The 178,813-nt window shown below is 63.7% G+C and carries 173 protein-coding genes, 1 tRNA gene, 1 other RNA gene and 1 riboswitch; of the genes, 88 read left to right on the plus strand and 87 right to left on the minus strand.

The annotated features are described in order from the left end of the window. Positions 1 to 336: 336 nt before the first annotated feature. Positions 337 to 1,914 (minus strand): RNA-directed DNA polymerase, encoded by a 1,578-nt coding sequence (locus FLQ03_RS14755; RefSeq protein ID WP_144371653.1) that lies wholly within the window; start codon positions 1,912 to 1,914, stop codon positions 337 to 339. Between the two features lie 96 nt (positions 1,915 to 2,010). Here FLQ03_RS14755 and FLQ03_RS19610 point away from each other — a divergent pair, with 96 nt between their 5' ends. After that, the gene (locus FLQ03_RS19610) at positions 2,011 to 2,133 is read left to right on the plus strand and encodes a hypothetical protein (RefSeq protein WP_276607780.1); all 123 of its coding nucleotides are present in this window, start codon (positions 2,011 to 2,013) and stop codon (positions 2,131 to 2,133) included. Between the two features lie 214 nt (positions 2,134 to 2,347). Here the strand turns inward: FLQ03_RS19610 and FLQ03_RS14760 are convergent, their stop codons facing one another. From FLQ03_RS14760 to FLQ03_RS14805, 10 genes are all read right to left on the minus strand, one after another. Beyond that, the gene (locus FLQ03_RS14760; protein WP_144371654.1) at positions 2,348 to 3,814 is read right to left on the minus strand and encodes a cobyric acid synthase; all 1,467 of its coding nucleotides are present in this window, start codon (positions 3,812 to 3,814) and stop codon (positions 2,348 to 2,350) included. Positions 3,815 to 4,079: 265 nt separating this feature from the next. Then, positions 4,080 to 4,913, minus strand: coding sequence for an ABC transporter substrate-binding protein (locus tag FLQ03_RS14765; protein ID WP_144371655.1), 834 nt, complete (start codon positions 4,911 to 4,913; stop codon positions 4,080 to 4,082). Next, entirely contained in the window at positions 4,910 to 5,806 is an 897-nt protein-coding gene (locus tag FLQ03_RS14770) for a cobalamin-binding protein (protein ID WP_144371656.1), read from the minus strand. The genes FLQ03_RS14765 and FLQ03_RS14770 overlap by 4 nt, the downstream gene beginning before the upstream one ends. Continuing rightward, positions 5,803 to 6,813, minus strand: coding sequence for a threonine-phosphate decarboxylase CobD (cobD, locus tag FLQ03_RS14775; RefSeq protein ID WP_144371657.1), 1,011 nt, complete (start codon positions 6,811 to 6,813; stop codon positions 5,803 to 5,805). The genes FLQ03_RS14770 and cobD overlap by 4 nt, the downstream gene beginning before the upstream one ends. Further along, positions 6,810 to 7,286 (minus strand): GNAT family N-acetyltransferase, encoded by a 477-nt coding sequence (locus FLQ03_RS14780; protein ID WP_144371658.1) that lies wholly within the window; start codon positions 7,284 to 7,286, stop codon positions 6,810 to 6,812. The genes cobD and FLQ03_RS14780 overlap by 4 nt, the downstream gene beginning before the upstream one ends. Next, positions 7,283 to 8,182, minus strand: coding sequence for an adenosylcobinamide-phosphate synthase CbiB (gene cbiB, locus FLQ03_RS14785; RefSeq protein WP_144371659.1), 900 nt, complete (start codon positions 8,180 to 8,182; stop codon positions 7,283 to 7,285). Before cbiB ends, FLQ03_RS14780 begins: the two co-directional genes overlap by 4 nt. Further along, the gene (locus FLQ03_RS14790) at positions 8,176 to 9,471 is read right to left on the minus strand and encodes a cobyrinic acid a,c-diamide synthase CobB (protein WP_144371660.1); all 1,296 of its coding nucleotides are present in this window, start codon (positions 9,469 to 9,471) and stop codon (positions 8,176 to 8,178) included. The genes cbiB and FLQ03_RS14790 overlap by 7 nt, the downstream gene beginning before the upstream one ends. Before the next feature lie 285 nt (positions 9,472 to 9,756). Further along, positions 9,757 to 10,374, minus strand: a complete 618-nt coding sequence (gene cobO, locus FLQ03_RS14795) for a cob(I)yrinic acid a,c-diamide adenosyltransferase (RefSeq protein ID WP_144371661.1) — start codon at positions 10,372 to 10,374, stop codon at positions 9,757 to 9,759. Next, complete coding sequence (locus tag FLQ03_RS14800; RefSeq protein WP_144371662.1) at positions 10,371 to 11,123, minus strand: ABC transporter ATP-binding protein; 753 nt, start codon at positions 11,121 to 11,123, stop codon at positions 10,371 to 10,373. Before FLQ03_RS14800 ends, cobO begins: the two co-directional genes overlap by 4 nt. After that, positions 11,120 to 12,139: a FecCD family ABC transporter permease gene (locus FLQ03_RS14805; protein WP_144371663.1), complete on the minus strand. Its 1,020-nt coding sequence runs from the start codon at positions 12,137 to 12,139 to the stop codon at positions 11,120 to 11,122. Before FLQ03_RS14805 ends, FLQ03_RS14800 begins: the two co-directional genes overlap by 4 nt. A 96-nt stretch (positions 12,140 to 12,235) precedes the next feature. After that, positions 12,236 to 12,441, minus strand: a riboswitch (cobalamin riboswitch). Positions 12,442 to 12,567: 126 nt separating this feature from the next. On the opposite strand from FLQ03_RS14805, the gene FLQ03_RS14810 reads away from it, so the two are divergent. The 5 genes from FLQ03_RS14810 (at position 12,568) to FLQ03_RS14830 (ending at position 19,784) form a co-directional block, all read left to right on the plus strand. Then, positions 12,568 to 13,146 (plus strand): RBBP9/YdeN family alpha/beta hydrolase, encoded by a 579-nt coding sequence (locus FLQ03_RS14810; RefSeq protein WP_144371664.1) that lies wholly within the window; start codon positions 12,568 to 12,570, stop codon positions 13,144 to 13,146. A gap of 98 nt (positions 13,147 to 13,244) precedes the next feature. Next, positions 13,245 to 14,624 carry a PepSY-associated TM helix domain-containing protein gene (locus FLQ03_RS14815; protein ID WP_144371665.1) on the plus strand — a complete coding sequence of 460 codons (1,380 nt, stop codon included), beginning with the start codon at positions 13,245 to 13,247 and terminating at the stop codon, positions 14,622 to 14,624. Positions 14,625 to 14,770: 146 nt separating this feature from the next. Then, positions 14,771 to 15,880, plus strand: coding sequence for a Card1-like endonuclease domain-containing protein (locus tag FLQ03_RS14820; protein ID WP_170252432.1), 1,110 nt, complete (start codon positions 14,771 to 14,773; stop codon positions 15,878 to 15,880). 99 nt (positions 15,881 to 15,979) lie between these two features. Further along, positions 15,980 to 16,966: an ABC transporter substrate-binding protein gene (locus FLQ03_RS14825; protein ID WP_144371667.1), complete on the plus strand. Its 987-nt coding sequence runs from the start codon at positions 15,980 to 15,982 to the stop codon at positions 16,964 to 16,966. A gap of 1 nt (position 16,967) precedes the next feature. Next, positions 16,968 to 19,784 carry a GGDEF and EAL domain-containing protein gene (locus tag FLQ03_RS14830; protein ID WP_144371668.1) on the plus strand — a complete coding sequence of 939 codons (2,817 nt, stop codon included), beginning with the start codon at positions 16,968 to 16,970 and terminating at the stop codon, positions 19,782 to 19,784. Positions 19,785 to 19,858: 74 nt separating this feature from the next. On the opposite strand, the gene trpE is transcribed toward FLQ03_RS14830, so the two are convergent. Both trpE and FLQ03_RS14840 read right to left on the minus strand, forming a co-directional pair. Continuing rightward, positions 19,859 to 21,322 carry an anthranilate synthase component I gene (trpE, locus tag FLQ03_RS14835; RefSeq protein ID WP_144371669.1) on the minus strand — a complete coding sequence of 488 codons (1,464 nt, stop codon included), beginning with the start codon at positions 21,320 to 21,322 and terminating at the stop codon, positions 19,859 to 19,861. Positions 21,323 to 21,507: 185 nt separating this feature from the next. Then, a complete protein-coding gene (locus tag FLQ03_RS14840) occupies positions 21,508 to 22,203 on the minus strand; it encodes a phosphoglycolate phosphatase (protein WP_144371670.1) in 696 nt (231 codons plus the stop codon). Positions 22,204 to 22,336: 133 nt separating this feature from the next. On the opposite strand from FLQ03_RS14840, the gene FLQ03_RS14845 reads away from it, so the two are divergent. Further along, a complete protein-coding gene (locus FLQ03_RS14845; RefSeq protein WP_144371671.1) occupies positions 22,337 to 23,467 on the plus strand; it encodes a hypothetical protein in 1,131 nt (376 codons plus the stop codon). A gap of 62 nt (positions 23,468 to 23,529) precedes the next feature. On the opposite strand, the gene FLQ03_RS14850 is transcribed toward FLQ03_RS14845, so the two are convergent. Both FLQ03_RS14850 and rpe read right to left on the minus strand, forming a co-directional pair. Next, entirely contained in the window at positions 23,530 to 24,258 is a 729-nt protein-coding gene (locus FLQ03_RS14850) for an SDR family NAD(P)-dependent oxidoreductase (RefSeq protein WP_144371672.1), read from the minus strand. Further along, positions 24,255 to 24,941 carry a ribulose-phosphate 3-epimerase gene (rpe, locus tag FLQ03_RS14855; protein ID WP_144371673.1) on the minus strand — a complete coding sequence of 229 codons (687 nt, stop codon included), beginning with the start codon at positions 24,939 to 24,941 and terminating at the stop codon, positions 24,255 to 24,257. The genes FLQ03_RS14850 and rpe overlap by 4 nt, the downstream gene beginning before the upstream one ends. 142 nt (positions 24,942 to 25,083) lie before the next feature. Between rpe and apaG the strand changes: the two genes are divergently transcribed. Together apaG and FLQ03_RS14865 are read left to right on the plus strand one after the other, a co-directional pair. Beyond that, positions 25,084 to 25,461 (plus strand): Co2+/Mg2+ efflux protein ApaG, encoded by a 378-nt coding sequence (gene apaG, locus FLQ03_RS14860; protein ID WP_240802283.1) that lies wholly within the window; start codon positions 25,084 to 25,086, stop codon positions 25,459 to 25,461. A gap of 22 nt (positions 25,462 to 25,483) precedes the next feature. Continuing rightward, positions 25,484 to 27,277 carry an ABCB family ABC transporter ATP-binding protein/permease gene (locus FLQ03_RS14865; RefSeq protein WP_144371675.1) on the plus strand — a complete coding sequence of 598 codons (1,794 nt, stop codon included), beginning with the start codon at positions 25,484 to 25,486 and terminating at the stop codon, positions 27,275 to 27,277. Positions 27,278 to 27,430: 153 nt separating this feature from the next. Here FLQ03_RS14865 and FLQ03_RS14870 read toward each other — a convergent pair. Together FLQ03_RS14870 and FLQ03_RS14875 are read right to left on the minus strand one after the other, a co-directional pair. Beyond that, positions 27,431 to 27,506, minus strand: a tRNA-Thr gene (locus FLQ03_RS14870). 20 nt (positions 27,507 to 27,526) lie between these two features. After that, complete coding sequence (locus FLQ03_RS14875; protein ID WP_144371676.1) at positions 27,527 to 28,105, minus strand: hypothetical protein; 579 nt, start codon at positions 28,103 to 28,105, stop codon at positions 27,527 to 27,529. A gap of 128 nt (positions 28,106 to 28,233) precedes the next feature. Between FLQ03_RS14875 and FLQ03_RS14880 the strand changes: the two genes are divergently transcribed. The 12 genes from FLQ03_RS14880 (at position 28,234) to FLQ03_RS14935 (ending at position 40,109) form a co-directional block, all read left to right on the plus strand. After that, positions 28,234 to 29,058 carry a basic amino acid ABC transporter substrate-binding protein gene (locus FLQ03_RS14880; protein WP_144371677.1) on the plus strand — a complete coding sequence of 275 codons (825 nt, stop codon included), beginning with the start codon at positions 28,234 to 28,236 and terminating at the stop codon, positions 29,056 to 29,058. Between the two features lie 66 nt (positions 29,059 to 29,124). Then, positions 29,125 to 29,868 carry an amino acid ABC transporter permease gene (locus FLQ03_RS14885; RefSeq protein ID WP_144371678.1) on the plus strand — a complete coding sequence of 248 codons (744 nt, stop codon included), beginning with the start codon at positions 29,125 to 29,127 and terminating at the stop codon, positions 29,866 to 29,868. A 133-nt stretch (positions 29,869 to 30,001) separates the two neighbouring features. After that, the gene (gene gyrA / locus FLQ03_RS14890; protein WP_144371679.1) at positions 30,002 to 32,677 is read left to right on the plus strand and encodes a DNA gyrase subunit A; all 2,676 of its coding nucleotides are present in this window, start codon (positions 30,002 to 30,004) and stop codon (positions 32,675 to 32,677) included. Then, entirely contained in the window at positions 32,674 to 33,147 is a 474-nt protein-coding gene (locus tag FLQ03_RS14895; protein WP_144371680.1) for a PaaI family thioesterase, read from the plus strand. Before gyrA ends, FLQ03_RS14895 begins: the two co-directional genes overlap by 4 nt. Beyond that, entirely contained in the window at positions 33,144 to 33,590 is a 447-nt protein-coding gene (locus FLQ03_RS14900) for a PaaI family thioesterase (protein ID WP_144371681.1), read from the plus strand. Before FLQ03_RS14895 ends, FLQ03_RS14900 begins: the two co-directional genes overlap by 4 nt. A gap of 65 nt (positions 33,591 to 33,655) precedes the next feature. Next, positions 33,656 to 34,741 (plus strand): 3-phosphoserine/phosphohydroxythreonine transaminase, encoded by a 1,086-nt coding sequence (gene serC / locus FLQ03_RS14905; protein WP_144371682.1) that lies wholly within the window; start codon positions 33,656 to 33,658, stop codon positions 34,739 to 34,741. A 172-nt stretch (positions 34,742 to 34,913) separates the two neighbouring features. Beyond that, complete coding sequence (locus FLQ03_RS14910; RefSeq protein WP_206210995.1) at positions 34,914 to 36,131, plus strand: MFS transporter; 1,218 nt, start codon at positions 34,914 to 34,916, stop codon at positions 36,129 to 36,131. 186 nt (positions 36,132 to 36,317) lie between these two features. Next, positions 36,318 to 36,908 (plus strand): O-methyltransferase, encoded by a 591-nt coding sequence (locus tag FLQ03_RS14915; RefSeq protein ID WP_144371684.1) that lies wholly within the window; start codon positions 36,318 to 36,320, stop codon positions 36,906 to 36,908. 3 nt (positions 36,909 to 36,911) lie between these two features. Beyond that, complete coding sequence (gene pheA, locus FLQ03_RS14920; RefSeq protein WP_144371685.1) at positions 36,912 to 37,985, plus strand: prephenate dehydratase; 1,074 nt, start codon at positions 36,912 to 36,914, stop codon at positions 37,983 to 37,985. A gap of 42 nt (positions 37,986 to 38,027) precedes the next feature. After that, positions 38,028 to 38,615, plus strand: a complete 588-nt coding sequence (locus tag FLQ03_RS14925; RefSeq protein WP_144371686.1) for an LOG family protein — start codon at positions 38,028 to 38,030, stop codon at positions 38,613 to 38,615. Positions 38,616 to 38,627: 12 nt separating this feature from the next. Beyond that, positions 38,628 to 39,644, plus strand: coding sequence for a 3-deoxy-7-phosphoheptulonate synthase (gene aroF / locus FLQ03_RS14930; protein ID WP_144371687.1), 1,017 nt, complete (start codon positions 38,628 to 38,630; stop codon positions 39,642 to 39,644). Positions 39,645 to 39,662: 18 nt separating this feature from the next. Next, positions 39,663 to 40,109, plus strand: coding sequence for an OsmC family protein (locus FLQ03_RS14935; protein ID WP_144371688.1), 447 nt, complete (start codon positions 39,663 to 39,665; stop codon positions 40,107 to 40,109). Positions 40,110 to 40,579: 470 nt separating this feature from the next. Here FLQ03_RS14935 and FLQ03_RS14940 read toward each other — a convergent pair whose 3' ends face one another. From FLQ03_RS14940 to dapF, 3 genes are all read right to left on the minus strand, one after another. Next, positions 40,580 to 41,143 (minus strand): hypothetical protein, encoded by a 564-nt coding sequence (locus FLQ03_RS14940; RefSeq protein ID WP_144371689.1) that lies wholly within the window; start codon positions 41,141 to 41,143, stop codon positions 40,580 to 40,582. Further along, on the minus strand, positions 41,140 to 41,772 hold the full coding sequence (locus tag FLQ03_RS14945) for a DUF484 family protein (RefSeq protein WP_144371690.1): 633 nt from the start codon (positions 41,770 to 41,772) through the stop codon (positions 41,140 to 41,142). Before FLQ03_RS14945 ends, FLQ03_RS14940 begins: the two co-directional genes overlap by 4 nt. A gap of 110 nt (positions 41,773 to 41,882) precedes the next feature. Next, complete coding sequence (gene dapF, locus FLQ03_RS14950; RefSeq protein WP_144371691.1) at positions 41,883 to 42,713, minus strand: diaminopimelate epimerase; 831 nt, start codon at positions 42,711 to 42,713, stop codon at positions 41,883 to 41,885. A gap of 118 nt (positions 42,714 to 42,831) precedes the next feature. Between dapF and FLQ03_RS14955 the strand changes: the two genes are divergently transcribed. From FLQ03_RS14955 to FLQ03_RS14985, 7 genes are all read left to right on the plus strand, one after another. Further along, complete coding sequence (locus FLQ03_RS14955; RefSeq protein ID WP_144371692.1) at positions 42,832 to 43,413, plus strand: TetR/AcrR family transcriptional regulator; 582 nt, start codon at positions 42,832 to 42,834, stop codon at positions 43,411 to 43,413. Positions 43,414 to 43,500: 87 nt separating this feature from the next. After that, entirely contained in the window at positions 43,501 to 43,995 is a 495-nt protein-coding gene (locus FLQ03_RS14960; RefSeq protein ID WP_170252433.1) for a DUF4442 domain-containing protein, read from the plus strand. A gap of 9 nt (positions 43,996 to 44,004) precedes the next feature. Then, positions 44,005 to 44,826, plus strand: coding sequence for a crotonase/enoyl-CoA hydratase family protein (locus FLQ03_RS14965; RefSeq protein ID WP_144371693.1), 822 nt, complete (start codon positions 44,005 to 44,007; stop codon positions 44,824 to 44,826). 245 nt (positions 44,827 to 45,071) lie between these two features. Continuing rightward, complete coding sequence (gene crcB / locus FLQ03_RS14970; protein WP_144371694.1) at positions 45,072 to 45,458, plus strand: fluoride efflux transporter CrcB; 387 nt, start codon at positions 45,072 to 45,074, stop codon at positions 45,456 to 45,458. A gap of 41 nt (positions 45,459 to 45,499) precedes the next feature. After that, positions 45,500 to 46,933: a GGDEF domain-containing protein gene (locus tag FLQ03_RS14975; protein ID WP_144371695.1), complete on the plus strand. Its 1,434-nt coding sequence runs from the start codon at positions 45,500 to 45,502 to the stop codon at positions 46,931 to 46,933. 209 nt (positions 46,934 to 47,142) lie between these two features. Continuing rightward, positions 47,143 to 48,372: a sugar MFS transporter gene (locus FLQ03_RS14980; protein ID WP_144371696.1), complete on the plus strand. Its 1,230-nt coding sequence runs from the start codon at positions 47,143 to 47,145 to the stop codon at positions 48,370 to 48,372. Between the two features lie 359 nt (positions 48,373 to 48,731). Next, positions 48,732 to 50,729, plus strand: a complete 1,998-nt coding sequence (locus FLQ03_RS14985) for a methyl-accepting chemotaxis protein (protein WP_144371697.1) — start codon at positions 48,732 to 48,734, stop codon at positions 50,727 to 50,729. Between the two features lie 7 nt (positions 50,730 to 50,736). Here the strand turns inward: FLQ03_RS14985 and FLQ03_RS14990 are convergent, their stop codons facing one another. From FLQ03_RS14990 to FLQ03_RS15000, 3 genes are all read right to left on the minus strand, one after another. Beyond that, a complete protein-coding gene (locus FLQ03_RS14990) occupies positions 50,737 to 52,407 on the minus strand; it encodes a diguanylate cyclase domain-containing protein (protein ID WP_144371698.1) in 1,671 nt (556 codons plus the stop codon). After that, positions 52,401 to 53,216 (minus strand): alpha/beta fold hydrolase, encoded by an 816-nt coding sequence (locus tag FLQ03_RS14995; protein WP_144371699.1) that lies wholly within the window; start codon positions 53,214 to 53,216, stop codon positions 52,401 to 52,403. The genes FLQ03_RS14990 and FLQ03_RS14995 overlap by 7 nt, the downstream gene beginning before the upstream one ends. 129 nt (positions 53,217 to 53,345) lie before the next feature. Further along, complete coding sequence (locus FLQ03_RS15000) at positions 53,346 to 53,849, minus strand: hypothetical protein (protein ID WP_144371700.1); 504 nt, start codon at positions 53,847 to 53,849, stop codon at positions 53,346 to 53,348. A gap of 104 nt (positions 53,850 to 53,953) precedes the next feature. On the opposite strand from FLQ03_RS15000, the gene FLQ03_RS15005 reads away from it, so the two are divergent. After that, on the plus strand, positions 53,954 to 54,526 hold the full coding sequence (locus FLQ03_RS15005; protein WP_144371701.1) for a GNAT family N-acetyltransferase: 573 nt from the start codon (positions 53,954 to 53,956) through the stop codon (positions 54,524 to 54,526). Positions 54,527 to 54,716: 190 nt separating this feature from the next. Here the strand turns inward: FLQ03_RS15005 and FLQ03_RS19170 are convergent, their stop codons facing one another. After that, positions 54,717 to 54,866 carry a hypothetical protein gene (locus tag FLQ03_RS19170; protein ID WP_170252434.1) on the minus strand — a complete coding sequence of 50 codons (150 nt, stop codon included), beginning with the start codon at positions 54,864 to 54,866 and terminating at the stop codon, positions 54,717 to 54,719. A gap of 15 nt (positions 54,867 to 54,881) precedes the next feature. Continuing rightward, complete coding sequence (locus FLQ03_RS15010) at positions 54,882 to 55,460, minus strand: LexA family protein (protein ID WP_144371702.1); 579 nt, start codon at positions 55,458 to 55,460, stop codon at positions 54,882 to 54,884. A 192-nt stretch (positions 55,461 to 55,652) separates the two neighbouring features. Here FLQ03_RS15010 and FLQ03_RS15015 point away from each other — a divergent pair, with 192 nt between their 5' ends. Continuing rightward, the gene (locus tag FLQ03_RS15015; protein ID WP_144371703.1) at positions 55,653 to 56,396 is read left to right on the plus strand and encodes a substrate-binding periplasmic protein; all 744 of its coding nucleotides are present in this window, start codon (positions 55,653 to 55,655) and stop codon (positions 56,394 to 56,396) included. A 66-nt stretch (positions 56,397 to 56,462) separates the two neighbouring features. On the opposite strand, the gene FLQ03_RS15020 is transcribed toward FLQ03_RS15015, so the two are convergent. Together FLQ03_RS15020 and FLQ03_RS15025 are read right to left on the minus strand one after the other, a co-directional pair. Further along, positions 56,463 to 57,089 (minus strand): SAM-dependent methyltransferase, encoded by a 627-nt coding sequence (locus FLQ03_RS15020; protein ID WP_144371704.1) that lies wholly within the window; start codon positions 57,087 to 57,089, stop codon positions 56,463 to 56,465. After that, positions 57,086 to 57,703, minus strand: a complete 618-nt coding sequence (locus FLQ03_RS15025) for a UPF0149 family protein (protein WP_144371705.1) — start codon at positions 57,701 to 57,703, stop codon at positions 57,086 to 57,088. The genes FLQ03_RS15020 and FLQ03_RS15025 overlap by 4 nt, the downstream gene beginning before the upstream one ends. Positions 57,704 to 57,784: 81 nt before the next feature. On the opposite strand from FLQ03_RS15025, the gene FLQ03_RS15030 reads away from it, so the two are divergent. Together FLQ03_RS15030 and mobA are read left to right on the plus strand one after the other, a co-directional pair. Then, positions 57,785 to 58,699 (plus strand): pseudouridine synthase, encoded by a 915-nt coding sequence (locus FLQ03_RS15030; RefSeq protein ID WP_170252435.1) that lies wholly within the window; start codon positions 57,785 to 57,787, stop codon positions 58,697 to 58,699. Beyond that, positions 58,696 to 59,280, plus strand: a complete 585-nt coding sequence (gene mobA / locus FLQ03_RS15035; protein WP_144371706.1) for a molybdenum cofactor guanylyltransferase MobA — start codon at positions 58,696 to 58,698, stop codon at positions 59,278 to 59,280. Before FLQ03_RS15030 ends, mobA begins: the two co-directional genes overlap by 4 nt. A 281-nt stretch (positions 59,281 to 59,561) precedes the next feature. Here mobA and FLQ03_RS15040 read toward each other — a convergent pair whose 3' ends face one another. From FLQ03_RS15040 to FLQ03_RS15060, 5 genes are all read right to left on the minus strand, one after another. Then, positions 59,562 to 60,083, minus strand: a complete 522-nt coding sequence (locus FLQ03_RS15040; RefSeq protein WP_144371707.1) for an SRPBCC family protein — start codon at positions 60,081 to 60,083, stop codon at positions 59,562 to 59,564. Positions 60,084 to 60,190: 107 nt separating this feature from the next. Beyond that, entirely contained in the window at positions 60,191 to 61,114 is a 924-nt protein-coding gene (locus tag FLQ03_RS15045) for a LysR family transcriptional regulator (RefSeq protein WP_144371708.1), read from the minus strand. 60 nt (positions 61,115 to 61,174) lie between these two features. Further along, positions 61,175 to 62,149 carry a GTP 3',8-cyclase MoaA gene (gene moaA / locus FLQ03_RS15050; RefSeq protein ID WP_144371709.1) on the minus strand — a complete coding sequence of 325 codons (975 nt, stop codon included), beginning with the start codon at positions 62,147 to 62,149 and terminating at the stop codon, positions 61,175 to 61,177. A 264-nt stretch (positions 62,150 to 62,413) separates the two neighbouring features. Beyond that, the gene (locus FLQ03_RS15055) at positions 62,414 to 63,901 is read right to left on the minus strand and encodes an aldehyde dehydrogenase (protein WP_144371710.1); all 1,488 of its coding nucleotides are present in this window, start codon (positions 63,899 to 63,901) and stop codon (positions 62,414 to 62,416) included. Positions 63,902 to 63,949: 48 nt separating this feature from the next. Continuing rightward, complete coding sequence (locus tag FLQ03_RS15060; protein ID WP_144371711.1) at positions 63,950 to 64,495, minus strand: cupin domain-containing protein; 546 nt, start codon at positions 64,493 to 64,495, stop codon at positions 63,950 to 63,952. A gap of 210 nt (positions 64,496 to 64,705) precedes the next feature. Here FLQ03_RS15060 and ald point away from each other — a divergent pair, with 210 nt between their 5' ends. The 10 genes from ald to chrA all read left to right on the plus strand — a co-directional run bounded on the left by ald (position 64,706) and on the right by chrA (position 75,978). Continuing rightward, positions 64,706 to 65,830, plus strand: a complete 1,125-nt coding sequence (gene ald, locus FLQ03_RS15065) for an alanine dehydrogenase (protein WP_144371712.1) — start codon at positions 64,706 to 64,708, stop codon at positions 65,828 to 65,830. Between the two features lie 15 nt (positions 65,831 to 65,845). Then, positions 65,846 to 66,601 carry a gamma-glutamyl-gamma-aminobutyrate hydrolase family protein gene (locus FLQ03_RS15070; RefSeq protein ID WP_144371713.1) on the plus strand — a complete coding sequence of 252 codons (756 nt, stop codon included), beginning with the start codon at positions 65,846 to 65,848 and terminating at the stop codon, positions 66,599 to 66,601. A 54-nt stretch (positions 66,602 to 66,655) separates the two neighbouring features. Then, positions 66,656 to 67,990, plus strand: coding sequence for a glutamine synthetase family protein (locus FLQ03_RS15075; protein ID WP_144371714.1), 1,335 nt, complete (start codon positions 66,656 to 66,658; stop codon positions 67,988 to 67,990). 78 nt (positions 67,991 to 68,068) lie between these two features. Next, on the plus strand, positions 68,069 to 69,448 hold the full coding sequence (locus FLQ03_RS15080) for an aspartate aminotransferase family protein (protein ID WP_144371715.1): 1,380 nt from the start codon (positions 68,069 to 68,071) through the stop codon (positions 69,446 to 69,448). Positions 69,449 to 69,715: 267 nt separating this feature from the next. Then, on the plus strand, positions 69,716 to 70,645 hold the full coding sequence (gene motB / locus FLQ03_RS15085) for a flagellar motor protein MotB (protein ID WP_144371716.1): 930 nt from the start codon (positions 69,716 to 69,718) through the stop codon (positions 70,643 to 70,645). Further along, positions 70,645 to 71,391, plus strand: a complete 747-nt coding sequence (locus tag FLQ03_RS15090) for a class I SAM-dependent methyltransferase (protein WP_144371717.1) — start codon at positions 70,645 to 70,647, stop codon at positions 71,389 to 71,391. The genes motB and FLQ03_RS15090 overlap by 1 nt, the downstream gene beginning before the upstream one ends. Then, the gene (locus tag FLQ03_RS15095; protein WP_144371718.1) at positions 71,378 to 72,706 is read left to right on the plus strand and encodes a histidine kinase; all 1,329 of its coding nucleotides are present in this window, start codon (positions 71,378 to 71,380) and stop codon (positions 72,704 to 72,706) included. The genes FLQ03_RS15090 and FLQ03_RS15095 overlap by 14 nt, the downstream gene beginning before the upstream one ends. A 3-nt stretch (positions 72,707 to 72,709) precedes the next feature. After that, a complete protein-coding gene (locus tag FLQ03_RS15100; protein ID WP_144371719.1) occupies positions 72,710 to 73,501 on the plus strand; it encodes a TrmH family RNA methyltransferase in 792 nt (263 codons plus the stop codon). Between the two features lie 86 nt (positions 73,502 to 73,587). Continuing rightward, entirely contained in the window at positions 73,588 to 74,499 is a 912-nt protein-coding gene (locus FLQ03_RS19295) for a GNAT family N-acetyltransferase (protein ID WP_206210997.1), read from the plus strand. Between the two features lie 129 nt (positions 74,500 to 74,628). Next, complete coding sequence (gene chrA / locus FLQ03_RS15110; protein ID WP_144371720.1) at positions 74,629 to 75,978, plus strand: chromate efflux transporter; 1,350 nt, start codon at positions 74,629 to 74,631, stop codon at positions 75,976 to 75,978. 84 nt (positions 75,979 to 76,062) lie between these two features. On the opposite strand, the gene fdhE is transcribed toward chrA, so the two are convergent. Genes fdhE through fdnG form a run of 5 tightly spaced genes read right to left on the minus strand, consistent with a single transcriptional unit; the run spans position 76,063 to position 82,380 of the window. Beyond that, entirely contained in the window at positions 76,063 to 76,947 is an 885-nt protein-coding gene (fdhE, locus tag FLQ03_RS15115; protein WP_144371721.1) for a formate dehydrogenase accessory protein FdhE domain-containing protein, read from the minus strand. Continuing rightward, positions 76,937 to 77,794, minus strand: coding sequence for a formate dehydrogenase accessory sulfurtransferase FdhD (gene fdhD, locus FLQ03_RS15120; RefSeq protein WP_144371722.1), 858 nt, complete (start codon positions 77,792 to 77,794; stop codon positions 76,937 to 76,939). The genes fdhE and fdhD overlap by 11 nt, the downstream gene beginning before the upstream one ends. Beyond that, a complete protein-coding gene (locus FLQ03_RS15125) occupies positions 77,791 to 78,411 on the minus strand; it encodes a formate dehydrogenase subunit gamma (RefSeq protein WP_144371723.1) in 621 nt (206 codons plus the stop codon). Before FLQ03_RS15125 ends, fdhD begins: the two co-directional genes overlap by 4 nt. Beyond that, positions 78,408 to 79,310 (minus strand): formate dehydrogenase subunit beta, encoded by a 903-nt coding sequence (gene fdxH, locus FLQ03_RS15130; RefSeq protein ID WP_144371724.1) that lies wholly within the window; start codon positions 79,308 to 79,310, stop codon positions 78,408 to 78,410. Before fdxH ends, FLQ03_RS15125 begins: the two co-directional genes overlap by 4 nt. A gap of 13 nt (positions 79,311 to 79,323) precedes the next feature. Next, positions 79,324 to 82,380, minus strand: coding sequence for a formate dehydrogenase-N subunit alpha (fdnG, locus tag FLQ03_RS15135; RefSeq protein ID WP_144371725.1), 3,057 nt, complete (start codon positions 82,378 to 82,380; stop codon positions 79,324 to 79,326). A gap of 217 nt (positions 82,381 to 82,597) precedes the next feature. On the opposite strand from fdnG, the gene FLQ03_RS15140 reads away from it, so the two are divergent. Then, the gene (locus FLQ03_RS15140) at positions 82,598 to 84,004 is read left to right on the plus strand and encodes a sigma-54-dependent transcriptional regulator (protein WP_144371726.1); all 1,407 of its coding nucleotides are present in this window, start codon (positions 82,598 to 82,600) and stop codon (positions 84,002 to 84,004) included. A 20-nt stretch (positions 84,005 to 84,024) separates the two neighbouring features. Further along, a complete protein-coding gene (locus FLQ03_RS19615; RefSeq protein WP_206210998.1) occupies positions 84,025 to 86,046 on the plus strand; it encodes a sensor histidine kinase in 2,022 nt (673 codons plus the stop codon). Between the two features lie 112 nt (positions 86,047 to 86,158). Here the strand turns inward: FLQ03_RS19615 and FLQ03_RS19175 are convergent, their stop codons facing one another. Next, entirely contained in the window at positions 86,159 to 86,326 is a 168-nt protein-coding gene (locus tag FLQ03_RS19175; protein WP_170252436.1) for a hypothetical protein, read from the minus strand. 263 nt (positions 86,327 to 86,589) lie between these two features. On the opposite strand from FLQ03_RS19175, the gene FLQ03_RS15150 reads away from it, so the two are divergent. Beyond that, positions 86,590 to 87,165 carry a lysophospholipid acyltransferase family protein gene (locus FLQ03_RS15150; RefSeq protein WP_170252437.1) on the plus strand — a complete coding sequence of 192 codons (576 nt, stop codon included), beginning with the start codon at positions 86,590 to 86,592 and terminating at the stop codon, positions 87,163 to 87,165. Between the two features lie 100 nt (positions 87,166 to 87,265). Here the strand turns inward: FLQ03_RS15150 and FLQ03_RS15155 are convergent, their stop codons facing one another. Together FLQ03_RS15155 and FLQ03_RS15160 are read right to left on the minus strand one after the other, a co-directional pair. After that, positions 87,266 to 87,826, minus strand: coding sequence for a DUF1415 domain-containing protein (locus FLQ03_RS15155; protein WP_144371728.1), 561 nt, complete (start codon positions 87,824 to 87,826; stop codon positions 87,266 to 87,268). Between the two features lie 82 nt (positions 87,827 to 87,908). Continuing rightward, entirely contained in the window at positions 87,909 to 88,112 is a 204-nt protein-coding gene (locus FLQ03_RS15160) for a cold-shock protein (protein WP_144371729.1), read from the minus strand. Positions 88,113 to 88,429: 317 nt separating this feature from the next. Between FLQ03_RS15160 and FLQ03_RS15165 the strand changes: the two genes are divergently transcribed. Together FLQ03_RS15165 and ppnP are read left to right on the plus strand one after the other, a co-directional pair. Next, the gene (locus tag FLQ03_RS15165) at positions 88,430 to 89,518 is read left to right on the plus strand and encodes an HD domain-containing phosphohydrolase (protein WP_170252438.1); all 1,089 of its coding nucleotides are present in this window, start codon (positions 88,430 to 88,432) and stop codon (positions 89,516 to 89,518) included. 96 nt (positions 89,519 to 89,614) lie between these two features. Next, on the plus strand, positions 89,615 to 89,926 hold the full coding sequence (gene ppnP / locus FLQ03_RS15170) for a pyrimidine/purine nucleoside phosphorylase (protein ID WP_144371731.1): 312 nt from the start codon (positions 89,615 to 89,617) through the stop codon (positions 89,924 to 89,926). Positions 89,927 to 89,996: 70 nt separating this feature from the next. Here ppnP and FLQ03_RS15175 read toward each other — a convergent pair whose 3' ends face one another. Then, positions 89,997 to 91,007: a potassium channel family protein gene (locus FLQ03_RS15175; RefSeq protein ID WP_144371732.1), complete on the minus strand. Its 1,011-nt coding sequence runs from the start codon at positions 91,005 to 91,007 to the stop codon at positions 89,997 to 89,999. Between the two features lie 43 nt (positions 91,008 to 91,050). Beyond that, entirely contained in the window at positions 91,051 to 91,704 is a 654-nt protein-coding gene (locus FLQ03_RS15180) for a Crp/Fnr family transcriptional regulator (RefSeq protein ID WP_170252439.1), read from the minus strand. Positions 91,705 to 91,785: 81 nt separating this feature from the next. Here FLQ03_RS15180 and FLQ03_RS15185 point away from each other — a divergent pair, with 81 nt between their 5' ends. Together FLQ03_RS15185 and FLQ03_RS15190 are read left to right on the plus strand one after the other, a co-directional pair. After that, positions 91,786 to 92,298 (plus strand): Mpo1 family 2-hydroxy fatty acid dioxygenase, encoded by a 513-nt coding sequence (locus FLQ03_RS15185; protein WP_144371734.1) that lies wholly within the window; start codon positions 91,786 to 91,788, stop codon positions 92,296 to 92,298. A 46-nt stretch (positions 92,299 to 92,344) separates the two neighbouring features. Further along, positions 92,345 to 93,598 (plus strand): Hsp70 family protein, encoded by a 1,254-nt coding sequence (locus FLQ03_RS15190; RefSeq protein ID WP_144371735.1) that lies wholly within the window; start codon positions 92,345 to 92,347, stop codon positions 93,596 to 93,598. A 94-nt stretch (positions 93,599 to 93,692) separates the two neighbouring features. On the opposite strand, the gene FLQ03_RS15195 is transcribed toward FLQ03_RS15190, so the two are convergent. The 6 genes from FLQ03_RS15195 to trxB form a co-directional block, all read right to left on the minus strand. Further along, positions 93,693 to 94,625: a DUF808 domain-containing protein gene (locus FLQ03_RS15195; RefSeq protein WP_144371736.1), complete on the minus strand. Its 933-nt coding sequence runs from the start codon at positions 94,623 to 94,625 to the stop codon at positions 93,693 to 93,695. A gap of 98 nt (positions 94,626 to 94,723) precedes the next feature. Next, on the minus strand, positions 94,724 to 95,524 hold the full coding sequence (locus FLQ03_RS15200) for an alpha/beta hydrolase (RefSeq protein ID WP_144371737.1): 801 nt from the start codon (positions 95,522 to 95,524) through the stop codon (positions 94,724 to 94,726). After that, complete coding sequence (locus tag FLQ03_RS15205) at positions 95,521 to 96,924, minus strand: PhoH family protein (protein ID WP_144371738.1); 1,404 nt, start codon at positions 96,922 to 96,924, stop codon at positions 95,521 to 95,523. The genes FLQ03_RS15200 and FLQ03_RS15205 overlap by 4 nt, the downstream gene beginning before the upstream one ends. Before the next feature lie 50 nt (positions 96,925 to 96,974). Then, a complete protein-coding gene (locus tag FLQ03_RS15210) occupies positions 96,975 to 97,418 on the minus strand; it encodes a peroxiredoxin (RefSeq protein WP_144371739.1) in 444 nt (147 codons plus the stop codon). Positions 97,419 to 97,434: 16 nt separating this feature from the next. Then, positions 97,435 to 97,977, minus strand: coding sequence for a Smr/MutS family protein (locus tag FLQ03_RS15215; RefSeq protein ID WP_240802284.1), 543 nt, complete (start codon positions 97,975 to 97,977; stop codon positions 97,435 to 97,437). 73 nt (positions 97,978 to 98,050) lie between these two features. Continuing rightward, on the minus strand, positions 98,051 to 99,004 hold the full coding sequence (gene trxB, locus FLQ03_RS15220; protein WP_144371741.1) for a thioredoxin-disulfide reductase: 954 nt from the start codon (positions 99,002 to 99,004) through the stop codon (positions 98,051 to 98,053). A 113-nt stretch (positions 99,005 to 99,117) separates the two neighbouring features. Here trxB and FLQ03_RS15225 point away from each other — a divergent pair, with 113 nt between their 5' ends. After that, complete coding sequence (locus tag FLQ03_RS15225) at positions 99,118 to 99,300, plus strand: YjfB family protein (protein WP_144371742.1); 183 nt, start codon at positions 99,118 to 99,120, stop codon at positions 99,298 to 99,300. A 68-nt stretch (positions 99,301 to 99,368) separates the two neighbouring features. Here FLQ03_RS15225 and FLQ03_RS15230 read toward each other — a convergent pair whose 3' ends face one another. From FLQ03_RS15230 to glnE, 7 genes are read right to left on the minus strand one after another with little or no spacing between them, the layout of a single operon-like run. Further along, entirely contained in the window at positions 99,369 to 99,971 is a 603-nt protein-coding gene (locus FLQ03_RS15230) for a hypothetical protein (protein WP_144371743.1), read from the minus strand. Further along, positions 99,952 to 100,413 carry a YbaN family protein gene (locus tag FLQ03_RS15235; RefSeq protein ID WP_144371744.1) on the minus strand — a complete coding sequence of 154 codons (462 nt, stop codon included), beginning with the start codon at positions 100,411 to 100,413 and terminating at the stop codon, positions 99,952 to 99,954. Before FLQ03_RS15235 ends, FLQ03_RS15230 begins: the two co-directional genes overlap by 20 nt. Positions 100,414 to 100,466: 53 nt before the next feature. Continuing rightward, complete coding sequence (locus FLQ03_RS15240; protein ID WP_144371745.1) at positions 100,467 to 101,060, minus strand: TetR/AcrR family transcriptional regulator; 594 nt, start codon at positions 101,058 to 101,060, stop codon at positions 100,467 to 100,469. Further along, the gene (gene waaF, locus FLQ03_RS15245) at positions 101,057 to 102,106 is read right to left on the minus strand and encodes a lipopolysaccharide heptosyltransferase II (RefSeq protein ID WP_144371746.1); all 1,050 of its coding nucleotides are present in this window, start codon (positions 102,104 to 102,106) and stop codon (positions 101,057 to 101,059) included. Before waaF ends, FLQ03_RS15240 begins: the two co-directional genes overlap by 4 nt. 60 nt (positions 102,107 to 102,166) lie before the next feature. Next, on the minus strand, positions 102,167 to 102,373 hold the full coding sequence (locus FLQ03_RS15250) for a zinc-finger domain-containing protein (RefSeq protein ID WP_144371747.1): 207 nt from the start codon (positions 102,371 to 102,373) through the stop codon (positions 102,167 to 102,169). A 49-nt stretch (positions 102,374 to 102,422) separates the two neighbouring features. Then, positions 102,423 to 103,346, minus strand: a complete 924-nt coding sequence (locus FLQ03_RS15255; protein ID WP_144371748.1) for a branched-chain amino acid transaminase — start codon at positions 103,344 to 103,346, stop codon at positions 102,423 to 102,425. 53 nt (positions 103,347 to 103,399) lie between these two features. Beyond that, on the minus strand, positions 103,400 to 106,096 hold the full coding sequence (gene glnE / locus FLQ03_RS15260) for a bifunctional [glutamate--ammonia ligase]-adenylyl-L-tyrosine phosphorylase/[glutamate--ammonia-ligase] adenylyltransferase (RefSeq protein ID WP_144371749.1): 2,697 nt from the start codon (positions 106,094 to 106,096) through the stop codon (positions 103,400 to 103,402). 28 nt (positions 106,097 to 106,124) lie between these two features. Here glnE and FLQ03_RS15265 point away from each other — a divergent pair, with 28 nt between their 5' ends. The 3 genes from FLQ03_RS15265 to tldD are packed head-to-tail and all read left to right on the plus strand — an operon-like array spanning position 106,125 to position 112,244. After that, positions 106,125 to 109,973 (plus strand): YhdP family protein, encoded by a 3,849-nt coding sequence (locus tag FLQ03_RS15265; protein ID WP_170252440.1) that lies wholly within the window; start codon positions 106,125 to 106,127, stop codon positions 109,971 to 109,973. Between the two features lie 13 nt (positions 109,974 to 109,986). Then, positions 109,987 to 110,796 (plus strand): carbon-nitrogen hydrolase family protein, encoded by an 810-nt coding sequence (locus FLQ03_RS15270; RefSeq protein ID WP_144371751.1) that lies wholly within the window; start codon positions 109,987 to 109,989, stop codon positions 110,794 to 110,796. A gap of 11 nt (positions 110,797 to 110,807) precedes the next feature. After that, positions 110,808 to 112,244 carry a metalloprotease TldD gene (gene tldD / locus FLQ03_RS15275; protein ID WP_206210999.1) on the plus strand — a complete coding sequence of 479 codons (1,437 nt, stop codon included), beginning with the start codon at positions 110,808 to 110,810 and terminating at the stop codon, positions 112,242 to 112,244. 16 nt (positions 112,245 to 112,260) lie between these two features. On the opposite strand, the gene FLQ03_RS15280 is transcribed toward tldD, so the two are convergent. Then, the gene (locus FLQ03_RS15280) at positions 112,261 to 113,370 is read right to left on the minus strand and encodes a YbdK family carboxylate-amine ligase (RefSeq protein WP_170252441.1); all 1,110 of its coding nucleotides are present in this window, start codon (positions 113,368 to 113,370) and stop codon (positions 112,261 to 112,263) included. Positions 113,371 to 113,425: 55 nt separating this feature from the next. Between FLQ03_RS15280 and FLQ03_RS15285 the strand changes: the two genes are divergently transcribed. Next, a complete protein-coding gene (locus FLQ03_RS15285; RefSeq protein ID WP_170252442.1) occupies positions 113,426 to 113,905 on the plus strand; it encodes a MarR family winged helix-turn-helix transcriptional regulator in 480 nt (159 codons plus the stop codon). Positions 113,906 to 114,048: 143 nt separating this feature from the next. Here the strand turns inward: FLQ03_RS15285 and msrB are convergent, their stop codons facing one another. The 4 genes from msrB to FLQ03_RS15305 all read right to left on the minus strand — a co-directional run bounded on the left by msrB (position 114,049) and on the right by FLQ03_RS15305 (position 117,529). After that, the gene (msrB, locus tag FLQ03_RS15290) at positions 114,049 to 114,450 is read right to left on the minus strand and encodes a peptide-methionine (R)-S-oxide reductase MsrB (protein WP_144371754.1); all 402 of its coding nucleotides are present in this window, start codon (positions 114,448 to 114,450) and stop codon (positions 114,049 to 114,051) included. 33 nt (positions 114,451 to 114,483) lie between these two features. Then, positions 114,484 to 115,128, minus strand: a complete 645-nt coding sequence (locus FLQ03_RS15295; RefSeq protein WP_144371755.1) for a histidine phosphatase family protein — start codon at positions 115,126 to 115,128, stop codon at positions 114,484 to 114,486. Between the two features lie 45 nt (positions 115,129 to 115,173). Beyond that, positions 115,174 to 116,049, minus strand: coding sequence for an AEC family transporter (locus tag FLQ03_RS15300; RefSeq protein ID WP_144371756.1), 876 nt, complete (start codon positions 116,047 to 116,049; stop codon positions 115,174 to 115,176). Positions 116,050 to 116,164: 115 nt separating this feature from the next. Then, positions 116,165 to 117,529 (minus strand): deoxyguanosinetriphosphate triphosphohydrolase, encoded by a 1,365-nt coding sequence (locus FLQ03_RS15305; protein WP_240802285.1) that lies wholly within the window; start codon positions 117,527 to 117,529, stop codon positions 116,165 to 116,167. A gap of 226 nt (positions 117,530 to 117,755) precedes the next feature. On the opposite strand from FLQ03_RS15305, the gene FLQ03_RS15310 reads away from it, so the two are divergent. Together FLQ03_RS15310 and FLQ03_RS15315 are read left to right on the plus strand one after the other, a co-directional pair. After that, a complete protein-coding gene (locus tag FLQ03_RS15310; RefSeq protein ID WP_144371757.1) occupies positions 117,756 to 118,973 on the plus strand; it encodes an MFS transporter in 1,218 nt (405 codons plus the stop codon). Continuing rightward, positions 118,973 to 119,596, plus strand: coding sequence for a helix-turn-helix transcriptional regulator (locus FLQ03_RS15315; protein ID WP_144371758.1), 624 nt, complete (start codon positions 118,973 to 118,975; stop codon positions 119,594 to 119,596). The genes FLQ03_RS15310 and FLQ03_RS15315 overlap by 1 nt, the downstream gene beginning before the upstream one ends. A 617-nt stretch (positions 119,597 to 120,213) precedes the next feature. Here FLQ03_RS15315 and FLQ03_RS15320 read toward each other — a convergent pair. Then, complete coding sequence (locus FLQ03_RS15320; protein WP_144371759.1) at positions 120,214 to 121,020, minus strand: hypothetical protein; 807 nt, start codon at positions 121,018 to 121,020, stop codon at positions 120,214 to 120,216. A 437-nt stretch (positions 121,021 to 121,457) separates the two neighbouring features. Between FLQ03_RS15320 and FLQ03_RS15325 the strand changes: the two genes are divergently transcribed. Both FLQ03_RS15325 and FLQ03_RS15330 read left to right on the plus strand, forming a co-directional pair. Continuing rightward, positions 121,458 to 121,919, plus strand: a complete 462-nt coding sequence (locus FLQ03_RS15325; RefSeq protein ID WP_170252443.1) for an AtaL-like protein — start codon at positions 121,458 to 121,460, stop codon at positions 121,917 to 121,919. 54 nt (positions 121,920 to 121,973) lie between these two features. Beyond that, a complete protein-coding gene (locus FLQ03_RS15330; protein ID WP_144371761.1) occupies positions 121,974 to 122,402 on the plus strand; it encodes a c-type cytochrome in 429 nt (142 codons plus the stop codon). Between the two features lie 199 nt (positions 122,403 to 122,601). On the opposite strand, the gene FLQ03_RS15335 is transcribed toward FLQ03_RS15330, so the two are convergent. Continuing rightward, complete coding sequence (locus tag FLQ03_RS15335) at positions 122,602 to 123,033, minus strand: c-type cytochrome (RefSeq protein WP_144371762.1); 432 nt, start codon at positions 123,031 to 123,033, stop codon at positions 122,602 to 122,604. Between the two features lie 151 nt (positions 123,034 to 123,184). Between FLQ03_RS15335 and FLQ03_RS15340 the strand changes: the two genes are divergently transcribed. Genes FLQ03_RS15340 through FLQ03_RS15365 form a run of 6 tightly spaced genes read left to right on the plus strand, consistent with a single transcriptional unit; the run spans position 123,185 to position 127,268 of the window. Then, a complete protein-coding gene (locus FLQ03_RS15340; RefSeq protein ID WP_144371763.1) occupies positions 123,185 to 123,619 on the plus strand; it encodes a Fur family transcriptional regulator in 435 nt (144 codons plus the stop codon). Further along, positions 123,607 to 124,542 carry a CobW family GTP-binding protein gene (locus FLQ03_RS15345; protein ID WP_206211000.1) on the plus strand — a complete coding sequence of 312 codons (936 nt, stop codon included), beginning with the start codon at positions 123,607 to 123,609 and terminating at the stop codon, positions 124,540 to 124,542. The genes FLQ03_RS15340 and FLQ03_RS15345 overlap by 13 nt, the downstream gene beginning before the upstream one ends. A 14-nt stretch (positions 124,543 to 124,556) precedes the next feature. Further along, positions 124,557 to 124,751: a hypothetical protein gene (locus tag FLQ03_RS15350; protein WP_144371765.1), complete on the plus strand. Its 195-nt coding sequence runs from the start codon at positions 124,557 to 124,559 to the stop codon at positions 124,749 to 124,751. Continuing rightward, the gene (locus tag FLQ03_RS15355) at positions 124,748 to 125,488 is read left to right on the plus strand and encodes a metal ABC transporter ATP-binding protein (RefSeq protein ID WP_144371766.1); all 741 of its coding nucleotides are present in this window, start codon (positions 124,748 to 124,750) and stop codon (positions 125,486 to 125,488) included. Before FLQ03_RS15350 ends, FLQ03_RS15355 begins: the two co-directional genes overlap by 4 nt. Further along, entirely contained in the window at positions 125,485 to 126,360 is an 876-nt protein-coding gene (locus tag FLQ03_RS15360; RefSeq protein WP_144371767.1) for a metal ABC transporter permease, read from the plus strand. Before FLQ03_RS15355 ends, FLQ03_RS15360 begins: the two co-directional genes overlap by 4 nt. An 8-nt stretch (positions 126,361 to 126,368) precedes the next feature. Beyond that, entirely contained in the window at positions 126,369 to 127,268 is a 900-nt protein-coding gene (locus FLQ03_RS15365; protein ID WP_144371768.1) for a metal ABC transporter substrate-binding protein, read from the plus strand. Here the strand turns inward: FLQ03_RS15365 and FLQ03_RS15370 are convergent. Then, complete coding sequence (locus FLQ03_RS15370) at positions 127,240 to 127,920, minus strand: sulfite exporter TauE/SafE family protein (protein WP_144371769.1); 681 nt, start codon at positions 127,918 to 127,920, stop codon at positions 127,240 to 127,242. The two genes, FLQ03_RS15365 and FLQ03_RS15370, sit on opposite strands and share 29 nt — an antisense overlap. Before the next feature lie 298 nt (positions 127,921 to 128,218). Between FLQ03_RS15370 and FLQ03_RS15375 the strand changes: the two genes are divergently transcribed. Then, entirely contained in the window at positions 128,219 to 129,004 is a 786-nt protein-coding gene (locus FLQ03_RS15375) for an enoyl-CoA hydratase (RefSeq protein ID WP_144371770.1), read from the plus strand. A gap of 121 nt (positions 129,005 to 129,125) precedes the next feature. Here FLQ03_RS15375 and FLQ03_RS15380 read toward each other — a convergent pair whose 3' ends face one another. Genes FLQ03_RS15380 through FLQ03_RS15400 form a run of 5 tightly spaced genes read right to left on the minus strand, consistent with a single transcriptional unit; the run spans position 129,126 to position 131,814 of the window. After that, on the minus strand, positions 129,126 to 129,908 hold the full coding sequence (locus tag FLQ03_RS15380; RefSeq protein ID WP_144371771.1) for a peptidylprolyl isomerase: 783 nt from the start codon (positions 129,906 to 129,908) through the stop codon (positions 129,126 to 129,128). A gap of 18 nt (positions 129,909 to 129,926) precedes the next feature. Further along, positions 129,927 to 130,718 carry a peptidylprolyl isomerase gene (locus tag FLQ03_RS15385; RefSeq protein WP_144371772.1) on the minus strand — a complete coding sequence of 264 codons (792 nt, stop codon included), beginning with the start codon at positions 130,716 to 130,718 and terminating at the stop codon, positions 129,927 to 129,929. 3 nt (positions 130,719 to 130,721) lie between these two features. Continuing rightward, positions 130,722 to 130,982: a BolA family protein gene (locus FLQ03_RS15390; protein ID WP_144371773.1), complete on the minus strand. Its 261-nt coding sequence runs from the start codon at positions 130,980 to 130,982 to the stop codon at positions 130,722 to 130,724. Then, complete coding sequence (locus FLQ03_RS15395; RefSeq protein WP_144371774.1) at positions 130,979 to 131,281, minus strand: YciI family protein; 303 nt, start codon at positions 131,279 to 131,281, stop codon at positions 130,979 to 130,981. The genes FLQ03_RS15390 and FLQ03_RS15395 overlap by 4 nt, the downstream gene beginning before the upstream one ends. Next, on the minus strand, positions 131,281 to 131,814 hold the full coding sequence (locus FLQ03_RS15400; protein ID WP_144371775.1) for a septation protein A: 534 nt from the start codon (positions 131,812 to 131,814) through the stop codon (positions 131,281 to 131,283). The genes FLQ03_RS15395 and FLQ03_RS15400 overlap by 1 nt, the downstream gene beginning before the upstream one ends. Before the next feature lie 302 nt (positions 131,815 to 132,116). On the opposite strand from FLQ03_RS15400, the gene FLQ03_RS15405 reads away from it, so the two are divergent. Beyond that, positions 132,117 to 133,052: an exopolyphosphatase gene (locus FLQ03_RS15405; protein WP_240802286.1), complete on the plus strand. Its 936-nt coding sequence runs from the start codon at positions 132,117 to 132,119 to the stop codon at positions 133,050 to 133,052. Here the strand turns inward: FLQ03_RS15405 and FLQ03_RS15410 are convergent. Then, the gene (locus tag FLQ03_RS15410; RefSeq protein ID WP_206211001.1) at positions 133,036 to 133,710 is read right to left on the minus strand and encodes an HAD family hydrolase; all 675 of its coding nucleotides are present in this window, start codon (positions 133,708 to 133,710) and stop codon (positions 133,036 to 133,038) included. The two genes, FLQ03_RS15405 and FLQ03_RS15410, sit on opposite strands and share 17 nt — an antisense overlap. An 87-nt stretch (positions 133,711 to 133,797) precedes the next feature. On the opposite strand from FLQ03_RS15410, the gene FLQ03_RS15415 reads away from it, so the two are divergent. Further along, positions 133,798 to 134,424: a ParA family protein gene (locus FLQ03_RS15415; protein WP_144371777.1), complete on the plus strand. Its 627-nt coding sequence runs from the start codon at positions 133,798 to 133,800 to the stop codon at positions 134,422 to 134,424. Positions 134,425 to 134,535: 111 nt separating this feature from the next. Then, positions 134,536 to 135,588: a GMP reductase gene (locus FLQ03_RS15420; protein ID WP_240802287.1), complete on the plus strand. Its 1,053-nt coding sequence runs from the start codon at positions 134,536 to 134,538 to the stop codon at positions 135,586 to 135,588. 166 nt (positions 135,589 to 135,754) lie between these two features. Here FLQ03_RS15420 and FLQ03_RS15425 read toward each other — a convergent pair whose 3' ends face one another. Beyond that, positions 135,755 to 136,486: an EAL domain-containing protein gene (locus FLQ03_RS15425; protein ID WP_144371778.1), complete on the minus strand. Its 732-nt coding sequence runs from the start codon at positions 136,484 to 136,486 to the stop codon at positions 135,755 to 135,757. Between the two features lie 143 nt (positions 136,487 to 136,629). Here FLQ03_RS15425 and FLQ03_RS15430 point away from each other — a divergent pair, with 143 nt between their 5' ends. After that, positions 136,630 to 138,231 (plus strand): methyl-accepting chemotaxis protein, encoded by a 1,602-nt coding sequence (locus FLQ03_RS15430; protein WP_144371779.1) that lies wholly within the window; start codon positions 136,630 to 136,632, stop codon positions 138,229 to 138,231. Positions 138,232 to 138,297: 66 nt separating this feature from the next. Here FLQ03_RS15430 and FLQ03_RS15435 read toward each other — a convergent pair whose 3' ends face one another. The 3 genes from FLQ03_RS15435 to lptF are packed head-to-tail and all read right to left on the minus strand — an operon-like array spanning position 138,298 to position 143,050. Further along, positions 138,298 to 140,871, minus strand: a complete 2,574-nt coding sequence (locus FLQ03_RS15435) for a [protein-PII] uridylyltransferase (RefSeq protein ID WP_144371780.1) — start codon at positions 140,869 to 140,871, stop codon at positions 138,298 to 138,300. Then, positions 140,868 to 141,944: an LPS export ABC transporter permease LptG gene (gene lptG / locus FLQ03_RS15440; RefSeq protein WP_144371781.1), complete on the minus strand. Its 1,077-nt coding sequence runs from the start codon at positions 141,942 to 141,944 to the stop codon at positions 140,868 to 140,870. The genes FLQ03_RS15435 and lptG overlap by 4 nt, the downstream gene beginning before the upstream one ends. Beyond that, positions 141,941 to 143,050 carry an LPS export ABC transporter permease LptF gene (gene lptF, locus FLQ03_RS15445; RefSeq protein ID WP_144371782.1) on the minus strand — a complete coding sequence of 370 codons (1,110 nt, stop codon included), beginning with the start codon at positions 143,048 to 143,050 and terminating at the stop codon, positions 141,941 to 141,943. Before lptF ends, lptG begins: the two co-directional genes overlap by 4 nt. A gap of 168 nt (positions 143,051 to 143,218) precedes the next feature. Here lptF and FLQ03_RS15450 point away from each other — a divergent pair, with 168 nt between their 5' ends. The 4 genes from FLQ03_RS15450 to FLQ03_RS15465 are packed head-to-tail and all read left to right on the plus strand — an operon-like array spanning position 143,219 to position 147,752. Next, complete coding sequence (locus FLQ03_RS15450) at positions 143,219 to 144,781, plus strand: leucyl aminopeptidase (RefSeq protein ID WP_144371783.1); 1,563 nt, start codon at positions 143,219 to 143,221, stop codon at positions 144,779 to 144,781. Next, on the plus strand, positions 144,768 to 145,193 hold the full coding sequence (locus tag FLQ03_RS15455) for a DNA polymerase III subunit chi (RefSeq protein WP_144371784.1): 426 nt from the start codon (positions 144,768 to 144,770) through the stop codon (positions 145,191 to 145,193). Before FLQ03_RS15450 ends, FLQ03_RS15455 begins: the two co-directional genes overlap by 14 nt. Beyond that, a complete protein-coding gene (locus FLQ03_RS15460) occupies positions 145,190 to 147,199 on the plus strand; it encodes a hypothetical protein (RefSeq protein WP_144371785.1) in 2,010 nt (669 codons plus the stop codon). The genes FLQ03_RS15455 and FLQ03_RS15460 overlap by 4 nt, the downstream gene beginning before the upstream one ends. Beyond that, complete coding sequence (locus tag FLQ03_RS15465) at positions 147,192 to 147,752, plus strand: cob(I)yrinic acid a,c-diamide adenosyltransferase (RefSeq protein ID WP_144371786.1); 561 nt, start codon at positions 147,192 to 147,194, stop codon at positions 147,750 to 147,752. Before FLQ03_RS15460 ends, FLQ03_RS15465 begins: the two co-directional genes overlap by 8 nt. Positions 147,753 to 147,810: 58 nt before the next feature. Here the strand turns inward: FLQ03_RS15465 and FLQ03_RS15470 are convergent, their stop codons facing one another. Next, positions 147,811 to 148,998 (minus strand): EAL domain-containing response regulator, encoded by a 1,188-nt coding sequence (locus FLQ03_RS15470; RefSeq protein ID WP_170252444.1) that lies wholly within the window; start codon positions 148,996 to 148,998, stop codon positions 147,811 to 147,813. A 139-nt stretch (positions 148,999 to 149,137) separates the two neighbouring features. On the opposite strand from FLQ03_RS15470, the gene FLQ03_RS15475 reads away from it, so the two are divergent. Next, on the plus strand, positions 149,138 to 149,680 hold the full coding sequence (locus FLQ03_RS15475; RefSeq protein WP_144371788.1) for a hypothetical protein: 543 nt from the start codon (positions 149,138 to 149,140) through the stop codon (positions 149,678 to 149,680). A gap of 53 nt (positions 149,681 to 149,733) precedes the next feature. Here FLQ03_RS15475 and FLQ03_RS15480 read toward each other — a convergent pair whose 3' ends face one another. Genes FLQ03_RS15480 through trkA form a run of 7 tightly spaced genes read right to left on the minus strand, consistent with a single transcriptional unit; the run spans position 149,734 to position 158,135 of the window. Next, positions 149,734 to 150,867 (minus strand): PrpF domain-containing protein, encoded by a 1,134-nt coding sequence (locus FLQ03_RS15480; protein WP_144371789.1) that lies wholly within the window; start codon positions 150,865 to 150,867, stop codon positions 149,734 to 149,736. Continuing rightward, complete coding sequence (locus FLQ03_RS15485) at positions 150,864 to 152,090, minus strand: multifunctional CCA addition/repair protein (RefSeq protein ID WP_144371790.1); 1,227 nt, start codon at positions 152,088 to 152,090, stop codon at positions 150,864 to 150,866. Before FLQ03_RS15485 ends, FLQ03_RS15480 begins: the two co-directional genes overlap by 4 nt. Beyond that, on the minus strand, positions 152,090 to 153,028 hold the full coding sequence (locus tag FLQ03_RS15490; protein ID WP_144371791.1) for a complex I NDUFA9 subunit family protein: 939 nt from the start codon (positions 153,026 to 153,028) through the stop codon (positions 152,090 to 152,092). The genes FLQ03_RS15485 and FLQ03_RS15490 overlap by 1 nt, the downstream gene beginning before the upstream one ends. A 58-nt stretch (positions 153,029 to 153,086) precedes the next feature. After that, on the minus strand, positions 153,087 to 154,916 hold the full coding sequence (locus tag FLQ03_RS15495; protein WP_240802288.1) for a lytic transglycosylase domain-containing protein: 1,830 nt from the start codon (positions 154,914 to 154,916) through the stop codon (positions 153,087 to 153,089). Between the two features lie 2 nt (positions 154,917 to 154,918). Further along, positions 154,919 to 156,373 carry a TrkH family potassium uptake protein gene (locus FLQ03_RS15500; RefSeq protein WP_144371793.1) on the minus strand — a complete coding sequence of 485 codons (1,455 nt, stop codon included), beginning with the start codon at positions 156,371 to 156,373 and terminating at the stop codon, positions 154,919 to 154,921. Then, the gene (gloA2, locus tag FLQ03_RS15505; RefSeq protein WP_206211002.1) at positions 156,370 to 156,762 is read right to left on the minus strand and encodes an SMU1112c/YaeR family gloxylase I-like metalloprotein; all 393 of its coding nucleotides are present in this window, start codon (positions 156,760 to 156,762) and stop codon (positions 156,370 to 156,372) included. The genes FLQ03_RS15500 and gloA2 overlap by 4 nt, the downstream gene beginning before the upstream one ends. Positions 156,763 to 156,764: 2 nt before the next feature. Next, entirely contained in the window at positions 156,765 to 158,135 is a 1,371-nt protein-coding gene (gene trkA, locus FLQ03_RS15510) for a Trk system potassium transporter TrkA (protein WP_144371795.1), read from the minus strand. Between the two features lie 288 nt (positions 158,136 to 158,423). Here trkA and FLQ03_RS15515 point away from each other — a divergent pair, with 288 nt between their 5' ends. After that, the gene (locus tag FLQ03_RS15515; RefSeq protein ID WP_144371796.1) at positions 158,424 to 159,713 is read left to right on the plus strand and encodes a PAS domain-containing sensor histidine kinase; all 1,290 of its coding nucleotides are present in this window, start codon (positions 158,424 to 158,426) and stop codon (positions 159,711 to 159,713) included. Positions 159,714 to 159,780: 67 nt separating this feature from the next. On the opposite strand, the gene ccoS is transcribed toward FLQ03_RS15515, so the two are convergent. Next, positions 159,781 to 159,945: a cbb3-type cytochrome oxidase assembly protein CcoS gene (gene ccoS, locus FLQ03_RS15520; protein WP_144371797.1), complete on the minus strand. Its 165-nt coding sequence runs from the start codon at positions 159,943 to 159,945 to the stop codon at positions 159,781 to 159,783. Next, a complete protein-coding gene (locus tag FLQ03_RS15525; RefSeq protein WP_144371798.1) occupies positions 159,945 to 162,380 on the minus strand; it encodes a heavy metal translocating P-type ATPase in 2,436 nt (811 codons plus the stop codon). Before FLQ03_RS15525 ends, ccoS begins: the two co-directional genes overlap by 1 nt. A gap of 51 nt (positions 162,381 to 162,431) precedes the next feature. Between FLQ03_RS15525 and FLQ03_RS15530 the strand changes: the two genes are divergently transcribed. Together FLQ03_RS15530 and FLQ03_RS15535 are read left to right on the plus strand one after the other, a co-directional pair. Continuing rightward, complete coding sequence (locus FLQ03_RS15530) at positions 162,432 to 163,421, plus strand: NAD(P)H-quinone oxidoreductase (protein ID WP_144371799.1); 990 nt, start codon at positions 162,432 to 162,434, stop codon at positions 163,419 to 163,421. Between the two features lie 189 nt (positions 163,422 to 163,610). After that, positions 163,611 to 164,231, plus strand: coding sequence for a hypothetical protein (locus FLQ03_RS15535; protein WP_144371800.1), 621 nt, complete (start codon positions 163,611 to 163,613; stop codon positions 164,229 to 164,231). A 137-nt stretch (positions 164,232 to 164,368) separates the two neighbouring features. On the opposite strand, the gene tyrS is transcribed toward FLQ03_RS15535, so the two are convergent. Next, entirely contained in the window at positions 164,369 to 165,643 is a 1,275-nt protein-coding gene (tyrS, locus tag FLQ03_RS15540) for a tyrosine--tRNA ligase (RefSeq protein ID WP_144371801.1), read from the minus strand. Positions 165,644 to 165,844: 201 nt separating this feature from the next. Between tyrS and FLQ03_RS15545 the strand changes: the two genes are divergently transcribed. The 3 genes from FLQ03_RS15545 to FLQ03_RS15555 all read left to right on the plus strand — a co-directional run bounded on the left by FLQ03_RS15545 (position 165,845) and on the right by FLQ03_RS15555 (position 168,651). Continuing rightward, positions 165,845 to 166,495, plus strand: coding sequence for a cytochrome b/b6 domain-containing protein (locus FLQ03_RS15545; RefSeq protein WP_144371802.1), 651 nt, complete (start codon positions 165,845 to 165,847; stop codon positions 166,493 to 166,495). Between the two features lie 239 nt (positions 166,496 to 166,734). Further along, the gene (gene pyk, locus FLQ03_RS15550; RefSeq protein WP_144371803.1) at positions 166,735 to 168,159 is read left to right on the plus strand and encodes a pyruvate kinase; all 1,425 of its coding nucleotides are present in this window, start codon (positions 166,735 to 166,737) and stop codon (positions 168,157 to 168,159) included. Between the two features lie 279 nt (positions 168,160 to 168,438). After that, entirely contained in the window at positions 168,439 to 168,651 is a 213-nt protein-coding gene (locus FLQ03_RS15555; protein ID WP_147674750.1) for a hypothetical protein, read from the plus strand. A 153-nt stretch (positions 168,652 to 168,804) separates the two neighbouring features. Here the strand turns inward: FLQ03_RS15555 and FLQ03_RS15560 are convergent, their stop codons facing one another. After that, on the minus strand, positions 168,805 to 170,112 hold the full coding sequence (locus tag FLQ03_RS15560) for a HipA domain-containing protein (protein WP_144371805.1): 1,308 nt from the start codon (positions 170,110 to 170,112) through the stop codon (positions 168,805 to 168,807). Continuing rightward, a complete protein-coding gene (locus FLQ03_RS15565; RefSeq protein WP_240802289.1) occupies positions 170,109 to 170,378 on the minus strand; it encodes a helix-turn-helix domain-containing protein in 270 nt (89 codons plus the stop codon). Before FLQ03_RS15565 ends, FLQ03_RS15560 begins: the two co-directional genes overlap by 4 nt. A 300-nt stretch (positions 170,379 to 170,678) precedes the next feature. Between FLQ03_RS15565 and ssrA the strand changes: the two genes are divergently transcribed. The 8 genes from ssrA to FLQ03_RS15595 all read left to right on the plus strand — a co-directional run bounded on the left by ssrA (position 170,679) and on the right by FLQ03_RS15595 (position 177,456). Then, positions 170,679 to 171,040, plus strand: a transfer-messenger RNA (tmRNA) gene (ssrA, locus tag FLQ03_RS15570). A gap of 184 nt (positions 171,041 to 171,224) precedes the next feature. Then, positions 171,225 to 172,445 (plus strand): tyrosine-type recombinase/integrase, encoded by a 1,221-nt coding sequence (locus FLQ03_RS15575; RefSeq protein ID WP_144371807.1) that lies wholly within the window; start codon positions 171,225 to 171,227, stop codon positions 172,443 to 172,445. Positions 172,446 to 172,964: 519 nt separating this feature from the next. Then, a complete protein-coding gene (locus FLQ03_RS15580) occupies positions 172,965 to 173,195 on the plus strand; it encodes a helix-turn-helix transcriptional regulator (protein ID WP_144371808.1) in 231 nt (76 codons plus the stop codon). Between the two features lie 9 nt (positions 173,196 to 173,204). After that, positions 173,205 to 173,366 carry a hypothetical protein gene (locus tag FLQ03_RS19180; RefSeq protein ID WP_170252445.1) on the plus strand — a complete coding sequence of 54 codons (162 nt, stop codon included), beginning with the start codon at positions 173,205 to 173,207 and terminating at the stop codon, positions 173,364 to 173,366. Then, on the plus strand, positions 173,363 to 173,530 hold the full coding sequence (locus tag FLQ03_RS19185; protein WP_170252446.1) for a hypothetical protein: 168 nt from the start codon (positions 173,363 to 173,365) through the stop codon (positions 173,528 to 173,530). The genes FLQ03_RS19180 and FLQ03_RS19185 overlap by 4 nt, the downstream gene beginning before the upstream one ends. 4 nt (positions 173,531 to 173,534) lie before the next feature. Beyond that, complete coding sequence (locus tag FLQ03_RS15585) at positions 173,535 to 173,840, plus strand: hypothetical protein (RefSeq protein WP_144371809.1); 306 nt, start codon at positions 173,535 to 173,537, stop codon at positions 173,838 to 173,840. Further along, positions 173,837 to 176,722: a DUF927 domain-containing protein gene (locus FLQ03_RS15590; protein ID WP_144371810.1), complete on the plus strand. Its 2,886-nt coding sequence runs from the start codon at positions 173,837 to 173,839 to the stop codon at positions 176,720 to 176,722. Before FLQ03_RS15585 ends, FLQ03_RS15590 begins: the two co-directional genes overlap by 4 nt. Then, positions 176,719 to 177,456, plus strand: a complete 738-nt coding sequence (locus FLQ03_RS15595; protein ID WP_147674751.1) for a hypothetical protein — start codon at positions 176,719 to 176,721, stop codon at positions 177,454 to 177,456. The genes FLQ03_RS15590 and FLQ03_RS15595 overlap by 4 nt, the downstream gene beginning before the upstream one ends. Positions 177,457 to 177,681: 225 nt before the next feature. Here FLQ03_RS15595 and FLQ03_RS15600 read toward each other — a convergent pair. Next, on the minus strand, positions 177,682 to 178,813 hold a 1,132-nt coding region (locus tag FLQ03_RS15600; protein ID WP_420855664.1), incomplete at its 5' end, for a type I restriction endonuclease subunit R, EcoR124 family.

The raw sequence follows: 178,813 nt of genomic DNA on the forward strand, positions 1-178,813 counted from the left end.
TACTTGGGAGGGAGGGGCTTGCTCATGCGGTCATTCTACCGGACAGGCGCAAGCCCTGATTTGTGCAACAAAGCCTATTGCGGGCAATGATCAAGTGCGGCGTATTTGCCTTGAGTGTGGCGAAGTCAAACGGTAACCGTGGCACGGCGAACAATATTCAGAGTGCGTGGCAGCCGGGACGCGGTAGACGTTGGGCTTCATTTCATTCAGCCCAACCTACGGTCCTGAAATATGTCAAATGGGCAATTTAACATATTGCCGTACATCAATGGCCGCTTTGTGGGTAGTGGCTATCAATCAAAAAAGACTAGAGTTTTCTTTTCTTTTTTGATTAGTCTATTTTTTTGGTTTTTTTGGTTCAAAAGACTCAATAGAGAAGTAGTCTTCGGCTGAATGTACTTTCACATTTTTCAGCCAAGGCCGCTTCTCTTCCTCGGAAAGTGTTGAGTCCACAATTTTAATAATTGCTCTTTTCTCCCAAAGGTCAGCTCTTGGGTAATATTGTCTTATTTCTATAACATCCGTTCTTGTCGTATTGCCAGATAAGGCATCTAATACAGCACGGCCTATGTATGACCCAGAGTTTCTCTTAAGACTTCGGAATGGGTTCATCAATGCGGGTGTGTTTGAAAATCCTTTTGTTCCCAATAGTTTTACTATGGAGATGAGTAGGTACTCGGGGTGATTTTCTCCTTCTGATAAGTTTTGTGAGAAGTAATCTTTTATGGATTCCTTTATTGAGCTGGGTATTAGGTTTTCTTTTTTTATTAGTATGTCAATAAGCAATGGAGTGAATTGAGGGAATTTTTCAATTAGCGATTTGTATATGGATAATTTATTGTATTCGCCGCTGGCGACAACGATCTTTAAGAATCTTTTCACATCATCCGGTTGTAAAATTTGGTTGTTGGAAATTTTTTCTTCCAACTCGGTTGTTGGTGCTTCTTTTAGTTCGAGAATTTCCCGCTTTGATAATTCCCTAAATTTGGTTGGTATTGTGCCCGAATATCCTACGATGATTCTACCTTGTTTTAACTGACTGGCAGCCTCTCTGGCTTCGTTTGATATAGTGCTGGCGGGTTTGGATTTTTTCGAAACATCTTCTATAACAGTTTTTGATGGATTTATAGTCAATCCTTCTAGGTATAGTCTTTCAACTAAAATAGTTAACCAGGAATGAGCAGTCTTGGCATCTGGTGCAAAAAGGCGGTAATCATCTACAAATCTGCAGAATTGAACTTTCAATGATCGTAGATAGTCGTCTACAGATATTAAAGATGCCTCGGCAAGTATTCTGCTAGCATTGCCACCAATTGGCAGGCTGTAAGAGTCACGATTGGCCCAGAATAACAAAAGTTCGTTGGTTAGCTTTACTTGTTTTTGTTCGATTGGCAAGCTAAGTAAGGTAGATTCGAGGCGGTGTAAATTGAGTCTGTCGTAAAAATTAGAAATGTCACATTTTACTAATACTTTTACCGTCCTGCTTTTTTGTTTTTCGGCAACGTGCGCTTGAAAAGATGTGTAGTTGAATTTTGCATCGAATAGATAGCCGTCCTTTGGTTTGAATCTGTAAGAGAATACGACCTTTTTGCTTTTTTCTATTCGAGATTTTTTAATTGCGTCAGCGTAGAGGAGTACTAAGGCCAGATACGTGATGGTATCCATTGGTTGAATTAGTGCGGCACGTCGAAAATTGTATGCATCTTTTTTTGGAAAAAGAATGTGACTTATTGGGTGTACTTTTAATCCGGAAAGGGAGTTTGAGTTTATTCGATTTTTTACTTGGTCGCTTATGGATTGGCGGAAGTGCTGATTTTTTAATAGAGAAACTTCAAATGGTGTGGGGAATATGTCTGTTAGGCCTTCTTTTAATATGTTATCTATTGCTAGCTCTATAGCTTTTTCGATGTTCATAATTAGGCTCTAATTAAGTGAGATGATAGAACTTATTTCAGCTCTTAGCTCGCAGCCCGGATAAGCCAACGGCGCATCCTGGGATGGGGGTAAAACATGGCCGGTTTACACGGGCGCTGGCTGGCAACCCCGGATGCGGCTGTGCCTTATCCGGACTACGAGTTTGCCCACCAAGGTTGGCCGCGCTACGGTGTACGCCAGGGCCGTAGGTTGGGCTGAGCTTGCGAAGCCCAACGTTTACCGCGCAAGCAATATTGCCAAGTCGTATGGTTGTAAATCACGTGGACGGCGTTGGGCTTCACTTCGTTCAGCGCCAACCTACCCAAGACTGGCTGGCTCAGTAGCCTGTAGGGTGGGCTAAGGCCGTTAGGCCGTGCCCATCACATCTCCGTCGCGAGATGCTTGCTGGTGGGCACGCTACGCTTAGCCCACCCTACGCGGTGCGCCAGCGCGGCAGGCGTTGCAGCGCGTCCAGCAGCGGCTGGCTGCTGGCGGCCAGGCGGTTCAGGCTGTTGTCACGCAGTTTCGATAAATTTACCCCATTCGCATGATCCATGCCAGCCCATTGCAGCAGGGCGCCGCCGGCTTGCGGGTGGTCGAACAGGCCGTGCAGGTAGCTGCCCATCACCGCGCCGTCGGGGCTGACGGCGCCGTCCACGCTGCCGTCGTTCAGCTGGAATACCGGCCGTTCGCAGTCCGGCCCGTGGCTGACGCCCATGTGGATTTCGTAGCCGCTTACCGCCGCGTCGGCGTTCACAAAGCGGCCTTCGCGTCGTGTCAGCGTTTTGTCGGCGGCCAGCGTGGTGTCGATGTCGAGATAGCCCAGGCCGGCGCTGCTGCCGGGGGCGCCTTCCACGCCCAGCGGGTCGTGGATATGGCGGCCCAGCATCTGGTAGCCGCCGCAAATGCCCAGCACGCGGCCGCCGTAGCGCAGGTGGCGTTGCAGGTATTGCGGCCAACCTTGTGCCTGCAGGAAGGCGAGGTCGGCGCGGGTGTTCTTGCTGCCGGGCAGGATCACCAGGTCGGCCGGCGGCTTGGGCGTGTCGGGGCCGACAAAGTGCAGGTTCACACCGGGGTGGGCGCGTAGCGCGTCGAAGTCGGTATGGTTGCTGATGCGCGGCAGCACCGGCACCACGATGTTGAAGTCGCCGCGCTGTTGCTGGCTTTGCACCGCGTCTTCGGCGTCCAGCATCAGGCCGTGCAGCATGGGCAGTACCGCCAGCACCGGCTTGCCGGTTTTGGCTTCCAGCCAGTCCAGCCCGTCTTGCAGCAGGCTGATGTCGCCGCGGAACTTGTTGATCACAAAGCCCACCACGCGGGCGCGTTCGCTATCGCTGAGGCAATCCAGCGTGCCCACCAGGTGGGCAAACACACCGCCCTTGTCGATATCGGCTACCAGGATCACCGGGCAGTCTACTGCCTCGGCAAAGCCCATATTGGCGATGTCGCGGTCGCGCAGGTTGATCTCGGCCGGGCTGCCGGCGCCTTCCACCATCACCACGTCGTACTGCGCCTGCAGCCGCTGGTAGGACTGCAGCACGGCGGCCATAGCGGTGGTTTTGTACTGGTGGTAATCGCGCGCGTTCATGTCGGCGCGCACCTTGCCGTGGATGATGACCTGGGCGCCGGTGTCGCTGCTGGGTTTGAGCAGCACCGGGTTCATGTCGGTATGCGGCGCCACGCGGGCGGCGATGGCCTGCAAGGCCTGGGCGCGGCCGATCTCGCCGCCGTTTTCGGTTACGGCGCTGTTCAGCGCCATGTTTTGCGGTTTGAACGGGGCGACGCGGTAGCCGGCGTCGGCCAGCAGGCGGCACAGCGCGGCCACCACCGTGCTTTTGCCGGCGTCCGAGGTGCAGCCTTGCACCATCAGCGTGGGGAAGGGCCAGGGTTGGGCGGGCATGGGTCTCTCTCTGTTTGGCCACTGACGCACACCGAAGGCACGGAAAACAGCGTAAAAGCCTGCTGCGGATGCCGGCGCCGGTAGCGGGGGCGCAGGGTTGGTTGGCGGATGTTGCACGCTCAGCGCGGCCATGCTGTCGTCGGGTGACACGGCATGGCCAGGTACGGTAGCACCAGCCAAACCCGCATGGGGTGAGGCTATCCGGGCCGGGCTTGGTCTGTGCTTTTCGTGTGCTTCCGTGGCTGAGAATGCCTTTAAAGAACGCTTAGCCGGCGCGGTCTTCGTGCCATTGGCGGATCAGCGCCTGCAGCTGCGGCAGGCCGCGGGTGATCAGCGTGGGGCCGGGCGCCAGGATGTCGGCAGACTTGATCTCGATGATATGGCCGCGCTCGGCGTTGCGCACCGCCGGTACATCCTGCCAGCCGTCGCGCTCGGCCACGGTTTCCGGGCGGAAGCGCTTGCCGCACCAGCTGCCTACCATCAGGTCCGGCTGGCGGTCTATCACGGTTTGCGGGTCGGCCACGATGCGCTCCTTGGCGCGGGCGTGGCCGGCCAGCTCGGCAAAGGCGTCACGGCCGCCGGCCAGCGCAATCAGCTCGCCCACCCAGCCGATGCCGCTGATGATGGGGTCGTGCCATTCCTCGAAGTACACCAGTGGCCGTGGCAGGCCGGCGGCGTCGCGGGCGGCGGCTTCCAGGCGGGCGGCGCTGATCTGGCCTTCCAGCTGTTCGCACAGCAGCTCGGCGGCGTGCAGGCGGCCGGTAAGGCTGCCCAGCACCCGCACCATGCGCAGCACGCCGTCTACGCTGTGGTGGTTGAAGTGCAGGATGTCCACGCCGGCTTCGGCCACTTCTTTCAGCATGTCGCTTTGCAGGCTGGAATAACCCACCACCAGGTCGGGTTCTACCGCCAGGATTTTTTCCAGCTTGCCGCTGGAAAAGCCGCTGATCTTGGGCTTTTGCTGGCGCGCCTCGGGCGGGTAGACGGTAAAGCCGGAAATGCCGGCCACCAGCTCTTCGGCGCCCAGCAGGTACAGGGTTTCCACGGCCTCGGTACACAGGCAGGCAATGCGGCGGTAATGCGGTGTGGTATGAATCATGGGCTCACTTTCGCGTACACCGCCCGTGCCGCGTCCAGGCTGCGGCACACGGCGCGGGTGCCTTCCAGAAAGCGCGGGGTGGGGCGGTTGAGGATGTCACTGTCGATCTGGTACTGCTGCTTGTACTGCACGGCGGCAATGGCGTTGATGCCGGCCCAGCGCGCCTGCAGGTCGTCCTGTTTCTTCATGCCGGCGGCCAGCATCACCTGCGGGTTGGCCGCAATCACGGCTTCCTCGCTCACTACCGGCGCCGGTATTGGCAGCTGGGCAAAAATGTTCTGGCCGCCGCACAGCTCGATGGCGTCGTTGACGATGTGCTGGCCGCTCAGCGTGTACAGCGGCTTGTGCCACACCTGGTAGAACACGCGCAGCTTGGGCTTGCCGGCGTACTGGCGGCGCAGCGCGGCCAACTCGCTGTCGAAGCGGCGGGCGCTTTGCTCGGCCACGGCACTGCTGCCCAGCAGCGTGCCCAGCTTGCGCAGGCTGGCGGGGATGTCGGCCAGGTGTTTGGGTTCGCTGTAATACATGGGAATGCCGAGTGCCCGTAGCTGCGCCAGCTGTTTTTCGGCCGGGCCGTGCAGCCACACGATCAGCAGGTCGGGCTTGGCGGCCAGCACGCGTTCGATATCGATGCCGCGAAAACTGCCCACCCGTGGCAGCGCCTGCGCGGCGGCCGGGTAGTTGCTGTTGGCGTCGGCGGCAATCAGCCGGCTGCCGCCGCCGGCGGCGTAGATCAGCTCGGTGACGTGCGGCGCCAGGCTGATCACGCGTTTGGCCGGCGCGGGCAGCGTCAGCGTTTGGCCCTGGTCGTCGGTGACGGTAATGGGCGCGGCGCTGGCGGAGGTGGCAGATAGCGCCAGCGTGCAGGCCAGGGCGAGGGCGATGGGTTTCATAAAGTGTCCGGTGCAAAGCATGCCAGCGAGGCGGCCAGGCGCTGCCAGTGCGCCTCGCTGGCGGGCAGCCCCAGGCGGAAGCGGGGCTGCGGGTCGGTAAACAGGCGGCACCAGATGTGGTGCTGCGCCAGGTGTTGTTGCAAAGCGTCGGCGTGCGGGTAGGCGCCACCGGCAAACAGCAGGCAGCCGTCGGCCGGCAGGCCGTGTGCCTGCAGCAGCGCCGTCAGGCGGGCGTGGCCGGCGGCCAACTGCTGCTGTGCTTCCGCCTGCCAGGCGCGGTCGGCCAGCGCGGCGGTAGCGATGCGCGCCACCGGGGCGGGGATGGTCCACGGCCCCAGCTCGTCGTCCAGCGCCTGCAGGATGTCGCCAGCGGCGGCGACAAAGCCCAGTCGCAAGCCGGCCAGGCCAAAGAACTTGCCGGGGCTGCGCAGCACCACCAGGCCGGGCTGCGTGGCGGCGTGCGCTGTTACCGACTGCGCGGGCGTCACGTCGGCAAACGCTTCGTCCACCACCAGCCAGCCGCCGCGCGCGGCTTGCGCCGCCGCCATCGCCAGTACGGCCTGTTGCGGCCAACGTTGGCCGCTGGGGTTGTCCGGGTTGCACACAATCAGCACGTCCACCTTGCCGGCCTGCGCGGCCAGTTCGGCGTGCGGGTAGCGGGCTACCTGGTGTCCGGCACGCGCCCAGCGCCAGCCGTGTTCGGCGTAGCTGGGGTGGGCTACCGCCACGCTGCCGGGGACGCGCAGCCGTGGCAGCGCCTGGATGGCGGCCTGGCTGCCGGCTACCGGCAGCAGCTTGGCCGCACCGTAGTAGGCGCAGGCGGCAGCGTGCAGCGCGGCGTCCGGCTGCGGTAGCGTGTACCACAGCGCCGGCTCGGTGGCCGGGGCCGGGTAGGGCTGCGGGTTCAGCGCGGCGGACAGGTCCAGCCATTGCTCGGGCGTGCCGCCAAAGCGGGCGACGGCCTGCAGCAGGTTGCCGCCGTGGACGGGGCGCAGGGTGCTGCTCATGGGACGGGCCTTTCCATGCGGGCGTTGGCGAAGGTTTGCCCGCGCAGCAAAACGCTTTGCCGTTGCGTTACCGCAAAACCGTGGCGGCCAAACAGTGCCTCGGCGCCGAGGCTGACGTTGGCGTACAGTCGGGGCAGCGGCGTGCTGGCGGCCTGCGTCAGCACGTGCTGTAGCAAACGGCTGCCGACGCCGTGTCCGGCAAACTGCGGGTGGACGAAGCACAGGTCGATCAGGCCGTCCGGGTGCAGATCGATGAAGCCGGCGAGGGTGTCGCCGACACAGGCCACCCACGGCGGGTTGGTCGCCAGCCGTTGCTGCCAGGCCGCCGCGTCGTATTGCTCGGGCGCCCAGGCAGCACACTGCGCCGCACTGTAATGCCGGCTGCCCAGTTGGTGCACGGCAGCGTGCAATAGCGCGCGCAGGGCGGAAAATTCGTGTGCGTGCGCCACACGCAAGGTGAGCGCGGTACTCATAACGGCAACGCCAGCAGCAGCCACAGCACGATGGCGCGGTCCATCAATTGCGCGGCGCGGCGGATGTCGCCGGCGCGCGGGGCCGGGCCTGCGCCCAGCGCGGGCCGCGCTTCCAGCTGGCCGTGGTAGACGGCGGCGCCGCCCAGTTGCACGCCCAGCGCACCGGCACCGGCGGCCATCACCGGACCGGCGTTGGGGCTGTCCCACTGCGGCGCTTGCTGGCGCCAGCACGCCAGCGCCAGCCGAGTGTTGCCGGCTATGGCGTAGGCCAGTGCGGTCAGGCGCGACGGCACGTAGCCCAGCACGTCGTCGGCGCGGGCGGCGGTTTTGCCAAAGCGCTCGAAGCGCTGGTTGCGGTAGCCCCACATCGCGTCCAGCGTGTTGGCCAGGCGGTAGGCCAGCGCCGCCGGTGCGCCACCCACGGCGAACCAGAACAGCGCGCCGAACACGGCGTCGTGGCCGTTTTCCAGCAGCGACTCGGTGGCGGCGCGGGTAATGGCGCTGTCGTCGGCCTGGCTGAGGTCGCGGCTGACAATGCGTGCGGTCAGCGCCCGCGCCTCGGCTAGCTTGCCTTGCAGCAGCGCGTTGGCGATGGGGCGGGTGTGCTCGATCAGGCTCTGGCGGCCCAGCGTGAAGTACAGCACCGCCACGCTGAGGATGCTGGCGGCCAGCGCGGGCAGCTGCGCCAGCCACCAGGCTAGCAGTAGCGGCAGCGGCAGCACCAGCAGCACCCAGGCCAGGGAGCCACGCAGCAGGCGGCTGCGGCCGGCGTTCAGCCGTTTTTCCAGCCAGTTGGCCGCGCGGCCAAAGCCCACCAGCGGGTGGTAGCGCGCCGGCTCGCCCAGTACGCGGTCGGCTAGCAGGCCGGCGGCCAGCAGCAGGCTGGTACCTAGCATGCGGCCTCCGGCAGGAACAGCGCGGCAGCGGCGGCCGGCTGGCTGGCAAAGTAGGCGTGGAAGTAGCTGGCCTGTACGCTGCCGTGGCGGTACACCGCCTCGCCCGGGCTGCCGCCGGCCTTGCGCTGGCAGGTGGCAGCGGCGGGCAGCGGGGTGTAGAACTGCGAGTAATGGAAGGTGTGGCCGCGCAGCTCGCCGGCCGGGTGCGGCCAACCCTGGCTGCCCAGCCCGGCCAGTTTGGCGGTCATGCGCACGCTACCGGGCAGCACGCCGGCCATGCGGTGTGCTTGGCCCTGGCCATCGTGCAGCTGTTTGGTCAGCGCCATCATGCCGCCGCATTCGGCCCATACCGGTTTACCGGCGGCGGCAAAGGCCTGCACGCTGGCCAGCCAGCGGGTGTTGGCCGCCAGCGTGGCACCGTGCAGCTCGGGGTAGCCGCCCGGCAGCCACAGCGCGTCGGCGTCGGCCGGAATGGCTTCGTCGGCCAGCGGCGAAAAAGTAGCGATGCGCGCGCCCATGCCTTGCAGCGTGCGCAGGTTGGCCGCATAGACAAAGGCAAACGCGGCGTCGTGCGCCACGGCGATGGTTTTGCCGGCCAGCAGTGGCGGCAGGCAGGCCGGTGGCGCGGCCTCGGGCGCAAAGTCGGGCAGCGCGGCCAGCACGGCGTGGTCCAGTTGCAGCGCGTCGGCCAGTGCGTCCAGCCGCGCCGCCAGGTCGGGCAGGTCGCTGGGCAGGTGCAGGCCGAGGTGGCGCTCCGGCAGCGATTCGGCCTGGCGCGGCAGGCAGCCCACCACTGGCAAATCGGGCGTGCCGCAGGCGCGGATCATGTCGGCGTGGCCGTTACTGGCGACGCGGTTGGCCAGCAGGCCGGCCCACGGTAGCTGGCCGTGGTCGCGCAGGCCGCGGGCAATGGCTAGCGCGGTGCCCACCATGGCGCTGCAGTCCAGCACCGCCAGTACCGGCACGCCAAACAGCTTGGCCAGGTCGGCGCTGGACGGCTGGCCGTCGTACAGGCCCATCACGCCTTCGATCAGCACGTAGTCCACCTCGGCGGCGGCTTGCGCCAGCAGGCTGCGGCACTGTGCTTCGGTGCACATCCACAGGTCCAGCACGTCTACGGTGCTACCGCTGGCGGCGGCCAGCAGCAGCGGGTCGATGAAGTCCGGCCCGGTCTTGAACACGCGCACGCGGTAGCCGTCGCGCACCAGGCGGCGCGCCAGCGCGGCGGTGACGGTGGTCTTGCCCTGGCCGGAGGCGATGGCGGATAGCAAAAGGGCTTTGCAGCTCATGGGGTTTTCTTTGTAAGGCGTATCAGGGAAAAAACTTCATTTGCCACGGAATGCACAGAAGGCACGGACTAAAGACGGTTGTCGTCGAAGCCCGGCCTGCTGGTAGGCACTGGTATTCGGTATCGCCCGTGGCGAATCCATTCTTTTTGGCCACCGAATCCACGGAAAACACGTCAAACGCCGCGTTGGTTGGCAGCTGGCGGGTTAGTGGCCGCTGGCTTTTTTCTGTGTTTTCCGTGTATTCCGTGGCGAAAAATGCCGTGGCGGCAATCTGGCAGCCGGAGCCTACCACTCCACACCGGGCTGCGCGGCGATGCCGGCGGCAAAGGCGTGCTTCACCAGCGTCATGTCGGTGACGGTATCGGCGGCTTCCACCACCGCGTCCGGTACGCCACGGCCGGTCACGATCACGTGCTGGTGCAGCGGGCGCGCCAGGATGTCGTCCAGCACCTGGTCCACGTCCAGGTATTTGTATTTCAGCGCGATGTTCAGCTCGTCCAGCAGCACCAGGCCGATAGCCGGGTCTTGCAGCATCTCGCGCGCCTTGGCCCAGGCTTCGGCGGCGCGGGCCATGTCGCGGTCGCGGTCTTGCGTGTTCCAGGTGTAGCCCTCGCCCATGGCGTGGAACTGCACCTGCTCGGGGAAGCGGCGCAGGAAGCGTTCCTCGCCGGTTTCCATCGCGCCCTTGATGAACTGCACCACGCCAACCTGCATGTCGTGGCCCAGCGCGCGCATCACCATGCCCAGGCCGCTGGAGCTTTTGCCTTTGCCGTTGCCGGCGTTGACGATGAACACGCCACGGTGTTCGTCGGCGGCGGCAATGCGGGCGTCCATGATTGCTTTTTTGCGCGCCATGCGGGCGTTATGGCGCTCGCTGCGGCCTTGGTCGTCGGTGTGGCTCATGTGGGGTGTCCGGGTAAAAAGCAGGGGTGGCCTGCGTGGGTGATACGGGTAAGCGGGTAGCCCAGCACGTCGCCCAGCGCGTGGGCGTCCAGCTGGGCAATCGGGTAGCGGGCGGCGTTGCCGGCGCCATCCAGCAACAAGGCATGGCTGGCGACGGCGGGGGAAAATTGCAGGTCGTGGCTGACCAGCAGCACGGCTTTGCCGTCGGCCTGCCAGCGGCGGATCTGCGTTTGCAGCGCGGCCTGGTGGGCCAGGTCCAGCGCGTTGGTGGGTTCGTCCAGCAGCAGTAGCGGGCTGTCTTGCATCATCACGCTGGCCAGGGCCACGCGCTGGCGTTCGCCGCCGGACAGCGCCTGTAGCGGGCGGTGGGCGAGGCGTGCCAGGTCGAAGGCGTCCAGCGCCGCGGCCAGCCGGGCCGGGATGCGGCCGTCGTCCGGCCACGGAAAGCGGGCGGCGGCGACGGCGTCAGCCACCGCGTAGTCGAACGCGTCGTGGCTGGCTTGCGGCAGCAGCGCCAGGCGCTGGGCACGCAGGCGCGGTGCGGTGGTGGTCAAAGGTTGGCCGCACAGCGTGATATGGCCCGCTGCCGGCGCGCGTAGCCCGGCCAGCGTGGCCAGCAGCGTGCTTTTGCCGCAGCCGTTGCGGCCGGCGATCCACCACACTTCGCCGGCGTGTACTTGCCAGTCCAGTTGATGCAGCAGGTGGCGCTGACCTTGCAGAATGCCCAGGTTGTCGGTGTGCAGCATCATGCCAGCCTCCGGCGCGCGCGCGACAGCTGCCAGAACAGCACCGGCACGCCCAGCAGCGCGGTGAGAATGCCCACCGGCAGCTGCATCGGCGCCACGACGGTGCGCGCCAGCATATCGGCCAGCACCAGCAGCGTGGCGCCGGTGAGGATGCTGGCGGGCAGCAGGTGGCGCAGGTGTGGCCCGCACACCAGGCGGCAGGCGTGCGGCACCATCAGGCCAACGAAACCGATGCTGCCGCCCTGGCTGACAGCGGTGGCGGTGAGCGTGGCCGACAGCAGCAACAGCAAGCGGCGCAGGCCGGCCAGCGGCACGCCCAGCGTGGCGGCGTGGTCACCGTGCAGCGCCAGCAGGTTGATGGCGGGCGCCTGCCACCAGGCCAGCAGCATGGCTGGCAGCAGCACCAGCCACGGCCACGGCCGCAGCGGCGTGCCGGACAAGTCCCCCACCAGCCAGAACACCATGCCGCGCAGCTGGTTGTCCTGCGCGATGGTCAGCAACAGCGAGATCACCGCGCCGCAGGCGGTAGACAGCAGCGCGCCGGTCAGCAGCAACAACACGGTGCCGCTGCTGCGGCCAAAGTCGCGCCGCGCCAGCCAGAACAGCACGCCGGACAGCCCCAGCGCGCCGACAACGGCAGCGAGGTCTACCTGCCACACCGCCAGCCCCAGCCACAGCGCGGTGAGCGCACCCACCGAGGCGCCGCCGGACACGCCCATCACGTAGGGGTCGGCCAGCGGGTTGCGCAGTAGCGATTGCATCAGCAGGCCGGCCAGTGCCAGCGCGGCGCCGGTAATCCAGGCGGTGAGGGCGCGCTCCAGCCGCAGCTGCAGCAGGGTGCCGGACAGCGCATCGCCGTGGCCCAGCAGCGCCTGCCACAGCTGGCCGGCACTCAGCGACACGCTGCCGCTGGCACAGGCCAGCAGCACCACGCCGGCACTGATGGCGGCCAACAGCGGCAATAACAAGGCAGGGGGCAGCACCGCGCGGCTGGCCGGTGATGCAACGGTAACGGACATAAGGAAAGCCGGATGGCGGCGAAGGGCAGGCGGGCAGAAGGCTGGCCGCATGCCGCCCTCCGCAGCATGGTTGTTCGGTGCGGCCAACGGGGTGGCCGCGCACAGCTTGCCGTGGCCGGTATCCGGGCTGGTTTCGCCGCAGGCCCGCCTTCCCGTACCGGCTGGTACAGTGGCGCAGGGGCCGGGCAGCTGCGCGGGGCAGCCTGAAAGAAACACACCGTTGCGGGGGCAGCACAGCTGACGCTGTTTCCCGTTTAACCCGCCGGCTATCACCGGCAGGCACCAAGGCAGGCAGCGATTTTAGCAGAAGGCCTGCCGGCTGCCGGGTTTGTTTATATTGCTGTGAGAAATAAAAAAACAATAAAACAGTATTTTTGGAAATAAAGCACGCCTGCTATGGTGACGGCATGACATTGCGGAGCCTCACCATGGCGCACGATCTTTCCGGTTTCGACTTCATCATCCAGCCGGGCTGGAACAACTCCGGCCCCGAGCACTGGCAGAGCCACTGGCAGCAGCTGCTGGGTGCGCAACGCGTGGCCAACCACGAGTGGCACTCGCCGCAGCTGGACGACTGGCTGGCCGCGCTGGACGCAGCGGTCAACGCCGCCCGCCAGCCGGTGGTGGTGATCGCGCACAGCCTGGGCTGCGCCACCGTGGCGCACTATGCGGCACGCTACGGCAACAAGCTGGCCGGCGCGCTGCTGGTAGCCCCGGCCGACGTGGAGCGCGCCAGCGCCCCGGCCCAGCTGCAACCGTTTGCGCCGCTGCCGCAGGCGGCGCTGCCGTTTGCCGCCCGTGTGGTGGCCAGCGACAGCGACCCGTTCAGCCTGCCGCTGCGTAGCGCGCGCATGGCGGCGCTGTGGCAGGCGCCGCTGGTTTGGCTGCGCGGTGCCGGCCATATCAATGTGGCGTCCGGCCATACACAGTGGGAAGACGGCCTGGCCGAGCTGGCCGCCTTGCTGGCCGACATCCGCGCCACGCAGCAGGCGGCACGCAGCGCCTGAGCGCGGCGATTTGCCGCCTGCGGCATAGTGTCGCACCGCCTTGTGGCGGCTGCGGCCAACCTTAACAATGCCGGCCTTCCCTTATTGAAAGTACGACGATGGCCGTCATTGCCGACAAGAAAACCCCCCGTTACTACACGGTGGCCTGGCGCTGGCATTTCTATGCCGGCCTGCTGGTGGCGCCGTTCATGATCATGCTGGCCATCACCGGCATGGTGTACCTGTTCAAGCCGCAGCTGGACCAACTGATGTACGGCAGCTTGCTGACGGTACCGGCCGCCAGCACCCCGGCGCACCCGGCCGACCACCTGGTGGCGGCGGTGAAGGCGCAGTACCCGGGCGCCAGCGTGCTGCGTTATCAGCCCCCGGCCGCAGCCGACGCCAGCGCCAAGGTGATTATCAAAACCGCCGAGGCCAAGCTCGGTGTGTACGTCGATCCATATCAGGGCACCGTGCTGGGCGCGCTGGACGAGAACAACAACCTGCAAGCCATCATGCTGAAACTGCACGGCGAGCTGTTGATCGGCAAACAGGGCGACTTGCTGGTGGAGCTGGCCACCAGCTGGGCGCTGGTGCTGCTGGTGTCCGGTCTGTACCTGTGGTGGCCGCGCGGGCGCGGCAAGCTGGCGGTATTCTGGCCGCGCTTCAGCGCCGGCGGCCGCGCCTTCTGGCGTGACATCCACGCCGTTACCGGTTTCTGGAGCGCCATCTTCCTGCTGTTCATGCTGCTGTCCGGCCTGACCTGGACCGGCTACTGGGGCGAGAAGTTTGCCGCGGTGTGGAGCCAGTTCCCGGCGCAGATGTGGGACGACGTGCCCAAGTCCGACAAAAAGGCCATCAGCCTGAACAGCACCGCCGAAAAAATCGTGCCGTGGGCGGTAGAGCCCAGCCCGCTGCCCAAATCCACCGACCCGCACGCCGCGCACAAAGGCGCCGCACCGCAAGCGGCTACGCCGCAGATTGCGCTGCAGCAGGTGGTGGACACCGCCAACGCCCGTGGCGTGGTGCCCGGCTATAACATCGCGCTGCCGGACGGCGACGAAGGCGTGTTTACCGTGTCGGTATTCCCCGACGACCCGCGCAACGAGGCCACGCTGCACATCGACCAGTACAGCGGCAAGGTGCTGGCCGACATCCGCTTCAAGGACTACGCGCTGGTACCCAAGGTGGTCGAGTTCGGCGTGGTGATCCACGAGGGCAAATTCTTTGGCCTCGCCAACCAGCTGCTGATGGCGGCCATCTGCCTGCTGGTGCTGCTGGGCAGCGTCAGCGGCATCATCATGTGGTGGCAGCGCAAGCCGGCCGGCCGCCTGGGCGCGCCCACCGACGCGCCGGACACGCCGCTGTGGAAAGGCGCGCTGCTGATCATGCTGGCGCTGGGGCTGGCCTTCCCGCTGGTAGGTGCCTCGTTTGTCGCCATCCTGGTGCTGGACTGGCTGCTGCTGCGCCGCCTGCCGGCGCTGGCCTTCCTGCGCTAAGCCTGCCACACCGCCCGAACGGGCTGGCGGCCAACCCCCTCGCCATTGTCGGCAGGGGGGTTTGTTTTACTTGGCCTGATCGTAAGCCATAGTCGAGGGGCTGGCCGCCAGCTAAGATGCAGGCTGGTTTTTTTCGAGGCTTCGCCATGCACCTGCTGGCTTTTGTCGATCACGTCGAGAGCGACATCATCACCCCGGCGCTGGACCGCCGTTTCGGCATTCATCAGGTCAGCCTGCTGTGCCCGCGCAGCGCGCTGGGCCTGGCCACCGACATCGCCGGCGTCTGCCGCAGCCAGCACCTGGCGGTGACGGTGGTGACGCTGCCGCCCGACAGCCAGCCGCTGGCCTTGCGCCAGCAGTTGGCCGCACTGGCGCAGGGCGCGGTGGCGTTCAATATCAGCGCCGCGTCGCCGGTGCAGGCCGCCCTGGCCTACGACCTGGCGCGCGAGCGCCACTTGCCGCTGATGAGCGTGGAAGCGAAAACCGACCGCCTGATCTGGCTGCTGGGCGGCGAGCACACCCGCGTGCACAGCGGTAGCGACATTGCCGACGGCCTGACGCTGGAAGCGTACTTTGCGCTGTACGGCAGCCGCATCGAGCACGTGCATTACCGGCTGAGCCAGCGTCATGCCCGGCTGGAAGCGCTGGCTGCGGGCCTGGCCGAACTGGCGGTGGCGCGGCCGCAGGCGCTGTCGCTGCTGAACCGGCTGTGCAACGAGCTGGACGCGCGCCAGTTCAGCCGCCGGCCGTTGCCGCGTGGCGAGCGGGCACTGCGGGCGTGGCTGGATGGCTGCGGCCTGGTCAGCTTCGACCCGCTGGGCCATATGCGCTGCCAGGACGCGTCGGCGCGCTTTTTTCTGGGCGGCGGCTGGCTGGAAGTGTGGCTGCTGGCCGAGGTGGCCAGCCTGCTGCCGGCGTTGCCGATCAGCGACGCGGCGGTGGGGGTGAAGATCAACCACGACGACGTGGCCAACGAATACGACGTGGCGGTGCTGTGTAACAACCGCCTGTTCCTGGTGGAGTGCAAGACCACGGCGCCTACCTCGCTGCACCATCGTGGCGTCGGCCTCGACAACCTGTTCAAACTGGACAGCGCTGCCAGCCTGGGTGGCCTGCACGCCCGCGCCATGCTGGCCACGCTGTACCCGCCCACCGACAGCGAAATCGCCCGCGCCGAGGCGCAGGGCATTGCATTGCTGTACGGCAGCATGCTGTTGCAAGCACGGCAGACTGTGCGCCAGTGGCTACAATCTTGATGCTGTGGGGGTTTTTTGCCCTAACTTGATTGATGCTGTTATAAAAACTAACGATTGTTTCGCTATCATCAGGTAAATAATGAACGCCGGTTCCGCCTGATGGAAGATTCTTGCCCGTCCGATTCACACTTCAACGTCCAGCGTCGCCGTTGCCTGATGGCCGTGGCAGCTGCCATCGCCGCGACGCTTGCTGGCGGTTGCGTCCCCCAGGAACCCTTGCTGCGTATCGGTAGCAATGGTTGGCCCGGGTATCTGTTCCTGTCCTGGGCTGTCGACAGTGGCGTGTTGCCGCAGCAGCAGGTGCGCCTATTGCGCATCAGTTCGTCCACGCAAGCCATCCGCGCCCTTAGTGCCGGCATGCTCGATGGCGCCTGCCTGACGCTGGACGAGGTGGTGACGGCACTATCGGAGGGTATACCGCTGAAAGTGATTGCCGTGCTGGATGTCTCGCACGGTGCCGACGTTGTGCTGGGGCGGGGTGGCATCACCAGTCTGGCGCAACTGGCAGGCAAGCGGGTGGGGGTGGAAGGCAGTGCGGTGGGTGCAGTCATGCTCGATGCCTTGCTGCAGAAGGCCGGCTTGCGCCGCGAACAGGTACAGCTGGTACCGTTGCTGCTGGACGAACACGAGGCCGCGTTCGATGCCGGCGAGGTTGACGCGCTGGTTACCATGGAGCCGCAAGCCAGCCGGCTGCGCGCCCGTGGTGCCCGCCAGCTGTTCAGCAGTGCCGAGATTCCCGGCCGCATTGTCGATGTGCTGGCCGTGCGTGAGGATGTGCTGTCCCGTTCGCGTCACGGTTTGCAGCAACTGGTGGATAGCCACTTTGCCATGCTGCAGCGCTATGGAGCCCAACCCGCTGAAGGGCGCGACTACATGGCAGCCCAGCTGGGCGTGCCGCATGCCGAACTGGCCCCCATCTTTGCCGGCATGCAATTGCCGGACCGCGAACAAAACCGGCAATGGCTGGCAGGCCGCCTGGACCAGGAGGCGCGCAGCCTGACCGATGTGATGTACCGTGCCGGCTTGCTGCTGCGCCCGGTCAAGCAGGGCCAACTGGCCGTGCCCGATTTTGTGCGGGAGGGCTGACATGCGTTACTCGCTACGAACGCTGTTGCCGTTGACGGTCACCCTGTTTCTGTTGCTGACCATGCTCGGCGCCTACGGTGTGGCCGAACAGGGCCGGCAGCAGCAGGCCATGCGTGACGTCAGCCTTACCGCACAGAAAGACGCCTACCACCTGTTGCAGGAGCTGACCCGCGCTACGCCCGGCCAGATCAGCGATACCATCATGCTGCTGGCAACCGATGCCCGCATGGTGCGTTTGGCGGTGGCCAACCAGCGCGGGCAGATCGCCTACGCCAGCGACCCGCGCTTGCTTGGTCGTGCGCTGGCCAGCCTGGACGATGTGCCCGCCGGTTTGCTGGCCCAGGCCAGCCAGCACAGCCTGGCCGTATTGCAGCCAGACCCGGACGCCTTGCTGTTCCATCTGGCGGTGTCGGTGCCCGATGACGGGGCCACTGGTTTGCGCGGTAGCCCGCGCGGCATGCTGCTGCTGAAGTACGATCTGTCGGCACAGATGGCGATGGAGCGCAGCAAGCTGCGCGGCAGCTTTGTGTTGCCCGGCCTGATGCTGGTGGCCTTGCTGCTGGTGTTGTACCTGCTGATCTGGCTGTACGTGGCCAAGCCACTGGCCAACCTGCAAGCCGCCGCGCTGCAGCTGGCGCGCGACGGCCATGCGCCACAGTTGCCGGTGCAGGGCCTGCGCGAAACCCGCGCCGTATGCGAAGCGTTCAACACCATGCAACAGCAGTTGCAGCAGATGCTGGCCGAACTGGCCGAGCGCGAGCGGCGCGCCACCCGTTTGGCGATGGAGCAGGAGGCCTTGCTGCAGGCCAGCCCCGATTTGCTGTTCGAACTGAGCGCCGATGGCCGATACCTGCAAGTGTGGTCGCATACTGCCAGCGACAAGCTGGTGTCGCCGCGCGACATGCTGTTGGGCAAGTACGTGCACGAGGTGATGCCGGCCGAGCAGGCAGCGGTAGTGGCCCAGGTGCTGCTGGAGGCGTTGCGCGATGGCGAATCGTTCGGGCGCCAGATCATGCTGACCTTGCCCGGCGGCGTGCACTGGTTCGAACTGTCGGCAGCGCGCAAGCTGTCGCCCGGCGGCAACGAAAGCTGCATCATCGTGTCGCGCGACATTACCCAGCGCCGGCGTGACGAAGAAGCGCTGGCCTTGTGGGCCAGGGTGATGGCGGCGGCGCATAACGGCATCCTGATTACCGACGGCCATCAGCGCATCATCGAGGTGAATGCAGCGTTTACCCGTATCACCGGCTACACGCTGGACGATGTGCGCGGCCAACGTCCCAGCGTATTGTCTTCCGGCCGCCACGACGCGGCTTTTTACCAGCGTATCTGGCAAGAAATCGAAGCCAACGGCCACTGGCAGGGCGAAATCTGGAACCGGCGCAAAGATGGCGTGATTTTCCCGGAGTGGCAGTCCATCTCCTGCGTGCGTGGCGACGACGGCCAGATCAGCCACTACATCAGCGTGTTCAGCGATATCAGCAGCCAGAAGGAGTCGGAAGAGTACATCCGCCGCCTGGCGTACTACGACAACCTGACCGGCCTGGCCAACCGTGCCTTGCTGGGCGACCACGCCGCGCAAGCACTGACCATGCTGCGTGCCCACGGCACTACGCTGGCACTGATGTTCATCGACCTGGACCGTTTCAAGAACATCAACGATACGCTGGGCCACAGTGTGGGTGACTTGCTGCTGCAGCAGGTTGGCCGCAGGCTGGCCGGCCTGGTGCGCGAGCGCGATACGCTGTCACGGCTGGGTGGCGACGAGTTCATCGTGCTGCTGCCGGAAACCGGCGAAGCCGAAGCCGCGCACTGGGCCGAGCAGGTGGTGGCCGAGTTGTCGCGCCCGTATCAGATTGCCGGCTACGACATGGTGGTGACGCCATCCATCGGCATTGCCATGGCGCCCACCGACGGTGACACGCTGGAAGTGCTGCTACGCAGTGCCGACGCCGCCATGTACCGCGCCAAGGACGAAGGCCGCAACGGGTTCCGCTTCTTTGCCAGCCACATGCAGCAGCGCACGGTCAACCGTTTGCGACTGGAGGCCGACTTGCGCAACGCCATCAGCCAGGGCGAGCTGCTGCTGCACTACCAGCCGCAATGCACGCTGGACGGGCAGCTGGTGGGCGTGGAAGCGTTGGTGCGCTGGCAGCACCCGGCGCTGGGCATGATTGCGCCGGGCGAGTTCATTCCGCTGGCCGAAGAAAGCGGCCTGGTGGTGCCGCTGGGCAGCTGGGTAATGCACGAGGCCATCCGCCAGCTGGCGGCCTGGCGCGAGGCCGGCGTGGCGGTACCGCAGGTGGCGGTCAACCTGTCGGCGCTGCAATTCCGCCAGCCGCAGCTGGTGCAGCAGGTGCAGGATTGCCTGCAACAGGCCGGCGTGCCGGCCGCGTGCCTGGAGCTGGAGCTGACCGAAAGCGTGGTGCTGAACGACCCGGACGAGGCGCTGGCACTGATGGAGCGCTTGCACGCGCTGGGCGTGCGCTTGTCGATCGACGACTTCGGCACCGGCTATTCGTCGCTGAACTACCTGCGCCGCTTCCCCATCGACCGCCTGAAGATCGACCGCAGCTTCATCCTCGATCTGGACAACGACCCGCGCGGCGCCGCCATCGTGGAGGCCATCGTCAGCCTGTCGCGCTCGCTGGGCTTTGTCACTATTGCCGAAGGGGTGGAAACCGCCCACCAGTTGGCGCAGCTGCGCCGGCTGCATTGCGACGAGGTGCAGGGTTACTACTATGCCCGCCCGATGTCGGCGCCACAGTTGGCCGCATGGCTGCAGCAGCGCACCGGCGAGGGCGTGCAGCCTGCCTGAGCCGTCTGGCGCGGTGCGGCCGTGAAAAGGCCGCCCACTGGCAAGTGGGCGGCTTTTTTGTGACCAAAGTGCGATCAGGCGTCCAGGCCGTCTTGTACCAGCTGGGCGGCGCGCACCACGGCGCGGGCCTTGTTCTGGGTTTCTTCCCATTCCGACTGCGGTACCGAATCGGCCACCACGCCGGCGCCGGACTGCACGTACAGCACCTCGTTCTTGATGACGGCGGTGCGGATGGCAATGGCCAGGTCCATGTCGCCGGTAAAGCCCAGGTAGCCGACGGCGCCACCGTACACGCCGCGCTTGGTGGGCTCGAACTCGTCGATGATTTCCATGGCGCGCACTTTCGGGGCGCCGGACAGCGTGCCGGCCGGGAAGGTGGCTTTCAGGATATCGATATTGGAGACGTCCGGCTTCACCGTACCTTCCACGCTGGACACGATGTGCATTACGTGCGAGTAGCGTTCGATCACCATATTGTCGGTGATCTTCACGCTGCCGGTATCGGCCACGCGGCCAACGTCGTTGCGGCCCAGGTCCATCAGCATCACATGTTCGGCGATTTCTTTCGGGTCGGCCAGCAGGTCTTCCGCCAGTGCCTGGTCTTCTTCGCGCGTTTTGCCGCGCGGGCGGGTGCCGGCGATGGGGCGTACGGTGACGGTGTCGTTCTCGCGGCGTACCAGGATCTCCGGCGAGGCGCCTACCACGTGGAAGTCGTCGAAGTGGTAGAAGAACATGTACGGCGACGGGTTCAGGCTGCGCAGCGCACGGTACAGCGACAGCGGCGAGTCGGTAAACGGCATGCTCATGCGCTGGGCCAGCACCACCTGCATGATGTCGCCGTCCAGGATGTAGTGCTTGGCGTTGGCCACGTCACGTTTGAACGCCTCTTCACCGTACTCGCTTTGCGCGGTGGTCTGCGCCGACGGCAGCGACAGCGGGATGGCCACGTTGTCGCGCAGGCGGGCGCGCAGCTGCGCCAAGCGGGCGTTGGCCTTGGGCAGCGCGTTCGGCACCGCCGGGTCGGCGTAGACCACCAGGTACAGCTTGCCGGACAGGTTGTCCACCACCGCCAGCTCTTCGGACAGCATCAGCAGGATGTCGGGGGTGCCCACCGGGTCGGGCTTTTGCGTGGCGGCCAGGCGGCGCTCCACGTAGCGCACGGTGTCGTAGCCGAAGTAGCCCACCAGGCCGCCGGTAAAACGCGGTAAGCCGGCGATAGGCGGGGTGTTGAAGCGCTGGCTGAACTCTTCGATGAAGGTAAGCGGGTTGCCCTCGTAGCGTTCGATCACCTTGTCGCCGTATTCCACCTGCACGCTGTGGCCTTGCACGCGCAGGCGGGTGGTGGCCGGCAGGCCGATGAAGGAGTAGCGGCCGGAGCGCTCGCCGCCTACTACCGATTCCAGCAGGTAGGAGTAGGGCTGGTTGGCCAGCTTCAGGTACACCGACAGCGGGGTGTCCAGGTCGGCGAACAGTTCGAGGGTAACGGGAATGCGGTTGTAGCCGGCCTGGGCCAGCTCGTTGAAGGCTTGCGGTGTCATGCTAGTGTCCAATGGTGTCAGTGCGGTCTTGAGGGAGGCGGCGAGGGGAGGACTAGCGTTGCCATCGCCAGCTGGCACGATTGGGCAGGAATTTCATGATGTAAGCAGGCTATCGGTTGGTTGGGTATGCAGGGCTATTGTGTCGCAAAAGCCGGCCGCCGTACAGGCGGCGCGGCAGTGCAGCATTACATGCGCACGTTGGCGTGCGGGTCGCCCGATTTTTTCAGCAGCGCAAACAGCTCGACCAGGCTATCCACGGTGAGGTCGGCGCCCAGCGTGGCCGCATCGCGGTAACCGTAGCTGACGGCCACCGCCAGCGCGCCGGCCTTGTTGGCGCACAGGATGTCGTTTTCCGAGTCGCCAACCATGATCATCTCTTGTGGCTTGACGTTCAGTACCGCCGCAGCGTGCAGCAGTGGCAGCGCCGACGGCTTTTTCTCCGGCAGGCTGTCGCCGCCCAGAATCATGCTGAAGGCGCTGTCGATGCCCAGCTCGGCCAGCAGCGGCACGGCCAGACGGTGCGATTTGTTGGTGATCACCACCAGCGGTAGCTCCAGGCTGCGCAGCAGGTTCAGCGCCTCGGCCACACCGGGGTACATGCGGGTGTGTACGGTCAGGTGGGCGTGGTAATGCTGGATGAACAGCGTGAAGCCCTTGGCCCACAGTGCCTCGTCGGCCTGGCCGTCCTTGTCGTCGGTCAGTGCGCGGTGCACCAGGCTGGCGACGCCGTCGCCGACGTGGCTTTTGATGCGCTCGGCGTCCAGCTGCGGCAGGTCCAGCGCCTGGCGCATGGCGTTGGCGCTGGCGGCCAGGTCGGCAATGGAGTCCACCAGGGTGCCGTCCAGGTCGAAGGCGATGGCTTTGATGTGTTTGAGGTTCATGGTTGTCGCGTAAGGCAGAGAGGCCAGCCATTGTACAGGATGGCACCCGGCCTTGTGCCGCCGGGCGGGCTTGTCTATCATCCCCGCTTTCTTTTGTCATGCGGCTGCGCGCGCAGCCGGCCCGGAGATGCCCATGTTTACCCCCCGCCGTCTTGCCTTGTCCGTCATGCTCGCCGTTGCCCTCACCGGCTGCGCCACCGCGCCGCTGGACGGCAAGAGCGCCGACGCTGCGGCCATCTACACGCTGCAACACAACGCGATGGACAGCCGTTACAACTTCAGCGGCGATGTGCGTGTAGCCGAGCTGCAAGTGCCGGACGAGCTGGGCCGCCTGGCCGGCAAGGAGCTGGTGGGCGAGGTGGCGAAGTCGTTTAGCATGCAGGTAAGCGGCGCCATGGACCTGCCGGCCAACCGCATCGAGCTGGTTCCAACGTTGCGCTTTGCCCGCCCCAACCTGGAAAGCTGGGTGCGGGTGCCGATGCTGTTCGACATTGCGTCACTCACCGCCTGGGTAGACGCCTCGGCCGTGGATCTGGCCTTTCCGCAACTGAAGGGCAAGCTGATCAAGGTGAGCGCCCCGCAAGACAAAGTGGCCGACCTGCCGGTACGCGCCATCCTGCGCGACATGCCGCTGATCATTGGCGAGGCTTACGCTGCGGTGGAAAAGAAAGCCTTCACCTTCCAGCCGCTGAGCGAGCAAGACCGCCAGCTGGGCGCTAGCTACCGCATTCGCCTGGCGCTGGACCCGGCGGCCGATGCCGCGCTCAGCCGCGACATGGCGGGCGGCATACTGGAGCGGGTGCAGCGTTACAGCCAGAACGACAAAGTGAAAAAATTTGCGGCCGACATGCTGGCTGACGTGGAAAGCAGCCGCGAAGCGCTGCAATCCGACAGCCAGACCGACCTGTTGATCAGCCGTCAGGCGCAGCTGTTGGGCATGCAGGAACAGCGCACGCTGACGCTGCCCAAGGTGCCGGGGCTGCGCATCGTGGTGAAGTCGCAGCTGGCGATGAGCAACCATGGCCAGCCGGTGTTCACCCTGCGCCCGGATGCGGCCAACGAGCTGACGCCGGAGCAGCTGAAGGCGCCGGACTGGTTCACCCTGTTCGGCCGCGGTAGCGCGCAGGCCGATGACGAGGCTGCCGACGCCGTGACTGAACCGCCAGCCGACGCAGCCGCCGAGGCGGTGCCGGCAGTGCCAGCCCAGCCGGCTGCCAAGGCGAAAAAGCCGGCCAAGCCGCCGCTGAAAAAACCGCGTCAATAAGCGCAGCATCCAGCAAAAAGCCGCCCGATCAGGGCGGCTTTTTTACGTGCTGGTGGCCGGGTTTACAGCTGGCGGATGTCTACCACCGGCTGGCTGCCGAACGCCGGGCTGGCCAGGTAGCGGCAGATGGCCGCGGCGCAGTCGGTGGGCTGCGTCAGCTGGCCGTCGGCCTTCAGCGCCGTGAAGCGCGGCAGGTTGGGGAAGTGTGCCGGGTCGGCGGCGCGGATCTCGCCCTGCATGCCGGTATCCACCACGCCGGGGTACAGCGACACCGCCAGCACCGGGTTGGCCGCCGTTTGTTGCTCCACCGCCAGCGTGCGGGTGAAGTGGTCCAGCCCGGCTTTGCTGGCGCAGTACACCGCCCAGCCCGGGTAAGGGTTGGCCGCAGCGCCGGACGAAATATTCAGCACGCGGCGCGGGCCGGCAAAGCCGGCGCTGTGCGCCACAAAAGCGTTGCACAGCACGACGGGGGCGGTGAGGTTCAGCGCCAGCGCCTGCTCCGCCGAGCCATCGGCAAAGCTGCCGACGCTGGCGATGGGCTGCACGGTGCCAGCGTTGTTGATCAGCGTCAGGCTGGTACAGCCGGCCAACTGGGCCAGCGCGCGCTCGGCCAGCAGCGGTAGCAGCTGGCTGTCGGCCAGGTCGGCGTCGATAGTGGCCAGTTGAGGGTGCGCCGGCAGCGGGCTGCAGTCACGCGCGATCGCCACCACGCGGCCACCGTCGGCCAGCAGCTGCGCTACCAGCGCGGCGCCTAGCCCGCGCGAGGCGCCGGTGACCAGATAGCCGTTCACGCGCGGCCAACCTTGGCCAGCTCGGCGCGCATGGCATCGATGGTGGCCTTGTAGTCCGGCGTGTTGTAGATGGCGCTGCCGGCGACGAAGGTGTCGGCACCGGCGGCGGCGATCTCGGCGATGTTGTCGATCTTCACGCCGCCGTCCACTTCCAGCCAGATCTCGCCGCCGTGCTTGGCGGTGTATTCGTCAATGCGCAGGCGCGCGGCGCGCACTTTTTCCAGCGCGTGCGGGATGAACTTCTGGCCGCCAAAGCCGGGGTTCACCGACATGATCAGCACCATGTCGATCTTGTTCATCACGTGGTCCAGGTAGCTCAGCGGGGTGGCCGGGTTGAACACCAGGCCGGCTTTGCAGCCGGCTTCCTTGATCAGGCCCAGTGTACGGTCGATGTGCTCGGAGCCTTCCGGGTGGAAGGTGATGATGTCGGCACCGGCCTTGGCAAAGGCGGCAGCCAGCGCGTCTACCGGTTTCACCATCAGGTGCACGTCGATCGGCGCTCTGCTGTGCGGGCGGATGGCTTCGCAGAACATCGGGCCCATGGTGAGGTTGGGTACGTAGTGATTGTCCATCACGTCGAAGTGGATGATGTCGGCGCCAGCGGCGATGACATTGCGCACTTCCTCGCCCAGACGGGCAAAGTCGGCGGACAGGATGGACGGTGCAATACGGTATTGGCTCATGGCGGTGTACGGTGGCAAGGCTGGGAAAGGCGGCATTGTAAGCCATCGCGGCGCGGGGGGCGATGGCTTACAATGCGAGCTTGGATTGTCATCCGCCGCCGTGTCATCGGCGCGCCAGACTGCGTTGTTACCGGGAGTTGCCGTGAGCCAGACCTACCACATTACCGTGAGTGCCGAAGCCTTCTACCAGGAAGCCGAATCCAGCGTAGCCGAAGATCGCTACGCTTTTGCCTACCGCATTACCATCCGCAATACCGGCAGTGCGCCGGCCAGGCTGCTGTCGCGGCACTGGATCATTACCGACGCCACCGGCCGGGTGCAGGAAGTGCGCGGCATGGGCGTAATCGGCGAGCACCCGCACCTGCAGCCGGGCGAGAGCTATAGCTACACCAGCGGTGCCATGCTGAATACCCCGTACGGCAGCATGAAGGGCAGCTACCGCATGGAGGCCGACGACGGCCACGCCTTTGACGCCGATATCCCCGAATTCCACCTGCTGGCGCCGCGCGTACTGCACTGAACCAGCCTGACCGAAAGCCTGCATGCGTCCTTATGTTTCCGGCAGTACCCCGCCCCCGGCCGATCGCAACGATCTGAAAACCCTGAAAACGCTGCTGCCTTACTTGTGGCGCTTCAAGCACCGCGTGCTGCTGGCGCTGAGCTGCCTGATTGCGGCTAAGGTGGCGGGGGTGACCACGCCCTTATACCTGAAAGACATCGTCGACCAGCTGTCGCTGCCGGCTACCGCGGCGATGGTGCCGTTGCTGGCGCTTGCCGGCTACGGCCTGGCGCGCTTGCTGTCCAGCGTGCTGGGCGAGCTGCGCGACGCGATCTTTGCCCGTGTGGTGCAGGGCGCGGTGCGCAACGTGGCGCGCGAGGTGTTTTCGCACCTGTTCCGCCTCAGCCTGCGCTTTCACCTGGAGCGCCAAACCGGCGGCATGAGCCGCGATATTGAACGCGGCACCAAGGGTATCGGCTTCTTGCTGAACTTCACCGTGTTCAACATCCTGCCGACGCTGATCGAGATCGCGCTGGTGGTGGGCATTCTGCTCAGCCGCTACGACGCCTGGTTCGCCATTGTGACCTTCGGCACCATTGCGCTCTACATTGCCTTTACCCTGACGGTGACGGAGTGGCGCACCGTGTTCCGCCGCAGCATGAACGAGCTGGATTCGCGCGCCAACAGCAAGGCCATCGACGCGCTGATCAACTACGAAACGGTCAAGTACTTCGGTAACGAGCGCTTCGAAACGCAGCGTTACGACGGCAACCTAGCGTCGTGGGAGCAATCGGCGATCAAGAACCAGGTATCGCTGTCGATGCTGAACGCCGGGCAGGGCGCCATCATTGCGGCCGGCGTCACGCTGATCATGTGGTTGGCCGCACGCGGCGTGACGCGCGGCGAAATGACGGTGGGCGACGTGGTGCTGGTGGCTACCTTCATTACCCAGCTGTGGTCGCCGCTGCACTTTCTGGGCTTTGTCTACCGCGAGATCCGTCACGCGCTGGCCGACATGGAGCGCATGTTCACCTTGCTGAATGTGGGGGCCGAGGTGGCGGATAGCGCCGGTGCGGTGGCGCTGGACGCGCGCCAGGTGAGCATTGCTTTCGAACAGGTGGCGTTTGGCTACGACGCCAAGCGGCAGATATTGCACGACGTCAGCTTCGAGATTCCGGCCGGCCATACCGTAGCGGTGGTCGGCGCCAGCGGCGCCGGCAAGTCCACGCTGTCGCGCTTGCTGTTCCGTTTCTATGACGCCAGCGCCGGGCGCATCACCTTCAATGGCTACGACATCCGCCAGCTAAGCCAGGACAGCCTGCGCGCCCATATCGGCATCGTGCCGCAGGATACGGTGCTGTTCAACGACAGCATCTACTACAACATCGCCTACGGCCGGCCCGACGCCAGTCGCGAGGAAGTGATCGAGGCGGCGCGTTCGGCGCATATCCACGACTTCGTGATGGGCTTACCGGACGGCTACGACACCACGGTGGGCGAGCGTGGCCTGAAGCTGTCCGGCGGTGAAAAGCAGCGGGTGGCGATTGCGCGTACCATCCTGAAAAACCCGCCGGTGCTGGTGTTCGACGAGGCTACCAGCGCGCTGGATTCGCGGACCGAAAAAGCCATCCAGGCTGAGCTGCTGAGCATTGCGGCCAACCGTACCACGCTGATCATCGCGCACCGCTTGTCCACCATTGCCGAGGCGGACTGCATCCTGGTGATGGACGCCGGCCGTATCATCGAACGTGGCACCCATCGCGAGCTGTTGGCCGCTGGCGGCCGCTATGCCGAGATGTGGCGTCTGCAGCAGGAGGGTGAGGTGCTGGAAGCGTAGGGCAGGCAGCTCTGACGTGGCGGCTGCGTGTAAATAAAGCCTGCTTGCCTTGCAAGCAGGCTTTGTCTTGCGTGCGGCGCTGGCGTCGCGTGTGGCTGTGGCACAGCCTGAATGACAAAAGCCCCGCACGTGTGTGCGGGGCTTTTGCGTATTTGGTGCCGGAGAAAGGAGTCGAACCCTCGACCTTCTGATTACAAGTCAGCTGCTCTACCAACTGAGCTACACCGGCGAAGGAGGCGAATTATGCCGTCACTTTTTTGCTTTGGCAACGCTGCGCGGCGGTTTTTTTACCGCCTTGGGCTTTTTGGCCGCTTTTTTGCGTTGGGCAACGTTCTGGCTGATGTTTTTGCGTTTGACGTTCTGGCGTGAAATCTGGCGCGCTTTACCTTGGCGGATAGCCGGCCGTTTCAGTGCCGTTGCTTTTTTACTACGAGCAATCTGCCGCGCTTTCACTTGGCCGCGCTTGCCGGTTACTTGCCGTTGCGCGCTGCGCTTGGCGGAGGGTTTGCTGGCGGCCTGCTGGCGACGTGCTTCGCGTGCCGGTTTGCTGGCGCGCGGCTTGCTTGCTTTGCGTGCCTGCTGGCTGGCCTTGTGCTTGCTGCGCTTGGCTGTGGCGGCTGCCCTGGGGGCCGGCTCCGCGGCCTTGTCGGCACTGCTGGCAGGGCTGACCGGTGGCAGATTCAGTGGTTTTGCCTTGGGCGGGCGTGCCGCCGGTGCCAACTGGAAATCGCCCGGCAGGGGTGCGTCTTCGCCTTCGGCGGCGGCTGGCGTGGCAGAAAGTGCCAGGCTAAGCGCCACGATGGACGCAATGGTGCGGGTAAATTGCATGTGAATGATTCTGCTGGTTTGGCCTCGGGGTTTTTCGCATTGTGGCCCCTGAACGAGGTTGCTATATTAGCACGCAGCCCGTTCCCACAAGGAAAAGGGTTCAGCGCCGAAAATCAAGGAGATTAGGGATGAAACAAACGAGAAGAACATTGCTGGCGGGTATGCTGTTGTCTGCTTTTGCACTGGTTGGCTGCGGCCAGAAAGCCCCGGAAGCGGCGGCTGAATCCTCTGCGCCCAAAGCCGAGGCATCCGCAGCGGGGGGTGAGGGCAAGGAATACGTCGTTGGTACTGACGCCAGCTACGCGCCGTTCGAATTCCAAACCGACAAGGGCGATATCGTCGGTTTCGATATCGAGGTGCTGAGCGCGGTAGCGGCCAAGGGCGGTTTCAAGGTGAAGTTCGTCAACACGCCGTGGGAAGGCATGTTCGCCACCGTGGAGCAGGGTGACCGCGATATTCTGGCGTCGGCCATTACCATTACCGACGAGCGCAAGCAAAGCATGGACTTTTCCGATCCGTACTTCGAGGCGCGCCAGCTGATTGCGGTAGCCAAGGGTGTGTCCGACGTGAAGTCGTTCCAGGATCTGAAAAACAAGAAAGTGGCCGTGCAGACCGGCACTACCGGCGACGAAGTGGTGCAGAAACTGCTGGGCAAGACCAACCCCAATATCAAGCGCTTCGAGAACATGCCTTTGGCACTCAAAGAGCTGGAAACCGGTGGTGTGGATGCGGCAGTGGGTGACAACGGTGTGGTCATCAACTACGTGAAGAACAACCCGCAACACGGTATGACCACCGTGGAAGACACCAAGAGCTTCGCCCCCGAGTACTACGGCTTTGTCGTGAAAAAAGGCAATGCCGAACTGCAAGGCAAGGTGAATGCCGGCCTGAAAGCCATCAAGGCTGACGGCACGTACGACCAGATTTTCAATAAATACTTCGGCGCCAAATAACAACAAGATCAGCGGCGGGTCTGCGGGCAGATCCGCCGCTTTCTATTTTAAAGCCGGGAGCAGAGCATGGATTTCCGTTGGGGCATGATTGCCGAATACGCACCCTTGTTTGTCGAGGGTGCCAAGATGACCGTGGGGATTACCCTGGTAGCTGTAGTGCTGGGGACGCTGATCGGTCTGTTCATGGGGATGGCGCGTCTGGCTGAGGCCAAGCACGGCGCGGCCAAGTATGTGTTGAAGTTTGGCGTGCGCTGGCCGTCAGCGGCCTATGTGGCCTTCTTTCGCGGCACGCCGCTGTTCGTGCAGATCCTGCTGGTGCACTTCGCGCTGATGCCGATGCTGATCCACCCAGTGGACGGCATGCTGATCGATGGCGACTTGGCGCGTGACCTGCGCCAGAACTACGGGGCCTTCCTGTCGGGCCTGCTGGCGCTGACGCTGAACGCAGGGGCCTACATTACCGAAATCTTCCGCGCCGGTATCCAGTCCATCGACAAGGGCCAGATGGAAGCCGCGCGCTCGCTGGGCCTGAGCTACGGCCAGACCATGAAGTTCGTCATCGTGCCGCAGGCGTTCCGCCGCATGCTGCCGCCGCTGGGTAACGAGGCCATCATGCTGCTGAAAGACAGCTCGCTGGTGTCGGCCATCGGCTTGGCCGAGCTGGCGTACGCGGCGCGCACCGTGGCCGGTGTGTACTCGCGTTACTGGGAACCGTATCTGACTATTTCCTTCATCTACCTGGCACTGACCATGCTGATGGCGTGGGGGATTTCGCGTCTGGAGAAAAAGCTGCACATCGGCACGCGTTAAATGTGAGGGTGCAGCACCGAAAAAGGCCGGCTTTGCCGGCTTTTTTCATGGGCGGGTCGCATTGCACAGGGGCATGCCGGACATGGCTTTGTGGTAGAATGGGGCATAATTTTTGTCTCTGATACGGATTTCCATGACCGACCAGCTTTTTGCCAAGGAAACGCTTCCCATCAGCCTCGAAGAGGAGATGCGTCGTTCTTATCTCGATTACGCCATGAGCGTGATCGTCGGCCGTGCCCTGCCGGACGTGCGCGACGGCCTCAAGCCGGTACATCGCCGCGTGCTGTTTGCCATGCACGAACTGTCGAACGACTGGAACCGGGCCTACAAGAAGTCGGCGCGTATCGTGGGTGACGTGATTGGTAAATACCACCCGCACGGCGATAGCGCGGTGTACGACACCATCGTGCGCATGGCGCAGGATTTCAGCCTGCGCTACCCGCTGGTGGATGGTCAGGGTAACTTCGGTTCGGTCGATGGCGACAACGCCGCCGCCATGCGTTACACCGAGATCCGCATGGCGCGCATTGCGCACGAACTGCTGGCCGATATCGACAAGGAAACCGTCGACTTCGGCCCCAACTACGACGGCTCCGAGCACGAACCGCTGATCCTGCCGGCACGCATTCCGAACCTGCTGATCAATGGCAGCTCGGGTATTGCGGTGGGCATGGCCACCAATATTCCGCCGCACAACATCAGCGAAGTCATCGACGGCTGCCTGGCCCTGCTGGCCAACAGCGACATGACCATCGACGAGCTGATCGACATCATTCCGGCGCCGGACTTCCCCACCGCCGGCATCATCTACGGTACCGCCGGCATCAAAGAGGCGTACCGTACCGGCCGTGGCCGCGCCATCATGCGCGCCCGCGTGCACTTCGAAGACATCGGCAAGGGCGACCGCCAGGCCATCATCGTGGACGAGATCCCGTACCAGGTGAACAAGGCCCGCCTGCTGGAGCGCATCAGCGAGCTGGTACGCGACAAGCTGATCGAAGGCATTTCCGACCTGCGCGACGAGTCGGACAAGTCCGGCATGCGCGTGGTGATCGAGCTCAAGCGTGGCGAAATGCCGGAGGTGGTGCTGAACCACCTGTACAAGCTGACCCAGCTGCAAGACAGCTTCGGTATCAACATGGTGGCGCTGGTCGACGGCCAGCCGCGCCTGCTGAACCTGAAGCAGATCATCGAAGAATTCCTGCGTCACCGCCGCGAAGTGGTGACCCGTCGCACCATCTACGAACTGCGCAAGGCGCGCGAACGCGGCCATATCCTGGAAGGCCTGGCCGTGGCGCTGTCCAACGTGGACGAGATCATTGCGCTGATCAAGGCCTCCGAAGCGCCCCCGCAAGCAAAAGCTGCGCTGATGGGCCGCGCCTGGCGCTCCGAGCTGGTGGAAAGCATGCTGGCGCGCGTGGACCAGACCCAGGCGCGCCCGGACGGGCTGGCGGCCAACTATGGTCTGCACCCCGACGGCTACTTCCTGTCCGAAACCCAGGCCCAGGCCATTCTGGACCTGCGCCTGCAGCGCCTGACCGGCCTGGAGCAGGACAAGATCGTCGGCGAGTACCGCGACATCATGGAAATCATCCTCGACCTGATCGACATCCTGGCGCGCCCGGAACGCATCAACCAGATCATCCACGACGAGTTGGCCGCCATCCGCCTGCAATACGGCGACAAGCGCCGCTCCGAGATCGAGCCGTTCGGTGGCGATATCAACATCGAAGACCTGATCACGCCGCAGGAAATGGTGGTCACCCTGTCGCACAGCGGCTACCTGAAAGCGCAGCCGGTAGGCGACTACCAGGCGCAGCGCCGTGGCGGCCGTGGCAAGCAAGCCGCCGCCACCAAGGACGACGATTTCATCAACACGCTGTTCGTGGCCAACACCCACGACTACGTGCTGTGCTTCTCCAGCTTTGGCCGTTGCTACTGGATCAAGGTATACGACATGCCGCAGGGCGGCCGTACCAGCCGTGGCAAGCCGGTTGTCAACGTGCTGCCGCTGCAGGACGGCGAGAAGATCAGCGCCATGCTGCCGGTGAAAGCCTTTACCGGTAACGAGCCGGAGCTGGACGACGACTCCGAGGTTAGCGACAAGGTCAAAGGCCCGTTCGTGTTCATGTGTACCGGCAACGGCACCGTGAAGAAAACCCCGCTGGAGGCCTTCAGCCGCCCGCGTACCGCCGGCATCATCGCGGTGAAACTGGACGAAGGCGACACCCTGGTAGGCGTCGCGCTGACCAGCGGCAGCGACCAGGTCATGCTGTTCAGCAATGCCGGCAAGGCGGTGCGCTTTGACGAAACCAATGTGCGCCCGATGGGCCGTACCGCCGGTGGCGTACGCGGCATGGCGCTGGCAGAAGGCCAGCAGGTGATTTCGCTGCTGGTGGCCAACAGCGACGAGCAGCAAGTGCTGACCGCCAGCGACGGCGGCTACGGCAAACGTACCCGTGTCGGCGAATTCCGCCAGACCAGCCGTGGCACCCAGGGCGTGATCGCCATGGATCTCACCGACAAGACCGGCCTGAACCTGGTATCCGCCAGCCTGGTGGAAGACAGCGACGACGTGATGCTGATCACCACCGGCGGCGTGCTGATCCGTACCAAGGTCGACCAGATCCGCGAAACCGGCCGTTCGGCCCAGGGCGTGCGCCTGATCAACCTGGACGAAGGCGAGCAGCTGGTATGCCTGGTGAAAGTGGCCGAGAGCGAAGACAGCGCCGAAGCCGAAGCAGGTGAGGTGACCGACGTTGCCGTGGACGCTGGCGCCGCCGAAGCCGGCGAGGGCGCAGCCGAATGAGTCACGCCGACGCGGCCAACCCTGAAGTGCTGAAGGCAATGGGCGAGCTGTTTGTCAGCTTGCCGCATTGCCGCACGCTGGGTTTTGAATACCTGGGTACCGTTGGCCGCAAGCCGACGCTGCGGGTGGCGTGGCGGGAAGACCTGGTGGGCAACCCGGCTACCGGCGTGGTGCACGGCGGGGTGATCACCTCCATCGTCGACACCACCAGCGCGGTATCGGTGGCGGCCAATATGCAGGACTACGAAACCATCGCCACGCTGGACCTGCGTATCGACTACCTGAAAGCCGCCACCCCGGGGAAGGCCATCTACTGCACCGCGGAGTGCTACCGCATGGCCAGCCAGATCGCTTTTACCCGTGCCGTGTGCTATCACGAGTCACCGGACGACCCGATCGCCCACGGTGTGGCCACCTTCATGCGCGACTCCAACCCCAAACCGATGCTGCAGGTGGAGGACAAGCCGTGAGCGACTTCATGGAAACCTTCAACCGCCTGCGCGACGAAAAGCGGTTTACCGAGGTGATCGCCGCCGTGCCGTACGCCCGCCTGATGGGCGTGGAATGTGGCGAGGACGCGGCGGGCGAGTTGCTGTTTTCGCTGCCGTTCTACGAGCGCAACGTGGGTAACACCACCTTGCCGGCGCTGCACGGTGGCTTGATCGGCGGCTTTCTGGAAAACGCCGCGCTGTTGCACCTGATGTGGAACCGCGAGTCGCTGGAAGCCCCGAAGATTGTCGATTTCTCGCTGGACTACCTGCGCTCGGGCAAGGCCCAGACGTTGTACGCCCAGTGCGAGATCACCAAGCAGGGCAAGCGCGTGGCGCACGTCCTGATCGAGGCGTGGCAGGAAGACCGCAAGAAACCGGTAGCGGTGGCGCGGGCGCACTTCCTGCTCAGCACCGGCAGCTAAACACACCAAGCCACGCTGCCAGCGTGGCTTTTTGACGACTAGAGACAAAGAGACAGAGGTCTGACATGGCAAAGGTGTACAACTTTTCGGCCGGCCCCGCCGTTCTGCCCCACGAAGTACTGGCCACGGCGCAAGCCGAGCTGCTGGACTGGCACGGCTCCGGCATGTCGGTGATGGAAATGAGCCACCGCGGCAAGGAATTCATGGAAATCATCCACGACGCCGAGCAGGACCTGCGCGAGCTGCTGCAGATTCCGGCCGGCTACAAGGTGTTGTTCATGCAGGGTGGGGCGTCGCAGCAGTTTTCGATGGTGCCGCTGAACCTGGCGCCGGCAGATGGCGTGATCGACGTGCTGGATACCGGCCACTGGTCGCGCCTGGCGGTGAAAGAAGCCAAACGCTATACCGGCGTTAACGTGGTAGCCAGCAGTGCCGACAGCAACTACGCCACCGTGCCGGCGGTGGAGAGCTGGCAGTGCCGCGCCGACGCCGCGTACTTCCACTACACCTCCAACGAAACCATCGGCGGCCTGCAGTACAGCGCCATCCCCGATACCGGCAGCGTGCCGCTGGTGTGCGACATGTCGTCCGACTTCCTGTCGCGCGAGATCGACGTGTCGAAGTTCGGCCTGATCTACGCCGGCGCGCAGAAGAACATCGGCCCGTCCGGCCTGACCGTGGTGATCGTGCGCGAAGACCTGCTGGGCCGCGCCCAGCCGCAAACGCCCACCATGCTGAACTACCAGGTGCACGCCGACGCCGACTCCATGTACAACACGCCGGCCACCTACCCGATCTACATCGCGGGCCTGGTGTTCAAATGGCTGAAGACCCAGGGCGGCATCAAGGGCATGGCGGCGCGTAACGAAGAGAAGGCCGGCCTGCTGTACCACGCCATCGATAGCAGCAACGGCTTCTACTACAGCCATATCGACGCGCCGTACCGCTCCAAGATGAACGTGGTGTTCCGCCTGAAAGACGAGGCGCTGGAAGACCTGTTCCTGTCCGAAGCCAAGAAAAACGGCCTGGTGCAGCTGAAAGGCCATCGCTCTGTCGGTGGCATGCGCGCGTCCATCTACAACGCCATGCCGATCGAAGGCGTGAAGGCGCTGGTGCATTTCATGCTGGATTTTGCCCGTCAGCACGGTTGATCACCGCCAGGTTGGCCGCATCGCGGTCAACTGCGTGTCAAAGCCCCTTTCAGACGGAAGGGGCTTTTTGTTGCCCGCTGTTCGCGTGGCTGACAAGTCTGTTTGCCGTGACCGGCTGGCAAGCGGGCACCATTCCGGCGCATGATGCCGGTTCTACCCGTGGAGAATGCCGATGCGTAACCTGTCCCCGCTCACCCTGTTGTTGCTGGCTGCCGGCGCCATCGTGTCGCTCAGCATGGGCATTCGCCATGGTTTCGGTTTTTTCCTACCGCCGATGACGCAGGCCTTTGGCTGGAGCCGCGAGACCTTTGCACTGGCGCTGGGCCTGCAAAACCTGGTGTGGGGTGCCACGCAGCCGTTTGCCGGCGCCTTTGCCGACCGCCACGGGCCGGGCAGGGTGCTGCTGGCCGGCGGGGCGCTGTACGCGCTGGGCTTGCTGCTGATGACGGTGTCCAGCACCGGCTGGCTGTTGTCCGGCTCGGCCGGTTTGCTGCTGGGGCTGGCATTGTCGTGTACCACCTATAGCGTAGTGTTCTGCGTCATCGTGCGCGCGGTGCCGGACGCGCAGCGCTCCGGCGCGATGGGCATTACCGCGGCGGCGGGGTCGTTCGGCCAGTTCATGATGGTGCCGATCGAGCGCGGCCTGATCGATAGCCTGGGCTGGCTGCCGGCCTTGCTCATCCTGGCCGCCATGGCCACGCTGCTGTTGCCGTTGGCCGCGCCGATGGCGCGCGCCTACCGCGAGGCGCCGCCGGTGCCGGCCGCCACGGGCAGCATCTGGCAGGGTATGGTCGGTGCCTTTGGCCAGGCCTGGCAGCAGCGCTCGTTCCGCCTGCTGATGGCCGGTTATTTCGTGTGCGGTTTTCAGGTGGTGTTCATCGGTGTGCACTTGCCCGCCTACCTGCGCGATCACGGTCTGGCCGGCGGCGTGGCCAGCATGGCGCTGGCGCTGATCGGGCTGTTCAATATCGGCGGTACCTATACTGCCGGCAAGCTGGGTGGCCGCTACGCCAAACCTTACCTGCTGGCCGGTATCTACTTTGCCCGCACCGTGGTGATCGGCTTGTTCCTGCTATTGCCGCTGTCGTCGCTGTCGGTGGCGCTGTTTGCTGCCGCCATCGGCTTTCTGTGGCTGTCCACGGTGCCGCTGACCAACGGCGTCATCGTCAGCCTGTTTGGCGTGCGTAACCTCGGCATGCTGTCGGGCGCGGTGTTTTTCTCGCACCAGGTCGGCAGTTTTCTGGGGGTGTGGCTGGGCGGGCTGATCTACGACCACACCGGCAGCTACGACATCGTATGGGGCATGGCCATGGTGCTGGGCGTGCTGGCCGCTGCGGCCAACCTGCCGGTGAAGGAAGTGCCGGTGGCGGTGCAGGGGGCCAAGGCGTGAAGTGGCTGCTGGCAGCGGCCTTGCTGCTGGCGCTGGCGGCCGGCCTGTGGGCTTACAGCCGGCCGGACTTTATTGTGGGCCTGGGCAATACCATCGCCGGCTGCTTCTAGCAGGGCGGCCGGGTTGGCCGCATGGCATCGCTGCCGTACACTGTGCACGACAAAAGCATGGCGCAAGGAGGCCAGCATGCTGACACAAACCCATTTGCAACAATTGCAGCTGTTGTGGCAACAGGGCGAGCAGTTTGACGCCAGCCACAGCGAGCGGCGCGAAAAGCGCCTCAACATCACGCCGGATACCGGCAAGTTCCTGTATCAGCTGTCGCGCAGCCGTCGCGCCCGCACCGTGCTGGAAATCGGCACCAGCAACGGGTTTTCTACCGTGTGGCTGGCGCTGGCGGCCAAGGCGCACAAGGGCAGGGTGTTCACCATTGATGTCTCGGCGCACAAAACGGCGCTGGCGCACGCCACGCTGGAGGCGTTTGGCGTCAGCGATATGGTGGATGCCCGCACCGGCGACGCGTTTTCCCTGCTGGCCGACGCCGACGACGAGTCGGTGGATATGCTGTTCCTGGACGCCGATCGCGCAAGATATGCAGGCTATTGGCCGGAAATCACGCGCATCATGGCGCCGGGTGGGCTGGTGGTGATGGATAATGCCGTGTCGCATGCTGCCGAGTGTGCCGATTTTATTGCTGCGGTGCTTGCGACGCATGGCTATCTCGCGGAAACTTACCCTATCGGAAAAGGCCAATTTGTCATCCTGAAAGACCTCTGAATCGTGTCAGACGACCTCCTCAAGCAGCATCGTGACGCCATCGACCAGATCGACGTCGACATCCTCCATCTTCTTAACCAGCGCGCCCAGCACGCTCGCGATATCGGCGAGATCAAGGGCGGCGGCATCATCTACCGGCCGGAACGCGAAGCGCAGGTGCTGCGCCGCATCAAGGCACTGAACCCCGGCCCGCTGCCGGGCGAGTCGGTGGCGCGGCTGTTCCGCGAGATCATGTCCGAATGCCTGGCGCTGGAAAAGCCGCTGTCCATTGCCTATCTGGGCCCGGAAGGCAGCTTTACCCAGCTGGCAACGCTGAAGCACTTTGGCCACGCCGCGCGAACCGTGGCGTGCAGTTCGATCGACGAGGCATTCCGGCTGGTGGAATCGCGCGCGCTGGATTACGTGGTAGCGCCGGTGGAAAACTCCACCGAAGGCGCGGTAGGCCGCACGCTGGACCTGATGGTGAGCACGCCGCTGAAAATCTGCGGCGAGGTGGTACTGCGCATTCATCACCACTTGCTGCGCAATACGCCGTCGCTGGACGGCATCCGCCGCGTGTACGCCCACGCGCAGGCGCTGGCGCAATGTCACGAATGGCTGAACAAGAACCTGCCGGCCAATGTGGAGCGCATTTCGGTGGCCAGCAACGCCGAAGCCGCCAGGTTGGCCGCAGAAGACGCCGACTGCGCCGCCATTGCCGGCCAGGCTGCAGCCGAACGCTACAACCTGACCAAGCTGGCCGAGAACATCGAAGACGAGCCGAACAACACCACGCGTTTCCTGGTGCTGGGCCATCAGGAAGTGGGCCCCACGGCGCAGGACAAAACCTCCATCATCGTGTCTGCCCCTAACCGCCCCGGCGCCGTGCATTCGCTGCTGGAACCGCTGGCGGCCAACGGTGTCTCGATGACCAAGCTGGAGTCGCGGCCGTCGCGTGCGGGGCTGTGGGACTACGTGTTCTTCATCGACATGGAAGGTCACCACAGCAGCGACAATATTGCGCAGGCCTTGCGCGAACTGGGTGAACGCACCTCCTTCGTGAAGGTGCTGGGCGCCTACCCGCAAGCCGTACTGTAACGAATCGGCGGCCGCCAGCCGGCGGCTGCCAGAAAGACCCTCATGAGCATCCAATCCGTTTGCCTGTTTTGCGGCTCCAATAGCGGCGTGCGCCTGGCTTACAAGCTGGCCGCGCAAGAGCTGGGCCGTACCCTGGCCGCCCGCGCCATTACCCTGGTGTACGGTGGCGGCAATATCGGCCTGATGGGCGAGGCCGCCGACGCCGCGCTGGCCGCCGGCGGCCGTGTCATCGGCGTGATTCCGGGCTTCCTGAAAGAGAAAGAAGTGGCCCACCAAGGCCTATCCGAGCTGCACGTCACGCGTACCATGCACGAGCGCAAGGCGCTGATGGAAGACCTGTCCGGCGGCTTCATCGCCTTGCCTGGCGGCTTTGGTACCTACGACGAGCTGTTCGAGATGCTGACCTGGGCGCAGCTGTCGGTGCACAGCAAGCCGATCGGCCTCTTGAATGTGGACGGTTTCTTCGACCCGCTGCTGGCGATGGTGAAACACGGCGTCAACGAAGGCTTCGTGCGCCCGAGCCACCTCGACCTGTTTGTGGTGGCCGATAACCTGCCGGACCTGCTGGACGCGATGAACCACTACCGTGGTGCGCCGGAAGGCAAGTGGCTGTCGCATGACAACATCTAGCCGGAGCGCGGCATGATCATCGTGATGGCGGCGCAGGCCAGCCCTGCCCATATCGATGCCGTGGTGGCCAAGATCCGCGCCGCCGGCCTCAGCGAGCACCTGTCGCGCGGTACCGAGCGCACCATCATCGGTGCCGTGGGCGACGAGCGCGTGCTGTCGGCCGACATGTTCGAAACCATGCCCGGTGTCGAGCGTGCCATGCGGGTGCTGAAAGACTACCGCATGGTGTCGCGCGAGGTACGGCCCGACAACACCGTGGTGTCGGTGCGCGGCGTACAGATTGGTGGCGCGGCCATCCAGCTGATCGCCGGCCCCAGCGCCATCGAAAGCGAGGCGCACATGCTGGCGTTGGCCGCGCGCCTGCAGCAAAGCGGCATCCGCCTGCTGCGTGGCGGTGCCTATAAGCCGCGCACCAGCCCCTACGCCTTCCAGGGCGTGGGTGAGGCCGGCCTCGGTTACCTGCGCGACGCGGCGCGCCGTTACGGCATGCCGATGGTGAGCGAGCTGCTGGATATCCGCCTGCTGGATACCTTCCTTGAGCACGACGTGGACGTGATCCAGATCGGCCCGCGCAATATGCAGAACGTGGAGTTGCTGAAAGAGGTTGGCCGCATCAACAAGCCGGTGCTGTTGCATCGTGGCGTGGCGTCCACCCTCAGCGAGTGGCTGATGGCAGCCGAGTACATCGCTATCGGCGGTAACCACAACATCGTGTTTTGCGAGCGCGGCGTGCGCAGTTTCGACACCGCCAGTCGCCACGCGTTGGACATCAGCGCTATCCCGCTGCTGAAGCGCGAAACCCACTTGCCGGTGCTGGTAGACCCCAGTCACGCCGGTGGTCGCGCCAGCCTGGTGGCACCGCTGGCCTGCGCGGCGATTGCGGCGGGTGCCGATGGCCTGCTGCTGGAAGTACACGACGCGCCACAGCACGCGCTGTGCGATGCCGAACAGGCGATCACGCCCGACGCACTGGATGAACTGCTGGCGACATTGCGGCCACTGGCGGCCGCAGTGGGACGCACGCTGTAGCAACAAGGGAGACCCGGCATGAGCGATACCGCCCGCGTGGCACTGGCCCAACTGCAGGATTACCGTTTTGAAAACCACTTCGACGGCGGCCACGTGCTGATCACCGACGAGCCGGCGCCGCTGGGTAGCGATACCGGCCCGTCGCCGTCGCAACTGCTGGTGGGGGCGGTGGCCAACTGCCTCAGCGCCAGCCTGCTGTTTGCCGCCCGCAAGTTTCACATCGTGCTGGAACCGCTGGCGTGTGAGGCCAGCGCCACTATCGGGCGTAACGAGCGTAACCGTATGCGCGTGACCGGCATCAGCGTGACGCTGCGCTGCGGCAGCTCGCCGGCCGGCCACCCGCAGCTTGCGCGCCTGCTCGACAGCTTCGAGGATTTCTGCACCGTTACCCAGAGCGTGGCGGCGGCCATTCCGGTGTCGCTGACGGTGCTGGACGCGGACGGCAGTGTGCTCAAAAGCAGCTGATTGTAGCCGAGCCCAAAACAAAACCCGCCGGTTGGCTAATGCCAGTCAGTTAGGCGAATGTGCTTGGTTTCAAGTAGCAGGACGTGAGTGAAGCGCCCCATCCCGTTGGCGCGAGCCGGTCAAAATGGTGCGCCCCAGGGTTGTCCTGAGCGAATCGAAGATTCGCACGCGCAAGACGCCGATTTGTTTGAGCCCCGAGCCGTTAGCGAGGGGCGAGTTCGGCGGCGCCTGGGGCGTGCCATTTTGGACGGGGTTTCGAGCAGCCCCGGGTTGCGGGGGAATGAAAAGGGGGCGGCAATCCGCCCCCTTTCCCGTTTGCCGGGCGGAACCGGCATGTAAACATTGTCCGCATAGCGGACACACTAGCGCATTTCAACGCAACAAACCCCTAATAAAATAAACGCCAGTCAGCGTTAACTGACTGGCATTCCGTCCGCAGGCGGGTTTTGTGTTGTCTGTTGCCGGCGGGCTTACAGGTGGCGCAGCAGCAGCGGTACGCTCAGCTCGGCCATCCAGCCCAGCAGCAGCGGTGCGGCCAGCGTGGCCACCAGTACCGCTAGCCAGCTGAAGCCGCCCTGGCGGCGCGACAGCCACAGGCAGGCGCGGTAGATCAGGTAGGCACCTGCCGCTACCAGTGGCGGCAGCATGGCGTAGGCTTGCGCCGGGCGGCCGGACAGCAGCGGCGTCAGCAACAGTACGCCGGCGTGCAGGCACAGCTGCGATAGCACATAGACGCGCAATAGCGGCGGTATGCCGTCCAGCGACAGGCCGTTGCGGCCAACCTTCAGCGTGGCCAGCGCTAGCAGCAGCGCGCCGGTGCCGACCCAGGCGTAGGGGTAGAGCAGGGGCAGCCAGACCGGCACCATCGGCAGCGTGGGCAGTGCCAGGCGGCAGACGATGCCGACCATCAGGAAGGCCAAGGCAAACGCCAGCGCGGCGGTGAGGTTGTCGCTGGCGATCAGCCGCCACAGCGCGTGCAGGGTGTACAGCACCAGCGGCAGTAGTAACAAGGCACTGGAAAAGGCAGGATTCATGCTTTGAGTACGCGCAGCATGGCCAGCGAAATCAGCTCGCCCATTTGCGCCAGGTAGTGAGTTTGCATGTCGAAGCTAAAGCGCTGGGCGTCGTCGCTGGCGATTACCACGATGCCGAACGGCTCGGTGCCTTCGCGCAGCGCCAGCTGGGCGAACGATTGCAGCACCGGCACCGCCGGGAACCAGCTGATGATCTCGTCGTTGGCGTAGGGGCCGCAGTAGGGGGCAGACAGGTTGCCGGCCAGCAGGCGGACATCCTGGCGGGCGTTGTACAGCTGGGTATCGCTGGCCGCGTCGTGCCACAGCCGTACCGCCACGCGGTTGAGGCCGAAGTGCTCGGCAAACACCTGCAGGATGGCGGCGTGCACATCGCTTAGCGTGGCGGCCTTCATCAAGGCCAGGCTCAGCTTGTGGGTGCGCGCCAGGGTCTGGTCGTTCTGCTCGCCGTGGCGTACCAGCTGTGCCAGGCGTGCTTCCAGCTGGCGGTTGCGGTCCTTCAGGTCCAGCAGCTGGCGGTCGGCAAACGATACCACGCGCTCTTGCACCGGCTTCAGGCCGTAGCGTTGGGCGTGTTCGGACAGGAAGTCCGGATGGCTATCCAGATACGCCAGTACGTCATCAGCTTCCACTACGCAGCTCCTCTTGCATGGGGTTGGATAAAGCATGCGCCTGCTACGGGGCAGGCGCCTTGAACAAACGCAAGCCTGATGCCGCTGACGTGCCGGGCACGCGCAGCCGCTCAGACCTCGATTTCGCCGTTGAACACGGTAACGGCCGGGCCGGTCATGCGTACCGGCTGGCCATCGCCTTGCCATTCGATGTGCAGGTCGCCACCGCGGGTGTGGACGGTAACCTTGCTGTCCAGCAGGCCGCGACGGATACCGGCTACTACAGCGGCGCAGGCGCCGGTGCCGCAGGCCAGGGTTTCGCCGGCACCGCGCTCGTACACGCGCAGCCGCACTTCGCGGCGGCTGACAATCTGCAGGAAGCCGGCGTTCACGCGTTCCGGAAAGCGGCTGTGCTGCTCGATCAGCGGGCCTTGCTGCGCCACCGGCGCGGTGTCCACGTTGCTGACTACTTGCACCGCGTGCGGGTTCCCCATCGATACCACGCTGATGTCGATGGAATCGTTGCCTACTTGCAGCGGGTGGGTGATGGCATCGCCCTCTGCGATGAATGGAATGTCCAGCGGGGCAAAGCGCGGCGCGCCCATGTCGACGGTGATCAGGCCGCCTTCGCCCAGCTCCGGTACGATGACACCGCGCGCGGTTTCCACGCGGATGGCGCGCTTGTTGGTGAGGCGTTGTTCGGTGACGAACTTGACGAAGCAGCGCGCACCATTGCCGCACTGCTCCACTTCGCTGCCGTCGTTGTTGAAGATGCGGTAGCGGAAGTCGTTTTCCTGCGACTGCGGGGCCTCTACCAGCAGCAGCTGGTCGAAGCCGACGCCCAGATGGCGGTCGCCCAGCTGGCGCAGGCGTTCTGCGCTGAGGGTAACGGTTTGTCTGACGCCATCGATGACTACGAAGTCATTGCCCAGGCCGTGCATCTTGCTGAACTTGAGTTTCATTGAATTTACCGCGTGTTCTGGGGCCGTTTCGGCCTCCATCATAACGTATTCGGCATGGCTGTCCATGTGCATGCGGGGCTGCATTGACACCTTACTGACCAGTAAGTAGAGTCGCGGCATGAAGCCTGAAACCGACGCGCGCACCGATACGCGCAAGAAGATCCTGGACCTGGCCGAGGTGCTGATGCTCTCGCGCGGGTTCAATGCCTTTAGCTATCAGCACATTAGCGGCGAGCTGGGCGTGCGTAACGCCGCCATCCATTACCACTTTCCCAAGAAAACCGACCTGGGCGTGGCTCTGATCGAGCGCTACCGGCGCCGCTTTGCCCGCTACGTGGAAGCGCAAGCCGGCCTGTCGCCTGTGGTACAGCTGGCACGCTATTTCGAACTCACCGACAACTATTACGACAAGCAGCAGATTTGCCCCAGCGGCATCCTGTCTGCCGAGCTGCACACGCTGCCGCCGGAGATGCAGCAGTGCACCGCGCAGTTTGTGGAAGAAATGCGCGCCTGGGCGGTGGACATCGTGCGCCGTGGCCAGCAAGCCGGCGCCATGCAGTTTGCCGGTACGCCGGAAGGCATGGGCACCATCGTATTTGCCGCCATGCAGGGCAGCCTGCAGCTGGCACGGCTGGACGGTGGCGCGCTGGACGAAGTGAAGCAGCAGATTCGTCTGCTGCTGGGGATCACCGCATCCTGACCCGGCAGGGGGGCTGCTTGCGGCCAACCTTGCCAATCAACCATAAGGCTGCCCAAGCAGCCAGCAACGACACGAGAAGGGCAATTCATGACCACACCGAAAAACAGCATGTGCCGCATGGTGGACAAGACCGCCAGCCTGCCGACCGGCCTGCGCTCCTGGGTAATTACCCGCATGTTCGGCAAGTTCGTCCCGTTCCTGGGTACGGCCGGCCTGGTGTTCGAGGAAGTCAGCCGCGAACGCATGGTGGTCAGCGTCAAGAACCGCAAGAAGGTGCAGAACCACATCAAGGGCCTGCACGCCGCCGCCATGGCGCTGCTGGCCGAAACCGCCACCGGTTTCGTAGTGGGCATGAACGTGCCGGACGACAAGCTGATGCTGCTCAAGTCGATGAAGGTCAGCTACTACAAGCGGGCGCAGGGCAATATGCGCGCGGTAGCCACGCTGCCGGCAGCGCAGGTGCAACGCATGCTCACCGAAGACAAGGGCGACGTGCTGGTGGACGTGGTAGTGACCGACGAATCGGGCGAATCGCCGATCGTGTGCGAAATGGTCTGGGCCTGGGTGCCCAAGAAGCGCTAGGAGGCAGCGATGAGCAGCTATACCACCCTGCAATTGACGCTGCACGGCGCCGTGGCGCACGTGGCGCTGAACCGCCCGGACAAGGCCAACTCGCTCAATGAGGCGATGTGGCAGGAACTGCAGCAAGCCATGGAATGGTGCGACGCCGAGCCCGGCGTACGCGCCGTGGTGCTGTCCGGCAACGGCAAGCATTTCTGTGCCGGCATCGACCTGTCGATGCTGATGAACATGCAAAAGGCTATCGAGGAAGACTGTGAAGCCCGCAAGCGCGACAAGCTGCGCCGCATCATCCTGGGCCTGCAAGCCAACGTGAACAGCCTGGAACTGTGCCGCAAGCCGGTGATTGCCGCCATCCACGGCGCCTGTGTCGGCGGTGCGCTGGACATCGTACTGGCCGCCGACATCCGTCTGGCGGCCGAAAACGCGCTGTTCAGCGTGCGCGAAGTGGACGTCGGCATGGTGGCCGACGTGGGGACGCTGCAGCGGCTGGGCCGCGTGGTGGGCGAGGGCAATGCGCGCGAGATGGCGCTGACCGCCCGCGACGTGAAAGCCGCCGAAGCCGAGCGCATGCATCTGGTGAACCGCGTGCTGCCGGATGCCGACGCAGTACTGACCGAGGCGCTGGCGTTGGCCGCCGCCATCGCCGCCAAGTCGCCGCTGGCGGTGCAGGGTACCAAGGAAGTGCTGAACTACAGCCGCGACCATAGCGTGGCTGACGGCCTGCAGCATGTGGCCAACTGGAACGCGGCCATGCTGATGTCGGAAGATATCCAGCTGGCGGTGATGGCGGCCGTGACCGGCGAAAAGCCACAGTATCGCGACCGCGAGTGAGACCCTGCCGGCACGGTTAGTACCGCATGCGGTACGGCAGCCCGCGTCGTGGCGGCACACCAACCGGGCACCTCGCAGTGCCGCAAACAAGCGCTGCTTGCCTGGCAAGCAGCGCTTGTCATTCATGCATGACTTATTAGCCGTGCAAGCTGGCGCTTGTTGTACCCGTTGTCGTTACCCCGCTTGGCGCGCCGCAGGGGCTGGGCTAAAGTGGCGGCTGCTTTCATCCTGACGGAATCCCGTACGTGCTAGCCATCCTTTCCATCAGCGTGGGCGCCGCGCTGGGCGCCATCCTGCGCTGGTTGTTGTCGGTGTCGCTGAACCTGCTGTTCCCGGCCCTGCCGCCCGGTACACTGGTGGCCAACCTGCTGGGCGCCTACCTGATCGGCGTGGCGCTGGCGGTGTTTGCGGCCAACCCGCAGCTGGCGCCCGAATGGCGCTTGCTGGTGGTAACCGGCTTTCTGGGTGGGCTGACCACCTTTTCCACTTTCTCCGCCGAGGCAGTGGCCTTGCTGCAGCAAGGCCGCTGGGCCTGGAGCCTGGCGCACATGGCCAGCCATCTGGCCGGCTCCCTGTTGATGACGGCGCTGGGGCTGGCCAGTGTTGGCCTGTGGCGCCAATGGTGGCGTTAAGCGAGCCACCCGGCGGCAGTGCGCGGATAGGAGGCTAAGCGATGGCCGTGATTGCCCCGCAGCAAAACCTGGACCGGCTGCACTGGCTGTTCGTCGCCACGCTGCTGCTGTTTGCCGTGTTTACCTGTCTGTTCGGCCTGTCGCTGTATACCGAGTGGCGGCTGGACCGCGCCCACGAGCGCCGCTACCAGTCCTATCTGCTGGCCGACGAACTACGCCAGTCTTCCGACGACCTCACCCGCATGGCGCGTAGCTACATCGCCAGCGGCAACCCCAAGTATCTGGCTTACTACGACGAAATTCTCGCCATTCGGGATGGCCGCATCGCGCGACCCTTGCATTACAACCGCATCTACTGGGACCTGGTGTTTCCGCGGCAGCAGCGGCCGCAGCAGCGTGGCGAGCCAGCCAGCCTGCTGGGCTTGATGCAGCGCGGCGGTTTTTCGGCGCTGGAGCTGGCCCGTCTGACCGAGGCCAAGCAGCAATCGGACCGGCTGACGCTGCGCGAGCGCGAGGCCATGGCGATGCTGGCGCGGGCCGACAGCCTGCCGTCGCGTGAGGCGGCAGCGCTACGCGAGGCGGCCAGGCTGATGCTGAATGACGAAGCCTACTTTCTGGCCAAGGCCCGCATCATGCGCCCGATCGACGAGGTCTACGGCCTGATTGAGCAACGCACCGCCTTCGAAGTCACCCAAGCTGCGCAACAGGCCGCTTTGGTGCGGCTGGCGTTCATGCTGGTGGCGCTGGGCTTGTGCCTGCTGCTGTTGCGCATGCGGCGCTACAGCCGCGAGGTGCTGGGCTGCAATTTGCGCCAGCTATACGGCTATATCGTGCAGCTGGGCCGCGAGCCGCCGCCCCGGATACCGGCCCGCAGCGGCAGTGACGATACCGTGCTGGCATGGCTGGTGCGCACTGATGCCAGGCTACGGCAGCTGGCGGCAGCGCAGACCCGGGTTCAGCAGCAGCTGGTGCGCCAGGCGCTGACCGATACGCTGACCGGCCTCGGCAACCGGCGTGCGCTGCAACAGCAGCTTGCCGACTGGCTGGCGTTGCCGCCGCCGGCCGCCTGGGGGCTGGCGTATCTGGATCTGGACGGCTTCAAGCCGGTGAACGACCAGCACGGCCACGCGGTCGGCGATGCCCTGCTGCAGGCGCTAGCGCAAACGCTGGGTCGCTTGTCGCCGCCGCCGTTATGCGTGGCCCGGGTAGGTGGCGACGAGTTCGTGTTGTTGCTGGAAGGGGGGGCTGCGGTGTTGCAGACCGACATGCAGCGCCTGGTGGCCGACATTGCCCAGCCGGTAGAAGTGGCCGGGTGCCGCTTGCAGGTATCGGTCAGCCTGGGTTTGCTCACCTTCGCGGCCGGCCCGGTGCCTGGGGTGGATGCGGTCTTGCAGCAGGCGGATGGCCTGATGTACCGCGCCAAGCAGCAAGGCAAGAACCGGGTGTGTTGGCAGCAATGGCAGCAAGCTTTGTAGTTTTCTTACTTGAAACTTACATCAAAATTACAGGCTCGTTGGGTCTTTGTCCGTTTTCTGACGATGGCTGCCGTGCTAGGTGTCTGTTTTAAAAGGGAATGTTATTGGCATGCCGGTAGGGGCGGGCGCGCAGCGCTGAAAACAGTCGAGTACAACGCCGCTTGAACTTAGACTGCGCATCCTTCGCACACTACCGGAGCCGGTACACCATGCACGCGCCTGAACAGACGCAATACGGCAAGCCGCTTGCCGTCCTGACTACCCTGTTTTTCATGTGGGGCCTGATTACCTCGCTGAACGACATCCTGATCCCGCACCTGAAGGGCGTGTTTGCCCTGAGTTACGTGCAGGCCGCACTGATCCAATTCAGCTTCTTTACCGCCTACTTCGTGGTATCGCTGCCGGCTGGCCGCCTGGTGCACGCGCTGGGTTACCAGCGCGGTATCGTGACCGGCCTGGGCATTGCCGGCATCGGCTGTCTGCTGTTCTACCCGGCGGCGGCCATGCTGTCCTACCCGGCGTTCCTGGCCGCGCTGTTTGTGTTGGCTTCCGGCATTACCATCCTGCAAGTGGCGGCCAACCCCTACGTGACCCGCCTGGGGCCGGTCAAAACCGCCTCCAGCCGCCTTAACCTTACCCAGGCCTTCAACTCGTTGGGCACCACCGTGGCGCCGCTGCTGGGCGCAATGCTGATCCTGGCCGGTACCCAGCACGTTACCGGTGGCAATGCTGCCGACAAGGCGCTGGCCGAGGCCGCCTCGGTACAAGGCCCGTACCTGATGCTGGCTGCCGTGCTGTTCATCATCGCGGCGGTGTTTGCCACGCTGCGGCTGCCGGTTATCGACGACCAGGCAGTCAGCCAGCAACAGGCCGACGGCAGCGTCTGGCAGCACCGCCACCTGGTACTGGGGGCGCTGGGCATTTTTGTGTATGTCGGGGGTGAGGTCGGTATCGGCAGCTTCCTGGTCAGCCTGATGGAGCAGCCGGACGTGGGCGGCCTTAGCCAGGCCGAAGCCGGCAAGCTGCTGGCCTTGTACTGGGGCGGGGCCATGGTTGGCCGCTTTTTCGGTAGCGCCATCATGCGCCATGTGGCGGCCAACAAGGTGCTGGCCTTCAATGCGCTGCTGTCGGTGCTGCTGATTGCCGTTGCCATGCTGCTGGGGGGCAAGCTGGCGATGTGGACCTTGCTGGCAGTGGGCTTGTGTAACTCCATCATGTTCCCCACCATCTTCTCGCTGGCGCTGACCGGGCTGGGCCGCCTTACGGGGGCCGGTTCGGGCGTACTGTGCATGGCGATTGTCGGCGGTGCCTTGCTGCCCCTGCTGCAAGCTGCGGTGGCCGATCATGTCAGCCTGCTGGCTTCGTTCGGCATTCCGCTGCTGTGTTACCTGTTCATCTTCTACTACGGTGTCGCAGGTTACCGGCCACGCCAAGCCTGACCTGGCGCCCGCCCTGTGGCGGGCATGCCAGACCATCAAGCCTCGCCTGAAGGCGTCAGACGGGCGACAACCCCCTGTTTGCTTTGCAAACAGGGGGTTGTCTTGTAAGCAGCACAGCTTGCAGGCTTATGGTGTGATGGGGCGCCACCGGTTAACCCCCGTGGCTGTGCTTTGTAAGCAGTGTTGAAGGTTCTGGTTGGTGGCTTTGCTGTTTTTTATAGAGAACTCTGTGTTCTGGAGGAGTGCGGTCACTTTCTGCCGTGTATCAAGGTGGCTGTGCCGGGTTTGATGCTATTTATTTATCATCATTAGCCCATTGCATGGTGCCGCTACGTTAGCGGCATCGACAGGAGCCCGTCATGTTGTCCAGACTCAACCTCGGTATCAAGCTACTGCTACTGATCATTCCGCTGGCGGTCATGTCCTTGCTACTGGCGGGCGGCCTGGCCTGGCAGCGCTACCAGCTGCTGCAAGACATGCAGTCCACCCGCCAACTGGTGGCACTGGCTGGCGGCGCTTCAGCCCTGGTAGATACGCTGCAGGCCGAGCGCGGGCAGACCAATGGCTATCTGGGCGGGCAGGGTGCGCTGCCGGATACGCTGAAAACGGCGCGTAGCAACACCGACAGCGCGATGCAGGCTTTGCAACAACAGCAGGCAGATCTGGCCGCTAGCCCGCTGGCAGGCCGTGCCGGTGATATCGCCAGCGCGGTGCAGGGCTTGCTGGGGCAGCGCGGGGCCATCGACAGCCGCAGCCTGCCGGCACCGCAAGTGTTCGCCGACTATACCCGTCAGATCGAAGCGCTGCTGGCGTTGGTGGGGGAAACCGCCAAAGCCACGAATCTGGCTGACATCACCCTGTACGGTGTGGCGCTGAGCAACCTGCAATGCGTCAAGGAGTTTGCCGGCCGCGAGCGCGGCTTTGTCAACGGCGTGCTGGCCGGTGGCAGCTTTACCCAGGCCACGCTGAGCCAGGCCATCGGGCTGCAGGCGCAGCAGCGAGCCTGTCAGCAACAGTTGTATGGCTTGTCGCAAAGTGACGTACAAGCCCTGGTCGAGCCACGTCTGCAGTCCACCCAGCACCAGGCGGTACAGCACTTGCGTGAGCAGATCTATGGCGCGCCTGTCGGGTCCCCACTGACGCTGGCGCCCGCCGAGTGGTTCAAGGTGACCTCGGCGCGGATTGGCGAGCTCAAACTGGCCGAAGAGGCAGTGCTGGTCGCCTTGCACCAGCGCATCGAACAGCAGCTGGCCGCTGCTCGCCAGCAACTGTGGCTGACCGTGCTGGCCGTGGCGGGCTTGACCCTGTTGATGACGCTGGGCGGTTTGGCGGTTTACCGCAGCATCCGGCAGCCGGTGCTGAAGCTGGAGCGCATGCTCAGCAGCATGAGTGACAATCTGGACCTGGCGGTGCGGGCCGATCTGCAAGGCAGCGACGAGATTGCGCGCATGGGTCAGGCGCTGGACAAACTGGTTGCGGCGTTCGGCAATACCCTGCGCGTGGTCAAGGCCAATGCCCACCAGTTGCAGCAGGCAGCAGGCAGCCTGCTGCACATCTCGGCGCGCGCCGCCGACGCGGCGGAGTCGCAGAGCAGCGCGTCGACCGAGATCGCCGCCGCCGTCGAGCAGATGTCGGCCGGCATGGCCGCAGTCAGCGGTAATACCCACGACAGCTTGCAGGTGGCCCGTCAGATGCAGCAAGACGTTGGCCGCGGCCGGCAGCGCATGCTGGCCACCACCCAAGCCATGCACGACACCTCGGCCACGGTAGACGAGGCCGGGCGCATGATTACCGCGCTGGCGGACAAGTCGCAAAACATTCGCCGCATCATCACCGCTATCCGCGAGATTGCCGACCAGACCAATCTGCTGGCGCTGAATGCCGCCATCGAAGCAGCCCGTGCTGGCGAGACCGGCCGTGGTTTTGCTGTGGTGGCCGATGAGGTGCGCAAGCTGGCCGAACGCACCAGCAAGGAAACGGTGGAGATTGCCCAACTGGTAGAGGCCATTACCGGCGATACCAGCCAGGCCGCCAGCAGCATGGCCGCTGCGCGGGCTCAGATGGACAAAGGCCTGGGGCTGGTAGCCGACACCCTGAGCGAACTCGACCTGATGAACGAAGAAGCCGGCCAGACTGCGGCCAAGAGCCAGAACACGGCCACGGCCATGCAGGAGCAGAGTGCGGCCAGCACCGAGGTGGCCGTCAATATCAGCCGCATTGCCGCGCTAGCGGAAGACAACGCCAGCATCGTACAGGAGGCAGCCGAGCTGGCCGATCAGTTGAACAATACCGCCAGTACCCTGGTGCAGCAGGTAGACCGCTTCCGTCATACCTCGCAGGCGGCGGGGTTGAGCTGAGCCCGCGTCAAACCGGTGTGGCTGGGCTGGCCAGGCAGTAGCGGTGTTTGCCCTGCCGCTTGGCCTGGTACATGGCCTGATCGGCCAGCGTCAGTAACTGCGCCGGCTGGTGGCCGTGCTGCGGGTGCAGCGCAATGCCGATCGACACCCCGACGCGCACGCTGACGCCCTGATGGCTGATCGGTTCCGCCAGCGCCGTCATGATGCGCTCGGCTACCGTGCTGACCGCCTCGGGGTGGTCGGTCTGCTGCAGCACGATGACGAACTCGTCGCCGCCCAGCCGCGCCACGGTATCGGCCGCACGCAGCAAGCGTTGCAGCCGTCGCGCCACGGTTTGCAGTACCCAGTCGCCCATCTCGTGGCCGAACTCGTCGTTCACCGCCTTGAAACCATCCAGATCCATGAACAACACTGCAATGCGTTGCGGCTGCCGCGCCGACAGCGCGAGCCAGTGTTGCAGCCGCTCCATCATCAGGCGGCGGTTGGCCACGCCGGTCAGGCCGTCGTGCAGCGCCTGGTGGCGGATTTCCGCCTCGCGTTGCAGGCGCTGGCTGATGTCGCTGAACACCGCCACGTAACGCAAGCCGTGGGGTGCGCTGTCGCCGATACGGCTAAGCGACAACGATACCGGACAATCGCTGCCATCCTGGCGCCGGCACCACACGTCGCCGCGCCAGTCGGTTTGCGCCAGCAAGGCGGGCCAGGGCAGCGTGTCGCCGGCGTCGTCGTGCAGAAAATGCGGCAGCAAGCCGCTGACGCTGGCCGCGTCATGGCCGCTCAGGCGGCTGAAGGCCGGGTTGGCCGACAGCAGCCTGGCGTCGGCATCCAGCACCAGGATGGCTTCGGATACCGCGCCGAATACCCCGGCGCTGAGCTGGATGGCAGCGTCGGCCTCCTTGATGCGGGTGACGTTGGTGGTGACGGCATAAAAGCCGTCGATGCCGCCGCTGTCGTTGTGGTCGGGCACGTACTGCGTCAGCGTATGCACCACGCTGCCGTCCGGCATGGCCAGCTGACGTTCGAATTCCTGCGTTTCACCGGCCAGCACGGCGGTAATGTGCGGCCGGCTCAGGTTGAACAGCGTCTCGCCCAGCAAGGCCGACATGGCAATGCCCGGCATCGACGCCGCGTCGCGTCCGAACCAGGCCTGGTACTGGCTGTTGGAAAAGCGGCAGTGCAGGCTGCGGTCCCAGTAGGCAATCAGCGCCGGCACCGCGTCGGTGATCTCGCGCAGAAAGTGTTCGCCGCGGGCGTAGCGGGCCGCCAGCTCATCAGCCTGGTGCCGTGCGGCCAACAGCTCTGCTTCGTAGCGGGTGCGCTGGTGGGTGACAAACAGCACCCAGTAGTAGCAGTCCTGCTGCGCGTCGGGGTGGCGCTGGCAGTTCACCAGCACCGGCAGTGGCGGGCCATCGGGGTTTGCCAGCTGCAGCCGGATCTCAAATACCGCGCCGTCACGCCACAGCATTGGCCAGACGTGGGTTTGCAGGAAGATACGGCTGGGTAGCGGGAACAGCCGTTCCATCGGCTGCTGCAGCCAGTCTGTCTCGTCGCCGCCGGCCAGCTGCAGGGCTTGGTGGTTGATCGCCAGCAGCGTGCCGTGGCGGTCGGTAACCAGTACCGGGCATGGCAGCAGGGTGGCATCCAGCTGTGTCTGCCCGTGGCAGGCCGTGCTCAGCATAGATAACGCTGCATGGCGGCTACCACCAGGTCCGGCCGGCTCATGTGGGCGCAGTGGCCTTGTACGTCCAGTACTTCCAGCGTGCTGTCCGCCAGGTGTCGGTGCAGGTAGTCGCCCACCGCCAGCGGCGCCAGCGCGTCGCTGCGGTGTTGCAGGATCAGCGACGGGCAACGCACCTGTGCCAGGTCGGCGCGGTTGTCGGCAAAGAAGGTGGCGCGGGCAAACACCCGTGCGATGTGCGGGTCGGTGGAGCAGAAGCTGTCGTTGAGCTCGGTGGTGACCTCGTCATGCGGCGCGTCCGGGTTGGCCGCGATGACGACCGGTGCCAGGTAGCTGGCCCAGCCGATGTAGTTCTGGTCCATCAGGTCGAGCAGGCCTTCCAGGTCGCTGGCGTCAAACCCGCCCAGATAGTCTGGCGGATGGTTCAGGAAGCACGGCGACGGGCCGATCAGGACCATCTTGCTGAACAGCCGTGGTCGCGCAATGCTGGCCAGCATGCCGATGCTGCAGCTGACCGAGTGGCCGACAAACACTGCCCCTTCCAGCGCCAGCGCATCGCCGACATCGATCAGGTCCTGCGCGTAGCCAGCGAGGGTGGCGTACTTGCCGGTATCAAACGCCGACCAGTCCGAGCGGCCACTGCCGACATAGTCGAACAGCACTTGGCGATGGCTGTGGCGAAACGCTGGCACCACGCGTTGCCACATGGTCTGGTTGCAGCCAAAGCCGTGCGCGTAGAGCAGGGTGGGGCCGGGGCCGGGCAGCTCGGTAACATGATTGCGGCGGATGACGGGGTGGTCGGGCAGCATGGGGCAACTCCGTGGCGAGCCGGGCGAGCACGGTGGCGGCTTGCCCGTTTGTCTACAACAGATATTGCACGAATTCTATGTGATAAGTTTTAAAAAAGCAGGCATGTCGCCGATGACGGCAGTGCAGGCCTAGCGTGGCACGGCTTGCAGGCTGCGCACGATGCGGTTCAGTGTCTGGGCAAAAAAAGCGTCCAGCGCCGGGCTCATCACATCGCTGTCCGGCGCGGTCAGCGTCATGGTAACCGCGTTACGGCCGAAGCCTATCGCCCAGTGCAAGGTGCGGTACGTGCCGCCGTCGCGGTGGAGGTCAGCACCGGGTGTCGTCAGCACGACCCGGCCCGGTGCCACCTGTGGCTGGCCGCCCTGTTGTTGTGCCAGGTGGCGCACGAAGGCTTCGCCAACGTCGGCGGGGGTGTCGGCGTCGGCGTCCAGTACCAGCGACAAGGCCAGCTCGTATTCAGTGGGAGAGCCTAAGGTGGCCAGCAGCGTCTCGCTGCCATCGTCGCTTGCGACGAGTCGGGTCTGCATGGCGTCAGGCAGCCAGACTTGGACACGATCGTGACCGAAACGCAGCGTCTGGCTGGCGGCCATGACGGGGAACAGGCCAAGCAGCAGGGTGAGCCAGTGTTTCATGTGGTGTGCGGGGTATCGATAATCACAGCATGATGGCATGCTGACGGTGTGATGTCATCCCGCCGCGTTCCTGCGGCCAACCTTGTTGCCGAGCCTATCCGTTGATGAATCCGTCTTTTCCCGCGTTATTGACGCCTCGCCTGCAACTGCGCGAGATCACCCAAGATGATGTGCCGGCCTTGTTTCCGGTGTTTGCCGACGCCGAGGCCATGCGCTGGTTCGGTACCGACCCGGTATGCGACCAGGCGCAGATGGCGCAGGTGGTGGCCTTGTGGCAGGGCTGGCGGCAGTTGCCCAACCCCGGTACCCGCTGGGGCATCGCCTTGCGCGAGGGCGGCCCCTTGCTGGGCACTTGCGGCCTGTTTGCCTGGAACCGCGGCTGGCGCCGCTGCACGCTGGGCTACGAGCTGGGCCGCGCGGCGTGGGGGCACGGTTACATGCAGGAGGCGCTGCAGGCAGTGCTGGCTTGGGGCTTTGCCGACATGGGCCTGCACCGTGTCGATGCCTGCATCCACCCCGACAACGCGGCCTCGCTGAAGCTGGCGCGCAAGCTGGGCTTTGTGGAAGAGGGCCGCTTGCGCGATGCCGGTTACTGGCTGGGGCAGTACCACGATCTGCTGCAGTTTTCGCTGTTGCAGCCCGAGTTTTCGGCCGCCCGGCAGACGGCCGGCGAATGAGGCGGCGGGCAAGTGGCGCGCTTGCTGAACTTGGCAGGCAAAGACAAGCCCCTGCCGGATGATATCGGGCAGGGGCTGGATGGTGGCCAACATCGGGCCTGTCGCTGTGCCCGGCCGCTAAGGGGCCGGGGCGGGGCGGACGCGGTAAGCCGCGTGGCAGCGGCGCGGGCCGAGCACGCGGGGCAAAAGCTTAGCCGACAAACTCTACCGGCGCGTAGTAGCTGCGGCCGGTGCGGGTCAGCAGTACTTGCGGCTGGCCTTCGATCACGGCGCGGAAGGCGCGCGGCAGGCGTTTCCAGTCGCGGAACATCATTTTCACGGTGTCATGTTGCTTGTTCATGGTGCGGGCTCCTGATCAGTCAACTGCATGAATGACATTGGTGACGACGCCCCAGATGAAGAAGCTGGCGTCTTCGGGTACTTCTATCGGTTTGTAGTCCGGGTTTTCCGGCAGCAGGCGGATGCGGCCGGCTGAGCGCTCCAGCCGTTTCACCGTCAGCTCGTCGTTGATCACGGCCACCACCACCTTGCCGTTACGCGGTTCCAGCGAGCGGTCGACCACCAGCAGGTCGCCGTCGTGGATGCCGGCATTGAGCATGGAGTCGCCTTTGACCGTGACCAGAAAGGTAGCAGCCGGTTTGCGCACCAGGTGCTCGTTCAGGTCGATGTCGGCTTCTTTCAGGTCGTCGGCAGCAACGGGCGAGCCGGCCGGCACGCGGCTGGCAAACAGCGGCAGCGACAGGTTTTTCAGCGCTTCGCCCAGCAGGGCGATGTCGCCGGCGCCGTTGCTGCGCAGCGAACGCAGCGTGCGGTATTCGTCCAGCCAGCTTTCCAGTACCGGCTTTAGCGGTTCCGGCACGCGCATGGCCACGGTTTTGTCGCCGCCGAAGCGCGATTTGCGGCCTGCGCCTTCGCGTTTTCCACCTTGTGTCATGTCTGTGATCTCCTTGCTTCTGATTTTGTACGTATTCAAAAGCAAAGGCAAGCGCGATTTTCGTTCCGGATGCAGGGTGTTGTTTTTGTGTTGTTTTATAGAAATGGCGCGTTCCGGGCCAGGTCGGGCTTGTCAGGCTTGTGGCGTGCGAAGGGCGCTGCTAGGCTGCGGGTCTCGATAAGAAAGGGTGCAATGAAACGGCTGATATTGGCGATAGCGCTGCTGCTGACGTGGCCGGCAGCGAGGGCCGAAACCGTGGTGGCCTGCGGTGGCGAAAACGGCTGGCCGCCGTCTTCCTACTTTGGCCCACCGCAGCACAACAATGCCCGCCCGGTGCTGGGTTATTCGCCCGACGTGCTGCACGCCGCGCTGGCTAGCAGTGCTTTCCGCCCCGAGTTTGCGTTGCTGCCGTTCCGCCGCTGCCTGAGTCTGGCCGAGCAGGGGCGCCAGGTGCAAATCGTGATGGGGGCGACCTTTTCGCCGGAGCGGGCGCGGCAGTTTCTGTTTTCGCGCCAATACCTGCATCTGCGTCCGGCAGTTTTCCTGTGGCCTGGCGCCGCCGCTAGCTTGCCATTGTGTGGGTTGACCGGTTTCAACTACGCACCATTCGGGTTGAAGCCGGAAGACGTGGACGAAGGCTCGTCCAGCTATCTGCTGGTGATGAAGAAACTGCAGGCCGGCCGCTGTCGCGGCTTTGCCGAATACGCCGAGGTTGGCCGCGGGCTGCAGTTGCTGGGTTTGCTGGGCGAGGATGGTGGCCGCTTGCAGGTGCGGCTGCTGCCTGGCCTGGTGCCGGTGCCGTTGCATTTCATGGTGTCGCGGCGTTATCCCGGCGCGGAGGTGCTGTTACGGCAGTTGGATACGCAGTTGTCTCAGCTGGCACAAAGCGGCCAACTGGCTACGCTACTGGCGCGCCATCAGGCACCGATGCCGTAGCTAAGGCGGTGTCATGCAAACGCCCTGCCGGGTAAGCCTGGCAGGGCGTTGTGGTTTGGGTGCCGCTCAGGCTGCGGTGGGGCCGGGTTTGCGCGCCACCACCTGCAGCACGGCGGCCATGCCGGTGTGCAGGCTGCCTTCCACTACCTCGCGCTGTACTTCGGCAAAGTGCAGCAGCTCCAGCCCGTCCAGTTCGGCGCGGATGGCGTCCGGTTCCAGCAGCAAGCTGACGTCTTTGGGGCCACCGGTACCGAATGCCAGCTGGCGCGGGGTGTAGCCTTCCAGAATGAACAGCCCGCCAGGCGCCAGGCCGCGCACGCAGTCGCGCAGTACCGTACGGCGCAGCGCGGGTGGCAGGTGGCAGAAAATGGACACGATGGCGTGCCAGTGCGCCGGGGGGATGGCGTAATCAGCCAGGTCGGCCAGCGTGGCGGTGACGGTCAGGCTCTCGCGCGCTGCCCGCTGCAGCAGTTTGATCAGGCCGGTGTGGGCGGCGTCAACGGCGGTGACGTCGTGCCCCAGGCTGGCCAGGTGGATGGCGTTGCGGCCTTCGCCTTCGCCCAGGCTCAGCACGCGGCTGCCGGCGGCCAGCCGGCTGGCCTGCGCCTTCAGGAAGTCGTTGGGCGCGCTGCCGTAGGCGTACTGTTCGCCGGCAAAGCGCGGGTTCCAGAACAGGGCGGCCTGGCTGCTCATGCTTCGTCCTCCGCGTCGGCCTCGGCGGCGGCAATCTCGGCGCGCAAGCGGGCAAAAAAGGCGTGGATGCGCGCTACCGCGTCGCTGATTTCGCCCAGCCACAGTTCGCGCTGCGCGTCGCTGACGCCGGCCAGGAACGGGCGCATATCGGGGTCGGGGTGGTGCTCGAACGCCAGTGCCATGATCGGCGCCAGCGCCGGGGCGGCGTCGGCATCGTCGAACAGCAAGGTCCAGTCTTCGTGCATCAGCTGCATGCCTTCGCTGAAGCCCTCGGCCCAGGCATTGCCGTGCACCTGGCCGTGTTCGTCTTCGTCCAGCCACGGCTGGAACGGCAGACCTTGCTGCAGTGTGTGGGCGATGTCCAGCCAGTGGCCACTGAGCTGGCGCACGAACTGGTCCATCGCCTTGGGCGTGCGGAACGCGTCTTCGTCGTCGAAAGCGGCGCCCAGGATGGCGGGCAGGCACTCTACCGGCTTGATCGCTTCCGGGCCGCACAGCAGGGCGGCAAAAAAGCCGTCCAGTTTTTCCAGGCTCATCGCGCCTTGCGGGGCCAGGCGGGTCAGGGTGGCGGACAGGCGCTGGTAGTCCTGCTCGCTGAGGGCGACGTGTTTCATGGCAGACAAGGCTTTCGTCATGGAAAGCCGGCATTATCCGGTAAAATGCCCGCTTTGCGGCAACCCGTACACCAATCTTTGATGTCTGCTCTCGTTTCCCCCGTGCCGCCGCGTGACGGCGTGGCCGCCAGCTGTCTGGTATTGCCCGCCGGCCCGTGGCCGGATCTGCTTGCGTTCCTGCAGGCCCGCTTTCCGCATGTGGCGGCCAGTTGGGCGCAGCGGCTGGCCGCTGGCCAGCTGTGGGATGATGGCGGCCAACCGTTGCCCTCGCCAGCGCCGTACCGGGCCGGGCAACGTATCTGGTACTTCCGCCAGGTGGTGGGCGAGGTAACGGTGCCGTTCGAGGCGCCCATCCTGTTTCGCGATGATCGCCTGCTGGTGGTAGACAAGCCGCATTTTCTGGCCTGTGTGCCGGGTGGGCGCCACCTGCAGCAAACGGTGCTGACGCGGCTGCGGCAGCTGCCGGGCTTGGCCGCCGTCAGCCCCATTCATCGGCTGGATCGCGAAACCGCCGGCGTGCTGGTGTTCTGCGTGGACCCGGCCTGGCATGGCGCCTATCAGCGCCTGTTCGAGCAGCAGCAGGTTAGCAAGGAGTACGAGGCCATCGCGCCGTGGCCGCCGGTGCAGCTGATACCGCTGGACTACGCCTGCCGGCTGCAGGAGCGCGCCGGCGAGTTCGTGATGAGCGTGGTGCCGGGCGAGCCGAACAGCCATACCCGCATCAGCCTGATCCGGCAGCAGGGCGGCTGGGCGCACTACCGGTTGCAGCCGTCCAGCGGCAAGAAGCACCAGTTGCGCGCGCATATGGCGGCGCTGGGCGTGCCCATCCGGCACGACCCGTGGTACCCGGTGTTCCGCCACGACAAGGCCGACGACGACTTCAGCCAGCCATTGGCGCTGCTGGCGCGCAGCATCGCGTTTACCGATCCGGTGGATGGACGCCCCCGCCACTTTTGCAGCCAGCGCCAGCTGCCCTGGCCGGAGGAGCAAGCATGATCGGTGCACTGATTCTGGCGGGCGGCGAAGGCCGCCGCATGGGCGGGGTAGACAAGGGCTTGCAGCGATTGTGCGGCCAACCTTTATACCGCCATGTATTGCAGGCCCTGTTGCCGCAAGTGGGTTGGCTGGCGATCAGCGCCAATCGCCACCTCGATGACTATGCGGCCAGCGGGCAGCCGGTGTGGCCGGACGCGCCGCACTGGCAGGGCATGGGCCCGCTGGCGGCCTTGGCCACGGCAGCGGCCAGCTTGCCGCCTGCCGTGACGCTGTTGCAAACCGCCCCGTGCGACACGCCGCTACTGCCCGCCGACCTGGTAAGCCGCCTGGCGCAGGCGCTGGGCGATGCCGACGCTGCCATGCCGGTGACGGCGCACGGGCCGCAGCCGGCGTGCCTGTTGCTGCGCGTGACGGCACTGGCCGGTTTGCCGGCCTATCTGGCGGCAGGGGGGCGCAGCATACGCGGCTGGCTGGCGGGGTTGAACGTGGTGACGGTAGATTTTGACGACACGGCTTTTGCCAATGCCAATGATGCCGCCGCGCTGGCGCAGCTTGAAATCGCCATGGGTCGGGCGGGCTAGGTTGGCCGCAAGGCCAGAGTGGGCGTGTTGTGCGGCGAGCAGGCAAAAAAATGGCCGGCATATAGCCGGCACAACGCTCGTATAAGGATGCTCATCTTGGCTTGCCACGCGGCACCCGATGGGTGGGGCGGACAAGTGAAATCAGGGCATTGCGCTTACGAGCCACAACACAACACAGAGAGTGATTGCAGTATAGGGATGGTCATCTCATTCGTGAAATGAATCATTTTCATATTTATCATTCCACCTTGGAATGATTGATTGGCAGCCATGCGCCAGGGTCATGCCTCGGTGCGCAGCAGCTGCCGCGCGGCCTGCACCATGCCGTCCAGCCACTGCTGATGGCCGTGAATCATCGGATGGCTGGGGTCGCTGGCCAGCTGTTTGGCCGGCGCGCCGACCTGGGTTTCCTGGGTCAGGATGCGCACGCGGTTTTCCGACAGCGCCTCGATCAGCCAGGCGTGGTGCACGTCCAGGCGGTCTGTCTCGTCGTTGCCGGCCCAGCCGTGCCAGGCCAGGCGCGCTGGCTGGCCGGCTACCGGGGCAATGCACTCCACCACGCGTGCCTCAACCGGAAAGCCGAAGGTTTCAAAATAGAAGCGGTCGCCCAGCGCCAGCTGCGGCCCCTTGTCGTCATGAAAGCGCGGATTGGCCGAGTTGGCGTAATAGTCTGGCCACAGCGTCGGGGTGGCCAGCAAGTGCCAGGCCGCATCGACGCTGATGCCGGTAACAATCACCTCGTTGCTGCAGAAGTTGTCGGTAAAGCCGGGCACGAAGCCGGCGGGCCACTGGATGTCGCTCATGGGATGTCTCTCGCAAACGTCGGCTGCAACAGGCAGCCGCTACGCTGTGCAAGGTACGCTGCTGCGCGCCGGCAAAACATCACCGCCACGTTGCTTTGCTTGTTACATCAGGTAATGGATGGCGGCGCAGGCAGGCTGCGGACAAACTCGACAAAAGCGCGCAGCCGGGCCGAAGCGTGGCGGCGATCCGGGTACAGCAGCGTGATCTGGCGGCTGCGGCCGGCGTAAGCAGGAAGCACTTCGCATAGTTGGCCGCTGGCCAGTGCGGCCTGCACGATGAAATGGTAGGTCTGGAACAGGCCGCCGCCGGCCAGCCCCAGGCTGATGCAGCCGGCCGGGTCGTCGCGTAGCAGCGGCCCCTGCGGCGGCGTGAGGTCGAAGGGCTGGCCGTCCGGGTCGCAAAACAGCCACGGCGTGGGCCGCCCGCTGCTGGGCTGCACGAAGCGCAAGCAGCAATGCGCCGCCAGCTGGGCGGGGGTGGCGGGCGTGCCGTGCTGTTGTAGATAGGCCGGTGTGGCAAACACGCCCAGCGTGGCCAGCTCCAGCGGGTGGCCGATCAGGCTGGAGTCTGGTGGGGTGCCAATGCGGATGGCAGCGTCGTAGCCTTCTTCTACCAGGTCGGCCACGCGGTTGCTCAGGCTCAGTTCCAGTTCGACTTGCGGGTAGCGCTCGGCAAATGCCGGCAAGGCAGGCAGCAGGCGGTGATTGGCGTACAAGGAGCCGACGCTGATGCGCAAGCGGCCGTGCGGTATCTGCTGCTGGCCACTCAGCGCCTGCTCGGCGGCCTGGATCTGCGTCAGCGCCTGGCGGCACGCCTGCCAGTACAGCTCGCCCTCGGCCGTCAGTTGTACCTGGCGCGTAGTGCGGGCAAACAGGCGCAGGCCCAGCCGCGCTTCCATGCGGGCGATGGCGCGGCTGACCGACGCCGGCGTCAGCCCCAGTGCCTCGGCCGCTGCCGTAAAGCTACCCAGCTCGGCGGCTTTGCAGAACAGCTCGATACTGCCTAACTGGATGGCTTGTTGGGTGCGCATGCTTGTTCTCCGCTGTAACAAGCAAGGCATGATAGCGTGCACTTGGCCCGCAGTGTGGTGTTAGCCGCCGGTCATCGACATGAAGCGCACCACGCGCTGTGGTTGCTCGATGAATTCGTGCTTTTCCGGTTTCAGTTCGATGGCAGCGCGGATGGCGGCTTCCAGTTCGGCGTCGCTGCAGCCGGCGCGCAGCAGCGGGCGTAGCTCAAAGCGCTCCTCCTGCCCCAGGCACATGTAGAGCGTGCCATCCACCGATAGCCGCACGCGGTTACAGGTGGCGCAGAAGTGTTGCGAGATCGGCGTGATCAGCCCCAGCGTGAACTGGCCGTCGGCGCTTTCCCAGTAGCGGGCCGGGCCGCCGCCCAGCGTCTTGCACGTTGGCCGCAGGCCAAAGCGCTGTTGCAGGCGGGCCAGCACCGGCTGCAGGTCCACGCCACGCGTCTGCTGGCCGGTGCTGCCCATCGGCATGGCCTCGATCAGGCGCAGGATCAGGCCGTTGTCGATGCAATAGGCCACCATCGGTTCGATGTCGGCTTCGTTGACGCCGGCTAGCGGCACCATATTGATCTTGATGCTGGCAAAGCCGGCGTCGCGGGCGGCGCGCAGGCCGGCCAGCACCTGGTCCAGGTTGCGGCTGCCGGTGATGTCGTGCACGCAGTCGTCGCGCAGCGAATCCAGGCTCACGTTCAGCCGGCGTACGCCGGCGGCGTACAGTGCGTTGGCCTGGCTCGCCAGCTGGGTGCCGTTGGTGGAGAGCGACAGGTCGTCCACGCCAGGCAGTGCGGCCAGCCTGGCGGCCAACTGTGGCAGGTGGCGGCGCAGCAGCGGCTCGCCGCCGGTAAGGCGGTAGCGGCGGGTGCCCAAGTGGGCAAACGCCGCGATGACACGCTCGATTTCGTCGAAGGTCAGCCAGTTGGCCGGCTCCTCGAAGCCCTTGAAGCCTTTGGGGATGCAATAACTGCAGCGCAGGTCACAGCGGTCGGTTACCGAGATGCGCAGGTAGTCGATGGTGCGGCCAAAGCGATCGGACAGCATGGGGAGGTCCCGGGTTAGCGTTCAGACAAGGGGAGTAACAAGCAAGCAGCTTGCCAGCCCCGCAACGGCACCGCAAGGTTGGCCGCAGCGTGGTCTGGCTTGCGTTGCTGGCCTATCAGTCGCACAAACGGGGTGCCGGCTTACACGCCAGGTGCGACTTTCTGTCTTGCCGGCACCGTGCTGGGACATTTTGTCCGTGTGCGTGTGCCGGCCAGACATGAAAAAAGCCTGCACGCGGCAGGCTTGGCTGGGTAGGGCGCGGGCTTACAGCTTGATCAGCGTCGACTTCAGCTCGGTGTATTTTTCCAGCGCGTGCAGCGATTTGTCGCGGCCATTGCCGGACTGCTTGAAGCCGCCGAACGGGAAGTTCATGTCGCCGCCTTCGTCGTAGCAGTTCACCCACACGGTACCGGCGCGCAGGCGGCGCGACACCTGGTGCGCGGTGGTGACGTTGCTGGTCCACACCGCGGCGGCCAGGCCGTACTCGGTGTCGTTGGCGATGCGGATGGCTTCTTCCACGTCGCTGAAGGTGATGATGGACAGCACCGGGCCGAAGATTTCCTCGCGGCAGATGGTCATGTCCGGGCGCGGGCACACGAAGGCAGTAGGTTCGATGAACAGGCCTTCGTCGGTGCGGGTAGCGTTGCCTCCGCACACCAGTTCGCAGTTTTCCTCGCGCGCTTTGGCGATGTAGCCCAGCACCTTGTCGTACTGGATGCGGTCAACAATGGCGCCCATGCTGGTGGCCGGGTCCAGCGGGTCGGCCGGCTGGTAGGCGGCAGCGGCTTTCTTGAACTCGGCCAGGAAGGCGTCCTTGATATCCTTGTGTACCAGCAGGCGCGAACCGGCAGTGCACATCTCACCCATGTTGTAGAAGATGGCGCCGGCGGCGGTGTTGGCGGCGCGGGCCAGGTCCGGGCAGTCCGGCAGGATGATGTTGGGCGACTTGCCGCCCAGCTCCAGCCAGGCACGCTTGAGGTTGGACTGCGCGGCGTAGGTGGCGATCAGCTTGCCCACGCCGGTGGAGCCGGTAAAGGCGACGCAATCGATATCCATGTGCAGGGACAGCGCCTTGCCCACGTCGCCGGCACCCGGCAATACCTGGAACACGCCGTCCGGCATGCCGGCTTGCTTGGCCAGTGCGGCCAACCTGATGGCGGTGAGCGGCGATTTTTCCGACGGCTTGACGATCACCGCGTTACCGGCGGCCAGCGCCGGGCCGAACTTCCAGCTGGCCATCAGGATGGGGAAGTTCCACGGCACGATGGCTGCCACCACGCCGATGGCTTCGCGGGTAACCAGGCCAACCAGTTTCGGGTCCACCGGGGCGACTTCGCCGCCGATCTTGTCGATGGCTTCGGCAAACCATTCCACGCAGTAGGCAGCGCCCGGTACGTCCACGGTGGTGGTGTCGCCGATCGGCTTGCCGGCGTCCAGCGTTTCCAGCAGCGACAGCTCGTCCTTGTGTTCGCGGATCAGGGCGGCAAAGCGCTTCAGGATGCGGCCGCGCACCAGCGGGGCCAGGCCCGACCACTTGCCGCTGTCGAATACGCGGCGGGCGGCGGCGACCGCCTGCTCCACCTCGGCGTCGCCGGCCCAGCTGATGTCGGCCAGCTTGGCGCCGGTTGCCGGGTTGATACAGTCAAACGTGCGCCCGTCTGCAGCCGTGACGTACTGGCCGTCGATGAATGCGCGGCCTTCGATGGTGAGCTGGCTGGCCAGAGCCTGCCATTCTGCATGGGTGCGAGCCATGGTGTTTCTCCTTTGTGGTGTCGGGTGCGCCCCGCCTGGCGGAGCGGCTTAGAACGTTGGCGGCGAGCTCGCGCTCACGATTTCACAGGTGTCGGTGCCAACGTTGCGGAAACGGTGCGGCTGCTTGCTGTCGAAATAGTAGGAATCACCCGGGCGCAGTACCCGCACGTCGTTACCAACGGTAATTTCCACTTCGCCTTTCAGTACCACGCCGCCTTCCTGGCCTTCGTGCACCAGCATGTCCGGGCCGGTGTCGGCACCTGGCTGGTACACCTCGCGCAGGATGGCAATGTCGCGTCGCGGATGGGCGGTGCCCACCAGCAGCAGCTGGATCTGGTCGTTGCCCAGGTTGGGCAGCTCCTCGCTGCTATAAAACACGTGAGCCTGTTGGGGCTCGGTATCGAAGGTGAAAAAGTCCGACAGTGTCATCGGCAAGCCTTCCAGTACCTTGCGCAGCGAGCTGATGGAAGGGCTGACGCGGTTTTGCTCGATCAGCGAGATCGTGCCGTTTGTCACGCCGGCCCTTTTGGCGAGTTCGCGTTGGGAAAGCCCCATGCGTTCGCGAACCATCCTGAGTCGTGCACCAACATCCATATGTTCCTGTCCAATCCAAATGTTAATAATTTTAGACGTGCGATGATAAGGATTTTGACCATTTCTTGCGCGACTGCTGCGCTGCAATAACGAAATTTCTTTGCAAGGTGTGCAAGTTATAGTCAAAATCAGTGTGTGACTGCAAGCTTGTTGTAGATTTTTTTAAACAACTGATGCTAAATATTCACGACACCACCAAAGGAGACAGCTATGTTAATCGGCGTTCCGAAGGAGATCAAAAATCATGAGTACCGCGTGGGCCTTACGCCCTCCGGTGTGCGTGAGTTGGTGGCCGCCGGCCACAAGGTGATTGTGCAGACGCAGGCCGGTCTGGCGATCGGTTTTACCGACGAACACTACCTGCAGGCCGGGGCCGGTATTGCCGCCCACGCCGAAGAGGTGTTCGCCCAGGCCGAGATGATCATCAAGGTAAAAGAGCCGCAACCGGTAGAGTGTCGCATGCTGCGCCCCGGCCAGCTGCTGTTTACCTACCTGCACCTGGCGCCGGACCCGGAGCAGACCCGTCTGCTGGTGGAATCGGGCGCGGTCGCCATTGCCTACGAGACGGTTACCGACGAGCGCGGCGGGCTGCCGCTGCTGGCGCCGATGTCCGAGGTGGCCGGCCGCATGGCGGTGCAGGCCGGGGCGCACGCGCTGGAAAAAGCGCAAGGCGGCCGTGGCGTGCTACTGGGTGGTGTGCCCGGCGTGGCACCGGCCCGGGTGGTGGTGATCGGGGGCGGTGTGGTAGGGTTGAATGCCGCTCGCATGGCGATGGGGCTGGGCGCCGACGTGACGCTGCTGGACAAGTCGCTGGCGCGCCTGAAAGAGATAGACATGGTTTTCGGTGGCCGCATCAAGACGCTGATGTCGAATGCGGCCAACATCGAGGACAGCATCCGCGAAGCCGACATGATCGTCGGCGCAGTGCTGATCCCGGGTGCGGCGGCGCCCAAGCTGGTGAGCCGCGCCATGCTGAAGCACCTGAAGCCGGGTGCGGTACTGGTGGACGTGGCGATAGACCAGGGCGGCTGTTTCGAAACCAGCCGCGCTACCACGCACCAGGACCCGACTTACATCGTGGACGGGATCGTGCATTACTGCGTGGCCAACATGCCGGGCGGCGTGGCGCGGACCTCCACCATGGCACTGACCAATGCCACCTTGCCGTACGCGCTGGAACTGGCGGGCAAGGGCTGGGTGCAGGCCATTACCGATAACGTGCACCTGCGTCACGGCCTGAATGTGTGCCGTGGCAAGGTCACTTACGCCGCCGTGGCGCGCGACCTGGGCTACCCGTACGTAGACCCGCTGGTGGCCGCCGGGGCGGCAGGCTGAGCAAACGAGGACACTATGCAGCAACCGATTATCGGGATTCCCTGCGACGTCAAGCAGATCGGCCTGTTTCCGTTCCACGCGGTGGGAGAGAAGTACATCACCGCCGCGGTGGGCGGGGCCGGGGGCGTTGCCATCCTTATCCCTTCGCTGGGCGATGCCAGCCAGCTGCGCGCCATTGTCGACCTGGTCGACGGCGTGCTGCTGCCAGGCTCGCCTTCCAATGTGGAACCGCACCACTATCAGGGCGAGCCCAGCCGTGAGGGCACGCTGCACGACAAGGCGCGCGATGCCACCACGTTGCCGCTGATCGACATGCTGGTCGCCGAAGGCGTGCCCTTGCTGGGCATTTGCCGCGGCTTCCAGGAGATCAACGTGGCGATGGGGGGCGAGCTGCACCAGCACGTACAGGAAGTGCCGGGGCTGCACGACCACCGCGAACCGGACACCCAGGACGTGGAACACATGTACGGCCCGGCGCACCCGGTGCAGCTGGCCGAGGGCAGCTGGCTGCGCGGCTGGCTGGGCTGTGACACCGCGATGGTCAACTCCATCCACCAGCAGGGCATCAAGCGCCTGGCCGACGGCCTGGCCGTGGAAGCCCGCGCCGAGGATGGCCTGGTGGAGGCCTACCGATTTGCCAAGGCGCCGGGTTTTGCCTACGCCGTGCAGTGGCACCCGGAGTGGAAGTACTGGGACAACAAAGTCTCCCAGGCAATTTTGAAGGCTTTCGGCGACGCTTGCCGGGAGCGCCGTATGCGTCGAAACCAATAGACGCGTACTCGGCAAAACCTTCCGGCACAGACCGGAAAATAGAGGAAATGCATCATGAGTCACCAAATGTTTGAATGGCTGCGCGAGCACCGTATTACCGAGATGGAGTGCATTGTGCCGGACATGACCGGCGTTGCACGCGGCAAGATCGTACCGAAGGACAAGTTTGTTTCCGAGTCGGAAATGCGCCTGCCGGAAGCGGTACTGATCCAGACCGTTACCGGCGACTACCCTGACGACAGCATGCTGGACCTGACCGACCCGGACATGGTCCTGCTGCCCGACCCCAACACCCTGCGCTACGTACCGTGGGCTACCGACCCTACCGCCCAGCTGATTTACGACGCCTTCCGCGCCGACGGCCAGCCGGTGGAAGTGGCACCGCGTAACGTGCTGCGCCGCGTACTGAAGATGTACGAAGACAAGGGCTGGGCGCCGGTTGTGGCACCCGAGATGGAGTTCTACCTGCTGTCGCCGAACCCTGATCCGGACATCCCGCTGGCACCGCCGGTTGGCCGTACCGGTCGCGCCGAATTCGGCCGTCGCTCCTACGCCATCGATGCGGTAAACGAGTTCGACCCGCTGTTCGAAGACATTTATGACTACTGCCACGCCCAGAACCTGGAAGTGGACACCCTGATTCACGAGATCGGCACCGCGCAGATGGAAATCAACTTCCTGCACGGCAATGCGCTGGACCTGTGTGACCAGGTGTTCCTGTTCAAGCGGACAGTGCGCGAGGCTGCATTCCGCCATAACATGTATGCCACTTTCATGGCCAAGCCGATGGAAGGCGAGCCGGGCAGCGCCATGCACGTGCACCAGAGCGTGTGCAGCATCGAAACCGGCAAGAACATCTTCAGCAACGCCGATGGCAGTGCGTCGGACGACTTCCTGCACTTCATCGGCGGTCTGCAGCACTACCTGCCGGAGTGCATGCCGTTCTTCGCCCCGTACGTGAACAGCTACCGTCGCCTGTCGCGCTACACCGCCGCGCCGACCAACGTGGAGTGGGGTTACGACAACCGCACCGTCGGCCTGCGCGTACCGCATTCGTCGCCGGCTGCCCGCCGCGTGGAAAACCGCGTACCGGGCGTGGACGTTAACCCGTACATCGCCATGGCCGCCACCCTGGCCTGCGGCTACCTCGGCATGGTCAACAAGATCAAGCCGCGTGACCCGCTGTCCAGCGACGCCTACGAACTGCCGTTCCAGTTCCCGCACGGCACCGAAGAAGCGCTGGTGCGCCTGAAGAACTGCAGCGACATCGCCGAGATCCTTGGCCCGCGCTTCGTGAAGATGTATGTGGGTATGAAAGAGAAAGAATTCTCCGAGTACTTCCGCGTGATCAGCCCGTGGGAACGCAAATTCCTGCTGCTGCACGTGTAACACCATAACGACAACGACGATACGCCGCCGCCTGCGGCCAACCCTGGCCCCGCAGGCGGCATCTACAGGAGAGTAGAAATGACGCAGCAACGCAATACCGCAGCCTGGCGCGAAATGGATGCCGCTCACCACCTGCACCCCTTTACCGATACCGCTTCGCTGAACGAGCAGGGTGTGCGCATGATCACCCGTGCCGATGGTATTTACCTGTGGGATAGCGAAGGCAACAAGATCATGGACGGCATGGCCGGCCTGTGGTGCGTGAACATCGGCTACGGCCGCAAGGACCTGTCCGACGTGGCCAAGCGCCAGATGGACGAACTGGCCTACTACAACACCTTCTTCAAGACTTCCCACCCGGCGGTGGTGGAGTTGTCGCACCTGCTGGCCGAGGTGGCGCCGCAGGGTTTCGACCACGTGTTCTACACTAACTCCGGCTCCGAGTCGGTAGACACCATGATCCGCATGGTGCGCCGCTACTGGGACGTCAAAGGCAAGCCGCAGAAGAAAACCCTGATCGGCCGCTGGAACGGCTACCACGGCTCCACCATCGGCGGTGCCAGCCTGGGTGGCATGAGCTATATGCACGAGCAGGGCGACCTGCCGATTCCGGGCATCGCCCACGTTGAACAGCCGTGGTACTACAAACACGGCAAAGACATGACGCCGGAAGAATTCGGCGTGGCTGCGGCACGCTGGATCGAAGAAAAGATTCTGGAAATCGGCGCCGACAAGGTAGCCGCTTTCGTCGGCGAGCCGATCCAGGGCGCCGGCGGCGTGATCGTGCCGCCGTCCACCTACTGGCCGGAAGTCGAGCGCATCTGCCGCAAGTACGACATCCTGCTGGTGGCCGACGAAGTGATCTGCGGCTTTGGCCGTACCGGCGAGTGGTTCGGCCACAGCCACTTCGGTTTCACCCCGGACATCTACACCACGGCCAAGGGCCTGTCGTCCGGCTACCTGCCGATCGGCGCCGTGTTCGTCAACGACGAAGTGGCCGCCACGCTGGCGGCCGGCGGTGACTTCAACCACGGCTTTACCTATTCCGGCCACCCGGTAGCGGCTGCCGTGGCGCACGCCAACGTGAAGGCACTGCGCGACGAAGGCATCGTGCAGCGCGTGAAGGAAGACATCGGCCCGTACATGCAGCAGCGCTGGCGCGAAACCTTTAGCCAGTTCGAGCACGTGGACGACATCCGTGGCGTCGGCCTGATCCAAGCGTTCACGCTGGTGAAAAACAAGCAGACGCGCGAGCTGTTCGACAACTGGGGCGAGATCGGCCTGATGTGCCGTGACATCTTCTTTGCCAACAACCTGATCATGCGTGCCTGCGGCGACCACATCGTGTCGGCGCCGCCGCTGGTGATCAGCAAGGACGAGATCGACCAGATGCTGGCCACCGCCGCCCGCTGCATGGAAACCTTCGAGCGCAAGCTGAAGGAAAAAGGCCTGGCCTGATCCTGCTGCGCTGCCTGACACTGCCAGCCCCTTCCGACAGGAAGGGGTTTTTCTTTGCCGGCTCATGCCGGATGGCAGGCGAGCCGGCCTGCCGAAGCTGCAGGTCATGTAGTAAGATAGGGGTTGGCCGCGCCTGTTGTGCGGCCAACCCTGGCGCCGCCCGCTGCACGCTATGCTGCAGCTTGTGATCCCGATGGCGCCTGTCCGTATACCGGCCGGTGCCCGCAGGCGCCGGCCCCAATCTCCGAGCAAACAAGGGCTGCAAGCATGGCTGACGAATCACAACGCCCCATAGTCGTCAAAAAGATCAAGAAGGGTGGCCACGGCCACCACGGCGGGGCATGGAAGATTGCCTACGCCGACTTCGTTACCGCCATGATGGCCTTCTTCCTGCTGATGTGGCTGCTGGGCTCCACCTCGCAGGGCACGCTTAGTGGTATCTCCGATTACTTCAAGTCGCCACTCAAGACCGCGCTGCAGGGCGGCGAGGGCGCCGGCGCGTCCACGTCCGTCATCAAGGGCGGCGGTACCGACCTGACCAAATCGGCCGGCCTGGTGCGCAAGGGCAACCCCGACCCGGCCAAGGCCGAAGAAGAAGCACAAAAGCTGAACAAGCTGCAGCAGCGGCTGCAGAACAAGCTGGACGAAAGCCTGAACAAGAGCGAGCTGATGAAGCAGTTCAAGAACCAGGTGAAGATGGAAATGACGCCGGATGGCCTGCGCATCATGATCATCGACGAGCAGAACCGGCCGATGTTCCAGTCCGGCGGTATTGCACCGCTGGGGCATACCCGCGAGATTCTGCAATCGATCGGCCGCGAGCTGAACGACCTGGACAACAAGATCAGCATTTCCGGCCATACCGACGCCAACCGTTTCTCTGGCAGTGACGCCGGCTACACCAACTGGGAGCTGTCGTCTGACCGCGCCAACGCGGCGCGCCGCGAAATGGTGGCCGGCGGCATGCTGGACGAAAAAGTGCTGCGCGTGGTGGGCCTGGGCTCAGCCGACCCGTTCAACAAGCAGAACGTATTCAGCCCGGAAAACCGCCGCATCGCCATCGTCATCCTCAACAAGGAAGCCGAGTCGCGCATTCGCGGTGACGGGCTGATTTCGCAGGATGCCGACCTCAGCAACGCCAGCGTCAGCTCTCCCAAAGAGGCAGCCGCTGCGGTGGCGCCGGCTGGCGGGCACTGATGCTGCGTGTCATCCTGCGTGCCTTGCTGATCCAGCTGCTGGCAGCGCTGGCGGTATCGTTCTTCATCGCGCCGCTGGCTCAGCCGTTGTGGTGGGCATGCTGCCAGGCGGCGCTGGCGTTGCTGCTGGCCAGCCTGCTGCGCTTGCAGGGGCTGGCGCGCTGGCAACACGCGGCGTTCGGCCCCTTGCTGATGCTGGCCTTGTGGCTGGCGCTGCCACCGTGGGTATACCTGTTGGCCTTCGTGCTCACCTATGCCGTGTCACGCAATGCGCTAACCGAGCAAGTGCCGCTGTACCTGTCGTCGCGTGAAAGTACGGCCGCGTTGGCCGCTTGGCTGCCACACGGCGCCCGCGTGCTGGACCTGGGCAGCGGCGACGGTCGCGTGGTGCTGCGCTTGGCGCAACTGCGGCCGGACGTACAGGTAACCGGCGTGGAAAACGCCGTGCTGCCCTGGCTGTATAGCCGCCTGCGCCATGTACTGGCTGGCCGCCCCTGCAACGCCCGCCTGTGTTACGGCAACTTCTGGCAGCAGGACTGGGCCGCGTTCGATGTGGTGCATGCGTTTCTGTCCCCTGTCCCGATGGACAGGGTATGGCAGCAGTTCTTAAACAAATGCTGCGCAAATAGCTGGCTGATAAGTAATACTTTCACTATCAATGCCCAAGAGCCCGACCAGCGCCTGCCGCTGCAGGGCGTATTGCAAAAAGAACTCTTGATCTGGCGTCATCCGCATGGAACTTGCTAACTGGTTGTCTTCCCTGGCAGAAAACCGCTGGCCGATACTGCCTGGCACCGCGCTGAAGGTGCGCCAGATGATGGGCCAGCACCCCGACCAGATCGCGTTTGCCGATCTGTCCAACCTGACGCTGTCCGACCCCTTCCTGTTGCTGGACCTGCTGCGGGTAGTGGGCGCCAGCAAGGCGCTGCAACGCAGCGAGGCCAACCCCACCGTAGAGCAGATGCTGATGATGCTGGGGCTGGAAGCGGTCAATACCCGCTTTCGTAATATCCCGGTGCTGGAAGTCAGCCGTGGCAAGCTGGATGAAGACGTGATGGACGCGCTGGGCGACTGGCTGGGCCGCAGCCGCATTGCCGCCTTCACCATCAAGGGCTGGCTGGCGATGCTGGACGACTACAAGGTGGAAGACTGCTTCCTGGCGGCGCTGGTGTACAACCTGCCGGCCTGCCTGTACCTGATCTACCGCAACCGCGTCCCGCAAGGCCCGCTGCTGCAGGAAGTGTCCGAGGTGTTCAAGACCGAATACCCCAAGCTGCTGGAGCAGTTCATCCAGAAAATGCCGCTGCCCAGCGGTTTGCTGGCCAACCTGGGTACCGGCCCGGGCAACCGCCGCAAACAGTTGCTGAAGCTGGCCATTGCCACCGCCAACGGCGTGGACCAGGGTTGGTGGCGACCGCAGTGGAACGTCGGCATCGAGGCGGCCGCCAAGCTGATGGGCTGCAGCCCGGAAGACGCGCACCGCGTGGTGCAGCAGGCCATCCTGCAGATTGCGCGCAACCCGCGTGCCACCGGCTACACCTACAGCGCCCGTGCTTATATGTACATGGAAGGCCCGTTCCCCAGCGTGCTGCAGCAAAACCCGGTCTCCACGCTCAGCAGTGCCGAGCAGCTGGACCTGGCGCTGCGCGAGTCCATCCGCCACTTTGCCAACGACCTCAAGCTGGAGCGCATTTTCTTCCTGCGTTACGACCAGCCCAGCCATACCTTGCGTTTGCGCTACCAGGTGGGGCTGGACGACAAGGACCCGCTACGCAAGCTGGCGGTATCGCTGGAGCCGGGCAGCTTTTTCAACCTGCTGGCCAGCAAGCCGCAAAGCTTCCACGCGCCGATGGCCACCCGCATCCAGCTGGCGCGCAAATACGGCGACGAGTTTTTCAATCACATTGGCGAGAGCGCCTTTGCCAGCATGTCGGTGTTTACCGGCCATACGCTGGCCGGGGTGTTCTACGTTGACAACTTCCGCAGCAACAAACCGATCGACGACGACACCTACCAGCGCTTCAAGGAAACCGTAGCGCGGGTGTCGCAAATAACCCTGTAAAGCATGACATTCCACAAGATTCTGACTTCGGCGGCCAACGATGACCTCAAACATCTGGGCCGCCTGCTCGCCAATGCCCGCGACCGCCGCAAACACGGTCAGCTGGTGTTGGAAGGCATCCATCTGCTGCAATCAGCACTGGACGCCGGCCTCGCCATCGACACCGTCTACGTCAACGAAAGCGCGCAGCACCACGGCGAGCTGTTGCCGCTGTTGTCGCGCCTCGATAGCCGCCGCCTGGTGCTGGTGTCCACGCCAGTGCTGGCCAAAGTCACCGCACTGGCCACGCCGTCCGAAGTGCTTACCGTCTGTCAGCGCCCGGCAGCGCACGCCACCGCCAGTGGCGCGCCGTGCGTGATGCTGGACGACGTGCAGGACCCGGGCAACCTGGGCACCATCCTGCGCTGCGCCGCTGCGGCCAACGTGCGGGATGTCTACCTGTCCAAAGGTTGCGTCGACGTGTACTCGCCCAAGGTATTGCGCGCCGGCATGGGCGCGCACTTTGCGCTCAATATCCACGAAGCGGCCGACCTGCCCGCCGTGCTGGCCGCCTGGCCCGGCCGTAAACTGGTCACGCATCTGGAAGGTAGCGTGTCGCTGTACAGCCAACCGCTGGCCGGCGATGTGGCGTTCGTGTTTGGTAACGAAGGCGCCGGTGTCAGTGCCGCCGTGCTGGCCGCCGCCGACGTGCGGGTGCGCATTCCGATGCCGGGCCATGCCGAGTCGCTGAACGTGGCGATGGCGGCTACCGTGTGCCTGTTCGAGCGCGTGCGCCAGCTGGAAGCGGGCGCTTGACGCTTGTCACTTGCGTTGCGACATGGCAGGGTGAAAACCCTGCCATTTTTCTTTGCGGCCAACCTTTCGCCCGCCGGACGCCTGCCATGCACATCGCCTTCGAACACCCGGACCAAGCCGACATTATCGCCCTCATTGCCGAGTTGGACGCCTACCAGGGCAGCCTGTACCCACCTGAAGCCTGCTATACCTTGGACATCGCCGCGCTGGCCCAGCCGCAGGTGCGTTTTGCCGTAGCGCGCGACGCAGACGGCGTGGCGCGTGGCTGCGCCGCTGTGGTGCTGGGCGGCGATTATGGCGAGATCAAGCGCATGTACGTGCAGCCGGCGCTGCGCGGGCAGGGCGTTGCCGCGCTATTGCTGCAGCAGCTGATCGTCGCCGCACAGGCAGCAGGCTGCCCCGCGTTGATGCTGGAAACCGGCCCGCTGCAGCCGGCGGCGCTGGCCTTCTACGCGGCGCAGGGTTTTGAACGCTGCGCTGCGTTTGGCGACTACCCCGACCACCCGCTGAGCGTGTTCATGCGCAAGCCGCTGGCTGATGCGGCGGCAGCGGTGGGCTATCAGCTGGCGCCGTGTGCCGATGACGACTTCGAGGCCTTGCTGGCTCTGCGGCTGGCGGCGATGCAGCCCAGCCTCAGCGCCATCGGCCGCTTCGACCCGCAGCGCGCCCGCGAACGCTTGGCCGCCAGTTACCAGCCGGCCATTACCCGCTGGATCGTGCGCGCCGGCCAGCGCATCGGCTTTCTGGCGTGTCGCCGGCAAAGCGACCACCATTATCTCGACCACTTCTACCTGCTGCCGGCGCAGCAAGGGCAGGGTGTCGGCAGCGCGGTACTGCGGCAATTGCAGGCCGAGGCGGCTGCCGCTGGGTTGCCGATCAAGCTGGGGGCGCTGCGGGGCAGCGCGGCCAACCGGTTTTACCAGCGCCACGGCTTCGTGCCCACGCACGAGGAGGAATGGGATATCTACTACCGCTGGGATGGCACCATCCGGCCTTGAGTGTGCCGGGCAGTCCGCAGTGACCGGCAGGCGCTTGTCGGCGGGCGGAATAAGCTTGCCAGCAAAACATGCCAGGTGGCCACGCCAGCTTGGGTAAACTGGCGTTTTGTCTTTCCAAGCATCTGCACCATGCCGCCATCCACCCCTGCAAACGAAGCGCCACATCACGTCGGTTTCTGGCAAGCCTTCCGCTTCTGGCTGAAGCTGGGTTTCATCAGTTTTGGCGGCCCGGCCGGGCAGATCGCCATCATGCACCAGGAGCTGGTAGAGCGGCGGCGCTGGGTCTCCGAACGCCGCTTCCTGCATGCGCTCAATTACTGCATGGTGCTGCCCGGACCGGAGGCGCAGCAGTTGGCCACGTACATTGGCTGGCTGATGCACCGCACCTGGGGCGGCATTGCCGCCGGTGCTTTGTTCATTCTGCCGTCTTTGTTCATGCTGATCGGCCTGGCCTGGGTGTACGTCGCGTTTGGCGACGTGCCGTGGGTGGCCGGGCTGTTGTTCGGCATCAAGCCGGCGGTGACGGCTATCGTGCTGCAGGCGGCGCATCGCATCGGTTCGCGTGCGCTGAAGCACCGAGCCTTGTGGGCGATAGCAGCGGCAGCTTTCGTGGCGATCTTTGCGCTGGGGGTGCCGTTCCCGGTGATTGTCCTTACCGCAGCGCTTATCGGTTATGTCGGCGGGCGCGTGGCACCGGCTGTATTTCAGGGCAATGGCGGGCACGGCCCCGCTGGCTTGCCGGCGGGCAGCGCCATGATCGACGACCATACCCCCACGCCGCCGCACGCGCTGTTTAGCTGGCCGCGCCTGCGCCGGGTGCTGCTGGCGGGGGCGTTGTTGTGGCTGCTGCCGATGGGCTTGCTGACCGCCTGGTATGGTTGGCCGCATACGCTGACCCAGATGGGCTGGTTCTTTACCAAGGCAGCCTTGCTGACCTTTGGCGGTGCTTACGCGGTATTGCCGTATGTGTATCAGGGCGCAGTGGGCAGCTATGGCTGGCTCAGTCCCACGCAAATGATGGACGGGCTGGCGTTGGGGGAAACCACGCCGGGGCCGCTGATCATGGTGGTGACCTTTGTCGGTTTTGTCGGTGGCTACGTCAAAGCCGTGTTCGGGCCGGATAGCCTGTTCCTGGCCGGCGCGGTGGCGGCCACGCTGGTGACCTGGTTTACCTTTTTGCCGTCTTTCATCTTCATCCTGGCGGGCGGGCCGTTCATCGAAACCACCCATGGCCAGCTGAAATTTACCGCACCGCTTACCGCCATCACTGCCGCCGTGGTCGGCGTCATCCTGAACCTGGCGCTGTTTTTTGCCTACCACGTGTTGTGGCCAGCCGGGCTGGGTGGCGCGTTTGACTGGCGCGCAGCGCTGCTGGCAGTGCTGGCCGCCATCGCCTTGTTCCGGTTCAAGGTCGGGGTCATCCCGGTTATTGTCGCCAGCGGTTTGGCGGGTGGTCTGATGCGCCTGCTGTCCGTTTGACCGCAGGCCGGCCTGCCCCGGTTGGCGGCGCAAAACAAACTGGCCGCCCGAGGGCGGCCAGTGCGCATTGCGATGCGGTCAGGCTCAGGCTTCGCCGGCAACGAAGTAGGGGTTGACGCCGATGCGGCCGTAGCCGGCTTCTGCGGCCAACATGTCCAGTAGCAGGCTGGCCAGGTCGTCGGCAAACGCCTCGGCTTGCGCGTCCAGCAGCGTGGATACCATTTTCAGCTCGCCCTGGCAGGCGTCGCAGCATTCCACCTCTTGCACCGCGCGGTAGGTGTGCGGCTGCTTCGGGTCGGCGGCGGGAGGCGGCACGTCCTGGCGGGCCAGGCTGCGGTACTGCAGCTGGCGGGTGTTGCCGCAGGACACGCACTTCACCCGGCTGATGTGCCACTCGCTGGCGCACTGGCTGCAGCAGGCAAAGCGTACCGCGTGGCCGCTGTCGCCTCGGCGTAGAACCGACGCCACCGGTGGCGCGTGGCACACCGGGCACTGGCTGCTTTCGTCCGGGCGCAGGCTGCCTAGGTCACGCTGGCGGGCGCTGATGACCGCCTGGATCTGCATGGCCGCACCGAGCAAGGGCAGGCCGGCCTGCCACGCCGGGTTGGCCGCCGGCAGACCGTCGCGCAGCTGGGCGGCGGCCAGTTGCAGTGCGTCGTCGTCCAGCGCCAGCAGGCAGTGCAGCGCTTGCTGGCTGGCGGAGGGCAGGGTGTCGCCCAGCGCTTGTTGCAAGCGGCTGAGCAGCTCGCGTAGCGCGGCGATGTCGTGCAGCGCTTGCGCGGCCAGGGCATCGAACAGCTGTTGCTGGGCGCGGGCGATAGCGGCGCACAGTTGCAGGTAGCCGGCCATGCTGTGGCCGTCGGCCAGGCGGGCCAGCCGCTCGGCGCGACGGGCAAACACCTGCTGCCCTGGCGGACGCAGCGGCTGGGCTTGGGCGGTGTCCTGAATGTCCAGATCGTCAATCAACATAGTCGTTTTCCATTACGGGGGCGGAGTGCAAGCGCCCGGTCTCGGTATAGGCCACCAGGCGGCCGGGGCGGGCAAAGCCGGCCAGCAGCAGGCCGCAGTGGGCGGCTAGGTTGGCCGCGTAGGCGGTGGGGGCAGACACCGCCACCAGCGCCGGAATGCCGGCGAGGGCGGTTTTCTGCACCATTTCGTAACTGGCGCGGCTGGACACCAGCACAAAGCCGTCGTGGCAGGCGATGCGCTGGCGACGCAGCGCGCCGATCAGCTTGTCCAGTGCGTTGTGGCGGCCAACGTCTTCGCGTACGAGGACGATGCTGCCGTCGGCGCGGCAGTAGGCTGCGCCGTGTGCGGCGCCGGTGGCGGCGTGCAGCGGCTGCTGCGCAGGCAGCGCGGCCAGTGCACGCGCCACGCTATCCACGTGCAGGGTTGGCCGCAGCGGCAGCGGCGGGATGGCGCGGGCGACGGCGTCCAGGCTATCGACGCCGCACAGGCCGCAGCCGGTACGGCCGCTAAGGCTGCGGCGGCGGTCTTTCAGCGCGGCAAAGCGCGCGCTGGATATTTCCAGCCGCAGCTCGATGCCGGCGCTGCCGTGCCACAGCTCGCAGTCGTACAGCTCGCCCGGCTGCTGCAGAATGCCTTCGCTCAAGGAAAAGCCCAGTGCGAAGTCCGCCAGGTCGCCGGGGCTGGCCAGCAGCACCGCGTGCGAGATGCCGTTGTACACCATCGCCACCGGCACCTCGTCGATCAGCACGTCGCTGTCCGGGTGCGCCAGCCCGCCCTGTACGCGCAGTACCGGGCGGTCTTGTTGCAAGGGCAGGCTGTCGCCGGCCAGCGGTTGCGCGCAGCTCACTTCTGTTTTCCTGTCATCTCGCGGTACCAGCGCGGGTGGTGCTTCTTGGCCCAGGCGTGGGTGACCACGCCTTCCACCATGGCGCGGATGGTGCCTTTCACCCAGAACGCGGCGTACACGTGCACGATGATGCCGGCGATCAGGCCGGTGGCGGCCCAGGCGTGCGCCAGCAGCGCCAGGCGGATGACCGGAATGGGGAAGTAGCCGGCAAAGTACGGCCGCCAGGCGATGAAGCCCGACACCAGCAGCACGCCCATGCAGGCGCACATCAGCCAGAACATGCCTTTCTGGCCGCCGTTGTATTTGCCGATATCGCCCACTTCGTGGCCGGACAGTACCGTTTTGACCGACTTCATCCAGCGGATGTCTTCGCTGTTGATCAGGTTGTGGTGCCAGTAGCGGAAGAACTGCCGCGCAAAAGCCAGGAACATGATCACGCCGACGAACGGGTGCACGATGCGCGCCAGCTGCGGGGTACCGAACACGCCGGTCAGCCAGAAAAAGGCCGGGTAGAAGAAGGCCAGGCCGGACAGCGCCAGCAGGATGAAGCACACCGCCACAATCCAGTGGTTGATGCGTTCGGCCGCGCTGTAGCGCTGGATCAGTTGCTCTTTCATGCCTTGTCCTCCTCTTTGGCAGCCGGGTTGGCCGCAGCGTGGCTATCGTCTTCGTCCGGGCGGTTGGGGCCGACGGTGATGTAGTGGAAGAAGCCGAACAGGCCGGCGGCGGCAATGCCCACCGTGGCCAGCGGTTTCAGCCAGCCTTTCCACAGCTGCACCGTGGTGCTGATGGCCGGGTCTTTCGGCAAGCCCGAGTACTGCTCTGGCTTGTCGGCGTGGTGCAGCACGTACATCACGTGGGTGCCGCCCACGCCTTGCGGGTCGTACAGGCCGGCGTTGGCGTAGCCGCGGGATTTGAGGTCGGTGACGCGGGTGGCGGCCACTTCCTTCATGTCTTCCTTGCTGCCGAACTGGATGGCGCCGGTGGGGCAGGTTTTCACGCAGGCCGGCTCCAGGCCCACCGACACGCGGTCGGAGCACAGCGTGCACTTGTAGGCCTTGTTGTCCTTCTTGCTGATGCGCGGCACGTTGAACGGGCAGCCGGAGATGCAGTAGCCGCAGCCGATGCAGTTTTCCTGGTGGAAATCCACAATGCCGTTGCTGTACTGGATGATGGCGCCCGGCGACGGACAGGCCTTCAGGCAGCCGGGGTCGGCGCAGTGCATGCAGCCGTCTTTGCGGATCAGCCATTCCAGCTTGCCGTTACTGTCTTCTTCGGCAAAACGCATCACCGTCCAGGCGTCGGCGCTGAGGTCGGTGGGGTTGTCGTAGACGCCGATGTTGTGGCCAACCTCCTCGCGGATGTCGTTCCATTCCGAACAGGCCACCTGGCAGGCCTTGCAGCCGATACAGGTGGAGGTGTCGATCAGTTTGGCGATTTCGATGGTCTTGCGCGCCTGCGGGCTGGCCGTGGGGCTGGCGGAGCGGCGGCTGATATCAAGGGATTGCAATGCCATGGTCCGTGGCTCCTCAGGCTTTTTCCAGGTTCACAAGGAAGGATTTGTACTCGGGCGTCTGCGTATTGCAGTCACCTACCGCCGGCGGCAGGCTGTTGGTGAGGTAGCCTTTCTGCGCCACGCCTTCCCAGCCCCAGTGCAGCGGAATGCCGATCTGGTGGACGGTCTGGCCGTTCACCTTCAGCGCCATCAGCCGCTTGGTGACCACCGCCTTGGCCTTGATGAAGCCGCGCTTGGAGCTGACCTTCACCGTATCGCCCTGCACGATGCCTTTTTCCTGCGCCAGCGCGGTGCCGATCTCGACAAATTGCTCCGGTTGCGCGATGGCGTTCAGCAGTACCGACTTGGTCCAGAACTGGAAGTGCTCGGTCAGGCGGTAGGTGGTGCCCACGTACGGAAACTCTTTGTGCGTGCCCAGGCGATCGCGGTCGGTCTTGAAGATGCGTACCGCCGGGCTGCTCACTACCTTGGGGTGCAGCGGGTTGGTACCGATCGGGCTTTCCATCGGCTCGTAGTGCTCGGGGAAGGGGCCGTCTGCCAGCTTGTCGGTACAGAACAGCCGTGCCACGCCTTCCGGGTTCATGATGAACGGGTTCATGCCGCTATCCGGGCCGGCGTCGGCCTTGAAGTCGGGGATGTCGGCACCGGCCCATTTCTCGCCGTTCCAGGCGATCAGCTTGCGTGTCGGGTCCCACGGTGCGCCGGCCGGGGTGCAGCTGGCGCGGTTGTACAGGATGCGACGGTTGGCCGGCCACGCCCAGGCCCAGCCGGGGGTGTTGCCCAGGCCGGTATCGGTATTGTCGCGACGGGCCATCTGATTACCAGCCTGTGTCCAGCTGCCGGAGAAAATCCAGCAGGCGCAACTGGTGCTGCCGTCGTCCTGCAGCGCGGCAAAGCCGGGTAGCTGCTCGCCTTTCTTGGCCAGGAATTTGCCGGCTTCTTTCGGGTCCGGCAGGTCGGCCAGCGCCTTGCCGTTCATCTCGCGGGCCAGCTCTTCTGCCGATGGCGCGTTGGGGTCGCGGTAGTTCCAGGCCACGTTCAGGATGGGCTCGGCCACCTTGCCGCCTTCCTTGAGGTAGAGCTGGCGCAGGGTGTTGAACAGCTCGCCGATGATCTCGTTGTCGCCCTTGGCTTCGCCCGGCGCGTCGGCGCCTTTCCAGTGCCACTGCAGCCAGCGCGCCGAGCTGACAATGGCGCCGTCTTCTTCGGCAAAACAGGTGGACGGCAGGCGGAACACCTCGGTGTGGATGTCGGCCGGGTTCACGTCGTGCGCGTCGCCGTGGTTTTGCCAGAAGGTGGAGGTCTCGGTGGCGATCGGGTCGATGATCACCATGTACTTCAGCTTGCTGAACGCCTGCGTCACCTTGGTGGCATCGGGGAAGGACGCCAGCGGGTTGAAGCCCTGCACGATGAAGCCGTTGATCTTGCCCTGGTGCATCAGCTCCACGATGTGCAGCACGTCGTACAGTTTGTCCCACTTCGGCAGCCAGTCGAAGCCCCAGTTGTTGTCTGCGGTGGCCTTGTCGCCCCAGAACCACTTCATCAGGCTGACAAAGAACTTGGGGGTGTTGCTCCAGTAGTTGAACTGGTTGGGCTGCAGCGCCTTGGGCGTGGTTTTGGCGATGTAGCTGGCGTAGTCGGGGTGGTCTTTCTCGTTGGGTAGCGTCAGGTAGCCCGGCAGCGAGGTGGACAGCAGGCCCAGATCGGACAGGCCCTGGATGTTGGAGTGGCCGCGCAGCGCGTTCACGCCGCCACCGGGCATGCCCATATTGCCCAGCAGCAGCTGGATCATGGCCATGGTGCGGATGTTCTGCGCGCCTACGGTGTGCTGGGTCCAGCCCAGTGCGTACAGGATGGTGCCCACTTTGTCCGGGCGGGCGGTTTCGCCCAGCTGCTTGCACACTTCCAGAAAGCCTTCTACCGGTGTACCGCACAGGTTGGTTACCACTTCCGGTGTGTAACGGGCAAAGTGCGCCTTCATCAGGTTCCACACGCAGCGCGGGTGCTGCAGCGTGGGGTCGGTCTTGGCGTTGCCGTCGGCGTCCAGCTCGTAGGCCCAGCTGCTGCGGTCGTACTTGCCCTTGGCTTCGTCGTAGCCGCTGAACAGGCCTTCTTCAAAGCCATAGCCTTCGCCGACGATGAAGCTGGCGTTGGTGTAGGCCTTCACGTAGTCCCAGTGGATCTTGTCGTGGCCGATCAGCCAGTTGATCACGCCGCCCAGGAACGGGATGTCGGCGCCGGCGCGGATCGGCAGGTACAGGTCGGACACCGCGGCGGTGCGGTTGTAGCGCGGGTCTACCACGATCAGCTTGGTGCCGCGTGTTTTCTTGGCTTCGATGGCCCACTTGAAGCCCACCGGGTGCGCCTCGGCGGCGTTGCCGCCCATCACCAGGATGAAGTCGGCGTTCTTGATGTCTACCCAGCTATTGGTCATCGCGCCGCGGCCAAAGGTGGACGCCAGTGCCGACACAGTGGGGCCGTGGCAGACGCGGGCTTGCGCGTCGGTGGCGATGATGCCCAGGCTGCGCAAGAACTTCTGCGTGATGATGCCGGTTTCGTTGGAGCCGGCCGACGCGGTAAGCATGGCGGTAGACAGCCAGCGGTTGACCGGCACGCCGTCGGCGTTTTTTTCCACCACGTTGGCGTCGCGGTCGTCCTTCATGTGGCGGGCAATGCGGTGCAGCGCATCGTGCCAGCTGATGCGCTTCCATTCATTGCTGCCGGCTTCGCGCACTTCCGGGTATTTTAGGCGTTTGGGGCTATGGATGAAGTCCAGCAGGCCGGCGCCTTTGGGGCACAGCGAGCCGCGGCTGACCGGGTGGTCCGGGTCGCCTTCGATGTGGAAGATTTCCGATTTGGCGTTCTTGGCGCCGTCGCCCAGGCTGTACAGGATCAGGCCACAGCCTACCGAACAGTAGGTACAGGTGTTACGCGTTTCGCGTGCGCCCATCAGCTTGAACTGCCGCACTTCGGCCAGCGCTTCGCTGGGGCTGAACCCCATCGCCACCAGGCTGGAGGCACCCACCTGCGCTGCGCTGAGTTTGAAAAACTGCCGCCGGTTCACTTCCATCGGACTCTCCTTTTTATCGCTATTCGTTTGACGTACGCCGGGTTGCGCAATAGCCTTGACATAGCATTTGCCGTGCCTGTAGTAGGGTTTTTGCTTTTTCAACGAATAAACAAAGGGTTGGGTGGTGCCGGGTGCCGGCATGTCACCCGCCCATAAGACAAAGTGACGCAATGCCGGCCTGGCGTTGCGACAGTTTGTCCGCACAAGGGGTAGGGTCTTGCAGCAAGAAGACAAGTTGGCCGCAAGTAGTGACAAGCCGTGGGGCAGTTACAGCGTGCTGGTGGTAGATGACGAGCCGGGCATGGTGAATTTCATCCGCCGGGCGCTGGAAGTGCGCTGCGGTACGGTGTTGACCGCAGGCAGTGCCGAAGAAGGCGAGCAGCTGCTGGCGCAGCAGCGTTTCGACCTGATCGTGCTGGATATCTCGCTGCCCGGCATGTCGGGCGTGAGCTGGCTGAAACAGCTGCGTGAGCGCGGTGTGAATAGCGAGGTGATGCTGATGACGGCGTTCGCCGACGTGGAAACCGCCATCGACGCGCTGCGTGCCGGCGCGTCCGATTTCCTGCTGAAGCCGTTTTCGCTGGCGCAATTGATCAACGCGGCGCGGCGTGCCTTTGAGCGTGCGCGGCTGGAGGCGGAAAACTGGGTGCTGCGCCGCGAAGTGGCGTCGCACGCCAGCCGCAGCCACGTCAGCCGCGACGGCCTGATCGGCGAATCGCCGGCCATCGCCGACGTGCGCGCCATGCTGCAGCGTTTTGCGCCGATGCCGTCTACGGTGCTGATTCAGGGCGAGTCGGGCACCGGCAAGGAAGTGGTGGCACGGGCGCTGCATCAGCAAAGCCCGCGTGCCGACGCCAGTTTTGTGCCGGTGAACTGCGCGGCCATCGCGCAAGAACTGATCGAAAGCGAGCTGTTTGGCCATGTGAAAGGCGCCTATACCGGTGCCACCGGCAGCCGCGATGGCCTGTTTTATTACGCGCGCGGCGGCACGCTGTTTCTGGACGAAATCGGCGAGCTGCCGTTGGCTATCCAGGCCAAGCTGCTGCGGGTGCTGGAGGAGCGCCGCATCCGCCCGGTGGGGTCGGAGCAGGAAATCAAGGTGGACGTGCGCGTGATCGCCGCCACCAACAAACCGCTGGCCGACGAGGTGGCTGCCGGCCGCTTCCGCGCCGATCTTTACTACCGCCTGCAGGTGCTGGAGTTGCACCTGCCGCCGCTGCGCGAGCGCACTGAAGACCTGCCGGCGCTGACCGCCCATTTCATGGATTTGCTGAGCCCAGCGCTGGGCGTGCAGCCGGTGGAGGTGGAGCCGGCGGTACTGGCGGCGATGGCTGCCTACGACTGGCCGGGCAATGTGCGTGAGCTGAAAAACCTGGTCGAGCGCTCGCTGATTCTGGGCTATGTGCCGCGTGACCTGCCGTGCACGCGGGCAGCGGCTGCCGGTAGCCTGCCAGCGGAGATGGCGGCCAACCTGGGCGAGGAGGGCGACAGCCTGGCTACCGTGGAAAACCGCCATATCCGCGCAGTGTTGGCCGCCTGCGGCGGCAACAAATCCGAAGCCGCGCGGCGGCTGGGTATCTCGCGTAAGACACTGGAGCGCAAATGTCTGGTCTGGGGCGAGTAAGACAGGGCTGGCAGCGGCTGATGCAGCCGCTGAACCGCTCGGTACGCAACCGCTTTGTGGCGCTGGCCTTGCTACCGCTGGTGGGCGGCTTTCCGGTGTTGTTGCTGCTGCTGGCCGGTTGGGGCGGTGCGGCGTTCCAGGAGCTGCTGGTGTTCAAGGTGCGCAGCGACCTGGCGGTGGCCAATACCTACTTCGAGCGGGTGCAAGGCGAGCTTGGGCGCAGCATCGAAGCGTTGGCCACGTCCGAGATGCTGGCCGACGCGCAACGGCGGCCGGAGCAATCGCTGGACGGCTTGCTGCAAGCACGGGCCGCCGCACTGGGGCTGGACTATCTGGTGTTGCTGGATGAGGAGCGCCGTGTGTTGGCCGCGTCGTTGCCTGCGGCACGATCACAGCCCTATCCTGCCGGCTTGGTGGCGGCGGTGGCGGTCAATGGTGGTAGCAGGGTAGCGTTGGATGTGTTTACTGCCGAGCAGCTGGATGCGCTGTCTCCGGCTTTTCGGCAGCAGGCTGCCATCGCATTGCGCCCAACCCGTGGCGCCCGGCCCAGCTGGCAGCAACAGAGCCAGAGCGGCCTGCTGTTGCATGCGGCAACCGCCTTGCCGGGGCGGCGTCTGGCGCTGGTGGGCGGCCAGCTGCTCAACCGTAACGTGGGCTTTGTCGATCGCATCCAGCATCTGGTTTACCCGCCGGGGTCGCTGCCGGCCAATAGCCGGGGCGCGACCACGCTGTTTCTGGACGATGTCCGCATCGCCACCACGGTCAAGCTGCCGCAAGGCGAACGCGCCATCGGCACCCGCGTATCCGGCGCGGTAGCCGACCAGGTGCTGGAGCACGGTCAGATGTGGCTGGACCGGGCGCTGGTGGTGGGCGACTGGTACGTGTCCGGCTACCAGCCCTTGCTGGATAGCCGCGGCGAGCGCGTTGGCATGCTGTACGTCGGTTTCCTGGAGCAGCCTTTCGTGCTGGCCAAATGGCTGGCGCTGGCGGTGTTGTTTGTATTGTTTGCCATCACCATGGCGGTGGCGGCCTGGATCAGCTGGCGCTTTGCTCAGTCTGTCATCCAGCCGGTAGAGCGCTTGCGGGCCACCATGCGCAGTGTGGAAGCCGGCCAGCTGGACGCCCGCGTGGGCGCCTTGCCGCAACAGGACGAGCTGGCCTTGCTGGCCAGCCATTTCGACCATTTGCTGGACCGCATCCAGTCGCAAAATCAGGCGCTGACGCGCTGGGCGAGCGAGCTGGACGACAAGGTGGCAGCGCGGACGCGCGAGCTGGCAGCAGCCAACCAGACGCTGCTGACGGCACAGCAGCAGCTGTTCAAGTCGGAGAAGCTGGCCGCCATCGGCCAGCTGGCGGCAGGCATCGCGCACGAGGTCAACAACCCGGTGGCAGTCATTCAGGGCAACCTGGAGCTGATGCAGGAGCTACTGGGGCCAGCGGCGGACCCCGTGGCCGAGGAATTCCGCCTGCTGAACGAGCAAGTGCAGCGCATCCGCCTGATTGTGGCCAAGCTGCTGCAATACGCCCGGCCCAACGAGTACTCCGGCTATCTGCAGCAGGTGCGTGCCGACGAGGTGTTCCAGGATAGCCTGGTGCTGGTCGGCCATCAGCTGGGCAGTAGCCGGGTGATGGTGCGTACCGAATGGCAGGCGCAGCGCACGCTACTGGTGAACCGCTACGAGCTGCAGCAGGTGCTGATCAATTTGCTGCTGAACGCGCTGCAAGCCATGCCGGAAGGCGGCGAGCTGGCGCTGGCGACGCACGACTGCGACGGCGGCGATGATCAGCCGGGCGTATTGATGACGGTGTCCGACCGCGGCGGCGGCATTGCCGACGCCGACATGGCGCGGCTGTTCACGCCGTTCTTTACCCGCAAGGCAGAGGGTACCGGCTTGGGATTATGGGTGTGCCAGGGGCTGATCGAGCGTTACGGCGGCCAGATCAATGCGGCCAACCTGCCGCAGGGTGGCGCAATCTTCCGCGTCTGGTTGCCGTGCGAGCCGTTGCTGGATGGCGAACCGCTGCTGGATACGCCGCTGTAGCGTGCAAGGCTTGAGTGGGCAAGGTAAAGGCTGCCTGAAAGGGCAGCCTTTTTAGTGTGCAACAGACTGCTGCCGGGCCGGAGCGCGGCAGGCAGAAGGATGGGGTAGCGGCTTACTCCTGAGACTCGCGCTCGATCCGCCGGCGTTCGATTTCGCGCCGGGCGGCCGCGTTACGGATGTCACACGGGCGAGTGCGCGGCATCGGCTTGCCGGCAAGAATGTTGCTGCGCACTTCGGCGCGCACTTCATAGTAAGCAGATTTGGACTGATACTGCGACATGACGGCTTCTCCTTCATTAAGGGATGCTGCTCTATCTAGCAATCTGACCGCTTTGCATTACTGCTTTATTACGCCGCTGCAGCCCGGCTGGCAAGCGCCATTTGCATGTTGCACTGCCGCAAGCGGGGAAGTGTCGCCGAAGTGTTGTATTCGTCTGGCAAAATCTATCGAATGGCTGGCGGCGAGTATTCTTTTCAATGCTGCCGTGGCGGTGGTGGCGGCGTGTTATAGTGCGCCGTTTTTTTATCTAGCGGTTGCTCTGGATGCACTACACCATTTTCGATACCCCTGTGCTGCGCACGCTGTTGCGCTGGTTTTCCCTGATCATGCTGCGTTTGCTGGGCTGGCGCTTGGTGGGGGATTTCCCGCGTGACAAGAAATACGTGCTGATCGGCGCGCCGCATACCAGTAACTGGGATTTCCCGTTTACGCTGATGTTCTGTTTTGCCGGCGGTGCCAAACTGTACTGGATGGGCAAGCACACGCTGTTCAGCGGCCCGGCCGGCCCGCTGATGCGCTGGCTGGGGGGCATTTCTGTCGATCGCCGCCAGAAAAACTCGCTGGTAGAGCAGATGATCGAGGTCTACCAACTCAGCGATAGCCTGGTGGTGGCGGTGCCGCCGGAAGGCACCCGTTCGCGGGTCAGCGAATGGAAGACCGGCTTTTACCATATTGCCTGCGGTGCGCAGGTGCCCATCGCGCTGGGCTACCTGGATTTTTCCCGTAAACAGGGCGGGGTAATGGGTCTGTTTCAGCCCACCGGCGATATTGCGCACGACATGCCGTTAATCCGGGCGCGTTACCGTGATGTGCGCGGCAAATGCCCGCATAACCAGTAGTATTTAAATGTCTCAATAAAAAAACCGGCGCTGTGCCGGTTTTTTTATTGGCTTGCGGCCGGGTCGCAGCCGGCATGGAAACTGAATGCCGGGTGGTCGCTTATTTGGCTTTCGGGGCGCCGACATTCAGCGCTTCCCAGCCATCGCGGCCCAGTTCCTGCATTAGGGCAATATTGCGCTCGTAAATGGTGGCAGCGTCGGGAAAGGCTTCCACTGCGCGGTCGATACTGCTCTCGCGAATCAGGTGCAGGGTGGGGAATGGCGAGCGGTTGGTATTGTTGCTGACGTCGTTCAGCGTGGTGCCGGCAAACTGGAATTTGGGGTGGAAGTCGGCCACCTGCAATTCGCCTTCCAGGCCCATGTCGGCCAGTGCTGCGTCGGCAATTTCGAGGAAGTCGTTGAAGTCCAGGAAGCGCTGCAGTACGTAGGGGTGTACCAGCAGCGTGGTATCGATTTCTTCCGGGTCGCTGTCGGCCAGCAGGCGCAGCTCGGTCATCAGGTGCTCCAGCAGCGCGGCCGGGTCTTTGGCGTCGCTGACGATGATGCGCACCTGGTCTTTGACGTACACCGCCTTGGCAAACGGGCACAGGTTGAGGCCGATCACGGCCTTTTCCAGCCAGTTGCGGGTAGCGGCAATGATGTCGTCGTGGGTCAGTTCCATGTTTTGCTCCGGGGCGGTTAATGCAAAAAACCCGGATGCGGGCATCCGGGTTTCTTTTCAGGCGTACAGCCGGGTGTCTGGATTACAGACCCTGGATGTTGGAAGCCTGTTTGCCTTTCGGGCCTTCAACGATGTCGAAGCTTACACGCTGGTTTTCAGCCAGGGTGCGGAAGCCTTTAGCGTTGATCTGGGAGAAGTGAGCGAATACGTCGTCACCGCCGTTGTCCGGAGTGATGAAGCCGAAGCCCTTGGAGTCATTGAACCATTTAACGGTACCGGTTGCCATGTTCTGTTCCCTTATGGAATAGCGTTGAGTATGAGAAAAGCGCATGTCAATCAAGGGAAATGACAAACTGTGGTACGGGCAACGCCACTACAACAACTGACAGATCACGACTTGAAAAACTGCAGCACGCAGTCTGCCTGCGCTTACAAATGTCGGCAAGTGTTTTTTGTGGTGCCCTGATAAAAAACCACTGGCATCAGGGTCTTTGCTGGCATGCGTCAGGGTATTGGCTGGAAAAGCTCGCAGCGTAGCGGTGGCGCAAACTATAGTTCACACAGGCACAGTGAATAGTACGCAGGCTAATGACGGAGACAGGCATGGATCGATATCGCATTGAAGATGAAGAAAGTTTTTCCGACTTCCAGTACGCGCTCGATGACTACGCGCCGCGTATTGCCAACCTGTTGGCCGCCTTGCGGCAGAGCCCGCAGGATATCGCCATGCTGGGTGAGCTGATGCGGCTTTTTCACACCATCAAGGGCGATGCCGGTCTGTGCCGGCTGCCGTTTGTCGAGCCGATGGTGCACGCGGCAGAAGACCTGCTGGGCATGGTACGTGCCGGGTCGCTGCCGTTTACGGCGGCACTGGAGCAACTGCTGTTGCTGGCGCTGGACCGGCTGGAGCTGTTGGTCAGCGAGCTGGAAACCGGGCGCGAAATCTCGCTGGCCGATTTCAACCGCATGGTGGACGAAATGACCCAGCTGGCCGCGCAGCCGCCGGCGCTGGTAGAGGCGCAGGCCTGGCTGGTCATCAAGCGCCTTACCGGTTTCCTGCCGCAGCAGCCGGTGGCGCCGTTGCCGGCGCGTAACCCGCAGCAGGAGGCGGATCTGCAGTACTTCCGCAGCCTGGCGTTGCAGTTCGAGCAGCGCTCGGTGCTGTTTCAGGGCCGTACCGAGCGCAATCTGGTGCTGGCAGCGGCCTGCAACGAGGCGGCGGGCTGGAAGGTGGACCCGCTGCAGCTGGAGGCCGCCGTCTACATGCACGACGTGGGCATGATGTACTTGCCGGAGGAGTTGTGGCTGAAACAGGGCAAGCTCAGCGCCGAGGAGCGTCTGCAGCTGGCGGCGCACCCGGGCTGGGCGGCCGACATGCTGATGCGGATGAAGGGGTGGGAGGAGGCGGCCAGCATCGTGCGCGATCACCACGAGCGTATCGATGGTACCGGCTATCCGGCGGGCAAGCCGGCCGGGCTGATCATGGAAGGTGCCAAGCTGTTGGCCATCATCGATACCTTCGAAGCCGTTATTCTCAAGCATGGCCAGCGCCGCCAGGTGCGCTCGCTATTGCGTGCCGTGGCCGAAATCAACGCCTGCGAGTCGCAGTTTGATGCGGCGTGGATCAATTGTTTCAATCTGGTGGTGCGCGACATGATCGAGCGCGGCATGGTGTTGCCGCACGTGCGCTAGTGCCCGATGTGGCAACTAGGTTGACGCTGCAAATCGGCTGCGGGCATGATGCTGGGCAAGAGCCGTGTAACGGCCGTGCCCAAACAAGGAGAAATCATGAGTCAGTTCGATAATGTCAGCGTGGTAAAGCAAGCCAACGTTTACTTTGACGGCAAGTGTGTCAGCCACACCGTCATCCTGCAGGATGGTACCCGCAAGTCGGTAGGCGTAATCCTGCCGTCCAAGCTGCTGTTCAGTACCGGTGCGCCGGAAGTGATGGAGCTGATCGCCGGCGAGTGCAAAGTCACGCTGGCTGGTGAAGCCGAAGCCCGCACCTACCGCGGTGGCGACTCGTTCTCGGTGCCGGGCGAGAGCTCTTTCCAGATCGAAGTGACCGACACCCTGCATTACGTCTGCCACTTCGGCTAAGCGCGGTAGCAGGCAAGCAAAAAGGTTGGCCGCGGCCAACCTTTTTTCATTATCGCGCGTGGCAGGCTGCTTATAGCGCCAGCGCGCCGTCATCGCGCCGCGAAATCACCATCAGCGACTCGCCCGTCAGCAGCAGGGTTTCCCACGCCGGGTTGAACACCACCTCGCCACCCGGCCGTTCCAGTGCTACCACAATCACACTGCCGTCGCGTACCGGCAGGCATTCGGCAATGCTGCGGCCAACCCATGCCGGATCAATGGCCAGCACCTGCGCGCGGAAGGTATTGGGGTAGCGGCTGTGCAATCGCTCAAAGAAGTGCAGCGTTTCCGGCTTGACCACCAGGTTGGCCATGTTCATGCCGCCAAGGTAGGACGGAATCACTACTTGGTCGGCGCCGACGGCTTTCAGCTTCTTGCGGGCACTTTCGGTTTCTGCCTTGGACACGATATTGATCTGGCGGCTCAGGTTGCGCGCTGTTACTACCACGAAGGCGTTGTCGGCGTCCGAGGTCAGGCAGGTAATGATGGCGCGGGCGCGGTGGATGCCGGCGGCCTCCAGATTGGCGTCTTCGGTGGCGTCACCGATGATGTACGGATAGTCGCGGCCGTCCAGCAGTTGCTGCGCTTGCTGGGCGTTCTTTTCGATGATCACCACGTCGTGGCCGGCCTGGGTCAGTTCGTCCAGCGCGTACAGCCCGGTGCGGCTGAGGCCGCAGATGATGATGTGTTGCTCGAGGCGGGAAATGATCTTGTCCATTTTGCGTGCACGCAGGTATTGGGGCAGGTCGCCCTGGAACATCAGCAAGGTAAGCGAAGAAATGCCGTAACCCACCACACCGGTGCCGAAGATGATCAGCAGTACGGTAAACACGCGGCCCACTGTGTCCAGCGGGTGCGTTTCGCCGTAGCCGATGGTGGCCAGCGTGATGACGGTCATGTACAGGCTGTCGAAGACGCTCCAGCCTTCCAGCAGGTGGTAGCCCAGCGTGCCCATCACCACCGCGCTGAGTACCAGTGCGGACAGCGACAGCAAGCGGACGGCCAGGGCACGGCCCATGGTGTGTCGGGTTGGCAGGTTCATGCCGCCATTGTAATGGCTGCTTGGCAGGGCGGCCTGCTTTTGCTCAAGTCTGCCCGCTTTCCAGCTGCTGTAGCGCGCTGCGATCGTGTACTTGCAACTGGCCACGGCCCACGCTGATCAGCCCCGCATCGGCCAGCTGCCCCAGGATGGCGTTGCAGGTTTGGCGGCTGATGCCGGTGGCGCTGGCCAGCGCTTCCTGGCTAAGCCGGATGCGGCCGTCGCCATCTGCCAGCAACAGCAGGCGCTGGGCCAGTCGCGCCTCTGGCGACAGTAGCGTTTGCTGGGCCAGGCCTTGCATCAGCTTGCGCGTTTTGGCTGCCATCAGCTGCCCCAGCGGCAGCCAGCCTTGCGGCCAACCTTGCAGCCAGCCCAGCAGCGCGGCTTGCGGGACGTGCCATAGCAGGCAACCGCGGTCGCTGCCGGCGTCGTGGGTGCGCGGCCCGTGGTCGAACAGTGCCACCTCGCCAAACCAGTGGCCGGCGCCCAGCCGGGTCAGCACGCTGTGCTTGCCGGTGAGCGAGCTGCTGCCGATCACCATGCTGCCTTCCAGAATGCCGTACAGGCCGTCAGGCGCGTCTTCGTGCAGAAACAGGAAGCCGCCCGCCGGCAAGCGTCGTGGCTGGCCCAGTGCCTGCAGTGCGGCCTGCATGGTATCCGGCAGGCCGGCAAACCAAGGGTCGGCCGCCAGTCGCTGCAAAGCATGGCTTCTGTCGTCTGCTTGACAGAGTGAATCCGGGCGCAAGGGCATGATGGAGCCTCAACCTGATGGAGGGCTACCATGAAAACGCTAGAACAACATTTAGTCAATTACGCCAGCTACCACCGCGACGTGCGCAATATCCGCACCCACTTTGTCGGCATTCCGCTGATCGTGCTGGCGGTGGCGCAGTTGCTGGCACAGGTGCCGCTGGGCAGCGGGCTGACGCTGCTGGCGCCGGTGCTGCTGGCCTCGTGTGCGTTTTATCTGGCGCTAAGCCGCCCGCTGGGCCTGCTGATGACGGTACTGATGCTGCTGACCGGCTGGGCCGGTACGCTGCTGGCGGCGCAGCCTGGCGCCTTGTGGCTGGGACTGTTGCTGTTTGCGCTGGGCTGGGTCATCCAGTTTGTCGGCCATTGGTACGAAGGCCGCAAGCCGGCGTTTGTCGACGATTTGCTGGGCCTGCTGGTGGGGCCGCTGTTCGTGGTGGTGGAGTGGCTGTTTCTGCTTGGGCTGTGCCAACCGTTGCAGGCGGCCATCACTGCCGGTGCCGGCCCGCTGCGCGGCGTGCAGAAAGTCGCTGCAGGTCACTGAAGTTTCGCTATAATCCCGCTCCTTTTGCCTGAGGGGGTGGATAAGCATGACCGTAAAAGCCTGTGGCGTGGACTTTGGTACGTCCAATTCGACCGTGGGCTGGTGCCGCCCCGGTGAGCCCAGCCTGCTGGCGCTGGAAGACGGCAAGACCACGCTGCCGTCGGTAGTGTTCTTCAATGCCGAGGAAGAAAGCACGGCGGTTGGCCGCGCCGCCATCGCCGAGTATCTGGATGGCTACGAAGGCCGCCTGATGCGCTCGCTGAAGAGCATTCTGGGTACCAGCCTGATGAACGGGCAGACCGAAGTGCAGGGGCGTCCGCTGCGTTTTCTGGACTTGCTGACGCTGTTCATCGGCGAGCTCAAGCAGCGCGCCGAGCGTCAGGCTGGCCGCGCTTTCGAGCAGGCCGTGTTCGGCCGCCCGGTGTTCTTTGTAGATGACGACCCGGTGGCCGACCGCCTGGCGCAAGACACGCTGGGCGACATCGCCCGCCGTGTCGGTTTCAAGGAAGTGGCGTTCCAGTTCGAGCCGATTGCCGCCGCGTTCGACTACGAAAGCCGCGTGCAGCGCGAGGAGCTGGTGCTGATCGTCGATATCGGTGGCGGTACTTCCGACTTTTCGCTGCTGCGCCTGTCGCCGGAGCGTGCCCACCTGCTGGATCGTCGCGCCGACATTCTGGCTAACGGCGGTGTGCATATCGGCGGCACCGACTTCGACAAGCAGCTCAGTCTGCACGCGGTGATGCCGCAGCTGGGCTACCGCACGCGCCTGAAGAACAACGCCGAGGTGCCGTCCGGTTTCTACTTCAACCTGGCCACCTGGCACACCATCAACTTTGCCTACACCCGCAAGGCCCTGAACGACCTGCAGGGCATTTACCCGGACGCGCTGGAGCAGCGCAAGCTGGACCGCTTGTTTTCGCTGATCGACAAGCGCGCCGGCCACTGGCTGGCCATCCAGGTGGAAGCGGCCAAGATTGCCTTATCCGACGTGGCCAGCACGCGGCTGGACATGAGCGAGATCGAGCGCGATCTGTGGCACGAGGTGTTGCGCAGCGATTTCGACGAGGCGATCGAGAAACAGATTGTCAGCATCGAAACCACGGTCACGCGTTTGCTGGCCGACGCGCAGCTGCAGGCAGGCGAGGTGGATACCGTGTTCTTTACCGGTGGCTCCAGCGGCGTGCCACTGCTGCGCCAGCGCATTGCCGCCATGTTCCCTGCCGCGCAGGCCGTGGAGGGCGACCGCTACGGCAGTATCGGCAGCGGCCTGGCTTTGGACGCCTCGCGCCGCTTTGCCTGAGTGCACCGCCACCAGGTTGGTCGCAGGTGTCAGCCATAAAAGCAAACCCCGCCAGTTGGCGGGGTTTGTGTTTGGCGGGACAGTAGGCTGCGCGTCAGTGCGCTTTTTCCCCGCGCAGCTTGCCGATTGCCATCACCACAGCCAGTACCAGTGCGCCGGCTACCACGCCGAACAACCCGTCCAGCACCGCCGGTATAATGGCCGCCAGCAGGCCGCCGATGCCGGCGACCCCGGCCACGCTGTGAGCGGCGGCTTCGATGGCGTGGTGGGCGAACGGCAGGCCGTGGGTAAGGATGCCACCGCCAACCAGGAACATCGCGATAGTGCCGGCCACGGCCAGAAAGCGCATCAGCGGCGGGGCGGCGTTTACCAGCGCACGGCCCAGTTGCTGGCTGGCAGCACCCGGTTTGCGTGTCAGGTACAGGCCGATGTCGTCCAGCTTGACGATGCCGGCTACCAGGCCGTACACGCCGACAGTCATGATCAGCGAGATGCCGGTCAGCACCACCAGCTGCGACATGAACGGCTGCGTGGCGACGGTGCCCAGCGTGATGGCGATGATCTCGGCGGACAGGATGAAGTCGGTGGTGATGGCGCCTTTGATCTTGTCTTTCTCGTAGGCCACCATGTCCACGTCGGGGTTGGTCAGTGCGGCCAACCTGTCGCTGTGCTCGGCGTCTTCCTCTGCGGCGTGCAGGTATTTGTGCGCCAGTTTTTCCACGCCTTCAAAGCACAGGAAGGCGCCGCCTATCATCAGCAGCGGGGTGATCAGGATTGGTGCAAAGGCGCTGATGGCCAGCGCCAACGGTACCAGAATGGCCTTGTTTCGCAGCGAGCCCAGCGCTACGGCCCAGACCACCGGCAGCTCGCGGTCGGCTTGCACGCCGGCCACCTGTTGCGCGTTCAGCGCCAGGTCGTCACCCAGTACGCCGGCGGTTTTCTTGGCGGCCACTTTGGTCATTACCGCCACGTCGTCCAGAATAGTGGCGATGTCATCAATCAGCATTAGCAGGCTACTACCAGCCATGTTTGTTTCCTGTCAGCAAAGGCGGTCGCTGTTGTGCAAACGGCGACACGAAAAGCCCGGCGGTTGCCGGGCGGGATGCACACGGTAGCAAAGCGTGACTATGTCATCAAGTGTTGCTGCAACCAGTGATGGATACGCTGGGCGGCATACTGCCAGCGCGTGTCCAGCATCAGCATGTGGGCGGTGCCGGGCAGGATCTCGCACGGCAGGCCCAGCGCTTGCGCCATCTGCCGCACTTCGGCGGCGCTGATCAGCTGGTCGTGCTCGCCGCCCAGTATCAGTACCGGCAAGTTCAGCCGCGGCCTTGCCAGCGGCGACACCATCGACATGTCCATGATGGCGCGCACGCTCTCCACCTGGCTGTTGGCCGCCATCCAGGCCACGTCCGCTAGCGGGGCGTCGGCCGAAAACAGCATGCCTTGCAGTTCGCTGGTGTGTGGCTGGTAGTTGCCTTGCTGAAACAGGTTGAGCCCCAGCAGCATGCCGGGTGACTGGCTGAACAGCCGCCAGGTGGAGGCGGCAAGCCCGGTGTGCGGTACCGACGCCAGCAGTACCAGCGCAGCCGCCTGGTGGCGCTGCAGGTATTGCTGGCACACGAAACCGCCCATCGAATGGCCCAGCAACACCGGCGCGCGGCCGATCTGCCGTACTGCCTGCGCCACGTTGGCCACGTAGTCGTCAATGCTGGTGGCGGCCAGCCAGGCCTGGCCTTCGCTGTGGCCGTGGCCTTCCAGGCTCAGTGCCCAGCAGTCGTAGCCTTGCGCGGCAAACCAGGGCAGAAAGTGCTGCTGCCAGCAGCGGGCGCTGCTGTACGCGCCGTGGATAAACAGCAGGGGCGGCACGTCCAGTGCGGCCCCCGCCGGTGCGTGGTGGATCAACTCAAGTTGTAGCGAACTCACAGTACCTCGGCGGCGTGATCTGCCAGACGCGAGCGTTCGCCGCGCTGCAGGGTGATGTGGCCGGAATGATCCCAGCCTTTGAAGCGGTCAACGACGTAAGTCAGGCCGGAGCTGCCCTCGGTAAGGTAGGGCGTGTCGATCTGGCTGATGTTGCCCAGGCAGACCACCTTGGTGCCGGGGCCGGCGCGGGTGATCAGGGTTTTCATCTGCTTGGGCGTCAGGTTCTGCGCTTCGTCGATGATCAGGTATTTGTTGAGGAAGGTGCGACCGCGCATGAAGTTCAGCGATTTCACCTTGATGCGGCTGCGGATCAGGTCGCGGGTGGCGGCACGGCCCCACTCGCCGCCATCGTCCTCGTTGCGGTTGAGCACGTCCAGGTTGTCTTCCAGTGCGCCCATCCACGGCAGCATTTTTTCTTCTTCGGTGCCGGGCAGGAAGCCGATGTCTTCGCCCACCGGCACGGTAACGCGGGTCATGATGATTTCGCTGTACAGCTTTTGCTCCAGCGTCATCGCCAGGCCTGCGGCCAACGTCAGCAGCGTCTTGCCGGTGCCGGCCTGGCCCAGCAGGGTGACGAAGTCGATTTCCGGGTTCATCAGCAGGTTTAGCGCGAAGTTCTGTTCGCGGTTGCGCGCGGTAATGCCCCACACGTTGTTCTTCTGGTGGCTGTAGTCCTTCAGCGTTTCCAGTACCGCGCTCTTGCCGTCGATCTGGGTGACGCGACATTGCAAGGGCTGGTCGCCTTGCTGCCAAAGCAGCTGGTTCAGGTGCAGGCTGGCAACGTCGCTACCCTTGATCTGGTAGTAGGTGCGGCCGTGTTCCTGCCACGATTTGAGGTCTTTGCCATTGCGGTCCCAGAAGCCGGGGTCGATTTCGCGGGTGCCGGTGTACAGCAGGTCGGTGTCTTCCAGCACCTTGTCGTTGAAATAGTCTTCGGCCTCCAGCCCCAGTGCGCTGGCCTTGATGCGCATATTGATGTCTTTGGACACCAGGATCACGTTGCGGCCGGGCTCGCGCTCTTTCAGCGCCATCACGATGCCCAGGATCTGATTGTCGGCCTTGCCTACCGGCATGGAGGCGGGCAGCACGGCGTGGATGGCCTGGGTCTGCAGCCGCAGCTTGCCGCTGGCGGCGTCACGGCTGGCGCTTTGCAGCGGGATGCCGGTGTCGATGCTGCCGGCGCCGGCGCGCACGATCTCGTCCAGAAAGCGGCTGGCCTGGCGGGCGTTGCGCGCCACTTCGGTCATGCCCTTCTTGTGGGTGTCCAGCTCTTCCAGCGTGATGATGGGGATGAAGACGTCGTGTTCCTCGAAGCGGAACAGGCAGGTAGGGTCGTGCAACAGCACATTGGTATCGAGAACAAACAGCTTGACGGTTTTGGTCTTTTTGCGGCTTGCCATGATAGAGGCCCCTTGATGAGCGGGGCCTCGCGGTATGCCAGACCCTGCGCTTATAGCGAATTCACGAATGCCAGCACTTCTTCGACGTGGCCAGGGACCTTCAGGCCGCGCCAGGCTTTGAGGATCTTGCCCGCGCTGTCGATGACGAAGGTGCTGCGTTCGATCCCTCTTACCTGTTTGCCGTACATATTTTTCAGCTTCATGACAGCGAACAGATTACATACAGTTTCCTCCGGATCGCTGATCAATTCAAATGGCAATTCGTACTTGGCCTTGAAGTTCTCGTGCGATTTCAGGCTGTCGCGCGACACGCCGACGATGGTGACGTTGGCCGCAGCAAACGCGGCGTGGTGGTCACGAAAACCGATAGCCTGGGTGGTGCAGCCCGGGGTGCTGTCCTTGGGGTAGAAGTACAGCACGGTCAGGCCGGCGGCGGGCAGGCTGATGGTCTGGCCGCTGGTGGCCGGGGCGCTGAAGGGGGTGATCTGTTCCATTGCTTTCTCCATGGTGTCAGTCCGGACGGCGCAGCAGCGCCAGCACGGCGCCGCTGCCGCCGTGCTGCAGGCGGGTTTCGCAAAATGCCAGTACGTCTGGATGGTGGGTAAGCCAGCTGCGTACCATTTTGGGCAGTACCGGCTCGCCGCGCGAGCTCAGGCCCTTGCCGTGGATGATGCGCACGCACTGGCCCTGGTGGCGGGCGCGGTGCAGGAATAGTGCCAGCTGTTCGTGTGCTTCAAAGCGGTCCAGGCCGTGCAGATCCAGCTCGGCACACACTGGCCAGTGGCCGGCTTTCAGCTTTTTCAGCGTGTGCGCCGGCATGCCGGGGCTTCGGTGTTCGATGTCGATATGGGCGGGTTCGAACCAGCCCAGCATCTGCGCAAACAGGCTGTGGTCCGGGTTGTTGCTGTACAGGCGGTGGCCGGCGTGGTGCAGCGGCCGCGGGCGCGGTCGCGGTAGCGGCGCCTGCACGCGGCCGTCCGGCTTAAGCGGCCGCACGTCGCGCATCAGGGCTGGGAAGTCCGGCTCCGGCTCGGGCGCAGCCACAATAGCCACAGGCAAGACCCTTGCGGGCCTTGCCTGTGGTTTGATCGGCTTCAGTTGCTCCTTGAGCGACTTCAACGCCGTATTAGCCCAGATGGTCCAGGTAACGCTCAGCGTCCAGGGCAGCCTGGCAGCCGGATGCGGCGCTGGTGATGGCCTGGCGGTAGTTGTGGTCCTGTACGTCGCCGGCGGCAAACACGCCCGGTGCGCTGGTGGCGGTGGCGTTGCCGTCACGGCCGGCGCGGGTAACGATGTAGCCGGTTTCATCCAGCTCCAGCTGACCCTTGAAGATGTCGGTGTTCGGCTTGTGGCCGATGGCGATGAACACGCCCATCACGTTGATCTCTTCGGTGCTGCCGTCGTTGAACTTCAGGCGGGCGCCGGTCACGCCGCTGTCGTCGCCCAGGATTTCGTCCAGATTGGCGTTCAGCTTCAGGGTGATCTTGCCTTCGGCGACGCGGGCCATCAGCTTGTCGACCATGATTTTTTCGGCGCGGAAGGTGTCGCGACGGTGGATCAGGGTAACGTGCTTGGTGATGTTGGCCAGGTACAGCGCCTCTTCCACCGCAGTGTCGCCGCCGCCTACCACGGCCACGTCCTGGTTGCGGTAGAAGAAACCGTCGCAGGTGGCGCAGGCCGATACACCCTTGCCGGCAAAGGCTTGCTCGGACGGCAGGCCCAGGTATTTGGCCGACGCGCCGGTAGCGATGATCAGGGCATCGCAGGTGTATTCGCCGCTGTCGCCCACCAGGCGGATCGGTTTCTCATCCAGCTTGGCGGTGTGGATGTGGTCGAAGATCATTTCGGTGCCAAAGCGCTCGGCGTGCTGCTGGAAGCGCTGCATTAGCTCCGGACCCTGTACGCCGGCTACGTCGGCAGGCCAGTTGTCCACGTCGGTGGTGGTCATCAGCTGGCCGCCTTGCGCCATGCCGGTAATCAGAACGGGGTTGAGGTTGGCGCGTGCAGCGTATACCGCGGCGGTGTAGCCAGCCGGGCCGGAACCGAGAATCAGCAGGGGGCTATGACGGGTTTGGCTCATGGGGTTTTTCCTGTGTAGTACGGACAGATTGTGTATATTTTAACAGTATTCCGGAAGCAGGCCGATAAAGTGTTTCTACCTGCCAAATAGTTTCTGGCTACCGAAAGGAGTAAATGATGGAAGTAGGCGCCAGCAGCAGCGCGAGTGTGAAACAGACCACCGAAACCTTCGTGCTGAAGAAATCGATGGAGGCATCCAGCGACATGATGTCCACGCTGATGGCTTCGGTGGAGCAGAACGCGCCCAAAACCAACAATCCGCCGCATCTGGGGCAGAATGTTGACGTCAAGGCCTGATCTGATCCTGTCCGCCGGCAGCAAAAACCCGCCTGTTACAGGCGGGTTTTTTCATGGCGCGGTACGGTTCAGACGCTGAAGCTTACCCGGCTGCCGCTGCTGCTTTGCAGTAGCGATTGCGTGGCCTGGTACTGCGCTACGGCCTGTTGCTGGGCGCTGGCGTTCAGCTCGGCGCGGCTGCTGTCTTCCGGCTGGCTGGCGGCTTGCGGCGTGCTGCGCGGGGTGGCGGTCTGCTGGGCCTGCGCCTCGGGCGGCGGTGCGCTGATGCCGGATGGTGCATTGGGCTGCGCGTTGTCGTTGCGGGTGGCCAGGTTGGCCGCAGGCTGTGCCGGTGGCGAGGTGGTCGGCTCGTTGCTGGCGGTTTGCACCACGCTGGCGGTTTGCTGCTGGGTTTGCTGCAAACGCAGGGCCTGGGTGCTTAACAGCTGGGCTTGCAGGCTGTTTTGCAGGTCGATGGCGCGGTTGTTCAACTGCGGGGCGGCATTTTCCGGCTTGCCAGCTACTTGCTGGGTGGCTGCCTGTAACTGGGCATCCCGGGCGGTGCTGGCCTCCAGCGCTTGCTGGCCGGCGCTTTCCAGACTGCCGGTTTGCGGCAATTCACGCTGACGGGCGGCCACGCTGTCACGGTACAGCGGGCTGGGGCTGAGCGGGTTAGTGCTGCTGATGTCCATGAGACTCCTCCTGGTGCACACCTTGCCGCAGTGCACATTGCGGTAGTGGCTGCCCCGGGCTGTCGGCGGTGACGGTAGGCAGGTGCCAGATCCAGGCCGACAAACCCAACCACAGTGCGGCCAACATGGCTTGCAGCAGGGGCAGCTGCCCCAGTAGGGCCAGGCTGATGCTGAACGACAGCGCCATGGCCAGCAGGGCGACACGCTTGGTTTGTCTGCGCATGCCGCGATAAGTTCGCCAGTCGCGGATGGCCGGCCCGAAGCGCGGGTGGTCCAGCAGGCGCTGTTCCAGTTGCGGATGGCTGCGGGCAAAACAGGCAGCCGCCATCAGGATGAACACCGTGGTCGGCAGTAGCGGGGTAACGGCGCCGATCAGGCCCAGCGCCAGGTTCAGGTAACCCAGTGCTGCCCAGGCGCTTTTGCCAAGCCGGTGTTTGTTCATGGCTGTCTCCCGCAAGGTGCCATTGTCAGCTTAGACGCTGGCAGCGTGCTCGCCTAGCCCTGCTGCAGGGTCAGCGCCAGCATGCGGTCGGCCAGTTGCGCTACGCTCAGCTCGCCGTCGTTGCGGTACCACTGCACGGTCCAGTGCAGGCTGCCCAGCAGCGTGCGGCGCAGCAGGTGGGTGTCCTGCTTGATCAGGCCCTGGGCGGCGGCTTCGTCCAGTACGCCTTGCCATAGTGATTCGTAGCGGTCGCGCAGCACGATCAGGCCCGGTTTGGCGCTGTCGGACACGCTGCGCCACTCGTACAGCATGACTTCCAGCGCGGCCTGGTTGTCGCCCAGCAGCGAGTGCAGGTGGACGTGAAACAGTGCGGCCAACTTGCTGCGGATATCGGGGGCGGTAGCCAGTGCCAGCGCCAGCTGCTCGGTGGTGGCGGTAATGCCCAGAGCCATCACGGCGACCAGGATCTCTTCCTTGGTGCGGAAGTGGTAGAACAGGCTGCCCGATTGCAGCCCGACGGCATTGCCTAGGTCGCGCACAGTGGTGCGTTCGTAGCCTTGGTCGCGAAACAGCTTGGCTGCGGCACGGATCAGCTCCATGCGGCGACTGTTGGCTTCCTGGTGGTTGTTCAGGTCGTTGCGGCTCATGCTTGGCTCGTCTGGGTGGGTTCCTGGGCTGGCTGGCGCAGCAAGGCGTCGGCCGCACTGCGTACCTGGGCGGGTAGCAGGTTTTCCAGGCAGTGGGTGTGTTTGTACGGGCAGGTGCGTTCGAAGCAGGGGCTGCAGTCCATGTTCAGCGACACGATGCTGGCACGGTGGCTGAGCGGCGGCGTGAAATCCGGGCTGGACGAGCCATATACGCCCACCAGAGGAATGCCCAGCGCCGCCGCCACGTGCATCAGGCCGGAGTCGTTGCAGATGGCCAGGCTGGCCAGGCCCATCAGGTCGATGGCTTCTTCCAGACCGGTCTTGCCGCACAGGTTCAGCGCGCAGCCGTCGGCCAGGCGGGCGATTTCGTCGCCGATGTCTTTATCCTTGCCGGAGCCGAACAGCCATACCTGGTAACCGTCGGCGTGATACTGGCGGGCCAGCTCGGCAAAGTGGCGTGCCGGCCAGCGTTTGGCCGGGCCGTATTCGGCACCGGGGCACATGGCCACTACCGGCTGTGCCAGCGACAGGCCCAGGCGCTGGGCTGTGCGCTGCTGCTCGGCTGGGGTGGAGCGCAATTGCGGGTGGGCAATCGGCCGATGCAGCGCCTGGCGCGGCGGTTCGCCCAGTGCACAGAAGCGCTCCACCATGGTGGGCAGCTCGTGCTCGTCCAGTTCACGGGTATCGTTCAGCAGGCCGTAGCGCAGCTCGCCGGTAAAGCCGGTGCGCAGCGGGATGCCGGCCAGAAACGGTATCAGTGCCGCTTTCAGCGAATTGGGCAGCACCACCACCTGGTCGAAGTTTTCGCGGCGCAGCGCACGCGCCACTTTCCAGCGCTCGCCCAGCCGCAGCTGGCCGTGGCCGAAAGGGTTCAGGTGCGACTTGGCCACTTCGGGCATGCGCGACAACAGCGGCAGCGTCCACGCCGGGGCAAAGACATGCAGCTCCAGGCCCGGGTGGCGTTCGTGCAGGCGGCGGTACAGGGGCTGCGCCATCACGCTGTCGCCTACCCAGGACGGGCCGATTACCAGTATTTTTTTGATCATGTAAACAAGCAAAAAAGGTGTAGCCAGGCCACACCTTTGATTCAGGCGGTCAGAAAAGGCTTAGTGGTGGCCGTGCGGCAGCGGGCCCACCAGCTTGTAGCGGGTGCCGCAGTACGGGCACAGGGCTTCACCGCCATTCTTGGCGACGGGCAGGAACACGCGCGGGTGCGAGTTCCACTTCACCATGTCCGGCGTCGGACAGTGCAGCGGCAGGTCCTTGGCGGTAACTTCGATGGTGCGGGCAGTGTTTTCTTTCAGTTCGGCCATGCTGTGTGCTTCCGGTTGGGGCCCGCGCGCGGCGGGCCGTCTTGTGTAATCAGGCGACGTAGGTCAGCCAGTGTTGCTTGCTTTCATCCAGGCCCTTCACGCAGTCGAAGTAGCGTTTCTGGATTTCGGCGGTAATCGGGCCGCGTTTGCCGCTGCCGATGGCGCGACGGTCCAGCTCGCGGATCGGGGTGACTTCGGCAGCGGTGCCGGTGAAGAAGGCTTCGTCGGCGCTGTAGACTTCGTCGCGGGTGATGCGTTTTTCGATCAGCTCCAGGCCCATCTCATCGGCCAGCTGTACCACGGTATCACGGGTGATGCCTTCCAGTGCGCTGGTGAGGTCCGGCGTGTACAGCTTGCCTTTGCGCACGATGAAGATGTTCTCGCCCGAACCCTCGGCCACAAAGCCGTCCACGTCCAGCAGCAGTGCTTCGTCGTAGCCGTCGGCGGTGGCTTCGTTGTTGGCCAGGATGGAGTTCATGTAGTTGCCGTTGGCCTTGGCCTTGCACATGGTGATGTTCACGTGATGGCGGGTAAACGAGCTGGTCTTCACGCGGATGCCGTTTTCCAGGCCGTCTTCGCCCAGGTAAGCGCCCCACGGCCAGGCGGCCACGATCAGCTGTACGTCGTCTTTCTTCGGTGCCACACCCAGCTTGCCGGAGCCGTAAAAGGCCATCGGGCGGAAGTAGCACGACTTCAGCTGGTTGGCTTTCACCACGTCGAGGTGGGCCTGGTTGACCTGTTCTTTGCTGAACGGCAGGTCCATGCCCAGAATCTTGGCGGAGCGGAACAGGCGGTCGGTATGGTCCTGCAGGCGGAAAATGGCCGGGCCACGCGGGGTTTCGTAGGCGCGGACGCCTTCGAATACGCCCATGCCGTAGTGCAGGGTGTGGGTCAGCACGTGGGTGGTGGCGTTGCGCCAGTCTACCAGTTCGCCGTTGTACCAGATGAAGCCGTCGCGGTCTGCCATCGACATGGTGAATTCTCCGAATAGTCCTGTTTTTGGTGTGCTGCGATTATACAGTTGCCTTACTGAAAGTGAACCGGCTTTTCCGGTAACGCCGCGTAAGGGCCCAGTACCGCCTGCCACAGCGCCTGCACCTGGGCGTAGTCGTCCAGCGGCGGGTGCGCAATGCGGCTGCTGCCGTCCAGCCGGCTGGCGTGTTGCAGGCGGCGGTAGTGGCGGTAAGCCTGGCGGGCCGCTTCGGCCAGCGTGGCGTCGATCAGGCCGGCGTCGGCAGCGGCGGCCAGCAGCGCGATATTGCCGCTGTTGGCCAGCAGGGCCGGGTGCTGGCCGGCGTGGGCCAGAATCAGGAACTGCACGATGAATTCCACGTCGATGATGCCGCCGCGGGCGTGTTTGACGTCCTCCGGGTTGGCCGCATGGCTTTCCAGCATCTTGTTGCGCATGGCCACTACTTCGCCGCCCAGGGCTGCGGTGTCGCGCGGTAGCGCCAGCACCTGCTGGCGGATGGCCTCGAAGCGGGCGCCAATGCCGGCATCGCCGCACACAAAGCGGGCGCGGGTCAGCGCCTGGTGCTCCCACAGCCAGGCTTTGTGGTGCTGGTAATGCGCGAAGGCGTCGGTGGTGCTCACCAGCAGGCCGCTGGCGCCGTCCGGGCGCAGGCGGATGTCCACGTCGTACAGCACGCCGGCCGAGGTAGTGCTGGTGAGCCAGGTAATGATCTTGCGCGCCAGGCGCGAGTACAGGTCCGGCGCGTCCGGGTGATCGTCGTCGTACAGGAAGATCACGTCCAGGTCCGAGGCGTAGCCCAGCTCCTTGCCGCCCAGCTTGCCGTAGCCCACCACGCTGAACAGCGGCACCTCACGGTGGCGTTTGGGGATGTCCAGCCAGGCGTGGCGCACGGTGACGTCCAGCACCAGGTCGGCCAGGCGCGACAGTTCGTCGCTCAATGCTTCCAGTGTCCACATGCCGGCCAGGTCTTGCGCTACCAGGCGGAAGGTTTGCGCGTGCTGGAAATGGCGCAGCGCGTCCATCTGCGCTTCCACGTCGCCGTGGCAATCCTGCAGCTGCTGCTCCAGTTGTGCGGCCAACTGCGGCCAGTCCGGGGTGGCGTACAGCACGCGGGCGTCGAGCAGTTCGTCCAGCAGGATGGGGTGGCGCGACAGGTAGTCCGACACCCAGGCGCTGGACGAGTACAGCGAAGCCAGCCGCTGCAGCGTTTGCGGGTATTCCAGCAGCAGCGACAGGTAAGACGCGCGCCGGCTGATGGCGTCGATCAGTTGCAGGATGCGCTGCAGCGTGGTGTCGGCGTTGTCGAAGCTGGCGGCCACTTCCATCAGCGGGCCCATCAGCGCGTCCAGCTTCTTGCGGCTGGCGTCCGGCAACTGCAGGTAACGTTGGCCGCAGGCCAGGTTGCGCAGCTGGCGTTGCAGGTCGTCCGGGTCGTGGTAGCCCAGGCTGGCCAGCCGGGGCGCGATGTCGACGTTGGCGATGTCGCGCCAGTCGTTTTCCAGCGGGTGGGCAGCGGCGCCTTCGGTGGGCAGGAAGAACACTTGCTCGAAGTGCCGCGTCACGCGGCGGCGATGGCGGTTCAGCTCGTTCAGGAAGGCGTGCCAGTCGGCAAAACCCATGCTGCTGGCGATGCGCTGCCGGTTCTCGTCACTGGCGGGCAGGCTTTGCGTCTGCTGGTCGTCCAGGTACTGCAGGCGGTGTTCGAGGTTGCGCAGGAAGGTGTAGGCACCCAGCAGCTCGGCCACGGTGTCCGGCTCCAGCAGGCGCAGCTCGGCCAGGACGGCGTAGGTGTCGCGCGTGCTTTTCAGCTGCAGGCGGCGCTCGCGGCCACCGCGTATCAGCTGGAATACCTGCGCGATGAACTCCACTTCACGAATGCCGCCCGGCCCCAGCTTGATGTTGTCGGCCATGTCACGGCGCGCCACTTCGCGGCGGATCTGTGCGTGCAGCTCGCGCATGGCGCCGTAGGCGCCGTAGTCGAGGTATTTGCGGTAGACGAACGGGCGCACCAGTTGCGCCAGCTGGCTGTCGTCGCCGCTCATCACGCGGGCCTTGATCCAGGCGTAGCGTTCCCATTCGCGTCCCTGGGTTAGCAGGTAGTTTTCCAGCGCGGCCAGGCTCATCACCAGCGGCCCGCTGTCGCCGTAGGGGCGCAGCCGCATGTCGACGCGGAACACCTGGCCGTCGTAGGTGACGTCATTGATGGCGCTGATCAGCAGTTTGCCCAGCCGGGTGAAGTATTCGTGGTTGGACAGCCGGCGCGGGCCGCTGGTGTCGCCGTCTTCCGGGTAAACAAAGATCAGGTCGATGTCGCTGGAGACGTTCAGCTCGTAGCCGCCCAGCTTGCCCATGCCGATCACGATCAGCTGCTGCACCTCGCCGCTGTCTTCGCCGATGGGGGCGCCCAGGTTGGCCAGCGCGCGGCGCGCCACCGGCAGCGTGGTCTGCACCGCAAAGTCGGCCAGCAGGCTGATGGTGGTCACCACTTCGTGCAGGTCGGCCAGGCCGGCGTGGTCGCGGGTAATCAGCCGCGCCATCACGGCAATGCGCAGCTTGCGCAGGGCAGGGCTTAGCGCGTCGATGCTGTCAAAGCCCTGCCAGTCGGCAAAGGCGGCCATCTCGGCGGCGTCGAACGGGTGGTCCAGCCTGGCGGCCAAGCGCTCGGCCTCTTCGGGGCGGGCGGCAAGCTGGCGGTCAAGGTAGTAACTGAATGTACGGGCACAGGCGATAGCGGCGGTATTTGCTGGCATAATGCGCTTTCCACGCAATGACAAAATCGTGACTGACCATTCTACCCCCACTCCCGACCCGGCGGCAGCCGCTGCAGACCGCAGCCCGCGGGTAATTTTCTGGCTGCGTCGCATCCTCGGCATCACGTTCTGGCTGTTGCTGGTCGTGACGCTGACGCTCGCCTGTGCCTTCGGGGTGTTCCGCTTTTACATCTTGCCCAATCTGAACGACTGGCGGCCGGCATTGGCGCGCCAGATCAGCCAGGCGGTGGGCATGCCGGTGACGCTGGGGCATATCCGCGGCGAGTGGCGCGTGCTGGCACCGCGCTTTACCGTGGACCGCCTGCAGATCCAGACCGATCCAGCCATCGCCCCGTTGACCGTGCGTGAAGTACAAGTGCAGCCGTCGTGGCAAAGCCTGCTGTTTCTGGAACCGCGGCTGAGCCTGCTGCGGCTGGATGGCCTGAGCCTGAACCTGGAGCGCCGTACCAACGGGCACCTGTACCTGAACGGTATCGACCTGTCTGCGGGCAAGGGCGATGGCCGCGCGCTGGACTGGCTGCTGCGCCAGCACGAGATCAGCGTCGAGGTGCAGCGCTTTGTCTGGCAAGACCACCTGCTGGCCTTGCCGCCGCTGGAAGCGCGCAAACTGTCGCTGACGCTTGGCAGCGGCCTGTTCGGCCATCAGCTGAAGGCGGTAGCGTTGCCAGCAGGCAGCCAGCTATCGCATGTCGATTTTGAAGCCGAGTGGCAGGGCGGGGCGGTAGCCGACTGGCAACAGTGGCAGGGTAGTGCCACCTTGCAGGCGGATACGCCGCAGCTGGGCTGGTTCCAGCGCTATCTGCCGCGTTCGCCGCTGGCGGTGGGTGGTTCGGCGTCGTCGCGGGTGCAGCTGGCGTTCGACGCTGGCCGCGTCACCCGCCTGCAAGGCAAGTGGCAGGTGGATAACGCGGCGCTGTCGCTGCGCGGCGGAGAGACCACCCGGCTGCCGCGTCTGGCCGGCGAGGTGGATTACCACAGCCCGGCGGCCGGCGAACACCGGCTGCAGGCCAGCCATCTGTTTCTGCAAACCCGTTTTGGCAGCCTGCTGCAGGACGCCGCGGTCACCGCCAGCTGGCACGACAGCCGTGGCGGTTTTGTCGAAGCCAGCGGTCTGCAGCTGGCGCCGGTATTGCCGCTGCTGCAGCCGCATGTGCCGGCACTGGCAGATAGCGCGCTGCGACAGCTCGATGGCGAGCTGAAAGGCCTGCGCTGGCAATGGCAAGGCCGGATCGCCCAGCCGCAACAATACCTGTTCAAAACCCGTTTTGCCGGGCTGTCGCCCAGGTTGGCCGCAGACAGTGTCCGTATCGACGGCGGCCTGGACGGCGAGCTCACTGCCAGCCAGCACGATGGCAGCCTGCGCTTCAGCGCGGCGCCGATGAGTGTTGCGGTGCCGGCCGAGCTGCGCCAGCCCCTGCGCTTGACCGGTGCCCAGGGCGAACTGCGCTGGCAGCGCCAGGCGCAGGGCTGGCAGCTGCGGGTCGCCGGTGTGGATGTGGCGACGCCCGATTTCTCTGCCCGCCTGCAGGGCGAGGTCAGCCTGCCGGATAGCGGCCCCAGCGATAGCCGCCTTGGCTTGAGCATGGTGCAGGTGCCGGTAAAACGCATTGCCGCCTACCTGCCGGAACTGATCGGCACCGACACCGTCACCTGGCTGCACGCCGCCTTGCAAGGCGGCACCGCCCGCGAGGTGCGTGCCAGTTTGCAGGGCGACATCACGCGCTTCCCGTTTGCCGGCGGCCAGGGCGGCCGCTTCCTGGTGGAAGCCGACGTGGACGACGGCAAGTTCCTGTTTGACCCGGCCTGGCCGGTGCTGGACGGCATACAGGGTCGCTTTCGCATGCTGAACGATGGCATCGAGGTACAGGCAGCCCGTGCGCGCACTGCTGGTGTCGCCTTGCAGCAGGTAACGGTGCGGCTGCCAGACCTGATGCGCGAGCACGCCAAGTTGTACGTCGAGGGTCTGGCTCAGGGCGAGCTGCCGCAGATGTTGGCCTACACCCGTGCCAGCCCGGTGGATGGCTGGCTGGACGGGTTTCTGTCCACGCTGGACAGCAGCGGCCAGGCGCAACTGAAACTGGGCCTGACGCTGCCGCTGGACGATATGGAAGCTGCGCGTGTTGACGGCGACGTCACGCTGGCGGGCAATACGCTGCAGCTACGGGATTTGCCCTTGCCCCTGCTTACCGACATCCACGGGGTGTTGCACTTCAACGAACACGGTGTGTCAACGCCCGGTATCGACTATCAGGCCTTTGGCGGGCACAGCCGCCTGCAGGCCACGCTGGACAAGCAGCAGCGCATGCAGTTTGTCAGCCATGGGCAGGTAGACATCAGCCCCGTACTGCAACAGTACGTGCCGTTCCTGGCGCGTTATGCCAGCGGCAATACCGATTACCGCGCCGACTTTACCGTTGGCCGCACGCTGGACGCCTTGACCGTGCAGTCGTCGCTGCAAGGGGTGGCCACCGCGGTGCCGGCGCCACTGGCCAAACCGGCGCAGGACAGTTGGCCGCTGCAGCTGGGGGTGTACGCCACGCAGAAGGGCTGGCAAGTGGACTGGCAAGTGCCCGGCCATGCCCAGGGCCTGGTAGCGCTGGGCGCCAATGGCGAGTTGCTGGGTGCCGGCGTGGGTGTGGGTACCGACACGCCGGACCCCACCGGCCGCATTGCGATCCGGGCTGCCGCCCCGGCGGTACAGCTGGAGCCGTGGCTGGCTGCTTTGCCAGCAGGCGAGGATGTCGCCGGTGAATGGGCATTGCCACTGAAGCTGGCGCTGAGCACGCCGCGCTTTAGCGCCCAAGGCAAGCAACTGAACCAGCTGGACGCGGTGATGAACTGGCAGGGCGGCGAATCGCCGCTGCAACTGCAGTTGAAGTCGCGCGAGGTGTCCGGCGACATCCGCTACATGCCGCACGGGCACGGCAAGCTGGAGGCCCGGCTGCAGCACCTGTCGCTGCCGCTGGCGGAAGGGGGCGACGCCGCCGGCGACAGCGGGCAGGAGATCAGCGTGCCCGGGCTGGACATCCACGTGGCGGCGCTCAGCTGGAAAGACCGCGTCTTGGGCGACCTGATCCTGAAGGCGCAGCACCAGCCGCAATTGTGGCTGCTGGACGAAGTGCTACTGCAAACGCCGGACGGCAACCTGGCCATTAGCGGCGCCGCGCCGGAAGGCAAGAGCAGCAGCGCACGCCGTACCGAGATCGTGTTCAGCGCCAAGAGCCAGGACGCCGGCAAGCTGCTGGCCAGGCTGGGTGTGCCCGACGCGCTGATCGGCGGCGAGGGCGAGCTGGCCGGACGCGTGTCGTGGCTGGGCCATGTCACCGCGTTCGACCTGGCGCGGCTGGCCGGCAGCGTGAAGCTGGACCTGCGCAAAGGGCGCTTCGCCCAGGTGGACCCGGGCGCGGCGCGCTTGCTTGGCGTGCTCAGCCTGCAGTCGTTGTCGCGGCGCATCCGGCTGGATTTTACCGATGTGTTCAGTAGCGGCTTTGCTTTCGATACCCTGACCGGCAGTGCCGATATCGACGCCGGCGTGTTCCGCTCGCGCAATGTGCTGTTGCAGGGGCCGGCCGCCAAGGTTAACTTGCAAGGCGAGGCCGATTTGGCCAATAACAGCCAGCAGCTGCGCGTGCACATCACGCCGACGCTGTCGGAAGGGGTGGCGGTGATTACCGGCGCCTCCTTGCTGAACCCGATTGCCGGCGCCATCACCTTTGCGGCGCAAAAGCTGCTGAAGGACCCGGTAAGCCAGATATTGTCATTCGATTATGAAGTCACCGGCAGCCTGACCGAACCGCAAGTGCGCAAGGTAGGCCAGCAGGTGGAAAATGTCCCGGCGGCACCCGCTGCCCGTTGAGGCTGGAGAACATATGGAACACGCTTTCAAGGTGGCTGCCGTACAGATGGTGTCCACCACCGATCCGCAACGCAACCTGGCGCGTGCAGCCGAGCTGGTGGCCGAAGCCGCCGCCGCTGGCGCCCAGCTGGTGGTATTGCCGGAATACTTTTGCCTGATGGGGCGCGCCGACGGCGACAAGGTCGCCATCCGCGAAACCTTCGGCGACGGCCCGCTGCAGCGCGGCCTGGCCGCCATGGCGCGCCAGCACGGCGTGTGGCTGGTAGCCGGTACCATCCCGCTGGCCTGCCCGGACCCGGACCGCGTGTTCAATACCCTGCTGCTGTACGCGCCGGACGGCAGCGTGCACGGCCGTTACGACAAGATTCACCTGTTCGGTTTTACCGGCCAGGGCGAGCGTTATTGCGAATCGGACAGCATCGTGCCGGGCAGCGAGCCGCTGCGCGTCAGCACGCCGCTGGCCGAGCTGGCGTTCGGCATTTGCTACGACCTGCGTTTCCCCGAGTTATTCCGCCGCATGGCGCCGTTCGACCTGCTGATCCTGCCGGCGGCGTTTACCGCCACCACCGGCGAGGCGCACTGGGAAGTGCTGCTGCGCGCCCGTGCCATCGAAAACCAGTGCTACGTGCTGGCGTCGGCGCAAGGCGGCAGCCATGAAAACGGCCGCCATACCCACGGCCAGAGCCTGCTGATCGACCCCTGGGGCAAGATCGTGGCCCAGCTGGACAAGGGCGAGGGCGTGGTGGTGGCCGACATCGATCCCACTCTTCTTCAATCGGTGCGTAGCCGCCTGCCGGCGCTGGCGCATCGGGTGTTTTCCTGAAAGAACAAGACATGAGCCAATTAGCCATTGCCGAACAACTGTTGCTGGCCCCGTACGGCGTGACCGAAAGCGTGATCGAGTCCACGCTGGGGCGCATGCTGGGCCACCAGATCGATTACGCCGACCTGTACTTCCAGAGCACGCGCAGCGAAGGCTGGAGCCTGGAAGAGGGCATCGTCAAGGCCGGCAGTTTCAGCATTGACCAGGGCGTCGGCGTGCGCGCCGTCGCCGGCGACAAGACCGCCTTTGCCTATTCCGACGATATCAGCGCCTTTGCGCTGGGCAAGGCGGCCGACGCGGTACGCGCCATCGGTGCCGCCGGCGGCCACGGCAACGCCGGCGCGGTAGCCACCCGCTATGGCAGCAGCCTGTACGCGGCGGCCAACCCGCTGGACAGCCTGCCGGCCGAGGCCAAAGTGGCCATCCTGCAGAAAGTGGAAAAACTGGCCCGCGCCGCCGACCCGCGCATCATCCAGGTGATGGCCGGCCTGGCTGCGGAGTACGACGTGGTTTACATCGCCCGCCACGACGGCGTGCGCAGCGCCGACGTCCGTCCGCTGGTGCGGCTATCGGTGACGGTGATTGCCGAACAGGATGGCCGCCGCGAAATGGGCAGCAGCGGTGGTGGCGGTCGTTACGACCTCAGCCGCTTTGGCGACGCGCAGATCGAGCACCACGTGCAGAAGGCGGTACGTCAGGCGCTGGTGAACCTGGAAGCCCGCCCGGCACCGGCCGGCCAGATGACGGTAGTGCTAGGCGCCGGCTGGCCCGGCGTGCTGCTGCACGAAGCCATCGGCCACGGCCTGGAAGGCGACTTCAACCGCAAGGGCACCTCGGCCTTCAGCGGCATGATCGGCCAGCGTGTCGCCGCAGCGGGCGTGACCGTGGTAGACGACGGCACGCTGCAGGACCGTCGCGGCTCGCTGTCCATCGACGACGAAGGTAATGCCACGCAGCGTACCGTGCTGATCGAGGACGGCATCCTCAAAGGCTATATGCAGGACGCGATGAACGCCCGCCTGATGGGCGTGGCGCCTACCGGCAACGGCCGCCGCGAGTCCTACGCCCACATCCCGATGCCGCGCATGACCAACACCTACATGCTGGGCGGCGACAAGACGCCGGAAGAGATCATCGCCTCGGTGCCGGACGGCATTTATGCGGCCAACTTCGGCGGTGGCCAGGTGGACATCACCAGCGGCAAGTTCGTGTTCTCGGCGTCGGAGGCGTGGAAGATCGAAAACGGCAAGCTGGCCTACCCGGTGAAGGGCGCCACGCTGATCGGCAACGGCCCGGATGTGCTGAACTACGTGTCGATGATCGGCAACGACATGGCGCTGGACGAAGGCGTGGGCGTGTGCGGCAAGGAAGGCCAGAGCGTGCCGGTGGGCGTCGGCCAGCCCACGCTGCGCATCGACGGCGGCCTCACCGTCGGCGGCACCGCCTGACGCTGCCGGCTGGCCGTCAGGCCAGCCATTGCCCGGCCTGACGGCGCAGCATGTCGTGCAGGCTGGCATCGCCCGGCTGCAGGCACGGCGACGGCGTGTCGCCCGCTTGCAGCTGTTGCTGCAGCCCCTGCAGTAGCTGCCGGCTGAAGTCATCCGTGGCATGCGGCAGGATCTGTTGCAGCGTATCCAGCATCTGCTGCCGCAGCGGGCGCCGTCCGCCGCGCTGCACGTCAATGAAAGTGGCGTCCACGCCGTGGCGCGCTGCCTGAAAGCGGTTGTAGCCGTACACGCTGTACAGCGCTTCGCGCCCGGGCAAGGTTGGCCGCAAGGCCAGGTAGTACTGCGCCAGCGCCTGGGTGTATACCGCCAGCAGCACTGCATGCCGCATCGTGTACGGCGTATCGAAGATGCGTACCTCCACCGTGCCGTACTCCGGCTTGGGGCGAATGTCCCAGTACAGGTCTTTCAGGCTGCCGATAATGCCGTGGCTGGCCAGCAGATGGGTGTGGTCACAAAAATCCTGCCATTGCCGCAGCTGAGCGGGCAGGTGGCCGCTATTGGGGAACGCGTGCACGGTATTGCTGCGTGCCGAGGCAAAGCCGCTGGCTTCGCCTTGCACGTAGGGGGAGGCGGCTGACAGCGCCAGCAGCACCGGGACGTGGTACGCCAGCGCGTGGCACAGCCAGATGGCGCTGTCGCCATCCGGGCAACCCACGTGTACATGCTGGCCGAAGACGGTGAACTGCCGCGCCAGGTAACCGTACTCGCTGGCAAAGTGATGGTAGCGCGGGTGGTCGCTGATACGGCGCTGCCGCCAGTCCTGGAACGGGTGGGTGCCGCCGCCGCACGGCAAGGCGCCCAGCTGGTAGCAATAATGCTGCAGGATCAGCCCCGCCGAGTGCATGTCGTCGTACAGCGTGGCGCCGGTGGCGTGCACCTGGCTGTTGATCTCCAGCATCGAGCACGTCACCTCCTGCTTGAACTGCTGGTGTCCGTCGGCGTGCAAATCGGCCAGCAAAGCCGGCGCGCAGGGTTTCAGGTCCAGGTTTTGCTGGCACAATAGCTGGATTTCCAGCTCCATGCCGACGGTACCGGGGCGCGAGGGGGTGAAAGCCGGAATGTGCATGGCGCGTCTCCTTGAATTTATATTTTGTACAAAACCATTTCTCAAGAAAGAGCGTATGTCGCAAGAGAAAGTTCCGGCTTCGCCGCTGGCGGTGTTGCAACTGTTTCGCGTCGTATTCCGGGCGGCCCAGCAGTATTCGGCCGATACCGAAAAAGCACTGGGCATTTCCGGCGCCCAAGCTTGGTTGATGGCCGAGCTGTACGAGCACGGGCCGCAAAAAGCTGGCGAGTTGGCCGCCCGCATGGCCATCAAGCCGGCTACGCTCAGCAATATGCTGATCCGCATGGGGGAGATGGGTTACATCACGCGCCAGCGCAGCGAGCGTGACCAGCGCGTGGTGGAGGTATCGCTGACCGAACAGGGCCAGCAACTGATGGCCGCCAAAGGCTGTACCCCGCGCGGCTGGCTGCCGGAAGCGCTGGGCAAGCTGCCTCCGGAGCAGTTGGTATCGCTGGCGGGCGGGCTGGAAGCCATGCTGGCCGCCATGGGCGTGCCGGCCGAAGGTGGTGACAAACCGCTACCGTTTACCGAATAAGCCCTGGCCGTGTCAGGGCCACGGCGGTTGACGCCCCCCGCGCGAACCCGGCACGAAAAACAAAACCCCCTTGCTATGGCGGCAAGGGGGTTTTTGCTGCGTGTCTGCCTGTACGGCAGGTTGATCATCGATCCGGCCTGCGCTCAGGCCGGGTCATCTTCGAAGCGCATGGCGACCGAGTTGATGCAGTAGCGCTCGCCGGTAGGCGGCGGGCCGTCGTCGAACACGTGGCCCAGGTGGGCGTCGCAGCGGGCGCAGCGTACTTCGGTGCGGATCATGCCGTGGCTGGTGTCGCGGATGCGCAGGATGCTGCCGGCGACGGCTTCCTGCCAGAAGCTGGGCCAGCCGCAGCCGGCGTCGAATTTGGTGGCCGATTCGAACAGCAGGCTGTCACAGCAGATGCAGTGGTAGCGGCCGTGGCGGTTGTGGAAGTAGTGCTCGCCGGTAAACGGCCGCTCAGTGCCGGCTTCGCGGGTCACGTAGTATTGCTCCGGCGTCAGCTGGGCGCGCCATTGCTGCGGGGTTTTCAGGATCTTGTCTGTCATGCGGTGTGCTCCTTGCGGCCAACCCTGGCCGTATCAGATTTCATCCAGGGCGGTTTCGCCCAGGTGGCGGGTGTCGGCCCACAAATCCACCTGCCAGCGTTCGCCATCAAATCTTAACCAGTTCAGCGAGGCGTTGGGCACCACGATCATGCGTTGCCCTTGCAGCGGTTGGCCGCTGGCCAGGCGGTAGATCATGTCCAGTACCCCGCCGTGTGCCACCAGCAATACCCGTTGGCCGCGGTGCGCGTCGGCCAGTTGCCGAACCGCGCCGTGGATGCGGTCGGCAAAAGCCTGGATGCTCTCGCCACCGTACAGGTCGTGCTGCAGGCTGCGCTCGCTGTAAGCCGCCCATGCTGCCGGGTGCGTGTGCGCGGCCTCGTCCAGCCGTGCTCCCTGCATGGCGCCGAAGTGGCGTTCCATCAGCGCGGCGTCGGTGGCCAGCGGCAGGCCGACGGCGTGGGCCAGCGGTACGGCGGTGTCGAAGGCGCGACGCAGTGGGCTGCTGTACAGCACGTCAAAGCGGTGGCCGGCGGCGGCGACGGCGTCTGCCAGCTGGCGCGCCTGGCGCTGGCCTTGCGCATTCAGCGGAATGTCGAGCTGGCCTTGCAGCCGGCGTTCGGCGTTCCAGTCGGTTTCGCCGTGGCGGACCAGGCAGAAGCGGGTGGCAAGGTGGGGCATGGCGGGCATGGTCGGGTGTCGGGGTGGTTAGTGTACCCGACTGGCTCAGGCCAGCGCGACTGCCAGGCCCAGTGGCACGAACAGCAGGCTGGCGAGGTTGCCGATCAGCACGATGGACGCCATGCGTTCCGGTTCTTGCCGGTACAACTCGGCCATCAGGAAGTTCAGCACCGCCGGCGGCAGCACGCCAAACAGCACCAGCAACGCGTGTTGCTGGCTGTCCAGCTGCAGCAGTGGCGATACCAGCAGCGCGCCGGCCAGGCCGGTCAGCGGGCATAGCACCGCGCCCAGCACGCCGATGCGCCAGCCGGCCAGACTGACGTCCAGCATGCGTACGCCCAGGGCAAACAGCATCAGCGGGATGGTCATGTCGCCCAGCATCTTGGCCCCCAGCATCAGCCAGTCTGGCAGGTGCCAGCCTGCCACGCCAAACAGCAAGCCCAGCGCGGTGGCGATGACGATGGGGTTGCGTGCCAGCCCGCGCCAGCTGGTGTGCCGGTTGAAGATGAAGGCGCCTAGGGTGAAGTGCAGCAGGTTGGAGATGACGAACAGCACCACAAAGGCGTTGAAACCATCGCGGCCAAAGGCCAGCAGCGCCAGCGGCAGCCCCATGTTGCCGCAGTTGTTGAACATGACCGGCGGCAGTAGCGTGCGCGGGCTGACGCCGGCCAGCCGGCACAGCGGCCAGGCCAGCAGGCCGGAGACGGCCACCACCAGCGCGGCGGCGGGCAGCAGCTTCCATTGTGCCAGCAGCTGGAAGTCGCGCGCCGACAGGGCGGTGAATACCAGTAGCGGTACGCAGACGTCCATGTTCAGCTTGTTGGCTGCCCGCATGTCGGGCTTGGCGTGGCGAGCGTACAGCCAGCCGGCCAGTACGATCAGCAGAACCGGCAGGATGATGGTGAGGATGCGTTCGATCATGATGGCGGGCCGGAAAGAGGAATGGGCATTGTGCTGCCAGACCGTAACGAGGCGGGCGAGGGTTTACCCTTGGTCTGGCGATGGGCTGGCGAACAGGCTGTTCGCCAGTACGGGTTCACAAGATGCCGACGCCGGAAATCTCTCGTGCTAGGTTGGCCGCGTAGTTGTCGGTCATGGCACCGATGTAATCCAGCACGCCCATATAGGCTTGGTACAGGGTCTGGTCATCGTGCAGCGGGCGCGGTAGCAGCCCTAATGCTAGTGCCTGTCGCGGGCTAAGCGCGGCCTCGCCGCCGCTGATGCGGGCATGCACTGCCGGCACCAGCACGTCGAGTACGGTGGCGATGCAAGGGTAGGATGCCAGCTCGGTTACCAGCTTGGTGCGGTGGCGGTACACCTTCTGGCTGGCCAGCGCCTTGGCGTCCTGCAGGGTTTGCTTGATGTCCGGCGCGCAGACGTCGATCAGGTCTTTGCCCGGGAAGGTGCCGGCCAGCAGCGTGTCCTGGTGCAGCATGAATTTCTCGGCTACCTCGGCCACGCAGCGGCCAACCGCTATCCCGCGCAGCATGGCGCATTTCTGGCTGATGTCCTGGGTTTGCCAGACGCGTTCGGTTTCGCCGAAGTGGCTGAACAGCATTTCGAACTCGCGTACGTCAAGAATGCCGATTTCGACCGCGTCCTCCAGGTCGAGGATGGCGTAGCAGATGTCGTCGGCCGCTTCCATCAGGTAGGACAGCGGGTGGCGGCACCATTCGCGTTCGCCCTTGCGCAGCAGGCCCAGCTCGGCGGCGACGCGTTCGAAATAGGGCAGCTCGGTGCGGTAGATGTTGAACTTGCCTCGTGCCTGCGCGCGCGGGGCGTCTGATGTCCACGGGTACTTGATCAGCGCGCCGAGGGCGGCGCTGGTTAGCCGCATGCCGCCTTCGCCCTGGTACATCTCCAGGCTGGCGACCATGCGCAGGCCGTGGGCGTTGCCTTCGTAAGTCTGGATGTCATGCCGTTCGGCGTCGCTCAAACCAGCCAGCAGCGCCGCGTGGCGCGGGTCTCGGAACCACTCGCGCAGCGCGTCCTCGCCGGTGTGGCCGAACGGCGGGTTGCCGATGTCGTGCGCCAGGCAGGCCACTTGCACCGCACCGCCGATATCGAACGGCGTATAGCCGTCCGGCAGCAGGCCCTGCGTCTGCATCATCGCGCCCACGCGGTTGCCCAGGCTGCGGCCAACGCTGGCCACTTCCACGCTATGGGTGAGCCGGTTGTGGGTGTGGTCGTTCGGCGCCAGCGGGTGAACCTGGGTCTTGCGCCCCAGACGGCGGAAGGCGCTGGAAAACACCACGCGGTCGTGGTCGATGTGGAAATCGCTGCGCAGGCCGGCTGCGCCTTCCAGTGTGGCCGGGGTGCGCGTTTCGCGGATGTCGTCGCCAGCCACCTTGAAACGGCGGGTGGACAGCAGTTGCGGCCAGTGCATGCGGTCGGTGCTCATGATCATGCCTTGCAAGAGGGGATGACGGCATGATGCCAGAATCGCGGCCCGGGCTGTAAGGTTGGCCGCAGGCTGCATTGCTGGCGCTGCGGCCTTGCGCGTAAGGCAGGCCGGTGCTTGCGTGCGGTGAGGTGGCATTAAATAAATAAAATTGTTTACTTAATTAGCCAAACAAGCGTAGCCTGTATTTATCGATATAGCCGGCCTGCACCGGCGAAAGCCTCCGATGACTGCTGCACACCCCAAACTGATCCTGTTGGCCATTTGCCTGGTGGCCTTGATGAGCACGGCCGGCGTGGCCATGCCTTACCCAATCCTGGCGCCCATCTTCGTGGATGCGCCAGCCGATGGTTTCAACCACTTTGCCGGCTTGCCGCCCAAGCTGTTGCTGGGCATTGCACTGGCGGCCAACCCGCTGGGCATTTTGCTGGGCAGCAGCTTCATCGGCGCGCTGTCCGATCGCCTGGGTCGCCGCCGCGTGCTGCTGGCTACGCTGACGCTGACCTTGCTGGGCTATCTGCTGACTGCGTGGGCCTTGCATATGCGCTGGTACTGGCTGTTTGCCTTTGCCCGTTTCCTGACCGGGGTGACCGAGGGCAATGTAGCGGTGGCGCGGGCCATCGTGGCCGACCTGCACCCGCAGCTTGATCGCGCGCGCAGCTTTGCCATCCTGAACGCGGTGCTGTACATGGGCTGGTTGGTGGGGCCGATGATAGGCGGTTTTACCTTGCCGCTGGGCGAGCCGGTGCCGTTCATGATCGGCGCGCTGACGCTGCTGCCTTGTCTGGCCATCCTGCTGTGGGTGTTGCCGGAAACCGGAGCCATCCCCGGCCTCGCCGGAAAATCGGTACTGGCCACCGTGCGCGAGCAGCATGCTTTCCGCCTGCTGCGGCAGGATCACACGCTGGCGGCGCTGTTCTGGATGCAGCTGGTGTTCGCGCTGGGTGTCAACGCTTTTTACGAGTTTTACCCGCTGTGGCTGGTGGAGTTTGCGCGGCTGGACAGTACCGGCATTGCCTGGGTCACCGCCGGCTTGTGCCTGGTGATGACGCTGAGCAGCACACTGGTGGGCAAGCTGGGCATGGGGGCCGACCCGCTGCGGCGCGCGCGACAGCAGGCGGTAATGCTAGGTTTGGGTTTGCTGCTGTTTGTGGCGTTACCGCCGGCAGCCGGCTTGTGGTTGATGATCGTGCTGGGTTTGCCGCTGGCTATCTACAACGCGGTGTTGCCGAGCTGGTGTGCCGAGCGCTTTGCGGCGTACGGGCAGGGCAGCGTGATGGGTTTGCTGAGTACCATTTTCTGTATCAGCAATGTATCGATTGCCATTCTGGGCAGCCTGCTGACCTTGCTGGACACTCGTCTTACCATCGCGCTGGGTGGCTGCATGTGCCTGCTGGCGGTGATCATGCTCAATCGTTTGTTGCGTAGCGGGAGGGAGGCGTGATGGCTGGTGTCGATAAGGTACTGTACCTGCTGAAAACCCGCGGCGAGCAGACTGCACAAACGCTGGCCGAGTTGCTGCAGCTTACCAGTATGGGCGCGCGCAAACATTTGGAGGCGTTGCAGCAGCGTGGCCTGGTGTGTAGTGAAGACAGGCCGGCGGGTAAGGGGCGCCCGGCGCGCTACTGGCAGCTGACCGAAGCCGGGCACGCCCGTTTTCCGGACCGGCATGGCGAGTTGACCGCCCAGTTGCTGGTCTTGTTGCGGGAAACGGCGGGCGAAGCGGCGGTGGAGGCCTTGATTACCGCCCGCGAACAACAGGCCATGGCGGTGTACCGCGCCGGCATGGCCGCTGCGGCCAACCTGCCGGCGCGGCTACAGCGTCTGGCGCAAATGCGCAGTGACGAGGGCTATATGGCCGAGCTGACCCAGGACGGCGATAGTTGGCTGCTGATAGAAAACCACTGCCCGATCTGTGTCGCGGCGCGTGCCTGCCAGGGTTTCTGCCGTTCGGAGCTGCAGCAGTTTGCTGCCTTGTTGCCGCAGGCCGAAGTCCGCCGCGAAGCGCACTTGCTACAGGGTGGCCAGCGCTGCGTTTACCGCATCGTGCCCCTGAACGCTAACTAGGGCCTGTTAACGCAATTTTTGATGTGGTGGCGCTTGCCAGGCGGTGGCAATGCACGAAACCCGGGTGCAGCGGGGCGATGCCTGCCGGTACGGTTTGACAAAGCAGTGCCCCGCCTGGCGTGCGCCCTGAAGGGCAGGCCCGATAAGCTTCACACTGCGGCGTTGTCAGGCTTTCGCCGGGCACCACCCAGTGCATCGCTTTCGGCCTGGTATTGGAAAACTTATCGAGCCTGCGCCGCGACAATCAATAGTGTTAATAGGCCCTAATACTTGCCCGCTCGCTGGTGGCGCTGTGCAGGCCGAAGGGTTTTGTAGCAGATGGACGTGGCGCGTACACATCGTGTCTCGCCGAATAGCTTGGTTGTTCGCTGCCCTCGCAACACCTCGACCTGTCAGCGGGCAGAACACTGCTTGGACAAAGCAGGCAGTTGAAGATTATCCCAAGATGGACATCCATGCTGAGCCAGCGTCAGGCTAAGTGGGGTAAGGCAGGTATACGAGTGCTGCCTGCTTTTTGCTGACTTGTGTGCTTACTTACACCGGTGGAACCACTGTGAACTGGCGAATGGTGGAAATAAAAAAACCCCGCCTAGGCGGGGTGAATGCGAGTTTCCTGCTCAGATTGTCACCGTGATGCGAGCGGGTGATTTATTGGGACTGGGGGTGGGAATCTCGTAACCCAGCATGAACAACGCCGATTCGAACTTGCGCAGGGCGTCCGGTTTTTGGCACCAGCTAGCACGGGAGTTGGCCAGCGCTTCATTCACCACCCAGCTGGCACGGATTTTCCATTCGGCATGGAAGCGGCTGCGGTTGGCCAGTTGTTTGAAGTGCAGCAATTCGGTGCTGGGGTTGCGGTTCATGGTGGAGGCACCTGGTGCCCAAGGGAAGCACAGCTCCTCCGGCAGCAGAATGCGGCGGCTTTCGCAGAACTGGCGCACCAGATAGCCCATGGCGGCGCCTGTGCGGCCATCGTAGATCATCACGTTGTCTGCCGCGAGCGCATAGACCTTGGTAAAGCCGGCGTTCATGCGCAGTTCGCCGTCAAAGCGTGCCACGTCCGGTTCGTCCGATTGCAGGATGTCGAGGGCCTGCTTGATCTTGTTCACCAGATGCGTCTGGTTGTGGCGTGCCCAGTCGCGGTTAAGGGTGTAAAGCTTGATGACTTTGCCGCCTGAGCCCCAGAGCAGGATCTCGTCGATGACGCTGACCAGCGCCGGAGCATTGTTGTTAGCCAGTGCCTCGCGCAGGCGGCTGCGAAGGCTGCTGAGTTGAACCTGGTTTTCCTCGTAATAGTTGCCATTCCAGTAAAAGCGGGCGAAGGCTTGTTCCAGGGTGCTGGCAAAAAAATCCCGGTCGTAATTGGCCGGCAGGATCTTGTCACGAACCTTGAATGCGTGATCGCCGAAACTTTCACCGTCCATCCAGCTGGTCAGCTGTCCGATGAATTCCTGGACAGGCTGGCGCTGAAGATAATCTGTTTTGTTTGTTAAATTCATTCTTCAACAGGACCTTATAGCAAGAGAGCGGTAAGTGGTGCTCGTACATCTCGTTCGGCCAGCGTTCTCTGATAAAGGCGTAAGTGCGCGGCTCAATATATATTTTCTCACAATCAGATCTTTTCACAACCCTTCAAAATGACGAATGAATTCTTAGCTGCGACAATAATGCCAATTGGAATACATATTAAATCAAATGATTTAAGAACATTTACTAATACTTTTAAGTTGGGATGGCTTAGCACGGATGTGGTGCAAAAATTTTTTGCTGAATTTTGTTGCTTTTTGGCAACCCAAAGTACAATCGGGCCCATGTTGCAGCAGGGGAGGTGAAAGAGATGAGGTTTGAGCACCTGGTAAAGATGTACGACGAGCTGGCGCCGCAGCCTTTGATCACGCGCCGGCAGCTGTGGCAAGGGCTGGTGCTGCGTGCCGAGGACCCGTGCCGTTTCGACGAGAACATCTCGTCGTCGACGATCCTGGCCTATGACGAGCGCGGCTTGCGCAGGGAAGTATCCTTCGGTCAGCTGGTGGTGCGCGAGAGTGTAGGTTTTGAGCCGGAAAAATCGGTCCGCTACGAAACCGAGCCTAGCGAACAACACCCTCCCAGCAAATTAGGCATGTTTATCGAAGAGCCGCAGCCGGGGCATTTGTTCATCCGCTTCGTCTACGAGAACGATTTGCCTGATGCAGCGGTCACAGACGATACCAATGATCCGGGCTATTACGTGCCTTACTTGAAGGCGGCATACAAGCAGGCTGATCTGCATACTGCCCAGGTCATTCTGTCGCTGGCGCAGGAAGGTGCGTTGGGCTCTGCATAAGGTCTTTTGCAGCTTGGCTGCATATTGCTTTCACATTGCTTGAGTTGGACAAAGATGAAAAAACTGTTTGCTGCTGTGGTGTTGTCGGCGTTGTGTGCGCAGGCAATGGCGGGCGCCGGCGAGGATCGTCAGCGTAGTTTCAAGAAGGTGCTACTGAGCTATGAGCCGATCGGGGTGATGCTGCGGGATGGCCCGTTCCGCAAGGAGCAGTTCATCAAGCACGCCGATGCCCTGAAGCTGGTGTCACGCGAGCCGTTCAAACTGTTTGCGCCGAATAGCATCGATGCAGTCAGCCGCGCCAAGCCGGAAATCTGGAGTCAGGCTGCCAAATGGAAGCAGGAGGAGGCACGATTCCTGCAGGCGGTGGATGCTTTGCAGGCTGGCGCACGCAGTGATGACTTGGCTGCCGTGAAAATGAAATATGCCGCCATAACGCAAAGCTGTAAGAGCTGTCACGACGCATTCCGTGGTCCCAAAAAGTAGGCTCGGCGAGCAAGACCGATGACTGGCGCTGTTTTACGCATGGAGGCGGGTTTGTCTTGCAAGTAGCAAGGTGCACATGCAAGTGCAGGCGTGAAGCGGTGCGGCATTGCCGAAATGGACCAGCGTTGGGCCATGCTCCGTCGACAGGCTGAAATGAAAAAAGACCCGGCTAGCCGGGTCTTTTGTATGGTGACGCTGATCAGTCCTTGCGGAAGCTGTCGTGGCAGGTCTTACAGGTTTTCATCACTGCGCCAAACTGTGGCTTGACGTCATCCAGGCTCTTGGCGCCGGCGGCAACTTGTTTCAGTTTGGCTACTTCGGCTTTGTGGCTATCAACAGCAGCTTTGAACTCGGCCGGCTTGCTCCAGATTTCCGGTTTGGCGTCAGTTTTGCCCTTGTCACTGCCTGGCGTGAAATGTTGCCACGGCTGCTGGGCCAGCTCGTCCAGGTGAGCGGCCATTTTGGCGAATTCGTCCTTGTTGAACGGGGTTTCGCCTTTCACTACTTTGGACATCGGGCCTACGGTTTTCTTGTATTGCTCGAACACTTCCTTGCGGGCCTTGATCGGGTCGGCAGCCATTGCGGGCGCCAGCATGGCACAGGAAAGAACAGCCAGAATCAGTTTTTTCATTGCTACACCTCGTTTCGGGCAGGGTCGGATTGGGATGGCTAGAGCATAGCATAGTATGTCAGCGGGTTTGCTTACGCAGGTATTAACGCTTGTGAATACTTTTGTTATAAAGTAACATTTGAGAATTCTTAACGTTTGTAAGGTCATCGTCATGGATCAAGCCTGCTTCATCGAGGCCGCCGACCGCCACTGCCAGCAGCAGGGGGTCAAGCTGACGGCGCTGCGGCGCCAGGTGCTGGAGCTGGTGTTGGGTTACCAGGGCGTGGTGAAGGCATACCAGGTGTTGGCAGATTTGCAGCGCATGCGCGGCATTGCGGCGCCGCCTACCGTGTATCGGGCGCTGGACTTTCTGGTGGCGGCGGGCTTGCTGCACAAGGTGGACGCCCTGAATGGCTACATCGTCTGCCACCATGTGGGTTGCAGCCACGAAGGCCTGATTCTGGTGTGCGGCGATTGCGGCAAGGTAGAAGAGCTGGATGCCACGCCGATGCTGGACGTATTGCGCCAACAGGCAGGTCAGGCCGGCTTTGCCATCGGCCCGCAGAACCTGATGCTGACCGGACGTTGTCAGGAGTGTCAGGCATGAAAAAAACGCTGGTCAATGTGATTACCGGCTTTCTGGGCGTGGGCAAGACCACGGCGCTGCGCCACATGATTGCCCACCGTCCGCAGGGCGAGAAGTGGGCCATTATCGTCAACGAATTTGGTGAAATCGGCATCGATGGCGCCGTGCTGGATAACGGCGAACTGCCGGTGGCGGAAATTGCCGGTGGTTGCCTGTGTTGCGTGGCCGGCCCGCAGATGACGGTGACGGTGGCCAACCTGGTGCGCCGTGAGCGCCCGGACCGGCTGATCATCGAAGCCAGTGGGCTGGCCCACGCTGCCGGCCTGATCGACGAGCTGCGCGCCGATCCATTGGGCAAGGCGCTGGAAGTGGGGGCGGTGATGACGCTGGTCGACCCGCGCCAATTCGTCAACAACGACTACTTCCGCCAGCCGCTGTACCGCGATCAGGTGATGGTGGCCGACGTGTTGCTGGCTACCAAGGGTGACCTGTGCGACGACGCCACTCTGGCCCAGTACCGAGACAAGGCAGCTGCGTTGTTCCCGCCCAAATCGCTGGTGGCCGATATCCGTGACGGTGCGGCCAACCCGGCCTGGCTGGATACCGAAGTGGCGGCCAAGCCGCGTTACCGCCCGGCGGTGCGCAGCGACGACAAGCCGGGCTGGCAGTCGCACGGCTGGACACTGCCGCCTGACACGCCGTTCTCTGGCGAGGCGCTGACGGCGTTCTTTGATGGCCTGCCAGGCATGGTGACCGGGCTGGTGCGCGCCAAAGGCATTTTCCGCGTGCTGGATACCTGGCTGTGGCTGAACTGGACCGAAGGCCGCTGGGCGGCCAACCAGGTAGCCTGGCGCCGGGACAACCGTTTTGAACTGATTGCCGAGCATATCGACGTTCCTGCCATCGAAGCGGCCTTGCGAGCCTGCATTGCTGCCGAATTCTGAGTCCGAATTACTGCATGTCCCAACATCATCACGCTGCGCATGAGCACCATGCGCACTCGCACCCCCATCCGCATGGCGCCGGTGACGACCATCACCTGCCGCGCTGGCGCTTGCTGTCCATGTCTGCCGGGCAGCGCCTGCTGCTGGCGGCGCTGCCCCTCAGCCTGCTTTGGCTGCTGGTGGCCTGGGCGCTGGGAGGGGAGGCATGATCACGCTCGATAACCTGACCGTTTCCTACCAGCGCCACCCCGCGGTGCACCACGTTAGCGGCCGTTTTGCCAGCGGTACGGCCACGGCCATCTTCGGCCCGAATGGCGCCGGCAAGAGCACCTTGCTGAAAACCATCATGGGGGCGCTGAAACCCGATAGCGGCAGCGTAAAGCTGCACGGCATCGGCCGGCGCGAGCTGGCTTATCTGCCGCAGCAGTCCGAAGTAGACCGCTCGTTGCCGGTGTCGGTCATCGACCTGGTCAGCAGCGGTCACTGGCGCCATAGCGGCCTGTTCGGCAAGGTTGGCCGCCAGCAGGACGAAGCCAGCTGGAATGCGCTGGTGACCGTGGGGCTGGAAGATTTTGCCACCCGCCCGATCTCGGCCCTGTCCAGCGGCCAGTTCCAGCGAGTGCTGTTTGCCCGCATCCTGGTGCAGGACGCCCGTTTGATCCTGCTGGACGAACCGTTCAACGCGGTCGATGCCCGCACTACGCAAGACCTGCTGCAGTTGGTAGACCGCTGGCGTCAGGAGGGGCGCACGCTGGTGGCCGTCCTGCACGACCAGGCGCAGGTGCATAGCCATTTTCCGCAAACGCTGCTGATGGCGCGCGAGGTCATTGCCTGGGGCGATACCGCCGAGGTGCTGACCGAGGCGCGCCTGCGTAAGGCCAGCGAAACCGCAGCGCACTGGCTGGCCAAGGCGCCGTTGTGCAATGTTGACGGGAGCCCGGCATGAGCACGTTGTACGACCTGCTGTTGTCGCCGTTTGTCGACTTCGCTTTCATGCGCCGCGCGCTGGCCGGCTGCCTGGCGCTGGCCATGGGTAGCGCGCCGGTGGGGCTGTTCCTGGTGATGCGCCGCATGAGCCTGATGGGCGACGCCATGAGCCACGCCGTGTTGCCTGGCGCGGCAGTGGGTTACCTGCTGGCCGGGCTGAGTTTGCCGGCGATGAGCCTGGGCGGTTTTGTTGCCGGGGTGTTGGTGGCGGTGCTGGCCGGTCTGGCCACCCGCTATACCGAGGTGAAGGAAGACGCCAGCTTTGCCGGCTTTTACCTGCTGTCCTTGTCGCTGGGTGTATTGCTGGTGTCCAAGACCGGCAGCAATGTCGACCTGATGCACCTGCTGTTCGGCTCGGTGCTGGCGGTGGACGACCACGCACTGCTGCTGGTGGCGGGTGTCGCCAGCTTTACTGTGCTGAGCATGGCGCTGGTGTACCGCCCTTTGCTGCTGGAAAGCCTGGATCCGGTGTTCATGCGCGCCATCGGCGCCCGCGGTGGCGTCTGGCATTTGCTGTTCCTGCTGCTGGTAGTGCTGAACCTGGTCGCCGGTTTCCAGGCGCTGGGCACGCTGATGTCGGTGGGTTTGATGATGTTGCCGGCCATTGCCTCGCGCCTATGGGCGGTGTCGGTGGGGGGCATGCTGCTGGTGGCCTTTGCCGTCGCTGCCTTGTCCGGGGTGGGGGGCTTGCTGCTGTCGTATCACTACGAGCTGCCTTCCGGCCCGGCCATCATTCTGCTGGCTGGCATGTTCTATCTGTTTTCCCTGCTGTTTGCACCGCAGGGCGGTTTGCTACCGCGCCTGGTGCGTGCCCGTCATTTCACCAATTAGGAATTGCTATGCGTAGATGGATTGCTGCAGCACTGTTGATGTCGCCGTTACTGGCCCAGGCCAAGCTGCCGGTAGTAGCCAGTTTCAGTATCGTGGCCGATGTGGCACGTGAAGTCGGTGGCGACCGTGTTGATGTGGTGTCGCTGGTGGCACCGGATCAGGATGCCCACGTTTTCCAGCCGGCCCCGGCCGACGTGAAGAAGTTGGCCGCCGCCAAGGTGTTTGTGGTGAACGGCCTGGGCTTCGAGGGCTGGATGACGCGGCTGAGCAAGTCTGCCGGCTTCAAGGGCATGACCATCACCGCCGCCGCTAAGGTGAAGCCGCTGGCGATGGCCGAGCACGACGAACATGAGGGGCATGATCACGGCCACGATCATGACCACGGCAAGGTCGACCCGCACGCCTGGCATAACCCGCAGAATGTGGTGCTGTACGCCGATGCGATGGCGGACGGCTTTGCCAAGGCCGATCCGGATGGCGCTGCCTACTACCGCCAGCGTGCGCAAGCCTACAAGGCCAAGCTGGGCGAGCTCGATGCCTGGGCGGCCAAGAGCCTGGCCGCTGTGCCGGCCGATCGTCGCAAGGTGCTGACCTCGCACGACGCGTTTGCTTACCTGGGCGCCCGCTACAAGATCCGCTTCATGGCGCCGCAAGGTGTCAGTACCGATGCTGAGGCGTCTGCCAAGGGCGTAGCGGCGCTGATCCGTCAGGTGAAGAAAGAGAAAGTGACCGCAGTATTCTTCGAAAATATGGCTGACCGCCGTTTGCTGGATCAGCTCAGCCGTGAAGCCGGCGTCAAGGTTGGCGGCAAGCTGTACTCCGATGCGCTGTCGGCCGACCCGGCTGCCAGCAGCTACCTGCAGCTGTTCCGCAGCAACGTCAATGCGATGCTGGCAACGATGAAGTAAGCAGCAAGTACAGGTGCCAGGCACCAAGCGCGCAAATGGCCAGGCCCGCAAACAAGCGGACTGGCCGTTTTTGTTTGAGGCGCTGCAGCTGGCTGGCAAAGCTGCCCATCAGCAGCAGGTTGGGCAGGGTGCCCAGGCCAAAGCTGAGCATGGCCAGTGCACCGCCTGCGGCAGATTGCGTGGCCAGGGCGGCCAGGCTGGCTGTGTACACCAAGCCGCACGGCACCCAGCCCCAGACGGCACCGACCAGCACGCTATGCCAGGGGTGGCGTACCGGCAAGAAGCGGTGGGTCAGTGGCTGCAGGCGTTGCCATAGTGGCACCCCCAGTTTTTCGATGCGGCCAACCATGGTGGATAGCCCGGCCAGGTACAGGCCCAGCAAAATCAACAGCAGGTTGGCCAGCGCAAACAGCCATTGCTGCAATGGCAGATAGCTGGTCTGGGCCAGGCCCCACTGGCTGAGGCCGCCCAGCAGGGCGCCGATCAAGGTATAACTGCCAAGCCGTCCCAGATTGTAGCCCAGCAAGAGTAGCGGTCGGTTGCCGGTGCCGGTTAGCGAGATGGCCGTGACGATGCCACCGCACATGCCCAGGCAGTGTACGCCCCCCAGCAGGCCAGTCAGAAACAGGGATAGCAGGCTGATTTCCAGCATATCGTTAAAAATGGTTCTAAAACGGAAAGTGGATTGTAACAGCCCTATTTGCCGTGGCTGGGCTTTTTCAGGGCTAAATAGCTCTATGGATTATTATAAATGACTAATAATGACATTATACTTATCTGTATTGAAATACTTGCAAAATCATGGTGATAGTCCATTTTTAGTACTAGAAAATCTCGACATTTAGTCACAAAATGAACGCCTTTCCGTGAATGAGGCGCTGTCGATGTGGAGACGTACTGGCACGGTCAATAAGTCTAATAGCCGTGTGGCGAGGGTGGGGAGGTAATAAATGAGCAAGTACATTATCGTGGAGCGTTTGGGTCAGTCTGCCATTGTTACTATCAACAACCCGCCGGCCAATGCCTGGACGCTGGAGTCGTTGAAGGCACTGACTGCTGCCATGGAAAGTCTGGACGCCGATAGCGAAGTGCGCAGCGTGGTACTGACCGGTGCGGGTGACCAGTTCTTTACTGCCGGCGTGGACATGACCCTGCTGGCAAAGGCCAGTCGTGAGCAGGCTGGCCGCATCGTGGATGCGTTTGCCCAAGCCTACAACAGCGTGCGGCAATTCCGTGGCGTGACGGTAGCGGCCGTGAACGGCATGGCGCTGGGCAGTGGCCTGGAGTGCGCGCTGTCCTGTGATTACATCGTGATCGAGCGTGGCGCCAAGCTGGGCATGCCGGAAGCGGTAGCCGGGCTGATCCCCGCGGCCGGTGGCAGCAAGGCGCTGACCGATCGCGTTGGCGTGCCGTGGGCCAAGCGCATCATCCTGGGCGGCGAGCTGGTGGATGCGGATACCGCACTCAAGATCGGTTTGGCCGAGGAAGTGGTGGATAGCGGATTTGCCAAGATCGTAGCCGTCAGCCTGGCCAGCAAGGTGGCATTGCAATCGCGCAGTGCGGTGCTGGCGGCGCGACGCCTGATCGAGGTGAGCCAACAGACTACGCTGGAGCGGCAGTTGCTGCTGGAGCGTGCAGCCTTCCTGGAGCTGATGGAAGGCGCCGAGCAGCGCGAAGGCGTGGCGGCACTGCTGGAAAACCGCAAGCCGTCCTGGCAAGACGATGGCGACGACTGAGCGCAGATCGATCGGGCGGTGGTAAAGCGGCCTGGTCACAGCAAAAAGCCTGTTTGCGGTGCAAACAGGCTTTTTGTTTGGTGAAATGCGCCAGCAGCAGGCTGGCGCTTTTCACGTGGGCTTACTGCTGAACCTTGGCCTTGGCTTTCAGGTCCTTGATCAGGCTTTCGATACGCTGCGACTGGATGCGTTGCTCCAGCTGCGGGCGCAGGGCATCTACCGGCGGTGCGGCTTCTACTTTCACGTCGTCCAGTTTGATGATGTGGAAACCGAACTGGGTTTTCACCGGGGTAGCGGTAACCTGGCCTTTGGCCAGCTTGATCATGGCTTCGGAGAACGGTGCGACGAAAGTTGCCGGTTCGTTCCAGCCCAGATCGCCACCGTTGACCTTGCTACCCGGGTCAATCGATTTTTCCTTGGCCAGTTGGTCGAACGGCTTGCCCTTTTTCAGCGAGGCCAGTACAGCTTTTGCTTCGGCTTCGGTCTTCACCAGGATGTGGCGCGCCTTGTAGCTCTTTTTCTCCGGGAATTCGGCTTTTACCTTCTCGTACTCGGCCTTGATCTGGGCGTCGGTAATCGGGTTGGTGCGTACGTATTCCTTGATGTAACGGTTAGCCAGCGCCATGGCTTGGGCGTTTTCCATTTCAGCCTGGAAGTCGGCAGACTTGTCCATGCCCTTTTTCACGGCTTCCTGACGCAGGATTTCAGCGGTCACCAGCTGGTCGGTGATCATCTCTTTCATCTGCGGGTTGGCCGGCTGGCCCTGGGCTTCCATCATGCGCACGATGGCGTCGATGCGTTGCTGGCTGATGGCAACGCCGTTGACGGACGGGGTGGCCACAGCAGTGGAGCCAGCCACCATCAGGGCGGCAGCGATCAGGGAATGCTTGAAACGAGTTTTCATCAGTGATTTCCGTATGGGTTATTGGATGGTGGCTTTCTGGCGCAGTTCGAGTACTGCATCACGGACAGCCTTTTCCTGCAGTTCCTGAGCGATGCGCGCCTTCACTGCTTCGAACGGTGCCGGTGTGGCGGCGCGAATATCTTCAACCTTGAAGACATGCCAGCCCAGCGACGATTGCAGCGGCTTGGCGCTGATCTGGCCTTTGGGGATGGCTTTCAGAGCTTCTGCCAGCGGTGCTTCCATGGCCGCCAGGTTGCCCCAGCCCATGTCGCCACCGCGTGCCTTGCTGTTTTCGTCAATCGACTGGGTTTTGGCCAGTTGATCGAACTTGCCGCCTTTTTTCAGTGCGGCGATGGTTTTGTTGGCCGCATCTTCGGTAGGCAGCACGATCTGGCGTACCGAGACTTCGTTCACCCCTTTGAACTGGGCGCTGTAGCGGTCGTATTCGGCTTTGACGGCTTCTTCGCTAACCGGCCGGTTTTTGGCGGCAGCGTCGAAGAATACTTGCTGCAGCAAATCCTTGCGCACTTCATCCATGCGTTGGATAAAGGCCGGGTCCTTGTCGAGGCCAGCCTTGATGGCGGCTTGCAGTACCAGTTCGCGGTTGATCAGGCGCTGGCGCAGGTCTTCGCGCAGTGCCGGCGTGTCCTGTACGCGACCACCGTTGGCGCCCACAACCTGGCTGACGGCCTGGTCGAGTACGCTCTGGTCGATGACGGTGCCGTTGACGGTGGCAACCGGTGCGGCAAAGACCGCTTGGGTGGCAGCCAGCAGAACGCCGGTGCTCAGCAGCGAGGTGAGTTTTTTCATGTTTTACAATTCGTCCGGTGTGTAGGTGCGCATGGCCAGTGCGTGAATGCCTTGTTGCATCAGATCGCCCAGCGCGGCGTAGACCATGCGCTGCCGCTGGAGACGACTTTTGCCGGCAAAAGCGTCGGCCACGATGACAACATCGAAATGGCTGCCATCTGCGGCGCCCGCATGGCCTGCATGTGCTGCACTGTCGTCGTGGATGTCCAGATGGCTGGGGGCCAGAACGGCCAAGCGCTGGCGAATGCTATCGCTGAGGCTCATGCTGGTAAAACTTTGCGGAAGGGTTTTACGCTGACCGTGGCGTACACCCCGGCGGCAACGTAAGGATCGGCGTCTGCCCAAGCCTGTGCTTGCTGCAAGCTGGCGAATTCGGCCACGATCAGGCTGCCCGTAAAACCGGCGCTACCCGGGTCATTGCTGTCGATGGCAGGGAAGGGGCCGGCCAACAGCAGGCGACCTTCAGCTTGCAGTGCTTGCAGCCGTTCCAGGTGAGCGGGGCGGGCAGCCAGGCGGGCGGCCAGCGAATCTGGCACGTCTTGCCCGGTGATGGCGTACAGCATCAGGGGGTCTCCTCGATGTACTTGGACAGGTAAATGCTCTGGGCTACCACGAAGGCAATCATCAGGCCGAAGCCGCCGAACAACTTGAAGTTCACCCATACCGCTTCACTGAAACGGAAAGCGACAAACAGGTTGACGGCGCCCAGCACGGCAAAAAAGGCAGCCCAGGCATAGTTGAGTTTTTTCCAGATGGTTTCGGGCAGCTGCAGTTGGCCGCCCATCAGGCTTTTCATGCCGAAACGGCCGCTCAGCTGGCCGTACACCAGGCCAGCCCCCATCAGCCAGTACAGCACGGTGGGTTTCCACATGATGAAATGCTTGTCGTGGAGTAACAGCGTGGCGCCACCCATGACCACGATCAGCGCCAGGCTGATCCATTGCATGGTTTCCACTTTGCGGTGCTTGATCCAGCTGAGGGCTACCATAACGACGGTGGCGGCAATGGCGATTCCGGTGGCCAGGAACATATCCTTGGTTAGCCAGTAACAGCCGAAGAACAGCAGGACGGGGAAGAGGTCTGAGAGAAATTTCATGTGCGCGATTATGCGGGCTGTGTGGCTGGCAAACAAGTGTGACAGCGGTCAGGTCTTTTCGTTCAGCACGTGTTGCATGGGGGCTGGGATATCGATATGGCCTTGCCGGGTGCATCATTTAGGTAACACTTTGTCCTGCTTGTTGCCGGTACGACAGGCAAGAAGTCGATGAATGACAAGACAATTCGCGCTGGGGCGGGATTGTGGCTGTGCAGGCCAAGACCAAATCACCCGCGCAAACCGCGAGTGCCGCGTTATCATGAATCATCTATCTGGATAAACGTCATCGCGCTGGAGACTGAATGATGGCCCACGAGAAATACCGCCTGGTAACACGAAGTGACTTCGATGGCCTGGTGTGCGCTGTACTGCTTAACGAGCTGGATCTGATCGACGACATCAAGTTCGTCCACCCCAAAGACATGCAGGACGGCAAGGTCGAGATCACCGATCGCGACATCACGACCAACCTGCCTTACGTGGCGGGGGCCCATTTGGCTTTCGATCACCACTTCTCGGAAACGTTGCGCAACGAGGGCGAGCGCAGCAACCACATCATCGACCCGGCAGCACCGTCGGCCGCCCGCGTGGTGTACAACTACTACGGCGGTAAAGCGCGCTTCCCCGGCATCGCCGACGACATGATGGCAGCGGTGGACAAGGCCGATGCGGCTCAGTTCAGTCAGGATGAGATCCTGAACCCGCAAGGCTGGGTGTTGCTGAACTACCTGATGGACGCGCGTACCGGCTTGGGGCGCTTCCGTGAGTTCCGTATCAGCAACTACACGCTGATGATGGATCTGATCAAGTACTGCCGTCACCATACTATCGACGAAATCCTGGCCTTGCCCGATGTCAAGGAGCGAGTCGACTTGTACTTCGAGCACGAGCCGAAGGCGCGCGAGCAGATCGAACGGTGCGCTACCGTGCACGGCAACCTGGTAGTGCTGGACTTGCGCGAGGAAGACCTGATCCACCCGATCAACCGTTTTGCCATTTACGCGATGTATCCGCAGACCAACGTCTCCATCCACGTGCTGTGGGGGCTGAATCGTCAGAACACGGTATTTGCCACCGGCAAATCCATTATCGATCGCAGCAGCAAGACCAATATCGGCGCGCTGATGCTGGAGTATGGCGGTGGCGGCCACGAGGCGGCGGGTACCTGCCAGGTAGAAAACGAGCAGGCCATGGACGTGCTGCGCGCGCTGATCAAGCGCATCAATGCGGATGGCTAAACAGCGCTGCTAGCAGCGACCGTGCTTCGAACAGGTCCTGGCATACCGCCAGGGCCTGTTTTGCTATGTCGGTATCCGGTGGTGCCAGGTCTGGCACCACGATCACGCGCATGCCGGCGGCCAATGCCGCGCGCGCACCGTGGGGCGAATCTTCCAGCACAATGCAATCCGAGGCGGGCACGCCCAGCAGTGCGGCGGCTTTCAGGTAGACGTCTGGCGCCGGCTTGCTGCGCGCCACTTCGTCACCGCAGACGCTGTGGCGGAAGAACGGCGCCAATTGGCTGCGTGCCAGCTTGATGTCGGCCAGGGCGCGCTGGGTCGCGGTGGCGACCGCGCGCGGCAGCGCCTTCTGCTCGCACCACTGCAATAATTCGATAATGCCTGGCTTCAGGGGTATGCTGTCTTCCCGCAGGGTGCGGTGGTACTGCGCGCGCGCCACAACGCCAAACTGTGCCACGTCGGTATCCGGCAGCGCCTGCTGCAGGTAGTCCAGGCAGTACTCGGTACTCAGGCCGACCATGGCTTGCAGATGGTGCGCCTGCAGCGGGATTGCCAGCGCCTCGGCAGCGTGCTGCCAAGCCCGGGCGGAGAGCGTCTCGGTATCGATCATCAGGCCGTCCATGTCAAAGAGCAGGGCGGCAAACGCAGGTGCGGGCATGCGAACTTCCTGGGGGATGGGGGAGTCCAGCATAAGACATGCGGCTACCGTTGTCTGCGTAATCGCAATAAGAACAAGAGAGGTGTTATGGCGTATTCGATTCTGGTGGCCAACCCCAAGGGGGGGAGTGGCAAGTCGACCCTGTCCACCAACCTGGCAGGTTTTTATGCGGCACAGGGCACGCGCATCATGCTGGGCGACGTTGACCGGCAGCAATCGTCGCTGGCCTGGCTGGCATGCCGCGACGCCGCCTTGCCGGCGATCAGCGGCTGGAAGGTAACACCGGGCGAGCCGGCGCGGCCGCCCAAAGGCACCCAGGTGATCATTCTGGATAGCGCTGCCGGTTTGCATGGCAAAAAACTGGCCGCGCTGGTGGCACAGGTGGATCGCGTCATCGTGCCGATTCAGCCGTCTCCCTTCGATATCTGGGCCAGTCGAGACTTTTTCGAGGTGCTGCTGCAGGAAAAAGCGGTACGCAAGCAGAAGGCATTTGTCGGCGTGGTAGGCATGCGCATCGACCCGCGCACCAAGTCGGCCCGCGATTTGCAGCAGTTCCTCGATGGGCTGGATGTGCCGGTGATCGGCCATGTCCGCAGCAGTCAGCTATATGTTCAAGCGGCGGCGCAGGGCATGACGCTGTTCGATTTGCCGCTGTCGCGCACCCAGCGCGAACGCGAGGCGTGGCAGAGCATCATCGCGTGGCTGGATAACTGAATGCGCACAATTTTTTATTTTCCGGTTGACAGTCTGAAACTGGGCCTGTACATTTGAATCGTTTGTGCGCGCCTTTCGCCGATTCGACGGTGAAAGCAAGCGCAGGGATAAATGCAAGCGGAAGCCAGTGGCTTCCGCTTTTATTTTTGGGGCCCCCAGTTTTATGTCGCTATCCGGAACGGCGGCATGCCAACCCCATTAATGGAGCGCATCATGCACAAAACCGAATTGAACTATGGCGATGTTTATCTGGTTCCGAAGAAAACCATTGTCGATAGCCGTAAAGAATGTGATACCTCGGTACAATTTGGTCCGCGGCGATTTGATATGCCGTTGTATGCATCGAATATGAAAAGCGTGGTGGATGCAGAAACCTGCGAATTTTTCGCCCGCCACGGCTGGTTTTACACCATGCACCGTTTTAACGTGGATGCCGTGGCATTTGTGGCAGACATGCAGCAGAAAGGCTTGTTTGCGTCCATCAGTATCGGTGTCAACGACGATACGCTGACCCAGTTGGCCGCATTGAAGGCGGCAGGTCTGACGCCGGAATACATCACACTGGATATTGCCAACGCCTGGTGCGTAAAAGCCGAGCGCATGATCAAGCACGTGAAAGCCGAGTTTCCCGGCAGTTTCCTGATTGGCGGCAATATCGCTACCGCCGAGGCGGCGCGCGATCTGGAGGCCTGGGGCTGCGACGCCATCAAGGCCGGCATTGCCGGTGGCCGTGTCTGTATTACCAAAAACAAGACCGGTTTCCATCGCCCGATGATTGCCACGGTGCAGGATTGCGCGGCTGCGGTCAGCGTGCCGGTGATTGCCGATGGTGGCATTGTCGAGCATGGCGATGTGGCCAAGGCGCTGGCTTGCGGCGCCAGCATGGTGATGGCGGGTTCGCTGTTTGCCGGTTATGACGAGTCGGCTGGTGAAATTGTTGAAATCAACGGCAAGCACTATAAAGAATACTTTGGTAGCGCTTCGCAATTCAACAAAGGTGAATACAAGAACGTTGAAGGCAAGAAAATCCTGGTGGAATACAAAGGCAGTATTAGCCGGGTATTGGTTGAGCTGAAAGAAGACCTGCAGTCGTCGATCAGTTATGCTGGTGGTAAAGATATTTCGGCATTGCGCGATGTGGAAATGATTGTGGTTTCCCGCTGATCGCCGGATAAATACCAGTGCAGCCTGTCAGTAAGCGGGCTGTTAAAACTGAAAAACCCTGTTTGTTGTGCAAACAGGGTTTTTCATGTTGGCCGCAACAAAGCGAATGTTGATTTCACGCTGATGCGACCCGTTTCCCGGCTGAGGTAAAGCCGGGTCGGGTATTTCATGCCTTGGTCTGAATGAATTCCGGCCGGAAGTAATAGCCCTGTACCAGGTCGACGCCCAACTCCCTGGCGATGGCCAGGTCCTCTGCTGTTTCAATGCCTTCCAATACGGTTTGCCGGTTTTCCTGGCGCGCATAGTCCAGCAGCAGGGTGAGCATGCGCATTTGTGCCGGCTGCTGGATGGCTTTCAGCCAGCGACGATCAAATTTGAAAATATCGACGCTGCATAAAATGGGTAATGACAATAGCGTGCCATCGGCACCGATATCGTCAAGCGCGGTTTTTATCCCGATGGCCGCCAGCGATTCCGCTAGCCACAGGCTGCGTTTTGCCTCCTGGATGCTTGCATTCTCGATAATCTCGACCACCATTCTATTAGGCTGATCCAGCAGTGCCAGAACAGGGTGGCATTCATTGGCCGGATTGTCGTCAAACACGTCCGGGTCCAGGTTCAGAAACAGCAGGCCACTGGCTGGAGCGTGCTGGATTTGCCAGCGTTTGCTCATCAGTTCGGCCTGGATCAGCGTGATCGGCGAGGCGTGCAAGGCGGCGAACACGGCTTGCGGTGGCAAGGTCTGTTGCTTGGCATCGTAGAAGCGGGCCAGCGCCTCGTGGCCAACCGTTTCCAGGGTGCGGGTTGCCTTGATGGGCTGGTATTCGGCTCCGATACGCTGCTGTTCCAGCATGTCAAGTAGGGTGCTGGCGGATAGCGGGTGGCGGGCGTGGTTCATTCAATGTTTGATAAGGATTCTCATTACCGTAATGTACCGTTTTTGCTGCTTATTGCAAAGGCATGTAGTTAATAGGCCCGAGCATTTAGTTGGTTTTGCTTATAAATGATAGAATCCGCTGATAACACACAGACGAGTCCACCATGAAGATCAACCAACCAGTTACCAGCAACGAGCTGTTTCTTGATCCGCAACGCCCGATCGTGACCAAGACAGATCTGAAGGGGGCCATCACCTACGCCAACCGTGCTTTTATCGAAATCAGCGGTTTTGAAGAGCATGAACTGCTGGGTGTTAACCATAACGTGGTACGGCATCCGGACATGCCGCCCGAGGCCTTTGCGGATTTGTGGCAGACGGTCAAGGCGGGCAAGCCCTGGCGTGGTTTGGTAAAAAACCGTGCCAAGAATGGTGACTTTTACTGGGTAGAGGCCTACGTCACCCCGATCACGCTGCGGGGTGAGGTGCAGGGCTATGTATCGGTACGCAATGCGCCCAGCCGCGCCGATGTGGCCGCTGCCGAGGCCTTGTACCAGCGGGTGCGCAACAAACAGGCCACGCTGGGTTCCACGCTGAAGGCCTACAAATCGCGCAAGGATAGCGGTGTTATCGGTTTCGGCCTCACCGGCCTGTTCGTGGCGATGCTGTTTGCTGGTGGTGCGGTGCCCGGCTTGAGCGAGGGGCTGCGCCTGGGGCTGGCGCTGGGCGGCGTGATCGGCCTGAGCCTGACGTCGTTCTGGTGGCGCCGCAGCGAGGCGCTGGGGCAGGCGCTAATCCATCGTGGCTTGCGGGCGCTGGGCGAGGGGCGGCTGGAGCAGCCGCTGCACGCCGAGCTGGGTGGCCAGATTGGCAATATGACTGACAGCCTGGAAACCCTGCGTTTGCAGCTGCGTGCACTGGTGGCGGATACGCTGGCGGCCAGCAGTCACACCCACCGCCAGGCGGTGGAGTTGGGTAGCGAGATGTCGGGCCTGGTAGACCGGGCGCGCGAGCAAGGTAGTGGCCTCAATCACATCAGTACCTCTATGGCGTCCATCAGCGACTCGGTTGGCCGTATCGTGGCGATGACCGATGAGTGTGTGCAGGGTGCCGAGGCAACCCGCCGTGCGGCGACCGACGGGCAGGGCGTGATGCAGCTGGCCGAGCAGACCGCCGGCCAGGCGGTTGCAGTGGTCACGCAATCGAAGCAGGAGTTGGGCGAACTGGAATCGGCGATCAGTCAGATCAAGGGTATGACGGACCTGATTCACGAAATTGCCGATCAGACCAACCTGCTGGCGCTGAATGCGGCCATCGAATCGGCGCGGGCGGGCGAAACCGGGCGCGGTTTTGCCGTGGTGGCCGACGAAGTGCGCAAACTGGCCGAGCGCACCTCGCAGACCACCGAGCGCATTACCAACCTGGTGCAGCATATCGTCAGCATTACCGATAGTGTGGCCGGCAAGATGGACTTGTCTGCGGCCGAGGTTGGCCGCGTCAGCGATGAAATCCGCCAGTCGGCCAGCCATCTGCAAAGCCTGCTGCGCGTGGCAGACGAGGCGCGTGACTTTGCCCTGGGTCTGTCCGAGCAAATGAGCGGCCAGTCGGAATCGGTACACCAAGTAGCGGCGGCCGTCGAGCAGCTGGCAGCGCTGGGTGAGCAGAACGTGAACTCGGCGCGCTTTGTGCACGCCAGCGCGCAGAAGCTGGAAGATACCGCCAGCGATATGGATAAACTGACCCGCGATTTCCGTCGCGAAGGCTAACGCCAGCGGGGTGATAACAAAACGGCACCGGTAGGCGCCGTTTTGCCTGTTGCGGCCAACCTTGATTCAAAGATGCAGGGCAGCGATCAGGTCGGCTTCCAGCGCCAGCAGGGTCTTGTCGTCCGGTATGCGCGGTGCGGACAGCAGGAAGGAGTCTTCCACGCGGCCGCCCAGCGTCATGATCTTGGCCGAATCCACGCTCACCTGGTAGTCGGAGAGCACCTTGGCAATGCGTGCCAGCAGGCCGGGGTTGTCGCCGGCCACGATCGACAGCACGAAGTGCTTGCCCTTGTCGTCGGGGCGGATCAGCACTTGCGGCTTCACCGGGAAGTTCTTCTGGTGGCGGTTCAGCCGTCCTTTGGCTGGCAGGCTGATGGCGTCCTGCCGCTGCAGGGTGGCAGCCAGCTCGAACTCGATGAAATTGATCAGGTCACGGTAGTTGCCTTCGTGGTGCTCCGGCAGGAACACGTGGAAGGTATCCAGTGCGTAGCCGTGCCGCGTGGTGTAGATCTTGGCGTCGGCAATGCTGTAACCGTGGCGGCCGAGGAAGGCGCACAGACGGGCAAACAGGTCGGGCTGGTCCGGGGTGTAGACCAGTAGCTGCAAGCCCTCCTTGTCTTCCGATAGCCGGGCACGGACCACCGGTTCCTGGGTGTCGACCAGGCGCCCCAGCATGCGGGTGTGCCACGCGATTTCCTTGGCCTCGTGGCGCAGGAAGTACACGGTTTCCAGCTTTTGCCAGAACGTGCGCTCGGCCCCTTCCGGCATGATGTGCAGTCGCATCAGGCGCAGGGCGGCCTGCTTGCGTTCTTCCAGTTCGGAGTCCACATCGATATGGCCACCACGCTTCAGGGCGCGCTGGGTAGCGTAGAACAGGTCTTCCAGCAGCTTGGCTTTCCAGGCGTTCCATACCTTGGGGCTGGTGCCGCGGATGTCGGCCACGGTCAGGATGTACAGCGCGGCCAGGCGGCGGTAGTTGCCCACCAGTTCGGCAAAGTGCTGGATGGTGTCCGGGTCGTAGATGTCCTGCTTCTGTGCCACGCTGGACATGGTGAGGTGCTGCTGTACCAGCCACACCACCAGATCGCGGTCGTCGCTGTCGATGCCATGGCTTTCGCAGAACTGGGCGGCGTCCACCATGCCCAGTTCGGAGTGATCGCCACCACGGCCTTTGGCGATGTCGTGCAGCAAGCCGGCCACGTACAGTAACTCGGGGCGGTCGAACTCGTGGATCAGGCGCGACAGCAGCGGGTACTCGTGGTTGAAGGCCGGAATGGCAAAGCGGCGCAGATTACGCACCACCATCAGGATGTGCTCGTCCACGGTGTAAACGTGGAACAGGTCGTGCTGCATCTGGCCCATGATGCGGCCGAAAGCCGGCAGGTATTTGCCCAGTACGCCGTACAGGTTCATGCGGCGCAAGGTGCGCGTCAGGCCGCCGCCGGCGCGGAACAGCTGGATGAACAGCTCGCGGTTGGCCGGGTCGCGGCGGAAGCGGTCGTTGATCTGGCGGCGCGCGTGCCACAAACCGCGCAGCGTGCGCGGCGCCATGCCGCCCAGCTCATGCTGCTGCATGTGCAGGAAGGCGCGCAAAATGGTGGACGGTTCGCGCTCGAACACCTGGCTGTCGTAGATGCCCAGCAGGCCGTTCACGCTGTAGAAGTGCTGGTCCAGTTGCTGGGTGATGCGTGGTACGTCGCACAGCAGGCGCGCGCGCAGGTTGGGCAGCAAGATGCCGTTGAGCTGGCTGACGTTCTTTGCCGATTTATAGAAGCGCTGCATCAGCTGTTCGCTGGCGCGCTTGGCCTTGTCGTCGCTCAGGCCGTTCATGGTGGCCACTTGCTGCTGCAGGTCGAAAATCAGCCGGTCTTCGCGGCGGCGCGCTGCCAGGTGCAGGTCGATGCGGATCTGCTCCAGTTGCCGCTCGCTGTAATGGATCAGGCGTGCCTCGGAGGCGGTAAGAATCTCGTTGGCCGCCAGACTGTCCCAGTTCTGGCCCAGGCCAATGGCCTTGCTGATCCACAGGATGGTGTGCAGGTCGCGCAGGCCGCCCGGGCTTTCTTTGACGTTGGGTTCCAGGTTGCTGGTGACGCCGAAGTGCTTGTTGTGCCGCTGTTGCTGTTCCAGCAGCTTGCCTTCCAGGAAGCGTAACGGGTCGCGGTGTTTCTCCACAGCCTGGTTCAGCTGGTGATACAGCGTGATGTTGCCGGCCAGCAGGCGGTTTTCCAGCAGCGTGGTTTCTACCGTGATGTCCTGGCGCGCTTCGCTCAGGCACTCGTTGATGGTGCGAACGCTGTGGCCCACTTCCAGCCCGATGTCCCACATCACCCCGATGAAGTTCTCCACCACGCCGGACAGGTTGTGCGAGGTGGCTTCCGGCAGCAACAGCAGCAGGTCGATATCGGAGTGCGGAAACAGTTGGCCGCGACCGTAGCCGCCAACGGCCAGCAGCGCCGCGCGCTGCCCCAAGCCCAGGATTTCCCACACCGAGCGGATGGTGCTGTCAACCAGCTGGCCATGCTTGATCAGGTACTGACGGGCATTGCGGTTGCTGCGGTACTCCTGCGCCAGGGCCTCGCGGCCCTGTTGCAGGGTTTGCCGCCAGCGTCGGGTGAGCTGGGTCTGGTCGTTGGCTGTCATCGTCTTTCCTGTCGGGCGATTGCGGTCAGTCCTGCCAGCAGGAATAGCAGCGTGGGCAGGGTGGCGGACACGATGGGATTCCAGTTGTACAACAAGCCCAGATGGCCGAACAGACGGTTGCTGAAGTGGAAGGCAATGCCCAGGCAAATGCCGGCAAACAGCTTGATGCCCAGATCATTGTGGCGGCCGGAAACAGGCGTGAATGCCAGTGCCACCATCACCATCGAAATACAGGCCAACGGGTAGAACAGCTTGCCCCACAGGGCAATTTCGTAGCGCTGTGTCTTCTGATTATTGTTATGCAGGTGTTCGATATATGTCATCAGGTCCATGGCAGACATCTGCTCGGGTACCACCAGCAGCACCGACAGGATGTCGGGCTGGATGACGGACTGCCATACCTGTTCCGGCAAGCGTTGTACCTTGATGCGGTCTGGCAGGATCTCCGACTGCCGCACGCCGCTGAGCAGCCAGCTCTTGCTGGCAGGCTGGTACTGGGCGCGCTCGGCGTGGCGGCTCATCACCAAACGGTAGTCCTGGTCGTAGGTGTAGATGCGGATACCCAGCAGCGTGCTGTCTGGCAGCATTTCGCCCACATTGATGAAGTTGTTGTCATCCTTGACCCACAGGCCGGAGCGGAATTCCTGCGCCACCAGCGAGTGGGTGGCTTGCAGTTTGATGCGCTCGGCATTTTTCTCTGCCAGTGGTGCGGCAAACTCGCCCAGCAGCAGTGCACTGATGGCCATGATGACGCCGAACAGCAGCTTGATGCGGGCAATCTGGCCCAGTGATACGCCTGCAGTACGAATGGCAGTGTATTCCGAGGTGCTGGATAGCTGCGACATGGCGACCATGGCGCCAATCAGTACTGCCAGCGGCATCAGCTCGTAGGCGTGGCCCGGTGCCTGCAGCAGGGTATAGATCAGCAGGGTGCCAGAATCGAAACTGCCTTTGCCGACGTTGGGTAGCTCGCGGATGGCGTCAAAAAAACCGTACAGGCCCAGCAGGCAGGCCAGGGTGAACAAGGTAGTGCTGGTAAAGCGGCCCAGCAGGTACTGGCGCAGCATGCTCATGCGGATTTCCTCCGCAGCAGTCGTTTCATACGGGTAAGCCAGGGTTCGGCAGGTCGGTTGCGATAAAAAAGCAGGGCAATGGCCAGCGCCAGCATTACCAGGTGGGCAGGCAGAATGGCCAGCGCGCTGCCCAGCTTGCCGCTGCCGATGCCGTCACGCAGCAGCCACAGCAGGTTCTGGTACAGCAGGTAGGCGCCCAGGGCAAAGACCAGGTTGTAAGCGTGTCCGGCGCGCGGGTTGTAGTAGCTGAGAGGAATGGCCATCAGCGCAAGTATCAGCGCGCTCAGCGGCAGCGACAGCCGCCAGGCCAGTTCGGCTTTGTCGGCCGGCAAGTCGCTGCCCAGCAGCGCCAGGGTTGGCCGCGTTTCGCTATTGATTTCCGGCTGTACCAGGCGCGCCACTTCGCTGATCTTGAGCGAGTAACGTTCGAATTCGGCCACTTCAAACGCGCCGGAGCCCGGCTCGCCGGTATAGCGACGACCGTTCTTCAGTACCAGCATGCGGTTGCCGTCCTTGTCAGTACTGAGCTGGCCTTCCTTGGCAAAAATGGACGATACCTCGCCCTGGCGGATGGTTTGCACGAACACGTTGCGGGTGGCGCCACTCAGCGGTGAGTAGCTTTCGATAAAGTAGACGCGGTCACTGCTGCGCGACTCCTTGAACACGCCGGGTGCCAGCGCGGTCATCTCTTCACGCTGTTTCAGGGTCTCGGCGTATTCCTTGCTGCGTTGTACCGCCCACGGTTCCACCACCGTGGTGCCGACGGCAATCAGCAGCGATAGCGGCAGGGCAAAACGTAAAACCGGGCTTACCCAATCGGACAGCGATTTGCCACTGGCCATCCAGACAGCCATTTCATGCTCGCGCCACATGCGGGTAAGGGTGACAATAACGCTGACGAAGATGGTGAGGATCATCAGCACCGGAAAGAAGCCAATCGACCAGAAGCCGATCATGGCGAACACCGCGTCGCTGGCGATGCGCCCCTGGGCAGCACGGCCAAGCAGGTTGATGGTCTGTGTGCTGAGCAGGATGGCGAACAAAATGAAAAATACCCCGATACTGGTGTAGCTCAGCTCGCGGGTAAGGCTTTTTTGAAAAAGCATAAAACAGGCCCGTTTTTGACAATTCGTCAAAAGGATAGTGATAATTGGAAAGGTTAACCTGAATGGTTGTCGGCCAGAAAATCAAGGCTTGCCGGCCGTTTGCCGGTGGGCCAAAAGCCTGCCGGGTAATCTGTCTTGAAGTAGCAAACACACATGGTGGAGCGTTTCATGGAGTTTAACATTAAAAGCGGAAGCCCGGAAAAACAGCGCGTCGCCTGCGTTGTGGTCGGGGTGTACGAAACCCGCAAGCTGTCTTTTGCTGCCGACCTGCTCGACCGCATCTCGAACGGTTTCATTACCGATGTTCTCAAGCGCGGCGATATGGACGGCAAGCTGGGCACCACCCTCGTTCTCCATTCGGTACCGCATACCCTGTGTGATCGCGTGATGCTGGTGGGGCTGGGCAAGGAACGTGACTTCCGTGCCAAGGAATACCGCGAAGCCATTCGCGCGTCGGTCAAGGCGCTGTCGGCAACCCAGTCCAACGAAGTGGTCAGCTATCTGTCCGAACTGCACGTGAAAAAGCACGACGTGGAATGGATGGTAGAGCAAGCCACCGTGGTTACCCTGGACGCACTGTACCGTTTCGACAAATTCAAGTCGCGCCAGGACGATGTGCGCGAGCCGCGCAAGATGACGCTGGCCGTGCCGCGTCGCAGCGACCTGACCGATGGCGAGCGCGGCTTGCTGCGCGGCCAGGCCATCGCTGCCGGCATGAAGCTGGCCAAAGATCTGGCCAACGCTCCGGGTAACGTGTGCACGCCGAGCTATCTGGCGGAGGCCGCCCGCGACATGGCGCTGGCGTTTGGTGCCGAGGCCGAAGTGATGGGCCCGCAGCAGCTGGATGAACTGAAAATGCACTCTTTCTTGTCCGTGGCCAAAGGCAGCGACGAGGAAGCCCGCTTTGTGGTGCTGAAGCACTTTGGCGCCAAAGACAAGAATGATCGTCCCATCGTGCTGGTGGGCAAAGGCCTTACCTTCGACTCCGGCGGCATTTCGCTGAAACCGGGCGAGGGCATGGACGAGATGAAGTACGACATGGGCGGTGCCGCTGCCGTACTCGGTGCCTTCCGTGCCGCCGTGGAAATGAAGCTGCCGCTGAACCTGATCTGCGTGGTGGCCACCTGCGAGAATATGCCGTCCGGTCGCGCGCTGAAGCCGGGTGATATCGTTACCTCCATGTCCGGCCAGACCATCGAAGTCCTGAATACCGACGCCGAAGGCCGCCTGGTACTGTGCGACGCGCTGACGTACGTCGAGCGCTTTAATCCCGCCACCGTGGTAGACGTTGCCACATTGACCGGCGCTTGCGTCGTGGCACTGGGCCACATCGCTACCGGCCTGTACAGCAACCAGGACGGCCTGGCCAAGGAGCTGTGGGCTGCCGGTGAAGAGGTAGGCGACCGTGCCTGGCATATGCCGCTGTGGGACGAGTACCAGGAACTGCTGAAGAGCCCGTTTGCCGACATGGCCAACATCGGTGGTCGTGCCGGTGGCAGCGTGAGCGCCGCCTGCTTCCTGTCGCGCTTTGCCAAAGCCTACGACTGGGCGCATCTGGACATCGCCGGAACTGCCTGGCGTGGTGGCAAGGACAAGGGCGCTACCGGTCGCCCGGTGCCGATGCTGGTGCAGTTCCTGCAAGACCGTGCCGACATCGCGCTGGGCAATGTCGTGCGCCGTGGCCGTCCGCGTCGTGAAGTGGTGGAAACCGTCGACGATGACGCGGATTGATTTTTATACCGGCGTGGCCAACGGGCAGGCATTTGCCTGCCGGGCAGCCCAGACGGTGTATCGCAAGGAAGAACGGCTGCTGGTCGTTCTTCCTGATGACCAGGCGCTCCAGGCTTTCAGCCGGGCGCTTTGGTCATTTGGCGATACCAGCTTTCTGGCCCACAGCCGCTGGGACGCCGAAGAGGCTGCCCAGTCACGCATCTGGTTGTCTACACACTTTGACGTACCGGCCGGCCCCACGGTACTGTTGAATCTGGGCGAGGCGCAGCCGGGAGACCCGGCCCGTTTTGCCCGCATACTGGAAGTGGTCAGCCAGGACGAGGCCTCCAAGGCCGTGGCGCGACAGCGCTACCGCCGCTACCTCGACCTCGGCTTCGAAATTCAACATCACGACATGAGTGATGCCGCATGACAAACCCATCCCCCGACAATGCCTGGAATGCACTGGACCTGCCGGTGCTCACCGATGTGGTAGAGGTTGAAGCCCCTGCCACGGAGGTGCCGGTTTACGACTTTACCGCCGAACTCGACGCCCTTGCCCAGGCTGTGCCTGCCGACGAGGTGCCCGAGTTGACCCTGCCGCCAGAGTTGACGCTGGACGAGGTGCTGGGTGACGAGACGGAACTGGACGGCGACGGTGTGACCACCAGCCAGTTGATCGAGCGGCTGCCCTCCCTGGATCTGGAAGTGGATTTGCCGGCAGAGCTTTCGCTTGACGATGTATTGCCCGGGCTGGAGCCATTGCGCCGCGATGACGCCCCGGTGCCAGAGGCCGACTTCGCTTTCTCGCTGGAAGAAGAAACGCCGGCACCTGCTGCCGCAGACGGGCTCAGCGCCTTGTTTGCCCGTGCCAGCTTCGAACCCCTACCGGCTGTTGCCGCTGCCACGGAACTGAGCGTGCCCCTGGCCGAGCAGGCCAGCGTGGATAGCCTGGCCGCGCAGCTGGATGATTTTGACGTGGCCGCCGACATGCCCGAGCTGCCTGGCGATGCGTTTCTTAGCAAAGCAGACGAGCAGGCGCCGCTGGCCGAAGTGTTTGCCGCCGATTCGCGCGATGACGAATGGGCTGGCACTTGGGAGCCGCCGCAAACGGTCGAGCCGCCGCTGTTGAGCGCCGATGACCTGGAACAGCCGCCGGTAGCGGCCTGGGAGACAGCTGCCGAGAGCGCGCCGCCCCCTTTGCTGCCAACAGACGCGCCGCAGCCTGCGCCGCTGGTGGTGGATGCCGGCGATGAGTACCTGCTGGCAGTGCCTGAGCTGGTCGATGCAACGGCTACCGCACAGCCGGTCGAGGCACCGGATGCCGATCTGCTGCCGTGGGAAAGCAAGACGCTTGAGCCTGTTGCCAGTGCGGCCAACCTTTCCCTGTCTGTCGATGACATCCTGGCCAGCCTGCAGGCGCCGCCGGTGGCGGTGGAGGCTGCCAGCGCAGACCCGGCGCCAGTAGACGACCCCGGTTTGCCGCCGGCAGAAGCCTGGCTGGACCCGCTGGCGGTTGACACCCCGGTAGATACCGCCCCGGAAAACAGTGCCATTACCCAAGAGGCAGTCAGCCCGTCACCGCTGCTGACGCTCTGGGCAAGTGAGACCGCGGCCGTTGCTGAAGCGGTAGACGCTGCGCCCGACATGCCGCTGCTTGCTCCGGCTGACGAGCCGGCGGTGCCGGTGATCGAAAACCTGGCCAGCGCACCGTTGCAGGCCATCTCGCTGGATAGCCTGCCCACCGGCGTGCTGGGGGGCGGCTTGGGTTTGGCTGCCGCCGCAGCCGCGAGCCCGGCTGCGGCGCTGGGTCAGCCGGCGGCCACCCTGCCAGGCGGAGGCGATTGGCAGCCGCGCCCGGCGTTTGACGCCGGCGACAAGGAAGTGGAGCTGGCTTGGGCGCGCGATCTGGGCGCGGAGCCACCGCTGGATCTGGACGAATTGCCGCCGGCCCAGACCGAGCCGGTAGCGCAGCCGGTGATTGCCGAGGTAATTCGCGTGCGACGCACGCATTCTCAGCCCGAGCCGATACCTGCCGCTGTGGATGCGGCACCGCCGGCCAGCCCGCTGGTCGCCGCCGCCTCAACTGCCGCCGTAACGTTGGCCGCAGCGCTGCCAGCGGACGATATTCACATCGAAGCGGTTAGCGAAGCCTTGCCACTGGCCGTGCCGGCCGCCGCTATGGCGCCAACTGCTGCACCGGGCCTGGATGAGGAAGCGCTGATCGACGCGCTGTACGCACGCGTGCTGCCGCGCATGAAGGTGGAGCTCACGCTGTGGATGCAGGATGCTTTGGAGCAGCAAGCCAAGCAGCTGATGGCCGGGGTGATGAAGCAGCTAAAAGAAGACTTTGACATGATGCTGGCCGAGTCGCTGCGCAGTTCGCTGCGCGAGGCGCTGGATGAAGCGGCCAGCAAGCAGGAGCCAAAACATGAGTGACCGTTTGTCCAGCATCATTACCCGCAGCGGCGATGAGGGGAGTACCGGCCTTGGCGACGGCAGTCGCGTGTCCAAGAATGCCGACCGTATCCATGCCTTGGGCGACGTGGACGAGTTGAATACCATCATCGGCTTGTTGCGTTGCGAAACGTTACCGCAAGCGGTGGATGCTTTTCTGGCCGAGGTGCAGCACGACCTGTTCGATCTGGGTTCCGAGTTGGCCGTGCCCGGTTACCAGGCCTTGCAGGCCGCCCAGCTCGGCATGCTGGAGCAGCAGGCTGCGGTGTGGAACGAGGCGCTGACGCCGCTGAAGGAGTTCATCCTGCCGGGAGGCTGCCGCGCCGCAGCCGTCGCGCACCAAGCGCGGGCCGTTTGCCGCCGTGCCGAACGCAGCGTGGTGGCCTTGGGGCTGTTTGAGCCGATGCCACCGCTGCCGCGCCAGTATCTCAACCGGTTATCTGACGTGTTGTTTATCCTGAGCCGCCACCTGAATGTGGCTGCCGGTGTGCCGGATGTCTTGTGGCAGCCGCGGCGCGTGCCGGCGGCGCAGTAAGCCTGCCGCCCGTTGCACAAAAAAACGGCCCTTGCGGGCCGTTTTTTCTTGTCTGCGTTCAGGCGCGTGCCTGGCCTTGTTTTTCGTAGTCAAGGTGTGCCGCCAGGTCAGCCGATGCCACCGGACGGGCCAGGTAAAAGCCCTGCAGCTCCAGGTCCGGGTAGCGGCCTTGCAGGTAGGCCAGGTCGTGCGGGTTATCAATGCCCTCGGCCACCATCCGTAACTTGAGTTGACGACCGATCTGGATGATGCCATCCAGAATGCTCTGCGTGCGGTGCGCCTGATGGATGCTCTTGATCAGCGTACGGTCCAGTTTCAGCTCGGTAATCGGCAAGTCTTTCAGCTGTTCCAGGTTGGTGTGGCCGGCGCCGAAATCGTCCAGCGACAGTTCGAAGCCGCGCATGCGTAGCCGCAGCAGCGCTGCCAGCGTATTGCCCAGGTTCTGGAAAGCCATGGTCTCGGTAATTTCCAGCACGATCTGTCGCGGCGCAATTTGCCGCTCTTCCACTTCCTTGATCAGCCAGTCGAAAAACTCGGTATCGTCCAGCAGGCCGCGAGACAGGTTGATCGACAGGCGCAGGTCGTGTGCCCACGGATTGCGGCTGAGCAGGTCCAGGCTGGTCTGCACGATGCGGCGGGTCAGCAGCACGATAAAGCCTTCGTGCTCCAGGCGGTCGATGAAGCTGGCCGGTCCCAGCAGGCCGTACGCCGGGTGCTGCCAACGCGCCAAGGCCTCTACTTGTACCGCCCGCTGATCGTGCTGGCTGTAAATAGGCTGGAAGTAGGCGCAAAACTGGTTATGGGCCAGGCCGGTAAAAATCTCGGAGAGCGGTATCGCGCGCTCGGCGGTGTTGTTGCCGTGCCGGTTCAGCAGTAGTTGCTGCACCTCCTGCAGGAAGTTTTCTACGTCAATCGGCTTGGCCAAGTAGGCGATATTGGAAAACCCCAACTCTTCCGCAGCCCGCATGCAATTGGCCAGCAGATCGGGTACGTGGCCGCTCAGCAGCAGCAGCGACGGCACATGGATATGGCGGGACAGCTCCTGGACCAGTTCAATGCCGTCCATGCCTGGCATGTTGATGTCGGTAATCACCAGGTCCAGGCGCTCCACCTTGCGCGCCAACTGTGCCGCCCAGCGGCCATCAGACGCTTCGTGTACCTCAACGTCCGGCAGGGTACGGCACAGTGCGGCCAGTGCTTCGCGCTGACTGGTACTGTCTTCGGCGATGAGGATGTGGCAAGGCATTCCGGCTCCCTCCTGCGATAGTTCAATATAAGCATGTACCATAGAATCTTGCCAATATTCTATATGCATGCACTTGCAGTGGTCTCGGTATTGCACAGCTGTGGCACAATGCGCGCAGTTTCTTTCCAGGCCATGCCCGATGAACAAAACCGCTATCCAACAAGCCATCACCGAGGCGCTAGCCTCGGGGCGCAGCAAGCAAGCCGTATACGATGAACTACAAGCCGTTGCGGCCAACCCTGGCCAGCTGGCCTATCTGCTGGCGGCCAGTATCAGCCCGGCCCGGCAGCAACAACTGCAGGCCAAAATGCACACCCTGGTGGCGGTGATGCTGGGCTTCACCTTGCTGTCCCTGGGTATCGGCTACAGCGGCGGTACGCTAAGTGGCGGGCAGGGTGGCCTATGGATGGCGCTCTTCAGTGCGCTGGTGCCAGCGGCTTTTGCGCTGGGTTTTGCGCGCTGGCTGGCGGCGGCCTTCAACGTGTATATCCTGTACGCACTGATCCAGTTGCCGCAGCTGTTGTCGCAGCTGTCACAAGGAGGCTGGGCCGTTGTGCAACTGGTGATGACGCTGCTTACCTTGTTACTGACCTGGCATCTGCGTGGCCGGGCTTTTCCTGACTTCACGCCGATGGCCATGCCGCGTCGTAATGCTGAAGGCCAGTTTGTGTTCCGCGACTAAGGCTCAGTGTGCTTGCTCACAGGCGGCGTAGTGCTCGGCGTTCGCCGCCTGTTTTATTTCGACCCAGCCTCACCAGTACACGGGACGTACAAGGTGCCTTGCATCAGCGGGCGGGCGTGGCGGGTCATGACTACTTCGGCAATCTGCCAGCTGCGGCCTTGGCGCTGCACGATGGCTTCCAGTGTCTGGCTGCCGCCGGCGTGGGCAAAGGTGAGGGCTTGGCCGCGTACCGGGGCGCCGCACAGTTCGGCCACCAGCGTGTTGTTGATGGCGGCGGCCGCGGCCAGCGCGATGGCGCCGGTACCGGTGTAGGCGTGGTGAAGGCGGCCCATCGATACGATGCGGGCGGTCAGGGCACAGCCGGGCTGGCTGGCGGGGGACAGGAAGCTGATTTTGGGTGTGGCCGGGTGTTCGCGCTGGATGGTGTCGGCGTCCGGCCCCAGTTTCATCTTCACCGCGCCGGCGCAGCGCGCCCATTCCAGTTTTTGCTGCTGTTCGGCGTTGAGGGCGTGGCCGGTTTCGTCGCCGCGCAGGCCCAGGTCCGCCGCGCGCACGAATACGGTGGGGTTGCCGGCGTCGATCAGCGTGGCGTCCAGCGTGCTGCCGTCGGGCAGGGTAAGCGTGTCGCGCGGGCGGCCGGTGGGGAACAGCTTGCCGCTGGCGCCGCCGGCCGGATCGAGAAAGCGTAGCCGGATGGGGCCGGCCGAAAAGGCGATGCCGTCCAGCAGATAGTCGCCCCACCATACCGGGCGGCCATTTTGCATTTGCAGCTCGGCGATGATCTTTTTGCCGATATTGGCCTGCCAGATGTGGACCGCCACCGGGCCGTTGGCCGGTGCACCGGCGACTAGCTGCTGCATCAGCGCAAACACCGGTACGGCGGCGCTGAGGTTGCCGCAGTTGCCGGACCAATCCACCAGCGCGTCGGCGATGGCCACGTGGCCGAACAGGTAGTCCACGTGGCAGCCAGGTTGTTGCGAGGGGCCGATGATGACGATCTTGCTGGTGCTGGAAATGCCGGTGCCCAGGCCGTCCAGCTGGCCGCCGTACGGGTCGGGGCTGCCCAGCGCACGGATCATTAGCGCCTGCACGCGGGCCGGGTCATCGGGTAGCTGGTCGGCGCGGAAGAACAGGCCCTTGCTGGTGCCGCCACGCATCAGCGTGGCGGGGAGTGTGGTAAACGTCATGCCGGGTGCGGGTAGGTTTTCTTGGCCTGGGCGATGGCGGCCACGCGGGCGGCGTCCACGGCCTGGGCGATGTTTTTCTTGTCGGGGCAGGCTTTGGCTACCGCGCCGGCGTCCACCGCCTGGGCGGCGGCCAGCATGGCGGCCAGGTAGTCGGCCTGCGGGTAATCGCACTGTTCGAAGTGCAGGCGGCCACGGGCGTCGGCCACGCAGGCGGCCAACAGCTGGGCAAAGCGCTCCGGCCGCCGCAACGCGTCGCAGTCGCGCAGCAGGCCCAGCACGGTGTCCGGGCGTAGCTGGAAGGCCGTGTGCACCTTGGTGTGGTACAGCGCGGTGATGCGAGCCAGGTCGCGGCATTCGGCGGGCACGCGCAGCCGTTCGCACAGCGCCAGCAGCGGGGCTTCGCCACGCGGTTCGTGGCCGATGTGGCGCGGCAGGATGTCGGCCGGGGTGCGCGCCTTGCCCAGGTCGTGCATCAGCGCGGCAAAACGCACCGGCAGCGGCTGGTTTTGGCTGGCGCTGTAGTCCAGCACCCGCATCACGTGGTCGCCGGTGTCGATTTCCGGGTGATAGTCGGCCCGTTGCGGCACGCCGAACAGCGCGTCCACTTCGGGCAGTAGCCGCGCCAGGGCGCCACAGTCACGCAAAGTCAGCAGCATGCGCGACGGGGTGTCGGTCATCAGGCCTTTGGCCAGTTCCTGCCACACGCGTTCGGCCACCAGCGCGTCCACCTCGCCGTTGGCCACCATCTGCTGCATCAGCGTTTGCGTTTCCGGCGCCACGGCAAAGCCGAAACGGGCGGCAAAGCGCGCCAGGCGCAGGATGCGTACCGGGTCTTCTGCAAAGGCCGGGCTGACGTGGCGCAGCACGCCGGCCTGTACGTCGGCCACGCCGCCGTAGGGGTCGATCAGCGTGCCGTCGTCGTCCTGGGCGATGGCATTGATGGTGAGGTCGCGGCGGATCAGGTCCTCTTCCAGCGTGACGTCGGGCGCGGCGTGGAAGGTAAAGCCGTGGTAGCCGCGGCCAACCTTGCGCTCGGTACGCGCCAGCGCGTATTCCTCGTGCGTGTGCGGGTGCAGGAACACCGGGAAGTCCTTGCCTACCGGCTTGAAGCCGCGGGCCAGCATGGCGTCCGGCGTGGCGCCTACCACCACCCAGTCACGGTCCTTCACCGGCAGGCCCAGCAGGCGGTCGCGCACGGCGCCGCCAACGATATAGCACTTCATCAGCGGGCGGCCCTGGCGCGGTAGCGGTCCAGCGTCAGGTTGCTTTCCTGCTGGCCGAGGTAGAACGGTGCCACGGCTTCCAGCGCGGTGGGGGCAAAGCCTAGCAGCGCGGCGGGGAAGGGCTGGTCGCTGACGTTGTCCACGCGCAGCGAGCGCACGTTGTCGGCGCTGAGCAAGGCCGGGCCAGGCAGCAGGCCCAGCAGCGTGGCTTGCAGCATGGCGGCCCATTCCGGCAGGCCGACGATGGTACGCGGGTGGCCGGACAGGTTGGCCGCGTAGGCCACCAGCTGGCGCAGCGTGTAGACGCCGGGGCCGGCCAGGTCCAGCTTGCGGCCAACGGTGGCCGGGCGCGCCAGGCTGGCGGCGACGGCGCGGGCGACGTCGTCCACCCACACCGGGGCAAAGCGGGTACCGGCGCCGCCAATCGGCAGAAAAGGCGCTGTTGTGGCCAGCTTGGCAAACATGTTGAGGAAGTTGTCGCCGGCGCCAAAGATCACCGACGGGCGCAGGATGGTGTAATCCAGGCCGCTGGCTTCGATCAGCCGTTCGGCCTTGCCCTTGGTTTGCTGGTAGTCGCTGGGGGCCTGCTCGCTGGCGCCCAGCGCGCTGATGTGCACCAGGCGGCGGATGCCGTTGGCGTGGCAGGCGGCCACGATTTTTTCCACCAGCTGCACGTGGGCGTGTTCGAAGGCAGCGCGGCTGCCATGCAGGATGCCGACCATGCTGATCACGGCGTCGTGGCCGGCCAGTAGCGCAGCCAGCTGCGCCGGGTCGTGCACGTTGCACTCGCGCAGCTCGGCGTGTGGCAGCGGGATCAGCGTGGCCTTGTGGCGCTCGCGATTGCGGGTGGCCAGCGTCAGTGCATGGCCGTCACGGGTGAGGTGTTCTGCAATGTGGCTGCCGACGAAACCGGCGCCGCCGATGATGGCGATTTTCATTGTTCACTCCCAGGTAGTTCGGGCCGCTGCGTGGCAGCGGCGGTCATGCTGTAGCGGGTTAGCGCGGCGGAATGACGCCCAGCCGGCCTTTCAGCGTGGCGCTGCCCTGGCGGAAGGCTCCGGCGTAGTACACCGCGTTGGCCATCACCTTTTGCACGTAGTCGCGCGTTTCGGTAAAGGGGATGGTTTCGGTGTAGATGGCGCCTTCCAGCGGGCGGCTGGCTTGCCAGCCTCGTGCGCGGCCTGGCCCCGCATTATAGGCGGCGGTCGCCAGCACCGGCTGCCCTTGCAGGGTGTCCAGCACGTGGCGCAGGTACCAGGTGCCCAGCCGGATGTTGTCGTTGATGTCGTTGATCTGGTAGCCCGGCAGGCCTATCTTGCCGGCTACCCACTTGGCGGTGGCCGGCATCAGCTGCATCAGGCCGCTGGCGCCGACGCCGGAGCGCGCCACGTTCAGGAAGCGGCTTTCCTGGCGGATCAGGCCGTACACCCAGGCCTCGTCGATGTCCAGTTGCTGGGCGTAGCTGCGGGTAATGTCGCGGTAGGGGGCCAGGTAACGCAGGCTGAAATCGTGGCTGTCGCGGGTGCGTTCGGCGGCGTGGATGGCCATGTCGTACAGATTACGCTGGCGGGCGAGGTCGGCGGCGGCCAGCAGCTGCAGGTCGCTGCGCTCGCGCAGGGCCCAGCGCCATACGCGGCGGCCTTCTTCACGCCATTCGGCACGGTTGCTGCGCTCGGCCAGGTCGAACAGGGCCATGGCCTGGGCAATGCCGGGGTCGGCGGCTACGGCGCGGCTGGTGGCGTCATCCACCACGATCTTGGCCGGCGGTGCTTCCAGGGTGACGCCCAGCTCTTCCTTGGCCAGCAGGCCGTAGTAGCTGTGTTCGAAACTGGTCTTGACGAAGACCGGCATGGCTTCCGGCACGCGGCCCAGCGCTTTCACGGCGCGGGCGCGCCAGTATTGCCAGGCCGGTTTGGCGGCCAGCTCGGCCGGCATGGCGTTGGCGATCTGCTCCACGCGGGCCCAGTCTTCCTGGCGCAGGGCGGCGCGCAGCCACCATTCCCATTGCTCGTCGTTCAGTTGCGCCGGGTCGGCCTGGCTGTAGGCGTCCAGTGCGGTGGCCATGTCCAGGCGGCGGGCCGCCAGCAGGCCCAGCTGGCCGTAGACAAAGCCACGCTGCGCCTTGTTCAGCTGGCTGTTGCCGGCCAGTTGCGCCAGTGCGCCGCCCAGGTCGCTTTTGCCGCGCGTTACCAGCGCCTGCGCCTGCTGTTCGGCGCTGCCGGGGCGGAAGAAGCTGTCTTCCAGGTTGGCCGCAGCTGCCAGGCGGCGGGCAGTGGTGACAAAGTTGCCGGCGATCAGCAGGCGCAGGCGGGCCTGGGTTTGCGCGCCATCCAGCAGACCACGGCTGGCCTGGGCGTCGATCAGGCGGTTGCAGCCATCGGCCAGGTTGCCGGCCAGGTAGCTGCGGTCGGGTTTGAGGCTTTGCTGGTTTTGCAGCGTGGCCAGGCTGACGAAGCAGGCGGTTTCGGCGTCGCGGGCGTTATCGGCCAGTACCGGCGCGGTTTTCAGCAGCTCGTCCCACTGCCCACGGCGGCCCATGTCTTCCAGCAGTTCGTTGAGGGTGCGTTCCACCAGATAGCCGCTGCGGTAGCGGTTGACGAACTGGCGCGCGGGGTTGCTGTCGCCGGCTTCCAGCGCTTTCAGGCTAAGCCAGTAGGCCGGGTAGGCGTCCAGTGGGCCTTTGTCGGCCTGGCCGGCCAGCGCGTACAGCGCGTTGGTATCGCCCTTGCGGTAAGCGTCGCGGGCGTCGAATAGCTGGCTGTCGCTCAGCGCGTGGCTCAGCAGCGGTATCAGGGCGAAACCCAGCAGGGAGAGTCGTTTTTGCATGGTCATTTTCGCCAGAAAGCAGGGGTAAACAGGATCAGGATGGAAAAAATCTCCAGCCGGCCCAGCAGCATGGCAAAGCTGCAGACCCAGGTCTGGAAGTCGTTGAGCGCGGCGTAGTTGCCGGCCGGCCCCACCTGGCCCAGCCCCGGGCCCACATTGTTGATGCAGGCCAGGATGGCGGTAAAGGCGGTGAGGAAGTCCAGCCCACTGCCGATCAGCACGAAGCTCAGCAGCACCACGCTCATGAAATACACAAAGATGAAGCCCAGCACCGAAAACGCAATGCGATCGGGTATGGAGCGGCCACCGATGACCAGCGGCAGGACCGCGCGCGGGTGCAACAGGTTCCCCATTTCGCGCAGGCTTTGCCGTGTCAGCACCAGGGTGCGGATCATCTTGATGCCGCCGCCACAGGAGCCGGAGCTGACGGTAATGCACGACAGGAACAGCATCCACAGCGGCACCAGGATCGGCCATTGCGCGTAGTCGACGCTGGCGTAGCCGGTGTCGGTGGCCACCGATACCAGGTTGAACGCCACGTGCCGCAAGGCGGTGGTAAAGTCGTACACGCCTTGCCACCACAGGTAGAGGCTGGTCAGCAATACACTGGCGGCCAACAGCCCCAGCACATAGCGCGCCTCGATATCGTGCCAGTAGCTGCGCAGCGACTTGCGCTGCCAGGCGGTGAAGTGGGTGGCGAAGTTAAGCGCCCCCAGCAGCATGAACACGATCAGGATGGCCTCGATCAGCAGCGAGTCGAAATAGCCGACGCTCTGGTCATAAGTGGAAAACCCGCCCAGCGCCACCGCAGTAAAGGCGTGGCACAGTGCGTCCAGCGGCGTCATGCCGGCCAGGTACAGGCAGACAAAGCAGATCACCGTCAGCGCGCTGTACATATACCACAGGTTCTTGGCGGTCTGGCCGATGCGCGGTGCCAGCTTGGTTTCTTTCATCGGGCCGGGGATCTCGGCCTTGTACAGCTGCATGCCGCCAATACCCAGCATCGGCAGTACAGCCACCGCCAGCACGATGATGCCCATGCCGCCCAGCCAGCTGAGGAAGTGGCGCCAGAAGTTCATCGCCGGCGCCAGCTGCTCCAGCCCTTGCAGCGTGGTGGCGCCGGTCGTGGTCAGCGCCGACATCGCCTCGAAGAAGGCGTCGGTAACGCTGAGCTTGGGCAGGTACAGCCACAGCGGCACCGCTGACATGGCGGTAAAGCCCAGCCACAGCAGGGTAACCAGGATGAAGCCGTCGCGCGGCTTCAGCTCGCGCTCGAAACGGCGGGTGGCCAGCCAGCTGCTGCTGCCGATCAGCAAGCCGGCGCCGGCAGAATGCAGGAAGTGGCGCCAGGTGCCGTCCTGGAAATACCAGGACACGGCACACGGCACCAGGAACATCACCGCCGACAGCAGGATGAGCTTGGACAGCACATGGATAATGGGCAGCAGCTTGCTCATGCTGGCACTTCGTACAGCTCGATCGGCAGGCCGTCGGGGTCGGCCAGGAAGGTGAAGCGCCGCTCGGTGTACTCGTCTACCCGTACCGGTTCACAGGCTACGCCGCACTGCGCCAGGCGCAGGATGTCGGCGTCCAGGTCGGTGGTGGCCAGTGCCAGGTGGCGCAGGCCGCAGGCTTCGGGGCGGCTGGGGCGGGCCGGCGGGTTGGGGAAGCTGAACAGCTCGATCTGGCAGCCGTCCGGCAGCGCCAGGTTCAGCTTCCACGAGTCGCGCGCCTCGCGATAGTGCTCCGACACCAGCGTGAGGCCCAGCGTGTTCAGGTAAAAATCGCGCGAGCGCGCGTAGTCGGCCGCAATGATGGCCACGTGGTGAATGCCGCGAATGCTCATGCTCAGAAGAATCCCAGTTTGACTTGCGTGAGTTTTTCGATCTGCCGCACGCGGTGACGGCCGTGCACAAAGATGATCAGGTGGTCTTCGGCCTGCAGCACGGTATCGTGGTGCGCCATCAGTACCTGGCCGTCGCGCAGGATGGCGCAGATATTGCAGCCGCGCGGCAGCTCCAGCGCGTCAATGCGGCGGCCAACCAGGCGCGAGTTGTGCGCGTCGCCGTGGATGATCACCTCCAGCACCTCGGCGCGGCCGCGGCGTACCGGGTGTGCCGCCACCACGTCGCCACGGCGCAGGTGGGCCAAGATGGAACCGATGGTGGACAGGTAGGGCGAGATGACGATGTCGATGCGGTTGCCTTCCAGCAGGTCCACGTAGCTGGCGCGGTTGACCAGCGCGATGACGCGGCGGGCGCCCATGCGCTTGGCCAGCAGCGTGGACATCAGGTTGTCTTCGTCGTCGTTGGTCAGCGCGCAGAAAGCGTCCATTTCATCGACGTTTTCTTCTTCCAGCAGCGCCTCGTCGGTGGCTTCTCCGTGCAGCACCAGCACGCCCGGCAGGTTTTCCGCCAGCCAGCGCGCGCGCTCGGCGCGGTACTCGACAATCTTCACCTCGTAATCGTCTGCCAGTTGCCGCGCCAGCCGGTAGCCGATATTGCCACCGCCGGCGATCATCACCCGTTTCACGGCTTTTTCGCTGGGGCGCAGCTCGGCCAGCATGGTGGGAATGTCGGCGCGGGCGGCCACAAAAAACACCTCGTCGCCTTCCTGGATGACGGTGCCGCCATCGGGCTGCACCAGGCGGTCGTCGCGGTAGATGGCGCAGATGCGGCAGTCGGTATCCGGCATGTCTTCGCGCAGTTGGCGCAGTGGTTTGCCCAGCAGCTTGCCGCCTTGCTGCGCGCGCGACACCACCAGCTGGGCGCGGCCCTCGGCAAAGTCGATTACCTGCAGCGCACGCGGGTATTGCAGCAGCCGTTTCAGGTTCTGGGTAACGATCTGCTCCGGGCAGATGGCGTGCTCTACCCCGAACTGCTCCAGCACCGGCAGCTCGCCGTCCACGTAGTCGGTAGCGCGGATGCGGGCAATGCGGGTGGGGATGTTGAAATGGCGCTGCGCCAGCGCACAGGCCAGCAGGTTGGTTTCGTCGCTGCGGGTCAGCGCCAGCAGCATTTCGGCCTCGTCGGCGCCGGCGTGGCGCAGCACGCCGGGCAGGGCGGCGTTGCCGGCGACGGTGCGGATGTCCAGCCGGTCTTGCAGCACCTTCAGCAGGTTCGGGTCCTGGTCGACCACGGTAATGTCGTTGCCTTCGTCTACCAGGTTTTCGGCGACGCTGGCGCCTACCTGGCCGCCGCCCAGTATCAGTATCTTCATGCGCTATCGCAGTGGGTGGGTGTGGCCGGCATTTTACGATGTATCAAGTCTGCATATCGAGCCTTGTGCAGTGTGTGAAAAATTGGCAACGCAGATGGCGCCGGCGCCGGCTTGGCAAGTGGCTGATTTCTAAGCGATTGCGCGCGCGGCCAACTTGCGTGCTTGGCCGGTTGCTCAAATTGGGAAAGCTGCGGCTTGACGGCATGGTTGGCCGCCGCTGCTTGGCAGATAATGCGATGCTGAAGCTTTTATGCAATCGGACTGGCCTGCGGGCGTGGAACAACATAAATGGTAGCAATGGTAGGGGTACTGCTGGCCGCGTGTGCGCTGTTGGCAGGCTGGTGCTGGCGTCTGGCCCGCCAGCTGCGGGCGCAGCGCAGCCGTGCCGAACGGCAGGCGCAGCACTTGCAGGATGTGTTTGCGCTGGCCAGCGACTGGTTCTGGTGGCTGGACGCCGACGGTTACATCGTGCGTTGCTCGGCAGCGGTGCAGCCGCTGCTGGGCTTTGCGCCGGCGTCGTTGCACGGTTTGCACTGGACGCGGCTGCAGGCGGCGCAGGGCTCGCCGGAAGCGGCGGCCCGCCTGGCGGCGTTACTGGCGGCCGGGCAGCCATTTCGCAACCAGGTGTTGCAGCTGCATTGCCCCGACGGTGTGGATCGCCATATCTCGCTCAGTGCGCTGCCGGTGCGCGACGCGCACGGCCGGCTAACCGGCTACCACGGCGCCGGCCGCGACGTCAGCGAAGCACAACAGCTGGAAGCCGCCTTGCGCCAGGGGCAGGCCGACCTGGGCCTGTCGCTATCGCAACAGGCGCTGGCGCTGATCGATGCACGTGTCGCGGCCGAGCAGGCGTGTCAAACCAAGAACCGCTTGCTGGAGACGGTGTCGCACGAGTTGCTGACACCGCTGCACGGCATCCTCAATTTTGCCGAGATGGGGCGGCTGAAGCTGGCGCGCGGCGATACCGGCCGCGTGGCCGACTATCTGGCCAATATCGCCGGCAGCGGTCAGCGCCTGTTGTACCAGCTGAACGGGCTGATCGACCTGGCGGCGCTGGAGGGCGGGCGCCGGCCGTTCCACTGGCAGAGCCTGAACCTGCGCCTGCTACTGGAAGACTGCCTGGGCCTGCACGAAGCCGACATCGCCCGCAAGCACCTGTCGCTGGCCTTGCACAGCCACCCCTTGCCCAGGCTGGTAGCCGACCACGGCAGCCTCAGCCAGTTGCTGGGCCATTTGCTGGGGAATGCGGTGCGCTTTTCGCCGCCGGGCGGGCTGATCAGCATCGACATCGACCGCCTTGCCGACCGGCTGCGGCTGCGTATCCGGGACCAAGGGCCGGGCGTGCCGGTTGCCGACCGCGAGCGCATTTTCGAGGCGTTCGAGCGTGGCGACGACAACAGTAACGGCCATAGCGGGCTGGGGCTGGCGATTTGCCGCCGTATCGTGCAGGCGCACGGCGGCCAACTGTGCTTGCTGCCGGGGGAGGGCGGCGCCTGCTTCGAGCTGACGCTGCCGTTTGTGGCGGGGCAGACGCTGGAAGGCGCCGAGGCAGAGGCACCGCAGCCGCTTCACGCCTGATGCAGCCGCCAGCAGCGACAAGGCCCCGTGTCGTATGACACGGGGCCTTGTTTTGCCGCCAGGCGGCCTACCCTTGTTTGTCGGACGGGCTGTCGTCGTCGTCCATCAGGATGCGGTGGGCCGGGCCTTCCAGATCGTCGAACTGGCCCGAGCGGGTAGACCACCAGAACAGCAGACCGATGAAGAACACCAGCACGATGCTCATCGGTATCAACAGGTACAGGCTTTCCATTACGTGCTCCGTTTGATCAGGCGCAGTGCATTGCTGACGACCAGCAGCGAACTGAGCGCCATGCCCAGGCTGGCCAGCCAGGGCGTCACCCAGCCAGCCATCGCCAGCGGCAGGGCCACCAGATTGTACACCGCGGCCCAGGCCAGGTTCTGGCGGATGATGTGCATGCTGCGCGCCGCCAGGCTCAGCGCCTGCGGCAAGCGGCCCAGCTCGTCGCCCATCAGCACCATGTCGCCGCTGGCGCGGGCGACGTCGGTGCCGCTACCCATCGCCAGCGACACGTCGGCGCGGGCCAGTACCGGCGCGTCGTTGACGCCGTCGCCCACCATCAACACGCGGGCGCCGGCTTGCTGCAGCTGGCTCACGTAGGCCAGTTTGTCTTCCGGCGTGGCGGCGGCGCGGTAGTCGGCGATGCCCAGCCGGCTGGCCAGGCTGGCGACCGCCGTGTCGGCGTCGCCGGACAGCAAATGCACCCGCAGGCTGCGTGCCTGCAAGGCCTGGATAAGCGCGGCGCTGTCGTCGCGTACCTGGTCACCAATGGCAAACACGGCGGCCACGCCGCGGGCATCGCCCAGCGCGATGACGGTAGCGCTGGCCGGCAGGGCGTCCGGCAGGGCCACGCTAGCGCCCAGTTCTGCCACGAAGGCTGGGCGGCCCAGGCGCCAGCGCTGGCCGGCAATGTCGGCTTCTACACCCTGGCTGGGGTAGTTGCTACGTTGGCCGCAAGCGGGCAGTGCGCGGTCTTCGGCAGCCTGCAGCAGTGCACGCGCAATTGGGTGTTCGGAGCCTTGCTCCAGCGCGGCGGCAATGGCTAGTGCCTGTTCGGCGTCCGGATGGTTGAAGCGGTGGCTGGCCAGCAGGTGCATGCGGCCGTGGGTGAGGGTGCCGGTCTTGTCGAATACCACGTCGCTGATACGCGCCAGCGTTTCCAGCGCATGGCCGCGGGTGGTGAGGATGCCCAGCTGCGCCATGTGGCCGGTGGCGGCGGTTAGCGCCGCCGGTGTGGCCAGCGACAGCGCGCACGGGCAGGACACCACCAGCACGGCCACGGTCACCCACAAGGCGTGCTCCTGGCTGCCGGCCAGGCTCCAGCCGATATAGGTGGCGGCGGCGGCCAACAGCAAAACGGTGACGAACCACACCGCGTAGCGGTCGGCCAGCTCGGCCAGGCGCGGTTTTTCCGCCAGCGCCTGGTCCATCAGCCGCACAATGCCCGCCAGCCGGGTGTCGCTGCCGGTGCGGGTAAGGCGCAGCAGCAGCGGGCTGGCCTGGTTGACGCTGCCGGCGATCACGCTATCGCCGCTTTGCTTGGCAATGGGGGTGCTTTCGCCGGTGAGCAGCGCTTCGTCCACGCTGCTGCGGCCTTCCAGCACGTCGCCGTCGCAGGGAATGGTTTCGCCCGGTTTCACCAGCACCACGTCGCCTACTGCCAGCTGGCTGACGGCCACTTCCTGCTGCGCCGGGTCTTGCGGCCAACCCGGCACTGCGTGGGCAAAGGCCGGGATCAGCTTTACCAGCTTTTCGGTGGCTTCGCCGGTTTTGCGTCGTGCCATGCTTTCCAGATAGCGGCCACCCAGCAGCAGGAAGATGAACATCGACACCGAGTCGAAGTACACGCCGTGTTCCACCTTGTTCAGCAGCGCCCACAGGCTGGCCAGGAAGGCGGTAAGGATGCCGATGGTTACCGGCGTATCCATGCCGACCCGGCCGCGCTTCAGGTCGCGCCAGGTGCCGCGGTAGAACGGCACCGCCGAAAACAGCACCACCGGCAGCGTCAGCACAAAGCTGGACCAGTGCAACATCCACAGCCACTGGCTTTCGATCTCGCCGTCCGGCGCCATGTACACCGGGTAGGCGTACATCATCACCTGCATCATCGACAGCCCGGCCACCCACAGCCGGTTCAGCGCCGTCTTGCGCTCTTTCTGGTGCAGCGCTTCCTGGCGCGAGGCGTCGTAGGGGTGGGCGCGGTAGCCGATGGCGGCGATGGTCTCCAGGATCTGGCTGAGCTTCAGCTGGCGCACGTCCCAGCGCACGCGGGCGCGGTGGGTGGCGTAGTTGATGTCGACCGACAGCACGCCGGCCAGCTTGCGCACGTGTTGCTCGTTCAGCCACACGCAGGCGGCGCAGGTAATGCCTTCCAGCATCAGCGAGGCCTCGCGGATGTGCTCGTCTTCCACGTGTACGAAGCTGTGCTGCAGCGCTTCGTTGTCGTACAGCTGCATCTGTTGCAGCAGCTCGGCCGGTAACGGCTCGGCCTGGCGCTGCTCGGCGGTGCGGTGTTCGTAGTAGTCGGACAGGCCGCTGTCGATGATGGTCTGCGCCACGGCCTGGCAGCCGGCGCAGCAGGCCTGTTCGGTGCGATTGCGGTAGCGGATGGGAAAAGCCTGCCCTTCGGGTACGGGCAGGCTGCAGTGGAAGCAGGTCGGATTCATGGCGTGCTATTGTAGTGCAAGAGATGCTTCTTGTTTTGCCGAGGGTCAATCATGTCCATGCAGCTGGTTACACAAAGTGCGCCGGGTGGCGCCGACACACTGGAAATGGCGTTTGCCGAAAAGCCGCAGCCGGCCCCCGGCCAGTTGCGCGTGCGCGTGCTGGCGGCCGGCATCAACCGCGCCGACATCGTGCAGCGCGAAGGCCATTACCCGCCACCGAAGGGCGCGTCGCCGGTGCTGGGGCTGGAAATCGCCGGTATTGTCGATGCCGTCAACGGGCCGTCCCGCTTTCAAGAGGGCGACGCCGTGTTCGGGCTGGTATCCGGCGGCGGCTACGCCGAATACGCCTTGATCGATAGCAGCGCCGCCTTGCCCAAGCCCGACCTGATGAGCTGGGCCGAAGCCGCCAGCCTGCCCGAAGCGTGGATGACGGCGTGGTTCAACCTGGTGGACATTGCCGCCGTCCAGCCGGGCGAGACGGTGCTGATTCACGCTGGCGCCAGCGGCGTGGGCGCGGCGGCCATCCAGCTGGCCAGCCTGCTGGGCGCCCGCGTGATTGCCAGCGCCGGCAGCGACGACAAGCGTGCGTATTGCCGCAGCCTGGGCGCGGAAGTGGTGATCGACAGCCGCCAGCCCGGCTTTGCGGCCAACCTTAAGGCGCAAGGCGGGGTGGACGTGGTGCTGGACCCGGTGGGCGCCGCACTGTTCGACGACAATATCGCGGTGCTGAAGCCGGACGGGCGCCTGGTGGTGATCGGCATCATGGGTGGCAGCAGCGCCACGCTGAACCTGGGCTTGCTACTGGTGAAGCGGCTGCGCTTGTTGGGCTCCACGCTGCGCAGCCAGCCGGAGGCGGTGAAGGCCAGGTTGGCCGCCGCGCTGGAAGCCGAGGTGCTGCCGGCGCTGGCCGACGGCCGTGCGCGCATCACGCTGGATAGCGTTTACCCGCTGGCGGCGGTGTCCGACGCCCACCGCTACGTGGAAGACAACCGCAACCTGGGCAAGGTGGTGCTGAGCCTGTTGCCTGTCATCACGCCGTAACCGGGTTTCGATAATCTGGCCCTAACAGCAAATCGCTTCTGCTGGATGGACCTGGATGGGATGCGGGGCTGCCTTTGGACGGGCAGCCCCTCTTTTTTTGCCCGCCGTGGCCACCCGCCGCCTGTGCTAGACTGCGCGCTTGCCAGCGGGCGCCTGCCGCCCCGCCCAACGAACACGAAAGCCCCATGCATGACTACCGGCAACGAGCCCTGGCGCCACGCCAAAAACCTGCAGCAAACCCTGGACACCCTGCTGGCCGAAGCCATCACTGCCAGTGGCCTGTGCCGCAAGATCGCCGAGCAGCTGCATTCGCAGCAGCAACATCAGGGCGAGCGCAGCGCGCTGTCCAGCAGCTTTGGCCTGCTGGTGCGTAACAAGAAAAAGAAGGAATTCATCGGCGGCTGGCTCAACTACCAGATCAGCCTGGCCGGTGATGGCCTGCCGCAGCGCGCAGACGGCCAGCCGTGCGCGCCGGTGCTGCACGTGGCGCACTGGGCCTGCGAGTTTGCTTTTGAGTACGACGCTTATGTCGGCTTCCCCGCCAGCCTGTGGCAGCCGTGGCAGCAGCAGGGCGACAGCCTGCTGTGGTGGGAAGAGAGCGACAGCCAGTTCGGCCCGGAATGGACGTACACGCTGGACCTGGCCGCGCTGAACAGCGACGACGCGCTGCGCGCCGCCGTGGTGGCACCGGCGCTGGCGCTGCTGGCCGGCAAGCCGGTGGCCGAGGCGCTGCCGGCTACCACTCCCGGCCTGTTGCGCTACGGCAGCGTACAGAACGCCAACGGCGACACCGACCTGCGCGTGCTCTGAACGTCCCTTAAACAAGTAATGCGCGATGCGGCCAACCTTGCCAGCCAGGGTTGGCCGCAGTGCTTTTGGCGGTGGCCGATAGCAAAACACCCGGCGCGGAGCCGGGTGTGCGGGTAATGCGTGCCGTTAGGCGAGGCTTAGATCCACTGGATCAGCGTGTGGTTTTTCTTGCCGCGTTTCAGCAGGCTGTACTGGCCAAACAGGCGGTCGCTATCGGCCACCTGGTAGTCCAGCGCCTCGATCTTGTTACCGTTGATGCTGACCGCGCCGCTCTGGATGAAGGTACGGGCTTCGGACTTGGACTTGGCCAGGCCACCGGCCACCAGCGCGTCGATCAGGCCGGCTTGCGCCAGCGCGATCTGCACGCACGGCATGCCGTCTTGTGCCAGCTGCGCCAGGTCGGAGGCGGTGAGGTCGGCGACGCTGCCGCTGAACAGGCTGGCGCTGATGCGCTGCGCGGCGTCCACGGCGGCCTGGCCGTGCACCAGCGCCGTAGCTTGCTCGGCCAGAATGCGTTGCGCCTGCGGCTTGCCGCCGCTGGTCTTGTCCTGCTCTTCGATGGCGGCGATCTCGTCCAGCGACAGGAAGGTGAAGTAGCGCAGGAACTTGTACACGTCGGCGTCGGCGGTGTTCAGCCAGAACTGGTAGAACGCGTACGGGCTGGTCTTGCTGGCATCCAGCCATACAGCGCCGCCTTCGGTCTTGCCGAATTTGGTGCCGTCGGCCTTGGTCACCAGCGGCAGAGTCAGGCCGTAAACCTGTTTCTGGTGGATGCGGCGGGTGAGGTCGGTACCAGCGGTGATGTTGCCCCACTGGTCGGAACCGCCAATCTGCAGTACGCAGCCGTGGCGACGGTACAGCTCGGCAAAGTCGTAACCTTGCAGCAGGCTGTAGCTGAATTCGGTGTAGCTGATGCCCTGGTCTTCGCGGTTGATGCGCTGCTGTACCGATTCCTTCTTGATCATCTGGTTGACGGAGAAGTGCTTGCCGATGTCGCGCAGGAACTCCAGTGCGCCCATGCCGCCAAACCAGTCGTAGTTGTTGGCCATGATGGCGGCGTTGTCGCCGTCAAAGCTCAGGAACGGCGATACCTGGCCGCGGATTTTTTCTACCCAGCTGGCAATCACGTCCGGGGTGTTCAGCTTGCGTTCGGTAGCCTTGAAACTGGGGTCGCCGATCATGCCGGTGGCGCCGCCTACCAGGGCGATCGGCTTGTGGCCGGCTTGCTGGAAGCGCTTCAGCACCAGTACCGGTACCAGATGGCCCAGGTGCAGGCTGTCGGCGGTGGGGTCGAAGCCGCAATACAGGGTCACGCTTTCCTTGGCCAGCAGTTCCTCTAGGGCAGCGGCGTCGGTTTGTTGTGCAATCAGACCGCGTGCTTGCAGTTCCTGGATAAGCGAGACTTGGGACATCTGTATTGTTCTCCTGAATGGTCGGGGCGCGCGGCCCCACAGCAAAACGTCAAGTTTACCCGATTTTGCCGTTTTGCTGCGTTGGCACATGGCGGCCAACATTTGTTAAGGATTGCTGCAACACTTGATATGGCAGCAGGGTTAAACTCCTCGCTACATGAGGACATGCCGGCACTGGCCGGTACAAAAGGGAGAGGGTAAATGAGTAACAAGGTAAAAGTATGGGACGTGCCAACGCGATTGTTTCACTGGACGCTGCTGGCGATGTTTATCGGCATGTGGTTGTCGGCCGAAAACGGCCAGCTGCAAATCCACACCAAACTGGGGGTGGCGATGCTGGTGCTGGTGGTGTTTCGCGTGCTGTGGGGCTTTGTGGGTAGCCAGACCGCGCGCTTCAGCGACTTCTTCAAGCCCTGTCAGGTAAAAGCCTACCTGCGTGGCGAAGTCAGCGAAAACCAGCAGCCGGGCCACAACCCGCTGGGTGGCCTGATGGTGCTGGCGCTGCTGGGCGCGCTGCTGGTGCAGCTGGGCCTGGGCCTGTTTGCCGCCGATGTGGACAGCTACACCTTCGACGGCCCGCTGGCCAAGCTGATCGATAGCAGCCTGGCCGAGCAGATTACCGAATGGCACGAACTGTGGTTCAACCTGCTGCTGGGCTTGGTTGGCGTGCACGTACTGGCGATTGTGGCCTACCGCAAGCTGAAAAACGTGAACCTGGTGCCGCCGATGATCACCGGCAGCAAAACGCTGGCAGGCGAGGTCAAGCCCTTGCGCTTCGTCTCGCCCTGGTTGGCGCTGGTAGTGCTGGCGGTGGCAGCCGTATTGGTGGTGGGGGGCTTGTCGCTGGTGTAAACACCGACGTCGGGTTTGGCAAAGGCACGCTGCGGCGTGCCTTTTGTTTTGCCTTCAGGTAGTGCGCGCGCTACGGTCATGCTGCTTTGGGCCGCCGCGGGTAGGCAAAACCTGTCTGCCCGGGTGGTTTTTCATGGTGGATGCTGCAGTAATCTGCTGCGCGCAGGCTTTAACTGTAATCAATTTAGTACACGGCCATTTCGTACCATAATGAGGCAACGATAAACGGAGACCACACCATGACCCGACGTACCAAGATTGTTGCCACCCTTGGCCCCGCCTCCAGCGACCCGCAAACCCTGGAACGCCTGCTGCAGGCCGGCGTCAACGTGGTGCGCCTGAATTTCTCGCACGGCAGCGCGCAAGACCACATCGACCGCGCCGCGCTGGTACGCAGCACTGCCGACAAGCTGGGCCTGCCGGTGGCCATCATGGTCGACTTGCAAGGTCCCAAGATCCGCGTCGGCAAGTTTGCCAACGGCAAAACCACGCTCGCCAACGGCCAGCCGTTCATTCTGGATGCCGAATGCGCGCTGGGTGACGACGGCCGCGTAGGGCTGGACTACAAAGAGCTGCCTGGCGACGTAGAGCCGGGCGCCGTGCTGCTGCTGGACGATGGCCGCATCGTGCTGGTGGTGGAAAAGGTGCTGGGTAGCCAGATCCATACCAAGGTGAAGGTGGGTGGCGTGCTGTCCAACAACAAGGGCATCAACCGTCAGGGCGGTGGTCTGTCTGCGCCGGCGCTTACCGCCAAAGACATCGACGACATCAAGGTGGCGGCACAGCTGGAGGCCGACTACGTGGCGGTGTCCTTCCCCAAGAGCAGCGCCGACCTGTACATGGCGCGCACGCTGATCAACGCCGCCGGCTGTCAGGCGCGCATCATCGCCAAAATCGAACGCTGCGAAGCCATCACCAACCTGGACGACCTGATCAACTCCGCCGACGGCATCATGGTGGCGCGTGGCGACCTGGCGGTAGAAGTGGGTGACGCCGCCGTGCCGGCGCTGCAGAAGCGCATGATCCGCGCCGCGCGCGAGCGCAACAAGCTCACCATCACCGCCACCCAGATGATGGAATCGATGATCAGCAGCCCGGTGCCCACCCGTGCCGAAGTGTCCGACGTGGCCAACGCCGTGCTGGACGGTACCGACGCGGTGATGCTGTCGGCCGAAACCGCCGCCGGCCAGTTCCCGGTAGAAACCGTGGAAGCCATGTCCCGCGTGTGCATGGAGGCGGAAAACTCCAGCGACTACCAGCTGGAGCGCACCTTCCTCAACCGCGAGTTCACCCGCGTTGACCAATCCATCGCCATGGCCGCGCTGTTTACCGCCAACCACCTGCCGGTGCGCGCACTGGTGTCGCTCACCCAGACCGGCTCCACCGCGCTGTGGATCAGCCGCGTCAACTGCGGCGTACCTATCTACGCGCTGACGCCCGAGGTAGGCACCTACCGTCGCCTGGCCATGTACCGCGACGTGTTCCCGATGCTGTTGCCCGCCGCCACCGACCAGAAAAAACTGCTGGCCGCCGCCGAGCGCAAGCTGCTGGAACGCGGCCGGGTAGAGCAGGGCGACGTGCTGGTGGTAACCATCGGCGACACCGTCGGCATGATGGGCCACACCAACACCATGAAGATCATCAAGGCGGGCGAACCGCGCTAAGTTAGCGCCCGGTACACATCGTGTAAGCCACGCGGCCAGCCTGCTTGCCCCAGGTTGGCCGCAAACCATTTGGCCACGCGCAAACTGCCTTTCTGGTGGTGTTCAAGCCTGGGGTCGGTCATGGCACGCTGGCTTGGGGTGCGGCCAGGCCACTGTGGCCGCCAGCGCATCAGCTATCAGCCTGGCGGCATGATCGGTATCAAATGCTGATTTCATTGTTCTGCAGGAACCAATCCTTTTGTACAAACATCATGACAATTGCTTGCTATGATGCTTGCCATGAAAGGTGCAATGGACATGAAACCGGAATACCTGCTGTACTTTGCCGTCGTGGCCTCGGTGCTGCTGCTGGCGTGGGTGATGATCGGTACCGACCGCGAAGACCCGCGCATCTGCCCGCCAGAGCGCCGGGTGGGGTATTTCTGTAAGACCACGCTGCCCGGCGGCGTGATCTGGCTACGCGAGATCCCCGGCGCCCGCCCGGCGGGGTAGTGCGCGGGCTGTACGAGTGGCGCGTCACCCTTGCGCACGCTGTGCCGTGCTTGCCTGGGGCGCTATCTGGCATGCACTCAAGTAACACCCCCGATAGCTGCTGGCTGTCAGGGGTGTTTTGCTTAGCCGGCCTGCTTCCGGCAACGCACCATTTCAGGCCAGCTGTTGCGCCATCTCCTTGATAACGGTGTGCAGCAGGGTACGCAGGCAACGCGCCTCGCCTGCCAGTGTGGCGGCCAACTCGGGGCGCGCTTGGAGTAGACGGGCGTTGTCGGTTTCTACCTCGGCGCACAGCGCTTCTGCCTGCTGCACGGCGCGGCTGCGCAGGTTTTCCAGCAGCCGCTCGGCGGTGCCTTTGGCCAGGTTCAGCACCGCGCCGGCCTCCAGCAGCAAGCCGCGGCTGATGGCCGAAAAATGCCGCTCGCCCAGCAGTGGCCACGCCAGCTGCGTGTGTGCCGGCCACCCGCTTTTGTCGAAGGCAGCGGTGTCATAGCTGGCAACGCTTAGCAGGTCGTAGAACGGCGCCAGCTGCACGCCCTCGTGCGATACCAGAAAGCTCAGGTTTTTCAGGTGGGCGTCGCTATTGCCCACCAGCACATTGAACACCAGCCAGCCAAACAGCCGGGGCCGCGCTACCGCCGGGCTGCGGCAGGCGTTGGCCAGTACGGCCAGGTTTTGCAGGCTGCCCTGGCTGTATTTGAAGCTGCGGTCCAGCCCCAGCAGCTGGCAGGCGTCTATCACGTGCCGGCGTTGCCAGCCGTGGCTGCCTGGCGTGCGGTCAAAGCGGTTTATCAGGTAAACCGGCGACGGCACATAGCGCCGATGCACGTCGGGCACGTCCAGCCCCAGGCGTTTGGCCAGGCGCATCACGAACCATTCGTTGATGACGGAATGAGGGTAGTCCTCGTCCGGGTGGTCGGGCTTCAGGATATGGGTAGAGGGCGTGGCGCCTGCCGGTTCAAACAAGGCGCCATCCTGCAGCACCACCGCCAGCTTGTGCTGCGCGCCGGCCAGCGACATGCGTTTGATGGCAGCCTGCGTCAGCGGCGCCCTCGGTAACTGGCGAATGCGGGCTTGCAGTGCCTCGTCCGCCAGCGGCCGCAATGGTTCTGCGCTTTGCGGCGCGGCATCGGGTGGCAGCAAGGTTACCGACCCGGCCGATTCTGCACCGTACCAGGCCAGCAGGCCGAAGGCGTCGGCCGCATCCAGCCGGGCGTCGCCTGCCAGCAGCAAGCGTTGCCCTTCTTCCGGCAGCAGGTTATCGAAATACCACTGCACCGGGCGCTGGCTGGCGCCATCCAGCAATGGGTCGGCTTGCAGTGGCAGGTGCGGGCTCAGCGCAAAGCACGTTGGCGTGTTCAGCCAGTCCGGCGCGTACTGGAAGCGCCACAGCCCGGCCTGCTCTTGCAAGGTGCCCACCGTGGTGTGATTGATCGATGCGCGCAAAGACCGCCCATTCATGGCGTGCTCTTATGGTTGGCCGCGTCCTGCAGGTAGGCGGCTACGCTTTCGGGGACGTCCACCGTCACGTGAATGCCCAGCCCCTCCAGTACCTGGAACAGCTTGCCCCATTGCACCGTCTCGCCGCCGCGCTCGATCTTGCCAAGAAAATTCTCGCTAACGCCAATGCTGCCGGCGGCATCGTCCTGGCGGATTTTCTGCGCCTTGCGGCTGGCGCGCACCACTTGGCCGATGGCGGCCGCACTGTTGATGGGTATCTTCATCATCAATCCTCACGTTTGTAAGGATTCTGCGCCCGAAGCGCGCATTTGGCAATGAGTCCTCTTGCTTGTGAGGATTTTTCAGGTTTGTAGTGGCTGTCTGCTAATAATCCTTACGCTTGTGAGGATTATTTGTGGTGCGTTGGGCGCAATACGATGCGAAACCAGCACGGGCAGTCGTACGGGCAGAGAAGTGCTTACCCGAGCGCTGCCCGATAGCCAAGCATTGTGGAGCACGGTCAAGCCCAAAGCCGCGCCAGTGCTGGCGCCCGCGTGCGAATGTCGCTATAATGCAGCTTCTTATCTGGGGGCGACCTGGTTTCGACGGGGGTTGCGAAGCGGATGAGGGCATACCGGGATCTCAGTCACCCCGTAAAACACTGAATTTATATAGTCGCAAACGACGAAACTTACGCTCTGGCCGCTTAATCGCGGTTAGACTCTACAGCAGCTTGCTGATGGGCTGTGAGGGCAACCTCGGTAGAGTCATTTCACATCAGACCGCTCTTTCCCGGGTTACTTGGGCAAGGGTTAAACGCAAGGTAACTCGCCAATACTCAGCCTGTCCGTCGGCGTAGTAGCGGTTAAATCCAAATGACACGACTAAGTATGTAGATCTCTTCGTAGAGGATTTCCGGACGCGGGTTCGATTCCCGCCGCCTCCACCAAAACATCACTTCATGACGTGTCATGAAGCCTCAAAAACCCCGACAGCTAAGGCTTTCGGGGTTTTTTATTTGTTCACACCGTGTCATGTAGTGTCTTGACATGCCCCGTCACCAGGGGGCATAAATGGGGGCACAATCGTAAGGGGCGTTGCTCAATGCCCCCAGCCCCCTAGGAGATGCTTTCATGCCTCTTACAGTGACTGCCTGCAAGAATGCCAAACCTCGCGAAGACGGTAAGCCACTGCGCCTAAGCGACGAAAAGGGTATGTACTTGGAAGTCATGCCTACCGGGGCAAAATACTGGCGACTGAAATACCGGTTTAATGGAAAGGAGAAGCGCCTTGCCTTGGGCGTCTTTCCAGAAGTAGGTCTTGCTGATGCCAGGGATAAGCGTGAGGAGGCTCGACGCCTACTGAGTGAAGGCATCGACCCCAGCGAGCATCGCAAGGTCGCGAAAGCCAGCACACAGCTTAACTCTGAAAATAGTTTTGAAGCCGTGGCACGTGAATGGTTCGCCAAGTATCTCCCTACTTGGGTAGCGAGCCACGCTGATAAGATCATGCGCCGCTTTGAGCGTGATTTGTTTCCTTGGCTGGGTAGTCGACCCATTGCTGCGATTGAGGCTCCGGAACTACTTTCCTGCCTTCAACGGATTGAACGCCGCGGAGCCATTGAGACCGCTCACCGCGCTATGCAGAATGCTGGACAAGTATTCCGCTACGCCATTGCTACCGGTCGAGCACAGCGCAACCCCGCAGCTGATCTAGTTGGCGCACTAACTCCCGTTGTTAAAACCTCGTTTCCGACTATCACTGACCCCGCGAAGATTGCCGAATTGCTACGCGCCATTGACGGCTACCAAGGCACCCTAGTGACTCAATGTGCGCTAAAGCTAGCCCCGCTGGTGTTTGTACGACCTGGGGAGTTGCGCAAAGCTGAATGGCGGGAAATCGACCTTGATAACGCGTTATGGGTAATTCCCGCCGAGCGAATGAAGATGAGGGAGAAGCACATAGTGCCCCTGCCATCGCAAGCCGTGGAGCTCCTCCGCGAGCTACACGCATTAACTGGGCACAATCGATATGTTTTCCCAGGCGCACGGACTAACAGTCGCCCCATGTCGGAAAACACCGTCAATGCTGCTTTGCGACGCCTGGGCTACGACAAAGATTCAATGACGGGCCACGGATTTCGTCATATGGCGTCAACTTTGTTAAACGAACAGGGGTGGAACCGTGATGCGATAGAGCGGCAGATGGCGCACGCCGAGCGAAACAGCATCCGCGCAACCTACAACTATGCTGAGTACCTACCTGAGCGGGTACGAATGATGCAGTCTTGGGCAGACTACCTAGATGCTCTCAAGAGAGGTGCAAAAGTAACTCCGCTGTTCAAAACCGCGTGAACCAACTTCTGAAGCACTTAACCGATAGGGCAAGAGGTAACAATCCGCCATCAAACTGAGCACAGCGATAACTACACATTGAGCCAATTAGGAATGAATCACACATCGCAAACTGGTTTGCATTTGTGTCACACAGCATCACCTAATATCATATTGCAGTCATTCAACAACTCAAAAGGGATAAATCTTGAGTCCTTACCCAGACTTCGAACCTATTTTCTCCTGCAATCCACCCAGGGAGTACTTTACAACGGGCCGCTCTCCGGTTGGAGCTAGGGGCCGTTCATCACGGACGAGAGCAAGCAGTAAAACCACAGCTAGTGTTGCTACCTCGGGTACCGGCGACCCCGACCCTGAGCCCGAGTCGTTCCATTACCCACTTATCCCCCTCCTAGCAGTACCTGCCTCTTGGCAACTCCTACGCCCTGACAATCCGGGGCAAAACAATCAGCCGAGCTCAGAGACTGACCACAGATATCTGTGCGCCAGCACGTCGCCTATTGCTTTTGGGAGTGCCAAATGAATCAAAACATTACCCTTCCCCAGACTGGCTATGTTCGCCAGCCCTTACTTGTAGGCGACAGCAAAAGTGGTACCCCTGGCGTCCTGCCATTTTCTGCCTCAACCCTTTGGCGGCGTGTGCGGGCTGGCACTTTCCCCGCCCCGGTTAAGTTGTCTGCTCGTATCACCGCATGGAAAGCCGAGGACGTCCGTAAGTGGTTAGACGCCCAAGGCCAACACACTGCATAAGGGGGCACTATGAACAAACTCACTCGACCTCTACGCCAAAGCAACCCAGTGCACTTCATTGCCGGAGGCCGGCGTATCACCACCAGCCCGCAACCGACCAATGATCTGAAACAGGACGTCATGCTCGGCTTGCTGTTCAAGCGAGCCACCGGCCTGGAGGTGCTGCCATGAAGCACATTGAAGTTCGTGTCCGTCTGCCAAGTGGCAGCATCATGCGTATCTACCTTGACCCCACCGGCCTGACCCCGTCGCAACTGACGCAAGAAGCTCTGCTGCCCTTCGCGTTGTACTTGCAGCAGGCTACCGCGCCGACCACGCCCCCGCAGCAGAGGTAACAACATGAACAAGACTCTAATTGCCCTGCCAGCGGGCAAGGCCACCGGCTTGTCTGCGTATCGCCAAGGCGCTGCCCAGGCTGTTGAGGTGCTAGACCGTATCCGCGCCCAGGCCCGAGCCGGCGAAGCGGTCGCGCCTCACTGGTTGGCCGATGCCCTGGACGGTTTGCCCCCGGATAGCCGGCGCGGCTTCTTGGTGGTGGTGGCCTGCTATGCAGCAGCAGCGGGCGCGGTGGCTGATGACTTTGCAGTACGTCGCAAAGTGTCGGCACTGATAAACCGTAAGATAACGGAAGGTGGTTTCGCATGAACGCCCCGTACCGAGCGCCAGGCGACGATATCAGCGCTGCACTGGCGTATATCGACGCTCACCCGCGCGATAACTGGCTTATGGGTGGCATGGCGGTGAAATCGGAGCTGGGCGAGGCCGGCTTCCCTATCTGGGATGACTGGAGCCGCACAGCCGACAACTACCAGCCCAAGGCTGCACGATCTGTCTGGAAGAGCATTAAGCCTGCCGGGCGTATCACCATTGCCAGCCTGTTTGCCGAGGCCATCCAGAACGGCTACCGCCCGACCGCGCCTTACCAGCCCCCCAGCCCCGAGGAGCGGGCCAAGATCGAGGCCGACCGGCAGGCCGCCCAGGCCGAGGCCGAGGCGCTAGCCCAGCGGCAGCGGGATGCGGCCCGGCAGAAAGCGGCCAACCTGTGGGGGCGTGGCCATGCTGTCAGCAGCGAACACACCTACCTGCAGGCCAAGGGTATCCAGCCCAAGGGCGCGGCCCAACTGCGCGACATGCTGCTTATCCCGCTACGGGACGGCGGCGAGCTGGTCAACCTGCAGATCATTGGTGCCGATGGCGGTAAGCGCTTCCTGACGGGTGGCCAGGTCAAAGGTGCCTCGCTGGTGTTGGGCCAGATCAAGGGCGTGGCCACCGTGCTGCTGTGTGAAGGCTGGGCCACGGGCTGCACCTTGCACCAAGCCACGGGATTGCCGGTGGTGGTGGCCTTCAACGCCCACAACCTAGTGACGATCGCGGGCCGGCTGGCCAGTGCCCTGCCGGTGGATGTACAGGTGCTGGTGTGTGGTGATACAGACGAAAGCCTGACCGGCCAGAAAGCGGCCAGCCGCGCTGCCGAGCTGCTGCAGGGCCGTGGCCGTTCGGTGGTGCCGGTATTCACCCAGGAACAGGCCGAGCAGTACCGCCAGCAGCATGGTAAAGCGCCAAGCGATTACAACGACCTGCACCAGCTGGCCGGGCTGGAAGAGGTCAAAAAACACGTTCTCCGGGGTGACTCAAAAATGGTGGGAACAGTGGGAATAGTGGGAACAGAAACGCTAGAAGCCTTGCCAGATAAGGCTGACAGCCGTTCCCACTTTTCTGTTCCCACTCCCGAGTGTTCCCACTTTTCGGACGAAATCAGCCCGCAAACGCCACAAGGTGACTCCCCGTTCTTCGTGTCGGAGGGTATCCCCGGCCAGCGTGACGGGGTGTATTGGTGCGAGCCATCCGACGATGGCAAGGACAAAGACAAGCTGTGGTGGCTGTCTGCGCCCCTCTACATTCTGGGCGAAACCCGCGACGCCAATCAGAGCAACTGGGGCCGCCTGCTGGCCTGGCAGGATAACGACGGCCACCCGCACCAGTGGGCTTGCCCGGTAGAAATGTTGGCCGCCAGCGACACGGCAGAATTCCGGCGTGAACTGGCGCGGGGTGGGCTGACCATCTCCACCAACGGCAAGGCCCGGCAAAAACTGGTGGATTACGTGCTGACCCATCGCCCCGAGTCTGCCACCCGGCTGCGCTGCGTGTCCCGTATCGGCTGGCATGATCTGCGCTATGTGCTGCCTGCCGCTGTCTATGGCGAGCAGGAGGGCGAGGGCGTGATCTATCAGGGGGCGGACAGTGGCGACTTTGACCACGCCGGCACCCTGGCCGAGTGGCAGCAGCACATTGCCGGCCCGGCAGCCGGTAACAGCCGCATCGTGTTTGCCATTGCCGTGGCCTTTGCTGGTGTGCTGGCGGACATGGCCGGCGAGTCGGGCGGGGGCTTCCACTTCGTGGGCACCACCAGCAAGGGCAAAACGTCCACGCTGCTGGATCCTGCCGCCAGCGTATGGGGCAGCCCTGACCGCTTCGCCAAGAAGTGGCGCACCACACAGAACGGCCTGGAGGCGCTTTGCCTTGGCAGTAACGATGGCCTGCTGATACTGGACGAACTCGCCCAGATCGCCGCGACAGACGCCGGGGGCGCAGCCTACCTGATTGCCAACGGCCAGGCCAAGGCCCGTATGACCAAGGAAGGCGGCAACCGCCCAGCGCAAACATGGCGCGTGATGCTGCTGTCTGCCGGCGAAATCGACCTGGCCCAGCACATGGCCGAGGCCGGCAAAACCGCCAAGGGTGGCCAGATGGCCCGCTTACCCGCCATCCCTGCTGACGCCGGGGCCGGTATGGGCACGCTGGAGCAGCTGCACCACCACCCCAACGGGCAAGCCTTTGCCGACGCCATGAAGGCCCACACCCGCCAGTATTACGGCACAGCCGGGCAAGCTTTCCTGCAGCAGCTGACCAGCGGGGCCGAGCAGGAAACCATCCGGGCCAATGTGCGCGAGAGCGTGACCGCCATCATCGGCAATCTGGGTGTGCCCAAAGGGGCAGCCGAGGAAATCGGACGGGTAGCGGCCCGCTTCGCCCTGGTGGCCTTTGCCGGCGAGCTGGCCACCCGCTACGGCGTGACAGGCTGGGCACCTGGTGAAGCGTACCGCGCCGCCCGGCAGTGCTTCCGTGAATGGTTGGCCGAGAACAACACCGGCCTGGCTGCTGATGATCGCGCCTTGTTCGCCCAGGTGGCCGCCTTCATGCAGGCGCACGGTTCTACCCGCTTCCCTGACCATGATGCAGACCCGGAATCGATGGCACGCCACCACAACCGGGCAGGCTTCCGCTACACCGACGAGGCCGGCGAGCTGCAATTCTGGGTACTGTCGGAGCCGTTCAAGAAAGAGCTATGCAAGGGGTTTCAGACCCTGGCCGCTGCCCGTTCCCTGATCGGTGCCGGCTGGATGTTGGCCGGGGATACCGACGGCAACAAGCAGCGCAGTACCCGCAAGAAGCGCATCAAGGCGCTGAACTCAACCACGGTGAATGTGTACGTGCTGACCAGCGCAGCACTGGAGGGCGACGAATGAGCATCCCCGATTGGCTGGCCACCACCCTGCAGCACACGGCCCAAACGCCCGCGCCGTCCCCAAAAAGTGGGAACAGCCGAGAGTGGGAACAAAAAGTGGGAACGGCTGAATGCCTTACCCAGCAAGGGTTTCAGGGTTTTGTTCCCACTGTTCCCACTGTTCCCACCAAAAAACAGTCACTCGGAAAAACGACTGAAACAGGGGGTAATGCCTCGGCAGTCGCGCCGAACGATGCCGACACCAGCCACCCCATCCCCGATGATCTGCCCGGGCTGGTGTCGCGGGTCGCCACGCTGGAAGGTTGGCCGCAAGACTTGCAGGCCGAACACCTGGCCGTCATTCGCCGGCAGCTGGTGTCCGGTGAGTGTGACGCCGACACCATCCGGGCCGGCTGGCTGGCGCATATCGACCGCTGGCACAACGTCCGCGAGGCCATCGAGGAGCGGGCCGCCATCATGGAGTACGACGGCGGCGTACCGCGCAAGCAGGCCGAAGAGCTGGCCGCAGTAGATAACCAGTGCCTGGCCTGCCGCCACTGGCGGGGCGAACTGACCACTACCGATGACCGCACCATGGCGCTGTCGCTGGTGGGCGTGAAGCAAGCGCCACGGGCCAGCCGCACCATGGGTATCTGCGCCAAGCGGTACAAGCCCTGGCGGGTGTCCAACATCCCCGGTGATGCCGATTACAGCCGTTGGCATATTATCGGGCAGTGTGACTATCACCAGGCTTGAAAAAGTGAAGGCCGGGCGACTTTATACAAAGTGGCCCGGCCTTCTTCCAGCCCCATTCCCTAACTAAGACAAGCACTTTTCGGGAGTAGCTAACTTGCACAACCACCTAGAACAGCGAGTCTTGTGATAGCTTTGGACGGCATTACCCCAAAGCAGCAACTGGCAAGGCTACACAGCTCTACTTCTGACTCTCCTTGGGAATGGAGAAATTACCCAATCAACATGTCAAAGCTGCCAGCCCACGCCCTTGAACTTCTCAACAAAGGCCGCGATCTTCTGAAAGACTGTCTGCTTCTTGGTTTTGAACTCAGGTCTCAATGGACTCATTTTGGGTAGTACGGCATTGAGCTCGGTGCCATTCTCACTGGCGAACTCGCGCTTCAGTGAGTTGGTGATATAGCGCTTGGCGGCCTCTGCGTTCAGCCCCTCATCGCTAATCAGCTCAGCAGCCTCACGCTGCTGCTCCGCTTGCGCAAAGGTAAAGAAAGCATCGATAACGCTGGCCTTATCGCCAATCTGATCCAGATCTGTCTGGTTGATGAAGTCTACCAGCAAGCTTTCTTTGGCCCGGTTGCCAAGACTTGCCCGGATCACGCGCCGCACTTCATCCACCAGTTCCGACTTGCTCTTCAGTTTCTTGTTGTGTTCGAAGATCAGTTCGAGGATGTAGTCCAGATTGATCTCTTGCGACTTGAGCAGGTCCACCTCAAAGACCACGTCATCCCAGTCGATGGTAGATTTTTCTTTCTCGGCTCCAGCCTTCTCGCGGCGCAGCCAGTCGCGCACATCGTTGTAGGTGGAGCGATAGTCCTGAACCTTGCGCTCGGGCGGGAGCGTGATGGCTTGCAGCGCGGTCAGGTCCTCATCGCTCAGGTAGTGCTTGGCTTTGAACGCTTCAACTGCGGTGGGGTCAGCCAGATCGACGGTCTGGAGTTCCTTCAGACTGGCGAACTCATCGTAGTTTTGCAGGATGTTCTCGACGCGCAGGTACTCGCCAAACAGCTTGGCGAAGGCCTTCTTGTCGGCTTCCTTTTCAATGGCAGCCGGGTCTGGGAAGCGCTCTTCCAGCTCTTTCACCACATCCATAAAACCACGCCGCGCCTCACCCGTGGCTACATCGGTGAAGCCTTCCATGTACTCCTTGTAGCTCTTTTCCAGCACCACGTTCTTGGTGTTCTTGTCACCGAACAGGGTGATGGCGTCAATCGTCGCCTGCTCCAGGTCGCGGAAGGTGACGATGTTGCCGAAGGTCTTGGTGGCGTCGAAGATGCGGTTGGTGCGCGAATAAGCCTGCATCAGGCCATGGAAGCGCAGATTCTTGTCGACAAACAATGTATTGAGCGTGGGGGCATCAAAA

This window comes from Vogesella urethralis, assembly GCF_007644045.2.
Taxonomy (GTDB): domain Bacteria; phylum Pseudomonadota; class Gammaproteobacteria; order Burkholderiales; family Chromobacteriaceae; genus Vogesella; species Vogesella urethralis.

Excerpts from the sequence above, each read along its gene's own strand:
- FLQ03_RS14755 (WP_144371653.1), bottom strand. The coding sequence starts at position 1,914 with ATGAACATCGAAAAAGCTATAGAGCTAGCAATAGATAACATATTAAAA.
- FLQ03_RS19610 (WP_276607780.1), top strand. The coding sequence starts at position 2,011 with ATGGCCGGTTTACACGGGCGCTGGCTGGCAACCCCGGATGCGGCTGTG.
- FLQ03_RS14760 (WP_144371654.1), bottom strand. The coding sequence starts at position 3,814 with ATGCCCGCCCAACCCTGGCCCTTCCCCACGCTGATGGTGCAAGGCTGC.
- FLQ03_RS14765 (WP_144371655.1), bottom strand. The coding sequence starts at position 4,913 with ATGATTCATACCACACCGCATTACCGCCGCATTGCCTGCCTGTGTACC.
- FLQ03_RS14770 (WP_144371656.1), bottom strand. The coding sequence starts at position 5,806 with ATGAAACCCATCGCCCTCGCCCTGGCCTGCACGCTGGCGCTATCTGCC.
- cobD (WP_144371657.1), bottom strand. The coding sequence starts at position 6,813 with ATGAGCAGCACCCTGCGCCCCGTCCACGGCGGCAACCTGCTGCAGGCC.
- FLQ03_RS14780 (WP_144371658.1), bottom strand. The coding sequence starts at position 7,286 with ATGAGTACCGCGCTCACCTTGCGTGTGGCGCACGCACACGAATTTTCC.
- cbiB (WP_144371659.1), bottom strand. The coding sequence starts at position 8,182 with ATGCTAGGTACCAGCCTGCTGCTGGCCGCCGGCCTGCTAGCCGACCGC.
- FLQ03_RS14790 (WP_144371660.1), bottom strand. The coding sequence starts at position 9,471 with ATGAGCTGCAAAGCCCTTTTGCTATCCGCCATCGCCTCCGGCCAGGGC.
- cobO (WP_144371661.1), bottom strand. The coding sequence starts at position 10,374 with ATGAGCCACACCGACGACCAAGGCCGCAGCGAGCGCCATAACGCCCGC.
- FLQ03_RS14800 (WP_144371662.1), bottom strand. The coding sequence starts at position 11,123 with ATGATGCTGCACACCGACAACCTGGGCATTCTGCAAGGTCAGCGCCAC.
- FLQ03_RS14805 (WP_144371663.1), bottom strand. The coding sequence starts at position 12,139 with ATGTCCGTTACCGTTGCATCACCGGCCAGCCGCGCGGTGCTGCCCCCT.
- FLQ03_RS14810 (WP_144371664.1), top strand. The coding sequence starts at position 12,568 with ATGGCGCACGATCTTTCCGGTTTCGACTTCATCATCCAGCCGGGCTGG.
- FLQ03_RS14815 (WP_144371665.1), top strand. The coding sequence starts at position 13,245 with ATGGCCGTCATTGCCGACAAGAAAACCCCCCGTTACTACACGGTGGCC.
- FLQ03_RS14820 (WP_170252432.1), top strand. The coding sequence starts at position 14,771 with ATGCACCTGCTGGCTTTTGTCGATCACGTCGAGAGCGACATCATCACC.
- FLQ03_RS14825 (WP_144371667.1), top strand. The coding sequence starts at position 15,980 with ATGGAAGATTCTTGCCCGTCCGATTCACACTTCAACGTCCAGCGTCGC.
- FLQ03_RS14830 (WP_144371668.1), top strand. The coding sequence starts at position 16,968 with ATGCGTTACTCGCTACGAACGCTGTTGCCGTTGACGGTCACCCTGTTT.
- trpE (WP_144371669.1), bottom strand. The coding sequence starts at position 21,322 with ATGACACCGCAAGCCTTCAACGAGCTGGCCCAGGCCGGCTACAACCGC.
- FLQ03_RS14840 (WP_144371670.1), bottom strand. The coding sequence starts at position 22,203 with ATGAACCTCAAACACATCAAAGCCATCGCCTTCGACCTGGACGGCACC.
- FLQ03_RS14845 (WP_144371671.1), top strand. The coding sequence starts at position 22,337 with ATGTTTACCCCCCGCCGTCTTGCCTTGTCCGTCATGCTCGCCGTTGCC.
- rpe (WP_144371673.1), bottom strand. The coding sequence starts at position 24,941 with ATGAGCCAATACCGTATTGCACCGTCCATCCTGTCCGCCGACTTTGCC.
- FLQ03_RS14865 (WP_144371675.1), top strand. The coding sequence starts at position 25,484 with ATGCGTCCTTATGTTTCCGGCAGTACCCCGCCCCCGGCCGATCGCAAC.
- FLQ03_RS14875 (WP_144371676.1), bottom strand. The coding sequence starts at position 28,105 with ATGCAATTTACCCGCACCATTGCGTCCATCGTGGCGCTTAGCCTGGCA.
- FLQ03_RS14880 (WP_144371677.1), top strand. The coding sequence starts at position 28,234 with ATGAAACAAACGAGAAGAACATTGCTGGCGGGTATGCTGTTGTCTGCT.
- FLQ03_RS14885 (WP_144371678.1), top strand. The coding sequence starts at position 29,125 with ATGGATTTCCGTTGGGGCATGATTGCCGAATACGCACCCTTGTTTGTC.
- gyrA (WP_144371679.1), top strand. The coding sequence starts at position 30,002 with ATGACCGACCAGCTTTTTGCCAAGGAAACGCTTCCCATCAGCCTCGAA.
- FLQ03_RS14895 (WP_144371680.1), top strand. The coding sequence starts at position 32,674 with ATGAGTCACGCCGACGCGGCCAACCCTGAAGTGCTGAAGGCAATGGGC.
- serC (WP_144371682.1), top strand. The coding sequence starts at position 33,656 with ATGGCAAAGGTGTACAACTTTTCGGCCGGCCCCGCCGTTCTGCCCCAC.
- FLQ03_RS14910 (WP_206210995.1), top strand. The coding sequence starts at position 34,914 with ATGCGTAACCTGTCCCCGCTCACCCTGTTGTTGCTGGCTGCCGGCGCC.
- FLQ03_RS14915 (WP_144371684.1), top strand. The coding sequence starts at position 36,318 with ATGCTGACACAAACCCATTTGCAACAATTGCAGCTGTTGTGGCAACAG.
- FLQ03_RS14925 (WP_144371686.1), top strand. The coding sequence starts at position 38,028 with ATGAGCATCCAATCCGTTTGCCTGTTTTGCGGCTCCAATAGCGGCGTG.
- aroF (WP_144371687.1), top strand. The coding sequence starts at position 38,628 with ATGATCATCGTGATGGCGGCGCAGGCCAGCCCTGCCCATATCGATGCC.
- FLQ03_RS14935 (WP_144371688.1), top strand. The coding sequence starts at position 39,663 with ATGAGCGATACCGCCCGCGTGGCACTGGCCCAACTGCAGGATTACCGT.
- FLQ03_RS14940 (WP_144371689.1), bottom strand. The coding sequence starts at position 41,143 with ATGAATCCTGCCTTTTCCAGTGCCTTGTTACTACTGCCGCTGGTGCTG.
- dapF (WP_144371691.1), bottom strand. The coding sequence starts at position 42,713 with ATGAAACTCAAGTTCAGCAAGATGCACGGCCTGGGCAATGACTTCGTA.
- FLQ03_RS14955 (WP_144371692.1), top strand. The coding sequence starts at position 42,832 with ATGAAGCCTGAAACCGACGCGCGCACCGATACGCGCAAGAAGATCCTG.
- FLQ03_RS14960 (WP_170252433.1), top strand. The coding sequence starts at position 43,501 with ATGACCACACCGAAAAACAGCATGTGCCGCATGGTGGACAAGACCGCC.
- FLQ03_RS14965 (WP_144371693.1), top strand. The coding sequence starts at position 44,005 with ATGAGCAGCTATACCACCCTGCAATTGACGCTGCACGGCGCCGTGGCG.
- FLQ03_RS14975 (WP_144371695.1), top strand. The coding sequence starts at position 45,500 with ATGGCCGTGATTGCCCCGCAGCAAAACCTGGACCGGCTGCACTGGCTG.
- FLQ03_RS14980 (WP_144371696.1), top strand. The coding sequence starts at position 47,143 with ATGCACGCGCCTGAACAGACGCAATACGGCAAGCCGCTTGCCGTCCTG.
- FLQ03_RS14985 (WP_144371697.1), top strand. The coding sequence starts at position 48,732 with ATGTTGTCCAGACTCAACCTCGGTATCAAGCTACTGCTACTGATCATT.
- FLQ03_RS14990 (WP_144371698.1), bottom strand. The coding sequence starts at position 52,407 with ATGCTGAGCACGGCCTGCCACGGGCAGACACAGCTGGATGCCACCCTG.
- FLQ03_RS14995 (WP_144371699.1), bottom strand. The coding sequence starts at position 53,216 with ATGCTGCCCGACCACCCCGTCATCCGCCGCAATCATGTTACCGAGCTG.
- FLQ03_RS15000 (WP_144371700.1), bottom strand. The coding sequence starts at position 53,849 with ATGAAACACTGGCTCACCCTGCTGCTTGGCCTGTTCCCCGTCATGGCC.
- FLQ03_RS15005 (WP_144371701.1), top strand. The coding sequence starts at position 53,954 with ATGAATCCGTCTTTTCCCGCGTTATTGACGCCTCGCCTGCAACTGCGC.
- FLQ03_RS19170 (WP_170252434.1), bottom strand. The coding sequence starts at position 54,866 with ATGAACAAGCAACATGACACCGTGAAAATGATGTTCCGCGACTGGAAA.
- FLQ03_RS15010 (WP_144371702.1), bottom strand. The coding sequence starts at position 55,460 with ATGACACAAGGTGGAAAACGCGAAGGCGCAGGCCGCAAATCGCGCTTC.
- FLQ03_RS15015 (WP_144371703.1), top strand. The coding sequence starts at position 55,653 with ATGAAACGGCTGATATTGGCGATAGCGCTGCTGCTGACGTGGCCGGCA.
- FLQ03_RS15020 (WP_144371704.1), bottom strand. The coding sequence starts at position 57,089 with ATGAGCAGCCAGGCCGCCCTGTTCTGGAACCCGCGCTTTGCCGGCGAA.
- FLQ03_RS15025 (WP_144371705.1), bottom strand. The coding sequence starts at position 57,703 with ATGAAACACGTCGCCCTCAGCGAGCAGGACTACCAGCGCCTGTCCGCC.
- FLQ03_RS15030 (WP_170252435.1), top strand. The coding sequence starts at position 57,785 with ATGTCTGCTCTCGTTTCCCCCGTGCCGCCGCGTGACGGCGTGGCCGCC.
- mobA (WP_144371706.1), top strand. The coding sequence starts at position 58,696 with ATGATCGGTGCACTGATTCTGGCGGGCGGCGAAGGCCGCCGCATGGGC.
- FLQ03_RS15040 (WP_144371707.1), bottom strand. The coding sequence starts at position 60,083 with ATGAGCGACATCCAGTGGCCCGCCGGCTTCGTGCCCGGCTTTACCGAC.
- FLQ03_RS15045 (WP_144371708.1), bottom strand. The coding sequence starts at position 61,114 with ATGCGCACCCAACAAGCCATCCAGTTAGGCAGTATCGAGCTGTTCTGC.
- moaA (WP_144371709.1), bottom strand. The coding sequence starts at position 62,149 with ATGCTGTCCGATCGCTTTGGCCGCACCATCGACTACCTGCGCATCTCG.
- FLQ03_RS15055 (WP_144371710.1), bottom strand. The coding sequence starts at position 63,901 with ATGGCTCGCACCCATGCAGAATGGCAGGCTCTGGCCAGCCAGCTCACC.
- FLQ03_RS15060 (WP_144371711.1), bottom strand. The coding sequence starts at position 64,495 with ATGGATGTTGGTGCACGACTCAGGATGGTTCGCGAACGCATGGGGCTT.
- ald (WP_144371712.1), top strand. The coding sequence starts at position 64,706 with ATGTTAATCGGCGTTCCGAAGGAGATCAAAAATCATGAGTACCGCGTG.
- FLQ03_RS15070 (WP_144371713.1), top strand. The coding sequence starts at position 65,846 with ATGCAGCAACCGATTATCGGGATTCCCTGCGACGTCAAGCAGATCGGC.
- FLQ03_RS15075 (WP_144371714.1), top strand. The coding sequence starts at position 66,656 with ATGAGTCACCAAATGTTTGAATGGCTGCGCGAGCACCGTATTACCGAG.
- FLQ03_RS15080 (WP_144371715.1), top strand. The coding sequence starts at position 68,069 with ATGACGCAGCAACGCAATACCGCAGCCTGGCGCGAAATGGATGCCGCT.
- motB (WP_144371716.1), top strand. The coding sequence starts at position 69,716 with ATGGCTGACGAATCACAACGCCCCATAGTCGTCAAAAAGATCAAGAAG.
- FLQ03_RS15090 (WP_144371717.1), top strand. The coding sequence starts at position 70,645 with ATGCTGCGTGTCATCCTGCGTGCCTTGCTGATCCAGCTGCTGGCAGCG.
- FLQ03_RS15095 (WP_144371718.1), top strand. The coding sequence starts at position 71,378 with ATGGAACTTGCTAACTGGTTGTCTTCCCTGGCAGAAAACCGCTGGCCG.
- FLQ03_RS15100 (WP_144371719.1), top strand. The coding sequence starts at position 72,710 with ATGACATTCCACAAGATTCTGACTTCGGCGGCCAACGATGACCTCAAA.
- FLQ03_RS19295 (WP_206210997.1), top strand. The coding sequence starts at position 73,588 with ATGCACATCGCCTTCGAACACCCGGACCAAGCCGACATTATCGCCCTC.
- chrA (WP_144371720.1), top strand. The coding sequence starts at position 74,629 with ATGCCGCCATCCACCCCTGCAAACGAAGCGCCACATCACGTCGGTTTC.
- fdhE (WP_144371721.1), bottom strand. The coding sequence starts at position 76,947 with ATGTTGATTGACGATCTGGACATTCAGGACACCGCCCAAGCCCAGCCG.
- FLQ03_RS15125 (WP_144371723.1), bottom strand. The coding sequence starts at position 78,411 with ATGAAAGAGCAACTGATCCAGCGCTACAGCGCGGCCGAACGCATCAAC.
- fdxH (WP_144371724.1), bottom strand. The coding sequence starts at position 79,310 with ATGGCATTGCAATCCCTTGATATCAGCCGCCGCTCCGCCAGCCCCACG.
- fdnG (WP_144371725.1), bottom strand. The coding sequence starts at position 82,380 with ATGGAAGTGAACCGGCGGCAGTTTTTCAAACTCAGCGCAGCGCAGGTG.
- FLQ03_RS19615 (WP_206210998.1), top strand. The coding sequence starts at position 84,025 with ATGCAGCCGCTGAACCGCTCGGTACGCAACCGCTTTGTGGCGCTGGCC.
- FLQ03_RS19175 (WP_170252436.1), bottom strand. The coding sequence starts at position 86,326 with ATGTCGCAGTATCAGTCCAAATCTGCTTACTATGAAGTGCGCGCCGAA.
- FLQ03_RS15150 (WP_170252437.1), top strand. The coding sequence starts at position 86,590 with ATGCACTACACCATTTTCGATACCCCTGTGCTGCGCACGCTGTTGCGC.
- FLQ03_RS15155 (WP_144371728.1), bottom strand. The coding sequence starts at position 87,826 with ATGGAACTGACCCACGACGACATCATTGCCGCTACCCGCAACTGGCTG.
- FLQ03_RS15160 (WP_144371729.1), bottom strand. The coding sequence starts at position 88,112 with ATGGCAACCGGTACCGTTAAATGGTTCAATGACTCCAAGGGCTTCGGC.
- FLQ03_RS15165 (WP_170252438.1), top strand. The coding sequence starts at position 88,430 with ATGGATCGATATCGCATTGAAGATGAAGAAAGTTTTTCCGACTTCCAG.
- ppnP (WP_144371731.1), top strand. The coding sequence starts at position 89,615 with ATGAGTCAGTTCGATAATGTCAGCGTGGTAAAGCAAGCCAACGTTTAC.
- FLQ03_RS15175 (WP_144371732.1), bottom strand. The coding sequence starts at position 91,007 with ATGAACCTGCCAACCCGACACACCATGGGCCGTGCCCTGGCCGTCCGC.
- FLQ03_RS15185 (WP_144371734.1), top strand. The coding sequence starts at position 91,786 with ATGAAAACGCTAGAACAACATTTAGTCAATTACGCCAGCTACCACCGC.
- FLQ03_RS15190 (WP_144371735.1), top strand. The coding sequence starts at position 92,345 with ATGACCGTAAAAGCCTGTGGCGTGGACTTTGGTACGTCCAATTCGACC.
- FLQ03_RS15195 (WP_144371736.1), bottom strand. The coding sequence starts at position 94,625 with ATGGCTGGTAGTAGCCTGCTAATGCTGATTGATGACATCGCCACTATT.
- FLQ03_RS15205 (WP_144371738.1), bottom strand. The coding sequence starts at position 96,924 with ATGGCAAGCCGCAAAAAGACCAAAACCGTCAAGCTGTTTGTTCTCGAT.
- FLQ03_RS15210 (WP_144371739.1), bottom strand. The coding sequence starts at position 97,418 with ATGGAACAGATCACCCCCTTCAGCGCCCCGGCCACCAGCGGCCAGACC.
- trxB (WP_144371741.1), bottom strand. The coding sequence starts at position 99,004 with ATGAGCCAAACCCGTCATAGCCCCCTGCTGATTCTCGGTTCCGGCCCG.
- FLQ03_RS15225 (WP_144371742.1), top strand. The coding sequence starts at position 99,118 with ATGATGGAAGTAGGCGCCAGCAGCAGCGCGAGTGTGAAACAGACCACC.
- FLQ03_RS15230 (WP_144371743.1), bottom strand. The coding sequence starts at position 99,971 with ATGGACATCAGCAGCACTAACCCGCTCAGCCCCAGCCCGCTGTACCGT.
- FLQ03_RS15235 (WP_144371744.1), bottom strand. The coding sequence starts at position 100,413 with ATGAACAAACACCGGCTTGGCAAAAGCGCCTGGGCAGCACTGGGTTAC.
- FLQ03_RS15240 (WP_144371745.1), bottom strand. The coding sequence starts at position 101,060 with ATGAGCCGCAACGACCTGAACAACCACCAGGAAGCCAACAGTCGCCGC.
- waaF (WP_144371746.1), bottom strand. The coding sequence starts at position 102,106 with ATGATCAAAAAAATACTGGTAATCGGCCCGTCCTGGGTAGGCGACAGC.
- FLQ03_RS15250 (WP_144371747.1), bottom strand. The coding sequence starts at position 102,373 with ATGGCCGAACTGAAAGAAAACACTGCCCGCACCATCGAAGTTACCGCC.
- FLQ03_RS15255 (WP_144371748.1), bottom strand. The coding sequence starts at position 103,346 with ATGTCGATGGCAGACCGCGACGGCTTCATCTGGTACAACGGCGAACTG.
- glnE (WP_144371749.1), bottom strand. The coding sequence starts at position 106,096 with ATGCCAGCAAATACCGCCGCTATCGCCTGTGCCCGTACATTCAGTTAC.
- FLQ03_RS15270 (WP_144371751.1), top strand. The coding sequence starts at position 109,987 with ATGGAACACGCTTTCAAGGTGGCTGCCGTACAGATGGTGTCCACCACC.
- tldD (WP_206210999.1), top strand. The coding sequence starts at position 110,808 with ATGAGCCAATTAGCCATTGCCGAACAACTGTTGCTGGCCCCGTACGGC.
- FLQ03_RS15280 (WP_170252441.1), bottom strand. The coding sequence starts at position 113,370 with ATGCACATTCCGGCTTTCACCCCCTCGCGCCCCGGTACCGTCGGCATG.
- FLQ03_RS15285 (WP_170252442.1), top strand. The coding sequence starts at position 113,426 with ATGTCGCAAGAGAAAGTTCCGGCTTCGCCGCTGGCGGTGTTGCAACTG.
- msrB (WP_144371754.1), bottom strand. The coding sequence starts at position 114,450 with ATGACAGACAAGATCCTGAAAACCCCGCAGCAATGGCGCGCCCAGCTG.
- FLQ03_RS15295 (WP_144371755.1), bottom strand. The coding sequence starts at position 115,128 with ATGCCCCACCTTGCCACCCGCTTCTGCCTGGTCCGCCACGGCGAAACC.
- FLQ03_RS15300 (WP_144371756.1), bottom strand. The coding sequence starts at position 116,049 with ATGATCGAACGCATCCTCACCATCATCCTGCCGGTTCTGCTGATCGTA.
- FLQ03_RS15305 (WP_240802285.1), bottom strand. The coding sequence starts at position 117,529 with ATGAGCACCGACCGCATGCACTGGCCGCAACTGCTGTCCACCCGCCGT.
- FLQ03_RS15310 (WP_144371757.1), top strand. The coding sequence starts at position 117,756 with ATGACTGCTGCACACCCCAAACTGATCCTGTTGGCCATTTGCCTGGTG.
- FLQ03_RS15315 (WP_144371758.1), top strand. The coding sequence starts at position 118,973 with ATGGCTGGTGTCGATAAGGTACTGTACCTGCTGAAAACCCGCGGCGAG.
- FLQ03_RS15320 (WP_144371759.1), bottom strand. The coding sequence starts at position 121,020 with ATGGACGGTGAAAGTTTCGGCGATCACGCATTCAAGGTTCGTGACAAG.
- FLQ03_RS15325 (WP_170252443.1), top strand. The coding sequence starts at position 121,458 with ATGTACGACGAGCTGGCGCCGCAGCCTTTGATCACGCGCCGGCAGCTG.
- FLQ03_RS15330 (WP_144371761.1), top strand. The coding sequence starts at position 121,974 with ATGAAAAAACTGTTTGCTGCTGTGGTGTTGTCGGCGTTGTGTGCGCAG.
- FLQ03_RS15335 (WP_144371762.1), bottom strand. The coding sequence starts at position 123,033 with ATGAAAAAACTGATTCTGGCTGTTCTTTCCTGTGCCATGCTGGCGCCC.
- FLQ03_RS15340 (WP_144371763.1), top strand. The coding sequence starts at position 123,185 with ATGGATCAAGCCTGCTTCATCGAGGCCGCCGACCGCCACTGCCAGCAG.
- FLQ03_RS15350 (WP_144371765.1), top strand. The coding sequence starts at position 124,557 with ATGTCCCAACATCATCACGCTGCGCATGAGCACCATGCGCACTCGCAC.
- FLQ03_RS15355 (WP_144371766.1), top strand. The coding sequence starts at position 124,748 with ATGATCACGCTCGATAACCTGACCGTTTCCTACCAGCGCCACCCCGCG.
- FLQ03_RS15360 (WP_144371767.1), top strand. The coding sequence starts at position 125,485 with ATGAGCACGTTGTACGACCTGCTGTTGTCGCCGTTTGTCGACTTCGCT.
- FLQ03_RS15365 (WP_144371768.1), top strand. The coding sequence starts at position 126,369 with ATGCGTAGATGGATTGCTGCAGCACTGTTGATGTCGCCGTTACTGGCC.
- FLQ03_RS15370 (WP_144371769.1), bottom strand. The coding sequence starts at position 127,920 with ATGCTGGAAATCAGCCTGCTATCCCTGTTTCTGACTGGCCTGCTGGGG.
- FLQ03_RS15375 (WP_144371770.1), top strand. The coding sequence starts at position 128,219 with ATGAGCAAGTACATTATCGTGGAGCGTTTGGGTCAGTCTGCCATTGTT.
- FLQ03_RS15380 (WP_144371771.1), bottom strand. The coding sequence starts at position 129,908 with ATGAAAACTCGTTTCAAGCATTCCCTGATCGCTGCCGCCCTGATGGTG.
- FLQ03_RS15385 (WP_144371772.1), bottom strand. The coding sequence starts at position 130,718 with ATGAAAAAACTCACCTCGCTGCTGAGCACCGGCGTTCTGCTGGCTGCC.
- FLQ03_RS15390 (WP_144371773.1), bottom strand. The coding sequence starts at position 130,982 with ATGAGCCTCAGCGATAGCATTCGCCAGCGCTTGGCCGTTCTGGCCCCC.
- FLQ03_RS15395 (WP_144371774.1), bottom strand. The coding sequence starts at position 131,281 with ATGCTGTACGCCATCACCGGGCAAGACGTGCCAGATTCGCTGGCCGCC.
- FLQ03_RS15400 (WP_144371775.1), bottom strand. The coding sequence starts at position 131,814 with ATGAAATTTCTCTCAGACCTCTTCCCCGTCCTGCTGTTCTTCGGCTGT.
- FLQ03_RS15405 (WP_240802286.1), top strand. The coding sequence starts at position 132,117 with ATGATGGCCCACGAGAAATACCGCCTGGTAACACGAAGTGACTTCGAT.
- FLQ03_RS15410 (WP_206211001.1), bottom strand. The coding sequence starts at position 133,710 with ATGCCCGCACCTGCGTTTGCCGCCCTGCTCTTTGACATGGACGGCCTG.
- FLQ03_RS15415 (WP_144371777.1), top strand. The coding sequence starts at position 133,798 with ATGGCGTATTCGATTCTGGTGGCCAACCCCAAGGGGGGGAGTGGCAAG.
- FLQ03_RS15420 (WP_240802287.1), top strand. The coding sequence starts at position 134,536 with ATGCAAGCGGAAGCCAGTGGCTTCCGCTTTTATTTTTGGGGCCCCCAG.
- FLQ03_RS15425 (WP_144371778.1), bottom strand. The coding sequence starts at position 136,486 with ATGAACCACGCCCGCCACCCGCTATCCGCCAGCACCCTACTTGACATG.
- FLQ03_RS15430 (WP_144371779.1), top strand. The coding sequence starts at position 136,630 with ATGAAGATCAACCAACCAGTTACCAGCAACGAGCTGTTTCTTGATCCG.
- FLQ03_RS15435 (WP_144371780.1), bottom strand. The coding sequence starts at position 140,871 with ATGACAGCCAACGACCAGACCCAGCTCACCCGACGCTGGCGGCAAACC.
- lptG (WP_144371781.1), bottom strand. The coding sequence starts at position 141,944 with ATGAGCATGCTGCGCCAGTACCTGCTGGGCCGCTTTACCAGCACTACC.
- lptF (WP_144371782.1), bottom strand. The coding sequence starts at position 143,050 with ATGCTTTTTCAAAAAAGCCTTACCCGCGAGCTGAGCTACACCAGTATC.
- FLQ03_RS15450 (WP_144371783.1), top strand. The coding sequence starts at position 143,219 with ATGGAGTTTAACATTAAAAGCGGAAGCCCGGAAAAACAGCGCGTCGCC.
- FLQ03_RS15455 (WP_144371784.1), top strand. The coding sequence starts at position 144,768 with ATGACGCGGATTGATTTTTATACCGGCGTGGCCAACGGGCAGGCATTT.
- FLQ03_RS15460 (WP_144371785.1), top strand. The coding sequence starts at position 145,190 with ATGACAAACCCATCCCCCGACAATGCCTGGAATGCACTGGACCTGCCG.
- FLQ03_RS15465 (WP_144371786.1), top strand. The coding sequence starts at position 147,192 with ATGAGTGACCGTTTGTCCAGCATCATTACCCGCAGCGGCGATGAGGGG.
- FLQ03_RS15470 (WP_170252444.1), bottom strand. The coding sequence starts at position 148,998 with ATGCCTTGCCACATCCTCATCGCCGAAGACAGTACCAGTCAGCGCGAA.
- FLQ03_RS15475 (WP_144371788.1), top strand. The coding sequence starts at position 149,138 with ATGAACAAAACCGCTATCCAACAAGCCATCACCGAGGCGCTAGCCTCG.
- FLQ03_RS15480 (WP_144371789.1), bottom strand. The coding sequence starts at position 150,867 with ATGACGTTTACCACACTCCCCGCCACGCTGATGCGTGGCGGCACCAGC.
- FLQ03_RS15485 (WP_144371790.1), bottom strand. The coding sequence starts at position 152,090 with ATGAAGTGCTATATCGTTGGCGGCGCCGTGCGCGACCGCCTGCTGGGC.
- FLQ03_RS15490 (WP_144371791.1), bottom strand. The coding sequence starts at position 153,028 with ATGAAAATCGCCATCATCGGCGGCGCCGGTTTCGTCGGCAGCCACATT.
- FLQ03_RS15495 (WP_240802288.1), bottom strand. The coding sequence starts at position 154,916 with ATGCAAAAACGACTCTCCCTGCTGGGTTTCGCCCTGATACCGCTGCTG.
- FLQ03_RS15500 (WP_144371793.1), bottom strand. The coding sequence starts at position 156,373 with ATGAGCAAGCTGCTGCCCATTATCCATGTGCTGTCCAAGCTCATCCTG.
- gloA2 (WP_206211002.1), bottom strand. The coding sequence starts at position 156,762 with ATGAGCATTCGCGGCATTCACCACGTGGCCATCATTGCGGCCGACTAC.
- trkA (WP_144371795.1), bottom strand. The coding sequence starts at position 158,135 with ATGAAGATACTGATACTGGGCGGCGGCCAGGTAGGCGCCAGCGTCGCC.
- FLQ03_RS15515 (WP_144371796.1), top strand. The coding sequence starts at position 158,424 with ATGGTAGCAATGGTAGGGGTACTGCTGGCCGCGTGTGCGCTGTTGGCA.
- ccoS (WP_144371797.1), bottom strand. The coding sequence starts at position 159,945 with ATGGAAAGCCTGTACCTGTTGATACCGATGAGCATCGTGCTGGTGTTC.
- FLQ03_RS15525 (WP_144371798.1), bottom strand. The coding sequence starts at position 162,380 with ATGAATCCGACCTGCTTCCACTGCAGCCTGCCCGTACCCGAAGGGCAG.
- FLQ03_RS15530 (WP_144371799.1), top strand. The coding sequence starts at position 162,432 with ATGTCCATGCAGCTGGTTACACAAAGTGCGCCGGGTGGCGCCGACACA.
- FLQ03_RS15535 (WP_144371800.1), top strand. The coding sequence starts at position 163,611 with ATGACTACCGGCAACGAGCCCTGGCGCCACGCCAAAAACCTGCAGCAA.
- tyrS (WP_144371801.1), bottom strand. The coding sequence starts at position 165,643 with ATGTCCCAAGTCTCGCTTATCCAGGAACTGCAAGCACGCGGTCTGATT.
- FLQ03_RS15545 (WP_144371802.1), top strand. The coding sequence starts at position 165,845 with ATGAGTAACAAGGTAAAAGTATGGGACGTGCCAACGCGATTGTTTCAC.
- pyk (WP_144371803.1), top strand. The coding sequence starts at position 166,735 with ATGACCCGACGTACCAAGATTGTTGCCACCCTTGGCCCCGCCTCCAGC.
- FLQ03_RS15555 (WP_147674750.1), top strand. The coding sequence starts at position 168,439 with ATGAAAGGTGCAATGGACATGAAACCGGAATACCTGCTGTACTTTGCC.
- FLQ03_RS15560 (WP_144371805.1), bottom strand. The coding sequence starts at position 170,112 with ATGAATGGGCGGTCTTTGCGCGCATCGATCAATCACACCACGGTGGGC.
- FLQ03_RS15565 (WP_240802289.1), bottom strand. The coding sequence starts at position 170,378 with ATGATGAAGATACCCATCAACAGTGCGGCCGCCATCGGCCAAGTGGTG.
- FLQ03_RS15575 (WP_144371807.1), top strand. The coding sequence starts at position 171,225 with ATGCCTCTTACAGTGACTGCCTGCAAGAATGCCAAACCTCGCGAAGAC.
- FLQ03_RS15580 (WP_144371808.1), top strand. The coding sequence starts at position 172,965 with ATGAATCAAAACATTACCCTTCCCCAGACTGGCTATGTTCGCCAGCCC.
- FLQ03_RS19180 (WP_170252445.1), top strand. The coding sequence starts at position 173,205 with ATGAACAAACTCACTCGACCTCTACGCCAAAGCAACCCAGTGCACTTC.
- FLQ03_RS19185 (WP_170252446.1), top strand. The coding sequence starts at position 173,363 with ATGAAGCACATTGAAGTTCGTGTCCGTCTGCCAAGTGGCAGCATCATG.
- FLQ03_RS15585 (WP_144371809.1), top strand. The coding sequence starts at position 173,535 with ATGAACAAGACTCTAATTGCCCTGCCAGCGGGCAAGGCCACCGGCTTG.
- FLQ03_RS15590 (WP_144371810.1), top strand. The coding sequence starts at position 173,837 with ATGAACGCCCCGTACCGAGCGCCAGGCGACGATATCAGCGCTGCACTG.
- FLQ03_RS15595 (WP_147674751.1), top strand. The coding sequence starts at position 176,719 with ATGAGCATCCCCGATTGGCTGGCCACCACCCTGCAGCACACGGCCCAA.